The sequence below is a fragment of the Pseudonocardia aurantiaca genome (assembly GCF_039526725.1).
Taxonomy (GTDB): Bacteria; Actinomycetota; Actinomycetes; order Mycobacteriales; family Pseudonocardiaceae; genus Pseudonocardia; species Pseudonocardia aurantiaca.
Map to the genome: position 1 here is coordinate 1 of NZ_BAAAJG010000025.1, position 230686 is coordinate 230686.

The following is a 230686-nucleotide window of genomic DNA, read 5'->3' on the forward strand; positions in this document are numbered from 1 at the left end:
CCCACAGACGAGCCACATGGGTCCCGAGCAGCCCACACTCCCGAACCCGGCCGTTCGACACCAGCCACCTAGGAGGGTCCTGAACGACCTCCGCCCGTAGCGAGCGGCGTCCAGGTGGGTGCATCGCAAGGCGGAGGATCGGGCCGATACCGCTGTTGTATCGGTCCGATCGTCCAACGCCGCGAGGTGCCTGCCTGGGCGTCGCGCAGTAGGGCCGAGTTGTTCAGGGCGCTCCTAGGTCCGAGGGAGTCAGGGTCGCAGGACGGCCGAACGTCCCGAAACAGCAGAGCCGTGACGATCCTGGGATCGGCAGGCCCAGGTAACAGACGAGGCGCGCGGTTGCGCGCATGACAGGCCGCGCATGTCAGGAGGAGCCCAGCAGGCAACAGCGATCCGACAGCCACCTGACAGAGCGCCGCGAGACCCTCCTGGCCGTACCCGGACGCCAACCGCGCGTCCCGCCGAGAGGAGCGATCGTGCCCACGATCCGCAGCCAGCCCCGCTCCGCCACCGTCGACGTCGCCACCGGAGTCCGGCTGCACTACATGGAGCAGGGCGATCCGAACGGCGAGGTGATCGTCTTCGTCCACGGATGGCCGGACTCCTGGTACTCGTTCAGCCGGGTCCTTCACCACCTGCCGGAGCGCTATCACGCCTACGCGCTGGACCTGCGCGGTTTCGGCCGGTCCGACCGGCCAGCGGACGGATACACCATCGACGATCTCGCCGCGGACGTCGTCGCCTTCCTCGATGCTGTCGATGTTGACCGGGCGACTCTTGTCGGCCACTCGATGGGCACGTTCGTCGCGCGCAGGGCCGCGCAGATGGCGCCGGACCGGACGGTGGCTCTGGTGCTCATCGGATCCGCGGAGAGCACGACGAACGCGGTGATGCGGGAGGTCCGTGCGCTGCTCACGGAGCTGCCGGACCCGGTGCCGGTGGATTTCGCCCGGGAGTTCCAGGCCGGCACGGTCCACGTGCGGCTGCCGGATGCGTTCTTCGACGGCATCGTGGCCGAGAGCGCCGCCATTCCGGCGCGTGTCTGGCGCCGCACCTTCGACGGCATCCTCGCCTTCGACGACAGGTCGGAGCTGGCCCGGATCGGTGCGCCGACGCTCGTGATCTGGGGTGAGCACGACGGACTCTTCGACCGGGAGCAGCAGGAACGGCTCACCCGGCGGATACCCGGCGCACGCCTCCGCGTGTATCCCGACGCCGGGCACTGCCCCAACTGGGAACAGCCTCGTCGGGTGGCCGACGACGTCGTCGCGTTCCTCGGCTCCGCCACCAGGTCCTGAGGACTCAGGCGCAGCGGGGCGGGCCGCCGTGCCGTTGCACGCTGTCACGGTCGCAGGACGGCCTTGATGATTCCGTCGGCGCGCGGGTCGAACCCCCGGTAGAAGTCGGGGGCGGCATCGAGCCCTCCGTGATGGGTGACCACTGCGCCGGGACGGGCCCGCCCGGACATGATGAGGTCACGGAGCAGCACGGTGTAGCGGCGGTCGTGCGTGCGTCCGAATCGCACCGAGATCCCGTTGGAGAAGAACGTTGCCCATGGCACTGTGAGGCGGCCGTCGGCGTGCCCGTCGTGGGCCGGGTCCAGGTCCTTCGTGGCGTAGACGCCGATGATCCCCAGATGCCTGGTCGGGTTGATCAGCCGGGCGAGATCGTTGACGACCTGCGTCGGGTTCTCCTCGCCGGGCGCCAGCCGGTCGTGGGCCTGGAACCCGACGGCGTCGATGCCCGCGTGGACACCGCGCATCGCCGCCTCCCCGGGCGCGATGCCGCGGGCTCGGCGCAGTTCCCAGATCTGTTCGACCGGATCGCCCTGGCGGTAGTCGACGGGGATGGCGCCGATCTCGTCGGCCTTCTTCAGCCGTGCGGACACTGCATCGACGACTCACCGGGCGGGCGCACACGCATGACCCCAGCGTGGTCCTGCCGCTGATCTCCTGTCGTCACCGTCAGCGCGTATCTGCGCTGCCCGCGAGCACCCCCACGGGATCCCGGATGACTGGAAGCCAGCTGTGTGCGACGCGAAAACCGGGTGCGGTGCTTGTCTCATGATCGGGTCGACGCAATCAAGCCCGACCCGCGAGCCGTCAGATTTCGAGCCCCGCCTTGTCCGCGGCAGGATTCCGGGGTGTGGGCGACGCGCGGAGCATCGACGGCTTCGAGGAGCTTGTGGAGCCGTTCCGCCGCGAGCTGCAGCTGCACTGCTACCGGCTCCTCGGGTCTGTTCACGACGCCGAGGACGCCGTGCAGGAGACGCTGGTTCGGGCGTGGCGCAGTCTGGCGCGATACGAGGAACGCGGGCAGCTGCGCGCGTGGCTGTACCGGATCGCCACGAACCGCTGTTTGAGCATGATCGAGGTCCGACGCCGGCGTGAGCTGCCGATGGACCTCACACCGGATACGCCGTCGGCGGAGGTCGCCTGGCTGGAGCCGTACCCGGACTCGTGGTTGCCGGCGACCCCACCCGGTCCCGAGGCACGTTACGAGTCGCGCGAGGCGGTGCGGCTGGCGTTCGTCGCGGCGCTGCAGTGGCTACCCGGCCGCCAGCGGGCGGCGTTGGTGCTGCGGGACGTCCTGGGCATGTCGGCACGCGAGACCGCTGAGGTGCTGGAGGTGTCGGTCGCCGCGGCCAACAGCGCATTGCAGCGGGCGCGCGCCGCCGTGGCGGCGGTGCGGGACGAGCGCGGTGCGGAGGACCCCGAGGCGCATCGTGTCGCGGAGCGGTATGCGGCGGCATGGGAGCGCGGCGACGTCGACGCGATCGTCGCGCTGCTCAGCGCGGACGCCCGGTACGCGATGCCACCGGTGCCCGAGTGGTACGCAGGCCAGGACCCCATCCGTGCGTTCCTGCTGCGCGGCCCGCTCACCGACCGGTGGCGGTTCGTGCCCGCCTTGGGCAACGGTCAGCTCGGGTTCGGCACCTACTCGTGGGACGGCGGGCGCCGCGACTGGGTCGCGGTGGCCGTCGACCTGATGTCGGTCCGCGATGGGCGGATCACCGAGGTCCTGTCGTTCCTCGGCGCGGACCATTTCCCACGATTCGGGCTGCCCCTCGTGCTGCCCGGGGACGAGATTCCGCCCGGACGATGAGTTCCGCTCACTCCCTGGGTTGTACGCGGCGACAGCGCCACCACCGACAGGGGAGACGAGATGAGCGACGACGGTGACCTGATCCGGACGATGATCGAGCGTTGGGCGGAGGCGGTGCACGAGGGTGACCTGGACGGGGTGCTCGCCGATCGCGCGGCGGACATCGTGATGTTCGACGTCCCGCCGCCGCACCAGGGTGTGCGGGGGATCGACGAGTACACGAAGACCTGGCCGGGCTTCCTCGAATGGCAGACGAACGGCGCGGTGTTCGAGATCGAGTCGCTGGAGGTCTTCGCGGGCGACGCCGTCGCCTTCGCTCACGCGCTGCTGCGCTGTGGCACTCCTGACGAGCTCGCGCGCAACCCGGAGTCCCGGCTGCGCCTCACACTCGGGCTGCGCAAGGAGGACGGGCGCTGGGTGGTCGCGCACGAGCACCACTCGTTCGCCGACACCAGCGGCGACCAGGACGCCGGCGCCGAGGAACGCGCGGTGCGCGCGGTGCACGCGCACTGGTCCGACCGCACGGCCGCCGGGGACCTCGACGGCCTGATGGAATCCGTGTCCCCGGACGTCGTCTCCTACGAGCACGCCGGACCGCTCCAGTACGTCGGCCGCGACGAGGTGCGCGAGGTGTGCCGGCGCGGGCTCGCGGCGTCGTCCGGGCCCGTCTCCATGGCGACCCCTGACCTGACCGTCCACGTCGGCGACGACCTGGCCGTCAGCTGGGGGCTCGACCACGTTCGCGCCGAGGGTCTGGACGGCGTTCCCGTGGACAGTTGGTCGCGCGCGACACGGGTCTTCGCCAAGAGCGATGGTGCGTGGATGCTGATCCACCAGCACCTCTCGTTCCCCGCCGTCGACGGGGGCTGAGGCGCCCCCGCTGAAACGTGAGCGGGCGGGCCGGACACAGCCCTCCCGGTCATGGCGCGAGGTCGGCGAGGATGTCGTCCATCGTGATCGTCCAGCCCTCGGTCCCGCCTGCGTTGTCGAGAACGGCGACCAGGACGATGGCGTCGTCGTCGCGGTGGGAGAGAAGGACCGGGAAGGCGGACCGGAAGAGACCGAGCGCTGCGGCGTTCTCCGGGAGCACACGGGCGACCAGGCGCCGCACGCCCCTGACCTGGGCCCGCTGGGCGACCGCGGTCACGAGCCTGCGGCCGATACCCCGGCGGTGCCAGGCGTCGACGATCGAGACGGCCATCTCGGCCTCGTCCGGGCGTCCGGTGTTGCGGACCGCGCGGCCGATCCCGACCGGTGTGCCGTCGGCGGCCTCGGCAACGAGCGCGATCCGGTCCCGGCCGTCGACGTCCAGCAGCGCCCGGCGCATCCCCGCGCTCAACGCGGGGATCGGCGAATGGAAGCGCAGGTACCGGCTCCGCGGCGAGAGGCCGGCGAACAGCGCGTCGAGCAGGTCGCCCTCGTCGCGCCGCAGGTCGCGCAGCGTGACCTCCGTGCGCGGCGCGCTCTGCTTGGTTGCCATCGCGTACTCCCTGGTGCCGGCGGTTGGCGTGCACCAGACTGTGGGCGGCAGGGGATCGGCGAGATTTCTGGGGCCGTGAAATCTCCTGGTCAGCAGGTGGTGGCAACGGATGACGGTGGAGTTCCGGCTACTTGGTGACCTCGAGGCTCGACTCGACGGACGCCGCATCGACATGGGTCATGCCCGGCAGCGGTGCGTCCTCGTGGCGCTGCTGGTCGACGTGAACCGTCCCGTCCCCGCGGACCACCTGATCGACCGGGTCTGGGCGGACCGGCCGCCGTACCGGGCCCGCAACGCACTGTCGGCGTACCTGTCGCGCCTGCGGCATCTCATGGTGGGCGCCGACGACGTGCGGATCGCCCGCGAACCCGGCGGCTACGTGCTGTCGGTCGACCCGCTCGCGGTGGACCTGCATCTGTTCCGCCACCTGGTCGCCCAGGCCCGCGCGGCCGACCGTCCCGGGCCTGCCGCGGCGCTCTTCGACGAGGCTCTGGAGCTGTGGCGCGGGGAGGCCTTCACCAGCCTCGACACACCGTGGTTCTCCGACCTGCGCATGTCCTTGGAGGCCGAGCGGCTCGCGGTGACGCTGGACCGCAACGACGTGGCGCTGCTCGCGGGGCGGCACTCCGAGTTGCTCGGCGAGCTGTCGGCCGCGGTCCGTTCCCACCCGCTGGACGAGAGGTTCGCCGGCCAACTCATGCTGGCGCAGTACCGGAGCGGCAGGCAGGCCGACGCACTCGTCACCTACCAGCAGGTGCGGCACCGGCTGCTCGACGAGCTGGGTGCGGATCCGAGCGCGCCCCTGCGCCAGGTGCACCAGCAGATCCTGAGCGGTGACGACGGGGCCGCACGATCCGTCGACGCGCCGCCACCCGCCCGGGAGCCGGGTCCCGACGCCTCCGAGCCCGCGCGGCTCGGTCCGGACCGGGCTCGGAGCAACCTGCCGCGGCGCGTGACCACGTTCGTCGGGCGGGACCAGGAGGCCCTCCAGGCCGCGGCCGCATTGCGCGACGGACCGCTGGTGACGCTCACGGGGGTCGGCGGTGTCGGCAAGTCCCGGCTGGCCGTCGAGGTGGCTGCCCGCCGGCACGCGCGGTTCCCGGACGGAGTGTGGCTCTGCGAGCTCGCTCCGCTGGTCGACGGCGGAGCCGTGAGCCACGCCGTGGCGGCCGCGCTCGGGGTGAAGCAACAGCACGGCCTGACGATCGAGCAGACCGTGATCGAGTACCTGCGCGTTCGGCATCTGCTGCTCATCGTGGACAACTGCGAGCACGTCCTGGACGCGGCGGCGAAGCTGCTCGACCAGGTGGTGCACCAGTGCCCGGACGTGGCGCTGCTGGCCACGAGCCGGGAGCCGCTCGGCGTCGAGGGGGAGCGGGTCCTGCCGGTTCCCCCGCTCCCGGCGGAGGCGGCCACCGTGCTGTTCGCCGATCGCGCCAGGGCCAACCGGCCCGACTTCCGCCTCGACCGTGAGGCCGTCGGCGCGGTCGCCGAGATCTGCCGGCGGCTGGACGGCCTGCCGCTCGCCATCGAGATCGCCGCGGCCAGGATGCGGGCGATGAACGCGGCGGAGCTCGCCGGCCGGCTGGACGGCGGGCGCCTCGTGGCCCGTGGCCCGCGTGGCACCCCGCCCCGCCACCAGAGCCTCGCCGCCGCCATCGACTGGTCCTACCGCCTGCTCTCCGAGCCGGAGAAGGCCCTGTTCGCACGGCTGTCGGTGTTCGCGGGCGGGTTCGACCTCGACGGCGTGCACGGTGTCTGCGCCGAACCGGGGACGACGGGGGACGACACGCTCGACCTGCTGACCGGGCTGGTCGACAAGTCCATGGTCGCCCCGGTGAACAGCGCGCCCAGGTCCCGCTACCGGGTGCTGGAGACGCTGCGCGCCTACGGGCGGGAGCGCCTGCGGGAGGCGGGCCTGGAGGCCGGGCTCTCCCGGCGGCACGCCAGGTACTTCACCCAGCTCGCCGAGCAGGCCGCCCGCGCCATGCACGGAGCCGACGAGCGGGAGTGGGTCGAGCGCGCGCTGCCCGACTACGACAACCTGCGCGCCGCGTTCGAACGGGCGGCCGCGGACCGGGACGCCGACCTCGCCCTGCGGCTGGTCACGTCGCTGCCGGAGCTCGCGCACCTGCGGGTCGGCTACGAGTCGGCGGACTGGGCCGAACGGGCGCTCGACCTCGCCGACCCCGACCATCCCCTGTTCGCGGCGGCCGTCGGTTCGGCTGCGCGGGGCGCGTGGAACCGCGGCGAGTTCGCGCGAGCCCGGTCACTGGCGGCCACCGCAGGCGGGCGCATCCCCGGGCGCGGCACGGGCCGCGTCGCCTATCCCGGCGACGTGCTCGCGGACGTGGCGCTGTACGAGGGCGACGTCGACGCCGCGCTGCGGCACTACGACGCCGAGGTGCTGCGCGCCCGTCGCGACGACGACCCGATCCGGCTCGTCTGGACGCTGTACTACGTCGCGGTGTGCCATGCGGTGCGGCGGGCGTCCCAACGCGGCCTTCCTGCCGCGCAGGAGTCCCTCGAGGTGGCGGAGAAGACCGCCAACCCCACCGCGCTGTCGATGGCGAGCTACGCCCTCGGCTTGGTTCTGAAGAAGACCGACCCGGACCGGGCGCTCGCGCTGTTCGACGAGGCGGGCGAGCTGGCCGCGTCGGTGCGCAACTTCTGGTGGCACGGCACGGCGCTCATGGAGGCCGCGGCCACCCGCGCGGTGCATGCCGACCCCGCGGGGGCCGCGCGAGCGTTCATCGAGGTGCTCGACCACTGGGACCGCGTGGGGGACTGGAGCCAGCAGGGGATCAACCTGCGGTACGTGGTGCGCCTCCTGGTCCGGCTCGGCGCCGACGACGACGCGGTTGTCCTGCACCATGCGCTCGTCGCGGCGGGCAGACCCTCACCGCTCGACGCGGCCCGTCTCGACGTGCTGGCCCGCGGCCTCGGCGAGCAGCGGTTCGCCGCCGCGGCACTGTACGGCGCGGGCCTCTCAGGCGCCGCCGCGGTGCGGCAGGCCAGGGCGAGCCTGCGGCGTCATGCGGTGGGAAGGGCCTGACCAGCGCATTTCACGGCCACCGAAACTCTGTCGATACCTCCCCGCGCACAGTCCGGCATATCGGACTACCCGCACGAGGAGAACGAGGTGACCATCATGTCCAGCACGGTGGAGCAGAACGCCGACCGCGAGTTGAAAGCCAAGCACAGGGCGTTGTGGGCGTCGGGCGACTACCCGGCGGTCGCCGTCGATCTCATCCCGGCGCTCGGGCCCGAGCTCGTCAGGGCCTGCGGGGTGCGGGCCGGCCAGCGCGTCCTGGACGTGGGCGCAGGCTCCGGCAACGCCGCGATCCCCGCCGCGGAGCAGGGTGCCACCGTCACGGCGTCGGATCTGACACCCGAGCTCCTCGACGCCGGCCGGCGGTTCGCGGCGGGCCGTGGGGTCGACCTGGACTGGGTCGAAGCCGACGCCGAGGCGCTTCCGTTCCCCGATGACCATTTCGACGTCGTGATGTCCTGCGTCGGAGCGATGTTCGCGCCGCGCCACCAGACCGTCGCCGACGAGCTGGTCCGGGTGTGCCGGCCGGGCGGGACGATCGGTTTGATCAACTGGACGCCCGAGGGGTTCATCGGCAACCTGTTCCGCACGATGGCCCCGTACGCGCCGCCGCCTCCGCCCGGCGCGACCCCACCGCCGCGCTGGGGCGACGAGCAGCACGTGAAGGAGCTCTTCGGCGATCGGGTCACCGGACTCGACATGCGGCGCCAGCAGACCGTGATGGACCACTGTGCCGACCCGGCCGAGTTCCGCGAGTACTGGAAGCGGAATTACGGGCCGACGATCGCGGTGTATCGGTTCAACGCGCCAGACCCCGGGCGGATCGCCGATCTCGACCGGGACTTCCTGGAGTTCCTCACCACCTGGAACCAGGGCAGCACGACCGGGCGGACCGCCTACGAAGCCGAGTACCTGCTGGTCACCGCCCGCAAGCGGCAGGCGTAGCAGCGGTCACGGCGACCGGGGAACCAGCGGGGTGACCACATGTCGGTGAGGCAGGAATCGAGCACCACCTCAGCGATGGCGCGGGCGGGCTGCCGGGACTCGATCGCGGTGATCGTCGCGTACCTGCCGTTCGGGTTGGCGCTCGGCGCCACGCTGGCGGCCGGAAGCGTGCATCCGCTGGTCGCCTGGTCCTCCTCGCCGCTCCTGTTCGGCGGTGCGGCGCAACTGCTCTCCGTGCAGATGCTCGACGCCGGGGGGAGCGCGGCAGTGGTCATCGTGGGCGCCCTGGTCGTCAATGCCCGGATGCTGCTCTACAGCGCCTCGCTGGCCCCGCACGTCCGAACCTGGCGTGGCCGGTGGAGGTGGGTGGGCGCCTACTTCCTGGCCGACCCCGTGTACGCGCTGACCCTCGCCCGGTTCCGCCGTCCCGACCACGGCGGCGACGCCCGCGACCGGCTCGCCTACTACCTCGCCGTCGGCCTCACCCTGTGGACGGCGTGGCAGCTGATGACCGCGGCCGGCACGGTGCTGGCCGGGGTGCTGCCCGCATCGCTTCGCCTGGAGCTCGCGGCGCCGCTGACCTTCCTGCTCCTGCTGCTGCCGATGCTCACCAGCCGCTCCACCTACGCCGCGGCCGGGGTCGGCGGGGCCGTCGCGGTGGCGGCGTCGGGGCTGCCCCTCGGGCTGGGACTGCTCGTCGGCGCCACGGCAGGCATGATCGCCGGCGCCCTGGTGGAGGGCCGTCATGCGTGAGCTGCTCATCCTCGTGGCGATCGGGCTCGGGACCTACGCCATGCGCGCGGTGTTCCTCCTCGGAGTCCGGGCCGAACCGTCGCCGGCGATGGCACGGCTGCTGGCGCACGTCGGGCCTGCGGTCCTGGCGGCCATCACCCTGCCGGCCCTGGTCGCGCCTCGGGGCGAGGTCTCGGTAGCGGAGAGCCTTCCCGCGCTCGGTGCCGCAGCGGTCGCCTGGATCGTGTGGCGGCGCACTCGGAGCCTGCCGGGCGCGCTCTTCGGCGGGCTCGGGTCATGGTGGCTCGTGGGCTGGGCTCTCGCCGCACTCTGACCCTGGGCCGTTCGGTCGCTCGACACGAACCGGGGTCGGTGGTGCACTGGCCGGTCCCAGTGTCCCGAGGAGGGTCGCCATGGCCAAGTTCGCACTGTTCTTCAACTACAAGCCCGAGACGTGGGACGCGATGGTGAAGAAGCCGGGGGACCGGACTGCCGCGGTCCGGGATCTGGCGTCGAGCGTCGGCGGCTCGTTGGAGTCGCTCTACTACATGCTCGGCGATCGTGACGGGATGGTCGTGATGGACGTCCCGGATGTGAGCAGCGCCGCCGCACTCTCGCTGGCGGTCAGCAGCTCCGGCGCCTTCTCACACGTGGAGACACGTCAGCTCATCGACCCTGACGACATGCCGTCGACGCTCGAGATGGCGGCCCGGGCTCGGGATTCGTACCGGACACCGGGCACGTAGCGGATCCGCTGCCAGTCAGTTAGGGCTGCGACGCCGGCAACCCGAGCAGTTCGAGGTTCTCCGCGCCGATGAACGCTGTGATCTCGGCGATCCGGTCGCCCCGCAGCGTCAGTACGTCGACCGACCACGGGAGATGCATGCCAGCCTCGTCGTTCCAGAGGTAGCTGCCCACCGCCGGCTGCCCGTTGGCGGTGGTCGGGATGTGGCGCCAGGAGCCGCACTCGGTCATCGGAACCTTTACCGCGAACTCGGTGACGGCCTCGATGCCGTGGTACCAGTGCGGCAGCGGTGGCATCGACCAGGTGACGTCCTCGGTGAGCAGCGCGACCAGGGCGGCGGCGTCGCCGCGCTCCAGCGCGCCGGAGAATCCGGCGACGATCCCGCGCAGCCGCGCGTCGTCGACGCTGTGCAGCGTCTGCTGCTGGGTGCGGGGCGGAACCCGCTCAGCCACCAGCTTCCGGGCCCTTTGCAGCGCACTGTTCACCGAGGCCGTGGAGGTCTGCATCATCGCGGCGATCTCGGCAGCGGAGAAGCCCAGCACCTCGAACAGCAGCAGCGCCGCCCGCTGGTTGCCCGGGAGGTGCTGCAGCGCGGCGACGAACGCCAGCTCGACGGCCTCCCGCTGCTCGTAACGCGCGTCGGGGCGCGCCCGACCCGATGCGAGGCCGGCGTCGGCGTAGGGGCCGAGCCAGGCGACGTCCGTGAGCGGGGCGTCGCCGACGACGGTGTGGTCGCTCGCGGGACCGAGGTCGACCGGCATTGCGCGTTTCCCGCGCCGCGAGACGGCGTCCAGGCAGGAGTTGGTGGCGACGGTGTAGAGCCACTTGCGCAACGAGCTGCGGCCTTCGAAGCGCGGGAGTGCCTGCCATGCGCGCACGAGGGCGTCCTGCAGGGCGTCGTCGGCGTCGTGGCTCGAGCCGAGCATCCGGTAGCAATGGGCGTGCAGCTCATGCCGGAGCGGCTCGACCAGCCGGGAGAACGCGGCGGCGTCGCCGGCCTGGGCGCGGGCCAGGCGCAGCTCGTCGGAGTCCTCGGAGTCCTCGGAGGCCGGGGCCGCGGTCCGCGTGAAGTTGTCGCCCACGCGATGATTCTGCCTCAGGAGAGGAGTCTCGTTCCGCGACCGCACCACCGAAGTTCCAGGAGGCTCCGATGAACGACACGGCAACCGTCACGGCAGGATCCCTCGAGGTCCCGGGCGCACGGCTGCATTACGAGGTGCGGGGGAAGGGGCCGGTGGTGGTGCTCGTCGGCTCCCCGATGGATGCCGCCGCCTTCGCGCCGGTGGCCGACCTTCTCGCCGTCGACCACACCGTGGTCACGCTCGACCCGCGTGGGATCAACCGCAGCTCGGTGGACGACCGGGCCGTCGACTCGACGATCGAGATGCGTGCCGACGACCTCTCGCGGCTGCTGACCCACCTCGACGCCGGACCGGCAGCGGTGTTCGGCTCCAGCGGCGGCGCCGTCGCCGCGCTGGCCCTCGTGCAGGCCCACCCCGAGCAGGTCCACACCGTCATCGCCCACGAGCCCCCGCTCGGCGAGCTGGTCGACGACCGCGAGCAGGTCCGTGTGCAGACCGATGATCTGGTCGCCACGTACCTGGCCGGGGACGTGACGGGGGCCTGGCAGAAGTTCTTGGCGCAGGCGAACATCGACATGCCCGAGGGCGCCGTCGAGCAGATGTTCGGGGGTGAACGCGACCCGCAGGCGGTCGCGGACGAGCACTTCTGGTTCGCGAACGAGATGCGCTCGACCGTCTCATGGCGCCCCGACGTGGCCGTGCTTCGCGACGGCCCGACCCACGTCGTGGTGGGCATCGGGGAGGAGTCCGGCGGCCAGTTCTGCGACCGCACGTCGACCGCGCTCGCCGCCGCTCTGGGCATCGAGACCACCACGTTCCCCGGTGACCACATCGGGTTCGTCCACGTTCCCGAGCGGTTCGTGGTCGAGCTGCGCGCGGTCCTCGGTAGGAGCTGAGCGACACCGATGACCAGCCGGCAGACTGCCCCCACCACCCCGCAGCCGCTCGACCACCGCTTCACCGCGCCGCTGGAGAAGGACGGGACGTACGCCACGTTCGTCACCGTGCCGGGCTCCGCGGAGCTCCTCGGGACGCGGCGGGCGGTGAAGGTCGGCGGGACGATCGACGGCCACCCGTTCACAGCGACCCTGATGCCCTCGGGCGCCGGCCCGCATTGGCTCCCCGTCAGGGCGGCGCTGTGCAAGCTCATCGGGAAGGACAAGGCCGGGGAAGAGGTGGAGTTCCGCCTCGACCAGCGCTTCAGCTGACCCCTCTCACGCCGACGGCGGGCGCCGCCCCGACGCTGGCCGTCGCGGTGAACGCCTCCGGTTTCCAGGTCGCCGCCGCGTTCGCCGGCTGGCTCGGCGGGCGGATCACGGAGAGCGCGTGGGGAGTGCGGTCGATCCCCCTGGCCGCCGCGCTGCTGACGCTCGTGGGTCTCGCGATCGCGGTCCACTGCCTGCGGCGGGACAGCCGGACGAGCCCGGCCGCGGTCACCGCGGCCCGGGCGGCTTCGCCGTTGTAGTGGTGGCACCGATCGTCGGCATCGGCCGGTGGTCCTCGACCACCACGCCAATCGGTCCGGGATCCGGCATCAGACCGTCGTAGGAGCCGGGCACGGTGAGCCAGAGGTTCGACGTGGGCGCGCTCGCGCTGCCCAACATCATCAGCTGGACCGGAGCGTCCGGCGCACCGCCCGGGTCGATGAACGCAGCGCGGGGGACGATGTCCAGCTCGTGCCGTTCGGGGTTGAGCACGACCACGATCGCGGGGGTGAGCCGGGCGATCGCGACGGGTCCGGCCTGCCTTCCGCGGGTGGACGACACGTACACGTTCGACATGCCCACGAAGCAGGCGAAACGGTCGTTGATGGCAATGGCGGTATCGCCGCCGGGGCTGGTGAGCAGCACCTCCGTGGTGCGCCAGTCGCTCGTCGGCGGATAGTCGGCGGTGCGGTTCCGCGCGACGACGGCGTCGGCGCACCGGGTCAGCGCGTTGTCGGTCAGGGGGTCGCCGCTCATGACGGGTGGTCCGGAGGCCAGCTGTTCGAGCCCGGGCGCCTCGGCACCGGGCGATCCCGGGCCGGGAGCGGACACCGCCACCATCGTCGTCACGGTGACGGCGGCGACGACCGCTGCTGCGGTGGTGAGGAGGGGTGCCAGGCGCCTGCGCTGCGGGGAGTCCATCCCGGACAGCACGGTGTGCAGCGCGCGTTCGCGCACTTCGGCGGGCAACTGGCGGGTGGGCGGCAGACCGAGCTCGTTCATCGGACCTCCTCCGGGAGCAGGGTGCGCAGCCGGGCCCGTGCCCGGGAAATGCGCGAACGCAGGGTGGCTTCGGGGATGCCGAGCGCCTGTGCGGCGTCGGTCTGGGACAGCTCGGCGACCATGCAGAGCGCGACTGCCTCGCGCTGAGTCGCCGGCAACTCAGCGATCGCGGCGAGCACCCGGTGCAGGCGGCGCCGGTCGTCGAGCGAGGTCACCACTGAGTCGGCGTGGTCGGCCACGTCGGGCGCCGGGCCGACCCGATGGGTGAGCCTGCGGAACCGGGCCCGGCTGCGGCCCTCCGTCCGCGCCTCGTTCCCCGCGACGGCGAGCAGCCACGGCCGTGCCGACTCGGCGACGAAGCGGACGTTCGCCCGGCGCCGCCACGCGGTGAGGAACGTCGCGGCCAGCACGTCCTCCGCGGTGGTCGGTGACGCGGTGAGCCGGTAGGCGTGGTTCCACACCGCATCGGCGTGGCGGTGGTAGAGCACGGTGAAGGCGTCCCGGTCGCCGCGCTGCGCCAACGCCCACAACTCGTGGTCGTCGACGGGAGGTGCGTTCACGCCGGCCAGCCCCTCTCTGGTCGTCATACCCGTGAGTGGCCGGCACCCGCCTGGCCGTTGCACGCCGCCCTCGGCGATCTCCTCCTACCGGGCCACCCGTGCCGGACCGTGGCGTCAGGTCCGCAGGTAGGAGGCCCCGTTGACGTCGACGATCGCCCCGGTGGTCGACTCCGCGCCCGGCGTCGCCATGAACACGACGACCCGGGCGATCTCGTCGGGGGTGGCCGCACGCAGCAGCGGGCTCTGCGCCCGTACGGCCTCGCCGTCGGGCCCATTGAGGTAGTCGTTCGCCATGTCCGTCTCGACGAAGCCGGGCGCGACGGCGGTCACGTAGATCCCGTGCGGCGCCAGCTCGCGCGCGAGCGACTGGCTGAGGCTGTTCAGCCCGGCCTTGCTCGCCCCGTAGGCGGTGTGCTCCGGCTCCCCGCGGAACGCACCGCGAGAGGTGACGTTGACGATCCGCCCGCCGCCCGCGGCCACCATGTGCGGCACGACCTCGTGGACGAGGTTCGCCGGGCCGACGAGGTTGGTCTCGATCGTGCGGCGCCACGACTCCTGCCACTCGGCGTACGACGTGCCGAGCACCGGGTGCCGTTCGTAGATCCCCGCGTTGTTGACCAGCACGTCGATCCGCCCGAGGCGGTCGACCACGTCCTGGACGAGGGTGCGGACCTGGTCGGGGTCGGCGACGTCGGCCTGCAGCGCGAGGTGGTCGCCCGCGGGGAGCCCGGCGAGCACCTCCTTGGCCGCGGCGCCCTGCGTCCGGTACTGGACGACGACGGTCGCGCCCGCCGCGGCGAACCGCTCCACGACGGCCCGGCCGATCCCGCGCGAACCACCAGTGACGAGCACAACCGTGCCGTCGAACGTGCCTTCGAAGGTCATCGGGACAGCTTGCGCCATCCGCGTGCGCGGGCAGCATGCAGCACCGCCTCGGTGAGCGCGACGAGCACGTCCGGTTGAAGCTGAAGTGAGATGCGTCACACACTTTCTGTCTGGCTTGTCACCCGGGTCGGCTCAGGCCTCGTGCGCCTCCGGGTCGCGGGCAAGCACGGAACGGCCGCCGTCCACGGGCACAGTGGCCCCGGTGACGAAGCCGGCCTCGTCCGACAGCAGGTGGGCGATCGTGGCCGCCACTTCCGCGGGGGCGCCGACCCGGCCCAGGGGGTGGATGCGGCGCATCTCCTCCGTCACGTGGGCGGCGCCCGCCGGATCTAGGTCGTCGAGGAACGCTGCGTAGCGCTCGGTGGCGATCGAGCCGAGCGCCACGGTGTTCACCCGCACGCCCCGCGCCCCGTACTCGACGGCGAGCGCGCGGGTGAGCCCCTCGATCGCGGCTTTGGCGGTGACGTAGGGGGTGCAGCCGGGCACCGCGCGCTGCGCCTGGTGCGAGGAGATGTTGACGATCGCGCCACCCGTTCCCGCTGCAAGAAAGCGGCGCACCGCGGTGGTGCAGCCGACGACCGCCGGGGCGAGGTTGGCGTGGATGTGCTCCAGCATGTCGCGGGCCGACGCGGTGTGCACCGAGGCGTCGCGGAACACGGCCGCGTTGTTGACCCACCCCGTCAGCGGAGCCTGCTCCTCGGCCAGGTCGGCCGCCCGCCCGGCGACCGTGTCGTCGCCGGCGTCCCCGGCGATCGGGATCGCCAACGGGTGCTCGGCGAGCCATTGCAGCGCGGCCGGATCCATCTCGACGACCGCCACGTGCCGGCCGTCGCGCAGGAGTCGCTCCACGACCGCACGACCGACGCCACGTCCGCCTCCGGTCACGACGTACGACCGGTCCCGTCCGCCCTCCCCCACGCCGTCAGGGTAGGGGCGGCCCCCGGCTCCTGCCGGATGTGACGTTGTTGCTGAACCATGATCTGCTTTCGACCGCGCTGCGGAACCGGCGCTCCGGTTATCTGCTTTGCGCCCGTGAACTGCGAGAATGGCGCCGTAACCGGTCAGTGTCGAGGCCAAACATGATTGTGATAGTGGTCACATTTTACTGCGGTGACGGCTCGACGAGTAGCAGCGCGCCAATTTCGGGGCTGTTAACTTCTACGGACATGGCAGCACCTGTGGAGTCCCCGACCGGCGTGATCCGAAACCCGGCACAGGTGTGCATCGACTCGCCAGCACCCGCTGACGGGGTCCCCTGCTGGCGCCTCGCCGAATCCACCGGCGTGCTCGACGTCAACTCCCGCTACGCCTACCTGCTTTGGTTCCGCGACTTCGCCGAGACGTCCGTGGTTGCCCGGATCGACGGTACGGTCGTCGGTTTCATCTCGGGATATTTGCGGCCGGAAGAGTCGAAAACGCTGATGGTGTGGCAGGTGGCGGTGGCCGGAGAGGCCAGGGGGCGGGGCGTGGCGGCCGCGATGCTCGACGCGCTATGCGACCGGGTGCCCGGCGTGGAGCACCTCGAAGCGACGGTCACCCCCGGCAACACGGGCTCGATCACGCTCTTCACGCGGTTCGCGGAGCGACACTCCGCGGCACTGGGCCGCCGGGAGCTGTTCGGTCCCGACCTGCTCGGCGACTGCCATGAACCGGAGATCCTGTTCCGGATCGGCCCGATAAAACGCTGATAAGAAGGCCAGAAACATGAACACCAAACTTGAGACCACGGGGATGATGTTGGAATGAGCGTCTTCGACGAGCTGGAGTCCGAGGTCCGCTCCTACTGCCGCAGCTGGCCGGTGGTGTTCGACACCGCGAAAGGGGCCAAACTCAGCGATGTCGACGGTCGGACGTACCTCGATTTCTTCGCAGGGGCCGGCGCGCTGAACTACGGGCACAACCCCGATGCGTTGAAAGGCCCGCTGCTGGAGTACCTGGCGCGGGACGGGATCACCCACGGCCTGGACATGTACACCGTGGCGAAGGGCGACTTCCTGCGTACCTTCGAGGAGCTGGTGCTGCGACCGCGCGGCCTGGACTACAAAGTGCAGTTCCCGGGGCCGACGGGCGCGAACACGGTGGAGTCGGCACTGAAGCTGGCGCGGAAGATCACCGGGCGAAAGCCGGTCATCAACTTCACCAACGCGTTCCACGGGATGACGCTGGGTGCGCTGTCGGTCACGGGCAACTCGATGAAACGGGGCGGGGCGGGGATACCGTTGGTGCACGCCACCCCGATGCCCTACGACAACTATTTCGACGGCACGATGCCGGACTTCCTGTGGTTCGAGAAGCTGCTCGACGACTCCGGCAGCGGTCTCGACGCGCCCGCCGCAGTGATCGTGGAGACCGTGCAGGGCGAGGGCGGGATCAACCCGGCGCGGGCGGAGTGGCTGCGCGGACTTGCCGAGCTATGCCGAGCGCACGACATCCTGCTGATCGTCGACGACGTCCAGATGGGGGTGGGGCGCACGGGGCCCTTCTTCTCCTTCGAGATCGCGGGGATCCAGCCCGACATCGTGTGCCTGTCCAAGTCGATCAGCGGATACGGGCTGCCGATGGCGCTCACGCTGATCAAGCCGGAGTACGACCAGTGGGGTCCTGGCGAGCACAACGGCACGTTCCGCGGGCACAACCCGGCCTTCGTGACGGCGACGGCTGCACTGCGCACGTTCTGGGCCGACGACGCGCTTGAGCGGGCGACTCTCGCCAAGGGCGAGCGGGTCGAGGCGGCGCTCACGGAGCTGGCCGGCTCCTCCCAGACGGTCGAGCTGACGCCGAAGGGCCGCGGGCTGGCCCGCGGGCTGAGCTTCTCCCAGCCGGAGCTGGCCGCGAAGACGTGCGCCGCCGCGTTCGAGCGGGGGCTGCTGATGGAGACCTCCGGCCCGTCCGACGAGGTCATGAAGATCATGCCGCCGTTGACGATCACCGAGGGCGAGCTCGACGACGGCCTCGCCGTGGTCGGAGAGGCGATCCGCGCTGTCACCGAGGGGGTTTCCGCATGATCGTGCGCACGCTGGACGAGATCACTGGCACCGACCGCGACGTCCGGACCGAGCACTGGCGCAGCAAGCGCCTGGTGCTCGCCGGCGACGGGGTGGGGTTCTCGCTGCACGAGACGGTGCTGGACGCCGGGTCGGTGAACGACTTCTGGTACGCCAACCACATCGAGGCCGTCTTCGTCACCGAGGGCGAGGGCGAGCTGTACGACAAGGACAACGACGTGACATACCGGCTCGGGCCGGGATCGGTCTACGTGCTGAGCGGCAACGAACGCCACCAGCTGCGCCCGCGCACGCAGATGCGCACGGTGTGCGTGTTCAACCCGCCCGTGACCGGCCGCGAGGTGCACGACGAGAACGGGGCGTACCCGCTGGTCGTGCTCTCCGCCGAGGAGATCGAGGAGGCATCCTGATGACCGTGATCGACGCACCGGGTACCGACCGGTATCCCACGCGGGTCGCCGACCGGCCCTCGCTGGTCGAGCGCACCGACCCCACCGTCTGGGGCGGCCACCACACGCCTGGACCGCTGTCCCCCGACGACCTGAGCGCGCATGACCGGGACGGGTTCGTCACCGTGCCAGAGCTGCTGACCCCGGCGGAGGTGGCGGCCTACTCCGCCGAGCTGGACCGGCTCGCCACCGACCCGCAGGTGCGCGCGGACGACCGCACGATCGTCGAGAAGACCTCCCGCGAGGTCCGCTCGATCTTCGAGGTCCACAAGATCAGCGACGCCGTCGCCGCTCTGGTGGCCGACGAGCGCGTCGCAGGCCGGGCGCGCCAGATCCTCGGCTCGGACGTCTACGTCCACCAGACTCGCATCAACTACAAGCCCGGTTTCGGCGGCGGGGGCTTCTACTGGCACTCCGACTTCGAGACCTGGCACGCCGAGGACGGGATGCCAACCCCGCGTGCCGTCAGCATCTCCATCGCGCTCACCGAGAACTACCCGCACAACGGCTGCCTGATGATCATGCCGGGCTCGCACCGGACGTTCGTCGCCTGCGTCGGCGAGACGCCCGCGGACCACTACAAGGAGTCGTTGCGCGAGCAGGAGATCGGCACTCCGGACCAGGAGAGCCTCACCGCGCTCGCCGACCGCCACGGGATCGCCATGCTGACCGGCCCCGCAGGCTCGGCCACGCTGTTCGACTCGAACTGTATGCACGGCTCGGGCAGCAACATCACGCCCTACCCACGGTCGAACATCTTCGCGGTGTTCAACAGCGTGGAGAACACGCTGCAGGAGCCGTTCGCCGCCCCCGCCCCGCGCCCGACCTACATCGCGGCCAGGGAGTTCACGCCGATCCCGGACTGACCGTCGAGCTGCCGAAAGGCGACTCCAGCGGCAGCAGATCGGGGCGCTTGGGCAGGTAGCCGTCGCCCGTGGCGTGGCCGCGCAGCCGACGCCGGACGTAGGGCATCACGAAGTCCCGCATCCAGGCGAGGTCCTCGCGCTGCCGCGCGCGCCACGGCGTCGGTACCGCTTCGGGCAGCGGCACGCGCCAGTCCTCGGTGACGGGCTCGCCGAGCGTCTCCAGCACGCGGAGCGCTACCCGGCGGTGCCCCTCCGCGGTGAGGTGCAGCCGGTCGCGGCCCCAGCTGCGCGGGTCGGCGAGCGGCGTCATGCCCCAGAGGTCGACGACGGTGCTGCCGTGGCGCTCGGCGCTGGCGCGCATCAGCTCGTTGAAGCACGCCACCCGCCCGCGCAGGCGGCGCAGGATCGGGTGCATGCGGCCGAGGTCGAACCCGGTGAAGACGAGCACCTGCGCGCCGGTGGCCGTGACGCGCTCGAGGGCGGCGTCGAAGCGGCGGGCGAGCTCGTCCGTGTCGCAGGAGAACCGGATGATGTCGTTGCCGCCCGCGCAGAACGTGATGAGGTCGGGGTGGAGCCGCTCGGCAACGGCCAGCTGGTCCTCGACGATCTGGTCGAGCAGCTTGCCGCGCACGGCGAGGTTGGCGTAGCGGAACCCGGGGCGGCTCGCGCCGAGGTGTTCCGCGACGCGGTCGGCCCAGCCCCGGGGTGTGCCGTCGGAGCGCCAGTCGTCGAGGCCTTCGGTGAAGCTGTCTCCGATGGCGACGAAGCTGGTGAAGGATCTCATGGCGTCCGACCCCCTTTGTTCATGTGTACGTCATGCCAGCGACGGCGGAGGATCCCTCCAATATCACTCACGGCGTGTGATTCGCGCCAGTGGTGCTGATGGATCCGCCCGGATAGGGCACCCTCACTCCCATGGCACGGTCCGAGCCGGAGCGTGGCGGGGGCGGCGAGCCCACGCTTGCGACATTGCTCGGCGGGCGCGGTGGCGCCGTCGACGCGACGGTGCCGGTGGTCGCGTTCGTCGGGGTGTTCACGCTCGCCGACGTACAGGTGTGGGCGTGGCCGGTCGCCTGGGCAGGAGGCGCGGCGGTGCTCGCCGGCGCCGCGGTCGGGACGGTCCGGCTCGCCACGGGGAAGCCCGCGCGCTCGGTCGTCCTCGGCCTGCTCGGCGTCACCGTGGCTGCGCTCGTGGCGCTGTCCACCGGCCGGGCCGTCGACTTCTTCCTTGTCCAGATCGTCAGCAACGCCGCCAGCGCGCTCGTATGGGCGGTGTCGATCGTCGCCCGGTGGCCGCTGCTCGGGATCATCGTGGGCACGCTGCTCGGCCAGCGCACGCGTTGGCGGCGCGACCCCGACCTCATGCGCGGCTACCAGCGGGCCAGCTGGGCGTGGGTGGCGCAGTATCTGGTGCGGCTCGCCACCCTCCTCCCGCTGTACGCGGCCGGTGCGATAGTCCCGCTCGGCATCGCGCGTGTGCTCCTCACGTGGCCGCTCGTCGGACTGTGCGTCTTCATCTCGTGGCCGCTCCTGCGCTCCGCCCTTCCTCCGGAGCACGGCGGGTTACGCCACCCGAGGGACCCGGCGGACCGTCCCGCCTCCTCGACGTGAATGTGGTCACGACCAGGTGATCGTCTGGAACGAATCCGGGTGGGTACACCGTCGGATCAAGTGGAAGCCTCCACGCCCTCGGATGTGATCGCAGACAGGAGCCATGCCGAAGTATTCGACGCACGAGCCCCCGACCATCCCGACTCTCCGGCCCACGGCCGATCGGCTTACCCAGCGGCTCCCCGAGCCGCCGACCGGGAGCACCGCGCCCACAGCGCCCACCGAGCCCACCGCGGCGCCCGGGGCGTCCCGAGCCCCGGACCTCACCATCAACAAGGTGATCGCCGGCGCGGGCGCGGCGGCGACGTCGGCGATTCTCGGCTCGTTCTTCGGTGCGGCGGGCACAGTCACCGGCGCGGCGTTCGGCTCGGTGGCCAGCACCGTCGCGACCGTCGTCTACCAGCGCTCGCTGGACCGCACCCGAGACCGCCTCGTGGCGCGCGTCAAGGTCACCCCGAGTCGACGGACCGACGTCGCGGAGGCGCAGGTGCGCCTCCCCACGCAGCGGGTCGCCCCGGAGGGGGAGACGGTCCGGATGCGGGTGGAGCCCGACATTCAGCCCAAGCCCCGGCGCCGGGGCCGCCCCTGGCTCTGGGTCGCAGGCTCCACCGCGCTCGTGTTCGCGATCGGGCTGCTCGTCGTGACGGGCGTGGAATGGGCGAAGGGGTCCACCCTCACCACGGGCGAGACCGGCACGTCCGTCGGGCGTGTGCTGACCGGCGGGGCCCCTGCCGCCGAGCCGACCAGGGCGCCGAACCCGACCGAGAGCAACCAGGGCACGCAGCCGTCGAGCCCGGCGGAGCCGAGCACCGCTCCCACGCTCGCGCCGACCCCGTCGCCGACCCCGGACTCCGGCGCCACCCGGAACCCGGGCCCCACCCAGCAGCTGCCCGGCCTCGGGAACGGCAACGGCGAGAACCCACCCGAGAGCAACAGCAACCACGGCACCCAGAGCAGCGCCCCGCGGTCCCCGCTGGTCCCGGTCCCCGGAGGCGCGGGCAGCCAGGGAGGCGCAGGCGGCGCCGGCACGCGAGGCGGCGCGAGCAGCCAGTAACCACCCCAACCCCCGAACGCAGGAAAGCCACGTTCATTGCGCCAGATGCGACGAACGTGGCTTTCCTTGCGTCTGGGGGACGGGTCAGGTCGTCAGGCGGGTCTTGAATTTCCTTGCGGCTGCTCCGGGGTCTTCGGCCTCCGTGATCGCCCGCACCACGACGATCCGATCCGCCCCCGCCGCGAGCACCTCGTCGACTCTCGTGTGGTCGATCCCGCCGATCGCGAACCACGGCCGTGACGGCGACCGGCCTGCCACCGTCCGCACGAGGTCGAGGCCCGGGGCGGGGCGGGACGGCTTCGTCGGAGTCGGCCAGCAGGGGCCGACGCAGAAGTAGTCCACCCCCGCCTCCTCGGCCGCGCCCGCGGTCTCCTGGGCGCTGTGGGACGAGCGGCCGACCACCACGTCGTCGCCGACGATCTTCCGGGCCCACCCGACGGGCAGGTCGTCCTGGCCCAGGTGCAGCACGTCGGCCCCGGCGGCGAGCGCGATGTCCGCGCGGTCGTTCACGGCGAGTAGCGCACCGTGCCGCGCGCACGCCTCGGCCAGCACCTCCAGTGCGGCGAGCTCGGCCTTCGCCTCCAATGGTCCGTCACCGCCCTTGTCGCGGAGCTGGACGATGTCGACGCCCCCCGCGAGCGCCGCGTCGGCGAACTCGGCGAGGTCACCGGTGCGCCGCCTGGCGTCCGTACACAGGTAGAGGCGGGCGTCGTCGAGCCGCGCCCGCAGGGCGTCGCGGTCGAGTCCTGGCACGTTTCCTCCTTCGTGGCCCGTGACCACGCGAGGTCGGTCACGCTGAGCGACCCTACGCGGGGCGGCGCGCGGGGCGTATTGTGAACGCCAGGTGACGCACGGGAGCCCCGGCTGGGGGCTGAGAGGGGATCCGCAGATCCCGACCGTCGAACCTGATCCGGGTCATGCCGGCGCAGGGAGCGGGGAGATGACGAACTCACAGTTGACGGTGGTCGGGGCCGGCGTGATCGGCATGTCCTGCGCCTGGAGGGCCGCCGCCGCGGGGTTCCAGGTCACCGTGCTCGACCCGGCGCCCGCATCGGGCGCATCCTGGGTGGCCGGCGGCATGCTCGCCCCGGTCACGGAGGCGTGGCCCGGCGAGGAGGAGCTGCTCGAGCTCGGCGAGGAGTCCCTGCGCCGCTGGCCGCAGTTCGCCGCCGAGCTCGAAGCCGCCGCCGGCCGGCCCGCAGGGTTGCGCACCGAGGGCACCGTCGTGGTGGCCACCGGCGCGGGCGACCGCGCCGAGCTGGACACACTCGCGGCCTACCTCGGGAAGCTCGGACGCGCGGTCGAGCGGCTCTCCGGCCGCGAGATGCGCCGCCTGGAACCCGCGCTCGGCCCCGACGTCCGGGGCGGCCTCTCCGTGCCCGACGACCTCGCCGTCGACAACCGCGTGCTGCTCGCCGCGCTCCGTGTCGCCGCCGAGCGGGCGGGTGCCCGGTTCGTCGAGCGCGCGGCCAGGGCCGTGCTCGACGACGGCTCGCGTGTCACGGGTGTGCGCACGGACGGACCCGGGGTGGACTCGCAGGTCGTGCTCGTCTGCGCCGGCGCGCACTCGGCCCGCCTGCACCCGTGTCTCGAGGGGCTCGTGCGGCCGGTGAAAGGGGAGATCCTGCGGCTGGCCCACCGGGCGGGTGCGTTCCCGCCGCCGAGCCGCACGGTCCGGGCCCTCGTGGACGGGCGGCCCGTGTACGCCGTGCCGCGCGACGGCGGCGGGCTCGTCATCGGCGCCACGCAGGCCGAGACCGGCTTCGACACCGAGGTCACGGTCGGCGGGGTGCGCGACCTGCTGCGCGACGCTGAGCGAGTGCTGCCGGGGATCGCCGAGTACGCGCTGGTCGAGAGCGCGGCGGGGCTACGGCCGGGCAGCCCGGACAACCTGCCCCTCGTCGGCCCCGCAGGCCCCGACGGCCTGCTCGTCGCCACCGGCCACCACCGCAACGGCATGCTGCTCGCCCCCGTCACCGCCGACGCGGTGCTGGCGCTGCTGCGTGGTGACCCGGTTCCCAAGGTGGTGCAAGCGGCCGACCCCGCCCGCTTCTCCCTGGCGAGGAGGTAAAGGACCGTGCAGGTCTGGATCAACGGTGAGCAGCGCGAGCTGGCGGAAGGCGCGCGGGTGGCCGACGTGCTCGCCGTGCTCGGGGCCCCGAGCACGGGAGTGGCGGTCGCCGTCGACGGCGAGGTCGTGCCGCGGGCCGGCTGGGCGGACTCCGTGCTCACCGATGGCTCGCGCGTGGAGGTGCTGACGGCGGTGCAGGGAGGGTGAGGGAGCACATGTACGACGAGACTCTCGTGGTGGGCGGCCACAAGGTGGCGTCCAGGCTGATCATGGGCACTGGCGGGGCCGCGAACCTGGAGATCCTCGAGCGCGCGCTCGTCGCGTCCGGCACGGCCCTCACCACAGTCGCGATGCGCCGGGTCGACGCGGTCACCGGCACCGGAGTGCTGGATCTGCTGCGGCGACTGGGCATCGAGGTGCTGCCCAACACCGCGGGCTGCCGTACGGCCGCTGAGGCCGTACTCACCGCACGGCTGGCCCGTGAGGCGCTGGATACCGACCTCGTGAAGCTGGAGGTCGTGGCCGACGAGCGGACGCTGCTGCCCGACCCGATCGAGCTGCTCGACGCCGCCGAGCAGCTCGTCGACGACGGATTCACGGTGCTGCCCTACACCAACGACGACCCAGTGCTTGCCCGCAAGCTCGAGGGCGTCGGCTGTGCCGCGGTGATGCCGCTCGGTTCGCCGATCGGCACCGGCCTCGGCATCCGCAACCCGCACAACATCGAGATGATCGTGGAGCAGGCCGGGGTGCCGGTGGTGCTCGACGCGGGCATCGGGACGGCCTCGGAGGCGGCGCAGGCGATGGAGCTGGGCTGCGACGCCGTGCTGCTGGCCACTGCGGTCACCCGGGCAGGCGAGCCGGAGCGCATGGCCCACGCGATGCGGCTGGCAGTGGAGGCGGGGCGGTGTGCCCGCCTGGCCGGGCGCATCCCGCGCCGCTACTGGGCGCAGGCCTCCTCGCCCGACATCGACGGGTAGTCCGGCTCAGGGGATCAGGCAGCGGCCTGGAACGCGATCCGCGGGGCGTCGGGCGGGTCGACGTATGACCAGGTCGGCTCCCGGTCAACGGGCTCGGTCGCGAGCAGAGCGGCCCAGAACCGCACCAGCTTCACCGGCTCGTGGCAGTCGACGACGATCTCGCTCAGCCGTGCGCGCATGACGGCACGCTAACGGGCCTCGACGAGCCTGTCGGTGGTCGGAAGCACGACCCCGTCGCTGGCGGGCTCCGTGCGCCCGACCGTGGTACGCAGCGGCACCTCGCGGATGAGCAGCACCGCCACCAGCGTCACCAGGGACGCGACGGCGGAGATTCCGAACACCGTGCCGATGGCGTCGCCGTAGGCGGCCCGCACGTGCGCGGCCTGGGCAGCCGGCAGCGCGGCGAGGTCGGCGAGGGCCGTCTGCGTGCCGCCGAGCAGCGCGGAGACGCGGCTGCTGAGCACGACACCGAGCACGGTTACCCCGACCGTGCCGCCGAGCGACCGCAGGAACGCGACGAGCGCGCTCGAGGCGCCCACGTCCCGCACGTCCACGGTGTTCTGCACGGCGAGCACCAGGTTCTGCATCGTCATCCCGAGGCCCATCCCGAGCACCACGAGGAACAGCCCGATGCGCAGGACGGGGGTGGTGTGGTCGACCATGGACATCAGCGCCAGCCCAGCCGTGATCATGACAGCGCCCGCCACGATGTAGGGCTTCCAGCGGCCGTACCGGGTGATCAGCAGGCCGGACCCCGTGGAAGCGAGGAGCAGCCCGCCGATCAGCGGCAGCGTGAGCAGGCCGGCGCTCGTCGGGTCGTAGGAGCGGGCGATCTGGAAGTACTGCCCGAGGAACACCGAGCCGCCGAACATCACGCACCCGACCACGAGGCTGCCGAGCACCGACAGCACGACGGTGCGGTCGCGGAAGAGCCACATCGGCACAACCGGCTCCGGCACCCGCGTCTCGACGACGACGGCAGCGGCCAGCGCGGCGAGCCCGAGCGCGAGCAGCACGAACGACGTGGGCGACGCCCAGGCGAACTGCGCGCCGGCGAGCGACACCCACACAAGCAGCACCGACACGCCACCCGCGATGAGCGCGGCTCCCCAGTAGTCGAGGTGCACCTCCCGCGGGATGGTCGGCACAAGCAGGGTGCGCTGCAGCACCAGCATCGAGACCAGCCCGACGGGCACGCCGACGAAGAAGCACCAGCGCCAGCCGAGCGCCGGTGTGTTGACCAGCAGGCCGCCCACGAGCGGGCCCGACACGGTCGCCGCGGCCAGCACAGCACCCATGTAGCCGGAGTAGCGGCCGCGTTCGCGCGGCGGAATGAGCGCGGCGATCACCACCTGGACGAGGGCCTGCAGCCCGCCGGCGCCGATGCCCTGCATCGCCCGCCAGCCGATCAGCAGCCCCATCGAGCCGGCCAGCCCGGCCCCGACGGACCCGACGACGAAGATGGCGATCGCGATCTGGACCAGCAGCTTCTTGCTGAACAGGTCGGCGAGCTTGCCCCAGATCGGGGTGGACGCCGTGGTGGTCAGGAGGGTCGCGGTGACGACCCATGTGTAGCCGGTCTGCGAGCCGTGCAGGTCGGCGACGATCGTCGGGAGCGCGTTGGCGACGATCGTGCTGGACAGGATCGCGACGAACATCGCGAGGAGCAGCCCGCTCAGCGCAGTCAGCACCTCGCGGCGGCCGGTGACCGGTTGGCTCTCGGTCGGCATCGGACGGGTTGCGGTGGTCATGCGGGCCTTTCCGGGATCGGACGGGGCTCGGGCGTGAGTACCGGGGGCGCAGCGAGCACGCCGAGCTCGTTCGCCCGCGCTTGAAGCTCCTCGGCGAGCGCGGTGATGAGCCGGGCCGCGGCCTCGACGTCGGTGGTGGGCGTGCGCGCGAGTGCGCCGCAGAGCAATTCGTGCCGGAGCCGCTCGCTGCGCCGCAGCACCTCGTGGCCCTCCGGGGTGAGCCGGACGAGGCTCGCGCGCCGGTCGGACGGGTCGGGCCTGCGGCAGACGAGCCCTCGTTGCTGCAGCTCGCCGATCTGGCGGCTGACCACGGACTGGTCGACGCCGCGCCGCTCCGCGATCTCGCTCAGCCGGTGTTCGCCCTCGCCGAGCAGCCGGGCCATCTCCAGCACGGCGAGCGTGCTGTGGGGCCCGGCGTTCGGGCTTCCGTCGGTGAACCGTCTGCCCACGCCGCGCCAGGTGCGGACCAGTGCGACAACGGCGTCGCCGAGCTCGTCGACGGCGCGGTCCGCCGCCGAGCTCTTGGTCGTTTGCATAGGACAACTTTACGTCATGATGCTTGCACCATGCAAACGATTTGCTGAACTCCGCCCGCCCGGACCGGTGGTCCTCGTCACCTGTCGTGGGCCGGCACCACAGGTTTCACGCCGGTCCGGTGGCGGCGGGCGAGCTCCTGGTAGATACCTGGGTTGCCCTCGACCCACCAGCGCGCCGACTGCGTCAACGGGCCCCTCTCCCGGGCCACGGTGCCGAGCACGAGCTGCTCGTCGGGCACCACGACGCCGGGCGGGACCGTCCCACCCGCCCCGACGAGGCAGCGCGCGCCGATCCTGGCCCCGTCCTGCACGGTGGAGCCGTTGCCGATGAGCGCCCCCGCTCCGATCACGGCGCCGTGTACCACGCAGAGGTGGCCGATCGTGGCGCCCGCGCCGACCTCGGTGGCCGGGTTGTCCCCGCCGTGCAGCACGCATCCGTCCTGCACGTTTGCCCCTTCGTGGACGATGATGGGCCCCAGGTCAGCGCGGAGGACCGCGTTGTACCAGATGGAGGCGTGCGCCTCGACCCGGACGTCGCCGATCAGCGTGGCGGTCGGGGCGATGAACGCGTCGGGATGCACGGTCGGGGAGAGGCCCTCGAATTCGAACAGCGGCATGGGCCGGAGGGTGCCACCCGGGCGCGCTCGGCGTGCCTCCCGGACGGTGCGGTAGGACCGGGGCAACCTGGGCCAGGTAGGAGGTGGACGGATGGGCATGCGACGTGCGTCAGGGGTGCTCCTTCTCGCGCTGCTGCCGCTGGTGACCGGCTGCGCCATTGGCGCAGGCCCTCGTCCCGCGCCGCCGGCCGCGGCGCCCGCCGAGGTCCCGCAGCGCCCCGCTCCGGACGGACTCCGCGCGCCCGGAGACCCGTTCGCGAAGGCGCAGCCCGACGCGGCCGAGGACACCAGGGCCGCGCTCGCCGTCTACTACGTGGCGGAGACGGCCGCGGGCTTCCGCCTGCAGCGGGAGTTCCACCGCGTCGCCGCGAACGACCGGCCCAGTGAGGCCGTGCGGGAGATGCTCGCCAACTCCACCGGCACGGACCCCGACTACCGCAACCCGTGGCCCGCGGGCACCGCCCTGCGGACGCCGGTGGACCAGCGCGACCACGTGATCACCGTCGACCTCACCGGGCTCGGCGCCGGACAGATGGGCTCCGAGCTGGGCGCCATCGCCGTACAGCAGCTCGTGTTCACGGTCCAGGGCGCGCTGCAGTCCACCGACCCGGTACGGATCCTCGTGGACGGCCACCGCGTCGACAAGCTGTGGGGTGTCGTCGACACGTCGGACCCGGTGGAGCGCGGCGACTCCTACGAGCTGCGCTCGCTCGTACAGATCGACGCCCCCGCCCACGGAGCCGAGGTGAGCCGGGACGTGCAGGTGACCGGGGAGGCGGCCGTGTTCGAGGCGAGCCTGCTGTGGGAGGTGCGGCGCGGGGACGTGGTCGTGCGCTCGGGCTCCGCCGCCACGGCGGAGGGTCAGCGCTTCGCCCCGTACGCCTTCGAGGTGACGCTCGAACCGGGTGAGTACACGGTGCGGGTCATGGAGGATGACGTGTCGGGCGGCGAGGGCAGGCCCGTGCTGACCGACGACAAGATGATCACGGTGAGCTGAGGCCCTCAGTCGGGTGGTGTGCGTGGGGCGCGCAGGCCCAGGCTGCGCAGCTCCAGAGCCGCCAGCGCGTGGATCGCCTCCCGGTCCTCACGCCGCCAGGCCGCGGCCGGGTCGGGGGCGATTCGCAGCAGCTTGCGCACCGGGCGGCGGGTGATGGCGCGCAGCGCGAGGAGGTCGCTGTCGATGGCCCGCACCGCGACCGCCGACCGGGCCTCCCGCGCGTATCGGAACCGAAGAGGCAGCCACAGGAAGAGGACGGGGAGGCAGCCGAGCACGACGATCCCGATCGCCGTGCCGGACGCCACCGCCGAGATCGTCTCCGCCTGGTCGCGCCCGGCCGTCGCCAGCGACTGGCCCGCGTCGGTGCCCGCGCCGAGCGCCCGGGCCAGGTCCTCGCCCACGAAGGGCACACCCGACGCAGTACGGGCGGCGTCGTCGAAGGTGCCGCGGATCGACTCGCCCGCCCCCTGAAGGGCGAGCGCGGGTGCCTGCAGCTGCAGGAGGAGCTCCTGGGCTGTGCGGGCCACGATCACGCACAGCGTGACCCAGGCGATCACGAGCAGGTCCGACAGCAGTTGCAGCGCCGCGCGGAGGGGACGTTCGGCGTAGATCCGCATGGCGGCGCAGCGTAGATCAGGGCCCGGGGTAGATCACGACGGCGTAGATCAGAGGCGCGGCGTAGATCAGAGGCGCAGCGTGGATCAGAGGCGCAGCGTGGATCAGGAGGTGTGGATGGGGCCCTCGCGCTCGGCCAGCCGGTTGCCCACCCCGCCCCAGTGCAACGCGATCATCTCCGCCGCGATCGAGACGGCCGTCTCCTCCGGGGTGCGGGCGCCCAGGTCGAGGCCGATGGGGCTCGACATCCGGTTGATCTCGGCGTCGGTGAGCCCGCGCTCGCGCAACCGCTCGATGCGGTCGTCGTGGGTGCGCCGCGACCCCATCGCGCCGATGTAGGCCACCTCAGGCAGCCGCAGGGCCACCTCGAGCAGTGGCACGTCGAACTTCGGGTCGTGGGTGAGCACGCACAGCGTGGTTCGCCCGTCGACGCGGCCGGCCTCGGCCTCGGCCTGCAGGTAGCGGTGCGGCCACTCGACCACCACCTCGTTGGCGCCCGGGAACCGCGACGCCGTGGCGAACACCGGGCGGGCATCGCACACCGTGACGCGGTAGCCGAGGAAGCTCCCGATGCGCGCGACGGCGGCGGCGAAGTCGATCGCGCCGAACACGATCATCCGGGGTGGCGGCGCGAACGACTCGACGAAGACCGACAGGCCCTCGCCGCGGCGCTGCCCGTCGGTGCCGTAGGTGAGCATCGCGTTGCGGCCGGAGTCGAGCAGGCCGCGCGCGTCGTCGCGGACAGCGTCGTCGAGCCGAGTGGAGCCCGTGCCACCGTCGGTGTGGTCGGGCCAGACGATCAACCGCTTGCCGAGTCGTTCGGCCGGGCCGGAGACGACTGTGGCCACCGCGACCGGCGACTCGGCCTTCACGGCCTCGGCCACCTGCCCGAGCTGCGCGTACGTCTCCGGGCTGACCTTCTCCACGAAGATGTCGATGATCCCGCCACAGGTCAGCCCCACGGCGAACGCGTCGTCGTCCGAGACGCCGTAGCGCTGCAGCACCGGGCGGTCCTCGGCGAGCACCTGCTCGCCGAGCTCGTACACCGCGCCCTCGACGCACCCGCCCGACACGCTCCCGACGGCCTCCCCCGAAGGACCGACGAGCATCGAGGCGCCTGGTTGGCGGGGTGCGGAGCTGTAGGTGCCGACGACGGTGGCAAGCGCTGCGGTCTCGCCCTTCTCCCACCACTCGCCGAGCTTGGCCAGCACATCACGCATGTCTGATCACCTCGAGCAGTTGTTCCAGTGTGGCCAGACTGTGCCCGGCCAGCAGATCGTCCAAGTAGGGGAGCGCGGCGACTATTCCGCCCTGCACCGGTGCGTAGCCGTCCTTCCCGGCGTGTGGGTTGACCCAGACGACCCGGTGCGCGAGCCGCCGCAGCCGGGACATCTGCTCACCCAGCACGTCGGTCTCGCCGCGCTCCCACCCGTCGGAGAAGACGACGACGACTGCACCCCTGGCCGCCCCGCGCTGCCCCCACCGGTCGACGAACGCGCGCAGCACCTCGCCCAGCCGGGTGCCACCCGACCAGTCCGGGATCGCCCGGCCGGTCGCCGCGAGCGCGCGCTCCGCGTCGCGCATCTGCAGCTCCCGGGTGACGCGCGTGAGCCGCGTGCCGAGTGTGAACGCCTCGACGGAGCCTGGCGCCCGCCGCACGACGACGTGCGCGAACCGGAGCAGGGCGTCGGCGTAGGGCTCCATCGAGCCGGAGACGTCGACGAGCAGCACGATCTTGCGCGGCCGCCGCGAGTGGTCGCGCCGCCGCAGCTCGCGCAGCTCGCCCTGGTTGCGCAGCGCCGCCCGCAGCGTGCGGCCCGGGTCGGTGCTGCCGTGGCGCGCCGGGCGGAGCCTGCGCGACGAGCGGGTCGGCGGTTCGGGGCGCAGCAGCGCGAGCAGTCGCCGCAGGTGCTCGCGCTCGGCGGCGGTGAGGTCGCCGAGGTCGCGGTGGCGCAGCACTTCAGTGCCGCTGGCCCTGGCGTGGATCTGCGGTCCTGCCTCGTCGCCGTCCTCGCGCTCGTTCTGCTCGGACGGCGTGAGTGCGGCGAGCTTGGGCGGTGGCGGCGGGCGCTCGTCGGTGATCCGGGTCCGCCCGCCCTGCTGCGGGGTGAACCAGTCCTCGAACGCGCGGTCGTAACGCGGGAGGTCGTCGGGGTCGGAGCAGAGGGTGAGACGCCCCGCCCAGTACGTCTGGGTCCGGCTGGTGACGTCCAGGGCGTCGAGCGCGGACAGGAACGCCGCCACCCGGTCGGTGGTGACCGCGAGCCCGGCGTTGCGGAGCACAACCGTGAAGCCCACCAGGCCGGCGAGCGGGTCATCGGCCGGCGGCGCTGCCGGAAGGGAAGCGGTCACGGCCTCAGGACGCCAGCAGGCTGTCGAGCTGCTTGCGGATGCGGTCGGCGTCCTCGCGGTACTTGAGGACCGCTCCGAGCGTGGCGGCCGCGCTGTCGACGTCCAGGTGCCGCGCGCCGACGAGCTGCAGTGCGCGGGCCCAGTCGATGGTCTCCGCGACGCCGGGTGGCTTGAGCAGGTCGGCCTGGCGTAGCTGCCGGACGGCCCCCGCCACCTGCGTCGCGAGGCGCTCGGGGAGACCCGGGAGCCGCGAGTGCAGGATCTCGATCTCGCGCTGCAGATCGGGGTGGTCCAGCCAGAGGTAGAGGCAGCGGCGCTTGAGGGCGTCGTGCACCTCGCGCGTGCGGTTCGAGGTCAGCACGACGAGCGGCGGCGTCTTCGCCCTGATCTCGCCGACCTCGGGGATGGTCACGGCGTGCTCGGTGAGCACCTCGAGGAGGAATGCCTCGAACTCGTCGTCGGCGCGGTCGATCTCGTCGATCAGCAGGACGCTCGGGCTCGTCTGCAGCGCGCGCAGGATCGGGCGGGCCAGCAGGAAGCGCGGGTCGTAGAGGGAGGCCTCTACGGCGCCGGCGTCGAGCGTCTCGCCCGTGGCGCCTGCCGCGGCTTCGAGCGCGCGCAGGTGCAGGAGCTGGCGGGGGAAGTCCCAGTCGTAGAGCGCCTGTGCGGCGTCGATGCCGTCGTGGCACTGCAGGCGGATCAGCTCGGCACCGAGCACCTGGGCGAGTGCCTGGGCCAGCGCGGTCTTGCCGGTGCCGGGCTCGCCCTCGCAGAACAGGGGCCGGTTCATCCGCATGGCGAGGAAGGTGGCGGTGGCGAGGCCGTCGTCGGCGAGGTAGCCGGTGGTCCGGAGCGCCGCCGCCAGCTCCGCGGGGGATCCCGCAGCGTTAAGAGGCACACACCCAGCATGACGGAACGATGGGTCCGCAGCCACCTGCCGCGTGTGGCCTGGCGCACTCGCCGCAGGCCCGATGTGACGCGGTGTAGTCACCACAAGTGTCGCGCAATCCGTAATACTTCCAGATTGGATGTATTGTTTATCGGGCGTGATCATGTCATGATTTCATGTGGTTGACCTGCCGATTCTTGCATAACGTGGAGTTAATCGTCCCGTTACCGTGACGTCGGTCACGCCCGGTCGTATTGACGATTGCGGGTGCGGTGTCCGTAGCGTCCGTTCCTGGTCGCCCCACCCAGGGGTCGGCCAAAATGCATCCGGAATCGTCGCGCCGTGCCCTGTCCCGCGGTTCCGGTCCGTCGAGTTGGAGACGGGACAGGGAGCGAGGTCGCCATTCAAAGGAGTCACTCCCCCGACTCCGTTGGACCGGCACGAGACTGCCCGCCGGGTTACCCCCACCCGCTGACGAGCAGCTACCCCTCGAAGGTGCGAGTTGGAGACACTGAAATGACTTCTCGACCGGGTTCCCCCAAGCGAAGTCTGCTGCGTCTCGGAGTGGCGGGTGCAGTTGCCGTCGGTGCCACCTTCGCTCTTGCCGGCACCGCCAACGCAGCACCGGATTCGGCCTGGGACGAGCTTGCCCAGTGCGAGAGCGGCGGTAACTGGGAGATCAACACCGGAAACGGCTTCTACGGCGGGCTGCAGTTCAAGCCGACCACGTGGCGCGCCTTCGGCGGCTCGGGCCTTCCCCACCACGCCAGCCGCGAGCAGCAGATTGCGGTTGCCGAGCGCACGCTCGCGGCCCAGGGCTGGAATGCATGGCCGTCCTGCTCGCGGAAGATGGGACTGCGCGGCAACGCCGCCGAGCCCACCCGCATGCGTGCATCGGCCCCGGCCAAGGCCACGCGTCCCGACGCGGCTCGCGTCGCCGAGAACGGCGCGGACTACACGGTCGCAGCAGGCGACACCTTGAGCAAGATCGCCGCCGCCCAGAAAGTCTCCGGCGGCTGGCAAGGGCTCTTCGAGCGCAACCGCGACGTACTGAGCAGTCCCCACGTGCTCCGCGTCGGCCAGCAGCTCGACCTGAGCTGAGCGGTCGCCGAGCGGCGCGGGTGCGATCACGGGTCCGCGTCCGTTCGTGCGTTCGTGCGTTCCGGCACCAGGTCAGGCCGAGCCGACCCACTCGTCGGAGCCGTCGGTGAACACCTGGTGCTTCCAGACCGGCAGCAGGCGCTTCACCTCCTCTACCAGCTCGGCGCAGGTCTCGAAGGCCTCGCGCCGGTGATCAGCCGCAACGGCGCAGGCCAGCGCGACGTCCCCGATCTCGAGCCGCCCCACCCGGTGGCTCACCGCGATCGCCCGGACGCCGCGCGCCCGGCCCGCGATCTCGGCGGCGATGTCGGCCACCACCTTTGCCGCGGTCGGGTGGGCGCTGTACTCGAGGCCGCGCACCGAACGCCCGCCGTCGTGGTCCCGGACCACGCCGGCGAACGTCACCACGGCGCCGGCGGCCGCCTGCTCCACGAGAGTGGCGTGCTGGGCGACGTCGAGCGGTGATTCTCCGACGGCGGCGCACAGCACCGCCGCGCCCGTGATGTGTCCGCTGGCCTGCTCGGTCATCGGTGATCGCCTCCTCGCAGCTGGTCGACGGCGTGGTCCAGGACGTCCGCGAGCACAGCCAAACCGTCCCGAACTCCGCCTGTCGATCCGGGTAGGTTCACGACGAGCGTGCGCCCGGCCACCCCGCTCAGACCGCGCGAGAGCACCGCGGTCGGGACCTTGGGTGCGCCGGCGGCGCGGATCGCGTCGGCGAGGCCGGGCACCTCGTAGTCGAGCACGCCGCGGGTGACCTCCGGCGTGGCGTCCGTGGGCGAGATGCCTGTGCCGCCGGTGGTGATCACCACGTCCACGGCGTCGGCCACGGCCTTACGGAGCGCGTCGCCCACCGGCTCGCCGTCGGGCACGACCTCGGCGTCCGGTGTCGCGTAGCCGCGCTCGCGCAGCCACGCCACGATCACGGGGCCGCTGCGGTCGGCGTAGACACCCGACGAGGCACGGTTGGACGCGGTGACCACGCGGGCGCTGCGACTCACGACCGGTCCTCCGGACGGGTCCAGGTGCCGGTCTTCCCGCCCTCCTTGCGCTCCACGCGTACGCCGTCGAGCACGGCGGCGGGGTCGACGGCCTTGACCATGTCGTGCAGCGTCAGCCCGGCCACCGCGACGGCGGTCAGCGCCTCCATCTCGACGCCGGTGCGGTCCGTGGTGCGCACGGTGGCCCGGATGCGGACTTCCGTGCCGTCGGGCTCGAGGTCGAGTGTCACCCCGCTCAGCGCGATCGGGTGGCAGAGCGGCACGAGGTCGGGGGTGCGTTTCGCGCCCATGATCCCGGCGATGCGGGCCGTCGCGAGCGCGTCGCCCTTCGGCAGGCCGTCCCTGCGTAAAAGATCGACCACCTCGGCTGTGGTGCGCAGCGTTCCGGTGGCCACTGCCGTGCGCGCGGTGGGCTCCTTGCCGGTGACGTCCACCATGCGGGCGGCACCCGCGGTGTCGACGTGGGTCAGCTCCACGTCCGAACCCTACGGGGTGCGCGAAGCGGGCGCAGAACCCTCGGTGCGTGTGATCTGCATCTCTGCTTAGCAACCTGGAAGTATTTTGTGCGTTGTTCATGCAGGGTGTGCTGACCTGCGTCGACCGAGACCGACACCGCCGTTCGGCCTACATCCGGGCGCAGCGTGCCGCCATTTGAGGGGTTTGCTCAGGCCGCGCTCGGTCGTAGCGTCCGCGGCGGCCCGATGGGATGTCCCCAGATCCGGTGTCGGGCCCCGGAACCGCAGCGCTCCCCTGTCCGGCGGTCCCGGCTCCCCGTTGCCTCACCGAAGCGTGGGACAGGAACGGACCGCGGCTCCCCGGCCGCGCCGCCACCCCCGGGCGGAGAAGTCCGTGCGCAGCGCACGGAGATACCTCATGGCGCGCAACCGCGGCCGTCACCGTGCCCCGAGCACGACAGGTCGGACGATCGCCCGCACCGCCATTGCCGGTGCCATGGTCGGAGCCCCGCTCCTGGTCACGATGCCCGCCGCCAACGCCGCGACCGACTCGACATGGGATCGCGTCGCGCAGTGTGAGAGCGGCGGTAACTGGCAGATCAACACCGGGAACGGTTTCCAGGGCGGACTCCAGTTCACCCCGTCCACCTGGTCCGGGTTCGGCGGCGGAGAGTTCGCGGCGACGGCCAACCAGGCCACCCGCGAACAGCAGATCGTCGTGGCCGAGCGGGTGCTCGCCGGCCAGGGCTGGAATGCATGGCCCGTGTGCTCGAAGAAGGCGGGCGCCACCGGCGAGGCCCCGGCCCAGCGGGCCGCTCCCACCGCGGCTCCCGCTCAGGCGGCGTCCGCCGTCACCAGCGCCCCCACGACTGTCGGCGGGTACGTCGTCAAGAGCGGGGACACGCTCTCCGGCATCGCCGCGGCCCAAGGCGTCGCGGGCGGCTGGGAGGCGCTGGTGCAGAAGAACTCCGCGCTCGCGGCCAACCCGAACATCATCTTCCCCGGGCAGCGCCTGACCGTCTGAGGACGCGGTGATCGCCGCGGTTCCGGTTCGGGGGCTTTCCTGAACCGGGACCGCATGGCGGTCGGCGAGGACCGGCGCAACATCCACAGCGCCGGAAACCGGCCAATTTCTTGACGCAAGACATCAGCAAGAAGAAGGCGCCTGGCAGATGCGTCTACCTGTACGTGGTCCGGGCTTCATCCCCAGAGGTGTGTGATGAGGGTGTTGGCAACCGTGGCCGTCGAGATCAGCAGCGTGGTGACCCACCTGGTGCGCTATCCGACCGGTCTGCGCTGTCCCAGGATGACCGCGAACCTGGCAGACCGCACCGGAGGCTCGGTGGAGCCGATCGTTCTCTTGCCTGGGCTGGCCGACAACATGGCGGTATTCACCCGGTTGAGGATGGCTCTCGAGGACTGTGGTGTCGGACCCGTGGTCGCGTTCGCCTACAGCCCGCTCGTCGGCGACGTCCGCAGCGTGGCCGCGAAGCTGGCCGAACAGGTCGAGGAGCTGTGCGCCATCACCGGGGCCTCCAGGGTCAGGCTCGTGGGGCACAGTCTCGGCGGGTTGATCGCGCGGTACTACGTGCAGCGGCTCGGCGGCGATGCCCGGGTTGACCTCGTGGTGACCGTCGCGACCCCGCATCGCGGCACGATGGCCGCATGGCTGTTGCCGCCGCTGCCGTTGGCGCGCCATCTCCGCCCGGACTGCGAGCTGTACGCCGAGCTCGCCGAACCTGCGCCGACGTGCCGGACCCGGTTCGTGACCTTCTCCAGTAGGGGCGACGCGGTGATCCTGCCGGCCGGCAACGGCCAACTCGACCACCCCGACCTGCCTACCCATAACATCGTCCTGCCCGGCATGGGCCACTTCACCATGGCCGACCACCGCCTGGTCATCGACGAGATCTGCCGGCAACTCGCCGCTTCCCCGGCCACCCAGCAGCGCGATGGGTGCCCCATCGCGCGTGCCTCGTAGCTTCGGCACCAGCGGAGAGCAACCTGTTCGACCAACGGGCGGAACTCATCGGAAGCGTGCGAGCTGCCCCGGGGTGTCGACGTCGTCCGGTCTGGCGACGTCTCCGCATTCGACGAGGGCAAGCGCCGCGTGTCCGGCCAGGTACGTCCGTGCGCCGGCATCACCGATGGCGGAGGAGCGCACGCCCGCCCAGTGCTCGCGCCCTATCAGAACGGGATGTCCCGGGCGGCCGGCGTACGCGGCGCGTACGAGGGCGTCAGGAGAGCCGTGCGCCAGTAAGCGCGCCACGGCGGCTGCGGTGACGCCCGGCAGGTCCACGAGGTGCACGAGCGCGGCGGCCGATTCGGTGTGTTCGAGCGCGGCGAGCCCTGTGCGCAGGGATGCCCCCATCCCTTCGGCCCAGTCGTCGGCCACCACGGCTTCGACGCCCGCAGGCAGCAGCGTGCGGACCGCGTCCGCCTCCGCTCCCAGCACCACGACAACCGGCGCGCAGCCACCCTCGGCGAGCACACGCAGCGCGCGCCGCACGAGCGGTTCGCCGTCCAGCTCGACGAGCGCCTTGGGCCGGCCCATCCGGCGGCCCGCGCCGCCGGCGAGCAGCAGGCCGGTGGCCCCGGCTACTTGTTGATCTCCGTGACAGGGTGCACGTAGGGCACCTCCTCGAGCGGGAACTCGACGTCACCGAATGGCGAGAGCGAGCCCTGCACGGGGCTGGCGAGCTCGGTGACCGGGTGCTCGCCGTCGGGCAGCTGCGGCCAGGTCGGGTCGATACGGCCCTGCCGGGACTCGGCCACGGGTCCTCCTCGGAAGTCGGCTGTCGGGATCGAGTATCCCGTACGCCCATACCGGCGATGTGTCCGGATACCTGCGACTACCGTGGAGCTGATGTCCGTGCCCACCCCGCTGGTCGACTGGCTGCGCGCCCAGGACGACGCAAGTCTCGCCACGCTGCTGCGGCTGCGTCCCGACCTGGCCGTGCCGCCGCCTGCGGACCTCACCGTGCTCGCCACCCGCGCGGGGATCAGGGCGTCGGTGCACCGGGCCTGCGACGAGCTCGACACCGTCACGCTCGCGGTGCTGGAGGCGCTCGTCGTCGCGGACGCCGACGTCGAGCCGGTCGACGTGTCCGCGGTGAGCCGCCTCCTCGGCCCGGACCTGCCTGCGGCGGCCCTCGACGCTTCCCTCGGCGGGCTCCGCGAGCGGGCGATCGTCTGGGGTCCCGACGACGCCCTGTCCCTCGTTCCGGCCGCCCGCGAGGTCGTCCCGCGCCATCCGGGCGGGCTCGGCCGCCTCGCGAGCGGACCGGCGGGCTCGTCGGCGCTGCCCGATCTGCTGGCCGCCGTCACACCCGACGAGCGCCGGGTGCTCGACGCCCTCGCCGCCGGGCCGCCGATCGGTCGCAGCCGCGCAGGCGGGGACCCGGAGAGCGCGGTGGGCCGCCTCCTGGCCCGCGGGCTGCTGCTGCGCGTCGACTCCGAGACCGTGGAGCTCCCGCGCCAGGTCGGGCTCGCGCTGCGTGGCGAGCGCCCGCTGGGGCAGATCGCCGTCACGCCCCCGGACATCGGCGCCCGCGACCGCGGCGGCGACGTGGTCGACCGCACCGCGGGCGGAGCAGCGCTCGAGGTCATCCGCCGGCTCGAGTCGCTCATCGCCCACTGGAGCCGTATCCCGCCGCCGGTGCTGCGCTCCGGCGGCCTCGGCGTGCGCGAGCTGCGGCGGGCGGCCAAGGAGATGGACACCGACGAGGCCACGGCGGCCCTGCTCGTGGAGCTCGCCGTGGCGGCCGATCTCGTGGCCGAGAGCGACGGGGTGGCGCCGGACTGGGTGCCCACCACCAACGCCGACGTATGGGCCGCTGGCGGTCCCGAGGTGCGCTGGTCGCTGGTGGCCCGCACGTGGCTGGACCTGCCCCGGCTGCCTGGGCTCGTCGGTCGCAAGGACGACGCGGGCAAACCGATCTCGGCGCTGTCGGACGGGGTGCGTCGCCCGGTCGCGCCTCGGGACCGCCGCCGGGTGCTCGCCGGGCTCGCCGAGCTGTCGCCCGGCACTGCGCCGGGTTCGCCGTCCGCGCTGGCCGACCTGCTCGCGTGGCGGGCGCCGCGGCGGGGCGGCCGGCTGCGCGACGAGGTGGTCGGCTGGGCGCTGACGGAGGCCACCGTGCTCGGCGTGGTGGCGCTGGACGCGCTCTCCGGCCCCGGTAGGGCACTCATCGGTGACCAGGCGGGGCTCGTCGCCGCCCTGCGCGCCACGCTGCCCCCGCCGGTCGCCCATGTGCTCCTGCAGGCCGACCTCACTGCCGTCGCCCCGGGGCCCCTCGAGCCAGAGCTCGCACGTGAGCTGGCCCTCCTGGCCGATGTCGAGTCGGCAGGCGGCGCCACCGTCTACCGCTTCACCGAGGCCACGGTCCGCCGAGCGCTCGACGCCGGCCGTTCCGCGTCCGACCTGCACGAGCTGCTCGCCAAGCGCTCGGCCACGCCCGTGCCGCAGGGCCTGACCTACCTCGTCGACGACGTCGCACGCAGGCACGGGCGGCTGCGCGGCGGGGCGGCAGCGTCGTTCCTGCGCTCGGACGACGAGGTGCTCATCGCCGAGGTGATCGTCCACCCCGGCTCGATCGGGCTCGAGCTGCGTCGCATCGCCCCGACCGTCGTCGTTTCCCCTCTTCCGCTTGTCGAACTGATGGACGGATTGCGCGCCGCCGGCTTCAGCCCCGCCGCCGAGGACACCGGCGGTGCCGTGCTCGACCTCTCCGACCGCGGCAGGCGCACCGACCCGCGTCGCCGCTCCGGGGCCAGGCCGGGCCCGCCCGAGCCCGGCGCCGAGCAGCTCGCCGCGCTCGTGTCGCGGATGCGGGCCGGTGATGCGATGGCCGGGGTCCGCAGGGGTACTCCGGCCGCGGCGACCAACGGGGCCACTGTCGACATCCTGCGCTCCGCCGCCGCTGCCCGTCGCAGCGTCTGGATCGGCTTCGTGGACGGGCACGGCCGGGTGGGGGAGCGGGTGCTGGAGCCCACCATCGTGGGCGGCGGGGTGGTCGAGGGCCGCGACACCGTGGACGGTGCGGTGCACCGGGTGCCGCTGCACCGCATCACCAGCATCGCGGTGGTCGAGGAGCCGGCGCAGGGCGCGTGAGCCGCGCCTGTCCTGGCTCACACCGCAAGTAGCTGCTCTTTGGCCATACGAGATCGTGCTCTCGCATAGGAGCGGCGTGCAGTGATGCGAGGGCGGCGGCGGGAACACCGCTCTCGCATCAGAGCGGTGTTAGCGCGCGCCCGCCGTCATGCGGTAGTGCATCGCGTGCTCGACCAGCGTGATCAGCGTCTGCTTCGTCGACTGCCGGTTGCGGGCGTCACAGCTGATGATCGGGATCGTCGCGTCGATCGACATCGCTTCCCGGACGTCGTCGATGCGATGCTGGAGCAGCCCGTCGAAGCAGTTGAGGCCCACGACGTAGGGGAGCCCGCGGTCCTCGAAGAAGTCGATGGCCGCGAACGAGTCGGCGAGCCTGCGGGTGTCGACCAGCACCACGGCGCCGATCGCGCCGCGCACGAGGTCGTCCCACATGAACCAGAACCGGTGCTGACCAGGCGTTCCGAACAGGTAGAGGATCAGGTCGGCGTCCAGCGACACGCGGCCGAAGTCCATGGCCACCGTGGTGGTGACCTTGTTCGGGGTGGCCGCGAGGTCATCGACGCCGGCGCTCGCTTCGGTCATGACGGCTTCGGTGGTCAGTGGCACGATCTCGGAGACCGAGCCGACGAACGTCGTCTTGCCGACGCCGAAGCCACCTGCCACCACGATCTTGGCCGAGATCGTCGCCGTGGTGGCGACCCCTCCCTGCCCAACGCCTGTCCGACGGGGGTACGCCGACGCGGAGCGAGGCGGAGTCCCGTCAGTGGGATAGCTAGAGCCGACGGAGTCCACTCAACACCCTTTCCATCAGGGCGAGGTCCGGCGCCTTGCCGGCACTGCTCGCTGTCTGGTGCACCGTCACAAAACCGAGCCCTGCCATGTCGCCCAGCAACACCCTGGCGACGCCGAGCGGCAACGACAGGAGGGCGGCGACCTCGGCGACCGATCGCGTCTGCTCACACAGCTCCGCGACGGCCCGGTGCTCGACCTGCAACAGGCCCATCTGGTCCCGGCCGCGCTGGCTCGTCGAGACGAGCGCCTCGATGGCCAGGTCGAGCCCGGATTTCGTACGACCACGTGTCCATGCGTACGGTCGGACGGCGGAGGCTCCGGTCTCCTCGCCGACCTGGTCCGTGCTGACGAGCCGCATGTCGATCGGTGCCGTCGGCGGGCCGGGCGGCACCTTGGCGGGTGGCGCCTTGGCGGACGGCCGGTCCGGCGGCGCAGCCTGCTTGGCCTCCTGCGTACCTGCGTCGTCGTTCAGCTCGACGTCCGTGCCCCGCCTGCGACCCCAGCGCCGCCGCCGCGGCGAACGGCCTGCATCAAAGCTGAAGCCGTTCATGATGTCGGCGAAAGTCGGCTCCGAGGGTTGCCGGCGGTTGTCGTCGGAACCGGAGGTCATCGGACTCACCTGCTTTCTGCCGATCGATCGTCTTATCGGTGGAACGATGGTGCGGTCTGGCTCAGATGCCGTACGTGCCCTGGAGCTCGGCCCGCAGCTCCGGGGTGAGCAGCTGGCCGACGCGGTCGACGAGCAGCGTCATCTCGTATCCGATCAGTCCGATGTCACAGCTCGGTGACGCCAGAATCGCGAGGCAGGAGCCGTCGCTGATCGACATGAGCAACACGATGCCACGGTCCATCTCCACGACCGTCTGCACGACACCGCCCGCGTCGAAGCAACGGGCCGCGCCCTGCGTCAGGCTGACGAGCCCGGACGACACAGCGGCAAGCTGGTCGGCCCGGTCGCGGGGCAGCCGGTCGGACGCCGTGAGCAACAGCCCGTCCGCCGACACCACGATGGCGTGGGCGACTCCCGGGACCCGCTCCGCGAAATTCGTGACTAGCCAACCGAACCGGCTCGGCTGAATCTGTGGCGCCGTCATGAGGACTCCTCATCGTGTTTCCCACCCGCGTCCCCCGCGGGCCCCGTACCACTACCCCCGTTGGCCCCGGAGGCCGTTCCTTGCTCGCCGCGCAACCTGCTCTCGCGACCCTGACGAACACCCTGCTGGTAACTCGCGAGCCGGCCACGGATGGTCTCGGCGCTGCGCGCCGAGGACACCGGGGGAGCCAGCACGGCGGATCCTGCGCTTCCCGGCACGAGCCGTGCTCGCGGCCGGCGCTTGGGCAGGCCGGCAGCGGTGAGCTCGTCCTGCCGCTCGGCAACGATGTCGCTGGCCGCCCGCCAGCCCTCGTCGGCAACCGTGGCGAAGTCCTGCTCGGTGGGCGGCTGCGGCGCGGGGGCCGCCTGCTCGCGCTCTTCCGCGGGGCGGTCGGCAGCGGCCGGAGGTGGTGCGGCCGGGGGTGTGAACGCCGAAGGCGTGGAAGGCGCGGCGGGCGGAGCCGCCGCAGCGGGGCTCTCGGTGAGCCGGATCCCGTCGTCCTGAGTGCTCTCCCAGTCGACGGGGATCGGCCGGTTCGAGCGGAACCACGCCGAGGCGATCTCCTCGAAGATCGGCGTGGTCTCGCCCAGGTCGAACGCCTCGGCCTGGCGCGCCTCTGCCGCTCCCCGGCTGCCCGGTTCCCCGATCACGGGGACGCTCGGCGCGAACAGCTCGTCCGACGGCGCGGCCTGGCCGAACGGCTGCACCGGAGCGGCCGGCTGCGATCGCGGGGCGGGCCTCGGCGGGGGAAGGGGCTTGGGCGCCTGCGGCGGCGCGGGGGTCTGCTGCGGAGCGGCCTGCGTTGCCCCCGTCTGCGTTGCGCCCGTCTGCGCCGCGCCCGGCTGCTCGGCCTGGATGGACGGCTGCTGCTCGCCCTGCAGGGCCGCGGGCTGCTGGCTGGAGTCCTGCTCCTGCGCCGGGCCGGGCTGCTCGAGCCCGGGCTGATTCGCCCCGGTCAGCGGCGAACGAGCCCGCTCGAGACCGACCTGCTCGGGACCGGCCTGCTCGGGACCGGCCTGCTCGGGACCGACCTGCTCGGGACCGGCCTGTTGGGCTGCGGCAGCCTGCTCGCCCTGCTGCTGGGCCGGTGCGGACTGCCCGCTCGGCGCGATCGGCGGCCGGTTGATCAGCGGCATCGGCATCGTCGGCGGGGACACCGGCGCGGACCCGCGCGGTATGCGCTGGGGCAGCCCGGAGGGCCGACGAGGCTCGGCGGGACGCTCCTCGGCCGGGGCCTGCTGCTCCGCAGCCGCCGGGGCGGCCCGCTCCTCGGCACCGGTCTTCTTGCTGGTACCGGTCTCGTCGCGCGGGCCGGTGCCGTTCGAGGAGACCTGCTCGCCCGGCTCGCTGTGCGAGCCGTTGTGCTGAGCGGCGTCCGGGCTCGCCCCGTTGCGCGGTCCCTGCTGATCGGCCTTCGCAGCCCGCTCGGCCGCCGCCTTCGCGGCTGCGGCCTCCTGGTCGCGGCGGGCCTGCTGGGCGATCTCCCTGGCCCGATCCTCGGCGGCGCGCTCGGCGTCGCCGGGGTCGGGCGACTGCGCCGAGGGCTCCCGCCGATCGGGCGGCGTGGGCGGAAGCGGCGGCCCGTCCGGACGGAGCGTGGAGCCCGGGCGCCTGCTGGGCAGCGGGTTGCTCGCGCCGTTGTTCTGCGTGTTCTGCGGCGACGGCGTGAACAGTTGCCCGTCCTGGCGTGCGGGCGCGTCGAAGACGCCGGTGGGGTTGGACGGGCCGTCCGTGCCCGCCACCAGCGCGGAGAGGCCCCCTGCCCGGGCGGTGCCGTTGATCGCCCCTGGTCCGCGTTGCGGCTGGGCGCCGGGACGGCCGCCCTGGACGCCTGCCGGCTGCGGGATGCCGAGCGGCCGCACCTCGGCGGGCTCAGTGGACGGGATGAGGTGGGCAGGCACGGTGACGAGCGCGGTGAGGCCCCCGCCAGGCCCGCCTGCGGAGGAGGTGATGAGCCGGACGCCGAAGCCGTGGCGCGCGGCGAGGCGGCCGACCACGAACAGGCCCATGCGCCGGGACGCGGAGACGTCGACCGACGACGGGCCGGAGAGGCGCTGGTTGGCGTCGCTGAGCTCGTGGTCGGCCATGCCGACGCCGCGGTCGGCGATCTCCACGACGATCGACCCGTCGGTCGTGCGGGCGGTGCTCATGACGACCTGCGAGTCGGGCGGGGAGAAGTTGGTGGCGTTGTCGAGCAGCTCGGCCAGCAGGTGAACGAGGTCGGAGGCCGAACGTCCCTGGATCTTGGCCGTCGGCGGGGTCTGCACGACGATGCGCTGGTACTGCTCGATCTCGGACACCGCGGCGCGGAGCACGTCGACCATGGGCACCGGCGCGATGTTGCGCTTGGCGAGGTCGGTGCCCGCGAGGACCAGCAGGTTCTCGCTGTTGCGCCGCATACGGGTGGCGAGGTGGTCGAGCTGGAAGAGGTTCGAGAGCTGGTCGGGGTCCTGCTCGTTGCTCTCCAGCTGCTCGATGAGCTGCAGCTGCCGCTCGACGAGCGCCTGGCTGCGGCGGGAGAGGTTCACGAACATCGCGCTGACGTTGGACTGCAGGGCGGCCTGGTCGGCGGCGAGGCGGACAGCCTGCCCGTGCACCGCGTCGAACGCGCGGGCCACCTGTCCCACCTCGTCGCGGCCGGAGAGCGGCACCGGGTCGACGACGACGTCGGGCGTCTCGCCGGACCGCATGCTCTCGACGGCGCGCGGCAGGCGCCGCTCCGCGACGTCGAGCGCCGAGGTGCGCAGCACCCGCAGCGACCGGATGAGGGCCCGCGCGATGAGCACGGCGACCGCGATGCCGAGCAGCAGGCCGAGCATGAGGACCACGGAGTTGATCCCGGCCAGGTTGCTGGCCTGCTCCTCGGCCGCGACGCTGCCCGCGACGAGCTCGTTGCGCAGCAGGTCGGCCGAACGTTCGGCCGCAGCCCGCGAGCCGTTGTACGCGGTGTCCCACTCGGAGGGGACGATCGCGATGGGGCGGTCGGGCGGGGTGGCGACGATGGCCGCCTTGAGCCGCTCCCGCTGGGAGTTGGCGGCGTCGTCGAGGAAGTTGCCGAAGCGAGTGAGCTGGTCGGGGGTGAGCGCGACCTGGTACTCGCGGAAGGCGGCGGAGAGCTGGGCGTCGGTGGACCCGGTGTCGGCGGTGTCGGTGCCGCCCAGGCGGCCGGAGCGGATGGCCGCGCCGAGCACGGTGTGCTGCACGGCGAGCTGCTCGCCGGCGTTGGTGACGGCGGTGAGCGCGTCGGCGAGGCCCGCGATGCCGGGCGTGCGCAGCTGCCGCAGCAGCGCCCGGTCCAGGACGTCGATGCCCTCGACGACCTCGTCGTAGCGGACCCGGATCTGCGGCGACGTGAGCGCGAAGTTGTCGATCGAGTCGGTGCGCAGCGGCTGGAGCTGCGACAGCTCACCCTCGGTCTGCTGGAGCGCCGAGAGCGTGGTGGGGTCGAGCTCGCTCGCGCCGCGGACGGCCCCCAGCATCTCGTCGATCTGGCCGTCGGCCTGGCCGAAGCCGATCTCGAGGACCCCCCGGTCGCCCGCGCGGTTTCCGGCGACGAAGAGGGTGGCCTCGTCGCGCTCCTGCCGTAGCGCGTCGGCCGCGCCGGCGACCTGTTGCTGCACCTGGAGCAGCCGCGTGCTCCGGCCGAGGTCCGCCGCCACGCCCGCTTGGTCGGCGACGCGCAGTACACCGAGCACGAGGGCGAGGATGGCGGGCACGAGGCCGACGACCACCAGCTTCCACGCCAGCGTCCAGTTCCGCGGGTCCAACCGCTCGGACCAGGTGGGCCCGGTCTCGATGGTGGTCACGTCAACGTCCCCCTGAGGATTGCCGGCGACGATCCGCCGCACTCTGGCACGCAGGAACCGGCATCCGCGAGGGGGGACCGGACGAGCTGCGGTCCAGGGGCGGTGGATGGCCGTGATCGGGGGCAATACCCGGGGAGCATGAGCATCGGATCGATCCGTCGCGCCTTCGGGGTCGGGGACGGACCGGTGGGGATTCCGGCCCGCGTTGTGCTCTGCCCGGTTCCGACACGCGCCCTCTGGGGAAAGGGCGACGACCTCCAGGACCCGGTACGATCGCGGCGGCGCACGTGCGCTCTCGGACTAGAGCCGGGAAAGTATAGCTCGGCTTCGGAGCGTATACCCCCGTCGAGGTCGGTGCGCTCGGCCGTTCCTCTATCAGCGCTGCACCTACACGCTAGGTGACGGCCGTGGGCCCACCGTCAGCCACTAGGAGTACAACACCCCATGACCGATGGGCCGCTCATCGTCCAGTCCGATAAGACGCTGCTGCTCGAGGTCGACCATCCGGACGCCGCAGAGGCCCGTGCTTCCATCGCCCCGTTCGCGGAGCTGGAGCGCGCCCCCGAGCACGTCCACACCTACCGCGTCACCCCGCTCGCGCTCTGGAACGCGCGCGCGGCGGGTCACGACGCCGAGCAGGTGGTCGACGCGCTCGTGCGCTTCTCCCGCTACGCCGTGCCGCAGCCGCTGCTGGTGGACGTCGTCGACACCATGGGCCGCTACGGGCGGCTGCAGCTGACCAACTCCCCGGTCCACGGCCTCGTCATGGTCGCGTTCGACCGCGCGGTGCTCGAGGAGGTGCTGCGGCAGAAGAAGATTGCCCCGCTGCTCGGCGCCCGGGTCGACGACGACACGGTCATCGTGCACCCGTCCGAGCGCGGCCACCTCAAGCAGGCGCTGCTCAAGATCGGCTGGCCCGCCGAGGACCTCGCGGGCTACGTCGACGGCGAGGCGCACCAGATCGAGCTGGACCAGCGGGACTGGACGCTGCGCGACTACCAGCAGCAGGCCGTCGACGGCTTCTGGGACGGCGGGTCGGGCGTGGTTGTGCTGCCCTGCGGTGCCGGCAAGACGCTCGTCGGTGCGGCCGCGATGGCGAAGGCGAAGGCCACCACGCTGATCCTGGTCACCAACACGGTCTCGGGCAGGCAGTGGAAGCGCGAGCTCATTGCGCGGACGTCTCTCACGGAGGACGAGATCGGCGAGTACTCCGGCGAGCGCAAGGAGGTCCGGCCGGTCACGATCGCGACCTACCAGGTGATCACGCGCAAGACCAAGGGCGAGTACAAGCACCTGGAGCTCTTCGACTCCCGCGACTGGGGCCTGGTCATCTACGACGAGGTGCACCTGCTGCCCGCGCCCGTGTTTCGCATGACGGCCGACCTCCAGTCGCGCAGGCGCCTCGGCCTCACGGCCACCCTGGTGCGGGAGGACGGCCGCGAGGGCGACGTGTTCTCCCTCATCGGCCCCAAGCGCTACGACGCCCCCTGGCGCGACATCGAGCAGCAGGGCTGGATCGCGCCCGCCGAGTGCGTCGAGGTGCGAGTGACGCTCACCGACTCCGAGCGCCTCGGGTACGCCGTTGCGGACGCCGAGGAGCGCTATCGGATGGCGGCCACCGCCCACACCAAGATCAACGTCGTGAAGTCGATACTGGGGCGGCATCCCGGCGAGTCCGCGCTCGTGATCGGGGCCTACCTGGACCAGCTGGACGAGCTGGGCGAGACGCTCAACGCCCCCGTCATCCAGGGCTCCACCAAGAACAAGGAACGCGAGGCGTTGTACGACAGCTTCCGCCGCGGGGAGATACCGGTCCTTGTGGTCAGCAAGGTCGCGAACTTCTCGATCGACCTCCCCGAGGCGAGCGTGGCGATCCAGGTCTCCGGCACGTTCGGCTCACGGCAGGAGGAGGCGCAACGGCTCGGGCGGCTGCTGCGGCCCAAGGCTGACGGGCGGCAGGCGCACTTCTACTCCGTGGTCTCCCGCGACACGCTGGACACCGACTATGCGGCGCACCGGCAGCGGTTCCTCGCCGAGCAGGGCTACGCCTATCACATCGTCGACGCCGACGACCTGCTCGGCCCCGCGATCCCGGACGTCTCCTGAGCCTTTGTCGCGCCGACCCCGGCCCGGACCCCGACGTGGATCGGGGCCTGGCTCCGGGACACCTCCGGGGCGTTCCCGGAGGTCCGTGGGCCGGCGGGGCAGCAGAGTTGTGGCCATGGAACAGAAGACCGACACCAGCACCGACGCCCCGGCCGACAGCACGTTCGTCCCGCCCGTGACTCCGCCGATCGCTCCCGCCACGCAGGCCCGCCCGAAGTTCCGCCTGCGGCGCAGCAGTACCGACCGCATGCTCGGCGGCGTCTGCGGCGGCCTCGCCGAGAGCCTCGACATCGACCCCGCCTTGCTGCGCATCGCCATGGTGGCGCTGACGGTCATCGGTGTCGGCGCGACGATCCCGGTGTACGCGGCGATCTGGCTCCTGGCCCCGGAGACCGACACCCCGTGACCGGGGGCCAGGGGCGGAGGCATCAGTGCTCGCCGGCCGCCCCCCGGCGGATCTCCCGCCGCGTTTCGGCGTGGCGGTGGGTCTCGTAGGCGATCAGGGCGCAGAGCACGGCCGCGAGGACGGTCAGCGTCAGGATCGCGGGCAGCATTGCCGCCACAGGGATCAGCCCGAGCAGCACCACGACCACGACCAGCCGCTCGACGTTCAGCCCGCCCGTCATGTACCGCTTGAACCCGACGTGGGCGAGCAAGTAGAGCGCGGCCCCGCCGCAGAGCGCCGCGAGCGGCACGCCGTAGATCGGGTCGGCCGGCGTATGGCCGTCCTCGCCGCCGACGTACCCGAGCACCTTCTTGAGGCCGAGCGACATCATGATGATCCCGATGATCATCGGCAGGTGCAGGAGCGTGTAGCCGCCGCGGGCGAGGCGGATCTGGCGCACCCCGTCCGCTGCGGCCAGCGCGCGCTCGGCGACAAGCGAGGTGACGTCGAAGTAGGCCCACCACATCGCACCTGCCACGGCGAGCCCGAGCGCCGACGCGATGATGATCGGCCAGGAGATCGGCAGGTGGGTCACGCCGACGCCGATCGAGACGATCGACTCGCCGAGCGCCACGATGATGATCAGCCCGTGCCGTTCGCTGAAGTGCCGGGCCGAGCGCAGGCGCCAGTTCGAGCCGCCGAGCACGGTGCCCAGGTAGTCGCCGACGAGCGCGGCCAGCCACAGCAGCGTCTGGGTGGTGCCCGTGGTCTGGGAGGCGATCAGCAGCAGCACCGTGCCGGTGAGCATCGAAGGCAGGAACCGCAGCACCTGCCCGCGAAGCTGCGGGTCGTCGCGGCTGGCGAGCCAGAAGAGCGCGATGTGCACCGCGCGCACGAAGAAGTAGCCGAACGCGAAGACGAGCGGTCCGTACAGACCGCCCGGCAGGTCGTCGAACGCCTCGGGGATCGTGATGGCCTGCACGAACACCGCGGCCATCGCTACGAACACCCCGACGCGCACCACACCCTCGTCGGCCTTGACCACGTTGCCGAGCCACGAGTAGCCGACCCAGCACCACCACATCACGGTGATGATCAAGGCCCCGCGCAGCACGTTGACGGTGCTGCTCTCCTCGGCCATCAACCCGGTGACCTGGGTCAGGGCGAACACGAAGACGAGGTCGAAGAAGAGTTCGAGCGGCGTGGCGGCCGCGCCTGCGCCGACGGCCTCCATCCGGGCCCGGCGTGGTGTCCCCATACGCGGAGATCGTCCTCCAGGCGGCCTCACGTTCACCAGCGACTTGCGTAGTTACACGGAGGTGCCGCGGCTCCCGGCGCCCATAACGTGATCGCCACGGCGGCGCGGCGCGCGGACGTCCTCACAGGGGGACCGGGGGGTGCGAGGACACCCGCGCTGCGTCGCCCGCCATCCCCCGCCGGGGTCGTGGCCCGACTCGCGCGCACTCACGCCCCGACTCGCGGGGTCAGGTGAGTTTTGGGGTGCTCTCCCGCAGCACGACCTCGCCGCGTACGCGGCGCACCCGCGGCTGGTCGGCGGGTTCCTGCAGCACCATGTCGAGCGCCCAGACGCCCAGCTCCTCCAGCGGGAGGCGCACTGTGGTGAGCGCGGGCGACACGTCCCGCAGCGTGATGATGTCGTCGAAGCCGGCCACCGCCATGCCGGACGGCAGCGACACCCCGCGATCGCGCAGCGCGGCCATCGCCCCGACGGCCATCACGTCGTTGACGGCGAAGACGCAGGTGGCGTCCGTGCCGCGGTCGAGCAGTTCGATCATCGCGGCGTAGCCGCCGTCGCGGGTGAACCCGCCGTGCACGATGTCGCTCGGCTCGATCCGTGCGCCCGCGCGGGTGGCGGCTTCCCGGAAGCCCGTGGAGCGGTCGCGGGCCGTCAGCAGGTCGGGCCGGCCTGCGAGCACCGCGAACCTCCGGTGCCCGAGGCCGCACAGCTCCTCGGCGAGCGCCCGGGCTCCGGCGCGGTTCTCCAGCACGACGGTGTCGGCCTCGATCCGCCGCTGGCTGATGAACGCCACCCGCCCGCCGGACTGCTCGAACGAGCGCACCTCGGCCCCGAGCCGCTCGATCAGCGCCTTGTCCTGCACCCGGCTGCCGGCGACGATCACCGCTCGCGCCCGCTGGCTGCGCAGCGCGGCGACGTAGTCGAGCTCCCGATCCTCCCGCCCGAACGTGCACGCGATGGTGACGACGAGCCGGTGCTGCTCGGCGGCCCGGATGGCGCCTGCCGCGATCGTGGAGAAATACGGGTCGCCGACGTCGCTGACGATCAGGCCCACGATGTCGGTGCGGCCCCTCGCCATCGCCTGGGCCTGCGCGTTGGCCGAGTAATGCAGGGCGTCGGCGGCCGCGAGGACGCGCTCCTGCAGGTCGGGGCGCACCTTGCGGGTGCTCCCGTTGAGCGCGCGCGACGCCGTGGCCAGCGAGACCCCGGCGGCGCGGGCCACGTCGAGCAGCGTCACCGACGCTCCCGACACCCGTTCCGTCATCGATCCGCCCCTTCTCCCCGCTACCCCACCGTCAGCAGGGTGACCCCGCAGACGTCGAACGTCTGCAAATTTCACCCTGCAGTACGTCGGTCCGTCACCGCGCCGTCCAGCCGGACGGGATCGTAGGGCGACAGGTACCCGCACATGCCGAGCGTGGCGGCTACGGGTTCCTCGATTCGCGCCACCGTGGCCTCGCGGAGGTGGCTGTGGTCGCCGGCCGCGAGCGCCCCGATCTGCTCGCCGGTGCGCCTGCTCACCGCGGCCGCCCCCTGCGCCCAGACCTCCCGCCACCTCGCGAGCTGCGGCCGGACGAGCGCGGCGGCGGCGGCGAAGAACGCCTCCAGCGCCGCACCGTCCCCGGCCTCGCTGTGTTTGCGCAGCTCGGCGAACCCCTCGATCGCGAGGTCCCGCCTGGCCCGCGCCCGCTCGGGCGACGGGCCGTCCGGACCGGCCAGCGAGATCGCCCGCTGGTATGCCTCCCGGTCGGTGAGGTGCTCAGGGGGCAAGGTCATCACCGCGTCACCCGACTCCGGGAGCCCGCTGTTCTGCATCAGCGCCACGACGTGCAGGTCCCCGTCGTTCACCGCGCGGTGGATCGTGCCCGGCGTGAACCAGACGACGTCCCCCGGCCGCAGCGGCGTCTCCGTGAACCCAGTCGTTGTGAGCGTCTGCACCCGGCCGGCGCCGCCCACCACGACGTAGCCCTCCGAGCAGCACAGATGCATGTGCGGCGAGCCGCCGCAGAGCCCGTCGGCCGCATCCCACGGGTAGACCCGCAGCGCCGTGATGCCCACGGCGCCGGGGAAGTCCGGGAGGGAGGCTGTCACAGCGCGTGCTCCGTGGCGAAGCCCTCGATCTCCTCGCGCGTCCAGATCCGGTCGGCGACGACGACCCGGTGCGCCAGCGCGAGCGAGTCGCCGTCGGCGAGCGTGATCTCCTTGTCGAACGCCGGGGAGGGGTTGATGGCGGGGAACGGGTCGTTGCGCACGAACCAGGTGAGCCCGCCCCGGCTGGTGGTGCCGGCGAACACCAGCATCGTGGCGCCGCCGTCGACCTCGTCGTTCTTGCCCGTGTACGCGAGCCACGGCGACGCGGTGGTGCCCATGGTCTCCGGCCCGCCGCCCCCGTCGGCCGTGACGATCTCGCCCCCGGTGAAGCCGCGGGGCCCGCGCCAGAAGAAGCCGGTGTAGCCGGCGTTCGGTCGGCCGTGGGTGGTGGGGCTGCCCAGTTCGAGGGCCTCGCCGCGGATGTTGGTCAGCTCGGTGGCGAAGTCGAGCATCCAGGTGCCGCGCGCGGTGTCGACGCCGTGGAACCGCAGGGTGCGGCGCTCGGACACCCACTCCTCGCCGGTCGACGCGACCCACGTCAGCGACTCGGCCAGGTTCAGCTCGTCGCCGGTGAGCTCGATGATCTCGAACGCGTCGTGCCGCATCGCCCCGACGTTGTCCAGCGGCGTGTATCCCTCGCCGTGGACGTAGGTGTTGCCGCCCCAGAAGTTCTGCCCCGACACGTGCGACCACGTCATCTGGAGGCCCTTGTGCCAGCGGTGGTCGTGCGGGCGGTAGGAGGAGACGAGCGCGCCCGAGAGCGTCCGCATCGGGTGCAGGTAGGGCTTCGACGCCTCGAACGCGGGGATGTCGGCACCGTAGACGTAGCTCGCGATCTCGACGTCCCCGACGCCGATACCGATCTCGAGACCGTGCTCGTGCGTGACGGTGAGCGAGCTCATCGAGCGACCTCCGCGGTCTCCGTCGTCATGGGGTGGTACTGGCCACCGCCGTCGAGGTGGTCGTAGAACGGATTCCCGGGCTCCAGCTCCGAGCGCAGCACCGGGCGGCCGGTGATCGCCGACTGGTACAGGCCGCTGATCAGCTCCATGCTCCGGCGGCCGTCGGCCCCGCTCGCGGCGGGACGCTCGCCGCGGTCCATCGAGCCGATGTAGTCGGTGAGCTGCACGGTGTGCGAGCTGCTGACGTCGTCGGCGGGCAGCCAGCCCGCGGCCACGTCCCCGGCCACGCCCTTGCGCGGGGTCCACTTCCAGTTCGAGTTGCCGTAGCCGTAGAGGTGCGAGACCTCGACCGTCGCGTCGCTGAAGTCGAAGCGCAGGTAGCTCTCCTCGCGCGGGGACAGCACGCTGTTGACCACCGACACGAGCGCACCGGACTCGAACTGGACGGCGGCGAGCGAGACGTCCTCGGTCTCGACGCGGCGGTCGAGTGTGCCCATGAGCGCGCGGACCTCCCGCCAGTCGCCCAGCAGGGAGAGCATGAGGTCCATCTGGTGGATGCCGTGGCCCATGGTCGGGCCGCCGCCTTCGGTCTCCCACTTCCCGCGCCACGGCACCTCGAAGTAGGCGTGGTCGCGGTACCAGAGGGTGTGGCAGACGCCGACGAGCGGCCGCCCGAGCGTCCCGTCGGCGATCTGGCGGCGCAGCGTGCGGGCCGCGGAGCCGAAGCGGTGCTGGAAGACGTACCCGACGTACGGGCCGTCCTCGTGTTCGAGGGCGCTGAGCGCGTCGTACTCGGCGAGCGAGAGCACCGGCGGCTTCTCACACCACACCCACGCCCCAGCCTCGAGGCAGGCCTTGACCCCGGCGTGGTGGGCCACCGGGGGCGTGCAGATGATCGCGAGGTCCGGGCGGGCGGCGGCGAGCATCGTGTCGAGGTCGGTGTAGCTGTCCGGGATTCCCCACTCGGCCGCAAACGCTGCGGCGCGGTCGCCGTCCACGTCGACGGCCGCCACCACGTCGATCCGGTCGCCCTGGGCCCGGATCGCGGGCATGTGGCGGTGCCCGGCGATGCCGCCCGCGCCCACGATCGCGACGCGGTAGTGCTTACTGCCGTCTGGCATGTGCTCAGAACTCCTCGGTTGTGGGTTCAGCGGTGGCGCTGGCGGATGGCCTGCGACGGGGTGACGTAGCGGAGGCTGATGGCGAGCCCGAGCACGGCGACGAGCATGTAGGTCACGGCCATCGCCGCCGTCAGCGAGATGGGCACGCCGCCCGGGTCGGAGATCGCGCCGAACAGCGCGACCACCAGCGTCTGGGACTGGGCGGAGGAGACGAAGAACGTCAGCTCGAACGCGCCGAGGGTGCGGACGAGCACGAGGATCCCGGCCGCGAGCATCCCCGGCAGGAGCAGCGGGATCAGCACGCGGGTGAACAGCCGCAGGTTGTCGGCGCCGAACACGCGCGCTGCGTTCTCCACCGACGGGGAGATCTGCTCGACGAACGGCACCATGATCAGCACGACGAGCGGCAGCGTCGGCACGAGGTTCACCAGCACGACGGCCGTCATCGTGCCGCCGAGCCCCACCCGGTACATCAGCGCCGCGAGCTGCACCGCGTACGTCATCGGCGGCAGGATGATCGGCAGCAGCATCAGCAGCATGACCACCGACCGGCCCGGGAAGTTCCGCCGGGCCAGCAGGTAGCCAGCGGGCACCCCGGCCAGCAGGCAGATCACCACGACCGCGATGCCCGCCTGGAACGTGTTGGCGAGCGCCCGGGACATTCCGGTGGCCGTCCACGCCCGTCCGTACCAGGTGGCGGTGAACCCGTCGGGCCACCAGCCGCCGCGCCACGTGGTTGCGAACGACTGCACGAGCACGGACGACAGCACAGCGAGGACGACGAGCACGAAGCATCCCGCGGCCACCCACGTGATGACGGATGTGAGCGTCGGGCGTTCCCTGCGGGTGCGGGCAGGCGGCCGGGCCGGCGCGGGGGCGCCCCGTTCCAGCAGGGTTTCGGTGGTGGTCATCCCTTGCCTCCCGAGGACGGGCCGCGGTAGAGCCGGTTGCGCAGCAGCATCAGCACACCCAGGATCAGCAGCTCCAGCACCGTCATGACCATGGCGATCGCCGCGGCGGCCGGGTAGTCGGAGCGCTGGGAGGCAGCCTGGTAGATCGGCAGTGTCAGCACGTGGGTGGCGTTGTCCGGCTGGCCGACGAGGATCGCCGACGGGAAGATGGCGAACGCCTCCACCAGGCACAACGTGAACGCCGTGACCAGGCCAGGGGTAGCCAGCGGCATGATGATCCGCCAGAACCGCGCCGCCCGGCCCGCGCCGAGTGTCGCGGCGGCGTCCTCGATGGACCGGTCGATCCCACCGAAGAAGCCCATCAGCATCACGAACGCGAACGGGATGCTCACGAGCAGCGCGGCGATGAACGTGCCGGTGTAGTTGTAGATGAACTGCTGTTCGGGGATACCCACCGAGGTCAGCAGCAGGTTGATCCAGCCGGTCGTCGAGAAGACCTGGGCCATGCCCTGAGCGATGAGCACGGAGCCGAACGTCAGCGGCAGCAGCACCACGAGCGTCACGAACTGCCTGCCCGGGAAGTCCCGGCGCATCCGGAAGGCCAGCGGGGCCGCGGCGGCCACACTCAGGAACGCCACCGGCACGGCGAGGCGCAGCGTCTTCCAGATGGAATCACGCAGGTACGGGTCACCGAAGAAGTCCGTGTAGTTGGAGAGCGGGTCGTTGCCGCGCAGCGGCTGGAACGAGATCGAGAGCCCGTACAGGAACGGGTAGACGAACAGGGCCCCGATGATCAGCACCGCGGGCAGGATCAGCAGCAGCGTCCAGTCCACTCCGCGCTCGGCGAGCCGGTGCCGCAGCGGCTGCGGGGGCCGCTTCGGCGGCGCCGCGGAGGAGCGCGCGTCCGGTTCAGCCGTGAGCGTCATCGTCCGCTCCCGGCAGAGGTTCGGCCGGGAAGACGAGCACCCGCTCCTCGGGAGCACTCAGCGTGACCCGCGCCCCCGCCGCCACCGGCTTCTCCGTGCGGAAGTGCAGCACCTCGCCCTTCTCCGTGCTCGCCCGGACCGCGAGCTCGCGGCCGTGGTACTCCACGACCTCGACCAGCGCGTTGAGGTCGTTGACCCCCGCGCGTCCGAGCACGAAGTCCTCCGGCCGCACTGCGACGACCACGTCGGACCCGGCGCGCAGCCCGGCCGCCGGGTCGGCCGTGCCCCGCAGCCGCAGGTCGCCCGCCACCACCTCGACCCGGCGCGGGTCGCCGTCGATCTGCTCGACCCGCGCCGCGATCATGTTGCGGTATCCCATGAAACTGGCGACGTACGCGCTGGCGGGCTGGGTGTAAACCTGCTCGGGCGTGCCGGTCTGCTCCAACCGCCCCTGGCGCAGCACGACGAGCCGCGTGGCGAGTGAGAGCGCCTCCTCCTGGTCGTGGGTGACGTAGAGGACCGACAGCTCCCGCTCCTGGTAGAGCCGCTTGATCTCGGTGCGCATCTCGATGCGCAGCGTCGCGTCGAGGTTGGAGAGCGGCTCGTCCATCAGCACGATCTCGGGGTCGATCGCCAGCGCACGCGCGATCGCCACGCGCTGCTGCTGACCACCGGAGAGCTGCGACGGCAGCTTGGCCGCGTGGTCGGCGAGCTGGACGAGGTCGAGCGCGGCCTGCGCCCGGGTGCGCCTTTCCGCGCGCGGGACCTTGCGCATCGCGAGGCCGAACTCGACGTTGCGCTGCACGGTGAGGTGTGGAAAGAGCGCGTAGCTCTGGAACACCATTCCGAACCCGCGCTTGTCAGCCGGCAGCGAGTCGATCCGCTTGGTGTCGCGCCAGATCGAGCCCGTGGTGAGCGGCTGCAGGCCTGCGAGGCAGGCCAGCGCGGTCGACTTCCCGCACCCGGACGGGCCGAGCAGCGCCACGAACTCCCCGCGCGCTAGTTCCAGGTCCAGGTCGGTCAAGGCCGCGGTCTTGCCGTACCAGCGCGAGACCTGACGCATCTGGAGTGTGCCGAATCCGCCGCCGTCAGCTGCCGACATGGCTGCCGACCTCCCGCTGCCAGATCTCGAACGCCTTCACCTGGTTCTCCGGCGTCAGCGGCGTGTGGGTCACGCCGGTGGTGAGCGCCTGCGGGTAGAAGTCCGGGCGTCCCCATTGCTGGAGCAGCGCCTGGCCCTCCGGCGGGGCGTCGGCGGGCGTGACGTTCTTGTTGGCGGTTGTGAGCGCGCCGGTGGCGTAGGTGAGCGCTTGCTGGTCGGGCTGCAGAGTCCACTTCATCAGCTCCAGCGCGACGTACAGCTGCTCGCCGGAGACGCCCTTCGGGACCATCATGAAATGGGCGTCGGTGATCCAGTTCTGGTTGTCGAACAGCCCGACCTGGCTCGTGGGCGCCCAGGTCCCGTCGCGGCGGCTGGCGATGTCCATCGACAGGATCGTCGGGATCAGCTGCAGCTGGCCGGACCCGAACTGCTGGTTCATGATCGTGGAGCTCGGCGGGTAGGACTCGACGTACTTGCCCAGCTCTCGCAGGTAGGCCCAGGTCTTGTCCCACCCGTTCTCCGGGTCGGACGGGTCGCTGTCGCCCAGCATGTAGGGCAGTGACATGAGGAAGGTGCGCCCGGGGCCGGAGTTCGGCGGCTGGGCGTAGGTGAACTTGCCCGGGTGCTGGCGGGCCCAGTCCAGGAGCGCCTCCGGCGTGGTCGGCGCGGCCGCCACCTCGTCGGGATGGTGGGCGAGCAACGGGCCCGCCGGGCCGTACCGGTTGACGACGCCGATGCCGTTCGCCATCTTCTGCAAGGCCGCGCCGCTCTCGTCCTGCACCTGGGAGAGATCGGGCAGGTTCGAGGCGTAGTTCGGCAGCAGTGGGAGCATGAGGTCCTCGGTCTGCGCCGCGCCCATCACGTCGGTGCCGCCGACGACCACCGTGATGTCGACCGCGCCTGCCAGCTGCTGCGCCCGGACCTTGCCTGCGACGTCCGGGGCGGGCGCGGACTGGTAGTTGATGCTCGACACCAGCTCGGGGTGCGCGGCGGCGAAGCCGTCGTAGATCGCCCGGTTGACGGTGACGTTGCCGGCCCCGTCGAGCATGGTGAGGACGATCGGGCTGCTCGGCTTCACCGGGGTGACAGCCTCACCGTCCCCGCCTGCCGTCGGCGCTCCCGGCGCACCACACGCCGTCAGCGCCAGCACGGCCGTGGCGATGAGACCGAGGCCTATCCGGCCGCCTCCGGGACCACGTCTGATCACCTTGTACCTCCATGTACGGCGGTGGGTGCTGCGGTATGCGCTTTCCAACTGCTTGGTAACCGCTTTCCAGCATGGACGCCGTCACCTGACGAGTCAAGACCAGCCCAGCGCGACGGCCCGTACGGCGGGTCCGGGGAGGGTGGGATCGCGGCGACCTGCGGGACGTTCCGCGCGGCGGCCGTGGTCGCCGCCCTGAGCGTGGTGGTGGCGATGGCGGGCCGGGCGGTCAGCCCCGTGCGGAGCTGACCGCCCGTCGCGTCCGGCAGCCGCGGCTCAGGGACGGCTGCGACCGCACCAGTTCGCCAGCCGCTCCGTCGGGCCTGCGTCCGCGCGGGGTGGCACCGGCGCGGCGAAGGGGACCCGCCCGCCGCGGGGCTCCGCGGGGAGGACCTGCTGCATCACGGTGAGCACGGCCTCGGCGACCCCGGGGTCGGCCTCAGCGTGCTGGCCCGTGGCCACGGCGAGGTCCCAGCCGTGCACGAGGGTCTCGCTGGTGTACGCCATCACGGCGGCCCGCCCGGGAACGGTGCCGAAGGGTGCGGTGACGATGCGGTCGAGGAGCGCGTCGCCGTCCGGGGCGCCCCACACCGCCCACATCCCGTCGATCGCCCCGGCATAGGCGCTCGCCCAGTCGTCGCCGACGGTCTCGGCGCTCCACGGGGCGGCTGCCGCGTCGCCGCCGCGGCCCAGCACGGCCGCGCGGTCGACGGTGGCCACGAGGTGGGCGAGCAGCGCCCGCACGTCGAGCTCCGTGCACGGGGTCGGGTCGTCGAACTGGTCGGGGCGCACCCCGCGCACGACCTCGAGTGCCCAGGAGAGCGCAGCGGAGTAGAGGGTGCGCGGGTCGGAGGTGGCGGTGCTGCCGGTGGTCGCTGTCGTCGTCATGGGGAGCAGTCTTCGCGTGAATCACGACGCCTTGTGTCGCGTATTCATGCCAACGTCGAACGCATGCGCGCCGATCGTCTGCGCGGTGTTCGCCGGGCGCCCAGGAACTAGTGCCCCGCGCCGCAAGTCCACCACATATCTCGACGGCCCAGCTCCCCGCTGGGCGCACCGGCGCACGGCCCGAGTACGCCCGGTACGAGGACCGCGCCCCGGCACACCCAGCGGAAACCTGGATCCGCCGATATACGCACCGGACTTCCGGCGCGGGACACTAGGACGCCGCAGGGGCGGCACCCGGAACCGGGTGCCGCCCCTGCGGGACGTGCGGGTACTGCGAGGTGGCCGGACTCAGAAGTCCATGCCGCCCATGCCACCGGTCGGGTCGCCGGCCGGAGCGGCGTTCTTCTCCGGCTTGTCGGCGATGACGGCCTCGGTGGTGAGGAAGAGCGCCGCGATGGAGGCGGCGTTCTGCAGCGCGGACCGGGTGACCTTGGCCGGGTCGATGATGCCGGCCTTGATCAGGTCCTTGTACTCGCCGGTGGCCGCGTCGAGGCCCTCGCCCGCGGGGAGCGAGCGGACCTTCTCCGCGACGACGCCACCCTCGAGGCCGGCGTTGATCGCGATCTGCTTGAGCGGGGCCTCCAGCGCGACCTTGACGATGTTGGCGCCTGTGGCCTCGTCACCGTCCAGGCCGAGACCCTCGAACAGGCCGGCACCGGCCTGGATCAGGGCGACGCCACCACCGGCGACGATGCCCTCCTCGACGGCCGCCTTGGCGTTGCGGACGGCGTCCTCGATGCGGTGCTTGCGCTCCTTGAGCTCGACCTCGGTGGCGGCACCGGCCTTGATGACCGCGACACCGCCTGCGAGCTTGGCGAGGCGCTCCTGGAGCTTCTCGCGGTCGTAGTCGGAGTCGGTGCGCTCGATCTCGGCGCGGATCTGGTTGACCCGGCCGGCGATCTGGTCGGCGTCACCGGCGCCGTCGACGATGGTGGTCTCGTCCTTGGTGACCACGACCTTGCGGGCGCGGCCCAGGAGCGACAGGTCGGCGTTCTCGAGCTTGAGGCCGATCTTCTCGGAGATCACCTCGCCACCGGCGAGGATCGCCATGTCGGTCAGCATCGCCTCGCGGCGGTCACCGAAGCCGGGGGCCTTGACGGCGACCGACTTGAAGGTGCCGCGGACCTTGTTGACGATGAGGGTGGCCAGGGCCTCGCCCTCGACGTCCTCGGCGATGATCGCGAGCGGCTTGCCGGTCTGCATGACCTTCTCCAGCAGCGGGAGCAGGTCCTTGACCGTGGAGATCTTGGAGGAGACGAGGAGGATGTACGGGTCCTCCAGCTCGGCCTCCATGCGCTCGGCGTCGGTGACGAAGTAGGGCGAGATGTAGCCCTTGTCGAAGCGCATGCCCTCGGTCAGCTCGAGCTCCAGACCAAAGGTCTGGGACTCCTCGACCGTGATCACGCCCTCCTTGCCGACCTTGTCCATCGCCTCGGCGATCAGCTCACCGATCGTGGGGTCGGCGGCGGAGATCGACGCGGTGGCGGCGATCTGCTCCTTGGTCTCGACCTCCTTGGCGGTCTTCAGCAGCTGCTGCGACACCGCCTCGACGGCCTTCTCGATGCCCCGCTTGAGGGCCATCGGGTTCGCGCCGGCGGCGACGTTGCGCAGCCCCTCGCGAACCAGTGCCTGCGCCAGGACCGTCGCGGTGGTGGTGCCGTCACCCGCGATGTCGTCGGTCTTCTTGGCGACCTCCTTGACCAGCTCGGCCCCGATCTTCTCCCACGGGTCCTCGAGCTCGATCTCCTTGGCGATCGACACACCATCGTTGGTGATGGTGGGCGCGCCCCACTTCTTTTCCAGAACAACGTTGCGGCCGCGCGGGCCGAGCGTCACCTTGACGGCGTCGGCGAGGGTGTTCATGCCACGCTCGAGCCCGCGGCGCGCCTCCTCGTCGAAAGCGATCATCTTCGCCATGGGGGTGTTGTCCTCCGATTGGGATGACACGAAAGTCTGGCGTCGAACGCGGCGCCCGCGACGGACGACCGACAACCCTGCGCCGATCTCACCCGCTCGACATCTGGCACTCTACCGTCCCGAGTGCCAATTCCGGTTCTAGCACTCGCCGATGCCGAGTGCAAGGTGATCAGAGGGGTGTGGATGGCCCCGAACGGGTCGGGGGGACCGGCTGCAGCCGGTCCCCCCGTGTGACGCCGCCGGAGCGGCTTCGCTGTACCTTTAGATGCGACGGACGGCGTCGGCCTGACTGCGCCCGTCCCGACCCGCCGTCGTCTCGAACTCAACGCGGTCGCCCTCGTCCAGGGTGCGGAACCCGTCCGACTGGATCGCGCTGTAGTGCACGAAGACGTCCGGCCCGCCGTCGGTGGCGATGAAACCGAACCCCTTCTCCGCGTTGAACCACTTGACCGTGCCCTGAGCCACGGCACCTCCATGTTGCTCGCTGACCAACCCGCTCGACGCTACCTCAGAACCGACGTCTCGGTCCTGACGACAACCGTTGGAGTCGTGCCCGGCGGGACTTGCAGGACACGGCCCGGATTCAGGCAGGATGCGATCGTGCCGAGCGCCAGAAGGACCGTTGAAGAACACCAGGCCGCCGTCGCCGCGCTGCTGCCGGCGATGCCTGCCGAGGACGTCCCGCTGGCGCTGGCGCGGGGGCGGGTGCTGGCCTCCGACCTCGTCGCGGGCGTCTCGCTGCCGTCGTTCGACAACTCCGCGATGGACGGGTACGCGGTGCGCGCCACCGACCTGGTGAAGGCCACCGAGGGCAACCCGGTGGAGCTGCCGGTGGCCGCCGACATCCCCGCTGGACGCACGGACGGGCCGCCGCTCGAACCCGGCACCGTCCACCGGATCATGACGGGGGCGGTGCTCCCTGCGGGCGCCGACGCCGTGGTGCCGGTCGAGCAGACGAACGGCGGCACGGAGCGGGTGCTGGTGGGCGCCGCGCCGGAGCCGGGGACGTATGTGCGCTACGCGGGCGAGGACGTCCGGGCGGGCGATGTGGTGCTCACCGCGGGCACCCTCCTCGCCGCGCCGCAGATCGGGCTCGCCGCCGCGGTCGGCTCCGTCACGGTCCCGGTACGGCGCCTGCCACGCGTGCTCGTGCTCGCCACCGGCTCCGAGCTCGTCGCGGCCGGCACCCCGCTGCAGCCCGGGCAGATCTACGAGTCCAACGGCCCGATGATCGCCGCCGCCGTCGAGGACGCCGGCGGGCACGCCGAGCTGCTCCGGTTCGTCCCCGACGACGTCGAGCGGTTCCTCGAGCGGCTCCGCGAGCGCCTCGTGGGTGACCCCGTCGACCTCGTGATCACCTCGGGCGGGGTGAGTGCGGGCGCGTACGAGGTGGTCAAGGACGCCTTCACCGGACAGGGCGTCGAGTTCGTCACGGTCGCGATGCAGCCGGGCGGGCCGCAGGGGGCGGGGCTCGCCGATCTGGGTGGCGGCGTGCGGGTCGCCGTGGTGACGCTGCCGGGGAACCCGGTGAGCACGCACGTCTCGTTCGAGGTCTTCGTTCGGCCGGCGTTGCGGGTGGCGATGGGTCACCCGTACCCCGTTCGGCCCGTCGTCACGGCCACGCTCAGTGAATCGTGGACGTCGCCGGCCGGCCGCCGCCAGTTCCGCCGCGGCGTGCTCGACGCGGTGCACGGGACGGTCCGGGAGGTGGGCAGACCCGCTTCTCATCTTCTCGGGTCGCTCGCGCGGTCGGAGTGCCTCATCGTCGTTCCGGAGGAGGTCACGGAGCTGGCGGCGGGTTCTCCTGTGCAGACCTGGTTGCTGGAGGGCTGATCGTCCAGTAAGTTGTGGTGCAGCTCACATGGCGAGGACGCAACAAACGGAGCCGCCACAGCGTCTTAGTGATGGGTGTTCGGCCGATCGGTGCACATCAGGGGTTAGTTTCCCCTCGATCTGGACGATCGAACGGATTCTCAGGGATACTTTAGACACGCCCCGGGTACTCGGAGCGTGTCGCAACGGACCTACCGCCCGTCGCTGGGGAGCGGACGAGCGGTTCCACGGCCGGGGTCGTCGTCTCGGGGGATGGCGGCCCCGGCCCTTTGCGTTCTGCAGCTCCTGATCGAGTGACAGTGGTATGGCGGAAAGTCACGGCGAGGACTGGCGTACCGTAGCCGCGCCAACCCGGCCCGGCCGGGTCGCCACGCCGAGGAGCCCACTCTCCCCCATGCCCGACTCCCGCCCAGGGTCACCCACCGGATCCGCGCCCTCCGGGTTCTCCCTGCTGCACGTCGCCGCGCTGGTCCGCGCCGCCGTCCCGCCGATGCACCCCGGCGGCCGCCCGCTCGTCGCCGGTGTCGCAGCGGCCGCCGCGCTGGTCCGCGCCGCCACGGGCCGCGGCACGCTCGCCGGTGCGCTCGCCACCGCGGCCACCGCCGCCTTCTTCCGCAACCCCCGCCGGGTGCGCCCGCCGCTGACCGGCGTGGTGCTCTCCGCGGCCGACGGCACCGTCGCCACCGTGTCCGACGTGCTGCCACCCCCCGAGCTGGACCTCCCCCGGGAGCCGGCGCCGCGTGTCAGCGTGTTCCTGTCGGTGCTGGACGTGCACGTGCAGCGGATCCCCGTCGACGGGCGCGTCGTCGACGTGCAGTACCGGCCCGGCGTGTTCCTCTCCGCGGACCTGGACAAGGCGAGCGAGGACAACGAGCGCAACGCGGTGCTGCTGGAGACGACCGACGGAACGCGCCTGGGCGTCGTCCAGATCGCGGGGCTGCTCGCCCGGCGGATCGTGTGCGACGTGGCGCCGGGCGACGAGGTCGCGGCGGGGGAGACCTACGGGCTCATCCGCTTCGGTTCGCGGGTGGACGTGTACCTGCCACCGGGCTCACGGGTCATGGTTGCCGTCGGGCAGCGGACCATCGGCGGCGAGACCGTGCTGGCGAAGGTCCCTGGAGCGCGATGATGACGATGCCCAACTACGCCGCCGGTGTGCGACTACTCCCCAACGCAGTCACGGTGCTCGCCCTGTGCTCCGGCCTGTCGGCCGTCTACTTCGCGCTCGGCGGCCGCTTCGAGCTGTGTGTCGCCGCCGCCGGGGCCGCCGCCCTGTGCGACGCGCTCGACGGCAGGCTCGCCCGCCTGCTCGACGCCAGCACCCGGATCGGGGCCGAGCTCGACTCGCTGGCCGACCTCGTGTCGTTCGGCGTCTCGCCGGCACTCGTCCTCTACATCTGGCAGCTGCAGGGCAGCCGCTTCGGCTGGGCGGTCGCGCTCGTCTTCGCGGTATGCATGATGCTGCGCCTCGCGCGGTTCAACACCCTCATCGACGCCGAGGACAAGTACCCCTTCGCGAAGGAGTTCTTCGTCGGTGTGCCCGCGCCGGCCGCCGCGCTCTCGGCCGGCATCCCGCTCTACCTCACGCTCCACTTCGGGCCCGGCTGGTGGTCGTCGCCGGTGCTGGTGGGAGTGTGGGCGCTGGTCGTGGCTGTGCTGATGGTGAGCAGGCTGCCCACGCTGTCGTTCAAGACGGTGCGGGTGGCGCCCAACTACATCGCCCCGCTGCTCGTGCTCGTCGGCCTCGCCGCGGCCGTGCTGATCACGGTGCCCTTCCTCGGCCTCGCGATCGTCGCCTCTCTCTATCTCCTGCTGATCCCCTACACCGGCTACCGGTATCGCTGGCTCGCCCGCCACCCGGAGGCATGGCACGTGCCTGGACGCGAGCGCCGCGCGGTGGCCCGGGCGGCCCGGTCCGCCCGCAGGCTCGGCCTGCGCTCGCCGCTGCGGCGCCGCGTCGCAGGCCGGGCGAGCGCCGTGGCTCGCGCCGTCCGCCGCTTCGGGGACGACCCCGCCGGTGTCATGCAGCGCGCCACCCGCCCGGGAAACGGCCGAGCTCCCGGCCCCGCCCAGCGCGAGGGCCAGCAGCCGCAGCGCGGGCGGCTGCGGCTTGGGCTGCGGCGGGTCCGCCGCCGCTGACGCACCCGCTCCCGCGTCGAATAGCGTTCACCCGTGGCTCCCTCCATCGCACTCGTCGCGCGGCTCGCCGCCTCGGCCGGTGACGCCCGCCGCGGCGTCGTCCGGCTGCACCCCGAGGTCATCGACGCGCTCGGTCTGCGCTCATGGGAAGCGGTGACGCTCACCGGTGCCCGCGTCACCACCGCGCTCGTCGCGGCGGGGGAGGGCCCGGCGGGCCAGGCCACGCTGGACGACGTCACGCTGTCGAATGCGGGGCTCACCGACGGGGCCACAGTGGTCGTCGCCCCGGCCACGGTGGAGCCGGCGCGGCGGGTGCTGCTCACCGGCTCCCGGCTGGCGCGGGCGGCGCTGGCGCCGGAGACCGTGCGGCTCGCGCTCCTGGGCAAGGTCGTCACGCGTGGCGACGCGGTGTCGCTGCTGCCCCAGGACGTCGCGCCCGCGCCCGGCCTCGACGCGCCAGCGGCCCGGCAGCGGGTGGCCGGGGCGCTGGGCAGCGCCTGGACGACCGAGCTGCTCACCGTGGCCACCGTCGAACCTGCCGGGGCCGTGGCGGTACGGCCGAGCACGGTGGTCGGCTGGGAAGGCGGTGCGATGACCGGCGCCCAGGCGGCCCCGCCCGCGTCCGGCGCAGTGCTGCCGGAGGTGCGCACCTCCGCGCCCGCTCCCCCCTCCGCCGCCGAGCCACCCGCCGAACCCCCGGTCCCCGTCGGGGATCTCGTCGGCAACACCGACGCCGCCGGCAAGCTCGTCGAGTGGCTGGAGCTGACGCTCGGCCGGCCGGAGCTGCTCACCCGGCTCGGCGGGTCGGCCCGGCTCGGGGTGCTCGTCGTCGGGCCCGAGGGTGTCGGGAAGCTGACGCTCGCCCGGAGTACGGCCGCCGCTGTCGACGCCACCACGGTGGAGCTGGCCGCGCCGGGCGTCGCCGCGCTCGAAGCGGGTACGGCGTCCCAGCGCGTGCACGAGGTGGTCGGGGCTGCCCGGGCTTCGGCTGCGGCGGGTACTCGCACGGTCCTCGTCGTCACCGACGTCGAGGCGCTGCTGCCTGCCGCGTCCCCGCCACCGCTCGCCACGATCGTGCTCGACGTCCTGCGCGCCGCCGTCGCGACGCCGGGGCTCGCGCTGGTCGCGACGACCTCGGCGCCGGAGTCGGTGGACCCGCGGCTGCGGGCCCCCGACCTCGTCGACCGGGAGCTGGGGCTCGCCCTGCCGGACCTGCGCACCCGCACGGAGCTGCTGCGCAGGCTGTTCGCATCCGTTCCGCTGGCCGATGGCGTGGACCTCAAGGCCGTGGCCGAGCGCGCTCCCGGCTTCGTGGCCGCGGACCTCGTCGCCGTGCGCCGGGAAGCCGCTGTGCAGGCTGTGCTGCGCCACGGCTCCGAGGGCGAGGGCGAACCCCGGATCTGCCAGCAGGATCTGCTGGACGCCGTGGGATCAGTTCGGCCCATCTCGATGTCGTCCTCGGACACGCTGCAGACCGGCGGCATCACCCTGGACCAGGTGGGCGACATGGCCGAGGTGAAGCAGGCCCTCACCGAGGCGGTGCTCTGGCCGCTGCAGTACCCGGACTCCTTCGCCCGGCTCGGCGTCGCGGCCCCGCGCGGGGTGCTGCTCTACGGGCCGCCCGGCGGGGGCAAAACCTTCCTGCTGCGCGCGATCGCCGGCAGCGGTCAGCTCAACGTCTTCGCGGTGAAGGGCGCCGAGCTGCTCGACAAGTACGTGGGCGAGTCGGAGCGCGCGGTGCGCGAGCTGTTCCGCAAGGCCGCCGACGCCGCGCCCGCGCTCGTCTTCCTCGACGAGGTCGACGCCCTCGCGCCCCGGCGCGGGCAGTCGTCGGACTCCGGGGTGGCCGACCGGGTGGTGGCGGCGCTGCTCACCGAGCTGGACGGGGCGCAGCCGCTGCGGGACGTGATCGTCGTTGGCGCCACCAACCGTCCGGAGCTGATCGATCCGGCCCTGCTGCGGCCGGGGCGGCTGGAGCGGCTCGTCTACGTCCCGCCGCCGGACGCCGAGGCCCGCGCCGAGATCCTGCGGGCGGCCGGGCGCAACATCCCGCTCGCCCCCGATGTCGACCTGGACGCGCTCGGCGCCGAGCTGGAGGGCTACTCCGCGGCCGACTGCGCCGCGGTGCTGCGCGAGGCCGCGCTCGCGGCGATGCGGGAGTCGCTGGAGGCCACCGAGGTGACGAGCGCGCACATCGCCGCCGCACGCGCGGCCGTGCCGCCGTCGCTGGACCCGATGCAGCTGATGGAGCTGGCGACCTACGCGGAGCGCCGTTCGGTCAGCTGAGCTGCCGTCGCATGAGCTCCCAGTCGCCGAACGCCCAGTGCTCGACCACCCGGCCGTCGCGTACCCGGATCATGTCGAGCCCGCCGATCTCGTAGCTGCGCCCGGACCCGGTGTGGGTGCCGCGGAGCGTGTAGCGGTTCACCGAGGTGTCGCCGGACGCGACGGTCTGCTCGACGGTGGCCGAGAGGTCGTGGATGCCGTCGCCGAGGCGCTCCCACTTGGCCCGCCACGCGTCGCGGCCGTGGTGGTCGCCGTCCGTGCCGCCGCGGTGGTCGACGACGTCTGGGTCGATGAGGGCCATTGCCTCGTCCATGCGTCCTGCGAGCACGTCCTGGTACAGGTCGAGGATGCGGCGGTGGACCGTCTGGGCGTCGGGCACGGCTACCTCCCAACCGCGACGCATTGCTGGCCGCCGCGGCCGCGGTCTTCGCCGAGTCAGGGACCGACTACGGCTGGCACGCGGCGATGCACGAAGACGGCCGCCGCCTTGCTGGCCCGCGCCGGAGGCGAGGTGTCGCCGGACGTGACGGCGGCGTACCTGCTCGCGCTCGCCGCCGGCATCGCGCTCACCGGCCCGGCGGACGCCCGTGCCGAGCGCCTGCTGCGCCTCGTGCGGCAGGGCGCTACCGGGTTCCGTACTCCCGGGTGACGATCACGATGATCCCGGGGCTGGCGTCGTTGATCCCGTCGAAGCGGGCTTCGGCCCGAAGGCCGAACTGCGTCGCCAGCGCCCGCGCGGGCGCTTCCTCCTCGGTGCCCGGGCGGTAGTAGACGGTGGTGATGGGGATGATCCCGTCGCCGTAGGCGCTGATGTCGGTGACCACCCAGCCCGCCTGGCCGAAGTCCTCCGCGGCGCGGGCCGCCAGGCCCTCGATCCGGCTGTTGTTGTAGACGCGCAGCGGTGCGCGCGCCGCGGTGGCACCGCTCCCGGAGGCGAGCCGGTCGCTGGTGCCGCTGCCGCCGTCCCCGGGGCCGGGCGCGGGAGCCGCAGGCGCGCCCGGGACTCCCGGCGCGGGCGCCTCACCGGGAGCGGGGGCCGGGACGCCCGTGCCCTCGGCAGGCGGCGCGAAGGACGGGACCGGCACACCACCGTCGACCGTCGGGAGCGCGCCGGGCGGCGTGGCGTCCGGCGCGGCGGGGCTCGAAGGGACGACGGGCGGGGCCGCCGTCGGGTTGGCCTGCGGGGAACCGTTCGTCGCGAGCGTGGCGAGGCCGATGATCGCGGCGACGATCGCCACGCCGAGCAGGGCGATCCCGCCGACCCGCAGCGGGGATGGGCCGCCGGAGGGAGCTGGAGCCGTCATGATCGGACCTCGCGGACCTGCGCCGCCGCGGACCCTGACATCGCGGACCCTGACATCGCGGACCCTGACATCGCGAATTCGATCACGCCTCCCCCTCGCCTGCGCTCGTCACAGGCCTTCGCCGGGGTGCTGCGTTGATTGGTGCCCTCGCTCACGCCTGCCTCCGGATCGGTGTGGGGCGTGTCAGCGGCGGGTGGCGCCGGCCACGCGGATGATCATGGTGCCGTCACCAGGGCTCGATGCCCAGCCGGCGCGCGGCGCGCGTGCGCTGCCTGCTGGCCCGCAGCCTGCGCAGCCGCCTCACGAGCAGCGGGTCGGCCGCGAGGGCCTCCGGCCGGTCGATGAGGGCGTTGAGGATCTGGTAGTACCGGGTGGCCGACATGTCGAACAGCTCGCGGATCGCCTGTTCCTTCGCGCCCGCGTACTTCCACCACTGGGCCTCGAATGCGAGAATCTCACGGTCTCGGCGGCCGAGGGCGCCTGGCGCGCCGACGAGAGCGGTGCCGCTGGGTTCGGTGGCGGACTCCATCACGCTCCTCGACGAGGCTCACGGTTTCGCGAATCACATGCCTGTCATTCGCGGGCGCCATTCAACCACGCGCACCGACCGGAACTGGGCAGGGACGCGCGCCCCCGTTGGGGTGGATCGGCCCCGCGCAGCCCGGCCCGTAGGCTCGGCTTCTGTGGCTGTCCGTCCCATCCGCATCATCGGCGATCCCGTCCTGCACCAACCGACGCGCTCAGTCGAAGTGTTCGACGAAGAGCTGAAGGCGCTGGTCGAGGACATGTACGACACCATGGCCGCCGCCGACGGGGTGGGCCTCGCCGCCAATCAGGTCGGCGTGGACCTGCGTGTGTTCGTCTACGACTGCCCTGACGAGGTCACGCGCACTCGGGTGCGGGGAGTGGTCGTCAACCCGGTTCTGGAGACATCGGAGCGGCCTGAGGGAATGCCCGACCCCGAGGACGACGAGGAGGGCTGCCTCTCGGTGCCCGCCGAGCACTTCCCGACCGGGCGCGCCGAGTGGGCGAAGGTCACGGGTGCGGACACCGACGGCCGGCCGGTCGAGGTGGAAGGCCAGGGCTTCCTCGCCCGATGCCTGCAGCACGAGACCGACCATCTTGACGGCGTCATCTACCTCGACCGGCTCGTCGGCCGGAACCAGCGCGCGGCGAGGAAGATGCTGAAGCACAACGGCTGGGGTGTGCCTGGACTCGAGTGGGACCCGGCGACGCAGGACGCCGAAGAGGTTTAGCGTCACGCGCCGCAAGTTCACCACGAATCCCGCCGATGTACGCACCGGACTTCCGGCGCGGGACGCAGGAACACGATCGGGCGATTTTCCGTTCTTCTTCTGCAACGCTGTAAGCGCTGCAAGAAGGAGGCCGTCGTGGACGAGCTCGACTCCTACTCCCGCACCGTCTCCGCCGTGGCCGCCGAGCTCACAGGCCGGGTGGCGGCCATCCGCACCGGCCGGGGCAGCGGCTCGGCCGTGGTCGTCGACGCCGGTGGGGTGCTCGTGACCAACGCCCACGTGGTGGGTGAGGCCCGCGCCGGCCGCGCCGACTTCCTCGACGGCACCCAGACGCCCGTGACCGTCGTCGGCACCGACCCGCTCTCCGACCTCGCGGTGCTGCGTGCCGATCGCCCCGGCGACCTTCCGCCGCCGGTCCGGCTCGGCGACGCCGACCGGCTGGTGGTCGGGCAGCTCGTCGTCGCCGTCGGCAACCCGCTCGGCCTCGCAGGCTCCGTCACCGCCGGGGTCGTGAGCGCACTCGGCCGGGCGCTGCCCACCCGCAGCGGGCGGGCCGGGCGGGTGGTGGAGGACGTCATCCAGACCGACGCGGCGCTAAACCCCGGCAACTCCGGCGGGGCCCTCGCCGACTCCCGCGCGCGGGTGGTCGGCATCAACACCGCCGTGGCGGGCGTGGGGCTCGGGCTCGCGGTGCCGGTGAACGCGACCACCCGCCGCATCGTCGAGACCCTGCTCAGCGACGGACGCGTGCGGCGGGCGTACCTGGGGGTGGTGGGGAGCCCGGCGCCGGTGCCCGCCCGCGTGGCCGAGCGGTACGGGCGCAGCAACGGGCTGCGACTGGCCGAGGTGATCGCCGGCAGCCCGGCGGCCGTGGCGGGGCTGCGGGCGGGCGACCTCGTGCTCGACGTCGGCCGCCGCCCGGTGCAGGACGCGCAGGGCATCCAGCGCCAGCTCTTCGGCGAGGCGATCGGCGTCCCGCTGCCGGTCACGGTGCTGCGCAACGGCGCGATGGTGGACGTGGTGGCGGTACCAACAGAACTGGGCTGAGGTCTCGGCCGGTGCCTCCATACCGTCTAGCTACCGGACCAGGCCGTGCTCCCACGCCCAGGCGGCGACCTCCACGCGGTTGCGGGTTCCCAGCTTCGTATGCACGTTCGTCAGGTGCGTCTTCACCGTCGAGAGCGAGACGAACAGCTCCGCCGCGAGCTCGGCGTTCGTGCGGCCCCTCGCTACCGCCCGCACCACGTCCAGCTCGCGGGGCGAGAGCGGGTCGGGCAGCGCGGGCGCACGGGAGACCGGCCGGGCGGCCAGGTGCTGGAGCAGCCGTACCGTCACCGACGGCGAGACGAGCGCGTCGCCGGCGGCCGCTGCGCGCACGGCTTCGACCAGCAAGCGCGGCCCGGCGTCCTTGAGCAGGAACCCGGCCGCGCCCGCGCGCAGCGCCCCGTAGACGTACTCGTCGAGATCGAACGTGGTGACGACGACGATCCGCGGCGGCTCCGGGTCGGCCACGAGCGCCCGGGTGGCCTCCAGCCCGTCCAGCTGGGGCATCCGGATGTCCATGAGCACGACGTCCGGGCGCACCGAACGGGCGAGCGTCACGGCGTCCACGCCGTTGCCGGCCTCGCCGACGACCTCGATCCCGCCCTCGGCGGAGAGGATCAGCCGGAAACCGGTGCGCACCATCTCCTGGTCGTCGGCGAGCAGGACCCGGATCACCGGGCGCCCCTGCGGGGGACGGAAGCCGGCGGAGCCGGCGGGGTGGGTGAACGCAGCGGAAGCCACGCCGAGACCGTCCACACGCCGTGCGCGGTGGGCCCGGCGGCGAGCCTCCCGTCTAGCGCGGCCACCCGCTCGGCCATCCCGGCGAGGCCGAACCCGCCCACCCCGCCGCGCGGCCCCGCCGGGACCACGGGCACGCCGTTGTTGCGCACCGACACCAGGAGAGCCCCCTCACGGATCCGGATGTCCACCTCGACGACCGCGGCCTCCGGCGCGTGCCTGCGGACGTTCGTCAGAGCCTCCTGCACGACCCGGTAGCCCGTCGCCGCGACCCCGGCCGGCAGCACGGCGTGCTCCAGGCCGGGGTCGGTGGTGAGCCGGACCAGCCGCTCGTCGGGGTCGAAGCGCTGCACGAGGGTGGCCACCTCCCGCAGCTCGGCGCCCGGTGTGCGCGCGCCCTCGGCGTCCTGGCCGCGCAGCACCCCGACCATGCTGCGCATCGCGGCGAGGGCGTCGGTGCCGGCCGTCTCGATCGCGGCGAGCGCGCGGTCGACGTCGTCGGGCGAGGTCCGCGCGACCACGGCGGCCGCCTGCGCGGCCACGACGATCCCGGTGACGTGGTGGGCGACCACGTCGTGCAGCTCGCGGGCGAGCTCCATCCGCTCGGCCGAACGCACGTCGTCCAGCGCCGCTCGCCGGCGCGTGTCGACCTCCCGCAACACCAGCCCGATCGCGGCCGCCCCGCCCCACCCGAGCGCGGAGAACATGCTGAAGGCGCCGGCGGTGGTCCCCGGCGTGCGCAGCATCGGCGACGCGACGATCGCCACGGCAGCGGCCGCGGTGAGCACCAGCGCGGTGCGCAGCTCGCAGTGCCGCAGCACGAGCACGACGACGATGGCCAGCGCGAGCAGCTCCGCGAACGAGAGGGCAAAGGAGGGCGAGGGCGCAAGCGCTCTGACGACCGGCAGCGCCGTGAGCAGCGAGAGCGCGATCGACGTGGTGACGGCCGCAACGGCGATGGGAACCAGGCGCACGCCGGGCCGCCTGCGGAGCAGGACGATCGCGGGCACGACCAGCCCGGCGAAGACCGGGAGCCCGTAGCCGCCGGACACCCCGATCGCCGCGTCGAGCAGGAGCCAGAACCCGTAGGCGGCCAACTCGGTCACGAGCCCGACGTGCTGCCGGACCCAGCGCAGCAGGCGGATCACCCGGAGAGCCTATTTCGGATCCGGCGTCGTCCCCTCGGCCGGAAGTACGAGGGCACCCGCCCGGGTTCGGACCTCCGGCCGAAGCGCGCGGCAGGGCCGCCGGGAGAGCGTTGCCGCCATGACGGACGTGATCGCCGTGGTGCTGAACACCGCGGCCTGGTTGGGGGGCGTGTTCGTCCTCGTGATGATGGCTCTGCTGCCGCTGCTGGAGCAGCTCGGCACCCCGGGACGGCGCCAGTGAGCGCGGGGGATGGGCCGGTGCTGCGCGGCGTCGGCATCATGCACCGGTTCGGGGCGACGACGGTGCTGCGCGGCGCGGACATGGCGGTGCACCGCGGTGAGGTGGTGGCGGTGACCGGACCGTCGGGCTCGGGGAAGTCGACACTGCTGCATTGCCTCGCCGGCATCCTGCAGCCCGACGAGGGCGAGGTGTGGCTGGGCGCCGAGCGGATCGACAGGTGGTCGGAGGCGAGGCGCACGGCGCTGCGCGGCTCGCGCATCGGCTTCGTGTTCCAGTTCGGGCAGTTGCTGCCGGAGCTGCCGGCCGTGGAGAACGTGGCCCTGCCGCTGATGCTGGGCGGCGTGCGCCGGGCCGCGGCCGTCGAGCAGGCGGCCTCCTGGTTCGGCCCGCTCGGCCTCGCGGGGCTGGAGGGGCGCAGGCCGGGGCAGCTATCCGGCGGGCAGGAGCAGCGCGTCGCGATCGCCCGGGCTCTCGTCAGCGCGCCCGAGGTGGTGTTCGCCGACGAGCCGACGGGCGCGCTCGACTCGGAGACCGGCCAGCGGCTGATGGAGTTGCTCGCCGGGCTGGCCGCCCGCACCGGCACCGGGCTCGTCGTGGTCACACACGATGCCGAGGTGGCTGCCCGGTGCGACCGCACGGTGACGATCCGGGACGGCCGCACGGCCCCGGTCGGCGTCGCGGCCGCCCCGTTCGCCGGAGCGGAGGCGTGATCCTCCGGACGGCGGGCCTGAGCCTGCGGCTCCTGCGGCTGGGGGGCCGGCCGGCGTTGACGTCCGCTGGGTTGGTCGGGGCGGGGATCGCGGTCGGGACGGTGCTGCTCGCCGTCGCGTTCGGAGCGATCCACGGGTGGGGCGCGCGCGAGGACCGTTCCGGATGGCGCACCGAGGAGCCCGTGCGGGCCGCCGCCGCACCGGTCGCGCTGCTGCGGACCACCCCCGACATCGTCGCGGGCCGGGCAATGGACAGGGTCGACCTCGCGGCGCTGCAGCCCGGCCTCGCACCTCCTCCCGGACTCCCGCGGGTGCCCGCGCCGGGCGAGGTATGGGTCTCGCCCGCGCTCGCTGCGCTGATGCGGCAGCTCCCGGCGGACGCGCTGGCCGAGCGCTTCCCGGCGCCTGCCGGGCTGATCGGCGACTCCGGACTCCGCGGCCCCGACGAGCTGGTCGCGATCACCGGCCGCACCCCGGACGAGCTGTCCGGCACCGGCACCCCCGTGGCCGCGATCGGGGCCGTCGGTCCTTCCGGGATCGAGATCTACCGGCAGCTCACCTACGTGGCGGCCGCGCTGCTGGTGTTCCCGGTTGCGAGCCTGCTCGGCGCTTCGGCCCGGCTGACGGCGGCGCGCCGCGCCGAGCGGCTCGCGACGATGCGGCTGCTGGGCGCGTCCGCGGGCCAGGTGACCGTGGCGGCCGTGACCGAGGTGACGGCGATCGCCACCTGTGCGGCCGTCATCGGGGTGGTGGGGCAGTGGCTGCTGGCGCCGGCTCTCGCGGCCATCCCGCTGGGCGGTGGCGTCTGGTTCGCGGGTGACCTGCAGCCCGGGCCGGGCACGGTCGCGGGGATCGTCGGCGGCGTGGCCGTGCTCGCCACGTTCGCGGCGCTCGGTGGGATGCGCCAGGTGGTCGTCGGGCCGCTCGGCGTGGTGCGCAGGCAACGGGCGGGCGGAGCGCGGCTGCTCCGGCTGCTCGGCGTAGCCGCGGCGCTGGCGATCTTCGCGGCCGTGAACGGCATGCTGCGGGCCAGTCCCGTCGCCGTCGTCGGGCTCGTGTTCGCGGTCGGGGTGCTCGCGATGTTCGGCACGGTCTCGCTCATCGGACCGCTCGTGGTGCGGCTGCTCGGGACGCGCATGACGCGCTCCGCCCGCTCGCCCGCGGCGCTGCTCGCCGGACGCAGGCTGCTCGACGACCCGAAAGGCGCGTTCCGCCCGCTGGCCGGGCTCACCCTCGCCGTGTTCGTCGCGGGGTTCATCGCCCCGCTCACCGCGGTGCTGTCCGGTGCCGACGCAGGCGACGACACGGCTCTCCGGGTCGCCGCGGCGCCCGGCACGGTGACCGACCTGGACGCCGCCGTCCGCGAACGGCTCGCCCAGCGCGGCATCGCGGCGGACGTCGTGCTCGCGGACGTCGGGGGCGACCCGGGCCTCGAGGTCACACCGGTGCTCCCGGCCGACCGCGACCGCGTGCGTACGGCGCTCGACCCGCTCGTTCCCGACCCCGTCCGCACCGCGGGGGAGGCCGACCTCGACGGCTCGACTCTTGTCGGTGACCTCGAACGCGGCGCCATCGTCGTGCTGGCGGGGACCTTCCTGATCGCGGCGACGGCAACCGGAACCGCGGCGGCTGCCCGGGTGCTCGACCACCGCAGGACGCTGCGGCTGCTGCGCCTCGCAGGCACCCCGCTCGACGTGCTCGACGCGGCCCGCCGCGCCGAGACGCTGCGCCCGCTCCTCCTCGTCGGGGGCATCGCACTCGGGCTGGGTCTGCTGTGCGCCTCCCCGTTCACCGCCGCGACCGGGGCGCTCCAACCGTCGGGGCTCGTGGTGCTCGGCACAACCGTCGTGGCCGGAATCGCGACCGTCGCCGCCGCGGCCGCCGCCTCCCGCCCGCTGCTGCGCTCGGTCACCACCGCGCCCGCGCACGAGGACTGACCCCGCTCCCTTCGACGATCTCTGGAGAGACCGTGACCATGTTCGACGCTCCCCGGCACGCCCGCGCGGCGGCTCGCGCCGTGGGTCTGGTGAAGATCCACGGGCGCGGCGACGCGCCGTCCGCGCGCTGGACGGCGTGGACCTCGCCATCCCGGGCGGCCGCTTCACGGCGATCATGGGGCCGTCCGGCTCCGGCAAGTCCACGCTCATGCACCTGCTCGCCGGCCTGGACACCGCCACGTCGGGTCGTGCCCTGCTCGGCGACACCGACCTCACCGCGTGCAGCGACACCCAGCTCACGAACCTGCGCCGGGATCGGATCGGGTTCGTGTTCCAGGCCTTCAACCTGCTGCCCCAGCTCACCGCCGAGCAGAACATCGAGCTGCCCGCCCGGCTCGCCGGGCGCCGAGTCGACCCGGGGTGGCGGGCCGCGCTGATCGGCATGCTCGGCATCGGCGACCGGTTGCACCACCGGCCGACCCAGCTGTCAGGCGGCCAGCAGCAGCGGGTCGCGGTGGCGCGGGCGCTCCTCGGGCGGCCCGAGGTCGTGTTCGCCGACGAGCCCACGGGCAACCTCGACACGGCGAGCGCCCACGAACTGTTGAACCTCCTGCGCGGGTCCGTCCGCGAGCTCGGCCAGACCATCGTGATGGTGACGCACGACCCGGTGGCCGCGTCGTTCGCCGACGACGTGGTGCTGCTGCGCGACGGGCGCGTCGCGGGCTCGGTGCCGGACCCGCGGCCGGACACTGTGCTCGCCGCGCTCTCGGCCGTCTCCGGCGCGCGGGTGGGCGTCTGATGGCCGGGTCCGTCGCCGCGGTGCTGCTCGCCGAGACCCGCCGCAAGCCGGGCCGGGTGCTACTGACCGGGCTCGCCATCACCGTCGCCACCGTGTTCGCTGCAGGCACGCTCCTTCTCGGGGAGACGCTGCGGGCCTACCTCGCGGACCGTGCCGAGCAGACGCCCGCCACCGCGGCCGCCGTGGTGCGGCCGAGTGACCTTCCCGGCGAGCCCGACCCCGTCGCTCTCCTCGGCGAGGTGGCCGCCGTGGACGGCGTGGCGGACGCCGCCGGCGTGTGGAGCGCGTTCCCGACGGTCGGCGGCGCGGGCGCGGGCGCGCTCTGGGCACTTGGTTCCGACCCGATGGCCGGGCCGCTCAGCCGGCTCGCCGCGCCGATGCAGGGGCGGCTGCCGAGCACCCCGGACGAGGTCGCCGTCGGCGAGTCCACAGCTGCCCGCTCGGGCCTCGCGCCTGGCGCCGCGATCACGCTGCGTGGCGACGAAGGCGTACCGCTGACCGTGACCGTCACCGGGGTCGTGCCCGTGTCCGACGCCGCGGTCAACACCCTCGTCGCCTTCCCGGTGACCGTGGCAGGGCTCGGCGGGTTGCTCGGCCAGGTGGACCTGGCGGCGGATCCCGGGGTCGACGCGGCCACCCTCGCGGGACGCGTCGCAGCCGCGCTCGGAGCACCGGACGCCGTGCGGACGGGCGAGCAACAGCGGGCAGCGGAGATCGCGGAGGTGTCGGAGTCGGTCACCGGGGTGCTCGTCGCCGTCGGGGTGTTCGCCGGGCTCGCGGTCGTCGCGGCCGCCGTGGTGGTCGCGTCGACCTTCCGGATCGTGCTGACCGCCGTCGCCGTGATCACCGGGTACGGCCTGCTGGCGCTGCTCCGTGGGACCGGCACGGCGGACGTCCCGGATCTCGTGCTGTCGGTGCCCGGCCTGGCCGGAGTTCTCGCGGTGGCCGTGCTCGCCACGGTGCTGGCCGCAATCGCGCCCGCAATGGCCGCGTCGCGAATCCCTCCGGTGGCAGCACTCGGCTCGGCGGGCGCCGCGGATTCCGGGGCGCCGCGGACCGGGCGGCGCCTCGTGGTCGCCGCCGTCGCGGCCGCCATTGCGGGAGGGCTCGCGTGGGCCGCATTGAACGGAGCGGAGTCGCCGGAACTCGCGATGGTGATCGTTGCGGCGTCGGGAATCGTGGCTTTCGGCGCGCTCGTCGTCGCCGGTCCGGTGTTCGTACGTGGACTGGTCGCGATCGCCGGGCCGGTCATCTCCGCGATGGGTGGGGGGCCGGGCCGACTGGCTGCCGCGAATGCCGCCCAGGTGCCCCGGCGCACGGCTGCGACGATCTCCGTTCTCACGCTCGGGGTCGGGATGACATCGGCATTGCTCGTCGGGATCTCGTCGACTCGGGCGGGGGCCGAACGGAGTATCTCCGAGCAGTTTCCGGCCAAGATCGTCGTCGGTCTGCCGGACCCCGGGAGCGCCGCGGAATTCGCCGCCGTGCTCGCTGCTGATCCGCGACTGACCGTCCATGCCGACGGGAGCGCGGTATTCGCGGACCCTGCGCAAGGGGTCCCCGACGTGGTCGCGCGAACGGCGGTGGAGGAAAGTGCGGCCGGTTGGCCGGGCGCGCTCCTCCAGTACGCGGGGGATGCCCGGGCCCAATTGGAGACGACGTTGGGCACAGCGCAGGCGATCGGGTTCGGACTGGTCGGGATGACGGCTCTCGTCGCCGTTGTGGGGGTCGGTGTGACGCTCATGCTCTCGTTGACGGAACGGACTCGCGAGACTGCATTGATGCGCGCGGTCGGGTTGTCCCGGACGGGAGTTCGGGCAATGGTTGCGTGGGAGGCCGCGCTCAGCGGAACGGGTGCCGCCGCCGTTGGTGCAGTGATCGACGCCGTCTACGGGATCCTGGGCGTGCGGGTGCTCGAGCTCGTGCCGGGTGCACCCGCGATCCCGTTCGCGGCGCTCGGCGCACTCGTGGCAGGCGTGGTCGTAGTCGCGGTTCTGGCGGCGGTGCTTCCCGCCCTGCGGGCGGGCCGGGTGTCCCCGACGCGGGCGTTGCAGGAGGCGTAGGGCGGGATTCGCGCCTACGGAACCGGGCGGCCTGGGGAACGGTGCCCCGGGGCGGCGGCGGCGGGGGCGGAGCGGGATCGAACCTGTTGCGCGTGCCGGGGCTTGTGGTAGCGTCCCCGCTGCCTTGATCTTCGGGTTGGGGTTGCGGTGGTGGTTCTGGTTGGTTGCTGACGTTGCGCAACGGGCCGGGGCCGCTCGCCGCAGGGGCTGCTGGATGTGACGTCTTACCGTCTGGCTGCGGGTCGCTGCCTCGGGCGCGACGTGTTTGCCCTCTGTGGTTCCACGTGTCTGTGTGTCTCTGTGTTTCTGCAGGTCAAGGCGCTAGTCCGCCATCTGCGCCTCTGTGGTTCTTCCTCTCGGGACTGACTGTCCTTCGGCGATCTCAGGAGCTTCCGACGTGGGTTGGGTGTCTGTTCACGACGGTGGGGCCGCTGGCCTCGCCGTGCGTGCTGACGTCCCCGTGCGGTTGCGGCTCTCGCCGGGGGAGCGGTTGTGGGCGGTGGTCCGGTGGGTGCTGGGTCTGGCCGGTGCCGTGGTGGTGCTGTGGTTCGGCGCGGCGTTCCTCGCGGCGTCGCCGGCGGCTGCGGCGGTCGCGGTTCCGGTTGCGGCTGTGCAGGTCTCCCAGAAGGGAGGCATCAGCAGACCTGCGGGCGGTAAGAACAACGGCGGTAAGAACAAGGGCTCGGATTCCGGATCTGGTTCGGGTTCTTCGAGCAGTAATTCCAGCGCAGATTCCAATAACGACTCGGGCGGTTCCGGCCGGTCCGATTCCAGCTCGAACTCCGACTCTCGCTCGGACAACTCGGGTTCGAACAACTCCGGCTCGAACGGTCGCAGCTCGAACGACAGTTCGGGTTCGAACAACCGCTCCGACTCCGCGAGCCGGAACTCGGACAGCTCGAACTCGAAGAGCTCGGACTCGGGCACGTCGAACGCCCGGAACTCGAACAGCGCGAACAGCTCGAACACGGCCAACGCGGCGTCGACGAAGAAGGCCAAGAACACGGGCGCCAGTGCGGAGCCGGCGAGCGATACTTCGGGCGGGTCGGCTGCGCAGCAGTCCAACTCGCGCAACCAGACTTCGGCCAATAACGCCGGCGACAACAAGTCGGGGCGCAACTCCGGGCAGAACCAGTCCGCCGCCACGGACTCCTCGTCGAAGAAGTCGCGGAACCAGCAGTCCGCTTCCGCGGGCGCCGAGCGAAACGCGCAGGACGCGGCGCGCAGCACGAACGACAACTCCGACCAGCAGCCCGGCCGGCAGGCCGACCGTGAGGGCCAGCGGCAGCGTGGCGACGACCAGTCGGATGCCAAGAAGGCCCGCCAGCGTTCTGAGGCGAACCAGCGGGACAACCAGTCCCAGAACCGCAACGGTGACGACGGCGCGGACAACGCCGCGACGGCCACCGATGCCGCGGAGAAGGCGCGCGACGAACTGCGCGCCCGGGTGGCTGCCGAAGCCGAGCGGGTCAGCACCACCGTCCGGGAGCGGATTGGTGATGCGCAGCAGGAACTGGCTCGTGGCCGCGCCTCCGACAACCAGCGCGCCGTCAACCAGCGCGCCGTCAACTCGAACGACAACTCGAACGACACCCAGAACCAGAACGAGCGGAACAGCCGGAACAACAAGCGGGACAACAGTGGCAACGACCGGAACACCGATTCCGGCACCCCGTCCGGCACCCAGTCCGGCAAGGGCAAGAACGCGGACGCCGACGCGGTCGAGCGTGTCGCCGAGCCGTGGCTGCGGCTGGCCGAGGACGTGACCGGTGGCGCGGCCGAGCGGGAGCTGGCCCAGGTGCGGGAGAAGCTGGGCGCGGCGCTGGACGAGCGCGGTGCGCGGGGCGCGGACACCGCGACCGGTGAGAGCACGGACGGGCGCTCCGCGGGCGAGGGGCGGTCGACCTCGGCCGGGGCGACGGGCAAGAAGGTCCGCGGCGAGGTTGCGCGGCGGGTGTCGCAGCGCCTGGGGTCGGCGACGGCCGGCGCGGACTCGGCGGGCGGGAACTCGAACTCGGGCCGCGGGTCGAATGCGGACCGGCGTGCGCGGGACACCGGAGATGTCGAGGACCGGGTTCGGGCCGAGGTCGAGCGGTGGGTGTCGGAGCTGGCGTCGAACGACTCCCGCCCCGCCGTCACCGACGGTGACGGCGCGACGGACGCCGGGCGGGCCGTGCAGGCCGCCCGGCGCGCGACCACCGACGCGGCGGCGCAGGCCGATCAGTCGTCGCGGGCGGGCGGGCAGACCCCGGCGAAGCGCCGCGCGACCGCCACCGACGCCGACGCCGCGACCGTGCGGGGTGGCTCCGGCTCGGTGGACCGGGCTCAGATGCGCCGTTGGGTGGCCGAGCAGGCCAAGTCGGTGCGCGCGGCGGTCGCCGAGAACGGTGACGTCGCGGGCGCGGTGCGGGACGTCGTGGACGGGTTGCGGGAGTTCGTGCCCGACACGGTGCGGGCGGCCTCGAAGCGGCACGGGGTGTCGGATGAGGAGCAGCGGGCGGGGCAGAAGAAGGCGGACCGGGCGGACGGGACGGACGCGCAGGCGGTGTGGGCGGCGCTGCTGGAGTCCTCGGGTGCGCAGGACGGCGCGACTGCCGAGCGGCTCGCCCTGACCGATGTGTCGCTGCGGTCGGCGGACCAGACGGGCCGGAACTCGCGCGGTCCTCCGCAGGACGGCGTGTCCCTGCTGCACTCGTCGGACTCCCAGCAGAATTCGTCCCACCGGAAGTCGGCCGATGGGGAGTGGGTCGACGGCGAGTGGGTGGCCTACGACCAGTACAACGATTCGGCGGCGCAGACCGAGCGGGTGCTCGAGGGCCGGATCAAGGCCGACAACAACCGCGAACAGCTGGCGCAGGAGAAGAAGAAGGTCAGCGCCGGTGAGGTGAGCGCCGCCCAGCACGCGAAGAACCAGCGGGAGTCCCGGCAGCGGGCCGAGCAGCTCGCGGCCGACCGGGCGCAGCTGTCCCCGGAGCGCAACGACCTGATCGACGAGGTCGTGGACGGGCACCAGGAGCTGACCGCGCGGGAGAAGCAGCTCGCGGCGGAGGAGAAGAAGGTCGCCGCCGGCACCGTGGACAAGCGGACCCACGCGCGGAACGTGGCGGCGTTGGAGACGCAGCGGGAGAAGGTGTATGAGGCCACCGACGAGCTGATGGCGGCCACCGACCACAACGCGGGTGTGGTGCCCGGGGACGGCATCGACGGCGAGGGCGCGGCCGCGGGTTGCGGGTCGAGCGGGGTGTTCGTCGAGTGCGGCGCGGTGAGCGAGAACGCCGACGGCAAGCGCAGCCAGGACCGGTGTGTGGCCTTGGCCGGGGTGTCGGGCGGGTGTGGGGCGCAGTCCAAGTCGGGCGACAACGAGGGTTCCGCGTCGTGCACCCTGTCCGGTGCCGACCGGGGGTGCGGCAGCAGCGCCACCAGCCGCGACGATCGGGGTGAGCTGGCCACGGCGTCCGCGCGTTGCTCGGGGGATGCGCGGAGCTGTGGTCAGCACAGCCTGGCCACCCCGGACGGGGCGGCGGCGGCGTGCACCTCGGGTTCGGGTGGTTCGTGCCGCAGCGACTCGACGGGCCCGGCCACGCAGCCCGGCGCAGCGCCGGGGTCGCGGGATGGGTCGGGGCGTGACACGGCGGCGTCGGCGGCGTGCACCGGTGAGTGCGGCACCCAGACCTATGCCGACCGGTGGAAGGCCGAGTCCGGCTGCGACACCAAGGCTGGGGCGTGTGACAGCAGGTCCAGCGGCTCCGGCAGTGACGACCAGGCCGCCATCCGCGCCGCGAACACCCGCGAGCGGGGCGGCGAGGCCCGCTCGGTCGCCTACACCGGCGGCAACGGCGATGGCGGCAGCACGGTCAGCCGGGGCGCGGGTAGCGGGTCGGCGCGTTGTGAGTCGGCCGCGGGTTGCGGCACCTCCAGTTCGGTCGAGCTGGGTGACGGCGCGGGTGACGTGAGCGCCGACGCCGGGGTCGACTGCGATGGCACCTGCGCGGGCACCGCCGCCGCCACCTCCGACGGCGGCCACCATGCCACCCCGGCAGCCGACCCCACCGCCACTGCCGCCACCGCCGTGCGCGCGCCGGCGACCACGACCAACGGGTCGGCCACCTGCACGGTCAGCGCGGGTGGCTGCGACGCCCACAGCGGCACCGAGACCGGTAGCGCGGACGAGGCCGGCACCGCGGGCGGCAGCGACGCCACCGTCAAGGTAGACGGCACCGGCACCGGCGCGGCCGCCACCGGCGGCTCGGCCAACGGGGTGCGGGCGGCCGCCGCCCAGTCGAGCACCGGCAAGGCCACCTGCGAGGCCACCGCCGGTGGCTGCCAGGCCCACAGCGGCACCGAGCTGGACAGCCCGGTCGACCAGCAGCGGGCCTGGCAGGCCCGCCGGTCCGACCGCACCGGCACCGGCACCGGCAACCGGGTTCGGCAGGCCGCGCTGACCGACGGCGACGCCACGGCGTCCAGCACGGCGGGGTCGAGCGTGGACTGCGGCGGCGCCGCGGCCTGCACCGGTAAGGCGGCCGCCGAGACCACGGGCAAGGTCACCGGTACCCCCGCGGTGGCGGGCGGCCCGGCCCCGGTGCGGGAGACCAGCGCGTCCTCCAACTGCAATACCGCCGCGGGCGACTGTTCGATCGAGGCCGCCTCGCAGGTCGGCGACAGCGCGGCCGAGCCGTCCCGGGCCGACCGGCGTGCCGCGGCGGCGGGCGGCCAGGGCCAGCCAGCCGGGCGCGAGCTGGTGGCGTCCAGCACCGCGGGCGCGCGGGCCGACTGCGACAGCGCCCGGTGCACCGGCTCGGGTGCGAGCAAGACCTCGGGCTCGGCGTCGGGTGACGTGACCGGGGTGCGCGACAGCACCGCCACGTCGACCTGCTCGGTGCACGGCACGGGTGGCGGCTGCGACGCCGCCTCCGACACCACCGTCGCCGACCGCAACCCCACTGCCGACCCGGCGAGCGGTGTGGTGGCGGTGTCCGGTCCGGTGAGCGTGTCGAACGCGACCGCCGCCGTGAACTGCGACAGCACCGACAGTTCCTGTGGTGGCAGCGCCGCCTCGGAGACCAGCGCCCGCGACACCGCGGTGTCGCCGCACGCCCGCGGCACCCGCGCCACGGCCGACTGCGCGGTGACCGGCGGTGGCTGCTCCGGTGAGTCCACCTCGTCCGCGTCGTCGGCGCCGGACTACGTCGTCGTCGACCCGGTGACCGGGCGGCCGGTGGCGGGCCAGCCCACAAGCGGCCCGACCTCCACGTCGTCGTCGACCGCGACCCTGTCCTGTGCGGCGGGCGCGGGCTGTTCGGGCACGGTGAACACCAGCACCGCCGGGTGGGACGGGGCGGTCAACGGCGGCGCGCCGCGCACCTCGAACGGCACCGCGTCCTGCACCGCGGGCACCGGTGACTGCCAGGTCCGGTCGGTGTCGCAGGCCTCCACCGGCTCCGGCGCCGCGGTGGCGCTGGCCGGTTCCCAGGCCGGCCCCACCCAGACCGGGACCGGGACCGGGACCGGGACCGGGACTGGGGCTGGGACTGGGCGGGGGGTCAACGCGGCGCGGCTGACCGCGGGCCCGTCGGCGGCGTCGGCCGCGGGTGCCGCGCTGACCTGCGAGGGCCAGGGGGCGTGCACCGGGAAGGTGTCCAGCGCGGCCACCGCGACCGACCCGTCGGTCTCGCCGGACCCGCGCGGCTCCCACAGCGAGGGCTCGTGCGCCGGGGTGACCGGTGGGGTGTGCCAGGCCGTCACGAACTCCGGTGCCTCCTCCGGCCCGGACGCCAACGTGATCGCGCCGCTGGTTCAGGCCCGCTCGACCGCGAACGCGACCGTCTCCGAGGGCACCGTCGGCGAGCAGCCCGCCGGCCAGGACCAGCCGGGTCAGCCGGGTCAGGACCAGCCGGCGACCCCGCCGGCGCCGACCGCGCCCGGTTCGAGTGCGAACTCGGGTGGGCCGACGGTGCCGGGCGCGTCCAGCTGGACGAGCGCCTCGGCGATGCTGGACTGCGCCGGTTCGGCCGCTGGTTGTGTGGGCACCGCCTCCAGCTCGGCGGCCGGCAGCGACGGCCCGAACGCGTTGAACGGTGCCACCGGGGCGCGGGGCCCACCGGCGGGCGGCACCACCACCAGCGCGAGCTGTGCCAGCGGGCAGTCGGCCTGCCAGGCGCAGACCAGCTCCACCGCGGGATCCGGCCAGGTCGTGGCCGACATCATCGCCGAACAGCAGAACAGCACCGCCGCCCAGTTGGCCGCCCAGGCCACGCAGGCGGAGCAGGCAGCCGCGGACGCAGCGCGCATCGCGAGGCGCGTGGGTGCCACCGACGAGCAGAAGAAGACCGCCGCCGACGCTGCGAAGGCGGCCGGCGAGGCGGGCAAGGCCGCCACCCAGGCAGCCGAGCTGGCGAAGAAGCCGGTCCGGAACGCCCCGGCGACGATGGCCCAGTCGACCGCGGCCGCGCAGTGCGCCGGCCCCGACTGCCAGGCCGTCACCACCGGCGCCACCTCGGGCATGGCGGGCGACTCGCGGACGAAGGCGAGCTGCACGGCCGCCGACGGCGGGTGCGCGGTGGGCAGCGACGCCAGCGCCGTGCTGGTCCGGGACGCGGGCCAGACCCAGGGCAAGAAGCCCAAGCCGATCCCCGGCCTCACCGGCAGCGGCCAGGCCAACTCCACGGCCACCTGTCCCGAGGCCGGCTGCACCGCCGCCCTGACCGGGTCCGTGAACGCGACCGCGAGCTCGGACGGCAGGCAGAGCCGCAGCACCGCCACCGTCGACACCGGCTGCGACGGCACCACGGCGTGCCAGGCGCAGATCAGCGCCGCCTCGACCATTTCCGGCACCGCTCCCGGCGTCGACGAGGCGAGCCGCTTCGTCGCCACCTCCGCACAGGTGGGGGCCGTCTGTGACAACGGCAGCGCGGCGGGCTGCGCCACCCGCACGTCTTCCACCACCGATACGGTCGCCGCCCCCGGCGGAGCGGTCCGCGGCACCTCCACCGCGACGTGCGCGGCTGCGGGCGGCTGCCAGGCCGCCACCAGCGGGTTCGCCGCGGTGGGTGTCACCGAGGTCAGCGGCACCTGTGCCGGCACCGGGTGCCGCACCCACACCGAGGGCACCGCGCGGGCCGCCGCCCCCGGCGGCGTGAACCGCGCGGCGTCGAGCACCGACTGCACGGCGGCCGCCGCCGGCCAGTGCGCCGGACAGAGTCAGGTCGGGGCGACCGCCGCCGGCGCCCAGGTCGCTGCGACCTGCCAGGGCAGCGACGGATCCACCTGCCGCCAGAGCATCTCGGCGTCGAGCGGGTCGGAGAGCACCACCGGTGGCAACCGTGCCTCCGCGAACTCCACCTGCGGTGCGCAGGGTGGCGCCGGTTCGGGATGGTGCGCCACCAGCGCCCTCGCCGAGACCAACGACCAGGGCGCGATGGCCGCGGCCACCTGCCAGGGCAGCAACGGCTCGGGCTGCGAGCACACCTACGCGGCGTCCAGCCGGGCGTCGAGTGCGACCGGCGGCAATCGGGCCACCGCGAACGCCACCTGTGGGGCGAACGCCGGCGCCGGTTCCGGCTGGTGCGGCACGAACGCCGTCGCCCAGACCGGCCCCGGCCAGGCGATGGCCGCCGCGTCGTGCACGGGCAGCCCGGGCTCCGGCTGTTCCTACTCCTACCGCGCGCACAGCTCCGCGTCCGCGCCCGGCGCGTTCGCGACCGCCACCGGGCACGGCGCGGGTGGCATGGGCGGCGGCATGGTCATGACCACCGCGGCGGCCTCCGGTGGCGGCGGGGCCGCCCAGGCGTCGGCGTCCTGCACGGGTAGCGCCGGCACCAGCTGCAGCCACTACTACGAGGCCACCGCGTCGGCGTACGACTCGCACCCGTCCGGATCGTGGGCCCGTGCGTACGCGCGCGGCTCAGGTGGCGGCGGCATGGGCGGCGGCGGCGTCTCGGTCATGGCCTACGCCGTGGCCGGCGAGGGCTTCGCCAACGCAGGTGCGAGCTGCTCCGGCGCGGCCAACTGCGCTGCGAGCTACTCCGCCCACGCCGAGGCCTACGACGAGCTGGTCACCCCGTACGGCAAGTACACGGCCGAGAAGTGGGCGACGTGCTCCGGTTCGGGCAACGGCGGGTGCGGCGCGTGGGCCATCGCGATCGCCGGGCCGGACGGGGTCGCCAACGCCGGCTGCAGCGGCGACGGCGGGTGTGACGTCGGCGGCGCCGGTCTCGGCTTCATCCAGGCCAAGATCGACGTCAGCGGCCTCGGCCTGTTCGTGGACGAGAAGGGCAACCCGATCAAGATCGAGGACGTCGACCCGGATCACGCGGCCGTTCGCGTGACGCCCGGCGAGAACGGCGACGTCGTCATCGAGATCAAGCCGAGGGGCACCAACACTGTCACCAAGTACACCTGCCCGGCGCCCTGCACCAAGTCCGTCGGCGGCATCAGCGGCGGCAACGACCGCGGCCAGAACAACCCGAACGGCGACTACCACGCCGCGATGCCGGTGGAGGGCAAGCCGGGCAGCGAGCACCGGGCGCGCGGTGAGAACGGCGTCGGGATCGCGCAGGACGCCCAGGGCAACGCGGAGGCGTGGGCGCGGGGCCGCGGCGAGGCGGTGGACGGCCGCACCGGTGACCGGATCGTCTTCACCCGGCAGGCGCAGGCGGCATCGGGCGTGAACAACGTCCGGTTCGCCAACAAGGCCGGCTCGCCGTTCGCCAGCACCTGCAACGGTGGCTGCGAGTGGTGGTCCCCGACCGGCGAGCACCTGAAGGTCAATGGCAACTGGGGCGAGATCCAGGCCCAGGACGGCAAGGGGAGCCCGGCGCGGATCCAGTTCCACGGCGGCGGGCACTTCACCAACGCCCAGGGCGACATCGTCCATGCGAACCAGATCGCGCCGGGCCAGGGCGTCACCGACATCATCGGGCGCGGGCGGGACCTGACGCCGGGGATCTACTCGGTGAAGGGCACCACCGGCTACATCCAGTTCATCGACCCGAACTACAACGCGAAGAACAACCCCAACTTCTCGGACGCGGCGGGCACCGGCGTCTTCAAGATCGAGCTCACCGGCGGCGACCTGAGCAAGGGGATCAAGGCGACCACCCCGGACAAGAACGGCATGGGTGGCTCGCTGTGGTGCGAGGGCAACTGCCGCCGGACGATGCCGGGCGTCAGCAGCGACGGGTCCAACAAGCACATGTACGAGCCGGTGACCACGTGCAACAACTGCCGGATCACCGAGCAGCTGCCGACCGGCACCGGCCGCTTCCCGTGGGGCTACGGCAGCGTCGAGCTGTTCGACACCAGCAACGGCCTCGTCTCCCGCTACACGCCGTGGGGCGACAAGCAGACCTGTAAGGCCGGCACCAGCGGGGGGTGCGGGTTCACGCAGTACAACCGTTCTCTTGCCGACGCCGAGGGCAAGGGCGCCGGTCAGGGCGGCGGCGCGATCTGCAACGCGTCCGGCGAGGGCGGCGGCTGCTACGGCATGAACGCCGAGGGCGACTACCAGAACGCCACGGTGACGAAGAAGGGCGACAACTGGGTCCCGGTCCGGATGGGCCTGCTCTACCGGGTGCACGGCGAGTACGCCCGATACGGTGACAACGCTGGCCGGTTCTGTGTGGGCGCCGATGGCGCGTGCAGCGGGAACGCGGGGTCCCCGCTGTTCGACGCGCCGCCGGAGGCGAACGGGTCGATGGCCGCGGTGCTCGACCCGAGTCTGAAGATCTCCCCGGAGATGGCGAAGCAGCTGTCCGAGCTCAAGCTGCCCGGCGGTCAGGATCTGGGTCGCAAGGCCGACGACCGGAGTCCCCTGACCGCGTCGGAGATCCAGCAGCTCGAGAACGCCGGCAGGCAGGATGTGCTGGACACCTACCGGAGCGACCTGCCGTTGTCGCAGGCCCAGCGCGACGGCACGCAGATGTCGTGGCTCGAGGACACCGCCACCCTGGAGGGGCTGGCGCCGCACTACAAGAAGCTCGAGAAGCCGATCGACGACCTCGCGACGCTGACCGAGAAGGCGTTGGCCGACGACAACTACATCGACAAGAGCGAGTGGGCCAAGATCAAGCCGGTCCGCGACGCGATCGAGAATGACGCGCCCGGCATGCTCGCCCGCTGGATGCCCGCCCAAACCCGGCTGCAGCTCATGCGCGGCGCGGGCTGGACGTTGGAGAACTTCCGGGCGGCCAACGCCGAGGTCGGTAACGACCCGCAGCTCATCGAGCACCTACTCGGCCAGCCGTACGCCGCCAACGATCCGAAACGGGCGGACGAGCAGCAGCAAGCCGCGATCGAGATGGTCGCCAGCCAGCAGAAGGCCGTCACCGACGCCCAGCTGGCGATGCACACCGGCCTCGGTGCCCGCACGACGGCGCTCAACGACCGCATCAGGATCTTCAACAACGCCGCCCAAGTGATCCAGGAGCGGGGCGGGCCGAACCCCGGCGAGGCGATCTGGCTGCAGCGCGAGCACAACGCGATCACCACGGAGCAGGACGCTTTGGTGGTCGCCACACGGCCGTACCAGGCCAACATCGACGCCGCGGAGCGGACGCTCCGCCAGACCGACCTCGCCTACGCCGACGCCTCGGGCAACGCGGCCTGGGCGAATGACCTGCACGGCGCCTTCAACCGGCACAACCGCATCAACAGCCTCTACCAGCGACTCTCGGTGTCGTCGCAGCCGCGGCAGCAGGAGCTGTCGGAGACGTTCGGCAGGCTCACCGCTCTGACCGAGCTGCGGTACAGCTACGTCCGGGACAAGCGGTTCGAGGCGCCGGCGAACTACCGGCCCGGTGACCCGATCGGGCCGCACCAGAGCCTGCTCGGTGGCAGAGCCCTGCCCTCGACCATGCTCAGCGACTACGCGTTCATCCACACGGGCGCGCGCTTGCTGGACGACTGGAAGGCCTACAACGGCCGGTTCCGGGACCAGATCAACAGCACGCTGAGCCTCGACATGCAGGCGGAACTCGCCGCCTTCGGCGTCACACCGCAGATGAAGGAAGCCGAGCTCCTGCCGCGGGAGACCGACTGGCATGACAAGAAGGCCCTCGCCGACCTGGTCGGCAAGGACAACGTCGACGCGGTGCAGAACCGGATCAAGGAGCTGTCAGGCGACGGCCGGGCCGAGGCCATCTCGATGCCGTACCAGAACCCGGACGGCAGCTGGACCTCCATCACTTTGATGCGGGTCAAGCAGAAGGACGGCAGCTGGCGCTTCATCGACCAGAGCGGCGCGCACTTCGGAGACCTGCAGGACTTCCGCGACAACAACGAGGTTGTCAGCGAGAAGGGCACCCTCATCGCGAACAAGAACCTGAACGTGGAGGGCCTCGACAAGCACGGTCTCGATCGCCGCACGGGGAAGGCCCCCACCGGGTGCGAGGGCTGCAACATCATCCAGACGTCGGGGCACACCCCCGCCGGCTGGTGGGACAAGTTCGGGGGCTACGTCGTCGGCGGGGCGATGATCGTCGGTGGCGTGCTGCTGTGGGCCGGTGGCGGGATCGTGACCATCGGCACGCTCGGGGCCGCGTCGCCGCTGGGTGCGGCGGCCGCGATCGGCGGCACGGCGCTGATCGTCGGCGGTGTGGCCTACACGACCGTCGACGCGATCGACAACATCAACAACCGCAGCGCGCACGGCCAGTCCAACAGCTGGTCCAACCCGGCGGCGCGGGCCGACTACCTGAGCCTGGCCGGCAACGTGCTGACCGTCGTCGGGGTGGGTGTCGGGATCAAGGCCGCGGCGAGCGGCGCTGCCCAGTACACCGCCAGAGCTGTCGGAGGCAGCCTCGGCGTCAGAGGTGCCGGTGCCACCGCATGGCAACGGGGCATGACGGGCGCTCCCGGCTGGGCAGGCGCCCACCAGGCTGGCCAGATGGCGTCGGGCACAACCTGGCGCGGGCTGCTCGGCCTGCGTGCCGCGACCCCGATGAGCCGGGTGGCCTACGGGGCGAACGGGGCCGCGTTCGCGACCTTCGGCTACACCTTCGGCGAAGGTGTGCACTCGACAGTCGTCAACTGGGAGACGCTGAAGGCGAACGGGCAGCTGGGGGCGACCCTCGGCGGGTTGGCGATGAACCTCGGCATGCTCGGCATGCCGGTGGCCTTCTGGGGGGCGAGCAGAGCGACCGGCTTCCAGGGAATCGGCCTGCCCCGCATTCCCCGGGGAAGCATGCCGGTGACGAACGTCCCCGCGCCGCGCGTCGAGCCCGCTCTCCGTGCTGGGCCGCTGAACACGGCGCTGGGCGACCCGACGGGGCTGCCGCCCGGCAGGCCCGTGGTCCAGGGCGGCGTGCCGACCGTGCCGACCGGGCCGGGCGGGCGACCGTTGACCCCGCGGCAGCTGGTCCGGGCGATGGGTGAGCGCGGGGTGGCGATCACCCGCAAGGACGCCCGCGCCATGCTGGCGGAGCAGGCCAACCTCCGGGTGGCCGACTGGGTGCGCAACAACCAGGGGGTCCGGCAGCCACAGTCGGCGGCGGAGCTCGCCCAGCAGCTGGGCATCGGCACCGCGCAGGCGCGTGACGCGCTACGGGCCGTCAACGGGTCCCGCCTGATCGAGCAGCTCGACACCGTGGGCCACGTCCCGGCTCGGCAGCTGGTCGCCGAGTTCGGGGTGACCAAACAGCTCGCCAAGGGCGCGCTGCGGGTGGCGGGCAACCGCAAGCTGGCCGAGCTGGCCGCCCGGGTCGTGGACGGGAGCGTCAAGCCGCTGTCGATCCCGGAGCTGGCCAAGGAGTTCAGCGTCAGCCAGTCCACCGCGCGGGCCGCGGTGCGGCTGGCCGCGAACCCGCGCGCGATGGACGGGATCGGCCGGCTCGCGCGGGGCGAGGTGCGGCCGTCGGTCGAGGCGTTGGTCCGTGACTTCCAGGTGAGCCGGGCCGAGGCACGCACGATGATCCAGGTCGCCGGCGCCAGGGGCATGGCGGCCCGGATGGAGTTGATCGTCCGCGGTGAGTTCCGGGCGCTGGACCACAAGTCGCTGGCTGCCGAGTTCGGCGTCAGCCGGGGTGAGGCCCGTGCGACGCTGCGGGCGGCCCGCAACAGCGCGGTGATCGACCACCTCGGCAGGCTCGCCGCAGGCGGCGTCCGCCCCACGGCCGAGGAGCTGGCCCGCGACCTCGGCGTCGCGGTGTCCGAAGCGCAGAAGCTGCTGCGGGTCGCCGAGAAGGCCGGGCTCGTGGCCCGGATGCAGCAGGTCGCGCGGGGCGAGATCGTGCCGCCGCAGGCCGAGGCGCTGGCCCGGGAGTTCGGCATCGCGTTGACCGACGCGCAGGCGATGCTGTCGGTTGCCAGGAACGCCGGGCTGACGGCCCGGATCGGGGAGATCGCGCGCGGGGAGATCGCGCCGCAGTCGGCCGAGGCGCTGGCCCAGGAGTTCCGCGTCCCGGTGACCGATGTGCAGCCGATGCTGCGGGTCGCGGAGAAGGCGGGGCTGGTCGCCCGGATCGGGCAGGTCGCGCGGGGCGAGATCGCGCCGCCGCCTGCCGACGCGCTGGCCCGTGAGTTCGGCGCCGAGGTTGCCGACGTCCAGTGGGCTCTCGACGCGGCGGACATCGTCGCGCTGGCCACCGAGGTCGGGCTGCACTACTCCGTCGGCGGCATCCAGTCGCTGGCGATCGGCAAGCTGGCCGCCGGGTTCAACGTCAGCCGCGCCGACGCGCGGCTGGCGCTGCGACTCCTGTTCAGCCCCGAGCTGGCGCAGGGCGTCGCGCTCAGCGCGCACGGCGTGGGCGAAGGAATCCCGGCGCCGCCGGCCCCCATCGGCGAGGCCGCGCCGGGCGCGGCGCGCACTGACGTGCCGCGACTCGTCGGCGGGGACGGGAACGCCGACGGCGGCAACGGCGGCAACAACAACGGCAACGGCGACAACGGCGGAGCCCCGGCGGCTCCCGGCGGCCAGGACGGCCCCGGAGCTCCCGGGCAGCCGGACGGCGTCCCGGGCAGCCCCGTCCGCGAGGTCCCGCGGCCGGGCGGCAGCCTCGGCAACGGCCGTGGGCAGGACGGCGGCGGCAACGGAGAGAACGGCGGTCCCCCGGCGAACGGCGCCGGTGGCCCGCCGGACGGCCCCGGCGGCCGCAACGGCGGCGGCCGGACCAGTGCCGGGGAGCCGCCAGAGCCGAACCCGGTGACCGGCACCGCGTCGGGCGTGCCCCCGCCGGGGCGGACCGTCTCGATCAAGAAACTCATCAAGGCCATGCGGGGCATGACCTCGCGCGCCGTCGAGGACGTCGCGGGCGAGATCCGCACCGGCCTGTTCCGCAACCGCATGACCGTCGACGAGCTGCGCGCCCAGATCGCGCAGATGAGGAGCGAAGGCAACCAGGAGTTCAGCTACGCCGAGTACGAGTACGGGGGCGACACGCTCGTCTTCGTCCAGCACCGTCCGGCGGCGCCGACGGTGGTCCGGCGCGGTGGCGCGCTGGACACCCTGCAGGGTCTGTGGCGCACGACGGTCGACAACAGGGCGCTGGCCGAGATCACGGCCGCGTTCCACGAGCGCCAGCTGCGTGGTGCCGAGGCGGGCGACCGTCCGGGCATCGAGCACGCGATGCGCGCTGCGCAGAACCGTGCGCACCAGCTCGGCACGGAGATGCACGCCCTCCGCAAGCACGGCCCCGAGGTCGAGAAGGCACTGCGGCCCTACCGCGAGACGGTGGAGAAGGTCGAGTCACTCCTCGAGGAGTGGCGGATCGACCGGCAGGGCTTCGAGCGGGCGAACGCGCGGCCGCGCGAGGAGCTGAACGACGCCGAGCGCTGCGCGCTGGTCTGCTACGCGAACTACGACACGCCCAAGGGCAGCAGCGCACATGGCGACATGCCGCGGGACGTCCAGATCGCGGCCCTGCTGGCGCTGGACGGCAACCCGGTCCGGGGACGGCTCGACTTCCTGCACCTGCGCAGCCGCCTGCCGCGCGGCGTGGTCGTCCAGATGCTCACCGGCGAGGGCAAGACCCTCGTGGCCCGCCTCTGGGCGCTGAAGCAGGCGCTCGACGGCGGCGACGTCGTGGTGATGACCCACAACAGCACGCTCGCCGAGTCGGCCGCGAAGACGGCGCAGAAGGTGGGCGAGAAGCTCGGGATCACCGTGCGGCTCCGCCCGGAGAGCGCGAACACCCGGGCCGGGGTCGGCCACAGTGAGCCGGACGGGTTCCTCGGAGCGCCCAGGCCGCCGTCCAACCTGCACGAGATCTACGAGGCGAACGTCGTCTACGGGTCCGCGCGGGAGATCGTCGGCGACTGGCAGCGCGGCCTGCGCGACCCGGCCGAGCGGTTCGGGCCTCGTCACGTGATCATGGACGAGGTCGACATGCTGGCCATCGACTGGGGCCGCACCGCGTACCGGCTGGGCGAGCAGGCCCCTGGCACCGTCGGCAACGTCGCCGATATGTACGCGATCGCCGACATGGCCCGCGTGATCCGGGACGGCGAGTTCAGCGTGGTCGGCGGCCGGGTGTGGATCAGCCCGAAGCAGGCGAAGGCCTTCGCCGAGCGCGTCGGGCTCGGCGGCGAGCTGACCGCGCGGCACATCGCGGAGCTGGCCGACGCCCTCACCTCCGGGTGGCACCACCGGTACAACCGGGAGTACCTCCGCGACGGCGACAACGCCATGATCGTCGACCAGGACAACGGCGACGCGATGCCCGGCAACCGCTGGTACGACCACGGCTGGGTCGAGGCGCTCGAAGGCACGACGATCAAGGCGCCGCTGCGGACGCTGTCGGAGAAGACCCTCCTCGACTACCTGAACGCGCAGCTGTCCTACCGGGGTGTCACCGGCACGGCGACGAGCGCGGCGAAGGTCCTGCGCGACGTCTACGACCTCGACGTCGTCGAGATGGCCCCCAATGACCCGCGGCGGCTCGCGGAGCTGCCGCGGCGGGTGTTCGCCGACAACCCGGCGCTGCAGCGCAGCGTGGCCGAGGAGATCCTCGAAGCCCACCGGCGCGGCGACGTGCGACCGATCCTGGTGCTGATGCGCGACATCGCGGACACCCAGGCCTTCGCCGCGATGCTGAAAGAGGTGCTGGCGACGGGCCCGCATCCGGTTGTGCCGCGGATCGTCAACGCCAGGACCCCGAACAAGCTCTACGAGGTCATCGCGGAGAGCGAAGCCGGGAAGCCGTTCGCGGTGACGGTGGCCACCGCGAAGTTCGGCCGGGGCACCGACATCAACCTCGGTGGGAGCCGCACCTTCCCGGGTGTGCAGGACGCCGACCTCGCCATGCTGCTCGAAGCGGGCGGCGGCCACGTCGAGATCGTCAGCATGTTCGGCACGCGCCGCGCCGTCGAGCAGGGCGGTGGTCGCTTCGGCCGCAACGGTCAGCCGGGCACCTGGCGCGAGTCGCTGTCGCTGAGCGACCCGCAACTCGCCCGGTTCGGCAACCGCAACCTGCTGCGGTTCCTGAAGAACCACAGCTCGGGTGAGCTGACCGGCTGGCGCCTGCGGCTCGCCAACCGCGTTGTCACGAAGGCGCAGCTGCGGGCCGACGAGCTGCGCGCGACGGAGCTCAGGCTCACCGTCGAGGGCAAGCTCCGGCCGGAGAACGTCGTAGAGCAGCTCGTGAACACCCGGGCGGAGGCCTCGGTCGACCAGGCGGCCGCCGCGGTCCAGGCGGCCCAGCGCAGGCTCATCGACGCGCTGGAGAACTTCGCGCAGAGCGGCGGTCTCCGCGACGGCCTGCCCGTGCGCGACCTCGGCCCGGTCTGCGCCGACCTGTGCGCGGCACAGCACGCGCTCACCACCGCGCAGCGCGAGTACCGCGAGGTCGTCGGCCGGAGCAACCGCGTTCCCGCCCTGCCGGTCCCGGCTGCGGTCGAGGCCCCGGCGGCGAACCAGGTGGGCGCGGAGGTCCCGGCCCCGGCGGCCAGGAACCTGACGCTCGACGCTGCCGCGGTCGAACAGGCCATGGACCAGGCCATGGCGGGCGACCTGACGGGCGCGATCGCGACGCTGGAGCGGATCGCACAGGGCGCCGTCGACGTCGCAGGTGCTCTGCCCGGCGAGTGGGGTGCCGCGGAGTGGACCCTCACCGAGGCCCAGCACATGATCGCCATGCTCAGCCGGATCGCGATCACCCGCCAGCTCGACACCGGGCACCACCCGATGCGGCTCCCCGACCCCGGCTTCGCCCGGCTCGGCGCGCTCGTGGCCACCCTGCCGGCGGACACCGCCGCCAGAGCCGTCGAGGCGATGCAGGTGCAGGAGCGCGAGCTGCACGCGCTGCTGGCCGCCATCGAGGGGGCCGCCGGTCCGGCGGCCGCCGATGGCCCCGGCGGGGTCACGGGCGGCCCGGACCCGGCCGGTCCGGCCGTCTCCGCCGAGATGCGCGTGCAGCTGGAGCGGCTGATCCGCAGCGGCGCCCCCGAGCAGGTGGTCCGGGACATCCAGGACCTCGCGGCGCGCGGCGAGCTGACCGCGGACGACCTGCGCGTCCTGCTCGGCGTCGGTCAGTGGGAGGGGCACGCCGGGCCTGCCCAGGCGATCGGCCAGTTCGCCGCCACCCACGGCCTGGAGTGGAGCCCGGCCACCAAGAAGCGGTTCCGCGCGGCCCTGCGGGAGCTGCCGGCCGAGCCGGTCACGCCGGTTGTCGGCGCGGTCCAGGACGGGGCCGGGTTCGCGCCGGGTTCGCTGGAGGCGCTCCTGCTCAACGCGATGGGCGGCCGGCAGCGGCGGACGGCCGACGAGGTCATGGCCGGGCTGCCGTGGTGGATGCCGGCGAGCTGGCGCGACGCGGTGATCGAGCGGGTCCGCCAGGGCGCCGTCGACGGCTTCCGCTACAGCGAGCGGACGGTCAGCCGGAAGCCGGTCGGGTACATCCATCGCACCGAGGTGACGGAGGAGCCGTCCGGCAGGCCGGCAACGGGCCGCGGCTGGCTGCGGACCGCGCTGGTGACGGCTGCGGTCGGCGCGGCTGCGGGCGGCGCGTTCGCGCTGCTCGGCGTGGCGAACCTGGCGGCGCTGGCAGGCGGGTCCGCGGTGGCCGCCGTGGTCGCGGTGGCCGTCGGCACCTACCGGTACGTCCGGGCGAGCCGCGGGCCCCCGCCATTCACCACCACTCTCGTCGGCACGTTCGTGGTGCTGACCACCGGCCTTGGGATGGCCGGTGTCGGCCCGGCCGCTGTTGTGGCAGCGCTGGGCGGAGCGGTGATCGGCAGCGCCGTCGTGCGGCTGCTGCCGGTGGTGCATGCCGTGCTGTGGCAGCGGGGCGCGCTCGTCGCCGGGCTGGCGGCGGACGCCGGGCTGGCCGGTCGCGGCGGGTTCCCGGCCCGGGTCGCGGCCCGCGTCCGGGTGATGCGTGAGCTGCGCCGCGACATCGCGGCCGCCCGCGCCTCGGTGGCGGCGGCACAGCAGCGGGTGGTGGAGGACCGCGAGCTGGTGGCGGACTACCAGGCGCAGATCGACGCCGCGGTGCGCGAGGGCATCCGCTGGCTGCTCAACCCGCCGGACGGGAGCGTCCCCGGCGCGGCCGAGCGCAAGGCCATCGTGCGGGTGCTCGGCGTGCCGAGGGCCCTCGTGGACGCCTACGCGATCGACCCGGCCATCTCGGTCGACACGCCGGTGGCGGTGGGCGCGGCGCCCGACCGGTTCCAGCGGTTCGCGGTCGACCTCGCGCTGGTCAAGGCCGCGGTGCTGGGTCGGCAGCAGGCGCTGGAGCAGGCTGAGCAGCGGCTGGCCGATGGCATCACCGCCGCGCAGGTCGCGGTGGCAGGCGCCCCCGCCGCGTACGCCGCCGCCGGGCAGCGGGCGCTGGGGCAGCTCAGGGTCGTCGGCGGCGGGTCCGTCTCGGTGCGGGCCACCGGCCGGGTGCACGGCCTGGTCGCCGGGGCAGGCGGCGGCTCGGGTGGCGGCAACGGGCCGACTGCTCCGGCCGTGGCCGCGGGCGGGCCGAACGGCACTACGCTCACCGGCTCCGGCGGTGCCGCGCGGCCGAGCACCGCGCCCGCGGTGCCCGCGCCACCCACGGCAAACCCGATCCGCGGCCCGCCGGCACTGGACCGACTCAGCCGGTTCGGTGCCGGCCGTGCGCTGCGCGACGCCCTGCTCGCGCGGCAGCCGCTGCGGCAGCTGTTCGCGGACGTGGACCGCGGGCTGCAGGAGGCACTGGCGGAGAACCGCGAGCTGCGCGGGCGCTTCGAGGAGCAGGCCGGTGGGCTGCGCGCCATCGTCGGCGGTTCGGCTGCCGCGGTGCCCGCTGAGCTGGCGCGGGACCTGGCGCGGTCGAACAAGAAGCTGGCCGACGCGCTGGCCAAGCGCCGGGCGGTCGAGGCCGCGCTCGCCGAGAAGCTCGCGAGTGCGGTGCGGGCGGCGAGCGCCGCCGGGCTCCAGCACTCGCTGCTGGCCGAGGTGACCGGCCTCGGCGGCGACACGATCTCGATGCTGACCGGCCCGTGGCGCGGCGACCCCGAGCGCTTCCCCGCGGTCGACGCGGTCAACAGCCGGCTGATGCGCTGGTTCAACCGCGGCGCCGAGTACGGCCTGCCGGACGGCGGCATGGTGACGGTGGGCTGGCTGCGCGAGCAGCTGGGCGACACCGGCCGGTTCGTGGTGAGGGTCGGCGACGACGGCTCGTTCACGCTGGTCGGCCGCAACCGGACGGCGCACTACGACCTGTCCGACGGGCACTTCCACCCGGCGGGCTACGACCACTCCCGCCCGCCGCGGGTGGCCGGGTTGCTGGAGTGGCTCCGCGCCGCCGGTCACCAGGGCGTGGTGACGTTCCACTTCATCCCGCAGCACGGCAAGGGCTTCGCCCCGCTGGGGGCGACGTTCTACTACCTGGTCAACAGCGTGCTGAACGTGGCGCTGTGGACGAAGACGCCGATGCTGCAGATGTGGGGCGTGTTCTCCGACGTCCGGTTGGCCTACGAGGTCCGGCACCTTGCCCCGGAGCTGCGGTGGCGGGCCGTGGTGGGCTCCACCGGGGCCCGGATGGACATCCCCGGCGCCCGCGCCTACCTGCGGCTGTTCACCCTGCTCAACCCGGACGTCGCCGGGATGATCGGCGAGACCACGATCGCGAAGGAGGCTGTCACCAAGCTGCTGGGCCCGCAGGCCATCCACGCCGTCAACCCGGAGTGGCGGACCCAGATCGACCGCCTGGTCACCGCGGCAGGCCTGCTCCGCGCCGCGACCGAGGATGGCAGGCTCGACGCGGCCCGGCTCCCCGCCGCGCTGCACGCGATGGTGGCCGGGGGCCCCGAGCGCGACGCCACGCAGCTGCTGCCGGTGCTGCTGGGCAACGTCGACACGATCCGCTCGTTGCTGGCCGCGGCCGGGCACGCCGACGTGGTCCGGTCGCTGCTGCCGGCCGCCGACCTGCGCCACCTCGACGTCTACAACCCGCACCTGCGCGAGCTGCTGGAGGCCGTGCAGGAGCAGGGCCACGTGATCGTGATCCACAACGATTTCGGGCTGGCCCGCATCCTGGAGGACTTCCGGTACGGGGCCGAGCGGCCCGACGGCCGGTACGGGATGCCGCTGCTCTCGCTGCTGCGCCAGTACCCGGGCGCGAGGGTGATCTTCGCCCACATGGGCATGGGCAAGTTCACCGAGCCGACCCCCGCCTACGTCCGGTTGTGGGGCCGGATCCTCTCCGACCCGCGCCTGCGCCACGTCTCGACCGACATCTCGTGGAACGAGGTGGCGCGCCACCTGCGCAGCACGCAGGAGATCGCCGACGCGTTCGTCGACCTGGCCCGCCACCACCACGACCGGCTCGTCTACGGCACCGACTCCGTGAAGCCGGAGTCGTTGGCGCAGTACTTCCGCCAGATCCACGACCTCGACCCGCTGCTCGACCGGGTTCGCGACGAGGTCAGCGTCGAGGCCTGGTCGAACATCCGGCACGCCAACCTCGAACGGCTATTGATCGCGGCCCGCCGGGACGTCCAGCAGTGGGCCTACGTCCACCTGCGCTCCGGGCTATGGGACGAGGTGCTGGCGCAGGTCTCGCCGGAGCACCGCCGGACGCTCGACGCGTGGATGGTCCGCTACCGGCTGGAGCGTGACGAGAGCACGCTCACGCGGCGCGACTCCGACGTGCCGCTCGTCGGGCCCGGCCGGTGGCAGGACCCGTCCGACGAGGCCACCGGCCAGCTGCGCAACCTGCTGCGCTGGCACAACGCGGTCACGTCGGAGGTCGTCAGCGCCGAGCGGCTGATCACCTGGAAGCTGTTCGTCGCCTCGCTGCAGGCCTCGGTGGAGGACCACCAGCGCGCCCGTGCGCAGCGGGCCGCGGCGACGGGGCAGGGCCCGGCGCTGGATGGGGCGCATGACACCAGCGGCCTCGGGCTCGTCGACCCGGCGGGCGCGCCGTACACGGTCGACGCGCTGGTGGCGGCGGACCAGACGCGCCGGGCCTTCGACGACCCGGCGACGACGCGCGGGGTGCTGGCAGAGGTGCAGCGCACGCAGCTCGGGCAGGACGCGGCCGACCGCGAGATGGCCAGGCAGCGCCACAGCTTCCTCGTCAAGGCCGCGATCGGCGCCGCGGTGGTGGCCGTGGTGCTCGCGGTCGGCCTCCCGCTGATGCAGGTCACCGCGACGTTGAGCTACGCGATGTTCGCGGTGCGCGGTGCGCTGACCCTCTACCGCACGGCCTACTCGCAGCAGATCCGCGTGATGATCGAGTCGATCCTGGAGCGGGGCCAGTTCGACCCCAACACGATCGACGTGCTGATCGCGAAGACCCGCAAGTACGCGGTGCTCAGCGGCGCCGGTCCGGCCCGGATGAAGCGGCTCGACAAGACGACCGACGAGTTCCGCGCCGAGGTGGCGCGCATCGCCGAGGCGTGGGACGCCGCCACCCGCAGCGGGAGCGCCTCCGCCGCCGACATCCAGGTCCTGCGCGACCGGGCGCTCACGGCGTTCTCGGAGATGCTCGACCGGGTCGGGGTCTACTCCGGCACGCAGTACCAGTCCTACCCGTCGATCTCCGCGGACGCCGGGCTGCTGGGCCGGGTGGTCAACCTCGTGCTCGCCGCCTCCTACGCGGTGCACTTCGACTGGCACCTGCAGCAGGCAGGCGCGACCAGCGGCCTGGAGCTCTGGGTGAACGCGGTCTACGCGGTTACCGACGTCCTGTTCTTCCTCCCGGCCATCGCGTCGGTGGTCACCGGGTTCGCCGGCAAGGACGTCGCCGGGCACCACCCGCTGGCCCGCAAGCTCGTGCACCTGCTCGGGCTGCCGATCATCACGCTGGCCAACGCCATGCTCACCGTGCAGATGGCCGTCGAGCTGAACCTGCTGTTCGTGGTGCCGGCCGCGGTGCTCACCATCGCCACCGCCTACCTGACGAAGCTCGGCCTCGCCGTCGAGCTGGGTCTCGGGCGGATCGCGCCGCGCAAGGGCGCATACGCCAACGCCGCAGTCGCCGCCGGGCTCCTCGGCTTCGGTGTGATCGGCATGCTGCCCACGACCTGGCCCGCACTGGCGATCGGGATCGTCGGCGGCAGCGGAGTCCTGCTCGCCCTCTCGAAGATCGACACCTGGCTGAGCAGGCGGGCGCGGGCCCCGCCTGCCCTCACCCGGCCGCTGCGCGACGCGACGGCGGCGGATCTGGACCGCATCCGGGACGAGGCGATCGTCCACCCGGACGGGGTCGGCGTGGTGCTGGCGCCCCCGGGTGACCGGCTGCGCGCGTTCGGGCTGGAGTTGCGGGCCGGGACCGGCGAGGTCGTCCTCGTCATGCACGGCGACCGGGACGGGTTCCTCTACCCGGGCACCGACGCCGACGTGCGGGTGACCGCCGCCCAGGTGGCGGACCTGCTCGCGGACCTACTGCCGCCCGCGGCCGACCGGACGCAGCTCACGGTGTGCGCCTGCACGCTGGCGACCGTGCCCACCGGGGGGATGCGGGAGCTGTCGGTGCTGACCGGCCGCACCGTGGTGGCGCCGACCTCGGATGTGTGGGTGCACCGGCCGGGCCGGGCGGGCGCGCGGGTCTCGACGACGGGCGGCTGGATGCGCGTCGACGGGCTCACCCCGCCCGTGCCGTCGGCTGCCCCGCAGGCGCTGGTGGCGCCCAGGACCGTGCCGGGTGCTCAGCGGGTGGGCCCGCCCGGGGTGGCGCTGCCGATCGCGCCGCGGGCCCCGCCGGTCCGGGCGGGCGTGTACGGCGACGGCGGGCACGTCGACGGCGACTCGCTGGTCTCGGCCGAGCTGCGGGCCTTCGCGGTCGCGCGGGTCGCCGTGCACGGCGGCGACACGCTCGCCAAGTCGCGGCGGCACCGCGCCGGGTTCGCGTCGTACGAGTTCGTGAAGGAGGCCGCCTGGACCGGTGCGCTGATGGGCGACCTCGTGGAGGAGCTGGGGCTGCCCTACCTCGAGTCGATCGTGGAGCCCGGTGAGCGGGTGCTCGCCAACGTCACACTGATCGCCATCGGTGACAAGGGCCAGCGCCGCGAGTTCGACGAGCTCGACTTGCTCGTCGTCGGGGCGGACGGGGTGGTCTCCCGGTACGTCAGCGCGAAGGCGAACCCGCGCAACTTCAAGCTGAAGAAGGACCGGAAGAAGGTCGCGGACCTGTTCCGGGACGTTCCCACCCACTCGCTCGCCGACCTGCGGACCTGGCTGGGGGCGAACACGCAGCTCAAGGCCGGTGAGATCGCGACGACCGAGTCGGTCGAGGTGGCGTACCGGACCGGCGGCGAGACGAGGGTGGTGACGCTCGACGAGTTCCGCCGGACGTTCCCGCCGCCCGCGGACGCCGGCCTGGTCCCGGTGGAGCCGCTCGTGCCCGCCGGGTTCGATTCCAGGGCCCACCAGCTGGAGCTGACGTGGGAGCAGGTCGCGGACATCGCGATCGCCGCGGTCCGGCGGTACCTCGAGGAGCAGGGGCTCGCGGGTGACGGGGCGCGCGGGGGGATGCTGGCCGTCGAGAACCTGCCCGCCCCTGTACGCGACGCCGTGCTGGCCGTCCTGCGCCGGTGGGCGCCGGTGATGCGGCCGATGTCCGGGTCCGAGTTCCCGTACCTGGCCCGCGGCCCGCCGCAGGTGGAAGGCCCTGTTGTCGTGCTGGACGCTGACCCGGCGCTGATCGCGGAGCTGGAGCGCGCGGGTCTCGTGGACCCGCTGCGGACGTTGCGTGCGTTCGGCTGGGTCGATCCGACGGTGGCGTTCGCCGCCGACGGTGTGGTTGTGATGTTCCGGCACCGGCTCGCCCAGCTGGACGAGCTGGTCGCCCGTGGTCTTCTTGCGCCGTCGTGGTTCCCGCGGCTGCGCGCGTACGAACACCGCTTCCGCATCGCGGCGCACCCCGCAGGCGAGGACGAGCGCGCCGCGGTGGCCGTTGCGCTGCTCGACGAGCTGCACGCCGCCGAACGGGCCGTGATGCGCGCTGGCGGCTGGCCGGTTGCGGTGGGCGGGCCCGACACCCGGACGCGCGCCGAGACGCTCGCGCGGGTGCCGGACGTCCAGCCGGGTGCCCGTCCGCTGTCCAGGGCGGAGTTCCCGCACCTGGCGCGCGCCCCGCCAGAGAACGTGGCCCATGTGCGCATCACCGACGCCGACCTCGGTGACGGTGGCTCGCTGATCGCGTTCGGCCAGGCCGGGATGATCGTGGTTCCGGCCCGGGTGGCGCGTGTGGTCGAGCGGTTGATCGCGGCCGATCCGGCGTTCGCGGACTGGTGGGCCCGGCTGCTGTACCACGAGCTCGGTGACCGTGCCGACAGCGCCGAGCAGCTGGCGGCCGAGCTGATGCGAGCGGTGGAAGGTGTGCTCGTCGGGCACCCGGTGCTGGCGGCGCTGGGCGTCGAGGCGCTCCCGGCGGGCCCCGGCCTGCCGCCGTTCGGGTACGGCGACTACTTCGGCAACCCGGAGTTCCGGGCCTCCGAGGAGGACCGGAGCCGTTACCTCGCCGATCCGCCGATGACCGCCTCGATGGTCGAGGCGATCCATCGCGCGATCGACCGCCTGGGTGCGTTCGGGGAGCGGATGCCGCGCGCGGACCTGCACGCGGTGCTCGCCTACCTGTCGACCCTGTACACGAAGCCCAACGCGGCACTGCGGGCAGGCGACGCCGACGGGATGGCCCGTTACGAGGCGTTCATCCGGGTGGCCGTGTCGGGGTTCAACCAGCTGCCAGCCGTCGCGGGTGAGACCAGCTACCGCGGCATCTGGATGTCGCAGGAGGACATCGCCGACCTGCCACGGACGCACCCGCTCGGTGGGCTGGTGGTCGATCCGGGGTTCGCCAGCACCGAGCTGCCCTGGTACGTCAAGGACCCCGCCAACCCGACTGAAGGGTTGCGCACCGTCTACTACGGCGAGAGCCCGGTCACGATCGAGGTCCGGTCCCGCACCGGGCGCAGCTCGATACAGCTGATGGACGTCATCCAGGGCCGGTTCCACGAGCTGACGTTCCTGCCCGGTTCCACGTTCCTGGTCCGTGACCTGCAGATCACTCGCACCGGGTCGGGCACGCTGGTGGCGCACCTGGTCCTGGAGGACGTCAGCCACCTGCGTCCGGCGGGCGGCGAGCAGGTGTCCGAGCTGCACACGCGGCTGGTGGGCGAGGTCGCCGCGCTACGGGACCTGATCGCGGGCGGCGGGCGCGCGCCGTCGTGGGCGTCCGCGCTGGACGTCGCCGAGCGCCTGCTCACGGCCGCCGAGGCCGAGCCCGTGCCGACCGGGCCGACGCACTGCGCACAGTGCGGCCACCGGGCCAGTGCGGATGCCCGGTTCTGTGAGCTGTGCGGTGCCAGGCTCTCTACCGCCGGTGACGGGCCGCGCGGCGGGATGCTGGCGATCGAGAATCTGCCCGCCCCCGTGCGGGACGCGGTGCTGACCGTCCTGCGCCGGTGGGCGCCGACGATGCGCCCGATGTCGGGAGCCGAGTTCCCGCACCTGGCGCGCGGCCCGCCGCAGACGGCCGGTCCCGTTGTGGTGCTGGACGCCGACCCGGCGTTGGTCGCGGAGCTGGAACGGGCCGGGCTCGTGAACCCGGTCGAGACGTTCCGGGCGTTCGGCTGGGTGGACCCCACGGTCCCGCTGGCCGCCGACGGCGTGGTCGTGATGTTCCGGGAGCGGCTGGCGGACCTGGACGCGCTGGTCGCTCGGGGCTACCTGGCGCAGGGGTGGTTCCGGCGGCTGCGGGCCTACGAGCAGCGGTTCCGCGTCGACGGGGTCCTGCCCCCGGCCGTCGACGGCGAGCGGGCGGCGGTGGCGGCGGCGCTGCTGGCCGAGCTACACGCCGCGGAACGCGCGGCGGCGGCCCAGGACGCACTCGCCGAGGTTCCGGCGGCTGTGGCCGACGTGCTCGCCGCCCTCCCGCCGGCCGACGCCCGGGCGGTGGCCGCCGCTGACCGGCCCGCGATCCCGGTCGGCGCCCGGTTCCCGCGGGGTGCCCTGGTGGCGGCTGCGGCGGCTCTGGCGGCGGGATGGGCCGCGAGCGGTCTGCTGCTCGGCGCGTCCGGCGCGGCGACGGTGCTCCTCGCGGGTGCCGCCGCGGTGGCCGGGGCGTTTGCGCTGGTCCCGGGCCTGCGTCAGCTGGTGCGGCAGCGGGGCCCGCCGCTGGTGGCGGCGGTCGTGCGGGTCGTCCGGGGTGCGCTGGTGGCCGGGGCGATCGCGGTCGCCGTGCTGACCGGGCTCGCGCCCGCGGCCGCCGCTGACGGCCCGGCCACCACAACCGAGGTTGTGGTGGCGCGGGGCGACTCGCTGTGGACGCTGCGCGGCGGCGCGGCGGGCGTCGAGGCGATCGTCGAGCTGAACCCCGGCCGGTTCCCGACCCTCGCGAGCCGTGACTTGCTCCACCCGGGCGGGCGGCTCGTGGTCCCGGCGGAGCAGACGGCGCCGGAGGTCACAGCGCCGCCGGAGGTCACAGCGCCGCCGGAGGTCACAGCGCCGCCTGAGGTGACCGCTCCGCATGAGGTGACCGCTCCGGCGGAGGAGACGGCCTCGCCCGAGGTGCAGCCATCGCCCGAGGTCACGGCGCCGCCGGTGACGGAGACCGGCGCCGAGGGTGGGCCGCGCTGGCTTACCTGGCTCGGCGGCGGGCTGGGTGTCGCCGGGCTGGTGGGGCTGCTGCGTCGGCGGGCTGCCCTCAAGCGGCAGCGGGTGTGGGCGGCGAAGGTCGCCGCCTGGGACGAGATCGGCGTCGCGGCCGCGCCCGCCGCTGGGTCGGACGTGCGGCTGGGCCACGTGCTGCAGTGGGTGTTCGGCGCGCTCGTCACCGGGCGTCCGGTCGCGGGGCTGCGCGACCTGGGCCACGGCCGGGGGGCCGGGCCGGAGCTGGCGGCGCTGTCGGCGTACCTGGCCGGGCTCCCGGACCGCGGCGCCGTCGGCAGGCTCGTCGCGGAGTTCGTGACCGCTGGCCTGCTGCGGGTCGAACGTACCTCGGAGGGCCGGGTGCTCATGCCGGCCGGGGTGTTGGCGCAGATGTGGGCGCTGGCCCCGCCGGAGCTGCGCGCGGCGCTGGCCCGCGACCCCGTCGCGGTGCTGGGCGACGGCGCGCTCGCGGCGGACCCTGCGCAGCTCGCCGACGCCGTGCTCGGCGCGCTGCGGGAGGCGATCTGGGACCGCGCCGCCGTGCGCCCGGGGCTGCCGTTGCGGCTGCGCGGCGGCCGGGCCCGGCTGAAGGCGCTGTTCGCGGGTGTGCGGCCGCTGAGCCGGGAGGTCGACCGCATCGCGGCCGAACTGCGCACCCCGCGCCGTCAGCTCAAGGTGGCCGAGGGCCTCGTGGACCGGCTGCTCGCCGCGGGCCGGGCCCGTAACGAGGCGATCCGGGCGTTCGTCGCGGCCGACCTGGCCGCCGAGCGGGCGCCCGGTGACCAGGGCGCCGCGGCCGCGCTGGCGATGGCGCGCGCGGAGTTGCAGCGGGCCGAGCGCGCGCACCTCCGGCTGCTGGCCAAGCTCCCGGCGCACGTGCGGGACGCCGGGCCGGAACGGGCGGTGGCCCGGATCGCCGCCGAGATCCGCGACCTCGAACAGCAGATGGCGCGCGCTCAGGACGCGGAGCGGGTCGCCGCGCTGGCCGCGTCGAACGCCGCCGCGGTGGCGGGCTACACCCGCCGCCAGGTGGGGCCTGTCCGGGACGCGGCGCTGCTCGGCTGGGCGCGGTTCATGGCCCCGCTGGCCGGGCTGATGGGAGCGTTCCCCGGCCAGGCGGCGGGCGCGCCGATGATCGCCTCCGCCGACTTCGCCGCGTACTACGGGCAGCCGACGTCTTGGGTGACCGGGCAGTGGGCGGCGGGCACCACGGCGGCGTCCGGCGCGGGGCTGGCCGCGGCGCTGCTGGGCGACCGCCTGATCAAGAACATGGTCGCGGTGGTGGTGATGGGCGCCGCCGGGTCGGCCGCGCTGCTGGTGCTCGGGATGGTGCCCGCGGCGATGCTCTTCTTCCCGTCGGTGTTCGTGGTCGGGTCGATGGGGGTGGCCGGTGGCCTGGTGCGCGGCCGGATGGACCGCTACCACCCAGTCGCGCGTGAGCTGAAGGACGCCCGCGAAGCCAGGTACGAGACGGCGTTCAAGGCCGCCCAGTTCGTGCTGCCGGTGGCGATCGGGCAGGGCATGGCTGTCGTCGGGTTCCAGGTGACGATGCTGGGGCTCGCCGTGCTGGCCGCGGCGCTGACGGCAGGCGTGTGGCTGGTGCTGCGCGGCGAGGGCCGGGGCGCGCAGCCACGCGCGCCGCCCGCGGTGTGGTCGTCCGTGGTGGGCAGCCTGCGTCAGATGATCGGCACCCCGCACGGGCTGCTGCGGGCCGCGCTGTCGATCCCCCTGCTCACGGCCCTGACCGGGCTGTACGCCACCGCGCTCGGCGGGGCGATGGTCGACCAGCTCGTGCTGCTCAACGACCCCACGCAGGCGATGTTCGCGACGACCGCGGTCGGCGTGAGCGTGCTCGTCACGGTGCGCGGGCTGGCGACCATGTTCACCGGCTCGAGTTGGCCGAAGCTCAAGGCGCTGCTCGGCAGCCCCGGCGCGGTCGCCAAGGCGCTCGGGCGTGACGTGCAGGTCGGGCCGGTCAGCGAGGCCAGGGTGCTGCGCGGGGTGACGCTGCTGCCGGTGGTGCTCGCGCTTCCGGCGTTGTGGCTGGTGCTCACCCCGGGCCTGTGGCCGTTCGGGGCGCTGCTGACCACGGGCGCGGTGCTGGCCGGTTGGGCGCGGATGCCGCTGAACCGCTGGGTCGAGGGCGCCACCGGCGCGTCGCTGAACAACACCGCCAAGGCGGGCACCATCGCACTCGGCGGCGCGGTGTCCGCCGCCCTGCTCGGCCAGTTCTCCACGCAGGTCAGCGAGCGGGTGGCGGCCGGGCAGCCCTACGCCGACGTCGTCGCGGCCGGGAACCTGCGCCTGGCGCTGCTGGTGATCCCGGTGGTGGTCCTGCCCGCGCTGGTGGCCCACCTGATCGGGAAGCTGCGCGTCGGCACCCTCGACGAGCTGCGCACGGCGCTGGAGAACGCAGGAGCGAGCGAGGCCGTCGCCGCCGGGATCGGGGCGAAACTCGCCGCCCGCGGCCTCAACGACGTCGGCTCGGCGCGCGCCCTGTTCCTGAGCCCGGCCTGGCGGCCGTGGTTCGGGGCCGGGTGGCGGTTGGCGGCCCGCACCGCCCGTCAGGGTTCGGTCGACCTCACCCCGCAGGAACGGGAGTGGCTGGTCGCCGCGCTGGAGACGTTCGGCCCCTCTGGCCACGGCCCCGGACCCCGGGCCGCCCGGGTGCTGGTGCTCTTGCGCACCGCCCGGACTGTGGTGCTGCGGTGGTTCCGGCTCGCGGGGTTCACGGTGCTGGTTGCCGGGGGCATGACGGCGGTGGCGGCGCTGGTGCGCCCCGACTCTGCTGCGGCCGCGGCGCACGGCGCGGCTGCGGTGGCGCCGGGCTGGTGGGACGGCGCCGCCGGAACTGCGACGGCTGTCGGGGCCGTCCTGATCCTGGGAGCGGCCGTCGTCGCGAGGCACACGGTGGTGCGGGGCATCGAGCGCGCGTTCGGGGACGTCCAGGTCGGGCTCAAGGCGTGGCTGGACGACATCGATGAAGCCCGGTGGTACTTCGTCCACGAGGCGCCGGCGCACCGGCCCTACGCGTTGCGGTTGCTGGAGGACGCGGAAGCCGGCCTCCACCAGCTGGGTCGCCGGTTGTCGGCACCGGGTGGGTGGTTGCTGCCGCGTGGGCGCCGGTCCGCTCTAGCCGGTGCGGTGGCCGACGGGTTGGCGGAGATCGGCGTGGTGCGCCGCTTCCACGATTTTCTCGTGCTGGGCGAACGCGGCGTCGAGCCGGGCGCACAGTTCTGGGCGGCGGCCGTGCCGGTGCTCGCGGAACTCGACGTGATGGCGAGGGAGCCGGTGGGCCCCGGACAGATGCGTCGTCGCCTGCTGGACGTGCTGGCCCCCGCGTGGGCGCGAACGACGCCGGACGCGCAGCCGTGGGCGTTCCTCGACGCTCCGCCGCCAGGGATGCGGCATGACCGCCTCGACCGCCGTTCGTGGTCCGAGTGGAGTCGCCGGGGCCGGTTGAGCGTGCTGGTGGCGGCCCTGATCGAGCCTGAACTGGCCGCGCAGTACGCCCAGAAGCAACTGTTCCGGCATCTCTCCGCGGTGCTCGCCGAAGGGGTTGTCGAGCTGGAGTTCGTGCGCGCGGAGCGGGGGGACGTCGCGCCGGTCTTGGCGCCGCTGCTCGTCGTCGAGCTCGGACTGGAAGCCCTCGACCAACTCCTGTTCTGGGAGGTGCCCGCGCCAGAGGGCCTGCGTGCCCAGGTCGCGGCCGCGCGGGCCGTCCTGTGGAGCGCGACCTCCCCGGACGAGCCGTGACCACCGTCGCCGGGCGGAGAACCCGGCGGCCCCGCACCGATCGGGGCCCTGACGAACCGGCCCTGCCATTCACCCCACGTCCGAGCACAGCCCAGACCGCTCCCCGAGAAGAGAGATGAGATCGATGTTCGAGTCCCTGTTGTCCGACCACCAGACCGCCCACCTGCTGCGGACCAACCTCGAGGACGTGCGGGAGCCGCGGTTCCGCACGCTGCGCACAGCGCTGTCGTGGGCCGCCCCGGCCGCGGCGATGATCGCCGGAGCGTGGGCGGCCGGGGCGCTCCTGGCTGGGGCGACGCACCCCGTCGCCCCATACGTGCTGGTGGTGGGCGGCCTCGCGGCCGGGGTGGCTGCCTTCGGCGGAATGAACCTGTTCGAGCGGCTGGTCGGACCGTCTGGCGCGGCGATCGGCGTCGGCGTGGCGCTCCAGCTCGCACTACCGCCGTTGCTCGACGCCGGGATGCTCCCGGGCTGGGTGGTGCCGCTGGGCTGGCTGGCCACGGCGGTGCCGGCGGGAGTGGTCGTGCGGCGGGCGCACAACCGGCAGCCTCCCGTGATCAGGACGGCCCGGCCGGTGGTCCTGACGCGGGCGGAGCTGGACGCGCTGGTGGGCCCGGCGACCCGTGGTATCGGGTCCGCATCCGTGGCGGTGTCCGGCCGGTTCCGGCTGCGCGGCTGGCCGCGTACGGCGCTGCAGGCCGTCGAGTTGGGTGGGAACCCGCCGCCCGAGATCGACGCGGTGGTCAGCCTGCAGTCCTCGTCGGGCCGCGGCACCGGGTTCCTGATCCGGGACGACGGCACCACCGCGGACCTGGTGACGAACGAGCACCTGTTCCGGAAGTCGCGCACGGCGCGCGCCGGGATCGCGGGGACGGTCCGCCGGGCGATCCCGCTGCCGCGTCCGAACCCGGTGCGGTTCGCGGAACTGCTGGCCGACGCGGTGCCAGGGCTCAGCCGCGAGGAGCGATCGGCGCTGGCCGAGGAGACCGACCTGAGGGTCGTCCGCATCGACTCCCGCGGGCTCGCCGTTGCGCCGCTGCCGATCTCGACGGCCGCAGACGGCGACGAGGCCGTGCTGTCGGTCGGCTACCCGCTCGGCGGGATACCGCGGCTCGTGTGGCCCGCTAACCCGATGCCGGTGCCCGTGATCGGCATCGGCCGGCTGGCCCGGCGGGCTGGGCAGGCCGAGTTGTGGTCGCCGTGGCGGATCCAGCCAGGCAACTCGGGAGGACCGCTGCTGGTCAGGGAGCGGGGCGCGCTCCGCGTCGCGGCGGTGACCTACCTGCAGCACGCGTCGAGGCGGTCGCGGGGCGACGCCCCGCACATCTCCGCCTCGGTACTGCGCGCCTACCTGGCCGCGCTGGACGAGCACGGATGAGTGGCCGCCGGCAGCGCCGGCTCAGAGGAGTGCGTCGAGGTCGATCTTGGCCGGGAACGGCTCGGCTGCGGAGAAGGAGCCGGTCACGGCGCCCGCATCGGCGTAGCCGAACTCGCCGGCGAGGTGACAGGCCAGCAGCGAGACGGGCTCCGACACGTCGAGGATCCAGTAGTGCGCGATGCCCGCGTCGGCGTACTCGCCGCGTTTGTGGACGTGGTCCGTGCGCCGCGAACCGGGGGACAGCACTTCGACCACCACGAGCACCTCGGACGCCCGGATGACCCCGCCGTCACGGCGGGTGCGCAGCCGCGCCTCCCGGGACGCGACGATCACGTCGGGCCGCCGGACGGTGCCCGGCGCGTCCGCAGGGGCGAGTTGGAGGTCGACGTCCATGTCGAGGAGGACCTCGAACTCGGGCGGTAGCTGGCCGCGCAGCGCAACCCCCAGCTCGAAGGCAGCTCTGTTGTGGTCGGCAGCCGGACTCAGGGTCATGAGCAGTCGGCCTTGCACGAGCTCGCTGTAGCCGAGTTCGATCTCACGGATCTCGAGGTACTCGGCCACGGTCAGCAGATGGCGCGGGGCGACCGGCTGGATCGTCACGGCAACATCCTCACGTCATCGCCGAGGGTGGCACGTGCCACCGACGATCCTCGCAGCCACGCCGTGGGAACGATCCCGTGCTCAGTCGGCTGCCGGGCAGGATCGCCCGGCAGCCGGCGCGGCGCGATCAGCTGGAAACCGGCTCCAGGACGAACACGGGGATCTGCCGGTCGGTCTTCTTCTGGTAGTCGGCGTAGTCCGGGTAAGCGGCCACCGCGCGCTTCCACCAGTCGGCCTTCTCGTCGCCCGTGACCTCGCGGGCCCGGAAGTCCCTGGTGACCGTGCCGTCCTGCAGTTCGACGTGCGGCTCGGCCTTGACGTTGTAGTACCAGACCGGGTGCTTCGGCGCCCCACCGAGCGACGCGACGATCGCGTACAGCCCGTCGTGCTCCACGCGCATCAGCGGCACCTTGCGCAGCTTGCCGCTCTTCACGCCGCGCGTGGTCAGCAGGATGACCGCGCGGCCCTTGATGTCGACGCTCTCGGTCGTGCCGGTCTCGAAGATCTTCTCGGTCTGCTCGCGAACCCAGCCCTCTGGGCTCAGCTCGTACTCACCGTCAAGTGGCATGTCCCGATCCAACGCCGCAAAGCCGGCTCCTCTTCCCGCCCGACGTGGTGGCGCGGCGACCGGGGGCCGGGTTACGGTGACCGGTACGCGGGAGCTCGCAGCGAGCGGGCTGAGAGGGTGGCTGGCGCCGCCGACCGCATGAACCTGTCCGGGTAATTCCGGCGTAGGGAGGCGAAATGGGAGAACCCACGGTGGGCACGACTCCGCCCCGTGTCATGACGATTGCGGGCACCGACTCTGGCGGCGGCGCCGGTGTGGCCGCCGACCTGCGCGCACTGGCGGCGTGCGGCGTCCACGGCTGTGTGGCGGTCACGGCCGTCACCGTGCAGAACTCGCTCGGCGTGTCCGGTTTCCACGCGCTCCCGCCCGAGACCGTCGCGGCCCAGATCGAGACGGTCGCCACCGACATCGGGCTGGACGCCGCGAAGACCGGCATGCTCGCCAGCACCCCGATCATCCAGGCCATCGTGGGCGCGTGCGACGGGGTGGGGATCGGCGGCGACGGCCCCATTCCGTTCGTGGTCGACCCGGTCGCGGCGTCGATGCACGGTGACCCATTGCTCGCCGAGGACGCGCTCGAGGCCTACCGCGGCCTGCTGTTCCCGCGGGCCACCCTGATCACCCCGAACCTCGACGAGGTGCGGCTGCTGGCCGGAGTCGACGTGCACGACCGCGAAGCGCAGTACGACGCCGCCAAGGTGATGCACGGCTTCGGCTCGAAGTACGTGCTGGTCAAGGGCGGCCACCTGCGCGAGGACACCGAGTGGTGCGTCGACCTCCTGTACGACGGCCACACGTTCACCGAGCTGTCCGGCCCGCGCTTCGACACCGGCAACACCCACGGCGGAGGCGACAACATGGCCTCGGCCGCCGCCTCCGGGCTGGCGCGCGGGATGAGCGTGCCCGACGCAGTGGCGTTCGCGAAGCGGTACATCGTGGAGGCCGTCCGGCACTCCTACCCGCTCGGCGCCGGCCACGGACCGGTCTCGCCGCTCTGGACGGTGCGGCCGTGGTGGGAGGAGCCCACCCCCTGATCTCCCGGCCGTCCCGGCCGGTGAGCACAACTGGAATACGCGGGAGCTCGTGATGCAACGGGCTGAGAGGGCGGAGCACCGCCGACCGCAGAACCTGTCCGGGTAATGCCGGCGTAGGAAGGAAAGCCGATATGACGGCACTCGACGACCGTTCGGTCGCGCCCCAGGTCACCACGGGTCCCATCCGGGGCTCGCGCAAGGCGTACCTGGACGGCCCGGATGGTCTGCGCGTCCCGGTCCGCCGGATCGAGCTCAGCAACGGCGAGCACCACGACGTCTATGACACCTCGGGGCCCTACTCGGACGAGAACGCTGTGGTGGACGTCCGCGCGGGGCTGCCCCCGCTGCGCACGCCGTGGATCGACGCTCGGGAACCGGTGGCGGGCGCGGCCACCCAGCTGGCATGGGCCAGGTCCGGGATGATCACGCCGGAGATGCGGTTCATCGCGGTCCGGGAGGGCGTGGACGCGGAGCTGGTGCGCTCCGAGGTCGCGTGCGGCCGGGCGGTGATCCCGGCCAACCGGAACCACCCGGAGGCCGAGCCGATGGTGATCGGGCGCTCGTTCCTCGTGAAGATCAACGCCAACCTCGGCAACTCCGCCGTGACCTCCTCGATCGAGGAAGAGGTGGAGAAGATGGTGTGGGCCACCCGCTGGGGCGCCGACACCGTCATGGACCTCTCCACCGGCGCGAACATCCACGAGACCCGCGAGTGGATCCTGCGCAACTCGCCGGTGCCCATCGGCACGGTCCCGATCTACCAGGCGCTGGAGAAGGTGAAGGGCGACCCCACGAAGCTCTCATGGGACGTCTACCGCGACACCGTGGTGGAGCAGTGCGAGCAGGGCGTCGACTACATGACGGTGCACGCGGGCGTGCTGCTGCGGTATGTCCCGCTCACCGCGAAGCGGGTCACGGGGATCGTGTCCCGCGGCGGGTCGATCATGGCGGCGTGGTGCCTCGCGCACCACCGTGAGTCGTTCCTCTACACGCACTTCGCGGAGCTCTGCGACATCCTGCGCACCTACGACGTCACGTTCTCCCTCGGCGACGGGTTGCGGCCCGGCTCGATCGCCGACGCCAACGACGACGCCCAGCTCGCCGAGCTGCGCACGCTCGGGGAGCTGACGGCGATCGCCCGCTCCCGTGACGTGCAGGTGATGATCGAGGGCCCCGGCCACGTTCCGCTCCACAAGATCGCGGAGAACGTGCGGCTGGAGGAGGAATGGTGCGGCGAGGCGCCGTTCTACACGCTCGGCCCGCTCGCCACGGACATCGCGCCCGGCTACGACCACATCACCAGCGCCATCGGGGCCGCCACCATCGCCGCGCGCGGTACGGCCATGCTCTGCTACGTCACGCCGAAGGAGCACCTCGGCCTGCCGGACCGCGACGACGTCAAGACGGGCGTGATCACCTACAAGATCGCCGCGCACGCCGCCGACCTGGCCAAGGAGCACCCACGCGCCCAGGCCCGTGACGACGCGCTGTCGGCGGCGCGCTTCGAGTTCCGCTGGCTCGACCAGTTCCACCTGTCGCTCGACCCGGACACAGCGCTGGCGTTCCACGACGAGACGCTCCCGGCCGAGCCGGCCAAGAACGCGCACTTCTGCTCGATGTGCGGGCCGAAGTTCTGCTCGATGCGGATCACCCAGGACGTCCGCGACTACGCCGAGAAGCACGGCCTGACCAGCATCGAAGCGATCGAGGCCGGATTGTCGGAGAAGTCGACGGAGTTCGCGGAGAACGGCGGGAAGGTCTACCTGCCGGTGGTCGAGGGATAGCGTCGGGTTGCAGCAAGGTGGCTTGCGGGGGTGACCCGGATGCTCACGCCTGCCCCCGGTCGAGCCCGGCGCCTGCGCCGATCCTGTGGCGGGCCGCCGGGATGACCAGGGGAGTGCCGGTCTCCGGGTCGTCGATGACCCGGCATACCAGCCCGAACACCTCCTCCACCAGCTCGGCGGTGACGATCTCCCGCGGGTCGCCTGCGGCCACCACCCGTCCGTCGCGCATCGCGATGAGGTGCGTCGCGTAGCGGGCAGCGTGGTTGAGGTCGTGCAGCACCGCCACCAGCGTGCGGCCCTGCTCCTGGTGCAGCCGGGCGCAGAGATCGAGCACCTCGATCTGATGGGCGATGTCCAGGTAGGTGGTCGGCTCGTCCAGCAGCAGCAGGGGAGTCTGCTGGGCCAGCGCCATCGCGATCCAGACCCGCTGCCGCTGGCCGCCGGAGAGCTCGTCGACAGGGCGGTCGGCCAGGTCGGCGACCCCGGTGGCGGCCATCGACTCGGCGACCACCCGCTCGTCCTCGCGGGACCACTGGCGCAGCAGCCCCTGGTGCGGGTAGCGGCCGCGGGCGACCAACTCGGCGACGCCGATGCCGTCCGGCGCCACGGACGACTGCGGCAGCAGCCCGAGCGTACGGGCGACGGCGCGGGCCGGTCGCCGGTGGATGTCCGCACCGTCCAGCAGCACGGCCCCGGCGGTCGGCCGCAGCAGCCGGGCCAGCGCCCGCAGCAGCGTGGATTTCCCGCAGGCGTTCGGGCCGATGATGATGGTGAATGACCGGTCCGGCACGGTGACCGTGAGGTCCGTGGCGACGGTGTGCCGCTCGTAGGCGAGGGTCATGCCGTGCCCGCCGAGCCGCCAGGTCGTCATGGGAGTCGCTCCGTTCTCGTCACCAGGCGTGCCGGCCGTCTCGGCGCCGTCACAGCCGGCCCGCCCTGCGTTCGGTAGCGAGCAGCCAGATCAGATAGCCGCCGCCCAGCACGCCGGTCAGCGCGCCCACCGGCAGCTGGTGTCCGGCGACCGCTCGCTGCGCCACCTGGTCGGCGGCGACCAGTAGCACCGCACCCACCGCCATCGCCGGCAGCAGGTTCGGCCCGGGCGCCCGGGTCAGCCGCCGGGCCAGGTGCGGCGCGGTGAGCGCCACGAACGACACCGGCCCGGCGGCGGCCGCCGCGAGGGAGACCAGCAGCACCGCTGCGCCGAGCAGGAGCAGCCGCAGCCGCTGCACCGGGACGCCGAGCGCCGCGGCGGCGTCGTCACCCAGCTCGGTCATCCGCAGCGCTGGCCCGCAGGCCAGGAAGACCGTCGGCACCAGCACGGCCAGCGCGACGAGCAGGGGCAGCGCGTTGACCCAGCCGCGCCCGTCCAGGCTGCCGGTGAGCCAGAGCACCGCCCGGGAGGCGTCCATCAACGGCGCCCGGGTCAGCAGGTAGCCGTTGACTCCGGTGAGGATCGCGCTGATGCCGATGCCGACCAGGATCAGCCGGTATCCGTGCACCCCGCGCCGCCAGGCGAGGGCGTGCACCAGCACGCCGGTGAGCAGCCCGCCGGCGACCGCCGCCGCGCCAAGGGCCAGGCTGCTTCCGCCGACCACGACCACCAGCAGCGCGCCGGTCGCCGCGCCCTGGGTGAAGCCGAGCACGTCGGGGCTGCCCAGCGGGTTGCGGATCAGCGACTGGAACACCGCGCCGGCCAGGGCCAGGGCGGCACCGACGCAGAGCGCGGTGACCACCCGGGGCAGGCGCAGCTCGGTGACGATGAAGTGCTCCGCGGGGTCGCCCCCGCCGGTCAGGACGCGCAGCACGTCGACCGGGCTCAGCGGGTAGTCGCCGCTGCCGACGGCGATCACGCCCAGCGCCAGGGCGAGCAGGGCGCAGCCGGTGCCGACGGCGAGTGCCCGTGGGCGGAGCCGCAGCGAGAGACCGTCCGGGGTGCGGATCACGATCACGGGCGGGCCACCCGTCCGCGCCCGACCAGGTGCAGGAAGAGCAGGCCACCCAGCACCGCCGTCACCAGCCCGACCTGGAGTTCGCCGGGACTGCCCAGCACCCGGCCCGCGACGTCGGCGCCGAGCAGCAGCACCGGCGCGAGCAGCGCGCAGTACGGCAGCAGCCAGCGCAGGTCCGGGCCGGTGAGGGCACGGACCAGGTGCGGCACGAGCAGCCCGACGAAGACGATCGGCCCGCAGGCGGCGGTGGCGGCGCCGCAGAGCAGCGTGATTGCCGCGATGACGGCGGCCCGGACCAGGGCGGGGCGGGCGCCCAGCGCCCGCGCGGCGTCGTCGCCGAGGGCCAGCGCGTTGAGCGGGCGTGCCGCGGCCAGCGCGACCAGCAGCCCGGCGAGGATGAACGGCAGCACCCGGACGACGGTGTCGGTTTCCGCGCTGGCCAGCGAGCCCACCGTCCAGAACCGCAGCCGGTCGAGCGAGACGGCGTCGATCAGCATCACGGCGCTGACGTAGGAGTAGAGCGTGGCGTTGAGCGCTGCGCCGGCAAGCGACAGCCGGGCCGGGGTGGCTCCGCGCCCACCACCCACGGCGTAGACACCTGCGGTGACCGCCGCCGCGCCGAGCAGCGCGAACCAGACGTAGCCGCCGACCCCGGTGACGCCGAGGAAGGCCGTGGCGGTCGCGACCGCCGCCGCGGCGCCTGCGTTGATGCCGAGCAGCCCGGGATCGGCGAGCGCGTTGCGGGTCAGCGCCTGCATCGCCGCCCCCGCCACGCCGAGCGCGCTGCCGGCGAGCAGGCCGAGCAGCGCACGGGGCAGCCGCATGTGGTGCACGACCGCGTACTCGGGCGAGGCCGGGTGCAACAGGCCCTGCCACACGTCGCCGAGCGGCAGGTGTTTTGCACCGATCGCGATGCTGAGCACGGTGACGGCGGCGAGCAGCAGCAGGGAGAGGGCCAGGCCGCCGGCCCTCAGTGCGATGCGTCCCGATCGGCGGGCGTACGGCGGCGGGTGGGGCGCCGCGGTTCCTTCACCGCTGGATGGTGAATGGATGACGGACAGTGTGGCCTCCGGTGCCGTGCGGAACGCCAAACGAGGCTTGACAGTGATTTAGGTGAGGTTAACCTAACCGCGCTGTCCATGGTCATCACCCTCGACGAAAGATCACACTCATGCCCGATCCCGGGTCCGCCCGCCGCCTGTCCCGTCGTCGCCTGCTGGCCGCCGGCGGGGCCGCCACCCTGGTCGCTCTGCTGGCCGGCTGCGGCCGCGACTCCGCCGTCCCTGCCGCCAGCGGCTCCACCGGCCCCTGGACCTTCACCGACGACCGCGACCAGAAGGTCAGCACCGGCAACCGGCCCTCCCGATTGGTCGCCTTCACGGGTGTGGCCGCGGCCCTGGTCGACTTCGGACTGGACAAGCAGATCGTCGGCGTCTTCGGCGAGACGAAGCGCGCCGACGGCACGGCCGACCCGCAGGCCGGCGACCTGAACGTGGGGAGCGTGGAGATCCTCGGCAACGTCTGGGGCGAGTTCAACCTGGAGAAGTACGCTGCGCTCCGCCCTGACCTCCTCGTCACCCACATGTACGACCCGGGCGAGCTCTGGTACGTGCCGGACGAGAGCAAGGACCAGATCCTGCCGCTGGCGCCCAGCGTCGCCGTCACCACCGCCCGGGTTCCGATGACCCGGCCGATCGAGCGGTACGCGCAGCTCGCCCAGGCCCTCGGCGCCGACTTGTCGGCGAAGAAGGTCACCGATGCCAAGGCCCGCTTCGAGGCGGCCGCCGAGGCGGTCCGGCAGGCGGTGACGGCCAACCCCGGCATCAGGGTCATGGCTGCCTCCGGCAGCCCCGACCTCTTCTACGTCTCCAACCCGAAGGTCAGCACCGACCTGATGTACTTCGCCGAACTCGGCGTCGACATGGTGGTCCCCACCGAGCTGGAGGCGGGCGACTACTTCGAGGCGCTCAGCTGGGAGAACGCCGGCGACTTCCCGGCCGACCTGATCCTGCTCGACAACCGCAGCACCGCCCTGCAGCCCACGGACCTCGCGGCCAAGCCCACCTGGCAGCAACTGCCCGCGGTGAAGGCCGGCCAGGTCACCCCCTGGGATGCGGTGCCCCGCTTCTCCTACGCCGGTTCCGCCCCGCTGCTGGAGAACCTGGCCAAAGCCATCCAGAGCGCGAGGAAGGTCGGCTGATGGGCGCGGATGCCGGCACCATCGCCGGGCAGTACCGCCTCTCCGAGATCCGCTGGATCGTGCGGGGCATACCCCGCCCGGCAGCGACCGGCTGGTGTCGACCGTTCGCATCGCCCGGTTGCCGGTCGACACCACGTACGCCTGGGTCGCGGGCGAGTCCGCGACGGTCCGGGCGGTGCGCCGACATCTGCTCGGCGAACGCGGCCTGGACCGCCGGCACGTCACCTTCTCCGGCTACTGGCGCCGGGGCGCCTAGGAGGACGACCTCCGCGCGGCGGCGCTCGCCACCGCCACCGACTGACGGCCATCACCCCACCGCAGCCCACTGCCCCGGCGCTCCGTGCGTCCCCCGGACCGACGCAGAGCGGCGGCGGGAAGTCGGGTCTAGGCTCATCTCTGATGAGTATTATGGGCACGCGCGTGGTCCGCACCGAAGACCCGGAGTTCCTCTCCCGGGGCGCGACCTACACCGACGACCTGACCGACGAGCGGCTCAAGGGAGCCCTCCATCTCACGCTCGTGCGCTCGCCACTGGCGCACGGGCGGATCACTTCCATTGACACCGAGGCTGCCCGCACGGCGCCAGGTGTCGTCGCGGTGATCACCGGAGCCGATCTCGACCTGGCTCCGAAACTCCTCTTCGACGGTGCGAACCGGGGCATGGTCCGGCCGTTCCTCGCCACCGACAAGGTGCGCTTCGTCGGGGAGCCCGTGGTCGCGGTCCTCACCGAGGAGCTGTACCAGGGGCAGGACGCCGCAGACCTGGTGGAGATCGACTACGACCCGCTTCCCGCCGTGGTCGACCTCCGGGCCGCGGCTACCGACGAGGTGCTGCTGTTCGAGGAGGTCGGCACCAACCTCGCGCTCGGCTTCGGCGACGACGAGCAGTTCGACGAGCACCTGTTCGACGGCTGCGACGTGGTCGTCACGCAGGAGATCGTCAACCAGCGCCTCGCCCCCTCCCCGCTGGAGGCTCGCGCCGCCGCAGCGGCATGGGGTGACGACGGGCGCGTCACGATCTTCTGCTCCACCCAGAACGCCCAGATCGCGCGCGACGAGGTCGCAGGCTGGCTCGGCGTCGACCCCGGGGTGATCCACCTGATCACGCCCGACGTCGGTGGCGGGTTCGGGGCCAAGATCGGCGCCGATCCCGAGTTCGCGCTCGTGGCGTCGCTCGCGAAGCGGGCGGCCCGGCCGGTCCGCTGGAGCGAGAGCCGGTCGGAGAACATGACCGGGATGGTGCACGGCCGCGCGCAGCTGCAGACCGTCACGATCGGCGGCAACCGCGATGGCAAGGTGCTCGCCTACCGCCTCGACGTGCTGGCCGACGGGGGCGGGTACCCGCGACTGGGGACCGCGCTCCCGTTCTTCACTCGGCAGATGGCCCCCGGCGTCTACGACATCCCCAAGGTGGAGTCGCGCGCCCGCGTGTTCGTCACCACCACGACCTCCACGGGCGCCTACCGCGGGGCCGGCCGTCCGGAGGCCACAGCGGCGATCGAGCGGGCGATGGACCTGTTCGCCGCCGAGATCGGCATGGACCCGGCCGAGGTGCGCAAGCGCAACGTCGTGCCGCCGGAGAAGTTCCCCTTCGAGACGAAGGGCGGTGCGGTCTACGACAGCGGCGAGTACGCCAAGGCGATCGACCGGGTGCTGGAAGGCGCCGGGTACGCGGAGCTGCGGGCCGAGCAGGCCGCCCGGCGCGAACGCGGCGACGCGGTGCAGCTCGGCATCGGGGTCTCCGCCTACGTCGAGATCACCGGCGGCGGCGAGTTCGAGGAGGACGCCGCCGTCGAGGTGCACGCCGACGGCACGGTCACCGTGCTCACCGGCACGTCTCCCCACGGCCAGGGCCACGCGACGGCATGGGCGATGCTTGCGAGCGAGCATCTGGGCATCCCGATCGAGAAGATCACGGTGAAGCACGGCGACACCGACCTCATCCCGCGCGGGAAGGGGACGATGGGGTCGCGGAGCCTGCAGACCGGCGGCGTGGCCGTCTACCAGGCGGCCGGTCAGCTGGTGGAGCTCGCGAAGCAGCGGGCGGCCGACCTGCTGGAGGCGAGTGCCGACGACCTCGAGGTCACGGACGGCCGGGTTGCTGTCAAGGGCACCGACACCGGCGTCACGCTCGCCGAGCTGGCCGCGCGGGAGCAGCTCAAGGTCGAGACGGTCTTCAACAGCGGTGCGGCGACGTTCCCGTTCGGCGCACACGTCGCCGTCGTGGAGGTCGACGTCGAGTCCGGCAAGGCCGTCGTCGACCGGATCGTCACGGTCGACGACGCCGGTCCCGTGCTCAACCCGTTGCTGGCCGAGGGCCAGCGCCACGGCGGCATCGCGCAGGGGATCTCGCAGGCCTTGCTCGAGGAGGTCGTCTACGACGCCGACGGCAACCCGCTCACGGCCACGTTCGCCGACTACGCGTTCCCGTCGGCCGCCGAGCTGCCCAGCTTCACGCTCCTGAACATGGAGACGCCGACCACTCTGAACCCGCTCGGGGCCAAGGGCATCGGCGAGGCAGGCACGATCGGCGCCACGCCCGCGGTGCAGAGCGCGGTCGTCGACGCCGTCTCGCACCTCGGCGTCCGCCACATCGACATGCCGACCAGCCCGCTGCGGGTGTGGACGGCCATCCAGCAGGCTGCCTCGGAGGGAGCCAAGTGACAGGCACGGTGAAGGTCCAGATCGCAGTCAACGGCGCGCCCACCACCGCCGAGGTCGAGCCCCGGCTGCTCCTCGCGCACTACCTGCGCGACGTCGTGAAGATCAAGGCCACCAACATCGGCTGCGACACCACCTCCTGCGGCGCCTGCACCGTGCTGCTCGACGGCGAGTCGGTGAAATCGTGCACCGTTCTGGCGGTGCAGGCCGACCAGCAGGTCGTCACGACGATGGAGGGGCTGTCGCCCTACCCCGACGAGCTACACCCCGTGGCCGCGGCGTTCCGCGCCGAGCACGGCCTGCAGTGCGGGTTCTGCACGCCTGGCATGGTCATGGCCGCGGTGAGCCTGCTGGAGGAGAACCCCAACCCCACCGAGCGCGAGGTGCGTGAGGGGCTGGAGGGCAACCTCTGCCGCTGCACCGGCTACCACAACATCGTCCGCGCGGTGCTCGCCGCCGCCGGGCGCGACCCGGAAGAGGCCGAGGGCGCATCAGCCGACCCGGCCTCCCCGGGCATCTCCACCGGGAGCGGCGCATGATCCCCGTCGGTTTCGCGTACGCCCGGCCGGACTCCGTGGACGGTGCACTCGCGCTGCTCGCTGAGCACGGTGAGGACGCCACGGTGCTCGCGGGCGGCCACTCGCTGCTGCCCGTGATGAAGCTGCGGCTGTCCGCGCCGGAACTGGTGATCGACATCGGCAGGCTGGCCGAGCTGAACTACATCCGGGTCGACGGCGCTGACGTCGCGATCGGAGCGGGCACCAGGCACCGGACCGTTGAGGTCTCGGACGTGCTCGCGGCCGAGTGCCCGCTGCTCCCGGCCGTCATCCGCACGGTGGGCGACCCCCAGGTGCGCCACCGCGGCACCCTCGGCGGTTCCCTCGCCCACGCCGACCCGGCGTCGGATCTCCCGGCCGCTGTGCTCGCCCTCGGCGGCACGGTGGTGCTGCGCAGCCCGCGCGGCGAACGGCAGGTGCCGATCACCGGCTTCTACACCGGCGTCTTCTCCTCGGTGAAGGAGCCGGACGAGCTGATCGTCGAGGTCCGGGTGCCACGCACCAGCGCGTCGGGGTGGGCGTACGAGAAGTTCACCCGCCGTGCCAACGACTGGGCGATCGTCGGGGTGGCGGTGGTCGAGGGCCGGATCGGGCTGGTCAACATGGGTTCCACGCCGCTGCGGGCCTCTCAGACCGAGGCGGCGCTGGCCGACGGGGCGTCGATCGGGGACGCCGCAGCCCTCGCCGACCAGGGCACGGAGCCGCCGACGGACCTGGCCGGAACGGCCGAGTACCGCAGGCACCTGGCACGGCTGCTCACCCGCCGCGCGCTGACGACCGCCGCAGGAGGCTGACGCCCGACCGGGTCACGTTTTCCCGGATGCGCGCATCTTTTGCGCCGGTCGGGGGAACGATGCCCATATGGGAGCCGACCAACGTGCCGCAGGGGGAGACGATCCGCGTCTCCTCGCCGGCCGGTACGAGCTCGGCCCGGTGATCGGAGCGGGATCCTCCGCAGAGGTCCACCGGGCCCGTGACCTGCGGCTTGGCACCGAGGTAGCGGTGAAGCGCTTCCGGCCCCGAGCCAGCGCGCACGACCTGCTCCAGCAGCGCCGCGAGATGGAGGCGCTCGCCCACCTGCACCACCCGGGGCTCGTCGGGCTGCACGACGGAGGCACCGAGGACGGGCGCGCATTCGTCGTCACCGACCTCGTCGAGGGGCCGACGCTGGCCGAGCGCATCAGCGCGGGCCCGCCGCTCGCCCCCGGCGCCGTGCGCAGGCTCGGCGCTCAGCTCGCGGAGGCGCTCGCGCACGTCCACGCCGCCGGGATCGTGCACCGCGACGTCAAGCCTGCCAACGTTCTCCTTGGGGGATGGCATGCCGGCGGAGCCGGCGGGGTGGGTGGGCACTGGGATGGTGGCCGCCCGCGGCTTGCCGACTTCGGCATCTCCCGCACGCTCGACGCCACCACCGGCACCGCGATCGGCTGTGTCGTCGGCACGGCCGCCTACCTGGCGCCTGAGCAGGTGTGCGGAGAGCGAATCGGGCCGGCGGTCGACGTCTACGCGCTGGGGCTCGTGCTCCTGGAGGCGCTCACCGGCCGCCGCGAGTTCCCCGGACTCGCGGTGGAGTCGGCCACGGCCCGGCTGCACCGCTCGCCCGTGGTGCCGGACGGGCTGCCCGGCGGCCTTGGGACCGTGCTCACCGCCATGACCCGCGACCACCCCCTCCGCCGCCCGAGCGCCGCCGTGGTGGCGAGAGCGCTCGCCGCCGATCCGGCGTCCGCCGCGGCCCACCTGTGGCCGGACGCCGAAGCCCCGAAACCCCACCGCCGCAGCGGCCGCCACCGTCTGCACCGAGCAGCCCGCTCTCGCGCGACGTACCGAGCGGCCTCGGTGGCCCTGACGGGCGCACTGGCGATGTTCACTGCTGCGGCGGACCGGCGACCCCACTAACGTCAACCGAGGTGACGGCAGCCGAAGCGCGGGACCGGTAGCCCGACGGCACACCGTCCCGGCACGGCACACGCCCATGACAGGGGGCGCGGCACTTAGGAGCGCCCTGAACAACTCGGCCCTACTGCGCTACGGGCGGAGTTGTTCAGGACCCTCCTCAGCGGTGTGTGCCGTCAGACCAGGCCTGCGTCCTGGGCTGCTATCGCCGCCTGCACCCGCGAGCGCAGGCCCAGCTTCGTGAGCACCCGTGATACGTGGGTCTTCGTCGTTGCCTCGGTGATCACCAGCTCCGCGGCGATCTCGGCGTTCGACAGGCCGCGGCCCAGACAGGTGAGCACGTCCGTCTCGCGGGGTGTCAGGTCGTCGAGGCCGGGCGGTTCCGGCTTACGTGCGGGCGCCGCCAGCCGGGAGATGACGCGGCGCGTGATCTCTGGGGCCAGCACGCCGTCGCCGCGCGCCACCGCCCGCACCGCCGCGAGCAGCGCGGAGGCGTCCACCGACTTCAGCAGGAACCCGGCGGCCCCGGCGGCGAGCGCGGAGTCGACGTACTCGTCGAGGTCGAAGGTGGTCAGCACCAGCACCTCGCAGACCCGGTCGGTCACGAGGCGGCGGGTGGCCTCGATCCCGTCGATGCCGGGCATGCGGATGTCCATCAGCACCACGTCGGGCCGCTCGGAGTGCGTGAGCGCGACGGCAGCGAGCCCGTCGCCCGCCTCGGCGACGACCTCGATGTCCGGTGCCGACTCCAGAATCATCACGAGGCCCGTGCGGATCGCGGCCTGGTCGTCGGCGACGACGACCCGCACCTTCTCGGCAGGGATGCTCACCGCAGGGCTCCTTCCCGGGCGGGCACCGGCAGCGCCGCGCGCACGCGCCAGCACAGCCCGTCGGCGCCGGCCCGCACGTTCCCGCCCACGGCGGTGGCCCGTTCGCCCAGGCCGAGCAGGCCGGTCCCGGTGCCGCCGCCAGGTGGGGCGTCGGGGACGAGGTTGTTGTCCAGTTCGATGACCAGCTCGCCGGCGCGTTGGTCGAGACACAGGTGCACCTCGCTGCCGGGGGCGTGCTTGGCGGCGTTCGTCAAGGACTCCTGCACGATCCGGAAGGCGGCGAGGTCGACCGCGGCCGGGACGTGGACGCCGTCGGGACGCCGGTCGTCCACCTCGATGCGCAGCCCGGAGGCACGGCCGGCCTCCAGGAGCGTGCCGAGCCGGTCGAGTCCGGCCGGGGACGTGCGCGGGTCGGCGTCGCCGGCGCCGTCCGCGCGCAGCAGGCCGATCATCGCGCGCATCTCCGTGAGCGACGCGAGGCTGTCGCGTCGCACGGCTGTCAGCACGCGGCGAAGCGTTGCCGGGTCGGGGTCGTCGAGGTTGAGTGCGGCCTCGGACTGGATCGCGATCCCGGAGAGCTGCCCGGCGATCACGTCGTGCAGGTCGCGGGCCATCCGGGCCCGTTCGCCCGCGACGGCGGCGGCGCGGTCCAGCTCCGCCATCCGGTGGGCCTGCTCGGCCCGCTCGCGTTCGATGTCGGCCTGCTCGCTGTGTCTGCGCACCTCGTACCCCCAGAACACCGGGATCGACAGCAGCATCGCGAGGTTGAGCACCGTCACCAGCGCTGCGCGGCCGCCGCCGGCGATCAGGCTGAGCAGCGCGAGTGTGGCGACGACGGTGCAGACCGTGCCGGTGACGGCCCAGCTCGTGCGCCTGGACGTGAACCGGACTGCGCAGTAGAGCAGGTCGCCGAACGCGAGCAGCACACCGATCGGGCTCGATCCCGTGACCAGCACGCCGTAGAGCACGGCCACCGTGGCGACGACGAGGCCGATGACCGGGAGCCTGCGGCGGACGACCTCTCCGAGGCTCGCGACGGCGATGGCGGCCATCGACGGCCACAGCGGTGGGTCCGCAGGGCCGTCCCGCCAGCTGACGGCGATCTCCGGCACCACGAGCAGCAACCCCGCGCCGGCCGCGAGGTACAGGGCCGCAATGAGGACGTCCTGCACCCACTCCCGTCGCGACAGCCGCATGCCGCCATCTCAACACGTCGTGGCGGCGGGGCGCGTCGATCGAAGGAGGTACGCGGGGACCGCAGAGATCGATCCGACTACGGACGACGGCCCCGTCTCCGACGAGCACTGTGTTCGGCATGGGGGAATTCCTGAACGAGAACCCGCTCGTGCTGCTCATCGGGGCGTGCGAGGTGGGGTTCTGGGTGCTGCTCGGGGCCGGGCTCGCCGCGCGCTACCTCCTGCGGGCCCGGCGGCTGAGCACCGTGCTCCTGGTGCTCGTGCCCGTGCTGGACGTGGTGCTGGTGACGGCGTCGCTCGTCGACGTGGCCGGCGGCTCGCCACCGAGCCTCACGCACGGGCTGGCGGCGGTCTACCTGGGCTTCACGGTGGCGTTCGGGCACTCGATGATCCGCTGGGCGGACACGGCTTTCGCACACCGTTTTGCCGGCGGCCCGCCGCCGCGCAAGCCTCCGCAGTACGGCGCCGCGAAGGTGGCCTACGAGTGGCGCGAGTGGGGAAAGATGGCCCTGGCCTGGGGCATCGCACTCGCCGTCATTTTCGTGACGGCCGCGGTCGCCGGCACCGGGGTGCCGCCGCTCGGCGAGTGGTTCGCCGACCCGATGTGGAGCTGGGGCGCCCGGCTGATGCCGGTGGTGCTGATCTGGTTCGTGGGCTGGCCACTGTGGACGACGCTCGCGCCGCCGCGTGCCCCCGAGGGCAGTGCCCCGGAGTCTGCCCCGGAGTCTGCCCCGGACTCGGCCCAGGAGGCCACCGATGTCCGCCGCTGAGACCGCCGCTGAGACCTCCCCCGCGCGGTCCCGGATCGCGTCGCTCGACGTGCTGCGGGGGATCGCGATCCTCGGGACGTTCGCCTCGAACGCCTGGCTCTTCGCCGTACCCGGCGGGGCGCTGGTGTGGTTCGCCGGTGGGCTCGGTCCCCAGGACCCGGTGGAGGCCGGGCTGCGGCTGCTGTCCAACGGGAAGTTCCTCGCGCTGCTGACGCTGCTGTTCGGCGTCGGCCTCGAACTGCAGTACCGCGCGGCGGTGCGGCGCGGCAACCCATGGCCCGGCCGGTATCCGCTGCGCGCGCTGATTCTTTTCGCCGAAGGGCTCGTGCACTACCTGCTGGTGTTCGAGTTCGACGTGCTGATGGGCTACGCGATCACGTCGGTGCTGGTGGCGTACCTGGTTGGCCGCAGCGACAGCGCGGTGCGGCTGTGGATGCGGACGGTTGGCGCGATCTTCGTCGGGATGGTGCTCGTGCTGACCGCCCTGCTTGTCCTCACGCCGGATGGACCGGCCCAGCCGCTCGCCGTCGACCCAGCGGCAACCGCAAGCTGGACGGCCCAGGTCGCCGATCGCGTGCAGTACTTCCTGCTGTTCCGCATCGAGATCGTGCTGATCGTGCCGTCCGCCACGGTCCTGTTCCTCGTCGGATCCAGGCTGTTGCGGGCGGGCGCGTTCGCCGACACGGAGGTGGGCGCCGGCATCCGGAAGCGGCTGATGATCATCGGTCTCGGCGTCGCGTTCCCGCTGAACGTGCTGACGACCTTCGGCGGCGCCGACTGGTTCCTCGTCGACCGCTACCTGCTGCCGCCGCTCGTCGCGCTCGGACTGCTCGGCCTGGTGACGTCGATCGTGGTGCGCTCCCGTCGCGAACTCGGCCCGATGCGGCGCGGACTCGCGGCGGTGGGACGCACGGCGCTGAGCTGCTACGTGCTGCAGAACGTGCTCGCGGGCGCGCTCTGCTACGGCTGGGGCCTCGGCCTCGCTGCCCGGTTCGCCGACGCCCGCCCGTGGTGGGTGCTCGGCCTGTGGGCGGGGGTCTGCGCGGTGCTCGTCGTCGCCGCGTCGCTGTGGCTGCGGCGGTTCGACCGCGGCCCGCTGGAACTGGTCATGCATCGGCTGTACGCGCCGCGCCGCGCCTCCGTCGCGGCCGAGAAGGGGTGAGGAACGTGCTGGAGATCGTGGGGATCGTCCTGGTCGTCCAGGGCATCGGGGGGTTCATCAACAACTGGGTGGGCGGCGGGCCGAGCTGGTTCCTCGTGAACTACGTGCCGGCCCTGGAAGGCTGGGAGATGCCGGTGAGCGTGGTGATCGCCCTGGTGGGCGCGGCGCTCGCGGCGAGGGGCGAACGAGCCCGCAAGCAGCGGGCGGCCCGCGACTGACCCACTCCAGGCGGGGCGGTGTCCGCGTGCTTGTGCGGGCGGTGCTGGGTGCCAGTCAGCGGCGGGCGGACCAGGATCGGGTGACCTCCGTGAACCCACGGCGGCGGTACCAGTGCCGGGGCCAGTCGTTCGCGTCCGCGTCGAGCACCACCAGGTCGCAGTCCGCCTTCGCCGCCAGCGCCAGTGCCGTGCGGACGACCGCGTCGCCGTGGCCGCGTCCCCGGCCCGCCGGTTCGGTCAGCACGGCGTCCAGGAGGGCGGTCCCGCCGTCGATCTTGAGCAGGGCGCAGGCGACGACGTCCCGGTTGTCGTGCACGGCGAGATACCGGACGTCGGCACGGGTGTCCTCGATCGCGTAGCGGTCGGCGAGCTGCTCGACCGTGGACTCGCTGAACCCGGGCACCTCCCGGCGCCAGCCGGCGGCCAGCATCGGGCGCAGGGTGTCGAGGTCGACCTGCGCCACCCGCGCCACCGGCTCGCCCCCGGCCGGCGCGGCCATCCCGACGAGCTCGGTCACGTCCCAGCCGTCCGCTGCGAGAGCGGCTGCCGTGTCCGCCAGGTGATCCCCGTAGAGGTGGGCCTGGCGGTGCACGAGCCCCGCGCCGCCGAGCACGCGATCCGTCTCCGAGGCGAGCTGATCGGACGAAACCGGGGAGTCGATCAGCAGTTGGTTGTGCGCGTGGGACGCAGGGACCGGGGCCGTGAGCACGGCAACCCCGCCCGTCACCGGAAGCTCGCTGGTGGCGACCCGGCGCAGCAGCGACCGTTCGAGCGTGGCGTGCCGACCACCCGGGTCCATGGGCGGCACGGCGGGCGCGTCGAACCCGCCGTCCGGACGCGGTTGCCATGGCAGCACGGCGAGCACCGCGCCAGTGGGCAGTGGGCCGTAGGCGTGCGGGAACAGCATCGACGCCGGATCCGTGGGCACGCCGGGTTCGTAGCGGATGGGCGCGCCGATCCGGTCGGGGTCGAGCACGAGGAGCACGAGGTCGGTGCGGCCGCGGAACAGCCGGTCTGCCGGGAGCGCGACCTGCTCGGGCGTCGAGAGATGTACGAAGCCGACGTCGTCGAGAGACGCAGGCTTGACCGCCTCCGCGGCGAGCGCGGCCCGCCAGTCGAAGGCGGTGGCGATGTGCAGGAGGGGAGCGGCCACGGCGGAAGGCTCTCACGACGGCCGGTTGGGGGTTGTCTTTGGCACCCGGTGCCAATTAACGTTCGGTGCGGCCCACCGGAGCGACGTCAGGAGCAAAGTATGGCCCCCACAGGTGAGATCCAGCCCGCTTCCGAGGAGCCCCTGGTCGAGGAGACGTTGGTGGAGGAGGTCTCCATCGACGGCATGTGCGGTGTCTACTAGCCGTCCCAGCATGGCTTTCGATCCGCAGCTGCCCTACCGCGCGAGCCCGCGGGTCGCGCTGCGCCCCGAGCCGTTCGGGGCGCTCGTCTACCACTTCGGCACCCGGCGGCTGTCGTTCCTGAAGACCAAACAGCTCGTCGACGTCGTCTCCGGCCTGGACCGGCACGAGTCGGTGCACGCCGCGATCGACGCCGCCGGTGTCGAGGAGGCGCAGCGGCCCGCGTACCTGCGGGCGCTGGCGGGCCTGGCGGAGAACGGAACCATCGAGGAGCGCGTGTGAAGCTGGTCGACCACTTCCAGTACGGCCTCAACTCCCCGATCTGCCTCACCTGGGAGCTGACCTACGCCTGCAACCTCGCGTGCGTGCACTGCCTCTCGTCGTCGGGGCGGCGCGATCCGCGCGAGCTGACCACGTCCGAGGCCATGGGCGTGATCGACGAGCTGCAGCGCATGCAGGTTTTCTACGTCAACATCGGCGGCGGCGAGCCGACCGTGCGGCCCGACTTCTGGGAGCTGGTCGACTACGCCGTCGCCCACGACGTCGGCGTGAAGTTCTCCACCAACGGCATCAAGCTCGACGCGGCACGGGCCGAACAGCTCGCCGCCACCGACTACGTGGACGTCCAGATCTCCCTCGACGGCGCCACCGCCGAGGTCAACGACCACGTCCGCGGCCCGGGCTCGTATGCCACGGCCGTCCGGGCCCTGGAGAACCTCGCGGCGGCCGGGTTCGCACAGCCCAAGATCAGTGTCGTGATGACCAGGCAGAACGTCGACCAGCTCGACGCTTTCGCCGCGATCGCCGACCGCTTCGGCGCCCAGCTCCGGATCACGCGGCTGCGGCCGTCCGGGCGTGGCGCGGACGTGTGGGACGAGCTGCACCCGACGGCGGCCCAGCAGCGGCAGCTCTACGACTGGCTGGTCGGCCACGGCGAGAACGTGCTGACCGGCGACTCTTTCTTCCACCTCTCGGCCTACGGCGAGGCACTCCCCGGTCTCAACCTCTGTGGTGCGGGCCGGGTCGTCTGCCTGATCGACCCCGTCGGCGACGTCTACGCGTGCCCGTTCGCGATTCACGAGAACTTCCTCGCGGGCAACGTCCGGTCGCCGGGCGGGTTCCAGGAGGTGTGGCAGGGCTCGGAGCTGTTCGCGCAGCTGCGGCAGCCGCAGACCGGCGGGGCGTGCCGCTCGTGCGGCTTCTACGACTCCTGCCAGGGCGGATGCATGGCCGCCAAGTTCTTCACGGGCCTGCCGCTCGACGGGCCCGACCCGGAGTGCGTGCGCGGGTTCGGGGAGCAGGCGCTGGCCGCGCGTGACGGGTCGACCCTGATCCCGAAGTCCGACGTCGACCACTCGCGCTCCGCTCCGCGCAACTCCCGCGGCCCCGTGCCCGTGACCATCGGACGGCGCCCCGAGAAGGCCTGCGAGACGAGCCCGCTGGCGGGGCTCGCCGGCGACGCCTCCGACTCGCGCCTGCGCGTCCCGGTCGCCGGGAGCTGATCGTCGATCCGGTCCCTGTCAGAGTCGCCGGGGGCCGGATCGGACCAACCGGTTGCCGAGGGAAGGGGCCTGTGCTGCTCGGCGAGCACACCTGGACGGAGCTGGCGGGCCGGCGGACGCTGCTCGTACCCGTCGGGTCGGTGGAGCAGCACGGCCCGCACCTGCCGCTGGACACGGACACCCGGGTCGCTGCCGCCGTCGCCTCCCGGGCGGCAACGGAGTGGCTCGCCGGGCGGGCGGCCGAGGCCGTCGACGCAGCCGACTGCCGCGCCCGCCGGTCCGTGCTGGTCGCGCCCCCGCTGTCGTACGGCGCCTCCGGTGAGCACGAGGCCTTCGCGGGCACCCTTTCGATCGGGCACGAGGCGCTCCGTGCGGTGCTGGTGGAGCTGGGGCGCTCGGCCGGGCGGTGGGCGGCGCGGCTCGTGTTCGTCAACGGCCACGGCGGCAACTTCCCCACGGTGCCCGAGGCCGTGGCGCAGCTCCGCGACGAGGGGCGCGACGCGGCGTGGTTCGGCTGCGGGGTGCCCGGCGGCGACGCGCACGCCGGTCGCACGGAGACGTCGATGCTGCTCGCGCTGGCTCCGGAGCTCGTCCGGCTCGACGCGGCGGCGGCGGGCAACACCTCCCCGCTGACCGAGCTGCTCCCCGCCTTGCGCAGCGGTGGGGTGGCCGCGGTCAGCCGGAACGGCGTGCTGGGCGACCCCGCGGGCGCGAACGCGGAGGAGGGCGAGCGGCTACTGGACGCGATGGCGTCCCAGCTCCGCACGGCCCTGTCCCGGTGGGAGCCGACCGGCACGGGCCAACTGCGCCCAGGGTTTGGAAGGTGACATTGCTGACGTTCAACGTCAGCGATGTCACCTTGCAGTACTTCGTGGGGTGCCATGCTCGAAGACGTGACACCTGAGCTCCTCGTGCCCGCATACGGGCACCGCTCACTCGCCGAGGTTCTGCCTGCGCTGCTCACGGCGCTCGGTGTGCCCGATCATCCTGAGCAGGGGAACGAGCTGGTGATCGAGCCGGCGAGGGCGGCCGCACTGCTGCTCGTCGACGGGCTGGGGAGCGAGCTGTTGCGCCGGTACGCGCGCGATGCGCCGTTCCTGGCGGGCCTCCCGGACGTCGGGCCGGTCACGGTCGGGTTCCCGTCCAGCACGTCCATCAGCCTGGCCTCGCTCGGCACCGGCCTGCCGCCCGGCGTGCACGGGATTCTCGGGGTCGCCTTCCGGGCCGAGACCGGCGACCTGATCGAGACCCTCAAGTGGCGGTCCCATGGTGTTCCGTACCCCGTCGACCTGCGCAAACGCCTACCCCCCGAGCAGGTGCAACCTCGGCAGACGCTCTTGGAGCGCGCGGAGGCCGCTGGTCTGGACGTCACCGTGGTGTCGAAGGCCGAGTTCGGCGGCTCCGGGCTGACGAGGGCGGCGCTGCGCGGCGGGCGGTTCCGCGGCACGTACGCGCTGGGTGACCTCGCCGCCGAGGTGATCACCGCGCTCGCCGGACCGGGCAAACACCTCTGCTACGGCTACCACGCCGACCTCGACCTCCTCGGCCACCTGCACGGGCCCGGATCGCTGCCGTGGCGGCTGCAGCTGCGCCAGATCGACTCGCTCGCCGCGCTGCTCGCCGAGCACCTCCCCGCCGACGCGGTGCTCGTGATCACCGGCGACCACGGGATGGTCCAGGTCGACCGCGCGATCGACGCCGACCACCACCCCGCGCTGCAGGAGGGCGTCGACCTGCTTGGCGGCGACCCGCGGTCGCGGCACGTCTACGCACGTCCCGGCGCCCAGGACGAGGTGCTGGCCGCGTGGCGGGGCGTGCTCGGCGACGGCGCCTGGGTCGTGTCCGGTGAGCAAGCGATCGACGAGGGCTGGTTCGGGCCGGTGGACGCGCAGATGCGCGCCCGCATCGGTGACGTCGTTGCGGCCGCGCGGGGCGGCACCGCGATCGTCCGGACGGAGGTCGAGCCCGCGCTCGCGCGGCTGCCCGGCCAGCACGGTTCGCTGACGGCGGATGAGCAGTTCGTGCCGCTGCTGGTGGCCCGCCGAAGCTGAGCGGCCGGGCTACGCGACGGCCGTGGCCAACCTCCCGCCGGTGCCGGTGGAGTTCACGCGCATGAAGTCGGAGACGGTCGAGTCGGCGCCCAGGTCTGCCGACGCGAGGCTCTCCAGTGGCGGATGGACCACGCCGGTCCACCTGGACACCGCTCGCTACGGCCGGAGCTTTCCGCACCCTCCCAGGCCGCCGTGGCGCTGGTCATGAACGTGACACGATGGGGTCGTGATCGAGGTATCCGGGCCGACGCGCACCCGCCTGCCCGCGGGATTTCGTATCGCCCTCGACCACCGCGTGTGGGCGGTCGACGACGGTGAGGTCATGTTCGGCGGAGCTCCGCCGCGGATGCTGCGCCTGTCCCCGACGGCGCGGGCGCTGATCTGCACCGACGGCACCTGCACGGTCGCCGACGACGACTCTGCCGCCCTCGCGCGCTCGCTGGTGGACGCCGGCATGGCGCACCCGGTGGCCGTGCCCCCGCAGGCCGTGCCGCCCGCCTCCGACGTTACCGTCGTCGTGCCGGTGAAGGATCGCGTCGACAGCCTGCGCCGCCTGCTCGGTGCCCTGCCCGAAGGGCTCGGCGGCGTGATCGTCGTGGACGACGGGTCGGCCGACGCGGCGGGCGTGCAGAACGTCGCAGGCGCCGCGGGCGCGCGAGTTTTGCGCCACCCCGAGCCGCGCGGCCCGGCCGCGGCCCGCAACGCCGGGCTCGCGGCGGCGACCACACCGCTCGTGGCGTTCCTCGACTCCGACGTGGTCCCCGAGCCCGGTTGGCTGCCGGTGCTGCTGGAACGGTTCGCCGATCCGGCCGTCGCGCTCGCGGCGCCGCGGATCGTCGCGCTGCCCCCGGTCACGGGCTGGCTGGGCAGGTACGAGTCCGTGCGGTCGTCGCACGACCTCGGCCCGGACCCGGCGCCGGTGGTCCCGCGCTCGCGTGTGGCGTACGTGCCGAGCGCCGCGCTGCTCGTCCGCAGGGACGCTGCGAGCGCAGGTTTCGACGACGACATGCACGTGGCCGAGGACGTCGACCTCGTGCTGCGCCTGCACGCGGCCGGCTGGCGGCTGCGCTATGAGCCCGCGTCCCGCGTGGCGCACGACCACCTCACCACCCCGGTCGCGTGGTGGCTGCGCAAGGCCTACTACGGCACGGGCGCGGCACCGCTCTCCCTGCGACACCCCGGTTCGACGCCGCCGATGGTGCTGAACACGTGGTCGACGGCGGTCTCGGTGCTCCTGCTGCTCGGCAGGCCGAAGGCTGCGCTCGTAGCCCTCGTGGTGTGCGCCGGGGCGGCCGAACGGCTCGCCCGCAAGCTGGACGTGCGGCGGCCGCGGGCCACCGCCGCGCGGATCATCGCGATGTCGACGCTCGGCACGGTCGCGCAGACGGCCGACGCGATCACGCGGCACTACTGGCCGGTGGCGCTCGTGGCCGCCCTCCTCTCCCGGCGGGCGCGGCGGACCGTCGCGGTCGTGGCGCTGACCGAAGGGGCGATCGACTGGTGGCGCCGCCGCGGCGACGACCCCGAGGTGCGCCTCTCGCTCCCCGGATACGTTCTCGCCCGCCGCCTCGACGACCTCGCCTACGGCGGCGGGCTGTGGTGGGGCGCGCTCCGCCACCGCACGCCCGGGCCCCTGCGTCCCGGCTGGACGGACGGCCGGCGGGGTGCCCCCCGTCAGGGCTAGTCCGAAAGAGTGATGTGCAATCCGACCAAGTTTCGCTGAAGCGGAAAAATTGGGCGATAAGTTCCGTATTTGCGGGGCCGGAAACTTACCGGCGTCCGACAGTGTGAGTGTGACCCTGTGCAGTTGTCGGCGGTCCGGCGGCGGCTGCCTTGCACCAACAGATCATCGGGAGTGTGATGTGTTCGCCGCCACAACGGCGTGGCGGCGTCCGGGTGGCAGCGCAACCGCCCGGTCGGTCCCCGGCACATCCTGCGCGGCACGACACCGTCGTCGTCGCGGTCTAAGGAGAAGTCTCATGGCACAGGTCCGGGTCACCGTCGACGGCGTGCAGTACGCCGACGACGTCGAGCCCCGCACATTGTTGGTCCACTACCTGAGGGAACGCCTGGGGAAGACGGGCACGCTGGTCGGGTGCGACACAAGCAACTGCGGGGCCTGCACCGTTCACCTGAACGGGCAGAGCGTGAAGTCCTGCTCGGTGCTGGCCGTCCAGGCCGACGGAGCCGAGGTCACGACGATCGAGGGCATCGCCCGCGACGGCAAGCTGCACCCGATGCAGGAGGCCTTCAACGAGTGTCACGCGCTGCAGTGCGGTTACTGCACACCGGGTATGATCATGCAGGCCATCGACCTGCTCGGGGACAACCCTGACCCCAACGAGCAGGAGGTCCGTGAGGGCATCGAGGGCAACCTCTGCCGGTGCACGGGCTACCAGAACATCGTCCGCGCCGTGCAGAGCGCCGCGGCGAAGATGAAGCCGGGCGTCGCCGCGGACACCCAGGCGCCGGTCTCGGTCGCCGGAGGTGGCGAGTAGATGACCGCAACCGCCGAACCCACCGTCGAGTTCGGAAAGGCCCGCCCCCGCAAGGAGGACGCGCGCCTCATCACCGGACGCACCCGGTTCACCGACTCGATCACGCCGCAGGGCACCCTGCATATGCACGTCGTCCGGTCGCCCCTCGCGCACGCGACGATCACCGGGATCGACAAGTCCGCGGCCGAAGCCGCCCCGGGTGTCATCGGGGTCTACACCCTGGCCGACCTGGGAGCGGAGGCCGTCGGCCTGCCGCACGTCTGGCCCCTCACCCCCAACGAGAAGGCGCCGCAGCGCCCCCTGCTCGCCGGCAGCACCGTGCACTTCGCCGGCGAAGGCGTGGCCGTGGTGCTCGCCCGCACGGCCGCCGAGGCGCGTGACGCGGCAGACCTCGTCGAGATCGACTACGAGCCGCTCGAGCCGGTGCTCGACATGGAGGCCGCGATCGCCGACGACGCCACGGTGCTGCACCCGGAGCTGGGCACCAACGTGAGTGACACGTGGGTGTTCGACTCCGGGAGCGCAGGCACCGGCGGGAGCGTCGACGAGGCGATCGCGGCGGCCGAGGCGGATCCCGACTCCGTCGTGATCCGCCGCCGGTTCCGTCAGCAGCGCCTCATCCCGGCGTTCATGGAGCCGCGATCCGTCGTGGTGGACCCCACCGGTGAGCAGATCCTGATGTACTCGGCGACGCAGGTGCCGCACGTCCTGCGCACGATGACGAGCGTGACCCTCGGCGTGCCGGAGCAAAAGCTCCGCGTGATCGCCCCCGACGTGGGCGGTGGGTTCGGCGGGAAGCTCTCCGTCATCCCCGAGGAGATGCTCTGCGTGCTGCTCGCGCAGAAGCTCGGCAAGCCGGTCAAGTGGAGCGAGACGCGTTCGGAGTCGATGCTCGCGGCGCACCACGGCCGCGACCAGATCCAGGACTTGACCCTCACCGCCAAGAAGGACGGCACGGTCACCGGCCTGGACGTGCGCCTCCTCGCCGACATGGGTGCCTACCTCGAGCTGGTCGGGCCGGGCGTCCCGGTGCTCGGCGCGTTCATGTTCAACGCGATCTACAAGATCCCGGCCTACAAGTTCACCTGCACCACGGTGCTCACCACGAAGACGCTGACGGGCGCCTACCGCGGTGCCGGCCGTCCGGAGGCCACGTTCGGCATCGAGCGGGTGATGGATGAGCTGGCCGTCGAGCTCGGGCGCGACCCGATGGAGCTGCGCGAGCAGAACTGGATCAAGCACGAGGAGTTCCCGTTCACCACGGTGGCTGGGCTCACCTACGACTCAGGTAACTACGAGCAGGCCACGCAGCAGGCGATGGAGCTGTTCGACTACGCCGGGCTGCGCCGCGAGCAGGAGGAACGGCGCCGCTCGGGCGACCCGGTGCAGCTGGGCATCGGCATCTCGACCTTCACCGAGATGTGCGGCCTCGCGCCGTCGCGCGTACTCGGGGCGCTGTCCTACGGGGCCGGCGGCTGGGAGGCAGCGAGCATCCGGATGCTCGCCACGGGCAAGGTCGAGGTCGTCACCGGCGCCTCGGCCCACGGCCAGGGCCACGAGACGGCGTTCGGCCAGATCGTCGCCGAACAGTTGGGCGTCCCGTTCGATGACATCGAGGTCCTCCACGGCGACACGCAGGTCGCGCCGAAGGGTATGGACACCTACGGCTCGCGGTCGCTGGTGGTCGGCGGCATCGCGCTCGTGAAGGCTTCCGAGAAGGTGATCGCGAAGGCCAGGAAGATCGCGGCGCACCTGCTCGAGGCGTCCGAGGACGACATCGAGTTCGCCAACGGGCAGTTCACCGTCCGCGGCACCGACAAGGGCAAGGCGATCCAGGAGATCGCGTTCGCCACGTTCGCGGCGCACGACTACCCGGAGGGCATCGAGCCCTCGCTCGACGCCGACGCCGTGTACGACCCGGACAACTTCTCCTTCCCGCACGGCACGCACCTGGCGGCGATCGAGATCGACACCGAGACCGGGCACGTCGACCTGCGCAAGTACGTCTGCGTGGACGACATCGGCAACGTGGTCAACCCACTCATCGCCGAGGGGCAGGTGCACGGCGGCCTCGCCCAGGGCATCTCGCAGGCGCTGTTCGAGGAGGCCAACTACGACGACCAGGGCACTCTCGTCAACGGCACGTTCGTCGACTACACCCTGCCGTCGGCGGCGGACCTGCCCAGCTTCGACACCCGCGTGGTCAGCACCCCGTCCACGACGAACCCGCTGGGAGTCAAGGGCGTCGGCGAGGCGGGGACCATCGCGTCGACACCCGCGATCGTCAACGGCGTGATCGACGCGCTGCGCCACCTCGGCGTCACCGAGGTGGAGATGCCGTGCACCTCGCAGCGCGTGTGGCGGGCCATCCAGGACGCACGCGGCGTCGCGACCCAGGAGACCCCGGTCGACACCCACTCGCCGGGCGCGGGCCTCGGCTCGATCGACCCGAACAACCCGCAGGGAGAGGTCCAGTGATCCCGTCCAAGTTCGACTACGTCAAGCCGGCGTCGGTGGCCGACGCGGTCGCCGCGCTGCAGCAGGGCGGTGAGGACGCCAAGATCATCGCGGGCGGGCAGAGCCTGCTCCCGGTGCTGCGCCTGCGGCTCGCCGCGCCGTCGCTGCTGGTGGACCTCGCAGGCATTCCCGAGCTGCGGGGCATCCGCGAGGAGGGCGACCGGATCGTCGTCGGGGCGATGACGTCCTACTACGACGTCCTCAAGGACGAGTCTGTGCAGCAGCACGTCACGCTGCTCGCGCAGGCCACCGAGACGGTCGCCGACGGTCAGGTGCGCCACCGCGGCACGCTCGGCGGGGCGCTGGCCCACGCCGACCCGGCCGGTGACCTCGGGGCCGTCGCCCTCGCGCTCGACGCCGAAATGGTGATCGCCGGCGCGTCCGGCACCCGGACGGTGCCGGCGAGCGAGTTCTTCGTGGACTACTTCACCACGGCGATCGGCGAGGGCGAGATCCTCACCGAGATCCGGTTCCCGAAGTACACGGGATGGGGGAGCCACTACGAGAAGTTCAACCGCACGGCGCAGGCCTGGTCGATGGTGGCCATCGCGGCCGCGATCCGCACGGAGGGCGGTGCCATCGCGGAGGCCAGGGTCGGCCTGACCAACATGGGCACCACACCGATCCGCGCCACCGGCGTGGAGCAGGCGCTGGTCGGTCAGCCGGCCACCGCCGACGCCGTGCGGGCCGCTGCCGAGCGCGTCACAGAGGGCACAGCGGCACCCAGTGACGCCGACGCGGCCTCGGACTACCGTGAGCACCTGGCCAAGGTGCTGACGGGTCGCGCGGTGCTGGCCGCCGCCGGCTGAACGCTCGTCCGTTCCGCCCCGCGCGGAGCGCGTCGTCGATGCTGTGGACGCCTGCCCCACCGCACCCGGGGCAGGCGTTCACGGTTCCAGGAGGAGACAGACAGATGCAGCTGGAGAACAAGTTCACGATCGACGCGCCGATCGAGAAGGCGTGGGAGGCGCTGAACACGCCGGAGACAGTGGCACCGTGCTTCCCCGGCGCCACGCTGCAGGAGTACGAGGGTGACTCGTTCAACGGCACGGTCAAGGTGAAGCTCGGGCCGATCTCGCTCACCTACAAGGGCAAGGGCACCTACGTCTCGCGAGACGACGAGAACCACAAGGTCGTCATCGAGGCGAGCGGGCGCGACTCGCGTGGCAACGGCACGGCCAACGCGACCGTCACCGGCACGATGGTGGCCGACGGGCCGACCCGCACTGCGGTCACGATGCTGACCGACATGACGATCACCGGTCGGCCTGCCCAGTTCGGCCGCGGGGTCATCTCCGATGTGGCTGACAAGATCATCGGCCAGTTCTCGTCGTGTGTGGCCAGCAAGCTCGCGCCCGAGGCCGAGTCTCCCGCCGAACCGGCGGCGGCGCCGTCGCAGGCCGCCGACGCCGGTGGGGGCAGCGCCAACAACGGCTCCGGTGCCGCAACGGCAGCCGCGACGGCCACCACCGCTCCGGCGAAGGGGCCAGTCCTGTCGTCCGCCACCGCCTCGCGGCCGGTCACCCCGGCGCCCGTGCGGAGCGAGGTGGACGCGATCGACCTGCTCGACACGGCGGGCGCCCCGGTGCTCAAGCGGCTCGCCCCAGTGGCCGGCGGCGTCCTGCTCCTGATCATCATTCTGCTGATCAGGCGCGCCCGCTCCAGCTGATCAGGCGCGCCCGCTCCAACTGACCCACGCCACAGCGCTCACACACCGGTCTCGCCGGTGTGCGAGCGCTGAGGCGATGTGCCGCCCGGGTCAGCTGTCGTCGCCGCGGCGATCGTCGCTGCCGCGGCGGTCGCCGCCGTGGTCGTCGTAGCCGCGGTCGTCCGCGCCGCGGCCCCGGTCGTTGCCGCCCCGGTCGTCGCCGCCCCGGTTGCCGCCGTGGTCGTCGTAGCCCCGGTCGTCGGTGCCCCGGTCGTCAGTGCCCCGGCGCTCACGGCTCTGGTCGTCGCGGCGGTCCGTGCGGGTGATCGCGCCGCTGGCGGCGTCCACCCGCACATCGTGCTCCAGGCCGCCGTTCACCACCCTGACCTTCCATTCCCACCTGCCGTGCTCGAGTTCGCGCTCGACCTGGGTGACGCGCCCGCCGCCGACGTGCGCCATGGCGATCGTCGAGGCCTCGTCGGCGGAGAGCCCGCCTGCGCCCGGCTGAGCGGCCGGGATCGTCGGGCTGCTGGTCTCCGAACTGCTGGTCGCTTCGCTGCTGCTGGTCGCTTCGCTGCTCCTGGTGGCCGTGCCGGAGGTCGTGGGGAAGCCGGCGATGGTCCCGGTGGCGACCGCAGCGGGCCGGACGGGCGCGGGAGCACTGTTGCCGGACAGGGAGTACGCGGTGCCGGCGCCCAACAGGACGGTGGCGCCGGCGGCTGCGATGGCGACGAGACGGACTCGCATGATCGGCTCCTTCGTGGGTCGTGTCGTTCGACGACCCGTACGTTGCCGATCACATGGCTAGCGGCGCGCTGCCGCGACCCTAAGACCCGCTTAGGGATCGGGCGGTCCGAGTTCGACCCGAACCTCCAGCCCGCCCTCCACCGCCCTGCCGAGCGTGAGCCCGCCGCCGGCCTGCTCGGCGCTGCGGCGGGCGATGTCGAGCCCGAGACCGGTGGAGTCGGCGCCGCTGGACCCACGCGAGAGGGCGGCGTTCCCGGCCGGTAGGCCTTGCCCGGCGTCGGCCACCACGAGCAGCGCACCTCCTCCGGGGCGGGCCGCGAGCCGCACGGCGAACGCCGTGCCGTCCGGGGTGTGGGCGAAGACGTTGCCCAGCAGCGCGTCCACGCACGCGCCGAGGTCCGCCGCGCCCAGCGCCACGGGGAGCGGTCCGGCTGCGATCTCCACCGACGTCTCCCGGTCGGTGTCCTCGGCGAGCACGGCCCAGAACGCGACACGCTCGTGCACGACGGCGGCCGCGTCGCTCCACGCGCGTCCGGCACCCGGTCCGCTGCCGCGCCGCCTGGCCAGCTCGATCGCCTGCGTGACCGAGCGCTGCACGGCGTCCACACCCGCGCCGATGCGGGCGGCCTGGCCCGGTTCCGGGAGCGCTTCGGCGTCCAGGCGCAGCGCGGTGAGCGGGGTGCGCACCCGGTGGGCGAGGTCTGCGACGGTCTCGCGCTCCTCGCGCAGCAGCTCCGAGATCCGGGCGGCGAGTCCGTTGACGGCCGCGGCGACCACCCCCAGCTCCGCGGGTGCCGCCGGGTCGGCGCGAGCGTCCAGCTCGCCGTTCGCGAGCCGGTGCGACACGGCCGCGAGGTCGGTGGTGGAGCGGACCAGCGACCGGCCCAGCCAGTCCGCAACCGCGAGGCTGAGCCCGAGCAGTCCGATCCCAAGAGCGCCGAGCAGCAGCCACGCCCCCGGCACACCGCGGTTCAGCTGGGCGTCCGGGACGAACGCGCGGATCACCCCGGCGTCGCCCGTAGGGTCGCGCACCGCGAAGACGATCTCGCGCCCGCCTTGCACCGCCGCCGACTCGCTGCCGCCGAGCGTTCCCAGCTGGACGAGCGGGGTCCGCTCGGCAGGCGCCCCGAGCACGCTCCCGTCGGCGAGGAACAGCGTGACGACGGCAGGGGAGTTGGCGTCGAGCTGTTGCACGGCCAGCGCGAGCGCCGCGCGGTCGGTTGTGGCGACGAGGGAGCTGAGCGACTGGGCCTCCACCGTCGCGGCCTGCACGGCCCGGTCGGCGGCGACCGTGCGCAGGAGCAGCGCGAGCGGCACGAGGAACGCGATGAGGACCAGCGACGTCGTGGCCCCGACAAGCAGCAGGATCCGGCGGCGCACGGCTCAGTCCGCCGGAGCGGAGATCCGGACGCCGACCCCGCGGACGGCGTGCAGGTAGCGCGGCTCCTGCGCCGTCTCGCCGAGCTTGCGGCGCAGCCAGGAGAGGTGGACGTCGACGGTCTTGTCGGCCCCGCCGTAGGGCAGCTGCCAGACCTCCGTGAGCAGCTCCCGCTTGCTGACCACCTGCCCAGACCGCGCGGCGAGGTAGTGCAGGAGCGTGAACTCCCGGGGGGTGAGGTCGAGCGCGTTCCCGTCGAGGCTCGCCTCCCGCGAGCGCGGGTCGACGCGCAGTCCGCCGACGACGACGGCGGTGTCGGCCGCCGTGTCGCCCCCACCGCGGCGCAGCACCGCGCGGATGCGCGCGTCGAGCTGTGCGGCACTGAACGGCTTGACCAGGTAGTCGTCCGCACCGGCGTCGAGGACGGCGACGATCTCCGCCTCGTCGTCGCGCGCGGTCGCGACGATCACCGGCACCCGGCTCACGCCGCGGAGCATCCGCAGCATTGTGGCGCCGTCGAGGTCGGGAAGGCCGAGGTCGAGAACGACGAGGTCCGGCCGGTTAGTCACGGCCGACTCGAGCCCGGGCAGCGCTGCCGCGGCCGAGTCGACGGCGTGCCCGCGCTCGGTGAGCCCGCGGATCAGCGCGCCCCGTATCGCCGGGTCGTCCTCGATGAGAAGCACCTGGGCCACACCTGCGCACGGTAGGGCACGCGGGCGCCCGTCCCGCGCCGGCGGCGCGCCGCTAGGGCGGTCTTAGGAGCGCGTTAACGCCGTGCACGGCACGCTGTGACCATGACCCGCCGCACGGGCCCCGCCCTCGCCGCGCTCGCGTGGACCGCGACCGTCGTCGTGGCGACGGTGGTCGGCATGAGCGCCGTCGGCGCGATCGGCAGCGGCATACTTGGCGCCGGGCAGGAACCTCTCACCCCTGCCCAAGTGGATCAGGCTCTCGCGGCGGCGCGCACGGCACCCGCGGCTCCGCCACCAGCAGCCCCCGCTCCCGCAACCACATCGGCTTCGGCCCAGCCACCCCCGCCCGCTCCCGACGCCGCGACCGAGGTCCTCACGAGCCCAGGCGGCACGGTCGTCGCGCGCTGCGTCGGCGGGCTGGTGCAGGTGGTCTCGGCGACCCCGGCTCAAGGCTTCCGGCTCCACGACGAGCACGAGGGCTTCCGGGTGCGGTTCAGGTCGGATGAGTCGGACGTCCGCATGGAGCTGAGCTGCCAGAACGGGCGGCCGGTGGGAGCGGTGAGGGCCGACGGCTGAGCTTCAGAGACCCGAGACCCGGAGCGTGATGTTGAGGCGGCCCGTGGCGAGTCCGGTGTCGGGGGCCTCCGAAGTCGGTAGGAGCTTCGGCACGCCGTGGTAGGCGAGCCGGCTCTCGTCGCCGAAGACGATCAGGTCACCTGAGTGCAGCTCCACATCGGTCCACGGGCGGCCGCGGTTCTCCGTGTTGCCGAACCGGAATACGCACGCCGCGCCGATGCTGAGGGAGACGACCGGGTCGGGCGACCTCTCGTCGCCGTCGCGGTGCAGGCCCATCTTCGCACCGGCGTCGTAGTGGTTGATCAGCGCGATGTCGGGGCGATAGTCGCGCGCCCGCTCGGAATCGTCGTACGCGGCGGCGACCGCCTCGCGGCCGAGGTCGCCCAGCCATTCCGGGAACGCGGTGACGGGCGAGCCGTCCTGGTCGTCGCGGGTGCGGGAGTAGCGGTAGGGATACCAGTGCCAGCCCAGACAGACGCTGCGCACGGACATCTGGCTCCCGTTCGGCATGACGGCGGCGCGGATGCCCGGCCCCTCGGCGGCCCACTGGCGGCAGGCCAGCACGAGCGCGCGCTGCCGCTCGAGATCGAGCCAGTCCGGCACGTGCACCGCACCTGGAGCGAGCACCCGCCGCTCCCGGGGGATGAGGAGTGGTTGGCTCACACCTCCAGTGTTCCCCCGTTGCCAGGTCCTGCTCGCCGCTACTCGGCCCACACCTGCCCCTCGGACAGGTACACCCGGCGCACGGGAGTCTTCATTCCGCAGAGGCTCTCGTACAGGTGCACGAGCAGCAGGCGGACGGCCGCTTCCGCCTCCGGAACCTCCGGCCACAGCGAGCGCGCCCCCGGACCCGCGGTGCGGACGGTCGCTTCGAACTCCTCCTCGCTGAAATCCAACATCAGTGGCGGGTCGAAGCGGTGGCCGTGGTACTCCGCGAGGAGGCGCTTACCGTCGGCGTCGGGTCCGACGAACACCGCATGGTCGTCCTCCGCCACCGCCCAGATGAAGCGGTCGAGGTTCGAATCCGTCAAGTTCGATCCTCTCGCGGCAGAAGCCTTTGGGGTTGCGGCCACGCGCACCAGATCGCTGCTACCGGCTACTCGGCCTGGAGTTCGTTGTCGGAGATGAAGACCCGCCGCAGGGGCGGGCCGACGGCGTCGATGCTCTCGTACAAATACACCAGCATCAGGCGGAACCCGACTTCCGGCTCCGGCAGGTCGGGCCAGAGGGAGCGGCCACCGCGTCCCGCGCCGTGGAGCGCTGCGACGAACTCTTCCTCGTCGAAATCGAAGACGAGCGGCGGATCGAAGCGGCGCCCGTGGTACTCGGCGAGGAGGCGGTGGCCGTCGACATCGGGTGCGACGAACACCGCCCGGTCACCCTCCTCGACCGCCCGGACGAAACGGTCGAGGTACCCGTCATTCATCACCGGGCATTGTGGAAGATGATCCCCAGCACGTGCCGGCTGCCGCTGTGCACGGCGCTCACCCCGTGGCGCATCTGCACCCGGTGATCGCCGCGGGCGCCGCGCTGCGGGCGGTGGCGCACCGGGAAGATCACCGCCTCACCCTGCCGGGGGCGCATGACAACGGGTCGCGACTGCTGGCGCGGGCGCTGCTCCACGAAGACGCTCTCGCCGCCCGTGAAGTCCTCGTCCGGCCTGCTCAGCATCACCAGGAACTGCAGCGGAAAGGTCAGGTCGCCGTAGACGTCCTGGTGCAGGCAGTTGTACCCACCCCGCCCGTAACGCAGCACGAGCGGAGTGGGGCGGTGCTGGCCGAGCGCCGCGCACTCGTCCAGCAGGCCGGCGAGATGCCCCGGGAATGCCCGCTCGCCGAGACGCTCGGCCCACCGGTTCGCGATCGCGGCGATCGGCGGGTACAGCCGCTCGCGCAAGGTCTGCACGAGCGGCGGGAGCGGGTCGGCGAAATAGCGGTAGCTGCCCTCGCCGAACGCGTGCCGGGCCATCACGACCGTGCTGCGGAAGAGCGCATCCTCGTCGAACATCGCGACGACCTCGGCGCACTGCTGCGGCGTCAGCAGCGGCGGGGTGGCGGCGACGCCGTCGGTGTCGAGGCGGTCCTGCAGGTCGGCCCAGTCGAGCGAGCCCAGTCGGTCGAGTACGGCGCCGGTGGTCATGCGTCCACTCTCACGCAAGCCCGCGGCCCTCGCTGGCGGAGAACGGACATCGCGGCAGGCAGGATGGCGGCATGTTCCGCGGACCGCACAACGCCCTGACCGACGTCGCAGGCCTGCGGGTCGGGCACGCCACGCGCACCGGTGACGGCGCGCTGACCGGTGTCACGGTCGTGCTCGCCCCGGATGGCGGGGCCGTCGGCGGGATCGACGTGCGGGGCGCGGCGCCCGGCACCCGCGAGACCGACCTGCTCGACCCGCGCAACACGGTGCAGCGCGTGCACGCGCTGGTGCTGACCGGCGGCAGCGCATACGGGCTGGCCGCGGCCGATGGCGTGATGGCGTGGCTGGAGGAACGCGGGGTCGGCGTACCGGTGCCGGGCTGGATCGTGCCGATCGTGCCGGCCGCGGTGCTGTTCGACCTCGGCCGCGGTGGCGACGTCCGCGCGCGTCCCACCGCGGAGACCGGCGCCGCCGCCTGCGCCGCCGCCACCGACGGGCCCGTGACGCAGGGCGCCGTCGGTGCAGGGACGGGCGCGCAGGCCGGAGGGTTCAAGGGCGGGGTCGGTTCCGCCAGCGCCGTGCTGCCCGACGGGTCGGTCGTGGCGGCGCTCGTCGTCGTCAACGCCGCCGGCTCGGCCGTAGACCTCACCACCGGTGAGCTGCACGGCGCACGGCTCGGGCTGCCCGGCGAGTTCCCCGAGGTCCCCGCCCCCGACCTCGACGCCATGCGCGCGGCCGCCGCCCTCCGGCCGCCGCCCGCGCTCGGCTCGGCCACGACGATCGGCGTCGTCGCCACGGACGTCACGCTGGACAAGGCGGGCTGCTCGCGGCTGGCCGGGGTGGGCCACGACGGGCTGGCCCGCGCGCTCTCGCCCGTGCACACCGCCGCCGACGGCGACGCCCTCTTCGGGCTGTCCACCGGTGCCCGGCCCACCCCCGACCTGACCGCCCTCGTCGAGCTCCAGTCCGTCGCTGCCGACGTCGTGAGCCGGGCCGTCGTGCACGCGATGCTGGCGGCCGAGACCGTGACGACCACAGCGGGGACCTGGCCCGGCTACCGCAAGCTGGCGGGGCTTTCCTGATCCTGATCCTGATCCTGCTCGACGAGGAACTCGGCCAGCCGCCGGACGACGTGGCTGCGCCAGCCCCCGCTCATGATCGTGCGGGACAGCTGCTGGATCGGGTCGTCCGGGTCGAAGCCGCGGTGCTCCAGGAACAGTCGCGTGCCGCGACCCTCCGGGTGGAGCGTCCAGGTCACGGTGGATGCGAGCCCGTCGGGGTTTCCGGCGTCGGCCCAGGTGTAGCAGAGCAGAACCTCCGGTCGGACGTCGAGCACCTCGCATTGGACGGTGCCGCTGAACCGGGTGGCCGGGATCGGCTGCGTCCGGAACGTGAAGCGGTGCCCGACCCGCGGCGCGAAGTCGGTGGGCATGAACCAGGCGCTGAGCATGTCGGGGTCGACGAGTGCGCGCCACACCCGCGCCGGCGGGTACGGGAGGAACTCGTCGACGTGGACGACGGTCCGGTCCTCGGTCACGACTGCTCCTCCTGGGTGTCGAGGAACTCGCGCAGGTCGCCGAGCTTGCCGCGCCAGAACCGCTCGTAGGGGCTGAGCCAGCGCTGCAGGTCCCGCAGGGGTTCCGGCTGCACGGCGTAGTGGCGCTGGCGACCGTGCCGGGTCTCGGTGACGAGCCCGGCGTCCCGGAGGACCTTCAGGTGCTCCGACACACTCGGGCGGGCCATGTCGAACCGCTCGGCTATGTCCTGGACCGGGCGGGGGCCGTCGAGGAGCAGGTCGAGGACATCGCGCCGGGTGGGGTTGGCCAGGGCGGCGAACACCCGGTCGGCCGGTGAGGACTTCGCACGGTGCGGCATCGCCGCACACCTCATCACCGAGGGCCTCGGTGCGGCAACCGACACGCCTCTGATCTCCGCCATCGTCATCGCGCGGCCTCCGTCAGCACGAAGCCGTTGCCGTCCGGGTCGCTGAACGTCGCCTGCCGACCCCACGGCATGTCATCCGGCCCGTCGACAGCCACACCCGCGTCGACGAGGGCGGCGCAGTCGGCGTCGAGGTCGTCCGAGCCGAGGATGACACCTTGCGTGCTGCCTGCGGTCGAACCGGGGAACGGCCGGTGCAACACGATGCTGGTCTCGCTCTTGGGTGGCGCCACCTCGAGCCAGCGGTTGTCGCCGACCACGCGGTCGGCACGCACATCGAAGCCGAGCTGCTCGGCGTAGAAGGCCTTCGCCCGGTCTTGGTCGGACACGAACACCGTCATTGTCAGGAGCTGGTTGATCGTCATGGGTACAAGAATAGGTAGGAAAAAACCTACCGGTCAACTCGTGTTAATGTGGGAGAGACCAACATTGGTATAGCCAACGGAGAACGACGTGACCACCACGACCACAACAGAGCTCGACGAACTGCGGACCGCGCTGGGCCGGCTGGCCGACCGCGAGGATGTGGCCGGCCTGCTGCTCCGGCTCACGACCTGTCTGGACGAGGGCGACTTCGAAGGGATGCGGCGTGTGCTGGCCGAGGACGTGACGGTGCGGACTCCTGGCGGCGAGGCGGTCGGCGTGGACGCGGCCGTCGCGCAGGCCACGCGCAACCACTCGGCGACCGCCGCCGTCCAGCACCTGATCGGCGAGGTCCTCGTCGACCTCGACGGCGACGAGGCCGCGCTGCGGGCCAACGCGATCATCACGTTCGTCGAGGAGCGGGGCGGCGGGCAGGAACTGCGCAAGGTGTACCGCTGCCGGGCCCGCCGCACCGCCGACGGCTGGCGGATCGTGCGACTGGAGACCTCGGTCGTCAGGCGCGCGCCCGTGTCAGATTGAGACAGTCTGGCGGGCGCATCGGCCTAGCGTGCGTGAGCGCCGTCACAGCAGTGGCGGACTCCGCGTTGCGAGGAGGAGTCGATGAAGGCGCTCGTCTATCACGGTCCGGGCCAGAAGTCCTGGGACACCGTCGCCGATCCGAAGCCGATCGACCCGACCGACGTGGTGGTGCAGATCGACACCACGACGATCTGTGGCACCGACCTGCACATCCTCAAGGGCGACGTGCCGACTGTGGAGGAGGGCCGCATCCTCGGGCACGAGGCGGTGGGCACGATCGTCGCGGTCGGGCAGGCGGTGCGGAACCTCGCCGTCGACGACCGCGTCATCGTCCCGGCGATCACGTCCTGCGGTCAGTGCGCCGCGTGCAAGCGGTCGATGCCGAGCCACTGCCAGTCCACCGGGGGGATCGGCTGGATCTTTGGTCACCTCATCGACGGCACGCAGGCCGAGTACACGCGTGTGCCGTTCGCGGAGACGAGCGTCCACAAGGTGCCGGAGGGTGTCACCGACGAGCAGGTGCTGTTCCTGACCGACATCCTGCCCACCGGCTACGAGGTGGGAGTCCGCAACGGTCGTGTGAAGCCCGGTGACGTCGTGGTCGTCGTGGGATCGGGACCGGTCGGGCTCGCCGCGATCCAGACGGCCGGCCTGGCCGGTGCCGCGACCGTCGTCGCGGTGGACCTCGCCGACTCGCGGCTCGAGCACGCCCGCCGCTTCGGTGCCGACGAGGTGATCAACTCGGGTGCGCCGGACGTCGAGGAGCGGATCGCGGCCCTCACCGACGACGGGCTGGGCGCGGACGTCGCGATCGAGGCGGTGGGCATCCCGGAGACGTTCGACCTGTGCACGCGGGTGGTGCGGCCCGGCGGCGTGGTAGCGAACATCGGCGTGCACGGCGCGCCGACCACCCTCCACCTCGAAGATCTGTGGATCAAGAACGTGACGATCACGACCGGGCTCGTGGACGGCACGACGGTGCCGATGCTGATGAAGCTGGTGCGGTCGGGAAAGGTCGCGGGCGAGCTGTTCGGCACCCATGAGTTCCGGCTCGACGACGTGCTCTCCGCCTACGACACCTTCGCCAACGCGGGCGCGAACAACGCGCTCAAGGTGGTGATCAGGAGGTAGCCGGGGCTCCCGCCCAGCAGGTTCACCGAGAAGGTTCTTGTGGGTCGTTGCAGCGCTGTGTGACCGTTCGAGCACCGGACGGCGCGGGGGGCATGCGGCTCACGATCCACTTCATCGCGAGTTCGTGGAGGACCGGTTCGCCGCTGCCTCAGCCGCCGGCGAACGGCGGCAGCACGTCCAGCACCGCGCCCTCGGCCAGGGGAATGGACCGGTCGCGCACCGCCACCTCGTCCAGCAGGAAGCTGCAGCGCCCAAGCACCTTGGCGAGATCGGCTCCGTGCCGGTCGCGCACGACGGCTATCGCCTCGTCCACTGTGCTGCCGGTGGCCAGGTGGAGCGGTTCGCTTTCGGTGCCCGCTGCGGCCCGGGCCGCCGCGAAGTACCGGACGGTGACCGACGTCGTGGTTGTCGTGCTGGTCACCCGTCAGCCTCCGATCGCGCTCATCGGCCGGTCCGGCTGCAGGAAGCCCGGGTCATTGATGCCGTGGCCGGCCAGCTTGCCCCACATGGCGTGCCGCCATGTCTCGGCGATCTCCGCATCCGACGAGTCGCCGCGCAGCATCGCCCGGAGGTCGGTCTCGGTGCGGGCGAACAGACACGAGCGGACCTGGCCGTCGGCGGTGAGCCGGGTGCGGTCGCAGGCCCCGCAGAACGGCCGCGTGACCGAGGCGATGACGCCGACGACCGCGGGGCCGCCGTCGACGAGCCAGCGCTCCGCGGGGGCCCCGCCGCGCTCCGTGGGGTCGGGGGTGAGGGTGAAGGCCGTGCGGAGCTTCTCCATGACCTCGCCTGCCGTGATCATCTCGGACCGCTCCCAGCCGTGCTGGGCGTCGAGCGGCATCTGCTCGATGAACCGGAGCTCGTAGCCGTGCTCGACGGCGAACTGCAGGAGCGGGACCGCCTCGTCGTCGTTGACGCCACGCAGCAGCACGCTGTTGATCTTCACCGGGCCGAGCCCGGCAGCGCGCGCGGCGGCGAGGCCGTCCAGCACGTCGGAGAGGCGGTCGCGGCGGGTGATGGTGGAGAACCGCTCCTGCCGCAGCGTGTCCATCGAGACGTTCAGCCGGTTCACGCCGGCCGCCGCCAGTGCCTCCGCGCGGCGGGCGAGACCGATGCCGTTGGTGGTGAGCGAGATGTCCGGGCGTGGCTCCAGAGCGGCGGAGGCCGCGATCAGGCCCTCCAGGCCGCGGCGCAGCAGCGGCTCGCCGCCGGTGAACCGCAGCTCCTGGATCCCTAGGTCGCGGACGGCGATCGTGACCAGCCGCATCAGCTCGTCGTCGGTGAGCTGCTCTTCGCGCGGCATCCAGTCGAGGCCTTCGGCCGGCATGCAGTACGAGCAGCGCAGGTTGCAGCGGTCGGTCAGCGAGATGCGCAGATCGGTGGCGACCCGGCCGAAGGTGTCGATCAGCCGGGGGTCGGCCGGGCGGGCCGGGTCACGGAGGGCGGCCCGCCGCACCGCGGGAAGGCCGAGCTCGGATGCCGTCACGACACGAGCCTAGCTGTCCGCAAGAGCCGTGGAAGTGCAGGCAAACAGCGGTAACGCAGCTGCGGGGAAAGGCGGCGGACCAGTCCGCAAATGCTGAACGAGGGCTGTGCGAAAGTTGAGTTCTATCGCCGGTATCGGGCGTATTGCCCGACCGGCGCCGATCACTCGTGGCGGCCCAGCTCCTGGCGGGCGACCGAGCGCAGGTGCACCTCGTCCGGGCCGTCGGCCAGACGCAACGCGCGGGCCCACACGTAGAAGTAGGCGAGCGGGAAGTCGTCGCTCATCCCGGCGCCGCCGTGGATCTGGATGGCCCTGTCCATCACGTCGCACGCGATGCGCGGACAGATCACCTTGATTGCGGCGATCTCCGTGGCGGCGCCCTTCGACCCGTACCTGTCGATCAGCCACGCCGTCTTGAGCACGAGCAGGCGGGCCTGCTCCACCTCGATCCGCGACTGCGCGATCTGCTCGCGCACCACCCCCTGGTCGGCCAGCGGCCTGCCGAAGGCCACACGTGACTTCGCGCGCCGCACCATGAGGTCGATGGCCCGCTCGGCCATCCCGATGAGCCGCATGCAGTGGTGGATGCGGCCAGGGCCGAGCCGTGCCTGCGCGATGGCGAACCCGCCGCCCTCCTCGCCGAGCAGGTTCGACACCGGCACCCGCACCTCGTGGAACTCCAGCTCGGAGTGGCCGTGCTGGTCCTGGTAGCCGAACGTCGGCAGGTGCCGCTTGATCTCCAGGCCAGGCGTGTCGCGGGGCACGAGCACCATCGACTGCTGCCGGTGCGCGGGTGCGTCCGGGTCGGTCTTCCCCATGACGATGAAGATCTTGCAGCGCTCGTCGGCGGTGCCGGAGATCCACCACTTCCGGCCGGTGATCACGTACTCCCCGTCTGTGCCAGAGCCCTCGCGGCGGATCCGCGTCTGCACGTTGGTGGCGTCGGAGGAGGCGACGTCCGGCTCGGTCATCGCGAACGCCGAGCGGATCTCGCCTGCCAGCAGCGGCTCGAGCCACTGCTCCTTCTGTTCGGGGGTGGCGAACAGGTGCAGCGTCTCCATGTTGCCGGTGTCGGGGGCCTGGCAGTTGATCGCCTCCGGCGCGATCACCGGCGACCAGCCCGACACCTCGGCGACGGAGGCGTACTCCAGGTTGGACAGGCCGGAGATGCTCGGCAGGAAGAGGTTCCACAACCCCCGTGCCCTGGCCTCGGCCTTCAGTTCCTCGACCACCGGCGGCAGGTCCCACTCCTGTGGTGTGCCGCGGCGCGCGGCGCGGAAGGCGTCATAGGCCGCCTCAGCAGGGAGGATCTTCTCGTCGAGGAACGCACGCATGCGCTTCGCGTAGTCGGCAGCGACGGCGCTGGGTTCGAAGTCCACGGCGTGGAGCAAACCACACGCGGAGGCGTTCGCGAGGTGAGTGCGGATGGCGGGCGGATGAGTTGTTCGGCCTTACCTTGCGGGTTCGAAACCGGCCGGACCGCGGGAGACGGCCTCGAGATCTCGACCGGTCTGACCTATTGACACGCGACGTCAACAGGTGCCAACCTGTTGACGAGCAACGTCAATAGGTGGTGGTGATCAAAAATGCGTGCGCTGCCGACATCGGCCGGCCTGGTCGACAACCTGGTCGCAGTGGTGACGAGCCGTTTGCTCGATCCGTTGGAGATCGTGCTCGATGACGGCGTGCTCGATGACGGCGACCTCGTCGACGCGCTTCGTGCCCGGGTCGTTCTCAAGGCCAAGGGCTGGGCAGCCGAGATGCTCGGCGACGACGACTACGTCGCCGGCCGCGCCGCGTACCGGCTCATCGCCGCGCTGTACCCCGGCGATGAGCCGTTCGACCCGCCCGCCCAGTGGTGGCTGACTCCGCTTGGACAGGTTGTCGCCCAACGCGTGGGTTTCCCCGGTTTGGAAGGCGTTTCCGTCCCGGTCGCCGCGGCCATGCTCGGAGTGAGCCGACAGTTCGTCCACGACCTGATGAAACGCGGAAAGCTCGACCGCAGCGTCGACGGGACCGTGAGCGTCGCGTCGATCCGCGCTCGAATCAACGAGAGAAACGCCGGGTGAATGAGATGAGATTGCTGGTCCTCGGTGGGACATCGTTCGGCCTCGTCCCGGCAGAAGACTGCGTTCGCGGCGCTTACGGGGCGACGGGTTCGGTCGCGGTATTCAGGTAGGGCGACGGGGCCGGCTCGGGCCGGAGGAACCCGGCGTAGGTCAGTCCGGGTTCGCCGAGGCGGCGTCCGATCTCGGCGGCGAACCGGCGTTGGTCATCCGGGGCGCCGGCGGCCAGGCCGCCCGGTGGTCAGACCTGCCGGATGGTCGGGGCGTTCGCCAGCGGCAGTTGCGCGTGGTGGTCCTGGCGGGCGTCGAGCAGTTCCGCCGGAGGGCCGTCTGGCAGAGATCGCATCCGCGTCCCTATCCTGCGGCTCGTGCCGCAGTTCAGGATTTCCGACGCCGCCCGCCTGCTCGGGGTCAGCGACGACACCGTCCGCCGCTGGGTGGAGGCCGGGACCCTCCCGGCGCAGACCGACGGGTCGAACCGCAAGGTCGTCGACGGGGCCGCGCTCGCCGCGTTCGCGCGCGAGCACGCGAACGCGGCCCCCGACCCGTCCGATGTGCAGAGCTCAGCCCGCAACCGGCTGGTCGGCCTGGTCACCGCAGTCAAGGCCGACCGGGTCATGGCGCAGGTCGAGATGCAGTGCGGCCCGCACCGGATCGTCTCGCTGATGTCGAGCGAGGCCGTGCAGGAGATGGGCCTGGAGCCCGGCTCGCTGGCGGTGGCCGTGATCAAGTCGACCACTGTGGTCGTGGAGACACCTGGGGCCGGCCCGCCGTGACCGCACCCCTGGGCACGTCCCGGCGCCGCGACGACCACCAGACGGGTGTGGCGCTGCCCCGGCTGCTTTGGGTGCCCGCCGCGCTGGCGTTCGCGCTGATCGCACTGCCGGTGGTGGGGCTCGCCATCCGCACGGACTGGCCGCGCCTGCCCGCGCTGCTGCTTAGCGAGTCGGCCCTTGACGCGCTGCGGCTCTCGCTCGTCACCGCCGCGGTCTCGACGGCCCTGTGCATCGTGCTAGGCGGGCCGCTCGCCGTGGTGCTCGCCCGCGGCCGGGTGCGCGGCCTGCGCCTGCTGCGGTCGGTGGTGCTGCTGCCGCTCGTGCTGCCACCTGTGGTCGGAGGGCTCGCGTTGCTCTTCCTGCTCGGGCGCACCGGGCTCGTCGGGCGCGGCCTCGACCTCGCGTTCGGGATCACGATCCCGTTCACCACGGCGTCGGTGGTGCTGGCGCAGACGTTCGTCGCGATGCCGTTCCTGGTCGTGAGCGTGGAGGGGGCCCTGCGGACGGCGGGGCAGCGCTACGAGGCCGTCGCGGCCACCCTCGGAGCGTCGCCGGCCCTGGCGTTCCGGCGCGTCACCGTTCCGCTCGTGCTGCCCGGCCTGACGTCGGGTGCGGTGCTCGCGTTCGCGCGCTGCCTCGGTGAGTTCGGCGCCACGATCGCGTTCGCCGGGAGCCTTCAGGGCACCACCCGGACGCTCCCGCTGCTCGTCTACCTGGAGCGGGAGTCGGACGTGGACGCCGCCGTCGCGCTCTCCCTGCTGCTCGTCGTGGTGGCCGTCGTGGTGGTCGCGGTGGCGCGGCCACGGACCGTCGAGGGGGAGCGGTGAAAGGCCTCGACGCGCGGGTCGTCGTCCGCCGGGAGGCGTTCGCGCTCGACGTGGCGCTCGACGCCGCTCCCGGCGAGGTGCTCGCCGTGCTCGGGCCCAACGGGGCAGGCAAGTCGACGCTGCTCGGTGCGCTCTCTGGGCTGCTGCGCCCCGACGAAGGGCACGTCCGCGTCGGGGACGAGACGGTCACGGACGTGGCGGCGGGCGTGCACGTTCCACCGCACCGGCGCGGGGTCGGCCTGCTCGCCCAGCAGGCGCTGCTCTTCCCGCACCTGACGGCACTGGCCAACGTCGCCTTCGGGCCGCGCGCCCACGGCGTGGCGCGCCGCGAGGCGGAGGAGCGGGCGCGTGGGCTGCTCGCCGAGGTCGATGCCGCCGAGCTCGCCGACCGCCGCCCGGGCCGCATGTCGGGAGGGCAGCAACAGCGGGTGGCACTGGCCCGCGCGCTGGCGCCCCGGCCGGAGCTGCTCCTGCTCGACGAACCGCTGGCCGCCCTCGACGTCGACGCGACCCCCGCGATGCGCACGCTGCTTCGCCGCGTGATCCGGGGCGCCGGGCAGACCGCCGTGCTGGTGACGCACTCGGCCCTCGACGCGCTTGTGCTGGCCGACCGGGTTGTGGTGCTGACCGATGGGCGGGTGGTCGAGCAGGGGTCCACCCGTGAGGTACTCGCCCGCCCGCGCACCGCGTTCACAGCGCGGATCGCCGGGCTGGACCTCGTGCCCGGCACGGCGGGCGACGGCGGCCTGCTCGCGCCGGACGGCACCGTGGTCGCAGGCCGCGTCGAGGGCGCGGTCGCCGGTGAACCCGCCGTCGCGGTGTTCCCGCCGAGCGCGGTCGCGGTGTTCGCCGAACGCCCGAAGGGCAGCCCGCGCAACGTGCTGCCGGTGCGGCTCGCGGCCATCGAGCCCCGCGGCGACGTGGTGCGGTTGCGGGCGGCGGCAGCGCCCGGCGGTCCGGCCTGGGTGGACGGGCTCGCGGCGGACGTCACGCCCGCTGCGGTGGCCGACCTGGGGGTGGAGCCGGGCGCGGACCTGTGGTTCGCGGTGAAGGCAACGGAGGTGATGATCCACGCCGGGAACCCTGAACGGCCCGTCCCCCAGTTCGGGAGGGTGGTTCCCGGCTGAGGCAGAACGGAACACCCGTCACTCCAGCCCCGTCGTATCTCTGTCCCCCCTCGTCAGACGCTTCTAACGTTGAGCCGTGCTGCGCCTGCTCCTGCGCACCGTCCCTGTGGCGGTCGCGCTCCAGTTCCTCGGTGCGGTCGTCGCGCCCGGGAGCGCGCAGGCCCATCCGCCCGCCGACCTGGTCGGCTACGTGGTGCACGCCAGCAGCACAGGCATCGCGACCGACGTCGTCGACGAGTTCGGCGTCAAGCCGACCGTCACGTTCAAGCGCGCCTTCGCCGGGTTCGCCGCCCGGCTCAGCCGTGACCAGGTGGACCGCATCCGCTCCCACGACGGGGTGCTCGGGATCGAGGAGGACCGGCGTGTCACCCCGCTCGAAGCTCGCCGGCGCGAGTGGCCCACGCTGAGTGAGGGCACCCAGCTCGACCCGCCCAACTGGGGACTCGACCGGATCGACCAGCCCCGCCTCCCGCTCGACCACAGCTACACCACCCGCGCCACCGGGGCCGGGGTCACGATCTACATCCTCGACACCGGCGTCGACGCGAGCCACCCGCAGTTCGGCGGCCGGGCGCACTTCGCCGTGAACACCGTCGACGACGTGTACGGCGACTGCGACGGCCACGGCACGATCGTCGCGGGCATCGCCGGGGCCCAGGACTTCGGCGTGGCCAAGGCGGCGCGGATCGAGTCCGTGAAGGTGCTCGACTGCACCGGAGCGGGCACGCTCTCCTCGCTCCTCGCCGGCATCGACTACGTCGCACACCATCGCCGGAGCCCGACGGTGGCGGTCATGTCGTGGAGGTACGGGCCGTCGGACGTGCTGGTGGCCGCGGTGTCGGCGCTGGTGGACCGGGGCGTGTTCGTGGCCTCGTCGGCCGGCAACTCGGGCGCGGACGACTGCCGCGTCGCCCCGCGGGCGGCGAGGGGGGTGCTCGTCGTCGCGAACTCGACGTTCGATGACCGCAGGGCCCCGAGCTCGTCCACCGGCCGGTGCGTGGACATCTACGCGCCCGGCACGGGCATCGTTTCCACGATGCCCGGCGGCGGCACGGCCTCCTACACCGGCACCTCGATGGCCGCTCCGCACGCCGCGGGAGTCGCCGCGCTCTACAAGGAGACCTTCGGTGACGCGCCGAGCCGTGTGATCGAGCGGTGGATCATCGAGCACGCCACACCGGGGGCCGTCGACGGTGGTGGCACCGGCGGAACGGCGAACCTCCTGCTCAACACCGGCGGCCTCTAGCGATGTCGGTGGTGGTGACCGGGCGCGCCAGCACTAGCGCAGAGTCCAACCAATTAACCAACATGTCCGGGCCACCCTCACCATCGGGAGGTGGCAGCCGGGGTGCCCGCCGTCGCAGGATGTGCGTCGCACCACACCGGAACGCCGAAAGGACCCTGCGCCGTGTCCGCTGCCGCACCCGCCGTCCCGTCGTACGCATCGGGCACGTCCGACGTACCGCTGCTCGGCGACACGATCGGCGACAACCTCGACCGCACCGTGGCCGCGAATCCCGACGGGGAGGCGCTGGTCGAGGTGCCGACCGGCAGGCGGTGGACCTACCGCGAACTGCGTGACGACGTCGAGACCGTGGCGCTGGGGCTGCTCGCGTCGGGCGTCGCGAAGGGCGACCGGGTGGGGATCTGGGCGCCCAACGTCGCGGAGTGGACGCTCGTCCAGTACGCCACGGCCAAGATCGGCGCGATCCTCGTCAACATCAACCCCGCGTACCGCACCCATGAGCTGGAGTTCGTGCTCAACCAGGCAGGCGTCTCGGTGCTGGTGGCGGCCATGAGCTTCAAGAGGTCGGACTACGCGGGCATGATCAAGGAGGTGCAGCCGAACTGCGCCGCACTGCGCCAGGTCGTGTTGCTCGGCACCCCCGACTGGGACGCGGTGGTGGCGGCCGGGCGCGACGGCGACCGCGGGGAGCTCGCGCGCCTGCAGGCCGAGCTGAGCCCTGACGACCCGATCAACATCCAGTACACCTCGGGCACCACGGGGTTCCCGAAGGGCGCGACGCTCTCGCACCACAACATCCTCAACAACGGCTACTTCGTCGGCCGCCTCTGCGGCTACACCGCGCAGGACCGGGTGTGCATCCCGGTGCCCTTCTACCACTGCTTCGGCATGGTCATGGGCAACCTCGGCTGCACCACGAACGGAGCCACGATGGTCATCCCCGGGCCGGGCTTCGACCCGAAGGCGACCCTCGCGGCCGTCGCGCAGGAGCGGTGCACGTCGCTGTACGGCGTCCCGACGATGTTCATCGCCGAGCTGAACGACCCCGACTTCGAGTCCTACGACCTCTCGTCGCTGCGCACGGGGATCATGGCGGGGTCGCCGTGCCCGGTCGAGGTGATGAAGCAGGTCGTCGGCCGGATGGGCATGACCGAGGTGACGATCTGCTACGGGATGACCGAGACGTCCCCCGTCTCCACACAGACCCGCGCCGACGACTCGCTGGAGCTGCGGGTCTCGACCGTCGGGCAGGTGCACCCGCACGTCGAGGTGAAGATCGTCGACCCGGCGTCCGGCCTGACGCTGCCCCGCGGCGAGCCCGGCGAGCTCTGCACCCGCGGGTACTCGGTGATGCTCGGGTACTGGGACGAGCCGGAGAAGACCGCCGAGGCCATCGACCGCGCCCGCTGGATGCACACCGGCGACATCGGCGTGATGGACGCCGACGGCTACGTCAACATCACCGGCCGGATCAAGGACATGGTCATCCGGGGTGGGGAGAACGTCTACCCGCGGGAGATCGAGGAGTTCCTCTACACCCACCCCGACATCGTGGACGCGCAGGTCGTCGGCGTGCCGGACCTGCGGTACGGCGAGGAGCTGTGTGCCTGGGTGACGTTGCGCGACGGCGCGCCGGAGCTCACTGCGGAGGCGGTGCGCGAGTTCGCGACGGGCAAGCTCGCGCATTACAAGATCCCGCGCTACGTGCTGATCGTGGACGAGTTCCCGATGACGGTCACGGGAAAGGTCCGCAAGGTCGAGATGCGCGAGAGGAGCGTCGAGCTGCTGCACCTCGGCGAGGCGGCGGCGGTCCGCAACGCGTAGCTCGGCGTCCGAGCACTACCCGAACCCGGCCGGATTTAACGACGAATCTGCACTCTCAGGTCGGCTTTGACGGCTGCGCGGAACGGTCCGGGCGGTCTAGGGTGGTGCGCACGCGTCCCGGTGTCGCTCGATGGCCGGCCAAGTGGCGGTCCAAGGCGTCGGGGCGCGTTCGTCATGCGGTCCACCGTGGCGCCGCAGGACGCAGGGGTCGATCGAGGAACGGGTGAGCAGGGTGCCGACCGGCAGGGTCAAGTGGTACGACGCCGACAAGGGCTTCGGGTTCCTCGCCCAGGATGGTGGTGAGGACGTCTACGTCCGAAAGGCCGCGCTGCCGGCCGGGGTGCAGTCGCTCAAGGCGGGCCAGCGCGTCGAGTTCGGGATGGCCGAGGGCCGCCGCGGGCCGCAGGCGCTGCAGGTGCGGCTGGTCGACGCGCCGCCGTCGGTCGTCGAGGCCACCCGGCGGCCCGCAGAGGACCTGCACAGCGTGATCGAGGACATGATCCGGCTGCTCGAGACGAAGGTGCAGCCGGACCTGCGCCGTGGCCGCTACCCCGACCGCCGCACCTGCAAGCTCGCGGCGGAGGTCGTGCGGGCCGTCGCCCGCGACCTGGACGGCTGACGGTCGCGGGTGCTCAGCCGCCGCTGGTGTTGAGCACCCAGCTTGCGCGGATCGGGAACTCGACCTCGCCCGTGTCGGGATTGATCTGCGGCGGCGGGCCGTACTGCTGGACCTGCGCGGTCAGCAGGCGGTCCGTCGGCGCCGCCAGCTCGAGCGTCCAGATGCTCCGTTCGGTCGGCGCGAAGACGGGGCTGCGCTCGTCGGCCTGCGCCCCGTTCGCGTCGCGGTAGCTGAACACCACCTGCCAGGGCGTCTGCGCGATCACGTCCGGCACCGTGACCTGCAGCGCCGTGCCGGCCGGCACCGCGAGCGCGACGGGAGCCGCGGGGTCGCCGGTGCAATCGGCGCCCGACTCGTCGCAGTACTGGGTGGGGCGGGCGACCACGCTGGCGGTGCCCGCGGCGAACGTCACCTGGGGCGGCTCGCTGCTGCTGCATGCGGCCAGCATCATGGCGGCCGCGACAACCGGGAGCAGGCGGCGGAGCACGGGCACGCCCCCACCCTACGTAGGCGGCTCAGCCCCCCGTGCGCGCCGGTTGCGGACCGGCGGACATCCGGCGCGGCCCGAGGAACGGCAGCAGGCTGCGCCCGCGGCTGACCAGCACGGTCTGCACGCCAGTGAGCGCGACGATCGCCGCGATCACCGCGAACCCGATCCAGAACGTGAAGTGCGGCAGGAGCACGCCGAGCGCCCCGCCGAAGACCCAGGCGAGCTGCAGCACGGTCTCCGACCGGCCGAACGCGGACGCGCGCGACTCCTCCGGCAGGTCGCGCTGGATCATCGCGTCGAGGCAGACCTTGGCCAGCGCGCTGGAGGCGGCGCCGATCAGGCCGACGAGAGCGGCCGTGGCGATGCCGGGCAGCACCGCGGCGACCACGCATACCGCGACGGTGGCCCCGATGCACGAGATGATGATCGCGTCGGGGTGGCCGAACTGGCGCCGCGAGCCGATGCCGTTGCCGGTGAACGAGCCGATCCCGGCCGCGGCGCCGACGATGCCGATCAGCAGCAACTGGCGGGTCGGGTCGGCCTCGGTCTGCTCGCGTACGACGAACGCGACGAACAGCGTGAGGAACCCGGTGAGTACGCGGATCGCGGAGTTGCCCCACAGGCCGACGGCCACACCGCGGCCCATCGGCCTGCGTCTGCCCCGCGCGGTGCTGCGCAGCGCGGCGGGCACCTCGCCCGCTGTGGACTCCACCCAGCGCGGGATGCGCAGGCAGAGCAACACGCCGCCGACGGCGACCACCGCGGTGAAGACGAGCGCGCCAGGTGAGCCCCAGAGGGCCGCCACGCCCGCCGCGATGCCGCCCGCCACCCCGCCTGCCACCATCCCGAACGCGGTGAGCCGGGAGTTCGTGGTGACGAGGGTGATAGCGCGCGGCAGCACCCGCGGGGTGACGGCGGCCTTGAGCACGGAGAACGACTTGCTCAGCACCAGCGCCCCGAGCGCCGCCGGGTAGAGCAGCCACGTGTCGTAGTTGAACGCCATCACCAGCGCGAGCACGGCGCGGCCGGCGAAGGAGATGGCGAGCGCGGCGCGGCGCCCGCGCTGCAGCCGGTCGAGCATCGGGCCGATCACCGGGGCGACCACGGCGAACGGGGCCACCGTGATGATCAGATAGAGCGCGACGTTCGCCCGGCTCTCGGCGGTGGCGGCGGCGAAGAACAGCGTGTTGGCCAGCGCGACGGCCACGGCGGCGTCCACCGCGTAGTTCATCATCGTGGCGTAGGTGAGCGCGGTGAGCCCGGAGCGGTCGGCCCCGTCGGCTGACGCGGCCCGGCGGAACGCCCTGATCCCACCCTCGGTCAGCTGCCTGCTGCGCATCGCGGCGACGCGGGTGACCGTGAGCTTGCGTGGCATCCGCGGGGTGGGCCGGTCGTCGTCGCCCGGCGGCGGGACGCTGTCGCGGGGACGTTCCCCGCGCTCGGGCGCGGCTTCCGTGGCAGGTTCGCCGGGCGGCGGCCGCCAGTTCTGCGGAGGGGGAACGCGCCGGTGCGCGGTGGGGTCGTAGTCCGGGTCGTCGTGCCACGGGTAGCGGCGGCGCGGCTCGTGACGCGAGGGCTCGTCGGCTTCGGTCTCCGTCTCCGTCTCCGTCTCCAGCGTGTCGGGCGGGGCGGGCGGGGCGGGGGCGTCCGCGCGGGACGCGCCGTCGATTGTGACCCAGTTTCGGCGGCCGCCGCGGCGGCCGCGGCGGGGGTGGGAGGAGTCCGGGCGGGCCACGGACCCATTCTGAACCATCGGGACTCCCGGCGGCGGCCTCCGACAGCGGATCATCACCTGTGTCGAGTGCTCAGGCCGGTGCGAAGGCCGTGAGTAACCGAGGCGTGATCACGCCGGGGTGAGGCGCACCCGGAAGTATGAGGGCCAGAGCTTGCCCGTCAGCAGGTACTCGCCGTTGCCGAGCGACGCGATCCCGTTGAGGACGTCCGTGCCCGCCCGGCGCCGGTCGTCGAGCAGGCCGGTGGCGTCCACCACCGCGGTCACGTGCCCGTCGGCCGGGTCGATGCGCACGATCCGGTTGGTCTGCCACACGTTGGCCCACACCTGGCCGTCGACGCACTCCAGTTCGTTCAGCTCGTTGACCGGCTCGCCGTCCAGCGTGACGGCGACGGAGCCGGTCTCGGCGAACGTGACGGGGTCGTGGAAGCGGAGCCGGTTGCTTCCGTCGCTGCGCACCAGGCGGTCGCCGTCATGGCACAGGCCCCAGCCCTCGCCGTCGATCTGCACCTGCCGCAGGAGTGTGAGGCTCGCCCGGTCCCACTCGAGCGCCACGCCGTCCTTCCAGGTCAGCTGCCAGATCCGGTCGCCAATGACCGTGATCCCCTCGCCGAACAGCTTGCCCGGCAGCGGAACCGACCGGCGCACGTCGCCCGTCGCCGGGTCGACCTCGCGCAGCTGCGACCGGCCTTCGAGCCCGGTGCCCTCGTACAGTGCGCCGTCGGGGCCGAGTTCCAGGCCCTGCGTGAACGCCCTGGTGTCGTGCGGCAGCTCGGCGAGCACCTGCGGGCGGAGCAGCTCGGCGGTGCCGGCCGCGGTCGGAGCAGCCGCGGCGCACCCGGCCAGCGCCATCACCAGCGCCCCGACCACCGCACGCCCGAAGGTCATGACGCAGAGGGTGGCACAATCCCTGCGGTGAACTCCGTACCGACCCTCGGCCCGCCGCCCCGGCTCGTGGACGCTGTGGAGATCGCCAGATCCGCCGCCGTCGAGGAGGCCGCTGCCGACATCGGGCACGAGGCGGCCGCAGGCGCGGTCGGCGAGCACCTGGAGGCGCAACCCGAGGACGAGGGCGCCGTCACCCACTTCTTCGCCGCCACGCAGGGCGGCTACCGCGGCTGGCGCTGGTCGGTCACCCTCGCCGCCGCAGGCGACGACACACCCGTCACCGTCAGCGAGGTGGTGCTGCTCCCCGGCTCCGAAGCCCTCGTCGCACCCGCGTGGGTGCCGTGGAGCGAGCGGGTGCGGCCGGGCGACCTCGGCGTCGGCGACCTGCTGCCCCCACCCGAGGACGACGAGCGGGTCGTCCCCGCCTACATCGCCTCCGATGACCCCGCCGTCGAAGAGGTCGCGGTGGAGATCGGGCTCGGCCGCATGCGGGTGCTCTCGAGGTTCGGCCGGGAGTCCGCGGCCCGGCGCTGGCACGACGGTGAGCGCGGACCGGCCTCCGACATGGCCCGGGCGGCTCCTGGCCGCTGCGCCACCTGTGCGTTCTTCCTCCCGATCGCCGGATCGATGCGGGGGGCGTTCGGCGCCTGCGCCAACGAGTACTCGCCTGCCGACGGCGCGGTGGTCGAGGTCGGGTTCGGCTGCGGCGCCCACTCCGACGTGCAGCCCGACCCGATGTCGCCGGTGGCTGTCGCCGAACTCGTCTACGACGACGGGGTCGATCTGGAGCCGGTCGGCCGCACGTGAGCGAGCTTGCGAGCTCACGAGTGGACACAGCGACAGATCCGTTCGGCACGGCCGTGCTCCGCGCCGCCGTCCTGCAGTCGTGGGCGGGTTCGCCGACGCGATTTCGCGAGGACGCCAACGCCGAGGAGGACCTGCGGCTCGGTGGCTATGCCGACGCCTGGTTCGTCGAGCTCGCCCAGAACGCCGCTGACGCCGCGCGCTCGGCCGGGGTGCCCGGGCGCGTATGCGTCGAGGTCGTCGACGGTGAGCTGCGCGTCGCCAACACCGGATCCCCGCTCGACGCGGCCGGGGTGGCCGCGCTCGCGTCCCTGCGCGCGTCCGCGAAGCGCGACGACACGGGCTCGGTCGGGCGGTTCGGTGTGGGCTTCGCCGCCGTGCTGGCCGTTTCGGATGCCCCGCGCGTGGTCAGCGCAGGCGGCGGGATCGCGTTCTCGGCGGCCCGCACTGCAGAGGCGGTAGCAGAGTTGTCGGGCCCGGCGGCCGAGCTGGCGCGCCGCGACGAGCCGCCGGTGCTGCGGCTTGCCTGGCCGACCGACGAGCGGCCGCCCGAGGGGTTCGACACCGAGGTCCGGCTGCCGCTGCGCCCCGGCCCCGGCCGCGACACTGCCGCTCTCCTCGCCCAGGCGCTCGAATCCGCAGGCGACCTGCTGCTCGCACTTCCCGACCTGACCGAGATCGCCGTCGGCGGCGAGGTGCTACGCCGGACCGACGGCCCCGCCCCCGGCGAGGTGACCATCGGTGGTCGTCGCTGGCTCCTCGCCCGCACCTCGGGGCAGCTCGCCGACGACGAGGTGGGCACGGAGGCCGTCGAGCAGCGCATGCGACGCGACTGGACGGCCTGCTGGGCACTCCCGCTCACACCCGACGGCCTGCCCGAACCGCTCGACGGCGACGTGCTGCACGCCCCGACGGCGGCGGCGGAGCAGCTGTCGCTGCCTGCCCGGCTGGTGGCAACGGTGCCGCTCGAACCCGACCGCAGGCGCGTGCGTCCCGGCCCGGCCGCCGAGCGGGTGCTCGCCGGAGCCGCCGCGGCCTACGTCGATCTCGTGCGGGCCGTCCAGCCCGAGCACCGGCTCGCGCTGGTGCCCGAGTCCGGGTTCCCCCGCTCGGAGCTGGACGGACGGCTGCGCGATCTCCTCTTCGGCGCCCTGCGCGGGGCCGCCTGGCTCCCCGCCGTCAGCGGCGCCGAACTGGCGCCCGGCAAGGCCGAGTGGCTCGACCTGCCCGAGTTCGCCGGATCAGCACTCCTCGACGAGGCCGGCTTCGACCGGCTGCTGGCACCCGCGGCGCTGCAGGCCCTGCCGGCCGGACGTGCCGCCACCGCGCTCGGCGAGCTGGGCGCGCACCGCATGCCCGTGGCCGAGCTGGTGCAGCGGCTGCTCGCAGTTGAGCGGCCGGCGGGCTGGTGGCGTGCGCTGTACGCGGCCATGGAACCGGTCGCCGACACAGTGCCGGGAGCCCGCGACGAGCTGCGGGCGCTGCCGGTCCCGCTCGCCGACGGGCGCATGGCCGCAGGCCCGCCCACGGTGCTCCTCCCGGACGAGCCGCCCCTGCCCGCGGTCGAGCGGCTGGCCTCCCTCGGCCTCCCCGGGCTGCACCTCGCCGACCCCGCCGCGGTGCACCCGCTGCTCGCCCGGCTCGGTGCGGCGGTCGCCGACCCGGCCGCACTGCTCGAGCACCCGGCGCTCGCCGAGGCCGTCGACCGGTCGTTGGACGACGCCGACGCCGGGCTCGACGTGCGCCCGCTGGCCGAGGCCGTGCTGGAGCTGCTGGCGGGGCGGGACGCGGCCCCGGAGGGCTTCGGCGCGCTCGCCCTCCCCGCCGCGGACGGCGCCCCTGCCCGTGCCGACGAGCTGATGCTGCCCGACGCCGCATTGCGCCCCCTTCTCGCGCCCGACGTCCCACTCGACGCCCTCGACGCCGGGTTCGCCGCGAGTGTGCCGCGGGACGCGCTGCTCGCCGTCGGCGTGCTGGACGGGTTCGCCGTGCTCGTCGAGGAGGACCCGGCGGGCCCCGACCACCACCTCGACGACGAGGAGCGCTGGTGGGACGAACACGAGGTCCCGCCCACGCGGCTCGTGGCAGTGCGCGACCTCGACCTCGTCGCGGACGACGCCTGGCCGGCCGCGCTCGCGCTGCTCGCCTCCGGGCGGGAGACCCGCGCGGCACTCACCGCGCCCGGTGCGTACACGGCGTGGTGGCTCGCCCGGCACGCGCGGTTGGCCGGCCGCCGGCCTGCGTTCTGGCGGCTGCCGTCGGCCGACGACCTGGCCGCGCTGTACGACCCGCCGCCGCCCGTGGACGTGGACGAGGCGCTGCTCGCGGCGATCGGCGTCCGGGCCGACCTGCGGATCACCGACACGGCGGTCGCGGCCGACCTGATCGCCCGGCTCGTCGACCCGGCGCGGCACCCGGACGTCGCGCTCGTGGCCGAGGCCTACGCGGAGCTGGCGGACGCGGTCGCCGATGGCCGGGTGGACCCGGTGGACCTGGAGCTGCCCGAGCAGGTGCGGGCTCTGGACGGCACGGTGTCCGACGTCGACGTCGCGATGGTGCTCGACCTGCCATGGCTCGCCGCGGTTGTCCCCGCCGGTGAGCTGGTGACCGGCGGCGACCCGGCCGCGCTCGCCGACCTCCTCGACCTGCCCCTGGCCTCCGACGTCGTGGCGGCCCAGGTGCTGGGGGAGGGCAGGGCGGTGCGGTGGGCGGACGTCGGCGAGGTCGTGGTGGCGTGCCACACGCTCGGGGTGCCGGTGCCTACGGGTGAGCTGCTGGTGCACGACGAGCTGGAAGTCGCGGTGCGCCGCCCCGCTGCCGGCCGCCTCCCCGTCCCGACCTGGCGCGATGCCGAAGGCCGCTGGCACGCCGGCGACCCGTTACGGGCCTTGCTCGGCGTCCTCGCGCAGGAATGAGGCGGGTGCGCCTCCGCGGAGTGCGTGGGCCGGGCGCGTGCTAAACACGGACGTGTGAACCGCGCCAGCCACGGAGCGGTGCGGCGGCCCCGCCGCGTCTGCCTGCTCTCCGTGCACACCTCACCCCTGGAACAGCCGGGCACCGGCGACGCGGGCGGCATGAACGTCTACATCGTGGAGACGGCCACCCGGATGGCGCGGCGCGGTGTCGACGTCGAGGTCTTCACCAGGGCCACGTCGTCGGACCTGCCGCCGGTCGCCGAGCTCGCCCCCGGTGTGCTCGTGCGGCACGTCGCGGCCGGGCCGTTCGAGGGGCTCGGCAAGAACGACCTGCCGAGCCAGCTGTGCGCGTTCACGGCCGGTGTGCTGCGCACGGAGGCCCGGCACGAGCCCGGCTACTACGACGTCGTGCACTCGCACTACTGGCTCTCCGGTCAGGTCGGCTGGCTGGCGCGCGACCGGTGGGGCGTGCCGCTCGTGCACAGCGCCCACACGCTCGCCCGGGTGAAGAACGCGGCCCTGGCCGACGGCGACCCGCCGGAGCCGATGGTCCGCGTGATCGGTGAGGACCAGGTGGTGGCCGAGGCCGACCGGCTGATCGGCAACACGGCCGAAGAGTCGCGCCAGCTCGTGGATCTGTATGGGGCCGACTCGCGGCGCACCGTGACCGTGCCGCCCGGCGTGGACCTGGCCCGGTTCACCCCCGGCGACCAGGCGGCCGCCCGGCGCGCGCTCGGCATCGCGCCCGACGCCGTGGTGCTCGCGTTCGTCGGCCGGATCCAGCCGCTCAAGGCTCCGGACGTGCTACTGCGCGCCGCGGCCAACCTGCTGGCCCGCGATCCGGCGCTGCGCTCCCGGCTCGTCGTGCTGGTGACGGGTGGACCGTCGGGCAACGGGCTCGCCGAGCCGACCGTGCTGCAGGAGCTGGGAGCATATCTGGGCATCGCCGACGTCCTGCGCTTCCTCCCGCCCCAGGGCGGTGACGGCCTGGTGAACGTCTACCGCGCTGCCGACGTGGTCGCGGTGCCGAGCCACAACGAGTCGTTCGGGCTCGTCGCGCTGGAGGCGCAGGCCTGCGGCACGCCGGTGGTGGCTGCGCGCGTCGGTGGACTGCCGGTGGCCGTGGCCGATGAGCGGTCGGGTCTGCTCGTGCCGGGGCACGGCGCCCGGCAGTGGGCGGACGCGCTCGCCGCCGTCGCGCTCGCTCCCGGCCGGCGGGCCGAGCTGAGCGCCGGGGCCGTCGAGCACGCCCGTGAGTTCTCCTGGGACCGGACCGCCGACGCCCTGCTCGACACCTACACCGACGCGGCCACGGAGCACGCCGAGCGGATCGGGCTCCTTTTGCCCACCGTCCCCCGGATCGTGCGGGCGGACGTGCCCGTCGGGATGATCGAGCGGTGAGCCCGGAGGACGATGTCGACGCGCTGGTCGCGGCTGCACTCGCCGAGCTGGAGGTGGACCACCACCGCCGCGAGCCCGGCCAGTTCCTCGTCACGCTTCCCGGCACCAACCGTCTCCAGACGCACTGCTGGCTGGTCGTCGGCGAGCACGCGCTTTTCGTGCAGGCGTTCGTGTGCCGACAGCCGGACGAGGACCACGAGGCCGTCTACCGGTTCCTGCTGCAGCGCAATGCCCGGCTCTACGGGGTGCACTACGCGCTGGACCGGATCGGCGACATCCATCTGATCGGCCGCACCGGGCTGCACGCCGTGACCGCCGCCGAGCTGGACCGCGTGCTCGGCCAGGTGCTGGAGGCCGCCGACGGCGACTTCAACACGCTGCTGGAGCTCGGTTTCGCGACGTCGATCCGGCGTGAGCACGCCTGGCGCCAGGAACGCGGCGAGAGCCAGGCCAACCTGAAGGCCTTCGAGCACCTCTTCACATAAGGGTGGCCGTGATCTGATCGTGATCCCGCGGGTACAACCGGACAGACGGCACCCACCGTCCTCATCGCAGGACGGGCTAGCGCTCCTAGGAGGGGCCGATGGCGGTGCGGGGGTTGCGCGGACGATGGATTGCGCTGATCGGGGCGGGTGCGGTGCTGGCCCTGCTGGTGGCCGGGTTCGCGGTGGTGCTGGGCGCCCAGGTGCGCGTGGGCAACGGTTCCGGCGAGTCCACCGCGGTCGGGCGGGCCGCGCCGCCAGGCCCGGCCTCGGGCCTTCCTCAGTACGATGCCGGAAAGGGCGGCTCCGCGGCCGGGTCGGACGCGGTCGGTGAGTCCGCGCCGATGGCGCCTGACTCCCGTTCGATGCCGGGGGCGCAGCCCGCGCAGGGTGTGCCCCTCGGAGGGGTGCAGCGGGCCCTGGTGCGCACGGCGCAGCTCTCCGTCGAGGTCACCGACCCGGCGGGTGCGATGCGGCAGGTCCGCACCGCGGCCGCTACCGCCGGCGGGTTCGTCACCGACGAGCAGACGAGCGACACCGGCAGCTGGGTGACCCTTCGGGTGCCCGCCGACGCCCTCGACCGGCTCGTCGAGGACATCGCCGCGGACAGGCGCGTCATCTCGCGGAGCACGCAGGTGTACGACGCGACCGAGGAGTCCATCGACCTGGATGCCCGGGTGGCGAGCCAGCAGGCGAGCGTGTCCAGGATCCGGGGGCTGCTCGCGCAGGCCACCACGATCGGTGACGTCGTGGCGATCGAGTCGGAGCTGTCCCGCCGCGAGGGCGAGCTCGACTCGCTCACACGACGGCTAGAGGCGTTGCGCGACCAGGTCGCGATGTCGACGCTGACGGTCGACCTGCGCGGGCCGGCCGTGCCGCCGCCGCCCGGCGGCCCGGCACCTGGCTTCCTCGACGGCCTCGCGACCGGCTGGACCGGCCTCCTGGCGCTCGGTTCGGGGGTGGCGGCGGCCGTCGGGTTCGTGCTGCCGTTCCTGCCCGTGGTGGCGGTGCTCGCCGGGATCGTCTGGCTCGTCCGGCGGATCGTGCGGGGGCGGCGGCGGCCTGCGACCGCAGGGGCGGCAAGTGGGTCGACGTCCGACGGAGACTCCTGACGGGGGCGGAGCGGCCCGGGATCTGAGGGGGAGTCACGAACTCGGGCCACTCCGCTATCACCGCCACAGCTTCCACGCAGTCGGGGGCACCGCGCGTCCGTGGCTTCCGGTCGCGGCGAGGGGAACGCCGCTTCCGACCCGGCCGGGCGAGTGGGGCTCGCCAGGGCCAGCGCGGATCACCCTGACAGTCGGTGACGATCTGTACAACCCTTCCAGGTTACGCCGTTCGAGTGATTCGACCGGCGCTCGCCCCGGTGTTGCATGCTCAACTAGCATGCGGTTACCGATCGGTAAAGGAAGTCCACGCAAGGGAGCGTCCGTATGCCCGTTCGTAGCCCGTACCCCGACGTCGAGATCCCGGATGTCTCGCTCTTCGACTTCCTCTTCGACGGCTTCGGTGACCGCGCGGGCGCCCCTGCGCTGATCGACGGCAGCTCGGGAACGACGATCACGTTCGCCGAGCTCGACGGAATGGTGCGGCGGATCGCGGCGGCGCTGGCCGAGCGGGGCATCGGAGCCGGCGACGTTGTCGGGCTCTTCGCGCCGAACACACCGCACTACGCGGCCATGTTCCACGGGGTCCTGCGCGCGAACGCGATCGTCACCAGCGTGAACTCCCTCTACACCCCCGGTGAGCTGGCGCACCAGCTCGCCGACTCCGGTGCGAAGCTGCTGGTCACGATCTCCGCGTTCCTCGACCGCGCCACGGCCGCTGCCGCCGAGGTGGGGCTCCCGGCCGACGCGGTGATCGTGCTCGACGGCGCCGAGGGTCACCCCTCGCTGCGCGACCTGCTCGCCACCACGGCCGAGCCGCCCGCCCAGACCGTGAGCGGTGCCGACACCGCGGTGCTGCCGTACTCGTCGGGCACCACGGGCCGGGCCAAGGGTGTGGTGCTCACCCACCGGAACCTGGTGGCGAACCTGCTGCAGATCGAGCAGATGGGCAACGTCACCTCGGAGACCAAGATCATGGCGGTGCTGCCGTTCTTCCACATCTACGGCATGACCGTGATGATGAACCAGGGCCTGCACTGCCGCTCCACGGTCGTCACGATGCCCCGGTTCGACCTCCCGGAGTTCCTCCGGATCATCTCCGAGTACAAGATCGACCGCGTCTACATCGCTCCGCCGGTGGCCGTCGCGCTCGCGAAGCACCCGATCGTCGACCAGTACGACCTCTCGTGCATCGACGTGATCTTCTCGGGCGCCGCCCCGCTCGACGCCGAGCTCGGCCAGGCCGTCGCTAAGCGTCTCGGCTGCACCGTGCTGCAGGGCTACGGGATGACCGAGCTGTCGCCGGTCAGCCACTGCATGCCCGACAACCGCCCCGACCTCCACCTCAACAGCTGCGGCTTCGCCATCCCCAACGTCGTGTCCAAGCTCGTGGACCCGGAGACGGGCCAGGAGGTGGGCGTCGGCGAGCGCGGCGAGCTGTGGGTCAAGGGCCCGAATGTGATGGTCGGTTACCTCAACAACCCCGAGGCCACGGCGATCACCCTTGACGCCGACGGCTACCTGCACACCGGTGACGTCGCCACGGTCGACGCCGACGGCGTGTTCACGATCGTCGACCGGGTCAAGGAACTGATCAAGTACAAGGGCTACCAGGTGCCGCCCGCCGAGCTGGAGGCCCTCCTGCTCACCCACGACAAGATCGCCGACGCCGCGGTCATCGGGGTGCGCGACGGTGAGGGTGAGGAGGTGCCGAAGGCGTTCGTCGTGCGGCAGGAGAGCGGCGCCGACCTCACGGCCGACGACGTCATGGCCTACGTGGCCGCGCGGATCGCCCCGCACAAGAAGGTGCGGGTGGTCGAGTTCATCGACCAGATCCCGAAGTCGGCGTCGGGCAAGATCCTGCGCAAGGACCTGCGCGCCAGGGAGCCACAGGCCACATGAGTCGGCGGCCTGTCTAAACGGGCGGCTGACCAGCATGAACCGCGCTCCTCTCCAGCGCTGATCTCTGTGCGGCTCCGGTGCCGTACGGCGTCGTCCGGGGCTGTCGGCGGGACCGGTACGGGAACGCCATGAGGCCCCGCCGTCCACAGTGGAACTGTCGTTGTGGACGGCGGGGCCTCGTTGGTCGTCGGGCCGGTTATTCGCCCAGCAGCGTCGCGATGCGCTCGTTGTGGGCTGGGCGATGGCCGTCGAGGCAATTGGCGTAGACCGTTAGCAGCACCTTGACTGAGTTTCCGGCGCGCTCCGCCAGAGTCCGATGAATCGGGGTCGTCCATATGCCGAAACCGACACACGCCCACAGCTTCCTCCCCGGCACCGATACCACCAGAGCGCCGCTCGTTCTGCTACATGGCTCAAACGGCACCGCGGGCCCGGATGCCCGCTCAGCGGACACCCGGGCGTTCTGCTGTCGATCTCCGTGGTCGGGTGGAAGACCGGTCAGCGCCTGACCGTGAAGTGCAGGTGCAGCACGCGGTCGCCCTGGACCACCTGGTCGGGATCGTCGAGGAGCACCGTGCCGGCGTGGCTGCCGAAGAATCGCACCCCTTCGCCCAGGACCACCGGGGCGACGTCCATCGCGACCTCGTCGACCAGCCCTGCCGAGAACGCCTGCCCGCCCAGGTCGCCGGCGCTCACGCAGACGAGACCGTCGCCCGCGAGCTTCTTGGCGAGCGCGATGCCCGACTCGACCGAGTCGGCGGTGTGGAAGGGTGCGTCCGGGTGGTCGGCGAGCCACTCCTGCGGCAATGGCCGGTGGGTGACGACGACCAGCTGGTCTCCGGCGGCCGGTTTGCCGTCCCAGCCGTTCGTGGTGTCGAACAGGTGCCGGCCGATCACCGTGACCTTGACGGCATCCCAGAAGGGCTGGACGTAGGCGGCGGACGTCCGCGAGACACGGAATGTCCAGCCGCTCGCCGGGGCGGACAACTCGGTGTCGCCGTTGCCGTACCAGTCGAACATCGGCCCGACCGTGTCATCGGGATAGGCGATGTAGCCGTCCACCGATACGACCGCCTGCATGACAACTCTGGCCATCTGCGCCCCTCAGCCGAAGGTCGGCACGGTCACGTGTGCCGGTTCCACGAGGAACGCCTCGCGGTCCTCGCGCTGCGGGTACGGGCCGCCGGTGTACTTGGTGAAGATGCGATCGACGATCTCCCAGCCCGCATCGCCGCCGACCTGCTCCACGACGCGGCCGCGGACGAGCGCGCTGCGCACCAGGTTCTCCCGGTCGGTCACGGAGATCGCGATGCGGTCGTCCGCGACGAGATTGCGACCCTTGCGCGAGTTGGGCGAGGTGAAGAAGGCGAGGTACTCGCCCTCGATGTCAATCATCACCGGAACCGAGTGCGGCGCGCCGTCAGGCAGGAGCGTGGCGATGTGAGCGATGTTCGGCCCGGCGAACAGGGCGCGGGCTTCGTCGTTGAGCACGTTCATTGCGAGTCCTCCTGGGTGCCGCTGAACATTTCGAGGACGACGCCGAGGTGGCGTCCGCCCGGTGCGGTGGGCTAGCGGTCATGTCCCCTCAGCCAGTCGACGTAGTCCGGTACGGCGCGCTCGACGTCGTACTCCGGCCGGAAGCCGGTGTCCGTCCGCAACCGGGTGATGTCGAGGTAGTTGTCCGGGGGCCGGTCGGGATTGCGACCCTCCGGGAGGGTGATGTTCGCGCCCGGAACAGTGGTGTTGATCGCGGCGACGACCTCGCTGTAGCGCACCAGCCGTCCGCTCGAGACGTTGTAGATACGGTGGTTCAGCCGCTCCGCGAGCATGAGCAGCGCGATGGCCCGGCCGCAGTCCTTCACGTAGCAGAGGTCGGTGGCGTCCTCGGCGTACGCGAGCGGGCGGGGCGGGGTGAGATCGGGGTCCTCGCCCCAGACCGCGGCGCTGAGCAGGCGGGGAAGCGCGAAGAACGGCGAGTCGGGCAGGCCGAGGGGCCCCCAGATGGTGCCGATCCGCAGGCTCACCGTGTCGAACCCGGCACTGTCGCCGGTCAGCGCGGCGAACAACTCCGCGGTCTTCTTGAACACATGGATCTGGTGCGGTGCCACCACCGGCAGCGGGGCCTCCTCCCGCCACGGGACCTCGTCCACGCCCGCGTACGCGCCGATGGTGCTGGCGACGGAGAATCGCCGCACGCCCCACACCGTCGCCGCCTTGAGTGCGTTGAGCAGGCCGAGGCTTTCGGCGCGGAGATAATCGACGGGATCGGGCATGTTGTAGGGGCCCGCCGCGAGGTGCACGATGCCGGTGATCTCGTGCCGCTTCCCGATATCGAGGAAGGTCGCCTCGTCCGCGGTGTCCAGCGGCTCGACGACGACCCGGCGCCCGTCTGGCTATCCCCGTCGGTTCACGTGCGAGCTCGGCACTCGACCAGGGACAATGCGCAATCGGGACTCTCAGCCTCATGATCGCGACGCTAGGCCGGGATCGGTCGCCGCTCTTGTACGAAACGGCCATTCCCCGGTCGGAGCATCGGGACGTAGGACGCAGCGTGGTCGTGTCCGCAGCTGCACGCAGCCTCCGACTGTGCGAGGAACTCGCCGGGCGTCACGCCCATGAGCCGGCGGCACTCGCGGCTGAGATGTGCCTGGTCGTGGTACCCGGCCTCAGCGGCCCACCGTGCGAGATCGACGTCTGAGGCGCCCTGCTGGGCAACCCACGCCTGGAGGCGGGCGACGAAGCCCTGGAAACGCAGGATGCGGTGCAACTCCTTCGGGCCGATGCCGACCGCTGCCCGGCACCGGCGCCGCAACTGGCGTTCGGAGATCGACAGCAACGCATGCAGAGCGGCCGGTCCGCTGCCGTGCCACGGCATGAGGTTCCAGACGGCCTCGTTCACCAAGGGGTCCAGTTTGACGGCGGATCGCGCGACGCACGATTGGAGCTGATCGAGTGCGACCCGCGGTGTCGCGGCATTCCCGAGAAGATCCGTCAGGTTGGCCAGGTCGCACCAGACGTCGGTGCCCGCGACGTCCTGATCGACCAGCTCTTCGGCCGGCGTCCCGACAAGACCACCGATCACGCCCGGACGCAGCCGCACCCCGACGACCGTGCCGCCCGCCGGGATCTCCTGATACGTCGACGTGGTCAGGGGCCCGAGCAGCCGGGGCGCCTCACCGAGCACACATCGCACCTCGGCGCCGCCGTGCGGCACGTGCCGCTGCGCCACGGGCTGGTCGCCTACCTGTTGGATCCAGACAGACGATGCGAACGCGGCCAGTGCAGGCGTCGGCGCGCGCTCCAGGTAGGACGATTCCCCGGCCATCCGACCATCATGCCGAGTCGGTTGTGGATCAGGAACCTCCCTACAAGGAGACGCGGGGGTGGTTGCAGTTCTGGTGGCAATCGCAGCGTTCCGGGGGCGTTCGGCCCCCACCTCTGCCTTGAGCATCAGGGGGCTGTGACCTAGCGACGACTGCCGTTGACCTGCGTACCGGTCTTGGTAAGCGTGCGGGTACGGGTGCCGCCAGTGCGCGGTCCCGAGAGGGTCTGCGCGGTGGCCGCAAGGCGCCTGCCCCCACCGCTGGCTGATCGGTAGCTTCGAGGTTATCCATGAGACCGGTACGGAACGCGTGAGCGCCCCGGCATGGCCAACAGGCGCCGGGGCGCTCATCGTTCGGATCAGCCCGATCTCCCGAGCCCCACGCGTTCAACGAGCGGGGGATCGACGCCGGACCCACTCGTTTCGGGTGGACGTTTGATCGCTTCGGATCGACGCGTCGCCGCGCCTCCTACCGAACCTGTTGCCGCGCGGCCGACGCGGACGCGGCCTGCTCGATGGTGGCGGCCACCGCGGCCGGTTGGGACACGTATATGGCGTGGCTGCCCGCCACCTCGTCCACGGTTGAGCCGGCCCGCTCGGACATGGCCCGCTGCGCCGGCGGAGGGATCATCCTGTCTTCGGTTGCGACCAGGTACCAGCTCGGTTTTTCCCGCCAGGCGGGTTCGGTGATCGACCCGCCCAGGGCGTCGGTCCCCCACGGGACCTGCGAGTCGGCCATGAACGCTGCCTGCTCGGCGGGCAGGTCGCCGGCGAACGACGCGGGAAACTTCTCCCGGTCGAGGAGCAGGAAGCCGTCTTTGGGCGGCAGGATCGGTGGAACGGGCGCGCCGGGCGGTGGGTTGGCGATGAGCGTGCTCACCGACTCTCCCTTGTCTGGCACGAAGGCCGCGATGTACACCAGCGCCGCCACGCTCGGGTGTGTGCCCGCTTCGGTGATGACCGCCCCGCCGTAGGAGTGGCCGACGAGAACGACCGGCCCGTCCTGCGCGTCGATGACCCGGCGCGTGGCTGCGGCGTCCCCCTCGAGTGACAACGTCGGGTTCTGCACGACGGCGACGTTGTAGCCATCGTGCTTGAGCAGGTCGTAGACCAGTTGCCATCCGGACCCGTCCACGAAGCCGCCGTGTACGAGAACGACGTTCCTCACAGCCCCTGCGTCCATGGTCGTCTCCATCTCCCGTGACTGGTTGGGGAAGCAACGAGCTTAGGACGGCGACGCGAGCCTGCCGATCAGTTTGACATTCCGCTGACCATGATGCGAAATGGCGCGGATCGTGAGATCAAGTACCGGGTCGACGTCGTGTGTCGCGCCACCAGCCCGGGTATCCGAAAATGTTGACCACGATGCGGCGGAGAATCACGAGTCGCTCCGGTAGCTGGTGATCGCGGGAGGCCCTATCTGCTCAGCCCCACACCAGGTCAAGCGCACGACCGTGCTGCTCGCTCGCGGGGTATGCCGAATACGTGCCGACGGTGCGGCGGCACTCAGCGCGGCTCGCGGGCTACCAGGCTCTGCACACACATACGCACCGGTCCGGCCGTGAGATGAGCGGCAGAGCGGCTTGGGCAAGATCAAATAGCTCTGTTGTGCATCTCGTGGTCTGGGCGGGGAGTCGGCGGACGCGTATGTGTGTGCAGAGCCTGGGCGCGGCGGTCAGCGGGCGGCGGACTGTGCGCGGATGAACTCCGTGACGTCGGCGATCACCTCGTCGGCGTTGAGCTCGTTGAACAACTCGTGGCGGCTCTCGGGGTAGATCCGCTCGACGAACCGCGGGCCGCGGAGGCTCTCGATCCCTCTGCGACTGCCGTCGATCGGCACGAGCCGGTCGTCCTCGCCGTGGATCCACATCAGCGGCAGGTCGGCCAGGTTCGGTCCTTTGGCGATGGTCTCCAGCGTCCGCTGAATTGCCTCGAGCGTCACCCGCTTGAACGGCCCGTGCCAGACCAGAGGGTCGGCTGCGTACGTCTCCCCGACCGCCGTGTCGCGCGACAACGTGGTGACGTCGAGCGGCACGTCGGGGATCTCGTCGAGAGCGAGCGTCTCGGACACCGATTCCCACCGGCCGACCACCGGGCTGGACAGGACGAGCGCGGCCAACGTATCGCCGTAGCGCTGGGCGTACCGGGACGCGATCAAACCGCCCATCGAGTGACCGAGCAGCACGACAGGCAGCCGGGGGTTCTCGCGTCGGGCCGTCTCGGCCAATGTATGCAGGTCGGAGACGACGTCCTCGAAGTCCTCGATGAGGACGCGCTCGCCCTCGCTCTTGCCGTGGCCGACGTGGTCGACGGCGTACACGACCGCGCCGTCCGAGACCAGCGCGTCCGCGAGCCGCTCGTATCGCCCGATGTGTTCGCCGTAGCCGTGGGCGATGACGACGAGGTAGGTCGGTTCCCCGGTCCCGCGCCATGTCCTCGCCATGAGGTTGCCGGTCAGTCCCTGGTACGTCCATTTGCGTGACTCAGCCATCGGGCCTCCTCGTCGTCCAGCGGTGCAGGCGGGGGTTTGCGGTGCCGAACTCCTACACCTTGCGCCACCGGACGCTGCGGCGCGGTTCGGCCTGTGGGTGTCATCAGTGCCGCCAGTTGGCCGACTCGAAGACGAGCGGCAAGGTGAGCGGTATGCCAGAGGGTCTCACCGACGACGGGCTCGCAGCCATGCTGGTCCGCGGCCTGCGCCCCACCCGCGTGACGCTGGTGGAACACGACCCTCGCTGGGCCGACCGGTTCGGCGCCCGCGCCGCGGAACTGCGGCGGGTGCTGGGCGAGCGGGCGCGGCTCGTCGAGCACGTCGGTTCGACGTCGGTGCCGGGGCTCGCGGCCAAACCGATCGTCGACATCGTCGTAGGCATCGACGACCCCGACGACGAGCAGGCGTACCTGCCCGACCTCGAGGCGATCGGTTACGACCTGCGTGTGCGGGAGTCGCAGCACCGCTGCCTGCGCGCCGGCGACCCGGACGAGCCCGTGAACCTGCACTGCTACCCGCCCGAGCACGCCGAGACCCGCAAGTACCTCGTGTTCCGCGACCGGCTGCGGTCGAGTCCCGAGGACCGCGAGCGCTACGAGTCGGTCAAGCGCGACCTGGCTCAGCGTGAGTGGCGCGACGTCAACTTCTACGCCGAGGCGAAGGGGCCGGTGATCCGGGAGATCCTGGCGCGCGGCGGCTGGACGGATTAGGAGGGTGCTGAAAGGCGGCGTCGCGCAGTAGGCCCGAGCTTGTCAGCGCGCTCCTAGCCCCTCCCGCCGGTGCCGAGATGGCCGATCATGCGGATCTCGGTCGCCACGCCCTTCCCTGCGCCCGCACTCCTCCATGCTCTGCACACATCCACGCACCGGGTCCCGCCCGTCGGTGGCGCCGGGCAGGCTGTCGCCCGTGGACCCAGCCCAGATCGACGCAGCCCAGCTTGTCGTTGAGCCCGCCACCCCACCCCGCTGGTCCGACGCCGAGCGCGTGTTCGGTACCCGCGGCGATCCGGCCCACTGCTGGTGTCAATGGTTCTTCGCGGACTCGGACGTGAGTACAACCGCGGGCGCCGCCAACCGGGAGGCACTACGCGCTCAGGTCCAGGCCGGTCCGCCGCCGGGCGTCCTCGCCTACCTCGACGGCGAGCCCGCGGGCTGGGCGGCGGTCGCGGCCCGTCCCGGCTACTCGCGGCTGGCGCGCTCCCAGGTGCTGCGCGGCGACGGGGCCGAGGAGTTCGCCGACCCCGGGGTCTGGGCGGTCACATGCTTCGTGGTGCGGGTCGGGTTCCGGCGCAGAGGAGTGGCGGGCGCGCTGCTCGATGGCGCGGTCGCCCACGCCAGGGCGGGCGGGGCGCGGGTGGTGGAGGCGTACCCCGTCGACGTCGCCGCGAAGGGCTCGGTGTCCTCCGCCGAGCTGTACCACGGGCCGCTCTCCACCTTCCTCGCCGCGGGCTTCCGGGAGGTCCGTAGGGCCCGCCCGGCGCGCCCCGTCGTCCGGCTCGACCTGAGGGGGCCCCAGCTGTAGGTGGGCCACCTGTGCGTGCCGCGTGCTCACGGGGGCGGCGCGCCTTACGGTGTGGGGATGGCGCATGCGGCACCGGTGCGGGCGGCCCCCCTCGACGATCAGCTCTGCTTCGCGCTATACACGGCCTCCCGGGCCATCATGGGTCGCTACCGCCCGCTCCTGGATGCGCTCGGTCTCACGTACCCGCAGTACCTCGTGATGCTGGTGCTCTGGGAGCGCGGCGACTGCAGCGTCACCGGGATCGGCAACGCGCTCAAGCTGGAGACGGGCACGCTGTCGCCGCTGCTCAAGCGACTGGAGGCAGCGGGTCTCGTCACCCGCACCCGGCGGCATGGCGACGAGCGGTCGGTGGTGGTCTCCCTGACCCCGGCGGGCCGCGCGCTGGAGGCGCGTACGGCGGAGACGCAGCTGCGGGTGGGAGAGGCCACCGGGCTGAGCTGCGGGGAGATGGTCGAGCTTCGTGAGGTGCTGCACCAACTGTCGGACCGGCTGCGCTCGGGCGCTCCCGTCTGACGGTCACGCAGGCGCCGCCTCCTGGCCCCAGCGGGCCTGCGGTCCAGGAGAAGACGTTATCGGGGTAGCGATCTTGTCGGGAGCGCGTTCGCCACAGTCCCTTGCCTGCCCGACAAGGCTTTGGTCAACTGGTTGCATGGCTCCGGAACTCGCACCCCAGCGGTGGGCGTTCTGCGTGTGTTTGCTCGGGGCCGACCAGCTCTCGGTCGACGACCGCCGGTGTCGCACCCGCCCCGCCTGCTAGCTCCTGCCGGATCCGATCCGAGGGGCCGGAGCAAGCCGCAGCGCCCGCAACCGTCGAGCCCCGGGAACCACCATGAGCTCCACCCGCCACACCACCCCGAACTCCGCATGACCGCCCGCACGCTCGACCGTATGGCCGGGGCTCCGCTGTGGTCCCAGCTCCTCACCGACCTGCGCCGCCGGCTCGAGCACGACGAGTTCACGGCCGCTTTTCCCGGTGAGCTGGCGCTCGTGGCCGAGTACGGCGTCAGCCGGCACACCGTGCGGGAGGCCGTGCGCAGGCTGCGGGACGAGGGACTGGTCATCGCCGGGCGGGGCCGCACCCCACGGCAGGCCGAGCCCACCGAGATCGAGCAGCCGCTGGGCGAGATCTTCAGCCTGTTCACCGCGGTGGAGGCCACCGGTCAGGTGCAGCGGAGTGTGGTGCGCACGCTCGATGTCCGCGCCGACGGGGTGGTGGCTGCGCGGCTGGGGTTGGAGGAGTCGACGCCACTCGTGCACCTCGAGCGGCTGCGCTTCGCCGACGCCGACCCGCTCGCCGTCGACCGGGTCTGGCTGCCGGAGCGGCTCGCCGCGCCGCTGCTGGACGTCGACTTCAGCCACACCGCGCTCTACACCGTCTACGCGGCCCGCTGCGGCGTGCGGGTCACGGGCGGGAACGAGCGTGTGCGTGCGGTGGTCCCGTCCGAGGTCGAGCGCGAGTTGCTCGGCGTGGGCCCGGGGGTCGCGGCGTTCATGATCGACCGTCTCGGCCGGGCGGCTGACCGGCCGGTCGAGTGGCGCCAGACGCTCGTGCGCGCCGACAGGTTCAGCGTGACGGCCGAGTTCTCGGCGCGCGAGGGCTACCGGATGGGTGCCGCGGGAGGATTCTGACGGGGCGACCGGGCCTTCCGGTCGCTCAGCCGACCGGCGTGGAGACGCCGACCCCGCCCTTCGTGTGGGCGCCGTAGTGCTCGATCTCGGCGTCGAGGTCCAGCGGGACGGTCTTGATCGCGATGTCGGAGCTGAGCCGGTCGGCCGGGACGAGCCAGCTGACCTCGAACTCCAGCCCGTCGGGGTCGTGGGCGTAGAGCGCCTTGGTGGTGCCGTGGTCGGAGGCCCCGACCAGCGCGCCCCGATCCGTGAGCCCCCCCGCGATGCGCTTCAGCTCCGCGAGTGTGTCGACCTCCCACGCCAGGTGGTACAGGCCCACGGTCGAACGCCCGGCCCGCGACGGACCGGCGTCGCTGCCGAGGGCGAACAGCCCGAGGTCGTGGTCGTTGGTGGAGGCGTCGGCCTGCAGGAACGCCGCCCGGCCCGGCATCTGTCGGACGACCCGGAAACCCAAGGCATCGGTGTAGAAGCCGACGCTCCGGTCGAGGTCGCGGACGTAGAGCACGGCGTGGTTGAGGCGCTGTACCGGCATCGTTCCCCCACAGTGGTTGAGAACTCAATCCTAGCACCTCGCCACGCGACATATGAATGTTCAACAGACTTCACGTATCATGAGCGCCGTGAGCGTGCCGTCGACACAGCCTGCGGATAGCGGCGACCAGGGAAGTGTGTCGAGTGTGGAGGAGATCCGCTGGCTGGAGCCAGGCGAGCTGGACGCATGGCTCTCGTACCTCGCCGCGACAACGCTGCTGGAGGCCGAGCTCGACCGGCAGCTCCAGCGCGACTCCGGCATGCCGCACGCCTACTACCAAATTCTCGCGATGCTCTCCGACGTCCCCGGCCGCACGATGCGGATGAGCGACCTGGCGGCCATCACGCAGAGCTCGCAGAGCCGGCTCTCCCACGCGGTCGCCCGGCTCGAGCGGCAGGGCTGGGTGCGCCGCGTCCCGTGCCCCGACGACCGGCGCAGCACGTTCGCCCAGCTCACCGAGGCGGGCTTCGCGGCGCTCGCCGCCGCGGCGCCGGGCCACGTCCGCACGGTCCGCCGGCACCTGATCGACCGGCTCACGCCGGAGCAGGTCGAGCAGCTGCGCGACATCGGCAAGGCCGTGCTGGCCGGTCTCGGGGTGGATCTCGGCCGCACGCCGCTGCCGGCCGCCGTCGTCGAGGCGGAGGAGCGCCGCCGGTCCTGAGCCCTGGTGCGGTGGCCGCAAACGTCACCCGCGATCACTCCGGCGACGATCGTGGCCTGGCACCGCACGAGCCCCGCGTGGTGTCCCCCGGGCGGGTGAGCGATCATGCCGCGAGCGGCGCGCGCAGGGTGCGTCGATCGGGCGACGTCGTGAGGCGGTGAGGACGGGATGCGGATCGCACTGGCATGCGTCGGGCTGGTAGTGGGCGTGCTGGCGCTGGCCGGATGCACGGTCCAGGTGCCGGGCACAGCAGGCCCGTCCCTTGCGTCCGTCGCCGTTCCGGAGTCGCCATCGCCCACGCCTCCGGCGGACCCGCCATCGAACGAGGGTCGTTTCACCGATGCCCAAGGCCGGTTCAGCCTCGTCCCGCCGACCAACTGGACGGCCGACACCAGCGGAACGCAGGGCACTGCGGTGGTGTTCCTGGACCCGCAGCCGTCCAGCTCGGTCGCCGGCCGCTTCAGCTCCAACATCAACGTGCTCGTCGTGCAGTCAGCGGCCGACCTCTCGACCACGGTCCTCGGTGCCCGCCAGGAGCTGCAGGGCCTCACCGCCTACGCGTCGACGGTCGACGAGCAGATCACCTTGGGCGACGGCACCATCGCGCACATGCTGGGTGGCAGCTTCACCGACTCGGGAACCGGACTGACGCTGCGCAACGTGCAGTTGTTCACCGTGCATGGCGACATGACGCTGGTCGCCACCGGGACCTCACTGCAGGATGTGTGGAGTGCGTACGAGCAGACGTTCCAGACGTCCCTGCGGAGCCTGACGGTCGCCGGTTGAGCGTCCGCCGCAGGTGGCAGAGTTGGCACTATGGGAACTTTGGTGCTGCTCCGCCACGGTCAGAGCGTGTGGAACGCCGAGAACCTGTTTACGGGGTGGGTGGACGTGCCGCTCTCCGAGACCGGCGAGCAGGAGGCCCGGCGCGGGGGTGAGCTGATGCGGGCTGTCGGGCTGCTGCCTGACGTCGTGCACACCTCCCTGCTGCGGCGGGCGATCTCGACGGCGAACCTCGCGCTCGACGCGTGCGACCGGCACTGGATTCCGGTGCGCCGCGACTGGCGGCTCAACGAGCGGCATTACGGCGCCCTGCAGGGCAAGAACAAGAAGCAGACGCTGGAGGAGTTCGGCGAGGAGCAGTTCATGGAGTGGCGCCGCAGCTACGACGTGCCGCCGCCGCCGATCGAGCCGGGCTCGGAGTTCAGCCAGGAGGGCGACCCGCGCTACGCGGGCATCGAGATCCCGGCCACCGAGTGCCTCAAGGACGTCGTGGCGCGGTTCCTGCCGTACTGGGAGTCCGCCGTGGTGCCGGACCTGCGGGCCGGAAAGGTCGTTCTGCTCGCCGCGCACGGCAACTCGCTACGTGCGCTGGTCAAGCACCTGGACGGGATCTCCGACGCCGACATCATCGGGCTGAACATCCCGACGGGCATCCCGCTGCGCTACGACCTCGACGACGACCTGCGCCCCACGGTGCCCGGCGGGGAGTACCTCGATCCGGAGGCCGCGGCGACGGCCGCCGCGGCGGTGGCCGCTCAGGGGCGCTGAACTATCACTCTTCGGGGTGAACTGTCGGTGAACCACCGCGGAAATGTGGCGTTCTGCAACGTCAGGAGCATCACGACCCGGCCTCTGGGGTGGCCCGCGGATGGGTCGACCTGCCTACCATTCGAGCTGTGGACGCGCTGCTCTACGTGGCGATCGCGGTCGGGGCGCTGGGGCTCGGCCTCGCGCTCGGGATCCGGACCGCCAGGCGACGCGTCGACCCCGTTCCCGCACGGGTCGAACCCGTGCCTGGCCCGCCGATGGCCGACCTCCTCCAGCGGGTCTTCCGCTCCACCGACGAGGGCCTCGTCGTGCTCAACAAGGGCGGCGATGTGGTGCTCCACAACCCCCGCGCCGCCGAACTGGGTGTGGTCACCGCGGGCCGGGCGGACGCCCGAGCAGCGGCGGCCTGTCAGCAGGTGCTGGCGAGCGGCGTGGCGATCGCCGTGGACCTCTCCCCGCTCGACCGCCGGGGCCGCCAACCGGCCGCGGTGCTGGCGCACGTCCGACCCCTCGGCAGCGGCTTCAGCATGGTCGAGGCGGCCGACACCTCCGACGCCGTCCGGCTGGAGGCGACCCGGCGCGACTTCGTGGCCAACGTCAGCCACGAGCTCAAGACGCCGGTCGGCGCGGTCGGGCTGCTGGCCGAGGCCGTGCTGGACGCGGCCGACGACCCGGTCGAGGTCCGGAGGTTCGGCACCAAGATCCTCAACGAGGCCACTCGGCTCGGCAACCTCGTCACGGAGCTGATCGCGCTCTCCCGGCTCACCGGGGCCGAGCGGCTCCCCGAGCTGCAAGTCGTGGACGTCGACGAGGTGGTGCGGGAGGCCATGGCGCGTGCCCGGCTGTCGGCCGAAGCGGCGGAGATCGAGATCATTGTCGACCGCCCGACCGGGCTCGAGGTGGAGGGTGACCTGACGCTGCTGGTCACAGCGCTGTCCAACCTCATCGAGAACGCCATCGCGTACTCCCCCCTCGGGGCCTCGGTCTCCGTGTCGCGGCGGCGCACCGGCGAGTGGGTGGAGATCGCCGTGACCGACCGCGGTATCGGCATCGCCCTTGAGCACCAGCAGCGGGTGTTCGAGCGGTTCTTCCGCGTCGACCCGGCGCGCTCACGGGCCACCGGCGGCACGGGACTCGGTCTCGCGATCGTCAAGCACGTGCTCGCCAACCATGGTGGCGAGGTGCGGCTATGGAGCAGCCCGGGCACCGGGTCGACGTTCACCATGCGCCTTCCCGTCCACACCGAGCCCGATTCCGAGCTCGACGCCGAGCTCGGCTCCCCACCGGGCCAGGACGGCGGCGAAACCCCCATCGCGGCGGCCGATCCCGCACGCGTCGAACTGCCCGACCGCGTCGGGTGAGCAGAGGAGATCCCATGACAAGGGTGCTCATCGTCGAGGACGAGGAGTCCTTCGCCGACCCCCTCGCGTTCCTGCTCCGCAAGGAGGGCTTCACCACCGCCGTCGCCGCCACCGGTCAGGACGCGCTGGAGGAGTACGACCGCAACGGTGCCGACATCGTGCTGCTCGACCTCATGCTCCCCGGCATGAGCGGCACGGACGTGTGCAAGGCGCTGCGCACGCGCTCCGCCGTCCCGGTGATCATGGTGACGGCCCGCGACAGCGAGATCGACAAGGTCGTCGGGCTGGAGCTGGGCGCCGACGACTACGTCACCAAGCCCTACTCCGCCCGCGAGCTGATCGCCCGGGTCCGCGCGGTGCTGCGCCGTGGCGGCGAGGGCGGTGGCGACGTCGACGGCTTGCCCGGTGTGCTCGAGGCGGGGCCCGTGCGGATGGACGTCGAGCGGCACGTCGTCTCGGTGAACGGCGCCGACGTCGCGCTGCCGCTCAAGGAGTTCGACCTGCTCGAGTACCTGCTCCGCAACGTGGGCCGGGTGCTCACCCGCGGTCAGCTCATCGACCGCGTCTGGGGTGCCGACTACGTCGGCGACACGAAGACGCTCGACGTGCACGTCAAGCGGTTGCGCTCGAAGGTCGAGTCCGACCCCTCCGCGCCCCGGCACCTTGTGACGGTGCGTGGGCTCGGCTACAAGTTCGAGGGCTGACCGGGGCGTCAGACCCTGTCCTGACCTGACCGCAGCGTTGCCGTAGATCATCCGGGCCGTCCCTGGGCCGTGGGAGCCTCCGCGGCCGGGGCCGACCAGGCGTCATCGAGGGCCCGGCGAGTGCGGTCCTCGGAGTCAGGGAGCAGGTGCCCGTAGACCTTGATGACCATCGTCGCGTTGTCGTGCCCGAGGCGCTCCGCGACCGCGATGACCGCCCGGGCGGGGTACGTCATCCCGCCCGACCGCTCACGCACGGATCGCCCAGCGGCCGAAAAAGCGCACTTGTGCGCACTTTTGTGCGCGCCTCTGACCTGCGCGAACGCGCTGACTAAGATCTGTTGCCAATAGTGGCCGGACGAGCGGGCGAATGGCAGTCGATATCCCGACTCAAGCGGGGCCGGCGGTGGTGCGGACCTTGATCTGGTCGTCGGCGGGCGGAAGCGGCGCCCACTCCTGGCCGCGCACCGCATAGCGGGGATGCTCCCGGCGACTTGGCTTGGAGTACGGCAGACCGCGGGATCGTAGCCACCTCTCGCCGGCCTCGACTCCGCCAAGCTCGATGGCATCGAGGAGGTCAGCCACGTCGCCGTCGCGGATGGCAGCGCGCTCACCAGAGCTTCCCGCGCATCGCGTCGCCGGACTTGAGTTCAGCCGGCGATGTGCTCCTTGCCCGGTAGGGGGTCAGTCGGGTCAAGGGCGAGGATGGCAGCGGGCCCCAACGCGCAACGAAGCAACGTCGGGGCCCACTTTGTCGGCGGGGTTACCGCTTCTGTTCGATCGTTTCGACCGACTCGACGAGCCGCTCGAGCAGCGGGGCGAGCTGCAGCCGCGCCGCCCGCACCTCGGCGGCGAGCGCGAGGGTGGCCATCGCCTGGGAGTCCACGGGGCGGTCCAGGCGGGCGGCTGCCTTGGCCTGGCTGGTGTAGTGATCGGCGGCCTTGACGGCCTCCTGAACCTGCGGGTCGTCGGGGGAGTTGGGCATGGGCGGGGGGGGGGGTGTCCTTCCTCGTGGCGGGTCGGGTCAGGCGGTGCCAGTCTGGGCACGGGCGGTGCGGCGGTTGAGCGCGGCGCGCTCAGCCGACGGTGCCGGCGGGACGAACGGTGGCTGGTCGTACGCCGACGTCGCCCGGGGACGCAAGCCCCGTTCGGGGCGTGGCCGCAGGTCACAACTCCGGCACGACAGCTCCCCTGCTGAATCGTGAGTGGGGGCGCTGTTCGTCGTCTCTCAGCGTCAAGGGGTTCACAAGCATCTTGACCGCCCTTCGGGCCGCTGGCGCTCGGCCAAGATCCTTCTGCCCTCATCCCTTGACCCCGGCCTCCGCCGGTGCTGCTATCGCTGCCTGCGGCTGCTCACCGCAGATGATCAACGCACTCCAACGACCGCGGAGGCGCTCAAAACACCGGAATCGAGAATGGGGAGATGGCCATCCTCATGTTGGTGAACAACCAGGCTCGCATTCGCGTCACTTCAGCTCTCGAGCCATCGGGCGAAGGGCGCGATTGCGATCTCCTTCTCGGTTCCCGGAGCGTCCTCCGGTCTTTCGATGGAAGGAAGGGGAAATGGTGCGCCCTCCATTCGAACGATCCCTCGCCGTCCTTGCGGCATGTATTCTGCTCGCCGGAGGCCTGACATCATTGGCCGCCGCTGCGCAAGCGGCGGGGCCGCCGAGGAGGACAGAGGCATTTCCGCCTCTGGGATCCGCTGCGGACAGCGTCTTCACGCCCGCCGGGCCGGGGCTCGTGCTCGACGGGGGCGAATTGGAGGTGACCGCAGCGTTCGCTGCTTGGATGCGCTCCACCCTCTCCCCGGACAGCACGAGCCGACTCGGGGACGTGGTGGTGCTGACCGCGGAGGCCAACAGCGGCCTGGACTCGGAGATCTACAAGGCCGCACCCTTCAATTCGGTCCAGACGATCAGCCTGCCGCCTCCTTCCACGCAGGCCGACCTCAAGCAGGCCGCTTCGGTCATCGACAAAGCCGAGGCCGCCTTCTTCGACGGAGGCAATCAGCACAACTACACGCAATGGGCGGGCAGCCCGCTCATGGCGGCGGTCCAACGCGTCTACCAGCGCGGTGGCGTCGTCGGCGGAAGCAGTGCCGGTTTGGCGATCCTCGGGCAGTACGCCTTCGATTCCAGCAACGGCAGCATCGACTCAGCCGAGTCTCTCGCCGATCCCTATTCGTCGAGGGTGACCTTCACTCGGAACATGTTGAAATTTCCGCCGCTCGCCGGCTGGATCACGGACAGCCATTTCGGTGAGCGCGATCGCTTCGGTCGGCTCACGGTGTTCATGGCACGGCAGATAGCGGACGGTGCGGTATCCGGTGCTCCTCCACAGGTTTACGGCGTGGGTATCGACGAGACCGCCGCGGTTGTCGTCAACAGCGCAGGTAGGGCCACGTTGCTGCAGTCACCTTCAAAGCCCGGTGCCGCCTACTTCGTGGTCGGGGGACCTGCTGCGCAGGTGAGCGCCGGAAAGCCGTTGGTCTACCCGAATCTCGAAGTCGCCCGCCTGGACGCCCCTAGGCAGTACTACGACATGACAAGGCGCTGCGGTACCGGTCCCAAATACACGATCTCTGTGGACGCGCGCCAGGAAAGCCCCCTTGGGGGGGTGAACCCCTACTCGGCCCCCGGCGTTGCAGCTTCCTGCTGACTTCTTCGGCGGTGAGCACTGGCACGCGCCGCTTCCGGGTTGTAGATGGGTGGCTGGCGGACGTCGAACGGGGCCCGCACAGCAACGGGCTCGGCATGCAGCGGGCGGAGGTCCCTCATCGGGCAGTCACCTCCGCGAGCGGCACGCCGAGCACGAGGGAGATCGGCCCGCACCGGTCGGGGTCGACGGCGATCAGCAGCCCCAGCGCGCACGCGGCGCACAGCTCACGGGAGCCGGTCGGGTCGACGACGGTCAGGAAGTAGTCGGGTGAGTTGATGGTGCCGCACGACGCGCACAGCGGGGCGTCGTCGGCCGGGATCGTGGGATGCGGAATGGTGTGCACGGGTCGCAGGGCCTCTCTGCGATCAAGTCCTCGGCCGGCGTTTCCGGCGCCGCGCCGGGGGCGTCTGGTTGAGGGGGCAGGTATCTCAACCAGCGCGGAGGCCCGCGCGTCCTGTGTGGACAGCTTCGGGCCGTCCCTGGGCCGTGGCAGAGCAGGGTCGTCCGGGGCCAGCCGGGGGCAACCGGGGCCAGCCGGGGGGAGCGTTCCGGGAGGTCAGAACGACCTTCCGCTCCTTTGCGGTCGCTAGGCCGTTCGTGTAAACGGAACCGGTCCGGCTTACAAGTTCGAGGGCTGACCGGGGGTCGGTACCCCTGACCGGCGAACTGGTGCCCCGCCCGACGCCGGCTGACTCCGGTCATCGTTCACGGAGCCGGCCCGCGACACCTACGGTTTCGAGCCCAGGCCGCCGGCTCGGTGGTGTTCCACCACCCGGCCGAGCAGCGTCACGAGCTGCTCGCGCTCGGCCGGGGCGAGCGGAGCGAGCAGCTCGTCCTGGATGCCGGCGAGCAGATGGTCGAGCTCGGCGAGGCGGGCGGTGCCCGCGTCGGTGAGCGTGACGATGTTGCGCCTGCGGTTGCCCGGGTCGACCGACCGCTCCACCAGCTGCTGCTCGCTCAGCTCGTTGAGCATCGCGACGACGTCGCTGCGGTCGATGCCCGTGTGCCGGCCGAGCGCCGCCTGGCTCGACGGGCCGAACTCGCTCAGCGCAGCGAGCAGCGAGTAGTGGTATCGCCGCGCGCCCACGGCGGCGAAGCCCTCGGTGACCAGCCGCGATGCGTGTGTGGCCGTCTGGTTGACCAGCCAGCTCGGCGTGCCTTTCAGGCGGGCAGGAGGCGCCTCGATCGCGGAGTGCACGAGCGCAGGCTACCGGGGTTGTGGATGTGTCTCGGGCCTGTCCACATCCTGTGGACAACCGTGTGGGCATGTGGACAGCCCGCTGTTCTCGATGGTCGGCGCCGTTCCGCCGGTGTTGATGCCGGTTGGGTCACGAGATCGTCACGACCGGGCAGTAACGTGGGCCGCGTGCGCCTTGGTGTGCTCGACGTAGGTTCCAACACGGTCCACCTCCTCGTGGTGGATGCCCAGCGCGGCGGCCACCCCACCCCGATGACCTCCGACAAGACCGAGCTGCGTCTCGCCGAGCACCTCGACCCCACGGGCGCACTCGCCCCGGCGGGCGAGGATGCGCTCGTCAAGGCCGTGGAGCGGGCCAGCGCGGTGGCCGAGACCGCGGGGTGCGCCGACCTGCTCGCGTTCGCCACATCGGCGCTGCGCGACGCCACCAACTCGGCGGCCGTGCTCGCCGCTGTGCGCGACCGCACCGGGGTGAGCCTGCAGGTGCTGCCCGGCGAGGACGAGGCCCGCTACACCTTCCTCGCCGTGCGCCGCTGGTACGGCTGGTCGGCCGGCCGGCTGCTGGTGCTCGACATCGGGGGCGGTTCGCTGGAACTCGCCTCGGGGCTCGACGAGCACCCCGCCGTCGCCGAATCGCTGCCCATGGGGGCCGGGCGGCTGACTCGGGAGTGCTTCCGCTCCGACCCGCCGTCGCGCCGTGAGATCGACGAGCTGCGCCTACGACTCGACGCCCAGCTCGCCCCGGTCGCCCGCAGGCTCCGTCGGGCCGGCACCCCCGATCTCGCCGTCGGCACGTCCAAGACGTTCCGCTCGCTCGCCCGGCTCACCGGCGCCGCGCCGTCGGGCGCAGGTCCCCGGGTGCGGCGGGTGCTCACCGACGTCGGGCTGCGCCAGCTCGCCTCGTTCGTCACGCGGATGTCGTCGCACGACCTCGCGGAGCTGGAGGGTGTGAGCCCCAGCCGGGCCCACCAGCTGGCGGCCGGAGCCCTCGTCGCGGAGGCCGCGATGCGTGCGCTGCGGCTGACCCAGCTCGAGATCTGCCCATGGGCGTTGCGCGAAGGAGTGATCCTCCGGCGGCTCGACACGCTCGATGGGACGGCCCAGATAGACCGCTCGGCGCACGACGCGCCGGATGGTCTTGGACGCTTGACGCCGTTCGAGGCACGGTGTACGGGATGAGCTCCGAAACCGACCACCCACGCCAGCGCACCGTCGCCGAGCTGCTCGCCCAGCACGGCGATGCGAACGCGACCGGTCGACGGCGCCGTCGGCGGGAACCCGACGGGTCGGAAGAGGGCGGTGCAGCTCCCGTCGGTCGTGGCGCGCCTGCCGTCCCGGACTGGCCGGCGCCCAGCCGGGAGCCGGACCGCGCGTTGCTCCGCGAGCGTGTGCCCCCGGGGCAGCGCGATTCCGGTGGGCGCAGGAGCGCCGACCGCGAACCCGGTTCCTGGGAGCCGGAGCCGCCCTCGTGGGAGAGCCGACGGGCGCCCGAGCCGCAGGCGCGGGACTCGGCTCCACAGCCGTGGGACTCCGGTCCACAGGCGTGGGAGTCGACGGAGTGGGACGCCCCGGCCCGCGACGACCGGCGGGACGCGCAGCCGCCACCCCGGCAGACCCGCGAGCGGGAGCAGCGCGGGTGGGAACCGGAGCCTCCCGGCCCCGAGCCGCGGGCGTGGGATTCGGGGCCGCAAGCGTGGGACTCCCGGCCGCGGGAGCCCCAGCCTCGTGAGGCCCAGATCCGTGAGCCCCAGATCCGTGAGCCCCAGATCCGTGAGCCCCAGATCCGTGAGCCCCAGATCCGGGAGCCCCAGATCCGGGAGCCCCAGATCCGGGAGCCCCAGATCCGGGAGCCCCAGATCCGGGAGCCCCAGATCCGGGAGCCCCAGATCCGGGAGCCCCAGATCCGGGAGCCCCAGATCCGGGAGTCGCAGCCGCGGGAGACCCCGCCCCGGGGTGCGGCAGCCGGGAGCCCGGTGCGCGACCGGCCCACCGACCACATCCCGCGCGTCCGCGACGAGGATCCTGCGCTCGACGTGAGCCTGACGGCCCCGATCCAGCCCCACCTCCGGCCCGGCGCCGACGGGTATGAGTCCAATGGCTATGAGTCGAATGGCTATGAGTCCAATGGCTACGACTCCGACGGCTACGACTCCGACGGCTACGACGATGATGACGACGACGGTCCGCCCACCATGGTCGGGGCAGCTCCGGCCGGCGCCGAGGCGTGGCACCGTGACCGCACCCGCGGCAGGCAGAACGGCGCCCAGGCCGACGAGGACGTCGGTCCGCCCACCGAGGCCGCCGCGCCGCTCGACTTCGACGACGAGCCAGCCGGGCTGGGCGGGCGCAGATACGACCAGTCCGACAGCTTCTCCGACGGTTTCGAGGACTTCTACGGCGGTGGCCAGGACGAGTTGCCGCCCGTCCACCGCCCCGACCGGGCCAGGAACGGTCGGGCGCGACGCGACCGCGACCAGCGGTTCGACGACGCCGAACCGGAGCCGGGTGGCTTCTTCGACAGCGAGGAGTCCGAGGCTGTCGAGGACGACGAGCAGCCGGGCAAGAGCCGGCGCAAGTGGCGCGCCGGCGCCGTCGCCGACAATGCGAGCCAGGCGTGGGCCGCGGTGCTCGCCCAGTGGATCGCGGGAGCGGTCGGTGGCGCCGCACTCTGGGTCGGCTTCCGCTTCCTCTGGCGCAGCCTCCCGGTTGTGGCGCTCGCCGCGGCGGTGCTTGTCACCGTCGGGCTGGTGGTGGTGGTCCGGGCACTCCTGCGCAACAACGACATGCGCACCACGATGTTCGCGGTGCTCGTCGGCCTACTGCTGACTGCCTCCCCGGCGATTCTGGTACTCCTGGGCAGATGACCACCGCGCAGCACGGGGCGCCCGCGCCGCCGGTCGCCCTGTCCACCGCTTCGGTGTACCCGGAACCGGTCACGGCCGGGTTCGAGCTGGCGGCCGAGCTCGGTTACGACGGTGTGGAGCTGATGGTCTGGCCGGACCCGGTCAGCCAGGACGTGCCCGCGGTCGCCCGGTTGAGCGAGCGGTTCGGGGTTCCGGTACTCGCGGTGCACGCCCCTTGCCTCGCCGTCACACAGCGGGTGTGGACCGCCGAGCCGATCGGCCGCATCCGGCGCTCGGTGGAGGCGGCGGCAGCACTCGGCGCCCGCACCGTGGTGCTCCACCCGCCCTTCCGCTGGCAGCGCCGCTACTCCGCTCTGTTCGCTGACGAGGTGGCCCGCTCCGGCGAGCACGTCGGCGTGGAGTTGGCCATTGAGAACATGTTCCCGATCAGCCGCTCCGGCGTCAGCACCGTGCTCTACAGCCCCGGGTTCGACCCCACCGACGTCGGGCACGCGCACTACACACTCGACCTCTCCCACACGGCGGCCGCCGGCGTCGACGCGATCGCGATGCTGGAGCGGATGGGCAGCGGCCTGAGCCACGTCCACCTCGCCGATGGGAGCGGCGCACCGCGCGACGAGCATCTCGTGCCAGGCCGCGGCGGCCAGCCGTGCGCCGAGGTGTGCAAGCGGCTCCTCACGGATGGATTCGACGGCACCGTCGTCGTCGAGGTGAGCACCCGACGCTGCCGCACCCGCGACGAGCGCACGGCGCTGCTCGCGGAGTCGCTCCTCTTCGCCCGGCTCCATCTGCAGCCGACGGCGCGCCCGGCGCTGCCCGCTCGCCGGTAGACGCAGCTCACACCGGGTAGGCCTGGGACGACGCTGGGGTGTCCTGCTACTCCTGAGTAATGCGTTTCCGATGCCCGATCGGCTGGAGGGCGGCCTCGTGACCGCCCAGGCCGCCGCGGGGGACACCGCAGCCGTAAGTCCTGCTGCCGGGCGGCCGTTCCGCGACGCGACCGGCATCGACGCGCTCGGGGACGGGCGCTATGCCGCCGAGCTGGGTGGCCGCTGGACCGTCGGCCCGAAGGCGCACGGCGGCCTCCTGCTCGTGCTGCTGGCCAAGGCCGGACTGGCTCGGATCGAGGCCGATGCCCCCGGCGCGGCGCCCGACCCCCTCGCGATCGCCGCCGACTTCCTCCGCGCTCCCGACCCCGGGCCCGTCGAGCTGCGGACCGAGGTGCTGAAGGTCGGCCGCACCGCATCGGTGGTGGCGGTGCGGATGCACCAGGACGGCAGACCGGTGCTGGCGGCCACCCTGACCGCGGGCCGCCTCCCGGAGGACGAGGCCCGCTGGAGCGACCTGCCCGGGATGCCGGCCGAACCGCCCGCCGATGCCACCGACCCGGCGGCGGGCCCGATGTTGGGGCTCGCCGCGTCCTGCGAGCTGCGTTTCGACACCCGGACCTTCGCGTTCGTCCGGGGCGAGCAGGGGCCGCCGGTGCTGCGGGGCTGGGCGCGTCCCCGAGGGGAACCCGCGGACGTGCTGTTCGCGCTCCTCGCGGGCGACATCCTGCCGCCCACGGTGTTCAACGTCGGCGGCCGGTTCGGCTGGGCTCCCACCGTGCAGCTCACGGCGCTGCTGCGGGCTCACCCGGCGCCGGGATGGCTGCGGATCGAGTCGCGTTCGGCGTCCGTGGCGGGCGCCTGGTTCGACGAGGACGTGACGGTGGTCGACGCGGCGGGACGGCTGGTGGCGCAGGCCCGCCAGCTCGCGCTGGCCCCATTGGGTGGCTGAGGCTCAAGCGGACAGGGCTACCGTCACCCGCATGACGCGGATCGCGGTGCTCGGAGCGGGGAAGATCGGTGAGGCGCTGTTGGCGGGGCTGCTCGCCGCCGGGCGCACCCCCGACGAGCTGGTGTTCACAGAGCGGCACCCGGAGCGGGCGGCGGAGCTGACCGCGCGCCACGGCGTGGCGGCCGTCGACGTGCCGACAGCGGCGGAGCGCTCCGACATCGTCGTGGTGGCCGTCAAGCCCCAGGACATCGTGCCCGTCCTCGCCGAGCTGGCCCCCGCACTGCGGGAGGGCACGCTCGTGGTGTCGCTGTGCGCCGGGCTGCCGACGTCGCTGTTCGAGGGGGCGCTGCCGGCCGGGACGCCGGTTGTCCGGGTCATGCCCAACACCCCGATGCTCGTGGGCGAGGCGATGAGCGCCATCTCGCCCGGCACGCATGCGACCGAGGACCAGCTGGCTGCCGTGGAGAAGTTGCTCGCGTCGGTCGGCCGGGTCGTGCGGGTGCCGGAGTCGCAGCAGGACGCGGTGACGGCGCTGTCGGGCTCCGGTCCCGCGTACTTCTTCTTCCTCGTCGAGGCGATGATCGACGCCGGGATCCTGCTCGGTCTGCCACGTGCGGTCGCAGCCGACCTCATCGTGCAGTCGGCGTTCGGGGCGGCGCGCATGCTCCGCGAGTCCAACGACCACCCGGTGATCCTTCGGGAGGCGGTCACGTCGCCCGCGGGCACGACGATCGCGGCGATCCGCGAGCTCGAGAAGCACGGCGTGCGTGCGGCGCTGATCGCGGCGATCGAGGCGGCGCGGGACCGCTCGGTGGAGCTGGGCCGGGCCGCGGCGCGCCCCTGACCCCGACGCCACGAAGCCCCGAGCCCCCGACAACATCGCCGCCGCTGATCACCCGGCCGTGCAGTAAGCCGGACAGCGGTGACGAAACATCGCGAGGTACGCCCGATCGGTCGACCGCGCCTCACCCTGACGCGAGCCTGTATTCCGCTCCAGGGTGCAACGGCCCCTCGATCTAGTCACACCGGCACCGCTAAGCTCACCGGGAACATCAGCAGCCGCGGCCCCGGCTACGGAGCCCGGCACGTCCGGTGAGACCACGAAAGCGGTGATCGGATGCCGTCCGAGCCCTCTGAGATCCCCCTTGCCGAGGTGCAGTTCCTGACGGTGGCCGAGGTCGCAGCCATGATGCGGGTCTCCAAGATGACGGTCTACCGGCTGGTCCACGGCGGCGACCTGCCGGCCGCGCGGGTCGGACGCTCGTTCCGGGTGCCGAAGCGCGCTGTTGAGGACTACCTGCGCAGCGCCTACTTCGACGCCGGCTGACCTACCGGCGCTGTCAATTCGCCACCTGGCCACCGGTGGGCGCGGAGCGGCGAGAACTCCCCGGTAGAGTGGGCGCTCGGTCATCGCCCGGCCCGTGCGCGCCTGCGCCGCATGCGGCCTGGTGCACCTCCACGAAGTGGCCCGCCGGGTCACGCCATCACCAGGAAGGCCGCCACGTATGGGCTCGGTCATCAAGAAGCGCCGCAAGCGGATGTCGAAGAAGAAGCACCGCAAGCTCCTCCGCAAGACCCGCGTGCAGCGTCGCAAGCTCGGCAAGTGACCGAGGAGGGTGCTGAAGACTCGAGCACCCTCCGAGCGGCCGGCGGGCTCCGCCGGCCGCTTCGCATGTTCCTCCGGACGGGTTGGATTGCGCTTCCTGCCGGTGGAACGGCTCACGTCCGGCCGTTCAGGCCCTGAAGGGCGCCTCCCACAGGTCTAGCATCGGGCACTCGCCCCGTCCACTCGCGCACCTGAGGTTGGGTCTGTGCCGCCATCCGTCGTGCTCGTCACCGGGGTCAGCCGGTTCCTCGGTGGTCACCTCGCCGCCCGCCTGGCGGCGAACCCCGCCATCGACCGCGTTCTCGGCGTGGACACCGTGCCGCCACCACGCGACCTGCTGCGCCGGATGGGGCGCGCGGAGTTCATCCGTGCCGATATCCGCAACCCGCTGATCTCGAAGGTCATCTCCACCGCGTCCGTCGACACCGTCGTTCACGCATCGCTATCGGCCAACCCGGGCACATCCGGCGGCCGCACGGCGATGAAGGAGATGAACGTCATCGGCACGATGCAGCTGCTCGCGGCTTGCCAGAAGGCGCCGTCGGTGCGGCGGCTGGTGCTCAAGTCCACCACCGCCGTCTACGGCTCCAGCCCGCGCGACCCCGCGTTGTTCGACGAGACGATGACGCCGAAGGACCTCCCGCCCGGCGGCTACGCCAAGGACGCCGTCGAGATCGAGGGTTACCTGCGCGGGTTCGCCCGGCGCCGTCCCGACGTGTCCGTCACCGTCCTGCGGTTCTCGAACTTCATCGGCCCGCGCATCGACACCGTCTTCACCCGCTACTTTGCGCTGCCAGTGGTGCCGACGGTGCTCGGCTACGACGCGCGCGTCCAGCTCCTGCACGAGGAGGACGCGCTGGCCGTGCTGGAGCGGGCCGCGAGCGAGGAGATCCCCGGCGTCTTCAACGTCGCCGCTGACGGCGTGCTGCTCCTCTCGCAGGCGATCCGCAGGGCCGGGCGCGTGCCGATCCCGGTGCCGAGCAGCGCGGTGGGGCCCGTGAGCAGGATCTTCCGCGGCGCCCGCCTCGTCGACTTCTCCCCCGAACAGATGCGGCTGCTGAACTTCGGGCGGGTGGTCGACAACGCCAGGCTGCGGGGCCAGTTCGACTTCACCCCGCGCTGGACCACCGTCCAGGCCTTCGACGACTACGTGCGCGGCCGTGCGCTGCGCCCCGTGATCGACCCCGAGCGCTTCGAGATGCTGGAACGCCGGGTGCTCGCAGCAGCGAGGACGCTCCGATGACGTCGCGCCCCCGTACCCACACTCACGTGCCGTAACCAGGAGGAGGGACAGACCGTGTCGGAAGCCAGGGTCATCCCGCTGCACGCAGACGAGTCCGGTGGCCGCGCCCGCTGGAACCTCGGGAACCGGGCGGTCGCGCAGCCCCGCCGGGAGCCCGAACCGGCGCCCGAGCCGATGGCAGCCGACGACACGGCTCCGGAGGACGCCGGGCCGGCTCCGTGGGAGGAGGAACTCGCGAACGTTCTCGCGTTCCTGCGCAGGCGCATGTCGGGCGAGTACGCGGTGGACGAGTTCGGCTTCGACCCCGACCTCACCGAGAACGTGATCCTGCCCGCCCTGCGCCCGCTCTACCGCAACTGGTTCCGGGTGGAGACGATCGGCATGCACCACGTGCCGGACGTGGGCGGGGCGCTCGTCGTGGCCAACCACTCCGGCACCTTCCCGCTGGACTCTCTGATGACGGCCGTCGCCCTGCACGACGACCACCCGTCGCGGCGGCACCTGCGCATGCTCGGCGCGGACCTGATGTTCCGCCTGCCGGTGGTCGGCTCGCTGGCCCGCAAGCAGGGCAGCACTCTCGCCTGCAACCCGGACGCCGAGCGCCTCATGGCCTCCGGCGAGCTCGTCGGCGTCTGGCCGGAGGGGTTCAAGGGCATCGGCAAGCCGTTCCACGACCGCTACAAGCTGCAGCGCTTCGGCCGTGGCGGTTTCGTGTCGGCCGCGCTGCGCACCGGTGTGCCGATCATCCCCGCCGCGATCGTCGGGGCGGAGGAGATCTACCCGAAGATCGGCGACATCAAGCCGCTCGCCCGGCTGTTCGGCGCCCCGTACTTCCCGGTCACACCCCTGTTCCCGCTGTTCGGGCCGCTCGGGCTCGTGCCGCTGCCGTCCAAGTGGTACATCGAGTTCGGTGAGCCGATCAGCACCGACGGCATCGACCCGGCCGACGCCGACGACCCGATGACGGTCTTCAACCTGACCGACCAGGTGCGCGAGACCATCCAGCACACCCTCTACCGGCTGCTGAGCCAGCGCCGCAACGCGTTCTTCGGCTAGCGCTTCCGGTACGCCAGCCCGGCCGCGACGGCCCCGGCCAGCGCGCCGGCGCCGAGCACCGACGGCACGCCGATGCGGGCGGCCTTGCGGCCCGTGCGGAAGTCGCGTATCTGCCACCCGCGTTCCTTGGCCACGTCGCGCAGTTCCGAGTCGGGGTTGACGGCGACCGCGGTGCCGACCGAGGAGAGCATTGGCACGTCGTTGACCGAGTCGGAGTACGCGCTGCACCGGCGCAGGTCGAGGCCCTCCGTGACGGCCAGCGCGCGCACGGCGTGGGCCTTGGCCGGGCCGTGCAGGATCTCCCCGACGAGCCGGCCCGTGTAGTGCCCGTCGACGCTCTCGGCCACGGTGCCCAGCGCACCGGTGAGCCCGAGCCTGCGGGCGATGATCAGCGCGAGCTCCACGGGTGTGGCCGTGACCAGCCACACCCGCTGGCCGGCGTCGAGGTGCATCTGCGCGAGCGCGCGGGTGCCCGCCCAGATCCGGTCGGCCATCAGCTCGTCGTAGATCTCCTCGCCGAGCGCGGTGATCTCGGCGACGGGGCGGCCGGCCACGAAGGAGAGGGCTGTGTCGCGGCCGGTGGTGGTGGAGTAGGCGGTCTCCCGGCCGCCGATGCGGAACTTGAGCTGCTGCCAGGCGAAGCCGGCGAGGTCGGCGGTGGTGAAGAACTTGCGCGCCGCGAGCCCGCGGGCGAAATGGAAGATCGAGGCGCCGACCATCATCGTGTTGTCGACGTCGAAGAACGCAGCCGCCGTCAAGTCGGTCAGCGGGACGTCCGCCGGGCTGCTGTCGCCCGCCGCGACGGCTGCCGCGGCGGCGGCCTCACCGGCCCGTTTCGCGGGGTCCACCGACGTGGCGGATTCGACGACCCCTGGTGTCTCCGTGGCCCCACTCAGCTCGCCCGAACCGGTGGGCGTCAGGGGCTCGGGGGGATCTACTTCTCCAACCACGTGCGGGCCTCCGGTAGCGGGTACTCGTTCAACCACCCTAACGGCGCCCTCGCATCGAACGGGTCCGGTCCAGACACTGTTGAAGGGTGCCCGGCCGCGCCCGCGGTACGAGGAAGGCCGCCGCGGAGGGTGTGTCCGCGACGGCCTTCGTGGATCCGGTTAGCCCAGGTCAGCCGATCCCCAGGTCAGCCGATCGTGATGGGCGGCATGCCGGGCAGCAGCGGCGGCAGCGTGACCGGCGGGAGCAGCGGGAGCGGCACGTTGACACCGCCGGCACCGGCCCCACCCGGCCCTGGCGCCTTCGACTCGGTCGGCGAGCTGCCTCCCTCGGACTCCCCATCTTCCGACCCGCCCGACGACGGGCCGTTCAGGCCGAGGTCGGGAAGCAGCCCAGGCTGTTCCCCGCTCGGGGTCTGACTCGGGGTGCCCGACGGTGCCTCGGTGCCGGACGGTGCCGGGGTCCGCGAGCCGGGTGTCGCCGGGTTGCCGGTGCGACCCGGGTTCGGGGTGTCGGGGCCGCTCTGGTTCACCGAACGCGGCGTGCAGTCGCCCTCGGCCGGCACCGGGCCGAGCAGGTTGCCACCTGCACCGGACTCCGAGCAGGCGGAGCGCGCGCCCAGCGCCTCGGTGCGCCCGAGGAGCAGGTCGAGCAGCTGGATCGAGCCGTCCGCGTTGGCCGCCGCCGGGACGGGCAGGGCCGGGCGCAGCTGCGTCAGCCGGGCCGACTGCTCGGCCACCCACGTGTGCAGCGAGTCGAGCTGCCCGGTGTCCCCGCCGCTCTGGGCGGCCGTGAGCAGCAGCTGGGAGCCCTCGCCGGTGGCGGTGTCGAACTCCTGGATGGCGGCTCTGTACACCTCGGGGTCGGTGACCTGGGTGTCGCGCGCGACCAGTTGCTCGACCTCGGACAGCCGGGTCCCGGCGATCTCGAGGTGGCGCTCGGCCTTCGCCGCCTCGTCGAAGGTGAGGGCCAGCTCCGCCGACTCGGCGACCCGCTTGAGCGCGTAGAGAGTGTCGCCGGGGAGCGCGTTCCGGCTGGCGAGGACTCCACCGCCGGTCAGAGCGAGCATCATGACGAGCGCGGCCGTGCCCACTAGGACAACCCGCCGCCGCATGCTCGGCGCAGGCCGCCGCGAGCTCCGGGCCCGCCCGGCCGGCCGGTTCGCGACGCTGTGCCGCGCCCGGCGTCCGGGACGCCCGCTCGGAGCGGCCGTCGGGGTCGTCGGCGTGGTCTCCGCGGCTTCGTCGACCTCGTCCTCGGCAACGGGCTGCCCGGGTGTGACCGGGGCCAGCTGCGTGGTCTCCGCGGCGGTGTCGACCTCCGCACGCGGAGTCGGGAACGAGGCTTCCAGCACGCGGCCCATCGGGGCCGTCGTCTCCTCAGGAGTCGGCGGCGCGACCGTCGCCCGGCCGCTCCCGCGCTGCTCTCCCTGCTCGGCGACGAGGGCCATGAGCCGCTGCCTGGCGCGCGCCTTCGCGTCGGGGTCCGGCGTGAACGCCGGCCCCGCCGACCGCAGCATCGCCACGATCTCCAGCTCTCGCGCGAGTTCGTCGTCGCCCGCGAAGCCGAGGGGTGTCCCCTGCTCCACGGCGGCGGCGAACCGCTCTGCGTCCTTGCCCTGTCCGGCGGGCATGTTGGCCGTCCTCACTGCACACCTGCGCTGTCAGTCCCCGCGCCACGGTCGGGCGTGGCGCGACGTTCAGCCGTACAACGACCGGCCCGGTCGTCGGTTACGGGCTGCAGACCGTTCACCGCATTGAGTCGTTCGTTCGCCGCACCCGTAACGCGCGCGGCGCGGCGTGCGATATGGCGTCGTTTCATCGGAGGCCCTCCGGCAGCAGCTGGGCGAGCCGGCGGACCGCACGGTGCTGAAGAGCCTTGACGGCCCCCTCGTTGCGGTCCATCCTTTCGGCCGTTTCGGCCACGGAGAGGCCCTGCAGGAACCGGAGCTGGATGCATTCCTGCTGGTCCGGGTTGAGCTTGCGGACGCAGCGCAGCAGCTCGTCGTTGGTGGCGCCGTCGAGCACCTGCTGCTCGGGGCCGTTGGTACTGGGGGAGAGCTCCACGATGTCGTTCGTGGTCTGCTCCAGCCGGTACCGGCTCGACTTCACGTGGTCGAAGATCAGGTTGCGCGCGATCGTGACGAACCACGCGCCGATGTCGCGGCCCTGATAGCTGACCGACGTGATCCGCCGCAGCGCCCTGACGAAGGTCTCCTGCGTGATGTCCTCCGCAAGGGTGCGATCACCCATGCGGAACAGGACGTAGCGGAAGACGACGTCGTAGTAGCGGTCGAACAGGTCGCCGAAGGCGACCATGTCCCCTTCCTGCGACGCCTTGACCAGGGCCCACGCCCCGGTCTCGTCGTGATGCTCTGCGGGGCCGTCGAATTGTGCGGTGGCAGTCACGGGCTCGTCCGGGCCGGCGTCGGCGGTGTCGGGGCGGCGGTCGGGGGATCCGGCGACCGCGGGGCTGTGCGCGCGGGGCCGGGGGAACGGGGGACCGGGGGCGGGCGCCTGTCTGGTGGGACCGGGAGGCGCACCGACGCGGGGAGCTGTGGTCGGGGGCATCTCTACCTCTCCACCCGCTGGGGGGCGGGCGGTCTCGGTGGGGAGCAGCCGAGGCTGTCGCATGGGGCTGGTCATGACTCCCGGTCGGCCCTGCAACCGTGTCGGACAGGACGCTGCGGAGTCCGCAGTGCTCTGGCGGCAACAAGCTGCATGCCACTCCCTTGGGTGAGTCTCGCGACGATCGCGTGCGTCGGGCCGTTGAGCTGGCTGTAGCGGCGGAGCATACGACCGCGCTCATGTGGCGAAGCACGCACCACCGTTCGCCTTCGGGGGGTTCCGGTGAGCGGCTGGTTACGCGCGGTCAGCGTCACCCGCTGAGGCGAGTCGCGGTCTCCCTGGTGGCGTGGGGCGCGACGAACGTCGTTTCCGCCGCGCCACCCGGTTCGTGCCAGACTCGGCGACGAGGCCGTCCGGTGCAGCGCCGACCCTGGGAGAACCGTGGAGAGTCCGACCAGCAGCCCATTGGCCGAGGCGCCGTCGCACGTGGCCGACCTGGTCGCCCGGGCGGCGGCCCGCACGCCCGATGATCCGGCGATCGTCGACGTGACCAGCGAATTCACTTTTTCGTGGGCCGAGTTCGACGCCGCGGTGTCGGCCGAGGCGCAGCGCCTGGCGCGAGAGGGGGCGGGTCCGGGCGACCGGGTGGTGGTCAGGCTCGCCAACGGCGCGGGGTTCTGCATAACGGTGCTCGGCGCGCTCCGGGCGGGGGCGATCGCCGTGCCGACCGGCCCGGTCGCGGTGGCCAGAGAGCTGGAGGTCATCCTCGCGGACTGCAGCCCCGCCGTCATCGTGGCTGCGGAGGGTGACGACGTGGCTGCGCTTTGTGGATCATCGGCAGGTACCCGGCTGCTGCCTCCGCCCGACCCCGCGGCCCGCCCCTCGGGCCCGGTGCCTGATCAAGGACGAGGTGGCGAGGAGATCGCGCTGCTCGTCTACACCTCCGGCACGACCGGGAGCCCGCGCGGCGTGCGGCTTTCCCACCGCGCCCTGCTCGCCAACCGGGCCCAGGCCGCAGCCCTGCGTCCCGCGCCGGTGCTCCCGGTGGACCGGGTGCTGCTGACCCTCCCGCTGTTCCACATCTTCGGGCTGGCGGCGGGCTTCCTCCAGGTGTGCTGGGCAGGCGCCACCGTCGTCCTCACGGAACGCTTCGACGCGGCGCAGGTCGCGGACGTGCTCGTGCGGCACCGGGTGAGCGGGATGGCGGGCGTGCCATCGATGTTCCGGGCGCTGCTGGAGCGGTTGCAGCCCGACGAGCTGCGGGACGCGACGGCGAGCCTGCGGCTCTGCACGTCCGGTGGCGCTCCGCTGCCCCCGGAGCTGCTCGCCGACTTCGAGAAGGTCACCGGCCTGCCCATCCACGAGGGTTACGGGCTCACCGAGACCGGGCCGGTCCTCACGACCAACGCGGTCGGGGTGGAGGTCAAGCCGGGTTCGGTCGGGCGGCCGCTGCCGGGCATCGAGCTGCGGCTGGTGGACGCCGAGGGACACCCGATCGACGCCGCCACCGAGCCCGATCCGGAGGAGCTCGACGAGGACGTGTCGGACCCGGCACAGGACACCGGGCTGGTCGCCGCCCGCGGGCCGAACCTGTTCTCCGGGTACTGGCCCGACGGGGCGGGCGGCCCGGACGCCGACGGCTGGTTCCGCACGGCCGACGTCGGGTTCCTCGACGCCGACGGCGACCTGCGCCTCGTCGACCGCTCGTCGGACCTCGTGATCGTCAACGGCTTCAACGTGTACCCGCGCGAGGTGGAGCAGGTGCTCGAGGAGCTGCCTGCCGTGGCGGAGTCCGCGGTGGTCGGCGTGCCGGACGAGCGCAGCGGCGAGGCGGTCAAGGCCGTGGTCGTGCGGGCCGAGGGCGCCGAGCTCACCGAGACGGAGGTGCTCGCGTACTGCGCCGAACGCCTCGCCCGGTTCAAGGTGCCCACGGTCGTCGAGTTCGTCGACGCGCTGCCGCGAACGCCCACCGGCAAGGTGGCGCGGCGTCAGCTCGCGGGGCGGGCATGACGGAGCCGCCCGGTGGCCAGCGGGTGGTCCTCTACACCCGGGAGGGCTGTCACCTCTGCGAGGTTGCCGCCGCCGATGTGGCCCGCATCTGCGCCGACCTGGGCGTCGGGTGGGCTGCGGTGGACGTCGACGCCGACCCCGAGCTACGCGCCGAGTATGGCGACAACGTCCCGGTGATCATGGTCGACGGGAGCGAGCACGGCTTCTGGCGGGTGGAGGAGCCCCGGCTGCGGGCCGCGCTCGCCCAGTGAGGGCGCTGACGGGCGCGGAAGGTCCACACTGTTCCGGTGAGCACCACGGAGGTCCGGCCCGCGCGTCCGTCCTCGCCGTCCGTCCCGGCCGGTACAGGGGCGCTCGTGGGGCTGCTATCGGTCGGGGCCGCGCTGGCCGCAGGCCACCTGGTTGCCGGGATCGTCTCGCCCCCGTCCTCACCATTCCTGGCGGTCGGCGACGCCGTCGTCCGGCTCTCGCCGCAGGGGCTCACCGAGTTCGCCAAGTCCGCGTTCGGCACGGCGGACAAGACGGTGCTGCTCGCCGGCATGGCGGTGGTGATCGCCGCCGTGGCCGCGGGGGCGGGACTCGCCTCGCGCCGTAGCTCCACCCCTGGCGCCGTCGTGGTAGCGGTGCTCGGTCTGCTCGGGTTCGCGGCGGTCGCCGCCATGCCGGCTTTCGCGCCGCTCGACCTGCTCGCGCCCGCGGCGGCACTCGCCGCCGGCCTCACCGTCATGCGCAGGCTGCACGCGCTCGCACTGCGCCGCGCGGCCGACGAGGTGCGCGCGGAGGACGGCGGGATGTCGCGGCGGACCGTGCTGCTCGGGGCGTCCGCCGTCGGGGCGGCGTCGCTGCTCGCCGGCGGGGCCGGGGCCCTGCTCGTCCGGGGCGCGGGCGACTCCCGCCAGATGGTCACGGCCAGGCTGGCGGCCGCCGGGTTCGCCCAGGCCTCCGCGATCCCGCCCGGTGCGGCCTTCCCGGAGGTCGGCACGCCCACGTTCCTCACGCAGGCCGCGGACTTCTACCGGATCGACGTCGCGCTGCGGATCCCGCGCATGTCCGCGCAGGACTGGCGGCTGCGGATACACGGCATGGTCGACCGGGAGGTGAACCTGACCTTCGACGACCTGATGGCCCGGGGGCTCGTCGCGCGCACGATCACGATGACGTGCGTGTCCAACCCGGTGGGGGGCGACCTGATCTCGACGGCCGAGTTCGTCGGCGTCGACCTGCGCGCGCTCCTGATGGAGGCGGGCGTCCACCCGGAGGCCGACCAGGCGTTCGCCACCAGCGTCGACGGCTGGTACGCGGGCACGCCCGTCGACGTGCTCATGGAGCCCGACCGGGGAGCCCTGCTCGCGGTCGGGATGAACGGTGAGGCGCTGCTGCCCGAGCACGGCTTCCCGGTCCGCATGGTCGTGCCGGGGCTATACGGGTACGTCTCGGCCACGAAGTGGATCACCGACCTGGAGCTGACGACGTTCGCCGCGCGTTCCGGGTACTGGCTGGAGCGCGGCTGGGCGGAGCGGGGCCCGATCAAGACGGGGTCGCGCATCGACGCGCCGCGCACGTCGGCACGGGTGCGGGCCGGGCGCGTCACGGCGGCCGGGATCGCCTGGTCGCAGCCGGACGGGATCAGCCGCGTCGAGGTGCGGGTGGACGGCGGCCTGTGGCGCGACGCGGAACTCGCCACCGACGTCAGCGGGGTCACCTGGCGGATGTGGCGCGCGGACCTCGATCTCGGTGCGGGGAGCCACACGGTGCAGTGCCGGGCCACCACCGGGACCGGCGTGACCCAGACCGAGGCGTACGCCGACCCCGTGCCCGACGGTGCGTCGGGCTGGCACGCTGTGGTCTTCACGGCCGAATAGCCCGTTCATCCGCGCACAGTCCGCCGCCCGCTGACCGCCGCGCCCAGGCTGGTGCACGCTCCGCTCGGCTGCTCCGAACAGCCGATCATCGATCACACCGCCCACCCACCCCGACTCGCGCGCACCCAGCCCCCGACTCGCGCGCACTCAGCCCCCGACTCGCGGAAACGCCTGCGTGACAGCCCGCGCGTCGGGGATCAGCGCGGGTGAGTCGGGGTGGTGGCGTGGAGTCTCCCGCGGTCCTGCCGGTGGCTCGCGTTCCGCACGCCAGGACCACCGCCTGCGACGAACGGCAGTCGCGCGGCGACCACCGGTACGGGGTGGCGGCGCTACCCGTGCGAGCACGATCCGGCTCAAGATCGCAACTTTGTGCGTGCCTTCACAAGCGACTACCGTGTAATCAAGTCGCCGTCAACGCCCGATACCGGGGTATTCGGCTCCGGTACATCAAGCTCTCGGGTAGCCGTTACCAGAAGTCCGCACCGGCCCCGGCGCAGCGCGACCGGCACAGCACGACCGGCACAGCACGACCCGCACGACGTACTTGGCGATACCTGCACAGCACCACCGAGGAGACGTTGAGCGTGACGAAGCCGCCGCAGGCCGGCTCGGACGATACGACCGCCGAGAGGCTGCGGTCCATCCCCGAAGCCAGTGTCGCCCGGCTCGCCGTCTACCTCCGGATGCTCGGCGAGCTGGTCGAGCAGGGCGCGGAGACGGTCTCGAGCGACGAGCTCGCCGCCGTCACCGGCGTCAACCCGGCCAAGCTGCGCAAGGACCTGTCCTACATCGGCTCCTACGGCATCCGTGGGGTCGGCTACGAGGTGTCGGCGCTCCAGCACCGGCTGGAGCTCGCGCTGGGGCTCAACCATCGGCAGGCCGTCGCACTGGTCGGCATCGGGAACCTCGGCCACGCGCTGGCCGGCTACGGCGGGTTCAGCGGCCGCGGCTTCCCTCTCGCCGCACTGTTCGACATCGACCCCGACCTCGTCGGTATCCACATCAACGGCATCCTCGTCGAGCACGTCGACGCGATCCCGGCAGTGTGCTCGGAGCGCGAGGTGACGATCGGCATGATCGCCACCCCGGGCCCGGCCGCGCAGGGCGTGTGCGACCTGCTGGTGACGGCGGGTGTCCGCTGCATCCTCAACTTCGCCCCTGTGGTGCTCCAGGTACCGCGTGAGGTCGAGTTGCGCAAGGTCGACCTCGCCGTCGAGCTGCAGATCCTGGCGTTCCACGTGGCCCGCCGGAACCTGAACGGCGGGCAGCCCTCGTCTCTCAACGGCCACGTGGTGAACGGATCTGGAGGTTTGGAGGCGTGACCGTTCTGGTCGTCGGGCTGTCGCACCGCAGCGCCCCGGTGGAGGTGCTCGAACGGGCCGCCGTCGGGGCTGACGAGGTACCCAAGCTGCTCGACGAGCTGCTGCACGCGGAGCACGTCTCCGAGGCCGTGCTGCTCTCCACATGTAACCGCATCGAGGTGTACGCGGTCGTCGACGCGTTCCACGGCGGTCTCGCCGACGTGTCGACGGTGCTGAGCCGGCAGACCGGGATGCAGCTCACCGAGCTGACCGAGCACTTTTACGTGCACTACGCCGGGTCGGCCGTCCAGCACCTGTTCGCGGTCGCGTCCGGCCTCGACTCCATGGTGGTCGGCGAGGCGCAGATCCTCGGCCAGCTGCGCACCGCGTACGCCGTCGCGGACGAGGCAGGCACGGTCGGACGGGTGCTGCACGAGCTGGCCCAGCAGGCCCTGCGCGTCGGCAAGCGCGTGCACTCCAGCACCGGCATCGACGCCGCGGGCGCGTCCGTGGTCTCCGAGGCCCTCGCCGACGCCGCGGCCGCGCTGGACGGCACCCTCGCCGGGCGCCGCGCGCTGGTCGTGGGGGCCGGGGCGATGGGCGCCCTCGCCGCAGCGCACCTGCGCCGGGCGGGTGCCGCCGAGGTCGTCGTCCTGAACCGCACCCCGGAGCGCGCCGAGCGGCTCGCCCAGAACATCGCGGGGCAGGGCACGCCTGCTCGTTCCGGCGGACTGGAGTCGCTGGCGGCCGAGCTGGCCGCGGCGGACGTGATGGTGGCCTGCACGGGCGCCGTCGGCACGGTCGTCGAGCACACGGCGGTCGCCGGTGCGGTGGTCACCCGGGCCGGCCGCCCGCTGGCCGTCTGTGACCTCGGCCTGCCCCGTGACGTCGACCCGTCGGTGGCCGAGCTGGCGGGCATCACCGTGATCGACCTCGTCGCCCTGCAACGCAGGCTCGGCGAAGGGGACCGGGGAGCCGCCGTCGCGGCCGCCCAGGAGCTGGTGGCCGAGGAGGCCCAGGCCTACCTCGCCGCGCAGCGCTCCGCCGAGGTCACGCCCACCGTCACCGCCCTGCGCAAGCGCGCGTCCGAGGTGATCGACGCCGAGCTGCTGCGGCTCGACTCGCGGCTCCCCGACCTCGAGACGAAGGTGCGCGAGGAGTTCGGCCGCAGCGTCCGCCGGGTGGTCGACAAGCTTCTGCACACGCCGACGGTGCAGGTCAAGCGGCTGGCCGAGGGCCCGGACGGCGACAGCTACGCCGCCGCCCTCCGCGCGCTGTTCGAGCTCGACCCGCAGACCCCCGCAGCCGTCGCCCTGCAGCGCAGCGGCGACGTGCTGGGTGCGCTGGAGGCGCGCCTGGACGGCCCGCCCCCCGAGGAGGCGACGCCATGACCGAGCCGACCCTGAAGATCGGCACCCGGCCGAGCGCGCTGGCAGTCGCGCAGTCCGGGCACATCGCCGAGCGGCTCCGCGCGGCCGGGCACCCGTGCGAGCTGGTGGAGATCAGCACCCACGGCGACCAGTCCGCCGCACCCGTCGCGGAGCTGGGTGTCGGGGTGTTCGTGTCGGCGCTGCGCGACGCGCTGGTGCGCGGCGAGGTCGACGTCGCGGTGCACTCCTACAAGGACCTGCCCACCGCGCCCGACCCGCGGCTGCACCTCGCGGCCGTCCCGCCGCGGGAGGACCCCCGCGACGCGCTCGTCGCCCGCGACGGGAAGGTGCTCGGCGAGCTGCCGCAGGGCGCGCGGGTAGGCACGGGCTCGCCGCGGCGCCGGGCCCAGCTCGACGCGCTCGGCCTCGGCTTCGACGTCGTCCCGATCAGGGGCAACGTCGACACGCGCATCGGCAAGGTGCGGGCAGGCGAGCTGGACGCCGTCGTCGTCGCGGCGGCCGGGCTGCGCAGGCTGGGCCGGATCGGGGAGGCAACCGAGCTGCTCGACCCGGTGCAGATGCTGCCGGCGCCCGCGCAGGGTGCGCTGGCCGTCGAGTGCCGGGTCCCGGTCACCGAGGCCGATCTCGAGCTGGCCAGGGCGCTCACGGGCGTCCTCGACGACGAGTTCACCAGGGCCGCCGTCACCGCGGAGCGCGCGGTGCTCGCCGCCCTGGAAGCAGGGTGCAGTGCGCCCGTCGGCGCGCTGGCCGACGTGGTGTCCGACCTCGATGACGACGGGCGCGCGGTCGACCGCGTCTCGCTCCGAGCGGTGGTCGGCACAACCGACGGGGGCCTGCTGCGCGCCTCCGTCACTGGAGAGATGGACGACGCCGAGAAGCTGGGTGCGGCGCTCGCCGCCGAGCTTCTCGACATGGGGGGCCTCGAAGCCCTCCCGAGAACCGCTGGATCGGGAGTTCCGAGATGAACCGAGCACCTTCCAACCCGGGACGGGTGGCCTTCGTGGGCAGCGGCCCGGGCGACCCCGGCCTGCTGACCGTGCGCGCGAGGGACGCCCTCGCGAGCGCACCGCTGGTCGTCACCGACTCCGACGTACCCGAGGCCGTACTCGCGCTGGTCGCCGAGGGCGCCGAGGTGCGCCCCGCGGTCGGCCAGCCGGCCGACGTAGCCAAGGACCTCGTGAACGAGGCCGGCTCGGGCCGCAGCGTCACAAGGCTCGTCAGCGGCGACCCGATGACGGTTGACAGCGTCGTGCAGGAGGCCATCGCCGTGGCCGCCGCGGGCGTCCCGTTCGACGTGGTCCCCGGTGTGCCCGCCGGCACCGCGGTGCCCGCCTACGCGGGTGTGCCGCTCGGCTCGGCCCACGTCGAGGCCGACGTGCGCGCGGGCGTCGACTGGGCGCGCCTGGCCGCCGCCACCGGCCCGGTCGTGCTGCACGCGACGGCGTCGCACCTGGCCGAGGTCGCGTCCTCGCTGGCCGAGCACGGCGTGGCCGCGCAGACGCCGGTCGCCATCACCGCGAGCGGCACGCAGACCACGCAGAAGACGGTGCAGGGCACCCTCGCCACGATGGCGTCCGCCGCCTCCGACCTCGACGGTCCGCTCGTCGTCACGGTGGGAGACGAGGTCGGCCTGCGCGACGAGCTCTCCTGGTGGGAGTCGCGCGCGCTGTACGGCTGGCGGGTGCTCGTGCCGCGCACGAAGGACCAGGCGGGCGCCATGAGCGACCGGCTCGCCGTGCACGGCGCCACCGCCGAGGAGGTGCCCACCATCGCGGTCGAGCCGCCCCGCTCGCCCACCCAGATGGAGCGCGCGGTCAAGGGCCTGGTGGACGGGCGCTACCAGTGGGTGGTGTTCACCTCCACCAACGCCGTCCGCGCGGTGTGGGAGAAGTTCGCCGAGTTCGGGCTCGACGCCCGCGCGTTCTCCGGCGTGAAGATCGCCTGCGTCGGCGCCGCCACCGCCGAGAAGGTGCGCGCTTTCGGCATCAAACCCGAACTCGTGCCGTCGATCGAGGAGGCGCAGGAGTCCTCGTCCGAGGGCCTGCTCGGCATCTTCCCGCCCTACGACGACGTGCTCGACCCGGTGGACCGGGTGCTGCTCCCGCGGGCCGACATCGCCACCGAGACCCTCGCGGCCGGCCTGCGCGACCGTGGCTGGGAGATCGACGACGTCACCGCGTACCGCACGGTGCGCGCGGCGCCGCCACCCGCTCCGGTCCGTGAGGCCATCAAGACCGGCGGTTTCGACGCGGTGTGCTTCACCTCGTCGTCCACCGTGCGCAACCTGGTGGGTATCGCGGGCAAGCCGCACGCCCGCACGATCGTCGCGTGCATCGGCCCGCAGACGGCCGAGACGGCCCGCGAGTTCGGCCTGCGGGTGGACGTGCAGCCCGACGAGGCGCGCGTGCCCGCGCTGGTCGACGCACTCGCGGCACACGCGGCCCGCCTGCGCGCGGAAGGCGCCCTGCCCCCGCCGCGCAAGGCGAAGGCCCGCCGCCGCTGAGCCAGTGGGTGCCGGTGGGAACCGCCTCGGCGGTCGTACGCTGGGGCTCATGGCTTTTCCCACCCACCGGCCCCGGCGGTTGCGCACCACCCCGGCCCTTCGCCGGCTGGTCGCCGAGACCGACCTGCGGCCCCGCCACCTCGTGCTCCCGCTGTTCGTCAAGGAGGGGGCGGCCGAGCCGATCTCGATCGCGTCGATGCCGGGCGTCGTGCAGCACACGCGCGACTCGCTGCGCAAGGCCGCGGCCGAGGCCGTCGGCGCCGGGGTGGGCGGGCTGATGCTGTTCGGGGTGCCCGAGAAGCGTGATGCCACCGGTTCCGCGGGCGTCGACCCCGACGGGGTGCTGAACGTCGCCCTGCGCGACGTGCGTGCCGAGGTGGGCGACAGCACCGTCGTCATGGCCGACACCTGCCTCGACGAGTTCACCGACCACGGCCACTGCGGCGTCCTCGACGCCGAGGGCCGGGTGGACAACGACGCCACCCTCGCCGTCTACGCCGAGATGGCGGTGGCCCAGGCCGAGGCGGGGGCCCACCTGCTCGGCCCCAGCGGGATGATGGATGGCCAGGTGGGGGTCATCCGCGAGGCGCTCGACGCGGCCGGCCTCGTCGACACCGGCATCCTCGCCTACACGGCGAAGTACACCTCGGCGTTCTACGGCCCGTTCCGCGAGGCCGTCGAGTCGCAGCTGCGCGGCGACCGCAAGACCTACCAGCAGGACGGCGCCAACGTCCGCGAGGCCATGCGCGAGCTGGCGCTCGATCTCGAAGAGGGCGCCGACATGGTGATGGTCAAGCCTGCGATGGCCTACCTCGACGTGCTGCGTGCGGTGGCCGAGTCCGCCGACGTGCCGGTGGCGGCGTACCAGGTCTCCGGGGAGTACTCGATGGTCGAGGCGGCTGCGGCCAACGGGTGGCTGGACCGCGAGCGCACGATCCTCGAGACACTCACCGGCATCCGCCGCGCGGGCGCCGACTTCGTGCTCACGTACTGGGCCACGGAGGTCGCAGGCCGCCTCGACGCGAGGTGACGGCAAAGGACACGTGACCGCTTCGCAACCGGACGGTCATGCGGTTCACCTGCGGTGGACAGGTGGACGGCGTTACGATCGCGCCCCTTGATCATGGGAGGATCGCGATGACCAACGACCCGGGGAACCCCGGCGACCAGCCCCACCCCGTCCAGGGCTGGCAGGGCGGGCCGCAGCAACCCCCGCCTTACCCGGGCAGCTTCGGGCAGGAGCCTCCGCCCGGGTGGGGTAGCTACCCGCCGCCCGGCCCGCCCGGGCCGCCCCCCGGCCCGGCCGGCTTCGGCGGCGGCCCCCCAATGGGCCCCGGCCCGCAGGGTGAGGCGAAGGGCTTCTTCGGGGCGCTCTTCGACTTCAGCTTCGACAGCTTCGCCACGCCCGCGGTGGTGAAGGTGCTTTACATCATCGGCATGGTGCTTCTGGGCCTGTTCTACGTCGTCATCGTGATCAGCGGCTTCTTGCAGAACGCCGCCTTCGGGCTCTTGGCCCTCATCGGCGGAGCGATCGCGGTGCTGTTCTACCTGACGCTCTTCCGCATCACGCTCGAGTTCTACTACGCGGTGGTGCGGATGTCGGAGGACATCCACCACCGCCGCTGACGCCCGACATCGGCGGGCCGGCGGCGTGACACGGGATCTGCCCGGCTCTACGGTGGATCGGTGAGCAATTCGTCCGATCCCGAGCGGGGCGGCCAGCAGCCTGACGAGCGTGCCCGCGAGGGACAGCCGGACGGCGGCTCGGCCGCTCCGCCGGGTGGGCAGGACTGGGACGCCGCTCCGTACCAGCAGGAACAGCAGCCGCCGGCCCAGCAGCAGGCGGGGCAGTATCAGCCCGGCCAGTATCAGCCCGGCCAGTACCCGCCCGGCCAGTACCCGCCCGGCCAGTATCAGCCCGGCCAGTACCCGCAGGGTGGTCCTTACGGGCAGCCGGGCGAGTACGGCCAGCCCGGCCAGTACGGGGGGCCGTACGGCCAGCCGGGCCAGTACCAGGTGCCCTCGCACGGCCAGCCCTACGGCGACCGTGGTGGGTACGTGTACACCCCCTACGGGACCTACCCCGCGGGGATGCCGGAGCAGGACACCCCGCAGGTGGGGCGCCCCGGGATCATGATTCTCGCGCTGGTGCTGCTGATCCTCAGCGCGCTCCCGTCGATCGCCGCTGGTCTCCTGGTCGTGCTCTCCCCGGGACAGCTCGTCCAGCTCGCGGGCACCCCGGAGCAGCTCGACCAGCTCAGGGCCGCAGGTGTCGACCCCGAGTCCGTCATCGCCTTCGGCGGCGCGATCGTGCTCGGGCTCGCGCTGTTGTACATCCTGTTCGCCGTGCTGGCGTTCACCGGGCGCAACTGGGCCCGGATCGTCGTCGCGATCATGACCGCGGGCTTCGCGCTGATGACGTTCGCCACCGGCGTCACCGGGCTGCAGTCGGCGGAGCTCCTGTTCCTGGTGCTGATAGTGGGCGCATCGATCGTCGGCACCGTGATCCTCTTCCTCCCGGGCCCCAGCAGCTGGTTCAGTCGGCACCGCCGCTGACACCCTCCTGGGCACCCCTCAGGCGGCCGCCACCCGGCGGATGTGAGACTGGCGGTCGTGGGTAGCTCGCATTCGTCCGGTACGGACGTCAGCACCACCGGCAGCCCGACCAACGATCCTGAGGCCGAGACGGCGCAGTCGCGTCGCCTCTTCGCCCGCGCGTCCGAGGTGATCCCCGGCGGGGTGAACTCTCCTGTCCGCGCGTTCAGCGCCGTGGGCGGCACGCCGCGGTTCATCGTCTCGGCGGCGGGACCGTGGCTCACCGACGCCGACGGGCACCGCTACGTCGACCTGGTCAGCTCGTGGGGCCCGATGATCCTCGGGCACGCGCACCCCGCCGTCGTCGAGGCCGTGCGCGAGGCGGCAGGTCACGGGCTCTCGTTCGGGGCGCCGACGCCGGCCGAGATCGAGCTCGCCGAGGAGATCATCGGCCGGGTCGAGCCGGTGGAGCAGGTCCGGCTGGTCAACTCCGGCACCGAGGCCACGATGAGCGCCATCCGGCTCGCCCGCGGCATCACCGGGCGCCGCGTGATCGTGAAGTTCGCCGGCTGCTACCACGGGCACGTCGACGCGCTGCTCGCCCAGGCCGGCTCCGGCGTCGCGACGCTAGGGCTGCCGACGAGCCCCGGAGTCACCGGCGCCCAGGCCGCCGACACCGTGGTGCTGCCCTACAACAACCTCGACGCGGTGCGCGCGGTGTTCGCCGAGCGCGGCGCCGAGATCGCCTGTGTGATCACCGAGGCCGCCGCGGGCAACATGGGGGCCGTCGCCCCGCTGCCGGGCTTCAACGCCGGGCTGCGCGACCTGTGCCATGAGCACGGGGCGCTGTTCGTGGTCGACGAGGTGATGACCGGGTTCCGGGTCTCAGCCGCAGGGTGGTTCGGGATCGACGGCGTCGCGGGCGACCTTTACACGTTCGGCAAGGTGATGTCGGGCGGGCTGCCCGCCGCCGCGTTCGGCGGCCCAGCCGCCCATATGGCGCATCTCGCCCCGGCCGGGCCCGTCTACCAGGCAGGCACGCTCTCCGGTAACCCCGTCGCCGTCGCGGCCGGGCTCGCCACGCTCCGCACCGCCGACGCCGCCGTCTACGCCGCGCTCGACGCCAACGCGGCCCGGCTCGGTTCGCTGATCGGGGCCGCCCTCGACGCGGAAGGTGTGCCGCACCGCGTCCAGTACGCCGGGAACCTGGTCTCGGTCTTCTTCTCCGAGGATCAGGTGCACGACTACGAGGGAGCGCGGGCCGCGGCTACCTGGCGGTTCCCGGCGTTTTTCCACGCGCTGCTCGAGCGCGGGGTCTACCCGCCGCCGAGTGCGTTCGAGGCCTGGTTCGTCAGCGCCGCGCTCGACGACGAGACCTGGCAGGTGATCGAGTCGGCGCTCCCGGCCGCGGCTCGCGCCGCGGCCACGGCGACCGCGCCGGAGGGCGCGAGATGACCGGGCCACGCACGATCGTGCACCTCCTGCGCCACGGCGAGGTGCACAACCCGGGCGGGGTGCTCTACGGGCGGCTCCCCGGCTTCTACCTGTCCACCACCGGCCGCAGCCAGGCCGACCTCGTCGCGAAGTCTCTCGCCGATGCCGACATCACGGCGCTGCTGGCCTCCCCACTGCAGCGCGCGCAGCAGACCGCGGCGCCGGTCGCCGCGCTGCACGGGCTCGACGTGGTCACCGACGAGGGCCTGATCGAGGCGGACAACAAGTTCGAGGGCAAGACGGTGTCCGTCGGCGGCGGGGCGCTGCGCAGGCCGCAGTACTGGGCCTGGCTCCGTGACCCGTTCACGCCTTCATGGGGCGAGCCGTACCTGGACATCGCCCACCGCATGCTCGCCGCCGTTCACCGGGCGCGCGCGGCGGCGGAGGGCCACGAGGCAGTCTGCGTGTCGCACCAGCTGCCGATCTGGACGCTGCGGCGGTTCGTCACCGGTCAGCGGCTGTGGCACGACCCCCGCAAGCGGCAGTGCGCGCTGGCCTCGCTCACCTCGCTCGTGTTCGACGGCACCGAGCTGACGCAGGTGCGCTACAGCGAGCCCGCCGGGGAGAGCGACCCGGCGCAGACCGGCGCATGACTCGCCCGCCAGTAGCTCTGCGAGTGGCCCGGCTAGTGGCATTGGCCGCCGCGGCGGTGGTGCTGGTCGCCGGCTGTTCCGCCGGCCAGAACGCGGTGGCCTCCACAGGGGAGTTCCAGCTCGTCGCGCCGGGCGGCCAGACGACGATCTTCTACGACCCGGCGGCCACTCGCGGCACCGTCACCGGCATCACCGGTGAGAGCCTGCTGCACGAGGGCGCCACGACGGGCCTCGAGGACCACGCCGGGCAGGTCGTCGTGCTCAACATCTGGGGCTCGTGGTGCGGGCCGTGCCGGGAGGAGATGCCCGGCCTGCAGTACGTGCAGGACCAGACCGGCGCAATCGTGCTGGGCATCGACGTCCGCGACGTCCGCCAGGCGGCCACCGACTTCGTCCGCGACCGCGGGCTCACCTTCGACTCCATCTTCGATCCGGCAGGGCGCACTCTGCTGTCGCTCAACGGCTACCCGCGCAACGTCGTGCCGTCGACGATCGTCCTCGACAAGCAGCACCGAGTGGCGGCGGTCTACCTGACGTCGGTGCGGGTACCGGAGCTGATGCCCGTTGTGCAGCGCCTCATGGCAGAGCCCGCCTAGAGGAGCGCCCTGAACAGCTCGGCCCTACTGCGCGACGCCCAGGCGCCGCTCGCTACGGGCGGAGTTGTTGAGGACCCTCCTAGCGATCCACTACAAGTTGTAGAACCCGGTGCACGGCCGTGGGCGCACGCCGCCTACCCTCGCACCTGATGGACCCCTCGACCACACTCGCGGTCTCTGGTCCGCTGCTGCTCGCGGCGGGCGTTGCCGTGATGGCAGGCGCGGTGAGCTTCGCGTCCCCGTGTGTGGTCCCGCTCGTCCCCGGCTACCTCGCCTACCTCGCAGGCCTCGTCGGAGCGGACGCCCCGCCCGCCACAGAGGCGCAGGCCCGGCAGCGCCGCTCCGGACGGTGGCGCGTCGCCGGTGCGGCCGCCCTGTTCGTCGCCGGTTTCACGGTGGTCTTCGGCGCGATCCTGGTCGGCGTGGTCTGGGTCGCCGACGCGCTCGTCGCGAACGAGGCGGTGCTCCAGCGGGCCGGTGGGGTCGTCATGATCGCGATGGGGCTCGCGTTCGTCGGGTTGCTTCCGGTGCTGCAGAACGAGAAGCGGGTGCACTGGGTGCCCCGCGCAGGAGTCTGGGGGGCCCCGCTGCTGGGCGCCGTCTTCGGCCTGGGCTGGGTGCCGTGCATCGGCCCGACGCTCGCGGGGGTGGTGGCGGTTGCGGCGGGCACCGGCGGTGGGTCGCTGCGCGGAGTTGTGCTGACCCTGGCGTACTGCGCGGGGCTCGGGCTGCCGTTCGTGGTCATCGCGCTCGGGGCAGCGAGGGCCGTGCGTGCGCTCGGCTGGCTGCGCCGCCACACGCGCGCGATCCAGGTCTCCGGTGGGGTGCTCATGGTGGCAGTGGGGCTCCTGCTGGTCAGTGGACTCTGGGGTGGGCTGCTCGCCCAGATGCAGGTGTCGCTCGCCGGCTTCACCCCGGTGCTGTAGCGATGTCCGCCCAGACCGAGAGCCCGGCGCGGCCCGGCCCGGACCCGGAGCAGCCCGGGGCCGGAGGCCGCCTCGGCAGCGTGTGGGCGGTGCTGCGCAACAGCTGGCGCGGGCTCACCGCCATGCGCACGGCGCTCGTGCTGCTCTTCCTGCTCGCGCTCGGCGCGCTGCCGGGCGCGCTGCTCCCGCAGCGCTCGCTCAACCAGACGCTCGTCGACAAGTACTTCACCGACTACCCGTGGCTCGCCCCGACGCTCGACCGCCTCGGCTTCTTCGACATCTTCGCCGCGCCGTGGTTCGCGGCGATCTACCTGCTTCTGATGGTGTCGCTGATCGGGTGTGTGCTCCCGCGCACCGTCGAGCACGCCAAGGCGCTGCGGGCCGCGCCCGTCGCGGTGCCGCGCAACCTCGGCCGGATGCCGCACCACGGCCGCGCGGTCCTCGACATGGGGATCGACGAGGCCGCCGGACTCGTGCGCACCCGGTTGCGCGGCTGGCGCAGCGCGGAGCAGGAGGACGGGCCCGCGCGCACCTTCTCTGCGGAGAAGGGCTACCTGCGCGAACTCGGCAACCTCCTTTTCCACCTCAGTCTCATCGGGCTGCTCGTGGGGTTCGGGGCCGGCAAGCTCTTCGGGTACGAGGGCCAGGTCATCGTCATGTCCGGGGGCGGCCAGTTCTGCAACACCGGCATCCTCGGCTACGACTCGTTCCGCGCGGGCCTGCGCGTCGACGGCACCGACCTCACGCCGTTCTGCGTCCGGGTGGACGACTTCCAGACCCAGTACCTGGCCAATGGCCAGGCCAACAGCTTCGACGCGCGCATCGGCTACCAGACCGGCGCCGACCTCGCGGCGGGCGATGTCGAGCAGTGGCGCCCCTACGACCTGTCCGTCAACCATCCGCTGCGCCTCGACGGGGACCGGGTGTACCTGCTCGGGAACGGCTACGCGCCCCAGTTCACCGTGACCTTCCCCGACGGGCAGCAGCGCACCGGCGAGATCCAGTGGCGTCCGGTGGACATGGGCACCCTGCTGTCCGAGGGAGCCACGAAGTTCGAGCCTCCCGGCGTCACGAACGACGAGCAGCGGCGCACCCGCCAGCTCGCCATCACCGGTCTGCTCGCCCCCACCAGCTCGGGCGGTACGGTCGTCACGTCGGTCTTCCCGGACCTGCTCAACCCCGAGGTGGCCGTCGACGTGCTGCGTGGCGACCTCGGCCTGGACGACGGGCGCGGCCAGTCGATCTTCCAGGTGGACCAGTCGAAGGTCGACTCCGGCCAGCTGACGCGGGTGGCGCGCGCCAACCTCGTTCCCGGCCAATCGGTCACCCTCGACGACGGCACGGTGGTGCGCTTCGACGGCGTGCAGAAGTGGGTCAACCTGCAGATCAGCCACGACCCCGGGCAGAACTACGTGCTCGTGTTCGCGATCCTGCTGCTTGCCGGGCTCGGCCTCTCGCTCACGATCCGCAGGCGCCGATTCTGGGCCCGCCTCACGCCCGCCGACGACGGTGCCCGCACGGTCGTCGAGGTCGGCGGGCTGGCCCGCACCGACCGTGCGGGCTACGGCGAGGAGTTCGACCGCCTACGGGCGGATCTGTTGAAGAGCCATTCCGAGGCGACGAAGGACACCTGATGCTCGCAGAACTCGCGCTCTACAGCGACCGGCTCTTCATGGCCACGGTCCTGGTGTACGTGCTCGCGATGGTCCTCCACGGCGCCGCATACGCCATCGAGCGTGCCCCGGCGAAAGCCGTCGCACTGGTCGGAGCGGGTGGCCAGGACGCCGCGCCCATCGAGGAGCCCGTCGAGCCGCCTGCGGGCGGGCGCGCCGAGAAGTTCGGTGGGATGGCGCTCTCGCTCACGCTGCTCGGCGTCTTCCTGCACTTCGGCTCGATCGTGCTGCGCGGCCTGGCCGCGCAGCGCTGGCCGCTCGGCAACATGTACGAGTTCGTCTCGGCTATCTGCCTCGCGGCCGCCGTGACGTGGCTGGTGGTGCAGCGCCGGTCCGCCGTCGCCCGGCCGGTCGGCCTGTTCGTGCTGCTGCCGGTGGTGATCCTGCTGTTCCTCGGCGGCACCGTGCTCTACGCACCGGCGGCGCCCGTCATGCCGGCGCTCCAGTCGTACTGGCTGGTCATTCACGTCACGGCGATCACGATCTCGTCCGGGCTGCTGCTCGTGCCCGGCATGCTCAGCGCGCTCTACCTGCTGCGCCGGTCCGGCCGCCTCGCCGGCATCGCCGACAAGCTGCCGAGCGCCGACGCACTCGACCGGGTCGCCTACCGCACGACGATCGTCGCCTTCCCGCTGTTCACGTTCGCGATCATCGCGGGCGCGATCTGGGCGGAGGCGGCCTGGGGGCGGTTCTGGGGCTGGGACCCGAAGGAGACCGTCGCGTTCGTCTCGTGGGTGATCTACGCGGCGTACCTGCACGCCAGAGCCACCGCGGGCTGGCGCACGGGCCGGGCCGCGTGGATCAACATCGTCGGGTTCGCTGCGGTCGTGTTCAACCTGTTCTTCATCAACATGGTGGTCGCGGGCCTGCACTCGTACGCAGGGCTTGGCTGACAGCCGGTTACGCGCCGCCACCCGACCGCAGCTCGACCCGGGGCAGTCGCACGACTACCGTCAGCGCTCGTGGGGCGATTCAACGGTCGGCTCAACGGGTCCGGCGGGATGCACTGATGACGGAGAGTGAGTCCATGGACGACCGGGACTACCCGGACGGTTCGGTGGGCCGCTATGTGCGTGAACGATGGGGTGCCACCGTCCCCGTGCGCGGTCCGCGCCCCCGGGCCGAGGCGCCCGCCCCCCGGCAGGAGAGCGACGCCGACTCCGTCCCTCCGCTCCCCGCGGAGCCGCGGCAGGGCACGGTCGACACCCCGCTGCAGGATGGCCCGCCGGTGTGGCGGCGCCCGGCCGACGTGCCCGACCCCGCAGAGCCGGCCCCCGCGCAGCCGGCCCCCGCCCTGCCCCGCCCCGCCCGGACCGTTCCCGACGCCGTGCCGCGCACCCCGCCGCGGGGAGCCGCCCGGTGGATCGACCCCGGCGCGGTCGCCGCACAGGAGGCGCAGCGCGCCCGGCGGGAGCGCACCGAACCCACGCCGCCCACCGACCTGTCATCGGCCCGGCTGCTGCGGCCTGCGCGTCGCCCACCCCAGTCCGGGTGGCGCCGGTTCATCTACGTGGTGAGCGGGCGGCTCATCAACCCGGGTGAGAGCCCGCTCGACATCCGCAAGCGCGAGCTCACGGCGCGGGTCAACCAGCCGCTGCTGGGCTGCTACAAGATCGCGATGCTGAGCCTCAAGGGCGGCGTCGGCAAGACCACGGTCACGGCCACACTGGGAGCGACGTTCGCGTCGCTGCGCGGCGATCGGGTGATCGCGCTGGACGCCAACCCCGACCGGGGCACGCTCAGCCAGAAGATCCCGCTGGAGACCAGCGCCACCGTGCGCAACCTCCTGCGCGACGCCCAGCGCGTGCGCCGCTACACCGACGTGCGGGCATACACCTCGCAGGGACCGTCGCGGCTGGAGGTGCTCGCAAGCGAGCAGGACCCCGCGGTGTCGGAGGCGTTCAGCGAGGACGACTACCGGCGCACGGTCACGTTGCTGGAGCACTTCTACAACATCGTGCTCACCGACTGCGGCACCGGTCTCATGCACTCGGCCATGTACGGCGTGCTCGGCCTGGCCGACCAACTGATCATCGTGTCCTCGGGATCCATCGACGGGGCGCGGAGCGCCTCCGGCACGATGGACTGGCTCGACGCGCATGGGCACGGCGACCTGGTCAAGAATTCGGTGGCGGTGATCAACTGCGTGCACCGCTCGGCCGGAGGCGTGGACCTCGACCGGGTTGCGGAGCACTTCGCGGCCCGGTGCCGCGTGGTGGTGCGGATCCCGTTCGACGCGCATTTGGAAGAGGGCGCCGAGGTCGATCTCGACCGGCTCGAGCCGGCCACTCGGCTGGCTCTGCTGGAGCTGGCTGCTGCTGTGGCCGACGCGTTCGAGGGCCCGCCCACCTGACTCGTCCGGTATGGCCGGGCACGCCCCGGTGGGGCGTCGGTTGGGCTGAGATCAGCCGCGCGGGGGGTCGTCCCGCTTGCGGACCTTCTCGTCGAGCTGACGGAGGAAGTCCGGGTCGTCGTCGGGCCCGCTGACGAGAGGTCTGCTCGGCCCGGCGACGGGGCGCCGCCGCTGCTGCTGCCGGAATTCGGCGCCCCCGGAGTTCATCGCCTTCCACAGCACCAGAGCGATGATCGCGGCGCCGACGAACGCGATGAGGAACAGCATGTCGAACCACCTCCGCACCCGAGGTTAGCGGAGCGGGCGCTACCGCGGGGTGAAGTGCTTCGAACGGGCGGTCAGGGCCGGGCGGGCGGCAGCGTGGCCTCGCTCGTCAGGTCGGCGAGCATGTTGCGGACCTCGGACTCGCGGAACCGGCGGTGGCCGCCGGGCGTGCGGATCGACCCGATGCGGCCGGCCGAGGCCCACCGCGTCACCGTCTTTGGGTCGACGCGGAAGAGAGCTGCGACCTCCCCAGGGGTGAGGAGGCGCTCGTTGCTTCCGGTGTGCGCCGTGACTGTCATCTGGACCTCCAGTACTGCCGGGCGTTTTCCGGGCCATCGTGACACCCGGGACCCCAAGTACTCGAACGGTTGTCCGTAGGTAAAGGGCTCTTAAAGGACGAACCGGACAGGTCATCGCCTCTTCTCGAACTGCTCAACGTGCGGCGGCACGCAGGCGTGCCCGAACCGGTCGTACGCTGGTCACATGACCTCGTCACAGCCGTCGACGACCCCAGCGGCCACGGAACGCCGACCAGGACTCGCGGCCACTGTCGGGCTCTACTCACTCGCGCGGCTCGGGCTGCTCGCGGTTGTGACGGCGTTGTTGCTGGTGGCGGGCGTGCCGCTCGTCATCGCGGTGCTGGTCGGGCTGATCCTCGCCCTGCCGCTGTCGATGGTGCTGTTCCGCGGGTTGCGCGGCCGGCTGGACGCGGCGGTGGCCGACGCGCGTGAGCGGCGGTCGCAGGAGCGGGAAGCCCTGCGTGCGCGCCTGCGCGGCGACGCCCCTGACCAGGACGCCATTGACCAGGACGCCATTGACCAGGACGCCCCTGGTCAGGGGCCTACGAGTGCGTCAGACGAACCGGCCGAGCGCAAGCCCGATCCCGGTCAGGACTGACCAGGCCATCAGCAGCACCCCCGTCTGCGCGAGCACCCTGATGAGCGGGCGCCCTTCGGCGCCGCCGAGCACCTCCCGCACGGGCAGCACGGCGAGCGGGATCGCGAGCAGCGCCAGCAGCATCGGCCAGCTCCGCAACCCCGCCAGAGCCGAGAGCAAAAAGGGCACCAAAGCCAAGGCTGCGTAAAGGCGGCGGGTGTCGCGGTCGCCCATCACCACCGCAAGTGTGCGCTTTCCCACTTCTGTGTCCGTCGGAATGTCCCGCAGGTTGTTGGCCACGAGCACCGCACATGTGAGCATGCCCACTCCGATCGCGGTCACGATGGCGAGCGGCCCGGGCGGCCCGCTCTGCGTGATCACCGTGCCGAGCACCGCGACCGGGCCGAAGAACACGAAGACGGCGATCTCGCCGAACCCGGCGTAGCCGTAGGGGCGCGGGCCGCCGGTGTAGAACCAGGCGCCCGCGATGCAGACCGCGCCGACGGCGATGAGCCACCACTGCTGGCTCAGCGACACCAGGGTGAGCCCGGCCAGACCGGACATCGCGAAGGCGACGAACGCGACCGCCCGCACCGTCGTCGGCGGGGCGAGCTTCGAGCCGACCAGCCGGAGTGGGCCCACGCGATCGTCGTCGGTGCCGCGGATGCCGTCGGAGTAGTCGTTGGCGTAGTTGACGCCTACGACCAGCGCGATGGCGACGATCAGCGCGAGGAGCGCGTGCCCCGGGAGGACGACGCCGTAGCCGATCGCCGCGCCGGTACCGGCGAGGACGGGGGAGACGGCGGTCGGGAGCGTGCGCGGGCGGGCACCTTCCACCCACTGCGCCAATGTGGCCACGGCACGCACCGTATCCCGGGGTTGCTCAGGGGGCACCGCGCGGGCAGGCGCGCACCGTGCCCATTCCGGCGTGCGCGGACAGCGTTCGCGCCACTGCCGCCCGGTCCGGTTTACCGATGCCGCGCAGCGGGATCTCGGCGATCGGGAGCAGCACCCGGGGCACCGCGGCCCGTCCGAGCGCGGTGCGTACGGCTGAGCGGAGCCGGTCGGAGTCGGGTGGCCCGTCGAGGACGACGGTAGCCGCCACCACCTCGCCCCACTCGGCGTCGGGCAGCCCCACCACGCATGCGGCCCGGACGCCCGGCTGGGCGACGAGCACCCGCTCGACCGCGGCGGGAGCCACGTTCTCGCCGCCAGTGATGATCATGTCGTCGGCCCGGCCGAGCACCTCGAGCCTGCCGTCGCTGAAGCGACCCAGGTCGCCGGTGCGGAACCAGCCGTCGGCGAAGGCGGCAGCCGTCTGTGCCGGGTCGCCCAGGTAGCCGTCGGCGAGCGTCGGCCCGCCCAGCCGGATGCGGCCACCGCCATCGAGGTCCACCTGGACCCCGTCGAGCGGGACGCCGTCGTAGACGCAGCCACCCGCCGTCTCGCTCATCCCGTACGTGGTGACGACAGCGACGCCGGCCGCGCGCGCCCGCTCGCCCAGCTCCGCGTCGAGCGCCGCCCCGCCGACGAGCACGGCCGCGTACGACCGGAGCGCGTCGAGGGGCGCCCCGCCTGCGTCGAGGATCCGTGCGAGTTGGGTGGGCACGAGGCTGGTGCAGCGACGCCCGGGCCCGAGGGCGGTGGTGGCGTCGGCGAAGGCGTCCGGGCGGAACCCGGTGCGCAGGTCCTGCACCACGGGGGGCGCTCCGGCGAGCAGCGCGCGGACCACCACCTGCACTCCGGCCACGTGCTCGGCCGGGAGCGCGAGCAGCCACCGTGCGGGCCCGCCCAGCCGCGCCTGCGTCGCAAGTGCGGATGCCCGCAGGGCGGCAGCCGAGAGCGCAACCAGCTTCGCCTCACCGGTGGACCCCGACGTGGCGATCACGACGGCCACGCGCTCGCTCGCGTCGGCCAACGGGACGGCGGGGGCCGACGCGGTCGGGAATACGGTGGGCCCCCCGGCGAAGGCGGCGCGCAGGGCGTCGGCCAGCTCCTCGACGGACTCGGGGGAGCCGTCGACGGGGACCACCCGCGGCGGCGTCAGTAGCGCCACGGGAACCGGGACCTCGTCGTCTCCCCGGGCAGGGCGTCGCAGCGCCTTCGCCTCATCTGCCGCTCTGCCCTGCTGCACACGCGTTCCTGGTCCTTCCCTGTGGTTCCTTGCTCGACCCTGCTGCGCCCACTGTGCCACCGCCGAACGACCCAGATGCGTGTACATAGGACGCGGGGAGCTGCAGGGGTGCCCTGCCCGATCTCACCGGTTCAGAAGGGTTCAGAAGGGTTCAGAAGGATGGCGGGACGTCGGCAGGGTTGGCGCCCCATGCAGTGTCTGGCGTGGAGGACAGCGTGTAGTCCAGAGTGCCGCCGGTGCTGACGAACGACTCCGGCAGCCATGCCCTGGTCGAGCCGCCACCGTTCACCTTCAGGCCGCTCACGTACTGAGTGTCCTTGGCGGCTCCTGGAGCGTTGATCTCGATGCGCTGCCCGGATGGCCGGTCGATCGTGATCCGCTCGAAGAGCGGGCTGGCCAGCACGAGTTCGGCGCGGCCAGGAATCATCGGGTACATGCCCATCGCCGACCAGACATACCACGAGGACAACTCCCCGAGGTCGTCGTTTCCGGCGATTCCGTCAGGTCCGGGTCCATACAGTTCGTTCACGGCGCGGCGGACCACTTGCTGCGTCTTGTACGGCGCGCCGGCGTAGTCGTAGAGGTACGGTGTCTGCAGCGTCGGCTCGTTGCCGAGGAATGCGTAGGGCTCCTTTGTCCCCGCGTTGAGCTTGGTGAAGAAGAAGTCGAGCCGCTGCCGCACCTTGTCGTTACCGCCCATCGCGGCGATGAGGCCCTGCCCGTTGTACGGGACCATCCAGGTGTACTGCGCACCGTTTCCTTCAACCCAATCGTTACCGCTCGCGGGATCATACGGATCGGTGAACGAACCGTCGCGGTTGCGTGGCTGGAGGTAGCCGGACGAGGGATTGAAAAGATTGCGCCAGTACTGTGCTCGCTTGGCGAACGTGTCGTGGGTGGCCGCGTCCCCGATCCGGCCGGCGAGCTGGGAAATGGCGAAGTCGGCACTCGTGTACTCCAGGGTCGTGGCTGCGGATCCCCACACCCCTGGTGCTCCGGGGGCGACATAACCGAGCCGCTGGTAGTCATCGAGCCCTGGGCGTTCCTCGTATCCCCTGGTCGGCTGGGTGGCGCCCCTGACCATGAGCTGTAAAGCCTTGGCGGCGTCGAAGTCTCTGGCGCCAAACGCGTGCATGTTCGACACGATGATGTGGTAAGGATCCCCGTTCATCACGCCCGTGTACCCATTGGTCACCGACCATCGGTCCCACGACCCGCCCTGCTCGGCGAAGTCCGCCATCGAGCGCGCGATATCGGAGGCCTCCTGCGGTGCGAGCAATCCGATGAGTTGTGACTCCGAACGATAGATATCCCAGCCGGACAAGTTGGAGAACTGCCTCCGGCCCTCCGGGGCGACGTGCACCCGCCCGTCGAATCCCAGGTACCTGCCGTCCGCATCGGAGATCACATTGGGATGCAGCAGCGAATGGTACAGCGCCGTGTAGAAGGTCGTGCGCTCCGCGTCGGAGCCACCCTGGATCTTGATGGTACTCAGTCGCTTGTTCCACTCGGCGCGAGCCGCGGCGGCGACCTCGTCGAATGTGCGACCGGTGTTCTCCGCCACGAGGTTCGCGGCGGCGCCGGCCAGGGAGACGAAGGAAAGGCCGACCTGCACGTTGACGGTTTGGGACATCAGATTGTCAAAGGTGACGAATGCCCCGGTACCAGGGCCGGCTGCGATGGTGTCCAATGCCTGCGCCGGCTGCGGCCCCACGACGCCGCGTTCAGCCGCCGCCTGGGCGGTCTTGGCAAGCAGCGCGGTAGCGTTGATCTTGGCTGGTGACCCACCAGTGGCCGCCGAAACTCCCGGCGTTACCGCACTGTCTTTCCAGGTACCGATCGAGGCGAACGGTCGGTCGAACTTGGCCTGGAAGTGCACGCGGTAGCGGTGGCCGGCACCGCAGAACCGGCCGCTGACCGCCCAGCCGCTGATCGTGTCCCGTCCGATAGTGGTCTGGGCGTCGTCTGTGCCCATGATCGAGCCCGAGGTGTTCACCAACAATGTCGCGATCTTGCCGGCCGGGTAGGTGAACCTGCCGGAGCCAGTGTGTTGCGTCGTGGTGAGTTCGACGTTCGCGCCGTTGTCCAGGGTCACCCCGTAGTAGCCGGGGCTCAGTTTCTCGTTCGCGTGCGAGAAGGTCGAGATGTACCGCGCGGGATCGGCCGCGGGTGCGGTCGGCACGTCACCGACTACCGGCATGAATGGAATGTCCTGGAAGGTGGAGCAGCCCGGCCCTGACAGATGGGTCAGGCTGAAGCCCTTGATCCTATTGTCATCATAGAAATAGCCGCCCGGCTGGTGTGTCGCCGTGTCCGGGCTCCACTGCACCATGCCGAAAGGCACGACCGCGCCAGGGAAGGTGTTGCCGGCCCCGCCGCCGGTCCCGAAATCCGGGCCGCCGGGTTTGGTGCCGATATGAGGGTTCACCCAGCGTGCCGAGTCGGCTACCGCTGCGGCTGGACTCGCGTCGGCAACGAGTGGCGTTCGCGCGGTGCTCATCATTGGTGCTACGGCGACGACGAGCATGGCGCCGAGCACCACGCCCGCCGCCCGGGTGCCTTTCGCTGCTTTCGGGTGGGCATCGTTGCGCTGCACGCCGCGCCTCCAATCCGACCATCGGCACGACCCGCTGGCAGACCCCTCCACGCCCCTTTGTCCCGGGCCGCTGACTGAACAGAGCTTCGACACGTGGCACTAGAGATCTACTTCTGCGCCAACGACAACGGTGCGGTCGTCAGGAAGGCAGAGGTACTCGGCCTGGCTCGATGCGTTGTGCGCCATTGCGATGAAGAGTCCCTTTCGCCAGGCCCGCATGCCGGGTCGGTCGCTGCGTCGCACCGTGATCCGAGATAGAAAGTATGACGCTTCATCGGAGTCGAGTCCGTCGCCCAACCCGCATTTATTGTCTTCGACGGCCCGGCGCAGCACCTCGGGGAAGTCCGTCCGATCCTGGAACCCGAAATCGGCGGCGACGTGCACGAGCCCGTCGCTGGGGTCGCCGATGGTCTCCGCGGTGAGCCGCTGCGACCACGGGATGTGCGGCACGTTCGTCGTCTCCCCGGAGATGATCACAACGCGCTCGTGCAGAACATGGACGTGCCGAAGGGTAGCCCGCAGCGCGAGCGGGGTCGTCTGTTTCGTGGCGTGCGGGAAAACCGCCACGCCGGGCACGCGAGGCACCTGATTCCTCTTCAGTGAGGCGATGAAGTCCGGCAGCGGTCCTTCGAGCTCGATCCGTCGCTTGGTGACGATCTCGCGTCCCCGCTGCCAGGTCGTCATGACCGTGAAGACGACGGCGGCGATGAGCAACGTCACCCAGCCGCCATGCTCTACCTTGGTCAGGTTGGCGGCGAAGTAGGTGAGCTCGATACCGCCGAACACGACACCGAAGAGCACGAGCCGCCAGGCCGGCCAGTGCCACGCAAAGCGGGCGACGGCCAGGAACAATGTGGTCGTGATCAGGAACGTCCCGGTCACCGCGACGCCGTAGGCCGTCGCCAGGCGCGTCGACGAGCCGAAGGTGAACATCAGCACCAGCACCGCAACGAACAAGCCCCAGTTGACGCCAGGAACGTAGACCTGGCCGACCTCCCGCGGCGACGTGTGTCGAATCCGCAGGTGCGGCAGGAAGCCCAGCCGGATCGCCTGGCTGGACACCGAGAAGGCCCCCGAGATGACCGCCTGCGAAGCGATGACGGTAGCCGCGGTGGCCAGCACGACCATGGGAAGTTGGGCCCACTGCGGCACCAGAAGGAAGAAGGGGTTGGCCCTCGTGGACGGGTTCTCGAGGATGAGCGCGCCCTGCGCGAGGTAGTTCAGCGTCAATGCCGGGAAAACGATCAGGAACCACGCCCGGCGGATGGGTGCGCGCCCGAAATGGCCCATGTCGGCGTACAGCGCCTCAGCGCCGGTGATGGCCAGCACGACGGCACCCATCGCGATGAACGCCGTGTACGGGTGGTCGGCGACGAAGCCGACCGCGTAGTTCGGCGACAACCCACGCAGGATGTACGGGTGTCCGATGACCTCGTGCAACCCGGCCACGGCGAGCGTGGCGAACCACAGCAGCATCACAGGCCCGAAGAGACCACCGACACGGTGCGTGCCCCAGTGTTGCACCGCGAACAACATCGCCAGGATCACGGTCGCGATCGGGACGACGAGGCCGGCCACACCGGGCGAAGTCACCTCGAGGCCCTCCACCGCTGACAGGACGGAGATCGCGGGGGTGATGACGCTGTCGCCGTAGAACAGCGACGCGCCGAGCACTCCCAGCGCCATGACGATCCCGCCCCGCCGGACCCCGGTTCGGCTCAACATGCCGCGGACGAGCGCTGCGAGTGCCATCACGCCGCCCTCGCCGTCGTTGTCCGCCCGCAGGATGAACACCACGTATTTGATCGACACGACCAAGGTGATCGACCAGAACACCAGCGAGACGATGCCGAACACGTCACCGGGCGTCGGAGCCACTGCCCCGTTGTCGAGGGAGAACACGGCCTGCATCGCGTACAGCGGGCTGGTGCCGATGTCGCCGAAAACGATGCCCAACGCGGCGAGCATCAGGCCGCCGCGCGCGCCATGACCGCGCCGGGACGGAGACTTCCCTGACCCGACATCGCCGACACCGTCGGCAGACGCTTCACCCGGCACCAAGTCGGTCACCGACCACTCATACCCATATCAGGCTGCCGGAACACTGAGACCGGATCCCGCACGATCTGGGCACCGCGGTCAACGTGTGCACGGTGGTGTTCGGCAACCTGAGCCGGGCGGCGACGCTACGCCCGGCTGTTGGAGGTTGTCGAGGCGTACCGTGTCGCGACGGTCAGTAGTGCCAGGGGTAGGGCGACCAGTCCGGCTCGCGCTTCTGCAGGAACGAGTCACGGCCTTCGACGGCCTCGTCGGTCATGTACGCCAGGCGCGTCGTCTCGCCCGCGAACAGCTGCTGCCCCACCAGCCCGTCGTCGGGGAGGTTGAAGGCGTACTTGAGCATGCGCTGCGCGGTCGGCGACTTCCGGTTGATCTCCGCTGCCCAGTCCAGCGCCACCGTCTCCAACTCCGCGTGCGGGACGACCGCGTTCACCATGCCCATCCGGTGGGCGTCGGCGGCGGAGTACTCGCGCCCGAGGAAGAAGACCTCGCGCGCGAACTTCTGCCCCACCTGCCGGGCCAGGTAGGCGGAGCCGTAGCCGGCGTCGAACGAGCCGACGTCGGCGTCCGTCTGCTTGAACCGGGCGTGCTCGGCGCTCGCCAGCGTCAGGTCGCAGACGACGTGCAGCGAGTGCCCGCCGCCCGCGGCCCAGCCCGGCACCACGGCGATCACGATCTTCGGCATGAACCGGATAAGCCGCTGGCACTCGAGGATGTGCAGCCGCCCGGCCCGCGCCGAGTCGACGGTCTCGGCGGTCTCGCCGTCGGCGTACTGGTAGCCGGTGCGGCCGCGGATACGCTGGTCACCGCCGGAGCAGAACGCCCAGCCGCCGTCCTTCGGGGACGGGCCGTTACCCGTGATCAGCACACACCCGACGTCCGGCGTCTGGCGGGCGTGGTCGAGCGCGCGGTAGAGCTCGTCGACGGTGCCGGGGCGGAAGGCGTTGCGCACCTCCGGCCGGTCGAACGCGATGCGCACGGTGCCCCGGCCCGGCCCGTCGACGATGGACCGGTGGTAGGTGATGTCTGTGAAGTCGAAGCCCTCGACGGGCCGCCATGCGGCCGGGTCGAAGATCTCGGACGGGGCGGCGGAGTCCACGTACCGACCCTAAGCGGTGCCTTGGGCGGGCCGGGGCGAGGACCACCGAATGCCTGGAAAGCCACGTTCAGGACCGCTAACGCCCTGATGTGGCTTTCCTGGCTGGGCTACCCACGGTCGCACCCGGGTCACGCGGGGTCAGGGAATGCGCGGCAGCAGCCGAGCGGCCGCGGAGCCAGACCACTCCACGAGCATGAGCGTGGCGTCGTCGTGCAGTTCGCTGCTGCGGTGCTCCCGCACGGCCTGCGCGAGCCTGCGCAGCGTCTCCGGCGCGGGGAGCCGGTCGGCGGCGGCGCGCTCGGCCAGCTCGACGAGCCGCTCGACCCCGAACTCGGTGCCATCCGCGTCGCGGGCCTCGACGACGCCGTCGCTGTGGAGCAGGAGCAGATCACCCGGCTCGAGGTACTCCTCGCCGACCTCCTGGGGTTGCGGCACCCATGAGGCGATCCGCCCGAACGGCATGCGCCGCCCGTCCCGGAGCTCGCGCACGGCCTTACCGCCGCGCAGCAGCACCGGCGCCGGGTGCCCGGCGTTGACGTAGCGCAGCCGCCCCGATCGCACGTCGAGGTGGGCGAGCACGCCGGTGACGAACCGGAAGTCCTCGAACTGCTCGATGAGCGAGGTGTCGATGCGGGCCGCGACGCCCAGCAGGTCGTCGCCCCCACGGCGGGCGGCCCGCGAGGCCGCGAGCGTGACGGAGGTGGTCAGCCCGGCGCTCAGGTCGTGCCCGGACGAGTCGAAGATCGAGAACTGGGCCTGGGTCGCGTCGAGGGCATAGTCGAAGGCGTCGCCGCTCACGTCGTAGGACGGTTCGAGCACCGCGGCGAGCGCGAGCTCCCGGCCGGCGACGGTGAGCGGTGGCAGGAGCTGCCACAGCAGCTCGCCGGCCACCGACATCGGGCGGGTGCGGCGGACGACGGGGAGCGTGTCGCTCTGCTCGAACTTCGAGGCGATCACGTGTGCCGTGAGGCCGGCCAGGACCGCGCAGTGCTTCTGGAGCACCGGGTCGGCAGGGTCGGCGCCCACCAGGAGCCCGAACCGGATGAGCCCGAGGCGCTCAACGCCGTCCACCAGCGGCACCCAGAGCACGGTTTCGCCGTCGTCGCGGTCGTCCAGCACCTCGTTGAGCTGGAACGCCCGTCCGGGCAGGGTGCCGTCGACGCGCACGGGGCCGTCGACGCGCACGGGGCCGTCGACGCGCACGGGGCCGTCGACTCGCACAGGGCCGTCGACGCGCGGCCGCAGGGGCCGCATCTCGACCTGGTCGTGGTCGACGAGGAACAGCTCGGCACTCAGGCCCGTTGGCACGAGCACCTTGTCCAGCAGTTCGGGGATGCCATCGCCGGTGACGAGGTGTGACCCGGTCACCAGCTCGGTGAGCACGTCCTGCCACACGGACCCCGGTTCGGACACGGCGCAGAACCTTAGCGCGGTTTCCGCGGTTTCGGCTCAACCCACCGGGCGTTCGAACGTGACGAGCAGCCCGTCCACCCCTCCCGGGCCGATCCGGCCCTTCACCTCGGTGGACGTGATCGCCCGGAGCTGCCAGCCCTTCGCGGCCTCGTCGTTCAGGATCCGTTCGAGCTTGTCGCCGGAGAGCTTCCCGCCGATCAGGCTCTCGCGTAGCTGGAGCACCCGGTACTCGTATCGCGCCATGCGCCCAGGCTGCCAGTAGCGCGGCGTGAGGCAGGTCCCGGTGGGGTGGACGTCGATCTGGACTGGACCGGGGGGACCTGATCTATAGACGGGTGCGCACGGATTGACGGGTGGCATGCCACGTGCCAACGTCGGCTCCACTGCCGCTGTCGGCCCGTGCAGTGTCCGCCGGTGTCACATCGGCAGCGCGCGTGTGCGGACGCGTGGACCAACGCCTCGAAGCCGAGAGGACCCACGATGGCGACTGCGAACAAGGTGAGCGTGATCCCCTGCGGTGCGATGACCGGTGACCTGACCTGGCTGCTACTCAAACCCGGTCGCTCGATCGTCGACCGCAGCAACAGGAACGCCCCCGCGCAGTGGGTCGATGTCCCGTCGCACTGTGTGCTCGTCGAGACCGACGAGGGCAAGATCCTCTGGGACACGAGCTGCCCGCGC

The 230686-nt window shown here is 72.5% G+C and carries 207 protein-coding genes, 3 pseudogenes and 2 riboswitches (1 of these 212 cut by a window edge); of the genes and pseudogenes, 118 read left to right on the top strand and 92 right to left on the bottom strand.

Annotated features, from left to right (window positions below; all coding sequences use genetic code 11):
* Positions 1-476: 476 nt before the first annotated feature.
* On the top strand, positions 477-1298 hold the full coding sequence (locus ABD143_RS28705; RefSeq protein ID WP_343984570.1) for an alpha/beta fold hydrolase: 822 nt from the start codon (positions 477-479) through the stop codon (positions 1296-1298).
* A 44-nt stretch (positions 1299-1342) separates the two neighbouring features.
* On the opposite strand, the gene ABD143_RS28710 is transcribed toward ABD143_RS28705, so the two are convergent.
* Positions 1343-1888, bottom strand: a complete 546-nt coding sequence (locus tag ABD143_RS28710) for an MDR/zinc-dependent alcohol dehydrogenase-like family protein (RefSeq protein ID WP_343984571.1) — start codon at positions 1886-1888, stop codon at positions 1343-1345.
* A gap of 257 nt (positions 1889-2145) precedes the next feature.
* Between ABD143_RS28710 and ABD143_RS28715 the strand changes: the two genes are divergently transcribed.
* Positions 2146-3105, top strand: coding sequence for a sigma-70 family RNA polymerase sigma factor (locus ABD143_RS28715; protein ID WP_343984572.1), 960 nt, complete (start codon positions 2146-2148; stop codon positions 3103-3105).
* A 60-nt stretch (positions 3106-3165) separates the two neighbouring features.
* The gene (locus ABD143_RS28720; protein WP_343984573.1) at positions 3166-3975 is read left to right on the top strand and encodes a YybH family protein; all 810 of its coding nucleotides are present in this window, start codon (positions 3166-3168) and stop codon (positions 3973-3975) included.
* A 49-nt stretch (positions 3976-4024) separates the two neighbouring features.
* Here the strand turns inward: ABD143_RS28720 and ABD143_RS28725 are convergent, their stop codons facing one another.
* The gene (locus ABD143_RS28725; RefSeq protein WP_343984574.1) at positions 4025-4585 is read right to left on the bottom strand and encodes a GNAT family N-acetyltransferase; all 561 of its coding nucleotides are present in this window, start codon (positions 4583-4585) and stop codon (positions 4025-4027) included.
* A gap of 109 nt (positions 4586-4694) precedes the next feature.
* Here ABD143_RS28725 and ABD143_RS28730 point away from each other — a divergent pair, with 109 nt between their 5' ends.
* The 5 genes from ABD143_RS28730 (at position 4695) to ABD143_RS28750 (ending at position 10060) form a co-directional block, all read left to right on the top strand.
* The gene (locus tag ABD143_RS28730; protein WP_343984575.1) at positions 4695-7640 is read left to right on the top strand and encodes an AfsR/SARP family transcriptional regulator; all 2946 of its coding nucleotides are present in this window, start codon (positions 4695-4697) and stop codon (positions 7638-7640) included.
* Between the two features lie 96 nt (positions 7641-7736).
* Positions 7737-8582: a class I SAM-dependent methyltransferase gene (locus tag ABD143_RS28735; protein WP_343984992.1), complete on the top strand. Its 846-nt coding sequence runs from the start codon at positions 7737-7739 to the stop codon at positions 8580-8582.
* A 39-nt stretch (positions 8583-8621) separates the two neighbouring features.
* A complete protein-coding gene (locus tag ABD143_RS28740) occupies positions 8622-9335 on the top strand; it encodes an AzlC family ABC transporter permease (RefSeq protein ID WP_343984576.1) in 714 nt (237 codons plus the stop codon).
* Positions 9328-9648 (top strand): AzlD domain-containing protein, encoded by a 321-nt coding sequence (locus tag ABD143_RS28745; RefSeq protein WP_343984577.1) that lies wholly within the window; start codon positions 9328-9330, stop codon positions 9646-9648. Before ABD143_RS28740 ends, ABD143_RS28745 begins: the two co-directional genes overlap by 8 nt.
* 79 nt (positions 9649-9727) lie before the next feature.
* Entirely contained in the window at positions 9728-10060 is a 333-nt protein-coding gene (locus ABD143_RS28750) for a GYD domain-containing protein (protein WP_343984578.1), read from the top strand.
* Positions 10061-10079: 19 nt separating this feature from the next.
* Here the strand turns inward: ABD143_RS28750 and ABD143_RS28755 are convergent, their stop codons facing one another.
* Complete coding sequence (locus tag ABD143_RS28755; protein WP_425563749.1) at positions 10080-11141, bottom strand: sigma-70 family RNA polymerase sigma factor; 1062 nt, start codon at positions 11139-11141, stop codon at positions 10080-10082.
* Positions 11142-11209: 68 nt separating this feature from the next.
* Between ABD143_RS28755 and ABD143_RS28760 the strand changes: the two genes are divergently transcribed.
* Genes ABD143_RS28760 through ABD143_RS28770 form a run of 3 tightly spaced genes read left to right on the top strand, consistent with a single transcriptional unit; the run spans position 11210 to position 12606 of the window.
* Complete coding sequence (locus ABD143_RS28760; RefSeq protein WP_343984579.1) at positions 11210-12037, top strand: alpha/beta fold hydrolase; 828 nt, start codon at positions 11210-11212, stop codon at positions 12035-12037.
* A gap of 9 nt (positions 12038-12046) precedes the next feature.
* Positions 12047-12349 carry a DUF1905 domain-containing protein gene (locus ABD143_RS28765; protein WP_343984580.1) on the top strand — a complete coding sequence of 101 codons (303 nt, stop codon included), beginning with the start codon at positions 12047-12049 and terminating at the stop codon, positions 12347-12349.
* 47 nt (positions 12350-12396) lie between these two features.
* Positions 12397-12606 (top strand): hypothetical protein, encoded by a 210-nt coding sequence (locus tag ABD143_RS28770; RefSeq protein ID WP_343984581.1) that lies wholly within the window; start codon positions 12397-12399, stop codon positions 12604-12606.
* Here ABD143_RS28770 and ABD143_RS28775 read toward each other — a convergent pair.
* The 4 genes from ABD143_RS28775 to ABD143_RS28790 all read right to left on the bottom strand — a co-directional run bounded on the left by ABD143_RS28775 (position 12575) and on the right by ABD143_RS28790 (position 15711).
* The gene (locus tag ABD143_RS28775) at positions 12575-13348 is read right to left on the bottom strand and encodes a hypothetical protein (RefSeq protein WP_343984582.1); all 774 of its coding nucleotides are present in this window, start codon (positions 13346-13348) and stop codon (positions 12575-12577) included. The two genes, ABD143_RS28770 and ABD143_RS28775, sit on opposite strands and share 32 nt — an antisense overlap.
* Positions 13345-13935, bottom strand: a complete 591-nt coding sequence (locus tag ABD143_RS28780) for an RNA polymerase sigma factor (protein WP_343984583.1) — start codon at positions 13933-13935, stop codon at positions 13345-13347. The genes ABD143_RS28775 and ABD143_RS28780 overlap by 4 nt, the downstream gene beginning before the upstream one ends.
* Before the next feature lie 87 nt (positions 13936-14022).
* Complete coding sequence (locus tag ABD143_RS28785; RefSeq protein WP_343984584.1) at positions 14023-14793, bottom strand: SDR family NAD(P)-dependent oxidoreductase; 771 nt, start codon at positions 14791-14793, stop codon at positions 14023-14025.
* A 132-nt stretch (positions 14794-14925) separates the two neighbouring features.
* Positions 14926-15711: an SDR family NAD(P)-dependent oxidoreductase gene (locus ABD143_RS28790; protein ID WP_343984585.1), complete on the bottom strand. Its 786-nt coding sequence runs from the start codon at positions 15709-15711 to the stop codon at positions 14926-14928.
* Between the two features lie 38 nt (positions 15712-15749).
* On the opposite strand from ABD143_RS28790, the gene ectA reads away from it, so the two are divergent.
* The 4 genes from ectA to thpD are packed head-to-tail and all read left to right on the top strand — an operon-like array spanning position 15750 to position 19113.
* On the top strand, positions 15750-16481 hold the full coding sequence (gene ectA / locus ABD143_RS28795) for a diaminobutyrate acetyltransferase (protein WP_343984586.1): 732 nt from the start codon (positions 15750-15752) through the stop codon (positions 16479-16481).
* Positions 16482-16535: 54 nt separating this feature from the next.
* Positions 16536-17798 carry a diaminobutyrate--2-oxoglutarate transaminase gene (ectB, locus tag ABD143_RS28800; protein ID WP_343984587.1) on the top strand — a complete coding sequence of 421 codons (1263 nt, stop codon included), beginning with the start codon at positions 16536-16538 and terminating at the stop codon, positions 17796-17798.
* Positions 17795-18208 carry an ectoine synthase gene (locus tag ABD143_RS28805; protein ID WP_343984588.1) on the top strand — a complete coding sequence of 138 codons (414 nt, stop codon included), beginning with the start codon at positions 17795-17797 and terminating at the stop codon, positions 18206-18208. Before ectB ends, ABD143_RS28805 begins: the two co-directional genes overlap by 4 nt.
* Positions 18208-19113: an ectoine hydroxylase gene (thpD, locus tag ABD143_RS28810; protein WP_343984589.1), complete on the top strand. Its 906-nt coding sequence runs from the start codon at positions 18208-18210 to the stop codon at positions 19111-19113. The genes ABD143_RS28805 and thpD overlap by 1 nt, the downstream gene beginning before the upstream one ends.
* On the opposite strand, the gene ABD143_RS28815 is transcribed toward thpD, so the two are convergent.
* The gene (locus ABD143_RS28815) at positions 19094-19897 is read right to left on the bottom strand and encodes an SGNH/GDSL hydrolase family protein (RefSeq protein WP_343984590.1); all 804 of its coding nucleotides are present in this window, start codon (positions 19895-19897) and stop codon (positions 19094-19096) included. The genes thpD and ABD143_RS28815 overlap by 20 nt on opposite strands.
* Before the next feature lie 131 nt (positions 19898-20028).
* On the opposite strand from ABD143_RS28815, the gene ABD143_RS28820 reads away from it, so the two are divergent.
* Positions 20029-20724 (top strand): DUF3159 domain-containing protein, encoded by a 696-nt coding sequence (locus ABD143_RS28820; protein WP_343984591.1) that lies wholly within the window; start codon positions 20029-20031, stop codon positions 20722-20724.
* Between the two features lie 103 nt (positions 20725-20827).
* Entirely contained in the window at positions 20828-21778 is a 951-nt protein-coding gene (locus ABD143_RS28825) for a hypothetical protein (RefSeq protein ID WP_343984592.1), read from the top strand.
* An 84-nt stretch (positions 21779-21862) separates the two neighbouring features.
* On the opposite strand, the gene thiE is transcribed toward ABD143_RS28825, so the two are convergent.
* Entirely contained in the window at positions 21863-22531 is a 669-nt protein-coding gene (thiE, locus tag ABD143_RS28830; protein ID WP_343984593.1) for a thiamine phosphate synthase, read from the bottom strand.
* Between the two features lie 88 nt (positions 22532-22619).
* Positions 22620-22727: riboswitch (TPP riboswitch) on the top strand.
* Between thiE and thiO the strand changes: the two genes are divergently transcribed.
* The 3 genes from thiO to thiG all read left to right on the top strand — a co-directional run bounded on the left by thiO (position 22719) and on the right by thiG (position 24829).
* Complete coding sequence (thiO, locus tag ABD143_RS28835; RefSeq protein WP_343984594.1) at positions 22719-23849, top strand: glycine oxidase ThiO; 1131 nt, start codon at positions 22719-22721, stop codon at positions 23847-23849. (Overlaps the previous riboswitch by 9 nt.)
* A 6-nt stretch (positions 23850-23855) precedes the next feature.
* Positions 23856-24056 (top strand): sulfur carrier protein ThiS, encoded by a 201-nt coding sequence (gene thiS / locus ABD143_RS28840; RefSeq protein ID WP_343984595.1) that lies wholly within the window; start codon positions 23856-23858, stop codon positions 24054-24056.
* An 8-nt stretch (positions 24057-24064) separates the two neighbouring features.
* Complete coding sequence (gene thiG / locus ABD143_RS28845) at positions 24065-24829, top strand: thiazole synthase (RefSeq protein WP_343984596.1); 765 nt, start codon at positions 24065-24067, stop codon at positions 24827-24829.
* A 14-nt stretch (positions 24830-24843) separates the two neighbouring features.
* Here thiG and ABD143_RS28850 read toward each other — a convergent pair whose 3' ends face one another.
* The 4 genes from ABD143_RS28850 to ABD143_RS28865 form a co-directional block, all read right to left on the bottom strand.
* Positions 24844-25008 carry a VOC family protein gene (locus ABD143_RS28850; RefSeq protein WP_343984597.1) on the bottom strand — a complete coding sequence of 55 codons (165 nt, stop codon included), beginning with the start codon at positions 25006-25008 and terminating at the stop codon, positions 24844-24846.
* A gap of 9 nt (positions 25009-25017) precedes the next feature.
* Entirely contained in the window at positions 25018-26580 is a 1563-nt protein-coding gene (locus ABD143_RS28855; RefSeq protein WP_343984598.1) for an MFS transporter, read from the bottom strand.
* Positions 26577-27116, bottom strand: a complete 540-nt coding sequence (locus ABD143_RS28860) for a MarR family winged helix-turn-helix transcriptional regulator (RefSeq protein WP_343984599.1) — start codon at positions 27114-27116, stop codon at positions 26577-26579. The genes ABD143_RS28855 and ABD143_RS28860 overlap by 4 nt, the downstream gene beginning before the upstream one ends.
* A gap of 77 nt (positions 27117-27193) precedes the next feature.
* Positions 27194-27733, bottom strand: coding sequence for a gamma carbonic anhydrase family protein (locus tag ABD143_RS28865; RefSeq protein WP_343984600.1), 540 nt, complete (start codon positions 27731-27733; stop codon positions 27194-27196).
* A 91-nt stretch (positions 27734-27824) separates the two neighbouring features.
* Between ABD143_RS28865 and ABD143_RS28870 the strand changes: the two genes are divergently transcribed.
* Positions 27825-28730, top strand: coding sequence for a GerMN domain-containing protein (locus ABD143_RS28870; RefSeq protein WP_343984601.1), 906 nt, complete (start codon positions 27825-27827; stop codon positions 28728-28730).
* Positions 28731-28735: 5 nt separating this feature from the next.
* On the opposite strand, the gene ABD143_RS28875 is transcribed toward ABD143_RS28870, so the two are convergent.
* From ABD143_RS28875 to ABD143_RS28890, 4 genes are all read right to left on the bottom strand, one after another.
* Positions 28736-29347 (bottom strand): hypothetical protein, encoded by a 612-nt coding sequence (locus ABD143_RS28875; protein ID WP_343984602.1) that lies wholly within the window; start codon positions 29345-29347, stop codon positions 28736-28738.
* 102 nt (positions 29348-29449) lie between these two features.
* Positions 29450-30565, bottom strand: a complete 1116-nt coding sequence (locus tag ABD143_RS28880; protein ID WP_343984603.1) for an XdhC family protein — start codon at positions 30563-30565, stop codon at positions 29450-29452.
* Entirely contained in the window at positions 30558-31697 is a 1140-nt protein-coding gene (locus ABD143_RS28885) for a vWA domain-containing protein (protein WP_343984604.1), read from the bottom strand. The genes ABD143_RS28880 and ABD143_RS28885 overlap by 8 nt, the downstream gene beginning before the upstream one ends.
* Positions 31698-31701: 4 nt before the next feature.
* Positions 31702-32595: an AAA family ATPase gene (locus ABD143_RS28890; RefSeq protein ID WP_343984605.1), complete on the bottom strand. Its 894-nt coding sequence runs from the start codon at positions 32593-32595 to the stop codon at positions 31702-31704.
* Between the two features lie 507 nt (positions 32596-33102).
* Here ABD143_RS28890 and ABD143_RS28895 point away from each other — a divergent pair.
* Positions 33103-33687, top strand: coding sequence for a transglycosylase family protein (locus ABD143_RS28895; protein WP_343984606.1), 585 nt, complete (start codon positions 33103-33105; stop codon positions 33685-33687).
* Between the two features lie 72 nt (positions 33688-33759).
* Here ABD143_RS28895 and ABD143_RS38370 read toward each other — a convergent pair.
* Both ABD143_RS38370 and moaC read right to left on the bottom strand, forming a co-directional pair.
* Positions 33760-34688, bottom strand: a pseudogene (locus tag ABD143_RS38370) (molybdenum cofactor biosynthesis protein MoaE).
* On the bottom strand, positions 34685-35164 hold the full coding sequence (gene moaC / locus ABD143_RS28910; RefSeq protein WP_343984609.1) for a cyclic pyranopterin monophosphate synthase MoaC: 480 nt from the start codon (positions 35162-35164) through the stop codon (positions 34685-34687). The pseudogene ABD143_RS38370 and the gene moaC overlap by 4 nt, the downstream one beginning before the upstream one ends.
* 397 nt (positions 35165-35561) lie before the next feature.
* On the opposite strand from moaC, the gene ABD143_RS28915 reads away from it, so the two are divergent.
* Positions 35562-36167, top strand: coding sequence for a LysM peptidoglycan-binding domain-containing protein (locus ABD143_RS28915; protein WP_343984610.1), 606 nt, complete (start codon positions 35562-35564; stop codon positions 36165-36167).
* Positions 36168-36380: 213 nt separating this feature from the next.
* The gene (locus ABD143_RS28920) at positions 36381-37124 is read left to right on the top strand and encodes an esterase/lipase family protein (protein ID WP_343984611.1); all 744 of its coding nucleotides are present in this window, start codon (positions 36381-36383) and stop codon (positions 37122-37124) included.
* Between the two features lie 45 nt (positions 37125-37169).
* On the opposite strand, the gene ABD143_RS28925 is transcribed toward ABD143_RS28920, so the two are convergent.
* Positions 37170-37727: a nucleotidyltransferase family protein gene (locus ABD143_RS28925; protein WP_343984996.1), complete on the bottom strand. Its 558-nt coding sequence runs from the start codon at positions 37725-37727 to the stop codon at positions 37170-37172.
* 14 nt (positions 37728-37741) lie between these two features.
* Positions 37742-37918, bottom strand: a complete 177-nt coding sequence (locus ABD143_RS28930) for a hypothetical protein (RefSeq protein WP_343984612.1) — start codon at positions 37916-37918, stop codon at positions 37742-37744.
* 91 nt (positions 37919-38009) lie between these two features.
* Between ABD143_RS28930 and ABD143_RS28935 the strand changes: the two genes are divergently transcribed.
* Positions 38010-40256, top strand: a complete 2247-nt coding sequence (locus ABD143_RS28935) for a helicase-associated domain-containing protein (protein ID WP_343984613.1) — start codon at positions 38010-38012, stop codon at positions 40254-40256.
* Positions 40257-40385: 129 nt separating this feature from the next.
* Here ABD143_RS28935 and ABD143_RS28940 read toward each other — a convergent pair whose 3' ends face one another.
* The 4 genes from ABD143_RS28940 to ABD143_RS28955 all read right to left on the bottom strand — a co-directional run bounded on the left by ABD143_RS28940 (position 40386) and on the right by ABD143_RS28955 (position 45948).
* The gene (locus ABD143_RS28940) at positions 40386-40937 is read right to left on the bottom strand and encodes a GTP-binding protein (RefSeq protein WP_343984998.1); all 552 of its coding nucleotides are present in this window, start codon (positions 40935-40937) and stop codon (positions 40386-40388) included.
* A 91-nt stretch (positions 40938-41028) separates the two neighbouring features.
* Complete coding sequence (locus tag ABD143_RS28945) at positions 41029-41658, bottom strand: DUF742 domain-containing protein (protein ID WP_343984614.1); 630 nt, start codon at positions 41656-41658, stop codon at positions 41029-41031.
* 61 nt (positions 41659-41719) lie between these two features.
* Complete coding sequence (locus ABD143_RS28950) at positions 41720-42142, bottom strand: roadblock/LC7 domain-containing protein (RefSeq protein WP_343984615.1); 423 nt, start codon at positions 42140-42142, stop codon at positions 41720-41722.
* Positions 42139-45948 (bottom strand): sensor histidine kinase, encoded by a 3810-nt coding sequence (locus ABD143_RS28955; RefSeq protein WP_343984616.1) that lies wholly within the window; start codon positions 45946-45948, stop codon positions 42139-42141. Before ABD143_RS28955 ends, ABD143_RS28950 begins: the two co-directional genes overlap by 4 nt.
* A 444-nt stretch (positions 45949-46392) precedes the next feature.
* Between ABD143_RS28955 and ABD143_RS28960 the strand changes: the two genes are divergently transcribed.
* Entirely contained in the window at positions 46393-48054 is a 1662-nt protein-coding gene (locus tag ABD143_RS28960; protein WP_343984617.1) for a DNA repair helicase XPB, read from the top strand.
* Positions 48055-48169: 115 nt separating this feature from the next.
* The gene (locus ABD143_RS28965; RefSeq protein WP_343984618.1) at positions 48170-48460 is read left to right on the top strand and encodes a PspC domain-containing protein; all 291 of its coding nucleotides are present in this window, start codon (positions 48170-48172) and stop codon (positions 48458-48460) included.
* Between the two features lie 22 nt (positions 48461-48482).
* Here the strand turns inward: ABD143_RS28965 and ABD143_RS28970 are convergent, their stop codons facing one another.
* The 12 genes from ABD143_RS28970 to ABD143_RS29025 all read right to left on the bottom strand — a co-directional run bounded on the left by ABD143_RS28970 (position 48483) and on the right by ABD143_RS29025 (position 61284).
* Positions 48483-49697: a low temperature requirement protein A gene (locus tag ABD143_RS28970; RefSeq protein WP_343984619.1), complete on the bottom strand. Its 1215-nt coding sequence runs from the start codon at positions 49695-49697 to the stop codon at positions 48483-48485.
* A 226-nt stretch (positions 49698-49923) separates the two neighbouring features.
* The gene (locus tag ABD143_RS28975) at positions 49924-50961 is read right to left on the bottom strand and encodes a LacI family DNA-binding transcriptional regulator (RefSeq protein WP_343984620.1); all 1038 of its coding nucleotides are present in this window, start codon (positions 50959-50961) and stop codon (positions 49924-49926) included.
* 71 nt (positions 50962-51032) lie between these two features.
* Positions 51033-51788, bottom strand: coding sequence for a cupin domain-containing protein (locus ABD143_RS28980; RefSeq protein ID WP_343984621.1), 756 nt, complete (start codon positions 51786-51788; stop codon positions 51033-51035).
* Positions 51785-52690: a DUF6807 domain-containing protein gene (locus ABD143_RS28985; RefSeq protein ID WP_343984622.1), complete on the bottom strand. Its 906-nt coding sequence runs from the start codon at positions 52688-52690 to the stop codon at positions 51785-51787. The genes ABD143_RS28980 and ABD143_RS28985 overlap by 4 nt, the downstream gene beginning before the upstream one ends.
* On the bottom strand, positions 52687-53811 hold the full coding sequence (locus tag ABD143_RS28990) for a Gfo/Idh/MocA family protein (RefSeq protein ID WP_343984623.1): 1125 nt from the start codon (positions 53809-53811) through the stop codon (positions 52687-52689). Before ABD143_RS28990 ends, ABD143_RS28985 begins: the two co-directional genes overlap by 4 nt.
* Positions 53812-53837: 26 nt before the next feature.
* Positions 53838-54722 (bottom strand): ABC transporter permease, encoded by an 885-nt coding sequence (locus tag ABD143_RS28995; protein ID WP_343984624.1) that lies wholly within the window; start codon positions 54720-54722, stop codon positions 53838-53840.
* Positions 54719-55648: an ABC transporter permease gene (locus ABD143_RS29000; RefSeq protein WP_343984625.1), complete on the bottom strand. Its 930-nt coding sequence runs from the start codon at positions 55646-55648 to the stop codon at positions 54719-54721. Before ABD143_RS29000 ends, ABD143_RS28995 begins: the two co-directional genes overlap by 4 nt.
* Complete coding sequence (locus tag ABD143_RS29005) at positions 55632-56750, bottom strand: ABC transporter ATP-binding protein (RefSeq protein ID WP_343984626.1); 1119 nt, start codon at positions 56748-56750, stop codon at positions 55632-55634. The genes ABD143_RS29000 and ABD143_RS29005 overlap by 17 nt, the downstream gene beginning before the upstream one ends.
* On the bottom strand, positions 56737-57957 hold the full coding sequence (locus tag ABD143_RS29010; RefSeq protein WP_343984627.1) for an extracellular solute-binding protein: 1221 nt from the start codon (positions 57955-57957) through the stop codon (positions 56737-56739). The genes ABD143_RS29005 and ABD143_RS29010 overlap by 14 nt, the downstream gene beginning before the upstream one ends.
* 273 nt (positions 57958-58230) lie before the next feature.
* Positions 58231-58842: a TIGR03086 family metal-binding protein gene (locus ABD143_RS29015; protein WP_343984628.1), complete on the bottom strand. Its 612-nt coding sequence runs from the start codon at positions 58840-58842 to the stop codon at positions 58231-58233.
* A 348-nt stretch (positions 58843-59190) separates the two neighbouring features.
* A complete protein-coding gene (groL, locus tag ABD143_RS29020) occupies positions 59191-60819 on the bottom strand; it encodes a chaperonin GroEL (protein ID WP_343984629.1) in 1629 nt (542 codons plus the stop codon).
* A gap of 261 nt (positions 60820-61080) precedes the next feature.
* Positions 61081-61284 (bottom strand): cold-shock protein, encoded by a 204-nt coding sequence (locus tag ABD143_RS29025; protein ID WP_075944303.1) that lies wholly within the window; start codon positions 61282-61284, stop codon positions 61081-61083.
* Positions 61285-61419: 135 nt separating this feature from the next.
* Here ABD143_RS29025 and moeA point away from each other — a divergent pair, with 135 nt between their 5' ends.
* From moeA to ABD143_RS29045, 4 genes are all read left to right on the top strand, one after another.
* Entirely contained in the window at positions 61420-62652 is a 1233-nt protein-coding gene (gene moeA, locus ABD143_RS29030) for a molybdopterin molybdotransferase MoeA (protein ID WP_343984630.1), read from the top strand.
* A gap of 394 nt (positions 62653-63046) precedes the next feature.
* Positions 63047-63781 (top strand): phosphatidylserine decarboxylase, encoded by a 735-nt coding sequence (locus ABD143_RS29035; RefSeq protein ID WP_343984631.1) that lies wholly within the window; start codon positions 63047-63049, stop codon positions 63779-63781.
* A gap of 5 nt (positions 63782-63786) precedes the next feature.
* The gene (locus ABD143_RS29040; RefSeq protein WP_379659933.1) at positions 63787-64791 is read left to right on the top strand and encodes a CDP-alcohol phosphatidyltransferase family protein; all 1005 of its coding nucleotides are present in this window, start codon (positions 63787-63789) and stop codon (positions 64789-64791) included.
* Between the two features lie 33 nt (positions 64792-64824).
* Positions 64825-67077: an AAA family ATPase gene (locus ABD143_RS29045; protein ID WP_343984633.1), complete on the top strand. Its 2253-nt coding sequence runs from the start codon at positions 64825-64827 to the stop codon at positions 67075-67077.
* Here ABD143_RS29045 and ABD143_RS29050 read toward each other — a convergent pair.
* The gene (locus ABD143_RS29050; protein ID WP_343984634.1) at positions 67070-67456 is read right to left on the bottom strand and encodes an ester cyclase; all 387 of its coding nucleotides are present in this window, start codon (positions 67454-67456) and stop codon (positions 67070-67072) included. The genes ABD143_RS29045 and ABD143_RS29050 overlap by 8 nt on opposite strands.
* Positions 67457-67588: 132 nt before the next feature.
* On the opposite strand from ABD143_RS29050, the gene ABD143_RS29055 reads away from it, so the two are divergent.
* A complete protein-coding gene (locus ABD143_RS29055) occupies positions 67589-67726 on the top strand; it encodes a hypothetical protein (protein ID WP_343984635.1) in 138 nt (45 codons plus the stop codon).
* Here ABD143_RS29055 and ABD143_RS29060 read toward each other — a convergent pair.
* Complete coding sequence (locus tag ABD143_RS29060) at positions 67701-68381, bottom strand: LytR C-terminal domain-containing protein (protein WP_343984636.1); 681 nt, start codon at positions 68379-68381, stop codon at positions 67701-67703. The genes ABD143_RS29055 and ABD143_RS29060 overlap by 26 nt on opposite strands.
* A gap of 226 nt (positions 68382-68607) precedes the next feature.
* Complete coding sequence (napA, locus tag ABD143_RS29065; protein ID WP_343984637.1) at positions 68608-68910, bottom strand: nucleoid-associated protein NapA; 303 nt, start codon at positions 68908-68910, stop codon at positions 68608-68610.
* A 154-nt stretch (positions 68911-69064) separates the two neighbouring features.
* Between napA and ABD143_RS29070 the strand changes: the two genes are divergently transcribed.
* The gene (locus tag ABD143_RS29070) at positions 69065-69637 is read left to right on the top strand and encodes a peptide deformylase (RefSeq protein ID WP_343984638.1); all 573 of its coding nucleotides are present in this window, start codon (positions 69065-69067) and stop codon (positions 69635-69637) included.
* Between the two features lie 135 nt (positions 69638-69772).
* Complete coding sequence (locus tag ABD143_RS29075; RefSeq protein ID WP_343984639.1) at positions 69773-70684, top strand: S1C family serine protease; 912 nt, start codon at positions 69773-69775, stop codon at positions 70682-70684.
* A 30-nt stretch (positions 70685-70714) separates the two neighbouring features.
* Here ABD143_RS29075 and ABD143_RS29080 read toward each other — a convergent pair whose 3' ends face one another.
* Together ABD143_RS29080 and ABD143_RS29085 are read right to left on the bottom strand one after the other, a co-directional pair.
* Complete coding sequence (locus tag ABD143_RS29080; protein ID WP_343984640.1) at positions 70715-71356, bottom strand: response regulator; 642 nt, start codon at positions 71354-71356, stop codon at positions 70715-70717.
* Positions 71353-72567, bottom strand: a complete 1215-nt coding sequence (locus ABD143_RS29085; RefSeq protein ID WP_343984641.1) for a sensor histidine kinase — start codon at positions 72565-72567, stop codon at positions 71353-71355. Before ABD143_RS29085 ends, ABD143_RS29080 begins: the two co-directional genes overlap by 4 nt.
* A 118-nt stretch (positions 72568-72685) precedes the next feature.
* Here ABD143_RS29085 and ABD143_RS29090 point away from each other — a divergent pair, with 118 nt between their 5' ends.
* The 5 genes and pseudogenes from ABD143_RS29090 to ABD143_RS29110 all read left to right on the top strand — a co-directional run bounded on the left by ABD143_RS29090 (position 72686) and on the right by ABD143_RS29110 (position 78317).
* Positions 72686-72808 (top strand): hypothetical protein, encoded by a 123-nt coding sequence (locus ABD143_RS29090; protein ID WP_343984642.1) that lies wholly within the window; start codon positions 72686-72688, stop codon positions 72806-72808.
* A gap of 38 nt (positions 72809-72846) precedes the next feature.
* On the top strand, positions 72847-73518 hold the full coding sequence (locus tag ABD143_RS29095) for an ABC transporter ATP-binding protein (RefSeq protein WP_343985000.1): 672 nt from the start codon (positions 72847-72849) through the stop codon (positions 73516-73518).
* Positions 73515-75455, top strand: a complete 1941-nt coding sequence (locus tag ABD143_RS29100; RefSeq protein WP_343984643.1) for an FtsX-like permease family protein — start codon at positions 73515-73517, stop codon at positions 75453-75455. The genes ABD143_RS29095 and ABD143_RS29100 overlap by 4 nt, the downstream gene beginning before the upstream one ends.
* Positions 75456-75493: 38 nt before the next feature.
* Positions 75494-76254 (top strand): annotated as a pseudogene (locus ABD143_RS29105) (ABC transporter ATP-binding protein).
* The gene (locus ABD143_RS29110) at positions 76254-78317 is read left to right on the top strand and encodes an FtsX-like permease family protein (protein WP_343984644.1); all 2064 of its coding nucleotides are present in this window, start codon (positions 76254-76256) and stop codon (positions 78315-78317) included. Before ABD143_RS29105 ends, ABD143_RS29110 begins: the two are co-directional and overlap by 1 nt.
* Positions 78318-78731: 414 nt before the next feature.
* Here ABD143_RS29110 and ABD143_RS29115 read toward each other — a convergent pair whose 3' ends face one another.
* Positions 78732-79547 (bottom strand): hypothetical protein, encoded by an 816-nt coding sequence (locus tag ABD143_RS29115; RefSeq protein WP_343984645.1) that lies wholly within the window; start codon positions 79545-79547, stop codon positions 78732-78734.
* Positions 79548-79764: 217 nt separating this feature from the next.
* Between ABD143_RS29115 and ABD143_RS29120 the strand changes: the two genes are divergently transcribed.
* Together ABD143_RS29120 and ABD143_RS29125 are read left to right on the top strand one after the other, a co-directional pair.
* A complete protein-coding gene (locus ABD143_RS29120; RefSeq protein ID WP_343984646.1) occupies positions 79765-109071 on the top strand; it encodes a preprotein translocase subunit SecA in 29307 nt (9768 codons plus the stop codon).
* Between the two features lie 124 nt (positions 109072-109195).
* Positions 109196-110449, top strand: a complete 1254-nt coding sequence (locus tag ABD143_RS29125; RefSeq protein WP_343984647.1) for a S1 family peptidase — start codon at positions 109196-109198, stop codon at positions 110447-110449.
* Positions 110450-110470: 21 nt separating this feature from the next.
* On the opposite strand, the gene ABD143_RS29130 is transcribed toward ABD143_RS29125, so the two are convergent.
* Together ABD143_RS29130 and ABD143_RS29135 are read right to left on the bottom strand one after the other, a co-directional pair.
* Positions 110471-111049 carry a Uma2 family endonuclease gene (locus tag ABD143_RS29130; RefSeq protein ID WP_343984648.1) on the bottom strand — a complete coding sequence of 193 codons (579 nt, stop codon included), beginning with the start codon at positions 111047-111049 and terminating at the stop codon, positions 110471-110473.
* 127 nt (positions 111050-111176) lie between these two features.
* Positions 111177-111617 (bottom strand): nitroreductase family deazaflavin-dependent oxidoreductase, encoded by a 441-nt coding sequence (locus tag ABD143_RS29135; protein WP_343984649.1) that lies wholly within the window; start codon positions 111615-111617, stop codon positions 111177-111179.
* A 176-nt stretch (positions 111618-111793) separates the two neighbouring features.
* Here ABD143_RS29135 and thiD point away from each other — a divergent pair, with 176 nt between their 5' ends.
* Both thiD and thiC read left to right on the top strand, forming a co-directional pair.
* The gene (thiD, locus tag ABD143_RS29140) at positions 111794-112651 is read left to right on the top strand and encodes a bifunctional hydroxymethylpyrimidine kinase/phosphomethylpyrimidine kinase (protein WP_343984650.1); all 858 of its coding nucleotides are present in this window, start codon (positions 111794-111796) and stop codon (positions 112649-112651) included.
* Positions 112652-112680: 29 nt separating this feature from the next.
* Positions 112681-112788, top strand: a riboswitch (TPP riboswitch).
* On the top strand, positions 112783-114435 hold the full coding sequence (thiC, locus tag ABD143_RS29145) for a phosphomethylpyrimidine synthase ThiC (RefSeq protein ID WP_343984651.1): 1653 nt from the start codon (positions 112783-112785) through the stop codon (positions 114433-114435). It overlaps the preceding riboswitch by 6 nt.
* A 43-nt stretch (positions 114436-114478) precedes the next feature.
* Here thiC and ABD143_RS29150 read toward each other — a convergent pair whose 3' ends face one another.
* From ABD143_RS29150 to ABD143_RS29160, 3 genes are read right to left on the bottom strand one after another with little or no spacing between them, the layout of a single operon-like run.
* Entirely contained in the window at positions 114479-115306 is an 828-nt protein-coding gene (locus tag ABD143_RS29150) for an ABC transporter ATP-binding protein (RefSeq protein WP_343984652.1), read from the bottom strand.
* Between the two features lie 49 nt (positions 115307-115355).
* Positions 115356-116384: a FecCD family ABC transporter permease gene (locus ABD143_RS29155; protein WP_343984653.1), complete on the bottom strand. Its 1029-nt coding sequence runs from the start codon at positions 116382-116384 to the stop codon at positions 115356-115358.
* Positions 116381-117475: a FecCD family ABC transporter permease gene (locus ABD143_RS29160; protein ID WP_343984654.1), complete on the bottom strand. Its 1095-nt coding sequence runs from the start codon at positions 117473-117475 to the stop codon at positions 116381-116383. The genes ABD143_RS29155 and ABD143_RS29160 overlap by 4 nt, the downstream gene beginning before the upstream one ends.
* An 80-nt stretch (positions 117476-117555) precedes the next feature.
* On the opposite strand from ABD143_RS29160, the gene ABD143_RS29165 reads away from it, so the two are divergent.
* From ABD143_RS29165 to ABD143_RS29190, 6 genes are all read left to right on the top strand, one after another.
* Positions 117556-118584, top strand: coding sequence for an ABC transporter substrate-binding protein (locus tag ABD143_RS29165; protein ID WP_343984655.1), 1029 nt, complete (start codon positions 117556-117558; stop codon positions 118582-118584).
* Positions 118496-118840 (top strand): SIP domain-containing protein, encoded by a 345-nt coding sequence (locus ABD143_RS29170; protein ID WP_343984656.1) that lies wholly within the window; start codon positions 118496-118498, stop codon positions 118838-118840. Before ABD143_RS29165 ends, ABD143_RS29170 begins: the two co-directional genes overlap by 89 nt.
* Before the next feature lie 143 nt (positions 118841-118983).
* On the top strand, positions 118984-121248 hold the full coding sequence (locus tag ABD143_RS29175; protein ID WP_343984657.1) for a xanthine dehydrogenase family protein molybdopterin-binding subunit: 2265 nt from the start codon (positions 118984-118986) through the stop codon (positions 121246-121248).
* Positions 121249-121256: 8 nt separating this feature from the next.
* The gene (locus ABD143_RS29180) at positions 121257-121784 is read left to right on the top strand and encodes a (2Fe-2S)-binding protein (RefSeq protein WP_343985002.1); all 528 of its coding nucleotides are present in this window, start codon (positions 121257-121259) and stop codon (positions 121782-121784) included.
* On the top strand, positions 121781-122596 hold the full coding sequence (locus ABD143_RS29185) for an FAD binding domain-containing protein (protein ID WP_343984658.1): 816 nt from the start codon (positions 121781-121783) through the stop codon (positions 122594-122596). The genes ABD143_RS29180 and ABD143_RS29185 overlap by 4 nt, the downstream gene beginning before the upstream one ends.
* 67 nt (positions 122597-122663) lie before the next feature.
* A complete protein-coding gene (locus ABD143_RS29190; protein WP_343984659.1) occupies positions 122664-123698 on the top strand; it encodes a serine/threonine-protein kinase in 1035 nt (344 codons plus the stop codon).
* Positions 123699-123871: 173 nt separating this feature from the next.
* Here ABD143_RS29190 and ABD143_RS29195 read toward each other — a convergent pair whose 3' ends face one another.
* Positions 123872-124525 carry a response regulator transcription factor gene (locus tag ABD143_RS29195; protein ID WP_343984660.1) on the bottom strand — a complete coding sequence of 218 codons (654 nt, stop codon included), beginning with the start codon at positions 124523-124525 and terminating at the stop codon, positions 123872-123874.
* Positions 124522-125721 carry a sensor histidine kinase gene (locus ABD143_RS29200; RefSeq protein ID WP_343984661.1) on the bottom strand — a complete coding sequence of 400 codons (1200 nt, stop codon included), beginning with the start codon at positions 125719-125721 and terminating at the stop codon, positions 124522-124524. The genes ABD143_RS29195 and ABD143_RS29200 overlap by 4 nt, the downstream gene beginning before the upstream one ends.
* 119 nt (positions 125722-125840) lie before the next feature.
* Between ABD143_RS29200 and ABD143_RS29205 the strand changes: the two genes are divergently transcribed.
* The 3 genes from ABD143_RS29205 to ABD143_RS29215 are packed head-to-tail and all read left to right on the top strand — an operon-like array spanning position 125841 to position 127871.
* Entirely contained in the window at positions 125841-126491 is a 651-nt protein-coding gene (locus ABD143_RS29205; protein WP_343984662.1) for a hypothetical protein, read from the top strand.
* Complete coding sequence (locus ABD143_RS29210; RefSeq protein WP_343984663.1) at positions 126478-127653, top strand: DUF418 domain-containing protein; 1176 nt, start codon at positions 126478-126480, stop codon at positions 127651-127653. The genes ABD143_RS29205 and ABD143_RS29210 overlap by 14 nt, the downstream gene beginning before the upstream one ends.
* A gap of 5 nt (positions 127654-127658) precedes the next feature.
* Entirely contained in the window at positions 127659-127871 is a 213-nt protein-coding gene (locus ABD143_RS29215) for a hypothetical protein (RefSeq protein ID WP_343984664.1), read from the top strand.
* 55 nt (positions 127872-127926) lie between these two features.
* On the opposite strand, the gene ABD143_RS29220 is transcribed toward ABD143_RS29215, so the two are convergent.
* Positions 127927-129024, bottom strand: coding sequence for a GNAT family N-acetyltransferase (locus ABD143_RS29220; RefSeq protein WP_343984665.1), 1098 nt, complete (start codon positions 129022-129024; stop codon positions 127927-127929).
* A 99-nt stretch (positions 129025-129123) separates the two neighbouring features.
* Between ABD143_RS29220 and mftA the strand changes: the two genes are divergently transcribed.
* From mftA to ABD143_RS29245, 5 genes are all read left to right on the top strand, one after another.
* A complete protein-coding gene (gene mftA / locus ABD143_RS29225; RefSeq protein WP_343984666.1) occupies positions 129124-129225 on the top strand; it encodes a mycofactocin precursor MftA in 102 nt (33 codons plus the stop codon).
* A gap of 10 nt (positions 129226-129235) precedes the next feature.
* Entirely contained in the window at positions 129236-129505 is a 270-nt protein-coding gene (mftB, locus tag ABD143_RS29230; RefSeq protein WP_343984667.1) for a mycofactocin biosynthesis chaperone MftB, read from the top strand.
* On the top strand, positions 129502-130725 hold the full coding sequence (gene mftC, locus ABD143_RS29235) for a mycofactocin radical SAM maturase (RefSeq protein WP_343984668.1): 1224 nt from the start codon (positions 129502-129504) through the stop codon (positions 130723-130725). The genes mftB and mftC overlap by 4 nt, the downstream gene beginning before the upstream one ends.
* 71 nt (positions 130726-130796) lie before the next feature.
* Complete coding sequence (gene mftE / locus ABD143_RS29240; protein ID WP_343984669.1) at positions 130797-131552, top strand: mycofactocin biosynthesis peptidyl-dipeptidase MftE; 756 nt, start codon at positions 130797-130799, stop codon at positions 131550-131552.
* 66 nt (positions 131553-131618) lie between these two features.
* On the top strand, positions 131619-132776 hold the full coding sequence (locus ABD143_RS29245) for an alkaline phosphatase family protein (RefSeq protein ID WP_343984670.1): 1158 nt from the start codon (positions 131619-131621) through the stop codon (positions 132774-132776).
* 9 nt (positions 132777-132785) lie between these two features.
* Here the strand turns inward: ABD143_RS29245 and ABD143_RS29250 are convergent, their stop codons facing one another.
* Entirely contained in the window at positions 132786-132908 is a 123-nt protein-coding gene (locus ABD143_RS29250; protein ID WP_343984671.1) for a hypothetical protein, read from the bottom strand.
* A 94-nt stretch (positions 132909-133002) separates the two neighbouring features.
* Here ABD143_RS29250 and mftF point away from each other — a divergent pair, with 94 nt between their 5' ends.
* The 5 genes from mftF to ABD143_RS29275 all read left to right on the top strand — a co-directional run bounded on the left by mftF (position 133003) and on the right by ABD143_RS29275 (position 139460).
* Positions 133003-134460 carry a mycofactocin biosynthesis glycosyltransferase MftF gene (gene mftF, locus ABD143_RS29255; RefSeq protein ID WP_343984672.1) on the top strand — a complete coding sequence of 486 codons (1458 nt, stop codon included), beginning with the start codon at positions 133003-133005 and terminating at the stop codon, positions 134458-134460.
* A gap of 295 nt (positions 134461-134755) precedes the next feature.
* Positions 134756-135274 (top strand): (2Fe-2S)-binding protein, encoded by a 519-nt coding sequence (locus ABD143_RS29260; RefSeq protein ID WP_343984673.1) that lies wholly within the window; start codon positions 134756-134758, stop codon positions 135272-135274.
* On the top strand, positions 135275-137752 hold the full coding sequence (locus ABD143_RS29265) for a xanthine dehydrogenase family protein molybdopterin-binding subunit (RefSeq protein WP_343984674.1): 2478 nt from the start codon (positions 135275-135277) through the stop codon (positions 137750-137752). It abuts the gene before it with no gap.
* A complete protein-coding gene (locus tag ABD143_RS29270; RefSeq protein ID WP_343984675.1) occupies positions 137749-138600 on the top strand; it encodes an FAD binding domain-containing protein in 852 nt (283 codons plus the stop codon). The genes ABD143_RS29265 and ABD143_RS29270 overlap by 4 nt, the downstream gene beginning before the upstream one ends.
* 104 nt (positions 138601-138704) lie before the next feature.
* Complete coding sequence (locus ABD143_RS29275) at positions 138705-139460, top strand: SRPBCC family protein (protein ID WP_343984676.1); 756 nt, start codon at positions 138705-138707, stop codon at positions 139458-139460.
* A gap of 90 nt (positions 139461-139550) precedes the next feature.
* Here the strand turns inward: ABD143_RS29275 and ABD143_RS29280 are convergent, their stop codons facing one another.
* From ABD143_RS29280 to ABD143_RS29290, 3 genes are all read right to left on the bottom strand, one after another.
* A complete protein-coding gene (locus ABD143_RS29280; protein WP_343984677.1) occupies positions 139551-140186 on the bottom strand; it encodes a PepSY domain-containing protein in 636 nt (211 codons plus the stop codon).
* Positions 140187-140276: 90 nt separating this feature from the next.
* Positions 140277-141566, bottom strand: a complete 1290-nt coding sequence (locus tag ABD143_RS29285) for a HAMP domain-containing sensor histidine kinase (RefSeq protein ID WP_343984678.1) — start codon at positions 141564-141566, stop codon at positions 140277-140279.
* 3 nt (positions 141567-141569) lie between these two features.
* Complete coding sequence (locus ABD143_RS29290) at positions 141570-142256, bottom strand: response regulator transcription factor (protein WP_343984679.1); 687 nt, start codon at positions 142254-142256, stop codon at positions 141570-141572.
* A 102-nt stretch (positions 142257-142358) separates the two neighbouring features.
* Here ABD143_RS29290 and ABD143_RS29295 point away from each other — a divergent pair, with 102 nt between their 5' ends.
* Positions 142359-142832: a hypothetical protein gene (locus ABD143_RS29295; RefSeq protein ID WP_343984680.1), complete on the top strand. Its 474-nt coding sequence runs from the start codon at positions 142359-142361 to the stop codon at positions 142830-142832.
* A gap of 3 nt (positions 142833-142835) precedes the next feature.
* Here ABD143_RS29295 and ABD143_RS29300 read toward each other — a convergent pair whose 3' ends face one another.
* The 4 genes from ABD143_RS29300 to ABD143_RS29315 all read right to left on the bottom strand — a co-directional run bounded on the left by ABD143_RS29300 (position 142836) and on the right by ABD143_RS29315 (position 144971).
* Complete coding sequence (locus tag ABD143_RS29300; protein WP_343984681.1) at positions 142836-143495, bottom strand: alpha-ketoglutarate-dependent dioxygenase AlkB family protein; 660 nt, start codon at positions 143493-143495, stop codon at positions 142836-142838.
* A gap of 38 nt (positions 143496-143533) precedes the next feature.
* Entirely contained in the window at positions 143534-143863 is a 330-nt protein-coding gene (locus ABD143_RS29305; protein WP_343984682.1) for a hypothetical protein, read from the bottom strand.
* Positions 143864-143928: 65 nt separating this feature from the next.
* The gene (locus tag ABD143_RS29310) at positions 143929-144258 is read right to left on the bottom strand and encodes a hypothetical protein (protein ID WP_343984683.1); all 330 of its coding nucleotides are present in this window, start codon (positions 144256-144258) and stop codon (positions 143929-143931) included.
* Complete coding sequence (locus ABD143_RS29315; protein WP_343984684.1) at positions 144258-144971, bottom strand: 2OG-Fe(II) oxygenase; 714 nt, start codon at positions 144969-144971, stop codon at positions 144258-144260. Before ABD143_RS29315 ends, ABD143_RS29310 begins: the two co-directional genes overlap by 1 nt.
* A gap of 71 nt (positions 144972-145042) precedes the next feature.
* Between ABD143_RS29315 and ABD143_RS29320 the strand changes: the two genes are divergently transcribed.
* Positions 145043-146053: a P1 family peptidase gene (locus ABD143_RS29320; RefSeq protein ID WP_343984685.1), complete on the top strand. Its 1011-nt coding sequence runs from the start codon at positions 145043-145045 to the stop codon at positions 146051-146053.
* On the opposite strand, the gene ABD143_RS29325 is transcribed toward ABD143_RS29320, so the two are convergent.
* The 3 genes from ABD143_RS29325 to ABD143_RS29335 all read right to left on the bottom strand — a co-directional run bounded on the left by ABD143_RS29325 (position 146026) and on the right by ABD143_RS29335 (position 147277).
* Positions 146026-146508 (bottom strand): SRPBCC family protein, encoded by a 483-nt coding sequence (locus ABD143_RS29325; RefSeq protein WP_343984686.1) that lies wholly within the window; start codon positions 146506-146508, stop codon positions 146026-146028. The two genes, ABD143_RS29320 and ABD143_RS29325, sit on opposite strands and share 28 nt — an antisense overlap.
* On the bottom strand, positions 146505-146846 hold the full coding sequence (locus ABD143_RS29330; protein WP_343984687.1) for an ArsR/SmtB family transcription factor: 342 nt from the start codon (positions 146844-146846) through the stop codon (positions 146505-146507). Before ABD143_RS29330 ends, ABD143_RS29325 begins: the two co-directional genes overlap by 4 nt.
* Positions 146847-146911: 65 nt before the next feature.
* Positions 146912-147277: a VOC family protein gene (locus tag ABD143_RS29335; protein WP_343984688.1), complete on the bottom strand. Its 366-nt coding sequence runs from the start codon at positions 147275-147277 to the stop codon at positions 146912-146914.
* Positions 147278-147365: 88 nt separating this feature from the next.
* On the opposite strand from ABD143_RS29335, the gene ABD143_RS29340 reads away from it, so the two are divergent.
* Complete coding sequence (locus ABD143_RS29340; RefSeq protein ID WP_343984689.1) at positions 147366-147815, top strand: nuclear transport factor 2 family protein; 450 nt, start codon at positions 147366-147368, stop codon at positions 147813-147815.
* 81 nt (positions 147816-147896) lie between these two features.
* Positions 147897-148946 (top strand): zinc-binding dehydrogenase, encoded by a 1050-nt coding sequence (locus ABD143_RS29345; protein WP_343984690.1) that lies wholly within the window; start codon positions 147897-147899, stop codon positions 148944-148946.
* Positions 148947-149094: 148 nt separating this feature from the next.
* On the opposite strand, the gene ABD143_RS29350 is transcribed toward ABD143_RS29345, so the two are convergent.
* From ABD143_RS29350 to ABD143_RS29360, 3 genes are all read right to left on the bottom strand, one after another.
* Positions 149095-149367, bottom strand: coding sequence for a MoaD/ThiS family protein (locus tag ABD143_RS29350; protein ID WP_343984691.1), 273 nt, complete (start codon positions 149365-149367; stop codon positions 149095-149097).
* A gap of 3 nt (positions 149368-149370) precedes the next feature.
* Positions 149371-150432, bottom strand: coding sequence for a GTP 3',8-cyclase MoaA (gene moaA, locus ABD143_RS29355; protein ID WP_343984692.1), 1062 nt, complete (start codon positions 150430-150432; stop codon positions 149371-149373).
* Positions 150433-150593: 161 nt separating this feature from the next.
* Positions 150594-151811 (bottom strand): acyl-CoA dehydrogenase family protein, encoded by a 1218-nt coding sequence (locus ABD143_RS29360; protein ID WP_343984693.1) that lies wholly within the window; start codon positions 151809-151811, stop codon positions 150594-150596.
* Between the two features lie 207 nt (positions 151812-152018).
* Between ABD143_RS29360 and ABD143_RS29365 the strand changes: the two genes are divergently transcribed.
* The 8 genes and pseudogenes from ABD143_RS29365 to ABD143_RS29395 all read left to right on the top strand — a co-directional run bounded on the left by ABD143_RS29365 (position 152019) and on the right by ABD143_RS29395 (position 158917).
* A complete protein-coding gene (locus tag ABD143_RS29365) occupies positions 152019-152501 on the top strand; it encodes a hypothetical protein (RefSeq protein WP_343984694.1) in 483 nt (160 codons plus the stop codon).
* A 365-nt stretch (positions 152502-152866) separates the two neighbouring features.
* Positions 152867-153274 carry a TOBE domain-containing protein gene (locus tag ABD143_RS29370; RefSeq protein WP_343984695.1) on the top strand — a complete coding sequence of 136 codons (408 nt, stop codon included), beginning with the start codon at positions 152867-152869 and terminating at the stop codon, positions 153272-153274.
* Between the two features lie 53 nt (positions 153275-153327).
* Positions 153328-154101, top strand: coding sequence for an ABC transporter permease (locus ABD143_RS29375; protein ID WP_343985004.1), 774 nt, complete (start codon positions 153328-153330; stop codon positions 154099-154101).
* 8 nt (positions 154102-154109) lie between these two features.
* A pseudogene (locus tag ABD143_RS38375) lies at positions 154110-154580 on the top strand (ATP-binding cassette domain-containing protein); the annotation flags it as partial.
* A gap of 39 nt (positions 154581-154619) precedes the next feature.
* Complete coding sequence (locus tag ABD143_RS38380; protein WP_417715295.1) at positions 154620-155228, top strand: TOBE domain-containing protein; 609 nt, start codon at positions 154620-154622, stop codon at positions 155226-155228.
* Between the two features lie 76 nt (positions 155229-155304).
* Complete coding sequence (locus tag ABD143_RS29385) at positions 155305-156474, top strand: S8 family peptidase (RefSeq protein WP_343984697.1); 1170 nt, start codon at positions 155305-155307, stop codon at positions 156472-156474.
* Between the two features lie 162 nt (positions 156475-156636).
* Positions 156637-158298 carry an AMP-binding protein gene (locus tag ABD143_RS29390; RefSeq protein ID WP_343984698.1) on the top strand — a complete coding sequence of 554 codons (1662 nt, stop codon included), beginning with the start codon at positions 156637-156639 and terminating at the stop codon, positions 158296-158298.
* 232 nt (positions 158299-158530) lie between these two features.
* Positions 158531-158917 (top strand): cold-shock protein, encoded by a 387-nt coding sequence (locus tag ABD143_RS29395; RefSeq protein WP_343985006.1) that lies wholly within the window; start codon positions 158531-158533, stop codon positions 158915-158917.
* A gap of 13 nt (positions 158918-158930) precedes the next feature.
* On the opposite strand, the gene ABD143_RS29400 is transcribed toward ABD143_RS29395, so the two are convergent.
* The 3 genes from ABD143_RS29400 to ABD143_RS29410 form a co-directional block, all read right to left on the bottom strand.
* Positions 158931-159410 carry a DUF2771 family protein gene (locus ABD143_RS29400; protein ID WP_343984699.1) on the bottom strand — a complete coding sequence of 160 codons (480 nt, stop codon included), beginning with the start codon at positions 159408-159410 and terminating at the stop codon, positions 158931-158933.
* Between the two features lie 22 nt (positions 159411-159432).
* Positions 159433-161142 carry an MFS transporter gene (locus tag ABD143_RS29405; RefSeq protein ID WP_425563750.1) on the bottom strand — a complete coding sequence of 570 codons (1710 nt, stop codon included), beginning with the start codon at positions 161140-161142 and terminating at the stop codon, positions 159433-159435.
* A gap of 108 nt (positions 161143-161250) precedes the next feature.
* Positions 161251-162027 carry a glutaminyl-peptide cyclotransferase gene (locus ABD143_RS29410; RefSeq protein ID WP_343984701.1) on the bottom strand — a complete coding sequence of 259 codons (777 nt, stop codon included), beginning with the start codon at positions 162025-162027 and terminating at the stop codon, positions 161251-161253.
* 27 nt (positions 162028-162054) lie between these two features.
* Between ABD143_RS29410 and ABD143_RS29415 the strand changes: the two genes are divergently transcribed.
* The 6 genes from ABD143_RS29415 (at position 162055) to ABD143_RS29440 (ending at position 170637) form a co-directional block, all read left to right on the top strand.
* Positions 162055-162834, top strand: coding sequence for a DUF3027 domain-containing protein (locus tag ABD143_RS29415; RefSeq protein ID WP_343984702.1), 780 nt, complete (start codon positions 162055-162057; stop codon positions 162832-162834).
* 20 nt (positions 162835-162854) lie between these two features.
* Positions 162855-165746, top strand: coding sequence for a sacsin N-terminal ATP-binding-like domain-containing protein (locus tag ABD143_RS29420; RefSeq protein ID WP_343984703.1), 2892 nt, complete (start codon positions 162855-162857; stop codon positions 165744-165746).
* Between the two features lie 54 nt (positions 165747-165800).
* A complete protein-coding gene (gene mshA, locus ABD143_RS29425) occupies positions 165801-167147 on the top strand; it encodes a D-inositol-3-phosphate glycosyltransferase (RefSeq protein ID WP_343984704.1) in 1347 nt (448 codons plus the stop codon).
* Positions 167144-167632: a type III secretion system chaperone family protein gene (locus ABD143_RS29430; protein ID WP_343984705.1), complete on the top strand. Its 489-nt coding sequence runs from the start codon at positions 167144-167146 to the stop codon at positions 167630-167632. The genes mshA and ABD143_RS29430 overlap by 4 nt, the downstream gene beginning before the upstream one ends.
* Before the next feature lie 98 nt (positions 167633-167730).
* The gene (locus ABD143_RS29435) at positions 167731-168741 is read left to right on the top strand and encodes a DUF4349 domain-containing protein (protein ID WP_343984706.1); all 1011 of its coding nucleotides are present in this window, start codon (positions 167731-167733) and stop codon (positions 168739-168741) included.
* A 321-nt stretch (positions 168742-169062) separates the two neighbouring features.
* Positions 169063-170637 (top strand): AMP-binding protein, encoded by a 1575-nt coding sequence (locus ABD143_RS29440; protein ID WP_343984707.1) that lies wholly within the window; start codon positions 169063-169065, stop codon positions 170635-170637.
* A gap of 498 nt (positions 170638-171135) precedes the next feature.
* Here ABD143_RS29440 and ABD143_RS29445 read toward each other — a convergent pair whose 3' ends face one another.
* The 6 genes from ABD143_RS29445 to ABD143_RS29470 form a co-directional block, all read right to left on the bottom strand.
* Positions 171136-171732 (bottom strand): dihydrofolate reductase family protein, encoded by a 597-nt coding sequence (locus ABD143_RS29445; RefSeq protein ID WP_343984708.1) that lies wholly within the window; start codon positions 171730-171732, stop codon positions 171136-171138.
* A 9-nt stretch (positions 171733-171741) separates the two neighbouring features.
* Positions 171742-172134, bottom strand: a complete 393-nt coding sequence (locus ABD143_RS29450) for a pyridoxamine 5'-phosphate oxidase family protein (RefSeq protein ID WP_343984709.1) — start codon at positions 172132-172134, stop codon at positions 171742-171744.
* A 71-nt stretch (positions 172135-172205) separates the two neighbouring features.
* Entirely contained in the window at positions 172206-173000 is a 795-nt protein-coding gene (locus ABD143_RS29455; protein WP_379660041.1) for an NAD-dependent epimerase/dehydratase family protein, read from the bottom strand.
* Positions 173001-173113: 113 nt separating this feature from the next.
* Complete coding sequence (locus ABD143_RS29460) at positions 173114-174088, bottom strand: helix-turn-helix domain-containing protein (protein ID WP_343984710.1); 975 nt, start codon at positions 174086-174088, stop codon at positions 173114-173116.
* 340 nt (positions 174089-174428) lie between these two features.
* On the bottom strand, positions 174429-175142 hold the full coding sequence (locus ABD143_RS29465; RefSeq protein ID WP_343984711.1) for an alpha/beta fold hydrolase: 714 nt from the start codon (positions 175140-175142) through the stop codon (positions 174429-174431).
* Positions 175143-175634: 492 nt separating this feature from the next.
* Complete coding sequence (locus ABD143_RS29470) at positions 175635-176450, bottom strand: alpha/beta hydrolase (protein ID WP_343984712.1); 816 nt, start codon at positions 176448-176450, stop codon at positions 175635-175637.
* A gap of 152 nt (positions 176451-176602) precedes the next feature.
* On the opposite strand from ABD143_RS29470, the gene ABD143_RS29475 reads away from it, so the two are divergent.
* The 4 genes from ABD143_RS29475 (at position 176603) to ABD143_RS29490 (ending at position 179600) form a co-directional block, all read left to right on the top strand.
* Complete coding sequence (locus tag ABD143_RS29475; RefSeq protein WP_343984713.1) at positions 176603-177160, top strand: GrpB family protein; 558 nt, start codon at positions 176603-176605, stop codon at positions 177158-177160.
* 196 nt (positions 177161-177356) lie between these two features.
* On the top strand, positions 177357-177971 hold the full coding sequence (locus ABD143_RS29480) for a GNAT family N-acetyltransferase (protein WP_343984714.1): 615 nt from the start codon (positions 177357-177359) through the stop codon (positions 177969-177971).
* A gap of 57 nt (positions 177972-178028) precedes the next feature.
* Positions 178029-178484: a MarR family winged helix-turn-helix transcriptional regulator gene (locus tag ABD143_RS29485; protein ID WP_343984715.1), complete on the top strand. Its 456-nt coding sequence runs from the start codon at positions 178029-178031 to the stop codon at positions 178482-178484.
* A 375-nt stretch (positions 178485-178859) separates the two neighbouring features.
* Positions 178860-179600, top strand: a complete 741-nt coding sequence (locus tag ABD143_RS29490) for a GntR family transcriptional regulator (protein WP_343984716.1) — start codon at positions 178860-178862, stop codon at positions 179598-179600.
* Positions 179601-179625: 25 nt separating this feature from the next.
* Here the strand turns inward: ABD143_RS29490 and ABD143_RS29495 are convergent, their stop codons facing one another.
* Positions 179626-180132: a VOC family protein gene (locus tag ABD143_RS29495; protein WP_343984717.1), complete on the bottom strand. Its 507-nt coding sequence runs from the start codon at positions 180130-180132 to the stop codon at positions 179626-179628.
* Between the two features lie 145 nt (positions 180133-180277).
* Here ABD143_RS29495 and ABD143_RS29500 point away from each other — a divergent pair, with 145 nt between their 5' ends.
* From ABD143_RS29500 to ABD143_RS29520, 5 genes are all read left to right on the top strand, one after another.
* Positions 180278-180793 carry a MarR family winged helix-turn-helix transcriptional regulator gene (locus ABD143_RS29500; protein WP_379660040.1) on the top strand — a complete coding sequence of 172 codons (516 nt, stop codon included), beginning with the start codon at positions 180278-180280 and terminating at the stop codon, positions 180791-180793.
* Between the two features lie 168 nt (positions 180794-180961).
* On the top strand, positions 180962-181579 hold the full coding sequence (locus ABD143_RS29505; protein WP_343984718.1) for a hypothetical protein: 618 nt from the start codon (positions 180962-180964) through the stop codon (positions 181577-181579).
* Between the two features lie 30 nt (positions 181580-181609).
* On the top strand, positions 181610-182344 hold the full coding sequence (locus ABD143_RS29510) for a phosphoglyceromutase (RefSeq protein WP_343984719.1): 735 nt from the start codon (positions 181610-181612) through the stop codon (positions 182342-182344).
* 128 nt (positions 182345-182472) lie between these two features.
* Positions 182473-183705 carry an ATP-binding protein gene (locus ABD143_RS29515; RefSeq protein WP_343984720.1) on the top strand — a complete coding sequence of 411 codons (1233 nt, stop codon included), beginning with the start codon at positions 182473-182475 and terminating at the stop codon, positions 183703-183705.
* A gap of 14 nt (positions 183706-183719) precedes the next feature.
* Positions 183720-184409 (top strand): response regulator, encoded by a 690-nt coding sequence (locus ABD143_RS29520; protein WP_343984721.1) that lies wholly within the window; start codon positions 183720-183722, stop codon positions 184407-184409.
* A 47-nt stretch (positions 184410-184456) separates the two neighbouring features.
* Here the strand turns inward: ABD143_RS29520 and ABD143_RS29525 are convergent, their stop codons facing one another.
* The 3 genes from ABD143_RS29525 to ABD143_RS29535 all read right to left on the bottom strand — a co-directional run bounded on the left by ABD143_RS29525 (position 184457) and on the right by ABD143_RS29535 (position 185391).
* Entirely contained in the window at positions 184457-184642 is a 186-nt protein-coding gene (locus tag ABD143_RS29525) for a hypothetical protein (protein WP_343984722.1), read from the bottom strand.
* 154 nt (positions 184643-184796) lie between these two features.
* Positions 184797-184991: a hypothetical protein gene (locus tag ABD143_RS29530; protein ID WP_343984723.1), complete on the bottom strand. Its 195-nt coding sequence runs from the start codon at positions 184989-184991 to the stop codon at positions 184797-184799.
* A gap of 178 nt (positions 184992-185169) precedes the next feature.
* Positions 185170-185391: a hypothetical protein gene (locus ABD143_RS29535; protein ID WP_343984724.1), complete on the bottom strand. Its 222-nt coding sequence runs from the start codon at positions 185389-185391 to the stop codon at positions 185170-185172.
* A gap of 851 nt (positions 185392-186242) precedes the next feature.
* Here ABD143_RS29535 and ABD143_RS29540 point away from each other — a divergent pair.
* Positions 186243-187067, top strand: coding sequence for a hypothetical protein (locus ABD143_RS29540; RefSeq protein ID WP_343984725.1), 825 nt, complete (start codon positions 186243-186245; stop codon positions 187065-187067).
* Positions 187068-187182: 115 nt separating this feature from the next.
* Here ABD143_RS29540 and ABD143_RS29545 read toward each other — a convergent pair whose 3' ends face one another.
* Positions 187183-187410 carry a hypothetical protein gene (locus ABD143_RS29545; protein WP_343984726.1) on the bottom strand — a complete coding sequence of 76 codons (228 nt, stop codon included), beginning with the start codon at positions 187408-187410 and terminating at the stop codon, positions 187183-187185.
* Positions 187411-187794: 384 nt separating this feature from the next.
* Positions 187795-188265, bottom strand: a complete 471-nt coding sequence (locus ABD143_RS29550) for a MarR family winged helix-turn-helix transcriptional regulator (protein WP_343984727.1) — start codon at positions 188263-188265, stop codon at positions 187795-187797.
* Positions 188266-188433: 168 nt separating this feature from the next.
* Between ABD143_RS29550 and ABD143_RS29555 the strand changes: the two genes are divergently transcribed.
* The 9 genes from ABD143_RS29555 to ABD143_RS29595 all read left to right on the top strand — a co-directional run bounded on the left by ABD143_RS29555 (position 188434) and on the right by ABD143_RS29595 (position 196813).
* Entirely contained in the window at positions 188434-189444 is a 1011-nt protein-coding gene (locus ABD143_RS29555; protein WP_343984728.1) for a Ppx/GppA family phosphatase, read from the top strand.
* A complete protein-coding gene (locus tag ABD143_RS29560) occupies positions 189441-191129 on the top strand; it encodes a hypothetical protein (protein ID WP_343984729.1) in 1689 nt (562 codons plus the stop codon). The genes ABD143_RS29555 and ABD143_RS29560 overlap by 4 nt, the downstream gene beginning before the upstream one ends.
* Positions 191126-191959, top strand: coding sequence for a sugar phosphate isomerase/epimerase family protein (locus ABD143_RS29565; RefSeq protein WP_343984730.1), 834 nt, complete (start codon positions 191126-191128; stop codon positions 191957-191959). The genes ABD143_RS29560 and ABD143_RS29565 overlap by 4 nt, the downstream gene beginning before the upstream one ends.
* 70 nt (positions 191960-192029) lie before the next feature.
* Positions 192030-192908 carry a thioesterase family protein gene (locus ABD143_RS29570; RefSeq protein ID WP_343984731.1) on the top strand — a complete coding sequence of 293 codons (879 nt, stop codon included), beginning with the start codon at positions 192030-192032 and terminating at the stop codon, positions 192906-192908.
* Positions 192909-192939: 31 nt separating this feature from the next.
* Positions 192940-193752, top strand: coding sequence for a pyrroline-5-carboxylate reductase (proC, locus tag ABD143_RS29575; protein ID WP_343984732.1), 813 nt, complete (start codon positions 192940-192942; stop codon positions 193750-193752).
* 273 nt (positions 193753-194025) lie between these two features.
* Positions 194026-194235: a helix-turn-helix domain-containing protein gene (locus tag ABD143_RS29580; protein ID WP_343984733.1), complete on the top strand. Its 210-nt coding sequence runs from the start codon at positions 194026-194028 to the stop codon at positions 194233-194235.
* A gap of 178 nt (positions 194236-194413) precedes the next feature.
* Positions 194414-194515 carry a 30S ribosomal protein bS22 gene (locus ABD143_RS29585; RefSeq protein WP_010241351.1) on the top strand — a complete coding sequence of 34 codons (102 nt, stop codon included), beginning with the start codon at positions 194414-194416 and terminating at the stop codon, positions 194513-194515.
* A gap of 204 nt (positions 194516-194719) precedes the next feature.
* A complete protein-coding gene (locus ABD143_RS29590) occupies positions 194720-195757 on the top strand; it encodes an NAD-dependent epimerase/dehydratase family protein (RefSeq protein WP_343984734.1) in 1038 nt (345 codons plus the stop codon).
* A 54-nt stretch (positions 195758-195811) separates the two neighbouring features.
* On the top strand, positions 195812-196813 hold the full coding sequence (locus tag ABD143_RS29595) for a lysophospholipid acyltransferase family protein (protein ID WP_379660025.1): 1002 nt from the start codon (positions 195812-195814) through the stop codon (positions 196811-196813).
* Here ABD143_RS29595 and ABD143_RS29600 read toward each other — a convergent pair.
* The 3 genes from ABD143_RS29600 to ABD143_RS29610 all read right to left on the bottom strand — a co-directional run bounded on the left by ABD143_RS29600 (position 196810) and on the right by ABD143_RS29610 (position 200169).
* Positions 196810-197661 carry an HAD family hydrolase gene (locus ABD143_RS29600; RefSeq protein ID WP_343984735.1) on the bottom strand — a complete coding sequence of 284 codons (852 nt, stop codon included), beginning with the start codon at positions 197659-197661 and terminating at the stop codon, positions 196810-196812. The genes ABD143_RS29595 and ABD143_RS29600 overlap by 4 nt on opposite strands.
* A gap of 287 nt (positions 197662-197948) precedes the next feature.
* Complete coding sequence (locus ABD143_RS29605) at positions 197949-199394, bottom strand: DUF5667 domain-containing protein (RefSeq protein WP_343984736.1); 1446 nt, start codon at positions 199392-199394, stop codon at positions 197949-197951.
* Between the two features lie 184 nt (positions 199395-199578).
* The gene (locus ABD143_RS29610; RefSeq protein ID WP_343984737.1) at positions 199579-200169 is read right to left on the bottom strand and encodes a sigma-70 family RNA polymerase sigma factor; all 591 of its coding nucleotides are present in this window, start codon (positions 200167-200169) and stop codon (positions 199579-199581) included.
* Between the two features lie 600 nt (positions 200170-200769).
* Here ABD143_RS29610 and ABD143_RS29615 point away from each other — a divergent pair.
* From ABD143_RS29615 to ABD143_RS29695, 17 genes are all read left to right on the top strand, one after another.
* Positions 200770-202338: an AMP-binding protein gene (locus ABD143_RS29615; protein WP_343984738.1), complete on the top strand. Its 1569-nt coding sequence runs from the start codon at positions 200770-200772 to the stop codon at positions 202336-202338.
* The gene (locus ABD143_RS29620) at positions 202335-202589 is read left to right on the top strand and encodes a glutaredoxin family protein (RefSeq protein ID WP_343984739.1); all 255 of its coding nucleotides are present in this window, start codon (positions 202335-202337) and stop codon (positions 202587-202589) included. The genes ABD143_RS29615 and ABD143_RS29620 overlap by 4 nt, the downstream gene beginning before the upstream one ends.
* Before the next feature lie 36 nt (positions 202590-202625).
* Positions 202626-204200, top strand: a complete 1575-nt coding sequence (locus tag ABD143_RS29625; RefSeq protein WP_343984740.1) for a molybdopterin-dependent oxidoreductase — start codon at positions 202626-202628, stop codon at positions 204198-204200.
* A 584-nt stretch (positions 204201-204784) separates the two neighbouring features.
* Positions 204785-205522 carry a redox-sensing transcriptional repressor Rex gene (locus tag ABD143_RS29630; protein WP_343984741.1) on the top strand — a complete coding sequence of 246 codons (738 nt, stop codon included), beginning with the start codon at positions 204785-204787 and terminating at the stop codon, positions 205520-205522.
* Entirely contained in the window at positions 205519-206892 is a 1374-nt protein-coding gene (locus ABD143_RS29635) for a glutamyl-tRNA reductase (protein ID WP_343984742.1), read from the top strand. Before ABD143_RS29630 ends, ABD143_RS29635 begins: the two co-directional genes overlap by 4 nt.
* Positions 206889-207857 (top strand): hydroxymethylbilane synthase, encoded by a 969-nt coding sequence (gene hemC, locus ABD143_RS29640; RefSeq protein ID WP_343984743.1) that lies wholly within the window; start codon positions 206889-206891, stop codon positions 207855-207857. The genes ABD143_RS29635 and hemC overlap by 4 nt, the downstream gene beginning before the upstream one ends.
* Positions 207854-209395, top strand: coding sequence for a bifunctional uroporphyrinogen-III C-methyltransferase/uroporphyrinogen-III synthase (locus tag ABD143_RS29645; RefSeq protein WP_343984744.1), 1542 nt, complete (start codon positions 207854-207856; stop codon positions 209393-209395). Before hemC ends, ABD143_RS29645 begins: the two co-directional genes overlap by 4 nt.
* Before the next feature lie 49 nt (positions 209396-209444).
* Positions 209445-210425, top strand: coding sequence for a porphobilinogen synthase (gene hemB / locus ABD143_RS29650; protein ID WP_343984745.1), 981 nt, complete (start codon positions 209445-209447; stop codon positions 210423-210425).
* A gap of 107 nt (positions 210426-210532) precedes the next feature.
* A complete protein-coding gene (locus tag ABD143_RS29655) occupies positions 210533-211021 on the top strand; it encodes a DUF4282 domain-containing protein (RefSeq protein ID WP_343984746.1) in 489 nt (162 codons plus the stop codon).
* A gap of 60 nt (positions 211022-211081) precedes the next feature.
* On the top strand, positions 211082-211951 hold the full coding sequence (locus tag ABD143_RS29660) for a hypothetical protein (protein ID WP_343984747.1): 870 nt from the start codon (positions 211082-211084) through the stop codon (positions 211949-211951).
* Positions 211952-212119: 168 nt separating this feature from the next.
* Positions 212120-213385: a glutamate-1-semialdehyde 2,1-aminomutase gene (gene hemL / locus ABD143_RS29665; RefSeq protein ID WP_379660039.1), complete on the top strand. Its 1266-nt coding sequence runs from the start codon at positions 212120-212122 to the stop codon at positions 213383-213385.
* On the top strand, positions 213382-214017 hold the full coding sequence (locus ABD143_RS29670) for a histidine phosphatase family protein (RefSeq protein WP_343984749.1): 636 nt from the start codon (positions 213382-213384) through the stop codon (positions 214015-214017). The genes hemL and ABD143_RS29670 overlap by 4 nt, the downstream gene beginning before the upstream one ends.
* Positions 214018-214040: 23 nt before the next feature.
* Complete coding sequence (locus ABD143_RS29675) at positions 214041-214613, top strand: TlpA family protein disulfide reductase (protein ID WP_343984750.1); 573 nt, start codon at positions 214041-214043, stop codon at positions 214611-214613.
* 149 nt (positions 214614-214762) lie between these two features.
* Positions 214763-215539 (top strand): cytochrome c biogenesis CcdA family protein, encoded by a 777-nt coding sequence (locus ABD143_RS29680; protein ID WP_343984751.1) that lies wholly within the window; start codon positions 214763-214765, stop codon positions 215537-215539.
* Positions 215540-215541: 2 nt separating this feature from the next.
* Complete coding sequence (gene resB, locus ABD143_RS29685) at positions 215542-217173, top strand: cytochrome c biogenesis protein ResB (RefSeq protein ID WP_379660023.1); 1632 nt, start codon at positions 215542-215544, stop codon at positions 217171-217173.
* The gene (ccsB, locus tag ABD143_RS29690) at positions 217173-218105 is read left to right on the top strand and encodes a c-type cytochrome biogenesis protein CcsB (RefSeq protein ID WP_343984752.1); all 933 of its coding nucleotides are present in this window, start codon (positions 217173-217175) and stop codon (positions 218103-218105) included. The genes resB and ccsB overlap by 1 nt, the downstream gene beginning before the upstream one ends.
* Before the next feature lie 116 nt (positions 218106-218221).
* Positions 218222-219565 (top strand): MinD/ParA family ATP-binding protein, encoded by a 1344-nt coding sequence (locus ABD143_RS29695; protein ID WP_343984753.1) that lies wholly within the window; start codon positions 218222-218224, stop codon positions 219563-219565.
* A gap of 51 nt (positions 219566-219616) precedes the next feature.
* Here ABD143_RS29695 and ABD143_RS29700 read toward each other — a convergent pair whose 3' ends face one another.
* Together ABD143_RS29700 and ABD143_RS29705 are read right to left on the bottom strand one after the other, a co-directional pair.
* A complete protein-coding gene (locus tag ABD143_RS29700) occupies positions 219617-219832 on the bottom strand; it encodes a hypothetical protein (protein WP_343984754.1) in 216 nt (71 codons plus the stop codon).
* A gap of 71 nt (positions 219833-219903) precedes the next feature.
* Entirely contained in the window at positions 219904-220128 is a 225-nt protein-coding gene (locus tag ABD143_RS29705; RefSeq protein ID WP_343984755.1) for a BldC family transcriptional regulator, read from the bottom strand.
* Positions 220129-220312: 184 nt separating this feature from the next.
* On the opposite strand from ABD143_RS29705, the gene ABD143_RS29710 reads away from it, so the two are divergent.
* On the top strand, positions 220313-220726 hold the full coding sequence (locus tag ABD143_RS29710) for a DUF4229 domain-containing protein (RefSeq protein WP_343984756.1): 414 nt from the start codon (positions 220313-220315) through the stop codon (positions 220724-220726).
* On the opposite strand, the gene ABD143_RS29715 is transcribed toward ABD143_RS29710, so the two are convergent.
* The 7 genes from ABD143_RS29715 to ABD143_RS29745 form a co-directional block, all read right to left on the bottom strand.
* Complete coding sequence (locus ABD143_RS29715; RefSeq protein ID WP_343984757.1) at positions 220682-221563, bottom strand: 1,4-dihydroxy-2-naphthoate polyprenyltransferase; 882 nt, start codon at positions 221561-221563, stop codon at positions 220682-220684. The genes ABD143_RS29710 and ABD143_RS29715 overlap by 45 nt on opposite strands.
* A 25-nt stretch (positions 221564-221588) precedes the next feature.
* A complete protein-coding gene (menE, locus tag ABD143_RS29720) occupies positions 221589-222752 on the bottom strand; it encodes an o-succinylbenzoate--CoA ligase (RefSeq protein ID WP_343985013.1) in 1164 nt (387 codons plus the stop codon).
* A gap of 238 nt (positions 222753-222990) precedes the next feature.
* Positions 222991-225435: a GH92 family glycosyl hydrolase gene (locus ABD143_RS29725; protein WP_343984758.1), complete on the bottom strand. Its 2445-nt coding sequence runs from the start codon at positions 225433-225435 to the stop codon at positions 222991-222993.
* A 99-nt stretch (positions 225436-225534) separates the two neighbouring features.
* A complete protein-coding gene (locus tag ABD143_RS29730) occupies positions 225535-227403 on the bottom strand; it encodes a potassium transporter Kup (RefSeq protein WP_343984759.1) in 1869 nt (622 codons plus the stop codon).
* Positions 227404-227668: 265 nt separating this feature from the next.
* Complete coding sequence (locus ABD143_RS29735) at positions 227669-228592, bottom strand: 1,4-dihydroxy-2-naphthoyl-CoA synthase (RefSeq protein WP_343984760.1); 924 nt, start codon at positions 228590-228592, stop codon at positions 227669-227671.
* Between the two features lie 138 nt (positions 228593-228730).
* Positions 228731-230005, bottom strand: coding sequence for a PP2C family protein-serine/threonine phosphatase (locus ABD143_RS29740; protein WP_343984761.1), 1275 nt, complete (start codon positions 230003-230005; stop codon positions 228731-228733).
* A 36-nt stretch (positions 230006-230041) separates the two neighbouring features.
* On the bottom strand, positions 230042-230248 hold the full coding sequence (locus tag ABD143_RS29745) for a DUF4177 domain-containing protein (RefSeq protein ID WP_343984762.1): 207 nt from the start codon (positions 230246-230248) through the stop codon (positions 230042-230044).
* Positions 230249-230485: 237 nt separating this feature from the next.
* On the opposite strand from ABD143_RS29745, the gene ABD143_RS29750 reads away from it, so the two are divergent.
* Positions 230486-230686, top strand: partial view of an N-acyl homoserine lactonase family protein gene (locus ABD143_RS29750; RefSeq protein WP_343984763.1) — the start only. The gene runs 612 nt beyond the window's last position; only the first 201 of its 813 coding nucleotides appear in the window; its start codon is at positions 230486-230488; its stop codon lies beyond the right edge, outside the window.

Excerpts from the sequence above, each read along its gene's own strand:
- ABD143_RS28720 (WP_343984573.1), top strand. The coding sequence starts at position 3,166 with ATGAGCGACGACGGTGACCTGATCCGGACGATGATCGAGCGTTGGGCG.
- ABD143_RS28725 (WP_343984574.1), bottom strand. The coding sequence starts at position 4,585 with ATGGCAACCAAGCAGAGCGCGCCGCGCACGGAGGTCACGCTGCGCGAC.
- ABD143_RS28730 (WP_343984575.1), top strand. The coding sequence starts at position 4,695 with ATGACGGTGGAGTTCCGGCTACTTGGTGACCTCGAGGCTCGACTCGAC.
- ABD143_RS28735 (WP_343984992.1), top strand. The coding sequence starts at position 7,737 with ATGTCCAGCACGGTGGAGCAGAACGCCGACCGCGAGTTGAAAGCCAAG.
- ABD143_RS28740 (WP_343984576.1), top strand. The coding sequence starts at position 8,622 with ATGTCGGTGAGGCAGGAATCGAGCACCACCTCAGCGATGGCGCGGGCG.
- ABD143_RS28745 (WP_343984577.1), top strand. The coding sequence starts at position 9,328 with ATGCGTGAGCTGCTCATCCTCGTGGCGATCGGGCTCGGGACCTACGCC.
- ABD143_RS28750 (WP_343984578.1), top strand. The coding sequence starts at position 9,728 with ATGGCCAAGTTCGCACTGTTCTTCAACTACAAGCCCGAGACGTGGGAC.
- ABD143_RS28760 (WP_343984579.1), top strand. The coding sequence starts at position 11,210 with ATGAACGACACGGCAACCGTCACGGCAGGATCCCTCGAGGTCCCGGGC.
- ABD143_RS28765 (WP_343984580.1), top strand. The coding sequence starts at position 12,047 with ATGACCAGCCGGCAGACTGCCCCCACCACCCCGCAGCCGCTCGACCAC.
- ABD143_RS28775 (WP_343984582.1), bottom strand. The coding sequence starts at position 13,348 with ATGAACGAGCTCGGTCTGCCGCCCACCCGCCAGTTGCCCGCCGAAGTG.
- ABD143_RS28780 (WP_343984583.1), bottom strand. The coding sequence starts at position 13,935 with ATGACGACCAGAGAGGGGCTGGCCGGCGTGAACGCACCTCCCGTCGAC.
- ABD143_RS28785 (WP_343984584.1), bottom strand. The coding sequence starts at position 14,793 with ATGACCTTCGAAGGCACGTTCGACGGCACGGTTGTGCTCGTCACTGGT.
- ectB (WP_343984587.1), top strand. The coding sequence starts at position 16,536 with ATGAGCGTCTTCGACGAGCTGGAGTCCGAGGTCCGCTCCTACTGCCGC.
- ABD143_RS28805 (WP_343984588.1), top strand. The coding sequence starts at position 17,795 with ATGATCGTGCGCACGCTGGACGAGATCACTGGCACCGACCGCGACGTC.
- thpD (WP_343984589.1), top strand. The coding sequence starts at position 18,208 with ATGACCGTGATCGACGCACCGGGTACCGACCGGTATCCCACGCGGGTC.
- ABD143_RS28815 (WP_343984590.1), bottom strand. The coding sequence starts at position 19,897 with ATGAGATCCTTCACCAGCTTCGTCGCCATCGGAGACAGCTTCACCGAA.
- ABD143_RS28820 (WP_343984591.1), top strand. The coding sequence starts at position 20,029 with ATGGCACGGTCCGAGCCGGAGCGTGGCGGGGGCGGCGAGCCCACGCTT.
- ABD143_RS28825 (WP_343984592.1), top strand. The coding sequence starts at position 20,828 with ATGCCGAAGTATTCGACGCACGAGCCCCCGACCATCCCGACTCTCCGG.
- thiO (WP_343984594.1), top strand. The coding sequence starts at position 22,719 with ATGACGAACTCACAGTTGACGGTGGTCGGGGCCGGCGTGATCGGCATG.
- thiG (WP_343984596.1), top strand. The coding sequence starts at position 24,065 with ATGTACGACGAGACTCTCGTGGTGGGCGGCCACAAGGTGGCGTCCAGG.
- ABD143_RS28850 (WP_343984597.1), bottom strand. The coding sequence starts at position 25,008 with ATGCGCGCACGGCTGAGCGAGATCGTCGTCGACTGCCACGAGCCGGTG.
- ABD143_RS28855 (WP_343984598.1), bottom strand. The coding sequence starts at position 26,580 with ATGACCACCGCAACCCGTCCGATGCCGACCGAGAGCCAACCGGTCACC.
- ABD143_RS28860 (WP_343984599.1), bottom strand. The coding sequence starts at position 27,116 with ATGCAAACGACCAAGAGCTCGGCGGCGGACCGCGCCGTCGACGAGCTC.
- ABD143_RS28865 (WP_343984600.1), bottom strand. The coding sequence starts at position 27,733 with ATGCCGCTGTTCGAATTCGAGGGCCTCTCCCCGACCGTGCATCCCGAC.
- ABD143_RS28870 (WP_343984601.1), top strand. The coding sequence starts at position 27,825 with ATGGGCATGCGACGTGCGTCAGGGGTGCTCCTTCTCGCGCTGCTGCCG.
- ABD143_RS28875 (WP_343984602.1), bottom strand. The coding sequence starts at position 29,347 with ATGCGGATCTACGCCGAACGTCCCCTCCGCGCGGCGCTGCAACTGCTG.
- ABD143_RS28880 (WP_343984603.1), bottom strand. The coding sequence starts at position 30,565 with ATGCGTGATGTGCTGGCCAAGCTCGGCGAGTGGTGGGAGAAGGGCGAG.
- ABD143_RS28895 (WP_343984606.1), top strand. The coding sequence starts at position 33,103 with ATGACTTCTCGACCGGGTTCCCCCAAGCGAAGTCTGCTGCGTCTCGGA.
- ABD143_RS28915 (WP_343984610.1), top strand. The coding sequence starts at position 35,562 with ATGGCGCGCAACCGCGGCCGTCACCGTGCCCCGAGCACGACAGGTCGG.
- ABD143_RS28935 (WP_343984613.1), top strand. The coding sequence starts at position 38,010 with ATGTCCGTGCCCACCCCGCTGGTCGACTGGCTGCGCGCCCAGGACGAC.
- ABD143_RS28945 (WP_343984614.1), bottom strand. The coding sequence starts at position 41,658 with ATGACCTCCGGTTCCGACGACAACCGCCGGCAACCCTCGGAGCCGACT.
- ABD143_RS28950 (WP_343984615.1), bottom strand. The coding sequence starts at position 42,142 with ATGACGGCGCCACAGATTCAGCCGAGCCGGTTCGGTTGGCTAGTCACG.
- ABD143_RS28960 (WP_343984617.1), top strand. The coding sequence starts at position 46,393 with ATGACCGATGGGCCGCTCATCGTCCAGTCCGATAAGACGCTGCTGCTC.
- ABD143_RS28965 (WP_343984618.1), top strand. The coding sequence starts at position 48,170 with ATGGAACAGAAGACCGACACCAGCACCGACGCCCCGGCCGACAGCACG.
- ABD143_RS28970 (WP_343984619.1), bottom strand. The coding sequence starts at position 49,697 with ATGGGGACACCACGCCGGGCCCGGATGGAGGCCGTCGGCGCAGGCGCG.
- ABD143_RS28975 (WP_343984620.1), bottom strand. The coding sequence starts at position 50,961 with ATGACGGAACGGGTGTCGGGAGCGTCGGTGACGCTGCTCGACGTGGCC.
- ABD143_RS28985 (WP_343984622.1), bottom strand. The coding sequence starts at position 52,690 with ATGAGCTCGCTCACCGTCACGCACGAGCACGGTCTCGAGATCGGTATC.
- ABD143_RS28990 (WP_343984623.1), bottom strand. The coding sequence starts at position 53,811 with ATGCCAGACGGCAGTAAGCACTACCGCGTCGCGATCGTGGGCGCGGGC.
- ABD143_RS28995 (WP_343984624.1), bottom strand. The coding sequence starts at position 54,722 with ATGACCACCACCGAAACCCTGCTGGAACGGGGCGCCCCCGCGCCGGCC.
- ABD143_RS29000 (WP_343984625.1), bottom strand. The coding sequence starts at position 55,648 with ATGACGCTCACGGCTGAACCGGACGCGCGCTCCTCCGCGGCGCCGCCG.
- ABD143_RS29005 (WP_343984626.1), bottom strand. The coding sequence starts at position 56,750 with ATGTCGGCAGCTGACGGCGGCGGATTCGGCACACTCCAGATGCGTCAG.
- ABD143_RS29015 (WP_343984628.1), bottom strand. The coding sequence starts at position 58,842 with ATGACGACGACAGCGACCACCGGCAGCACCGCCACCTCCGACCCGCGC.
- groL (WP_343984629.1), bottom strand. The coding sequence starts at position 60,819 with ATGGCGAAGATGATCGCTTTCGACGAGGAGGCGCGCCGCGGGCTCGAG.
- ABD143_RS29035 (WP_343984631.1), top strand. The coding sequence starts at position 63,047 with ATGCCCGACTCCCGCCCAGGGTCACCCACCGGATCCGCGCCCTCCGGG.
- ABD143_RS29040 (WP_379659933.1), top strand. The coding sequence starts at position 63,787 with ATGCCCAACTACGCCGCCGGTGTGCGACTACTCCCCAACGCAGTCACG.
- ABD143_RS29060 (WP_343984636.1), bottom strand. The coding sequence starts at position 68,381 with ATGACGGCTCCAGCTCCCTCCGGCGGCCCATCCCCGCTGCGGGTCGGC.
- napA (WP_343984637.1), bottom strand. The coding sequence starts at position 68,910 with ATGGAGTCCGCCACCGAACCCAGCGGCACCGCTCTCGTCGGCGCGCCA.
- ABD143_RS29090 (WP_343984642.1), top strand. The coding sequence starts at position 72,686 with ATGACGGACGTGATCGCCGTGGTGCTGAACACCGCGGCCTGGTTGGGG.
- ABD143_RS29095 (WP_343985000.1), top strand. The coding sequence starts at position 72,847 with ATGCACCGGTTCGGGGCGACGACGGTGCTGCGCGGCGCGGACATGGCG.
- ABD143_RS29110 (WP_343984644.1), top strand. The coding sequence starts at position 76,254 with ATGGCCGGGTCCGTCGCCGCGGTGCTGCTCGCCGAGACCCGCCGCAAG.
- ABD143_RS29125 (WP_343984647.1), top strand. The coding sequence starts at position 109,196 with ATGTTCGAGTCCCTGTTGTCCGACCACCAGACCGCCCACCTGCTGCGG.
- ABD143_RS29135 (WP_343984649.1), bottom strand. The coding sequence starts at position 111,617 with ATGCCACTTGACGGTGAGTACGAGCTGAGCCCAGAGGGCTGGGTTCGC.
- thiD (WP_343984650.1), top strand. The coding sequence starts at position 111,794 with ATGGGAGAACCCACGGTGGGCACGACTCCGCCCCGTGTCATGACGATT.
- thiC (WP_343984651.1), top strand. The coding sequence starts at position 112,783 with ATGACGGCACTCGACGACCGTTCGGTCGCGCCCCAGGTCACCACGGGT.
- ABD143_RS29150 (WP_343984652.1), bottom strand. The coding sequence starts at position 115,306 with ATGACGACCTGGCGGCTCGGCGGGCACGGCATGACCCTCGCCTACGAG.
- ABD143_RS29165 (WP_343984655.1), top strand. The coding sequence starts at position 117,556 with ATGCCCGATCCCGGGTCCGCCCGCCGCCTGTCCCGTCGTCGCCTGCTG.
- ABD143_RS29170 (WP_343984656.1), top strand. The coding sequence starts at position 118,496 with ATGCGGTGCCCCGCTTCTCCTACGCCGGTTCCGCCCCGCTGCTGGAGA.
- ABD143_RS29175 (WP_343984657.1), top strand. The coding sequence starts at position 118,984 with ATGAGTATTATGGGCACGCGCGTGGTCCGCACCGAAGACCCGGAGTTC.
- ABD143_RS29185 (WP_343984658.1), top strand. The coding sequence starts at position 121,781 with ATGATCCCCGTCGGTTTCGCGTACGCCCGGCCGGACTCCGTGGACGGT.
- ABD143_RS29190 (WP_343984659.1), top strand. The coding sequence starts at position 122,664 with ATGGGAGCCGACCAACGTGCCGCAGGGGGAGACGATCCGCGTCTCCTC.
- ABD143_RS29200 (WP_343984661.1), bottom strand. The coding sequence starts at position 125,721 with ATGCGGCTGTCGCGACGGGAGTGGGTGCAGGACGTCCTCATTGCGGCC.
- ABD143_RS29205 (WP_343984662.1), top strand. The coding sequence starts at position 125,841 with ATGGGGGAATTCCTGAACGAGAACCCGCTCGTGCTGCTCATCGGGGCG.
- ABD143_RS29210 (WP_343984663.1), top strand. The coding sequence starts at position 126,478 with ATGTCCGCCGCTGAGACCGCCGCTGAGACCTCCCCCGCGCGGTCCCGG.
- mftA (WP_343984666.1), top strand. The coding sequence starts at position 129,124 with ATGGCCCCCACAGGTGAGATCCAGCCCGCTTCCGAGGAGCCCCTGGTC.
- mftB (WP_343984667.1), top strand. The coding sequence starts at position 129,236 with ATGGCTTTCGATCCGCAGCTGCCCTACCGCGCGAGCCCGCGGGTCGCG.
- ABD143_RS29260 (WP_343984673.1), top strand. The coding sequence starts at position 134,756 with ATGGCACAGGTCCGGGTCACCGTCGACGGCGTGCAGTACGCCGACGAC.
- ABD143_RS29265 (WP_343984674.1), top strand. The coding sequence starts at position 135,275 with ATGACCGCAACCGCCGAACCCACCGTCGAGTTCGGAAAGGCCCGCCCC.
- ABD143_RS29275 (WP_343984676.1), top strand. The coding sequence starts at position 138,705 with ATGCAGCTGGAGAACAAGTTCACGATCGACGCGCCGATCGAGAAGGCG.
- ABD143_RS29280 (WP_343984677.1), bottom strand. The coding sequence starts at position 140,186 with ATGCGAGTCCGTCTCGTCGCCATCGCAGCCGCCGGCGCCACCGTCCTG.
- ABD143_RS29295 (WP_343984680.1), top strand. The coding sequence starts at position 142,359 with ATGACCCGCCGCACGGGCCCCGCCCTCGCCGCGCTCGCGTGGACCGCG.
- ABD143_RS29310 (WP_343984683.1), bottom strand. The coding sequence starts at position 144,258 with ATGAATGACGGGTACCTCGACCGTTTCGTCCGGGCGGTCGAGGAGGGT.
- ABD143_RS29315 (WP_343984684.1), bottom strand. The coding sequence starts at position 144,971 with ATGACCACCGGCGCCGTACTCGACCGACTGGGCTCGCTCGACTGGGCC.
- ABD143_RS29320 (WP_343984685.1), top strand. The coding sequence starts at position 145,043 with ATGTTCCGCGGACCGCACAACGCCCTGACCGACGTCGCAGGCCTGCGG.
- ABD143_RS29330 (WP_343984687.1), bottom strand. The coding sequence starts at position 146,846 with ATGCCGCACCGTGCGAAGTCCTCACCGGCCGACCGGGTGTTCGCCGCC.
- ABD143_RS29335 (WP_343984688.1), bottom strand. The coding sequence starts at position 147,277 with ATGACGATCAACCAGCTCCTGACAATGACGGTGTTCGTGTCCGACCAA.
- ABD143_RS29345 (WP_343984690.1), top strand. The coding sequence starts at position 147,897 with ATGAAGGCGCTCGTCTATCACGGTCCGGGCCAGAAGTCCTGGGACACC.
- ABD143_RS29365 (WP_343984694.1), top strand. The coding sequence starts at position 152,019 with ATGCGTGCGCTGCCGACATCGGCCGGCCTGGTCGACAACCTGGTCGCA.
- ABD143_RS38380 (WP_417715295.1), top strand. The coding sequence starts at position 154,620 with ATGCGCACGCTGCTTCGCCGCGTGATCCGGGGCGCCGGGCAGACCGCC.
- ABD143_RS29410 (WP_343984701.1), bottom strand. The coding sequence starts at position 162,027 with ATGACCTTCGGGCGTGCGGTGGTCGGGGCGCTGGTGATGGCGCTGGCC.
- ABD143_RS29435 (WP_343984706.1), top strand. The coding sequence starts at position 167,731 with ATGGCGGTGCGGGGGTTGCGCGGACGATGGATTGCGCTGATCGGGGCG.
- ABD143_RS29440 (WP_343984707.1), top strand. The coding sequence starts at position 169,063 with ATGCCCGTTCGTAGCCCGTACCCCGACGTCGAGATCCCGGATGTCTCG.
- ABD143_RS29445 (WP_343984708.1), bottom strand. The coding sequence starts at position 171,732 with ATGGCCAGAGTTGTCATGCAGGCGGTCGTATCGGTGGACGGCTACATC.
- ABD143_RS29450 (WP_343984709.1), bottom strand. The coding sequence starts at position 172,134 with ATGAACGTGCTCAACGACGAAGCCCGCGCCCTGTTCGCCGGGCCGAAC.
- ABD143_RS29460 (WP_343984710.1), bottom strand. The coding sequence starts at position 174,088 with ATGCTCAAGGCAGAGGTGGGGGCCGAACGCCCCCGGAACGCTGCGATT.
- ABD143_RS29465 (WP_343984711.1), bottom strand. The coding sequence starts at position 175,142 with ATGGACGCAGGGGCTGTGAGGAACGTCGTTCTCGTACACGGCGGCTTC.
- ABD143_RS29470 (WP_343984712.1), bottom strand. The coding sequence starts at position 176,450 with ATGGCTGAGTCACGCAAATGGACGTACCAGGGACTGACCGGCAACCTC.
- ABD143_RS29475 (WP_343984713.1), top strand. The coding sequence starts at position 176,603 with ATGCCAGAGGGTCTCACCGACGACGGGCTCGCAGCCATGCTGGTCCGC.
- ABD143_RS29485 (WP_343984715.1), top strand. The coding sequence starts at position 178,029 with ATGGCGCATGCGGCACCGGTGCGGGCGGCCCCCCTCGACGATCAGCTC.
- ABD143_RS29490 (WP_343984716.1), top strand. The coding sequence starts at position 178,860 with ATGGCCGGGGCTCCGCTGTGGTCCCAGCTCCTCACCGACCTGCGCCGC.
- ABD143_RS29495 (WP_343984717.1), bottom strand. The coding sequence starts at position 180,132 with ATGCCGGTACAGCGCCTCAACCACGCCGTGCTCTACGTCCGCGACCTC.
- ABD143_RS29505 (WP_343984718.1), top strand. The coding sequence starts at position 180,962 with ATGCGGATCGCACTGGCATGCGTCGGGCTGGTAGTGGGCGTGCTGGCG.
- ABD143_RS29510 (WP_343984719.1), top strand. The coding sequence starts at position 181,610 with ATGGGAACTTTGGTGCTGCTCCGCCACGGTCAGAGCGTGTGGAACGCC.
- ABD143_RS29520 (WP_343984721.1), top strand. The coding sequence starts at position 183,720 with ATGACAAGGGTGCTCATCGTCGAGGACGAGGAGTCCTTCGCCGACCCC.
- ABD143_RS29525 (WP_343984722.1), bottom strand. The coding sequence starts at position 184,642 with ATGACGTACCCCGCCCGGGCGGTCATCGCGGTCGCGGAGCGCCTCGGG.
- ABD143_RS29535 (WP_343984724.1), bottom strand. The coding sequence starts at position 185,391 with ATGCCCAACTCCCCCGACGACCCGCAGGTTCAGGAGGCCGTCAAGGCC.
- ABD143_RS29560 (WP_343984729.1), top strand. The coding sequence starts at position 189,441 with ATGAGCTCCGAAACCGACCACCCACGCCAGCGCACCGTCGCCGAGCTG.
- ABD143_RS29565 (WP_343984730.1), top strand. The coding sequence starts at position 191,126 with ATGACCACCGCGCAGCACGGGGCGCCCGCGCCGCCGGTCGCCCTGTCC.
- ABD143_RS29570 (WP_343984731.1), top strand. The coding sequence starts at position 192,030 with ATGCCCGATCGGCTGGAGGGCGGCCTCGTGACCGCCCAGGCCGCCGCG.
- proC (WP_343984732.1), top strand. The coding sequence starts at position 192,940 with ATGACGCGGATCGCGGTGCTCGGAGCGGGGAAGATCGGTGAGGCGCTG.
- ABD143_RS29580 (WP_343984733.1), top strand. The coding sequence starts at position 194,026 with ATGCCGTCCGAGCCCTCTGAGATCCCCCTTGCCGAGGTGCAGTTCCTG.
- ABD143_RS29585 (WP_010241351.1), top strand. The coding sequence starts at position 194,414 with ATGGGCTCGGTCATCAAGAAGCGCCGCAAGCGGATGTCGAAGAAGAAG.
- ABD143_RS29605 (WP_343984736.1), bottom strand. The coding sequence starts at position 199,394 with ATGCCCGCCGGACAGGGCAAGGACGCAGAGCGGTTCGCCGCCGCCGTG.
- ABD143_RS29620 (WP_343984739.1), top strand. The coding sequence starts at position 202,335 with ATGACGGAGCCGCCCGGTGGCCAGCGGGTGGTCCTCTACACCCGGGAG.
- hemC (WP_343984743.1), top strand. The coding sequence starts at position 206,889 with ATGACCGAGCCGACCCTGAAGATCGGCACCCGGCCGAGCGCGCTGGCA.
- ABD143_RS29645 (WP_343984744.1), top strand. The coding sequence starts at position 207,854 with ATGAACCGAGCACCTTCCAACCCGGGACGGGTGGCCTTCGTGGGCAGC.
- hemB (WP_343984745.1), top strand. The coding sequence starts at position 209,445 with ATGGCTTTTCCCACCCACCGGCCCCGGCGGTTGCGCACCACCCCGGCC.
- ABD143_RS29655 (WP_343984746.1), top strand. The coding sequence starts at position 210,533 with ATGACCAACGACCCGGGGAACCCCGGCGACCAGCCCCACCCCGTCCAG.
- ABD143_RS29670 (WP_343984749.1), top strand. The coding sequence starts at position 213,382 with ATGACCGGGCCACGCACGATCGTGCACCTCCTGCGCCACGGCGAGGTG.
- ABD143_RS29680 (WP_343984751.1), top strand. The coding sequence starts at position 214,763 with ATGGACCCCTCGACCACACTCGCGGTCTCTGGTCCGCTGCTGCTCGCG.
- resB (WP_379660023.1), top strand. The coding sequence starts at position 215,542 with ATGTCCGCCCAGACCGAGAGCCCGGCGCGGCCCGGCCCGGACCCGGAG.
- ccsB (WP_343984752.1), top strand. The coding sequence starts at position 217,173 with ATGCTCGCAGAACTCGCGCTCTACAGCGACCGGCTCTTCATGGCCACG.
- ABD143_RS29695 (WP_343984753.1), top strand. The coding sequence starts at position 218,222 with ATGACGGAGAGTGAGTCCATGGACGACCGGGACTACCCGGACGGTTCG.
- ABD143_RS29700 (WP_343984754.1), bottom strand. The coding sequence starts at position 219,832 with ATGCTGTTCCTCATCGCGTTCGTCGGCGCCGCGATCATCGCTCTGGTG.
- ABD143_RS29705 (WP_343984755.1), bottom strand. The coding sequence starts at position 220,128 with ATGACAGTCACGGCGCACACCGGAAGCAACGAGCGCCTCCTCACCCCT.
- ABD143_RS29710 (WP_343984756.1), top strand. The coding sequence starts at position 220,313 with ATGACCTCGTCACAGCCGTCGACGACCCCAGCGGCCACGGAACGCCGA.
- ABD143_RS29730 (WP_343984759.1), bottom strand. The coding sequence starts at position 227,403 with ATGCTCGCCGCGTTGGGCATCGTTTTCGGCGACATCGGCACCAGCCCG.
- ABD143_RS29745 (WP_343984762.1), bottom strand. The coding sequence starts at position 230,248 with ATGGCGCGATACGAGTACCGGGTGCTCCAGCTACGCGAGAGCCTGATC.